This window comes from Agrobacterium fabrum str. C58 (assembly GCF_000092025.1).
GTDB classification, from domain to species: domain Bacteria; phylum Pseudomonadota; class Alphaproteobacteria; order Rhizobiales; family Rhizobiaceae; genus Agrobacterium; species Agrobacterium fabrum.
This window is the reverse complement of the sequence record NC_003062.2, coordinates 1,074,648-1,305,333: the sequence shown is the minus strand read 5'-3', so window position 1 is coordinate 1,305,333 and position 230,686 is coordinate 1,074,648. Positions and strand designations below refer to the sequence as shown.

At 59.0% G+C, this 230,686-nt stretch carries 213 protein-coding genes, 6 tRNA genes, 2 other RNA genes, 2 pseudogenes and 1 other annotated feature (1 of these 224 running past the window's edge); of the genes and pseudogenes, 92 read left to right on the top strand and 131 right to left on the bottom strand.

Annotated elements, in window-relative coordinates; translation table 11 throughout:
- The 4 genes from ATU_RS06465 to ATU_RS06450 form a co-directional block, all read right to left on the bottom strand.
- Positions 1–326, bottom strand: partial view of a type II toxin-antitoxin system RelE/ParE family toxin gene (locus ATU_RS06465; RefSeq protein ID WP_006312649.1) — the 5' portion only. 49 nt of this gene lie to the left of the window's left edge; only the first 326 of its 375 coding nucleotides appear in the window; the start codon lies at positions 324–326; its stop codon lies beyond the left edge, outside the window.
- Positions 323–619, bottom strand: coding sequence for a type II toxin-antitoxin system ParD family antitoxin (locus ATU_RS06460; RefSeq protein ID WP_010971536.1), 297 nt, complete (start codon positions 617–619; stop codon positions 323–325). The genes ATU_RS06465 and ATU_RS06460 overlap by 4 nt, the downstream gene beginning before the upstream one ends.
- Positions 620–682: 63 nt before the next feature.
- The gene (locus ATU_RS06455; protein ID WP_010971535.1) at positions 683–1,294 is read right to left on the bottom strand and encodes a GNAT family N-acetyltransferase; all 612 of its coding nucleotides are present in this window, start codon (positions 1,292–1,294) and stop codon (positions 683–685) included.
- Positions 1,295–1,434: 140 nt separating this feature from the next.
- Positions 1,435–3,087: an acyl-CoA dehydrogenase family protein gene (locus ATU_RS06450; protein ID WP_006312653.1), complete on the bottom strand. Its 1,653-nt coding sequence runs from the start codon at positions 3,085–3,087 to the stop codon at positions 1,435–1,437.
- Between the two features lie 357 nt (positions 3,088–3,444).
- Between ATU_RS06450 and ATU_RS06445 the strand changes: the two genes are divergently transcribed.
- From ATU_RS06445 to dprA, 5 genes are all read left to right on the top strand, one after another.
- On the top strand, positions 3,445–3,876 hold the full coding sequence (locus ATU_RS06445; protein WP_006312655.1) for a hypothetical protein: 432 nt from the start codon (positions 3,445–3,447) through the stop codon (positions 3,874–3,876).
- Positions 3,877–4,106: 230 nt separating this feature from the next.
- The gene (locus tag ATU_RS06440) at positions 4,107–5,048 is read left to right on the top strand and encodes an aspartate carbamoyltransferase catalytic subunit (protein ID WP_010971534.1); all 942 of its coding nucleotides are present in this window, start codon (positions 4,107–4,109) and stop codon (positions 5,046–5,048) included.
- Positions 5,045–6,337 (top strand): dihydroorotase, encoded by a 1,293-nt coding sequence (locus ATU_RS06435; RefSeq protein WP_010971533.1) that lies wholly within the window; start codon positions 5,045–5,047, stop codon positions 6,335–6,337. Before ATU_RS06440 ends, ATU_RS06435 begins: the two co-directional genes overlap by 4 nt.
- Before the next feature lie 48 nt (positions 6,338–6,385).
- Complete coding sequence (gene plsY / locus ATU_RS06430; protein ID WP_035256563.1) at positions 6,386–7,003, top strand: glycerol-3-phosphate 1-O-acyltransferase PlsY; 618 nt, start codon at positions 6,386–6,388, stop codon at positions 7,001–7,003.
- Positions 7,004–7,024: 21 nt separating this feature from the next.
- Positions 7,025–8,167: a DNA-processing protein DprA gene (gene dprA / locus ATU_RS06425; RefSeq protein WP_010971531.1), complete on the top strand. Its 1,143-nt coding sequence runs from the start codon at positions 7,025–7,027 to the stop codon at positions 8,165–8,167.
- Here dprA and ATU_RS06420 read toward each other — a convergent pair.
- Entirely contained in the window at positions 8,120–8,353 is a 234-nt protein-coding gene (locus ATU_RS06420; protein ID WP_006312669.1) for a hypothetical protein, read from the bottom strand. The genes dprA and ATU_RS06420 overlap by 48 nt on opposite strands.
- A 259-nt stretch (positions 8,354–8,612) precedes the next feature.
- Here ATU_RS06420 and topA point away from each other — a divergent pair, with 259 nt between their 5' ends.
- From topA to rpmG, 6 genes are all read left to right on the top strand, one after another.
- The gene (topA, locus tag ATU_RS06415) at positions 8,613–11,291 is read left to right on the top strand and encodes a type I DNA topoisomerase (RefSeq protein ID WP_006312670.1); all 2,679 of its coding nucleotides are present in this window, start codon (positions 8,613–8,615) and stop codon (positions 11,289–11,291) included.
- Positions 11,288–13,642, top strand: coding sequence for a ribonuclease R (gene rnr / locus ATU_RS06410; RefSeq protein WP_010971530.1), 2,355 nt, complete (start codon positions 11,288–11,290; stop codon positions 13,640–13,642). The genes topA and rnr overlap by 4 nt, the downstream gene beginning before the upstream one ends.
- Before the next feature lie 42 nt (positions 13,643–13,684).
- On the top strand, positions 13,685–14,128 hold the full coding sequence (locus ATU_RS06405) for a DUF983 domain-containing protein (RefSeq protein ID WP_006312672.1): 444 nt from the start codon (positions 13,685–13,687) through the stop codon (positions 14,126–14,128).
- A gap of 62 nt (positions 14,129–14,190) precedes the next feature.
- Positions 14,191–14,817, top strand: coding sequence for an NUDIX hydrolase (locus tag ATU_RS06400; RefSeq protein WP_035256788.1), 627 nt, complete (start codon positions 14,191–14,193; stop codon positions 14,815–14,817).
- A gap of 17 nt (positions 14,818–14,834) precedes the next feature.
- Complete coding sequence (locus ATU_RS06395; protein ID WP_162180307.1) at positions 14,835–16,001, top strand: MFS transporter; 1,167 nt, start codon at positions 14,835–14,837, stop codon at positions 15,999–16,001.
- An 89-nt stretch (positions 16,002–16,090) separates the two neighbouring features.
- Positions 16,091–16,258 (top strand): 50S ribosomal protein L33, encoded by a 168-nt coding sequence (gene rpmG / locus ATU_RS06390; RefSeq protein ID WP_003496403.1) that lies wholly within the window; start codon positions 16,091–16,093, stop codon positions 16,256–16,258.
- A 908-nt stretch (positions 16,259–17,166) separates the two neighbouring features.
- Here the strand turns inward: rpmG and ATU_RS06385 are convergent.
- Together ATU_RS06385 and ATU_RS06380 are read right to left on the bottom strand one after the other, a co-directional pair.
- Positions 17,167–18,537: a PleD family two-component system response regulator gene (locus tag ATU_RS06385; protein ID WP_010971526.1), complete on the bottom strand. Its 1,371-nt coding sequence runs from the start codon at positions 18,535–18,537 to the stop codon at positions 17,167–17,169.
- A gap of 18 nt (positions 18,538–18,555) precedes the next feature.
- Positions 18,556–18,927 carry a response regulator gene (locus tag ATU_RS06380; RefSeq protein ID WP_003496409.1) on the bottom strand — a complete coding sequence of 124 codons (372 nt, stop codon included), beginning with the start codon at positions 18,925–18,927 and terminating at the stop codon, positions 18,556–18,558.
- A gap of 131 nt (positions 18,928–19,058) precedes the next feature.
- Here ATU_RS06380 and ATU_RS06375 point away from each other — a divergent pair, with 131 nt between their 5' ends.
- The 3 genes from ATU_RS06375 (at position 19,059) to ATU_RS06365 (ending at position 22,115) form a co-directional block, all read left to right on the top strand.
- Positions 19,059–19,367: a DUF3572 domain-containing protein gene (locus ATU_RS06375; protein ID WP_010972655.1), complete on the top strand. Its 309-nt coding sequence runs from the start codon at positions 19,059–19,061 to the stop codon at positions 19,365–19,367.
- Between the two features lie 69 nt (positions 19,368–19,436).
- Positions 19,437–20,720: a DNA polymerase IV gene (locus ATU_RS06370; protein WP_035256554.1), complete on the top strand. Its 1,284-nt coding sequence runs from the start codon at positions 19,437–19,439 to the stop codon at positions 20,718–20,720.
- A gap of 156 nt (positions 20,721–20,876) precedes the next feature.
- Entirely contained in the window at positions 20,877–22,115 is a 1,239-nt protein-coding gene (locus ATU_RS06365; RefSeq protein ID WP_010971524.1) for a L,D-transpeptidase family protein, read from the top strand.
- Positions 22,116–22,126: 11 nt separating this feature from the next.
- On the opposite strand, the gene dnaE is transcribed toward ATU_RS06365, so the two are convergent.
- The 25 genes from dnaE to ATU_RS06240 form a co-directional block, all read right to left on the bottom strand.
- Positions 22,127–25,630, bottom strand: a complete 3,504-nt coding sequence (gene dnaE, locus ATU_RS06360; protein WP_006312686.1) for a DNA polymerase III subunit alpha — start codon at positions 25,628–25,630, stop codon at positions 22,127–22,129.
- A 509-nt stretch (positions 25,631–26,139) separates the two neighbouring features.
- Positions 26,140–26,823: an ABC transporter ATP-binding protein gene (locus ATU_RS06355; protein ID WP_006312688.1), complete on the bottom strand. Its 684-nt coding sequence runs from the start codon at positions 26,821–26,823 to the stop codon at positions 26,140–26,142.
- Between the two features lie 15 nt (positions 26,824–26,838).
- Positions 26,839–28,146: a lipoprotein-releasing ABC transporter permease subunit gene (locus ATU_RS06350; RefSeq protein WP_010971521.1), complete on the bottom strand. Its 1,308-nt coding sequence runs from the start codon at positions 28,144–28,146 to the stop codon at positions 26,839–26,841.
- Positions 28,147–28,273: 127 nt separating this feature from the next.
- Positions 28,274–29,596 (bottom strand): proline--tRNA ligase, encoded by a 1,323-nt coding sequence (proS, locus tag ATU_RS06345; RefSeq protein ID WP_010971520.1) that lies wholly within the window; start codon positions 29,594–29,596, stop codon positions 28,274–28,276.
- Between the two features lie 665 nt (positions 29,597–30,261).
- Positions 30,262–30,531 carry a DUF1467 family protein gene (locus ATU_RS06340; protein ID WP_010971518.1) on the bottom strand — a complete coding sequence of 90 codons (270 nt, stop codon included), beginning with the start codon at positions 30,529–30,531 and terminating at the stop codon, positions 30,262–30,264.
- Positions 30,532–30,707: 176 nt separating this feature from the next.
- On the bottom strand, positions 30,708–32,375 hold the full coding sequence (locus ATU_RS06335; protein WP_010971517.1) for a ribonuclease J: 1,668 nt from the start codon (positions 32,373–32,375) through the stop codon (positions 30,708–30,710).
- Between the two features lie 203 nt (positions 32,376–32,578).
- Complete coding sequence (locus ATU_RS06330) at positions 32,579–33,319, bottom strand: biotin--[acetyl-CoA-carboxylase] ligase (protein WP_006312700.1); 741 nt, start codon at positions 33,317–33,319, stop codon at positions 32,579–32,581.
- Positions 33,320–33,345: 26 nt separating this feature from the next.
- Positions 33,346–34,788, bottom strand: coding sequence for an NADH-quinone oxidoreductase subunit NuoN (gene nuoN / locus ATU_RS06325; protein WP_010971515.1), 1,443 nt, complete (start codon positions 34,786–34,788; stop codon positions 33,346–33,348).
- Positions 34,789–34,806: 18 nt separating this feature from the next.
- Positions 34,807–36,318: an NADH-quinone oxidoreductase subunit M gene (locus ATU_RS06320; protein ID WP_010971514.1), complete on the bottom strand. Its 1,512-nt coding sequence runs from the start codon at positions 36,316–36,318 to the stop codon at positions 34,807–34,809.
- Positions 36,318–38,315 (bottom strand): NADH-quinone oxidoreductase subunit L, encoded by a 1,998-nt coding sequence (gene nuoL / locus ATU_RS06315; RefSeq protein ID WP_010971513.1) that lies wholly within the window; start codon positions 38,313–38,315, stop codon positions 36,318–36,320. Before nuoL ends, ATU_RS06320 begins: the two co-directional genes overlap by 1 nt.
- A 7-nt stretch (positions 38,316–38,322) precedes the next feature.
- Positions 38,323–38,631, bottom strand: a complete 309-nt coding sequence (gene nuoK, locus ATU_RS06310) for an NADH-quinone oxidoreductase subunit NuoK (RefSeq protein WP_003502389.1) — start codon at positions 38,629–38,631, stop codon at positions 38,323–38,325.
- Between the two features lie 29 nt (positions 38,632–38,660).
- On the bottom strand, positions 38,661–39,275 hold the full coding sequence (locus ATU_RS06305) for an NADH-quinone oxidoreductase subunit J (protein ID WP_006312704.1): 615 nt from the start codon (positions 39,273–39,275) through the stop codon (positions 38,661–38,663).
- 137 nt (positions 39,276–39,412) lie between these two features.
- On the bottom strand, positions 39,413–39,904 hold the full coding sequence (nuoI, locus tag ATU_RS06300; protein WP_006312705.1) for an NADH-quinone oxidoreductase subunit NuoI: 492 nt from the start codon (positions 39,902–39,904) through the stop codon (positions 39,413–39,415).
- A gap of 36 nt (positions 39,905–39,940) precedes the next feature.
- Positions 39,941–40,987: an NADH-quinone oxidoreductase subunit NuoH gene (nuoH, locus tag ATU_RS06295; protein ID WP_010971512.1), complete on the bottom strand. Its 1,047-nt coding sequence runs from the start codon at positions 40,985–40,987 to the stop codon at positions 39,941–39,943.
- Between the two features lie 13 nt (positions 40,988–41,000).
- Complete coding sequence (nuoG, locus tag ATU_RS06290; RefSeq protein WP_010971511.1) at positions 41,001–43,082, bottom strand: NADH-quinone oxidoreductase subunit NuoG; 2,082 nt, start codon at positions 43,080–43,082, stop codon at positions 41,001–41,003.
- Positions 43,083–43,231: 149 nt separating this feature from the next.
- Positions 43,232–44,536, bottom strand: coding sequence for an NADH-quinone oxidoreductase subunit NuoF (gene nuoF / locus ATU_RS06285; protein WP_006312708.1), 1,305 nt, complete (start codon positions 44,534–44,536; stop codon positions 43,232–43,234).
- Positions 44,537–44,546: 10 nt separating this feature from the next.
- Positions 44,547–45,656 carry an NADH-quinone oxidoreductase subunit E gene (locus ATU_RS06280; RefSeq protein WP_010971510.1) on the bottom strand — a complete coding sequence of 370 codons (1,110 nt, stop codon included), beginning with the start codon at positions 45,654–45,656 and terminating at the stop codon, positions 44,547–44,549.
- Positions 45,657–45,672: 16 nt separating this feature from the next.
- The gene (locus ATU_RS06275) at positions 45,673–45,933 is read right to left on the bottom strand and encodes a hypothetical protein (RefSeq protein WP_006312710.1); all 261 of its coding nucleotides are present in this window, start codon (positions 45,931–45,933) and stop codon (positions 45,673–45,675) included.
- On the bottom strand, positions 45,933–47,123 hold the full coding sequence (locus ATU_RS06270) for an NADH-quinone oxidoreductase subunit D (RefSeq protein WP_006312711.1): 1,191 nt from the start codon (positions 47,121–47,123) through the stop codon (positions 45,933–45,935). The genes ATU_RS06275 and ATU_RS06270 overlap by 1 nt, the downstream gene beginning before the upstream one ends.
- 1 nt (position 47,124) lies before the next feature.
- Positions 47,125–47,553: a GFA family protein gene (locus tag ATU_RS06265; RefSeq protein ID WP_010971509.1), complete on the bottom strand. Its 429-nt coding sequence runs from the start codon at positions 47,551–47,553 to the stop codon at positions 47,125–47,127.
- Positions 47,550–48,152: an NADH-quinone oxidoreductase subunit C gene (locus ATU_RS06260; RefSeq protein ID WP_006312713.1), complete on the bottom strand. Its 603-nt coding sequence runs from the start codon at positions 48,150–48,152 to the stop codon at positions 47,550–47,552. Before ATU_RS06260 ends, ATU_RS06265 begins: the two co-directional genes overlap by 4 nt.
- Before the next feature lie 21 nt (positions 48,153–48,173).
- Complete coding sequence (locus tag ATU_RS06255; RefSeq protein WP_003512655.1) at positions 48,174–48,758, bottom strand: NuoB/complex I 20 kDa subunit family protein; 585 nt, start codon at positions 48,756–48,758, stop codon at positions 48,174–48,176.
- Positions 48,749–49,114 (bottom strand): NADH-quinone oxidoreductase subunit A, encoded by a 366-nt coding sequence (locus ATU_RS06250; RefSeq protein ID WP_006312714.1) that lies wholly within the window; start codon positions 49,112–49,114, stop codon positions 48,749–48,751. The genes ATU_RS06255 and ATU_RS06250 overlap by 10 nt, the downstream gene beginning before the upstream one ends.
- 435 nt (positions 49,115–49,549) lie before the next feature.
- Positions 49,550–49,626: transfer RNA gene (locus tag ATU_RS06245), tRNA-Asp, on the bottom strand.
- A 41-nt stretch (positions 49,627–49,667) separates the two neighbouring features.
- Positions 49,668–49,744, bottom strand: a tRNA-Asp gene (locus ATU_RS06240).
- A 445-nt stretch (positions 49,745–50,189) separates the two neighbouring features.
- Here ATU_RS06240 and ATU_RS06235 point away from each other — a divergent pair.
- Together ATU_RS06235 and ATU_RS26895 are read left to right on the top strand one after the other, a co-directional pair.
- Positions 50,190–50,265 (top strand) — tRNA-Val (locus ATU_RS06235).
- Between the two features lie 332 nt (positions 50,266–50,597).
- Positions 50,598–50,723, top strand: a complete 126-nt coding sequence (locus ATU_RS26895; protein WP_266020333.1) for a hypothetical protein — start codon at positions 50,598–50,600, stop codon at positions 50,721–50,723.
- Between the two features lie 205 nt (positions 50,724–50,928).
- Here ATU_RS26895 and ATU_RS06230 read toward each other — a convergent pair whose 3' ends face one another.
- From ATU_RS06230 to clpP, 5 genes are all read right to left on the bottom strand, one after another.
- Positions 50,929–53,127: an esterase-like activity of phytase family protein gene (locus tag ATU_RS06230; RefSeq protein ID WP_010971506.1), complete on the bottom strand. Its 2,199-nt coding sequence runs from the start codon at positions 53,125–53,127 to the stop codon at positions 50,929–50,931.
- A 343-nt stretch (positions 53,128–53,470) separates the two neighbouring features.
- Positions 53,471–53,746, bottom strand: a complete 276-nt coding sequence (gene hupB / locus ATU_RS06225; protein WP_006312721.1) for a DNA-binding protein HupB — start codon at positions 53,744–53,746, stop codon at positions 53,471–53,473.
- A 289-nt stretch (positions 53,747–54,035) separates the two neighbouring features.
- Positions 54,036–56,453, bottom strand: a complete 2,418-nt coding sequence (gene lon, locus ATU_RS06220) for an endopeptidase La (RefSeq protein ID WP_006312722.1) — start codon at positions 56,451–56,453, stop codon at positions 54,036–54,038.
- Positions 56,454–56,866: 413 nt separating this feature from the next.
- Complete coding sequence (gene clpX / locus ATU_RS06215) at positions 56,867–58,144, bottom strand: ATP-dependent Clp protease ATP-binding subunit ClpX (RefSeq protein ID WP_006312723.1); 1,278 nt, start codon at positions 58,142–58,144, stop codon at positions 56,867–56,869.
- A 291-nt stretch (positions 58,145–58,435) separates the two neighbouring features.
- Positions 58,436–59,068 (bottom strand): ATP-dependent Clp endopeptidase proteolytic subunit ClpP, encoded by a 633-nt coding sequence (gene clpP, locus ATU_RS06210; protein WP_010971504.1) that lies wholly within the window; start codon positions 59,066–59,068, stop codon positions 58,436–58,438.
- Between the two features lie 451 nt (positions 59,069–59,519).
- On the opposite strand from clpP, the gene ATU_RS06205 reads away from it, so the two are divergent.
- Together ATU_RS06205 and ATU_RS06200 are read left to right on the top strand one after the other, a co-directional pair.
- Positions 59,520–60,767, top strand: a complete 1,248-nt coding sequence (locus ATU_RS06205; protein WP_010971503.1) for a GGDEF domain-containing protein — start codon at positions 59,520–59,522, stop codon at positions 60,765–60,767.
- A gap of 89 nt (positions 60,768–60,856) precedes the next feature.
- The gene (locus ATU_RS06200) at positions 60,857–62,104 is read left to right on the top strand and encodes a cytochrome P450 (RefSeq protein WP_010971502.1); all 1,248 of its coding nucleotides are present in this window, start codon (positions 60,857–60,859) and stop codon (positions 62,102–62,104) included.
- A 23-nt stretch (positions 62,105–62,127) separates the two neighbouring features.
- Here ATU_RS06200 and ATU_RS06195 read toward each other — a convergent pair whose 3' ends face one another.
- The gene (locus ATU_RS06195) at positions 62,128–62,898 is read right to left on the bottom strand and encodes an SDR family NAD(P)-dependent oxidoreductase (protein WP_006312730.1); all 771 of its coding nucleotides are present in this window, start codon (positions 62,896–62,898) and stop codon (positions 62,128–62,130) included.
- 90 nt (positions 62,899–62,988) lie between these two features.
- Between ATU_RS06195 and ATU_RS06190 the strand changes: the two genes are divergently transcribed.
- Positions 62,989–63,303: an ArsR/SmtB family transcription factor gene (locus ATU_RS06190; protein ID WP_006312731.1), complete on the top strand. Its 315-nt coding sequence runs from the start codon at positions 62,989–62,991 to the stop codon at positions 63,301–63,303.
- Between the two features lie 23 nt (positions 63,304–63,326).
- Here the strand turns inward: ATU_RS06190 and ATU_RS06185 are convergent, their stop codons facing one another.
- The 4 genes from ATU_RS06185 to ATU_RS06170 form a co-directional block, all read right to left on the bottom strand.
- Positions 63,327–63,668 (bottom strand): cupin domain-containing protein, encoded by a 342-nt coding sequence (locus tag ATU_RS06185; RefSeq protein ID WP_010971500.1) that lies wholly within the window; start codon positions 63,666–63,668, stop codon positions 63,327–63,329.
- A 174-nt stretch (positions 63,669–63,842) separates the two neighbouring features.
- Complete coding sequence (locus ATU_RS06180; protein WP_010971499.1) at positions 63,843–64,358, bottom strand: hypothetical protein; 516 nt, start codon at positions 64,356–64,358, stop codon at positions 63,843–63,845.
- A gap of 223 nt (positions 64,359–64,581) precedes the next feature.
- Positions 64,582–65,865 (bottom strand): O-acetylhomoserine aminocarboxypropyltransferase, encoded by a 1,284-nt coding sequence (locus ATU_RS06175; protein WP_006312734.1) that lies wholly within the window; start codon positions 65,863–65,865, stop codon positions 64,582–64,584.
- Positions 65,866–65,938: 73 nt separating this feature from the next.
- Entirely contained in the window at positions 65,939–66,373 is a 435-nt protein-coding gene (locus ATU_RS06170; protein WP_006312735.1) for a CoA-binding protein, read from the bottom strand.
- A 903-nt stretch (positions 66,374–67,276) separates the two neighbouring features.
- Between ATU_RS06170 and ATU_RS06165 the strand changes: the two genes are divergently transcribed.
- The 6 genes from ATU_RS06165 to ATU_RS06140 all read left to right on the top strand — a co-directional run bounded on the left by ATU_RS06165 (position 67,277) and on the right by ATU_RS06140 (position 72,230).
- Entirely contained in the window at positions 67,277–68,113 is an 837-nt protein-coding gene (locus ATU_RS06165; protein ID WP_010971497.1) for an EamA family transporter, read from the top strand.
- Positions 68,114–68,365: 252 nt separating this feature from the next.
- Positions 68,366–68,830 (top strand): 50S ribosomal protein L13, encoded by a 465-nt coding sequence (gene rplM / locus ATU_RS06160; RefSeq protein ID WP_006312738.1) that lies wholly within the window; start codon positions 68,366–68,368, stop codon positions 68,828–68,830.
- Between the two features lie 2 nt (positions 68,831–68,832).
- Positions 68,833–69,300: a 30S ribosomal protein S9 gene (rpsI, locus tag ATU_RS06155; RefSeq protein ID WP_006312739.1), complete on the top strand. Its 468-nt coding sequence runs from the start codon at positions 68,833–68,835 to the stop codon at positions 69,298–69,300.
- A 131-nt stretch (positions 69,301–69,431) separates the two neighbouring features.
- Entirely contained in the window at positions 69,432–70,385 is a 954-nt protein-coding gene (gene speB, locus ATU_RS06150; protein ID WP_010971496.1) for an agmatinase, read from the top strand.
- A 70-nt stretch (positions 70,386–70,455) separates the two neighbouring features.
- Positions 70,456–71,388, top strand: coding sequence for an N-acetyl-gamma-glutamyl-phosphate reductase (gene argC / locus ATU_RS06145; RefSeq protein ID WP_010971495.1), 933 nt, complete (start codon positions 70,456–70,458; stop codon positions 71,386–71,388).
- Complete coding sequence (locus tag ATU_RS06140) at positions 71,385–72,230, top strand: aminoglycoside phosphotransferase family protein (protein WP_010971494.1); 846 nt, start codon at positions 71,385–71,387, stop codon at positions 72,228–72,230. The genes argC and ATU_RS06140 overlap by 4 nt, the downstream gene beginning before the upstream one ends.
- 6 nt (positions 72,231–72,236) lie before the next feature.
- Here the strand turns inward: ATU_RS06140 and ATU_RS06135 are convergent, their stop codons facing one another.
- Positions 72,237–73,340, bottom strand: a complete 1,104-nt coding sequence (locus ATU_RS06135) for a COX15/CtaA family protein (RefSeq protein ID WP_162854810.1) — start codon at positions 73,338–73,340, stop codon at positions 72,237–72,239.
- A gap of 142 nt (positions 73,341–73,482) precedes the next feature.
- Between ATU_RS06135 and ATU_RS06130 the strand changes: the two genes are divergently transcribed.
- Both ATU_RS06130 and uppA read left to right on the top strand, forming a co-directional pair.
- Positions 73,483–73,695: a DUF2842 domain-containing protein gene (locus tag ATU_RS06130; protein ID WP_006312746.1), complete on the top strand. Its 213-nt coding sequence runs from the start codon at positions 73,483–73,485 to the stop codon at positions 73,693–73,695.
- A gap of 97 nt (positions 73,696–73,792) precedes the next feature.
- Positions 73,793–75,022 carry a polysaccharide biosynthesis GNAT family N-acetyltransferase UppA gene (gene uppA / locus ATU_RS06125; protein WP_010971493.1) on the top strand — a complete coding sequence of 410 codons (1,230 nt, stop codon included), beginning with the start codon at positions 73,793–73,795 and terminating at the stop codon, positions 75,020–75,022.
- 18 nt (positions 75,023–75,040) lie between these two features.
- On the opposite strand, the gene uppB is transcribed toward uppA, so the two are convergent.
- Positions 75,041–77,302: a polysaccharide biosynthesis protein UppB gene (uppB, locus tag ATU_RS06120; protein ID WP_006312748.1), complete on the bottom strand. Its 2,262-nt coding sequence runs from the start codon at positions 77,300–77,302 to the stop codon at positions 75,041–75,043.
- A gap of 210 nt (positions 77,303–77,512) precedes the next feature.
- Between uppB and uppC the strand changes: the two genes are divergently transcribed.
- From uppC to ATU_RS06095, 6 genes are all read left to right on the top strand, one after another.
- Positions 77,513–78,085, top strand: a complete 573-nt coding sequence (uppC, locus tag ATU_RS06115; RefSeq protein WP_010971492.1) for a polysaccharide export protein UppC — start codon at positions 77,513–77,515, stop codon at positions 78,083–78,085.
- A gap of 16 nt (positions 78,086–78,101) precedes the next feature.
- Positions 78,102–79,244, top strand: coding sequence for a polysaccharide biosynthesis type 4 glycosyltransferase UppD (uppD, locus tag ATU_RS06110; RefSeq protein WP_035256785.1), 1,143 nt, complete (start codon positions 78,102–78,104; stop codon positions 79,242–79,244).
- A 223-nt stretch (positions 79,245–79,467) separates the two neighbouring features.
- Complete coding sequence (uppE, locus tag ATU_RS06105) at positions 79,468–81,021, top strand: polysaccharide biosynthesis glycosyltransferase UppE (RefSeq protein ID WP_010971490.1); 1,554 nt, start codon at positions 79,468–79,470, stop codon at positions 81,019–81,021.
- Entirely contained in the window at positions 81,018–82,259 is a 1,242-nt protein-coding gene (gene uppF / locus ATU_RS06100) for a polysaccharide biosynthesis O-antigen ligase family protein UppF (protein ID WP_010971489.1), read from the top strand. The genes uppE and uppF overlap by 4 nt, the downstream gene beginning before the upstream one ends.
- Before the next feature lie 77 nt (positions 82,260–82,336).
- Positions 82,337–82,486 (top strand): hypothetical protein, encoded by a 150-nt coding sequence (locus tag ATU_RS26530; RefSeq protein ID WP_003496532.1) that lies wholly within the window; start codon positions 82,337–82,339, stop codon positions 82,484–82,486.
- Positions 82,487–82,621: 135 nt separating this feature from the next.
- Complete coding sequence (locus ATU_RS06095; protein WP_010971488.1) at positions 82,622–83,299, top strand: hypothetical protein; 678 nt, start codon at positions 82,622–82,624, stop codon at positions 83,297–83,299.
- Between the two features lie 73 nt (positions 83,300–83,372).
- Here the strand turns inward: ATU_RS06095 and ATU_RS06090 are convergent, their stop codons facing one another.
- Positions 83,373–83,909 (bottom strand): DUF1269 domain-containing protein, encoded by a 537-nt coding sequence (locus ATU_RS06090; RefSeq protein WP_006312755.1) that lies wholly within the window; start codon positions 83,907–83,909, stop codon positions 83,373–83,375.
- 229 nt (positions 83,910–84,138) lie between these two features.
- Here ATU_RS06090 and ATU_RS06085 point away from each other — a divergent pair.
- The 3 genes from ATU_RS06085 to ATU_RS06075 all read left to right on the top strand — a co-directional run bounded on the left by ATU_RS06085 (position 84,139) and on the right by ATU_RS06075 (position 85,034).
- Positions 84,139–84,215, top strand: a tRNA-Pro gene (locus ATU_RS06085).
- Positions 84,216–84,352: 137 nt separating this feature from the next.
- Positions 84,353–84,613 (top strand): hypothetical protein, encoded by a 261-nt coding sequence (locus ATU_RS06080; RefSeq protein ID WP_035256542.1) that lies wholly within the window; start codon positions 84,353–84,355, stop codon positions 84,611–84,613.
- Between the two features lie 217 nt (positions 84,614–84,830).
- Complete coding sequence (locus ATU_RS06075; RefSeq protein ID WP_035256538.1) at positions 84,831–85,034, top strand: hypothetical protein; 204 nt, start codon at positions 84,831–84,833, stop codon at positions 85,032–85,034.
- Positions 85,035–85,249: 215 nt separating this feature from the next.
- On the opposite strand, the gene ATU_RS06070 is transcribed toward ATU_RS06075, so the two are convergent.
- Together ATU_RS06070 and ATU_RS06065 are read right to left on the bottom strand one after the other, a co-directional pair.
- The gene (locus ATU_RS06070; RefSeq protein WP_035256536.1) at positions 85,250–85,804 is read right to left on the bottom strand and encodes a dual specificity protein phosphatase family protein; all 555 of its coding nucleotides are present in this window, start codon (positions 85,802–85,804) and stop codon (positions 85,250–85,252) included.
- Between the two features lie 138 nt (positions 85,805–85,942).
- Positions 85,943–86,530: a YqaA family protein gene (locus tag ATU_RS06065; protein ID WP_006312762.1), complete on the bottom strand. Its 588-nt coding sequence runs from the start codon at positions 86,528–86,530 to the stop codon at positions 85,943–85,945.
- Between the two features lie 508 nt (positions 86,531–87,038).
- On the opposite strand from ATU_RS06065, the gene ATU_RS06060 reads away from it, so the two are divergent.
- Complete coding sequence (locus tag ATU_RS06060) at positions 87,039–87,683, top strand: exopolysaccharide biosynthesis protein (RefSeq protein ID WP_010971485.1); 645 nt, start codon at positions 87,039–87,041, stop codon at positions 87,681–87,683.
- Between the two features lie 5 nt (positions 87,684–87,688).
- On the opposite strand, the gene ATU_RS06055 is transcribed toward ATU_RS06060, so the two are convergent.
- On the bottom strand, positions 87,689–87,961 hold the full coding sequence (locus tag ATU_RS06055) for a hypothetical protein (RefSeq protein ID WP_010971484.1): 273 nt from the start codon (positions 87,959–87,961) through the stop codon (positions 87,689–87,691).
- Positions 87,962–88,137: 176 nt separating this feature from the next.
- Here ATU_RS06055 and ATU_RS06050 point away from each other — a divergent pair.
- Positions 88,138–88,212: transfer RNA gene (locus ATU_RS06050), tRNA-Asn, on the top strand.
- A gap of 966 nt (positions 88,213–89,178) precedes the next feature.
- On the opposite strand, the gene ATU_RS06045 is transcribed toward ATU_RS06050, so the two are convergent.
- Positions 89,179–89,583, bottom strand: coding sequence for a DUF2934 domain-containing protein (locus ATU_RS06045; RefSeq protein WP_006312766.1), 405 nt, complete (start codon positions 89,581–89,583; stop codon positions 89,179–89,181).
- A 168-nt stretch (positions 89,584–89,751) separates the two neighbouring features.
- Here ATU_RS06045 and ATU_RS06040 point away from each other — a divergent pair, with 168 nt between their 5' ends.
- The gene (locus tag ATU_RS06040; RefSeq protein WP_035256533.1) at positions 89,752–89,991 is read left to right on the top strand and encodes a hypothetical protein; all 240 of its coding nucleotides are present in this window, start codon (positions 89,752–89,754) and stop codon (positions 89,989–89,991) included.
- A gap of 56 nt (positions 89,992–90,047) precedes the next feature.
- On the opposite strand, the gene ATU_RS06035 is transcribed toward ATU_RS06040, so the two are convergent.
- From ATU_RS06035 to ATU_RS06025, 3 genes are all read right to left on the bottom strand, one after another.
- Positions 90,048–90,491 (bottom strand): TIGR02594 family protein, encoded by a 444-nt coding sequence (locus ATU_RS06035; RefSeq protein ID WP_010971481.1) that lies wholly within the window; start codon positions 90,489–90,491, stop codon positions 90,048–90,050.
- Positions 90,492–90,604: 113 nt separating this feature from the next.
- A complete protein-coding gene (locus tag ATU_RS06030; protein ID WP_010971480.1) occupies positions 90,605–91,162 on the bottom strand; it encodes a methylated-DNA--[protein]-cysteine S-methyltransferase in 558 nt (185 codons plus the stop codon).
- A 149-nt stretch (positions 91,163–91,311) separates the two neighbouring features.
- Positions 91,312–91,593, bottom strand: coding sequence for a DUF982 domain-containing protein (locus ATU_RS06025; protein WP_035256530.1), 282 nt, complete (start codon positions 91,591–91,593; stop codon positions 91,312–91,314).
- 188 nt (positions 91,594–91,781) lie between these two features.
- On the opposite strand from ATU_RS06025, the gene ATU_RS06020 reads away from it, so the two are divergent.
- The 4 genes from ATU_RS06020 to sseA all read left to right on the top strand — a co-directional run bounded on the left by ATU_RS06020 (position 91,782) and on the right by sseA (position 96,569).
- Positions 91,782–93,221 carry a cryptochrome/photolyase family protein gene (locus tag ATU_RS06020; protein WP_010971478.1) on the top strand — a complete coding sequence of 480 codons (1,440 nt, stop codon included), beginning with the start codon at positions 91,782–91,784 and terminating at the stop codon, positions 93,219–93,221.
- 122 nt (positions 93,222–93,343) lie between these two features.
- Positions 93,344–94,381, top strand: a complete 1,038-nt coding sequence (locus tag ATU_RS06015) for a cysteine synthase A (RefSeq protein WP_006312773.1) — start codon at positions 93,344–93,346, stop codon at positions 94,379–94,381.
- A 12-nt stretch (positions 94,382–94,393) separates the two neighbouring features.
- Complete coding sequence (locus tag ATU_RS06010; protein ID WP_010971477.1) at positions 94,394–95,131, top strand: alanyl-tRNA editing protein; 738 nt, start codon at positions 94,394–94,396, stop codon at positions 95,129–95,131.
- A gap of 16 nt (positions 95,132–95,147) precedes the next feature.
- A complete protein-coding gene (gene sseA, locus ATU_RS06005; protein WP_010971476.1) occupies positions 95,148–96,569 on the top strand; it encodes a 3-mercaptopyruvate sulfurtransferase in 1,422 nt (473 codons plus the stop codon).
- Between the two features lie 219 nt (positions 96,570–96,788).
- On the opposite strand, the gene ATU_RS06000 is transcribed toward sseA, so the two are convergent.
- Together ATU_RS06000 and ATU_RS05995 are read right to left on the bottom strand one after the other, a co-directional pair.
- Complete coding sequence (locus tag ATU_RS06000; RefSeq protein ID WP_010971475.1) at positions 96,789–97,433, bottom strand: dihydrofolate reductase family protein; 645 nt, start codon at positions 97,431–97,433, stop codon at positions 96,789–96,791.
- A gap of 51 nt (positions 97,434–97,484) precedes the next feature.
- Positions 97,485–98,369 carry a DUF4344 domain-containing metallopeptidase gene (locus tag ATU_RS05995; protein ID WP_035256526.1) on the bottom strand — a complete coding sequence of 295 codons (885 nt, stop codon included), beginning with the start codon at positions 98,367–98,369 and terminating at the stop codon, positions 97,485–97,487.
- Positions 98,370–98,532: 163 nt separating this feature from the next.
- Between ATU_RS05995 and ATU_RS05990 the strand changes: the two genes are divergently transcribed.
- The 3 genes from ATU_RS05990 to ATU_RS05980 all read left to right on the top strand — a co-directional run bounded on the left by ATU_RS05990 (position 98,533) and on the right by ATU_RS05980 (position 101,607).
- Complete coding sequence (locus tag ATU_RS05990) at positions 98,533–99,000, top strand: DUF1203 domain-containing protein (protein ID WP_010971473.1); 468 nt, start codon at positions 98,533–98,535, stop codon at positions 98,998–99,000.
- Between the two features lie 99 nt (positions 99,001–99,099).
- Positions 99,100–99,435 carry a PilZ domain-containing protein gene (locus tag ATU_RS05985; RefSeq protein WP_010972652.1) on the top strand — a complete coding sequence of 112 codons (336 nt, stop codon included), beginning with the start codon at positions 99,100–99,102 and terminating at the stop codon, positions 99,433–99,435.
- A gap of 183 nt (positions 99,436–99,618) precedes the next feature.
- Entirely contained in the window at positions 99,619–101,607 is a 1,989-nt protein-coding gene (locus ATU_RS05980; RefSeq protein WP_010971472.1) for a bifunctional 2',3'-cyclic-nucleotide 2'-phosphodiesterase/3'-nucleotidase, read from the top strand.
- A gap of 195 nt (positions 101,608–101,802) precedes the next feature.
- On the opposite strand, the gene ATU_RS05975 is transcribed toward ATU_RS05980, so the two are convergent.
- Positions 101,803–102,771 (bottom strand): LysR family transcriptional regulator, encoded by a 969-nt coding sequence (locus tag ATU_RS05975; RefSeq protein WP_006312781.1) that lies wholly within the window; start codon positions 102,769–102,771, stop codon positions 101,803–101,805.
- Between the two features lie 150 nt (positions 102,772–102,921).
- Here ATU_RS05975 and ATU_RS05970 point away from each other — a divergent pair, with 150 nt between their 5' ends.
- Positions 102,922–103,539: an FMN-dependent NADH-azoreductase gene (locus tag ATU_RS05970; protein ID WP_006312782.1), complete on the top strand. Its 618-nt coding sequence runs from the start codon at positions 102,922–102,924 to the stop codon at positions 103,537–103,539.
- A 39-nt stretch (positions 103,540–103,578) separates the two neighbouring features.
- On the opposite strand, the gene ATU_RS05965 is transcribed toward ATU_RS05970, so the two are convergent.
- The 3 genes from ATU_RS05965 to ilvA all read right to left on the bottom strand — a co-directional run bounded on the left by ATU_RS05965 (position 103,579) and on the right by ilvA (position 106,722).
- On the bottom strand, positions 103,579–104,844 hold the full coding sequence (locus ATU_RS05965; protein WP_010971471.1) for a GGDEF domain-containing protein: 1,266 nt from the start codon (positions 104,842–104,844) through the stop codon (positions 103,579–103,581).
- Positions 104,845–105,061: 217 nt separating this feature from the next.
- Complete coding sequence (locus tag ATU_RS05960; RefSeq protein ID WP_006312784.1) at positions 105,062–105,373, bottom strand: HlyU family transcriptional regulator; 312 nt, start codon at positions 105,371–105,373, stop codon at positions 105,062–105,064.
- 74 nt (positions 105,374–105,447) lie between these two features.
- Positions 105,448–106,722, bottom strand: coding sequence for a threonine ammonia-lyase (gene ilvA, locus ATU_RS05955; protein ID WP_010971470.1), 1,275 nt, complete (start codon positions 106,720–106,722; stop codon positions 105,448–105,450).
- Positions 106,723–106,802: 80 nt separating this feature from the next.
- Between ilvA and ATU_RS05950 the strand changes: the two genes are divergently transcribed.
- Together ATU_RS05950 and ATU_RS05945 are read left to right on the top strand one after the other, a co-directional pair.
- On the top strand, positions 106,803–108,260 hold the full coding sequence (locus ATU_RS05950) for a TrkH family potassium uptake protein (protein ID WP_006312789.1): 1,458 nt from the start codon (positions 106,803–106,805) through the stop codon (positions 108,258–108,260).
- Between the two features lie 106 nt (positions 108,261–108,366).
- On the top strand, positions 108,367–108,621 hold the full coding sequence (locus tag ATU_RS05945) for a heavy-metal-associated domain-containing protein (protein ID WP_010971468.1): 255 nt from the start codon (positions 108,367–108,369) through the stop codon (positions 108,619–108,621).
- Between the two features lie 333 nt (positions 108,622–108,954).
- Here ATU_RS05945 and ATU_RS05940 read toward each other — a convergent pair whose 3' ends face one another.
- From ATU_RS05940 to ATU_RS05900, 9 genes are all read right to left on the bottom strand, one after another.
- Positions 108,955–110,448, bottom strand: coding sequence for an ABC transporter substrate-binding protein (locus ATU_RS05940; protein WP_010971467.1), 1,494 nt, complete (start codon positions 110,446–110,448; stop codon positions 108,955–108,957).
- 232 nt (positions 110,449–110,680) lie between these two features.
- Complete coding sequence (locus ATU_RS05935; protein ID WP_035256780.1) at positions 110,681–111,691, bottom strand: ABC transporter ATP-binding protein; 1,011 nt, start codon at positions 111,689–111,691, stop codon at positions 110,681–110,683.
- 11 nt (positions 111,692–111,702) lie between these two features.
- The gene (locus ATU_RS05930) at positions 111,703–112,770 is read right to left on the bottom strand and encodes an ABC transporter ATP-binding protein (protein WP_010971465.1); all 1,068 of its coding nucleotides are present in this window, start codon (positions 112,768–112,770) and stop codon (positions 111,703–111,705) included.
- Between the two features lie 137 nt (positions 112,771–112,907).
- Positions 112,908–113,813 carry an ABC transporter permease gene (locus ATU_RS05925; RefSeq protein ID WP_006312798.1) on the bottom strand — a complete coding sequence of 302 codons (906 nt, stop codon included), beginning with the start codon at positions 113,811–113,813 and terminating at the stop codon, positions 112,908–112,910.
- A complete protein-coding gene (locus tag ATU_RS05920; protein ID WP_006312799.1) occupies positions 113,803–114,747 on the bottom strand; it encodes an ABC transporter permease in 945 nt (314 codons plus the stop codon). Before ATU_RS05920 ends, ATU_RS05925 begins: the two co-directional genes overlap by 11 nt.
- A 74-nt stretch (positions 114,748–114,821) precedes the next feature.
- Entirely contained in the window at positions 114,822–115,310 is a 489-nt protein-coding gene (gene cueR / locus ATU_RS05915) for a Cu(I)-responsive transcriptional regulator (RefSeq protein ID WP_010971464.1), read from the bottom strand.
- An 11-nt stretch (positions 115,311–115,321) separates the two neighbouring features.
- A complete protein-coding gene (locus ATU_RS05910) occupies positions 115,322–116,329 on the bottom strand; it encodes a 2Fe-2S iron-sulfur cluster-binding protein (protein WP_010971463.1) in 1,008 nt (335 codons plus the stop codon).
- Positions 116,330–116,344: 15 nt separating this feature from the next.
- Positions 116,345–118,849: a heavy metal translocating P-type ATPase gene (locus ATU_RS05905; RefSeq protein ID WP_035256774.1), complete on the bottom strand. Its 2,505-nt coding sequence runs from the start codon at positions 118,847–118,849 to the stop codon at positions 116,345–116,347.
- A 433-nt stretch (positions 118,850–119,282) separates the two neighbouring features.
- Positions 119,283–120,449, bottom strand: a complete 1,167-nt coding sequence (locus tag ATU_RS05900; RefSeq protein ID WP_010971461.1) for a tyrosine-type recombinase/integrase — start codon at positions 120,447–120,449, stop codon at positions 119,283–119,285.
- 54 nt (positions 120,450–120,503) lie between these two features.
- Between ATU_RS05900 and ATU_RS05895 the strand changes: the two genes are divergently transcribed.
- Positions 120,504–120,587, top strand: a tRNA-Leu gene (locus tag ATU_RS05895).
- Positions 120,588–120,592: 5 nt separating this feature from the next.
- On the opposite strand, the gene ATU_RS05890 is transcribed toward ATU_RS05895, so the two are convergent.
- The 19 genes from ATU_RS05890 to ATU_RS05805 all read right to left on the bottom strand — a co-directional run bounded on the left by ATU_RS05890 (position 120,593) and on the right by ATU_RS05805 (position 135,051).
- Positions 120,593–121,060, bottom strand: a complete 468-nt coding sequence (locus tag ATU_RS05890) for a MarR family winged helix-turn-helix transcriptional regulator (protein WP_010971460.1) — start codon at positions 121,058–121,060, stop codon at positions 120,593–120,595.
- 145 nt (positions 121,061–121,205) lie between these two features.
- Positions 121,206–121,337 carry a hypothetical protein gene (locus tag ATU_RS26890; protein ID WP_266020336.1) on the bottom strand — a complete coding sequence of 44 codons (132 nt, stop codon included), beginning with the start codon at positions 121,335–121,337 and terminating at the stop codon, positions 121,206–121,208.
- A 268-nt stretch (positions 121,338–121,605) separates the two neighbouring features.
- Positions 121,606–121,923: a hypothetical protein gene (locus ATU_RS05885; RefSeq protein WP_010971459.1), complete on the bottom strand. Its 318-nt coding sequence runs from the start codon at positions 121,921–121,923 to the stop codon at positions 121,606–121,608.
- Positions 121,924–121,935: 12 nt separating this feature from the next.
- An RNA gene (locus ATU_RS05880) (hammerhead ribozyme type II) lies at positions 121,936–122,011 on the bottom strand.
- A 22-nt stretch (positions 122,012–122,033) separates the two neighbouring features.
- Positions 122,034–122,624: an antirestriction protein ArdA gene (locus ATU_RS05875; protein WP_010971458.1), complete on the bottom strand. Its 591-nt coding sequence runs from the start codon at positions 122,622–122,624 to the stop codon at positions 122,034–122,036.
- 250 nt (positions 122,625–122,874) lie between these two features.
- An RNA gene (locus tag ATU_RS05870) (hammerhead ribozyme type II) lies at positions 122,875–122,941 on the bottom strand.
- A gap of 21 nt (positions 122,942–122,962) precedes the next feature.
- Positions 122,963–123,244: a hypothetical protein gene (locus ATU_RS05865; RefSeq protein ID WP_035256517.1), complete on the bottom strand. Its 282-nt coding sequence runs from the start codon at positions 123,242–123,244 to the stop codon at positions 122,963–122,965.
- Positions 123,229–123,492 (bottom strand): hypothetical protein, encoded by a 264-nt coding sequence (locus tag ATU_RS05860; RefSeq protein ID WP_010971457.1) that lies wholly within the window; start codon positions 123,490–123,492, stop codon positions 123,229–123,231. The genes ATU_RS05865 and ATU_RS05860 overlap by 16 nt, the downstream gene beginning before the upstream one ends.
- An 8-nt stretch (positions 123,493–123,500) precedes the next feature.
- A complete protein-coding gene (locus ATU_RS05855) occupies positions 123,501–123,944 on the bottom strand; it encodes a hypothetical protein (RefSeq protein WP_035256515.1) in 444 nt (147 codons plus the stop codon).
- Positions 123,944–125,320: a phage tail fiber domain-containing protein gene (locus ATU_RS05850; RefSeq protein WP_010971455.1), complete on the bottom strand. Its 1,377-nt coding sequence runs from the start codon at positions 125,318–125,320 to the stop codon at positions 123,944–123,946. Before ATU_RS05850 ends, ATU_RS05855 begins: the two co-directional genes overlap by 1 nt.
- A 909-nt stretch (positions 125,321–126,229) precedes the next feature.
- Positions 126,230–126,379 carry a hypothetical protein gene (locus ATU_RS05845; protein WP_162180300.1) on the bottom strand — a complete coding sequence of 50 codons (150 nt, stop codon included), beginning with the start codon at positions 126,377–126,379 and terminating at the stop codon, positions 126,230–126,232.
- Positions 126,380–126,459: 80 nt separating this feature from the next.
- On the bottom strand, positions 126,460–129,051 hold the full coding sequence (locus tag ATU_RS05840) for a DNA-directed RNA polymerase (protein WP_010971451.1): 2,592 nt from the start codon (positions 129,049–129,051) through the stop codon (positions 126,460–126,462).
- Positions 129,052–129,599: 548 nt separating this feature from the next.
- Positions 129,600–130,328: a thermonuclease family protein gene (locus ATU_RS05835; protein WP_010971450.1), complete on the bottom strand. Its 729-nt coding sequence runs from the start codon at positions 130,326–130,328 to the stop codon at positions 129,600–129,602.
- 85 nt (positions 130,329–130,413) lie between these two features.
- Complete coding sequence (locus ATU_RS05830; protein ID WP_010971449.1) at positions 130,414–130,947, bottom strand: MerR family transcriptional regulator; 534 nt, start codon at positions 130,945–130,947, stop codon at positions 130,414–130,416.
- 274 nt (positions 130,948–131,221) lie between these two features.
- Positions 131,222–131,560, bottom strand: a complete 339-nt coding sequence (locus tag ATU_RS05825; RefSeq protein ID WP_006312805.1) for an integration host factor subunit alpha — start codon at positions 131,558–131,560, stop codon at positions 131,222–131,224.
- A 241-nt stretch (positions 131,561–131,801) separates the two neighbouring features.
- Positions 131,802–132,773 (bottom strand): beta-ketoacyl-ACP synthase III, encoded by a 972-nt coding sequence (locus ATU_RS05820; RefSeq protein ID WP_010971448.1) that lies wholly within the window; start codon positions 132,771–132,773, stop codon positions 131,802–131,804.
- 4 nt (positions 132,774–132,777) lie between these two features.
- Positions 132,778–133,839 carry a phosphate acyltransferase PlsX gene (gene plsX / locus ATU_RS05815; protein WP_006312806.1) on the bottom strand — a complete coding sequence of 354 codons (1,062 nt, stop codon included), beginning with the start codon at positions 133,837–133,839 and terminating at the stop codon, positions 132,778–132,780.
- Positions 133,840–133,939: 100 nt separating this feature from the next.
- Positions 133,940–134,503: a YceD family protein gene (locus ATU_RS05810; RefSeq protein WP_010971447.1), complete on the bottom strand. Its 564-nt coding sequence runs from the start codon at positions 134,501–134,503 to the stop codon at positions 133,940–133,942.
- Positions 134,504–134,514: 11 nt separating this feature from the next.
- Positions 134,515–135,051 carry a ubiquinol-cytochrome C chaperone family protein gene (locus ATU_RS05805; protein WP_006312818.1) on the bottom strand — a complete coding sequence of 179 codons (537 nt, stop codon included), beginning with the start codon at positions 135,049–135,051 and terminating at the stop codon, positions 134,515–134,517.
- Positions 135,052–135,323: 272 nt separating this feature from the next.
- Between ATU_RS05805 and ATU_RS05800 the strand changes: the two genes are divergently transcribed.
- Positions 135,324–135,857: an outer membrane protein assembly factor BamE gene (locus ATU_RS05800; RefSeq protein WP_006312820.1), complete on the top strand. Its 534-nt coding sequence runs from the start codon at positions 135,324–135,326 to the stop codon at positions 135,855–135,857.
- Between the two features lie 74 nt (positions 135,858–135,931).
- Here the strand turns inward: ATU_RS05800 and ATU_RS05795 are convergent, their stop codons facing one another.
- The 12 genes from ATU_RS05795 to ATU_RS05740 all read right to left on the bottom strand — a co-directional run bounded on the left by ATU_RS05795 (position 135,932) and on the right by ATU_RS05740 (position 148,466).
- Positions 135,932–138,070, bottom strand: a complete 2,139-nt coding sequence (locus ATU_RS05795; protein WP_010971446.1) for a sodium-translocating pyrophosphatase — start codon at positions 138,068–138,070, stop codon at positions 135,932–135,934.
- 219 nt (positions 138,071–138,289) lie between these two features.
- A complete protein-coding gene (locus ATU_RS05790) occupies positions 138,290–139,513 on the bottom strand; it encodes an MFS transporter (protein WP_010971445.1) in 1,224 nt (407 codons plus the stop codon).
- A gap of 21 nt (positions 139,514–139,534) precedes the next feature.
- The gene (gene nusB / locus ATU_RS05785; protein ID WP_010971444.1) at positions 139,535–140,032 is read right to left on the bottom strand and encodes a transcription antitermination factor NusB; all 498 of its coding nucleotides are present in this window, start codon (positions 140,030–140,032) and stop codon (positions 139,535–139,537) included.
- 4 nt (positions 140,033–140,036) lie between these two features.
- Complete coding sequence (locus ATU_RS05780; RefSeq protein ID WP_006312824.1) at positions 140,037–140,483, bottom strand: 6,7-dimethyl-8-ribityllumazine synthase; 447 nt, start codon at positions 140,481–140,483, stop codon at positions 140,037–140,039.
- A gap of 176 nt (positions 140,484–140,659) precedes the next feature.
- On the bottom strand, positions 140,660–141,292 hold the full coding sequence (locus ATU_RS05775; RefSeq protein WP_010971443.1) for a LysE family translocator: 633 nt from the start codon (positions 141,290–141,292) through the stop codon (positions 140,660–140,662).
- 293 nt (positions 141,293–141,585) lie between these two features.
- Entirely contained in the window at positions 141,586–142,197 is a 612-nt protein-coding gene (locus ATU_RS05770) for a riboflavin synthase (protein ID WP_006312826.1), read from the bottom strand.
- Entirely contained in the window at positions 142,197–143,441 is a 1,245-nt protein-coding gene (gene ribD / locus ATU_RS05765; protein ID WP_010972651.1) for a bifunctional diaminohydroxyphosphoribosylaminopyrimidine deaminase/5-amino-6-(5-phosphoribosylamino)uracil reductase RibD, read from the bottom strand. The genes ATU_RS05770 and ribD overlap by 1 nt, the downstream gene beginning before the upstream one ends.
- 2 nt (positions 143,442–143,443) lie before the next feature.
- Entirely contained in the window at positions 143,444–143,923 is a 480-nt protein-coding gene (gene nrdR / locus ATU_RS05760; RefSeq protein WP_003512508.1) for a transcriptional regulator NrdR, read from the bottom strand.
- Between the two features lie 12 nt (positions 143,924–143,935).
- A complete protein-coding gene (gene glyA, locus ATU_RS05755; RefSeq protein WP_006312829.1) occupies positions 143,936–145,225 on the bottom strand; it encodes a serine hydroxymethyltransferase in 1,290 nt (429 codons plus the stop codon).
- 354 nt (positions 145,226–145,579) lie between these two features.
- Entirely contained in the window at positions 145,580–146,911 is a 1,332-nt protein-coding gene (locus tag ATU_RS05750; RefSeq protein ID WP_006312830.1) for a L,D-transpeptidase family protein, read from the bottom strand.
- A 373-nt stretch (positions 146,912–147,284) separates the two neighbouring features.
- On the bottom strand, positions 147,285–147,794 hold the full coding sequence (gene ldtR / locus ATU_RS05745) for a transcriptional regulator LdtR (RefSeq protein WP_169539083.1): 510 nt from the start codon (positions 147,792–147,794) through the stop codon (positions 147,285–147,287).
- A gap of 234 nt (positions 147,795–148,028) precedes the next feature.
- Positions 148,029–148,466, bottom strand: a complete 438-nt coding sequence (locus tag ATU_RS05740) for a DUF6163 family protein (RefSeq protein WP_006312832.1) — start codon at positions 148,464–148,466, stop codon at positions 148,029–148,031.
- Positions 148,467–148,639: 173 nt separating this feature from the next.
- On the opposite strand from ATU_RS05740, the gene hemB reads away from it, so the two are divergent.
- The 3 genes from hemB to ATU_RS05725 all read left to right on the top strand — a co-directional run bounded on the left by hemB (position 148,640) and on the right by ATU_RS05725 (position 151,145).
- Positions 148,640–149,653 (top strand): porphobilinogen synthase, encoded by a 1,014-nt coding sequence (hemB, locus tag ATU_RS05735; RefSeq protein WP_010971441.1) that lies wholly within the window; start codon positions 148,640–148,642, stop codon positions 149,651–149,653.
- A 97-nt stretch (positions 149,654–149,750) separates the two neighbouring features.
- Positions 149,751–150,209 carry an RDD family protein gene (locus tag ATU_RS05730; RefSeq protein WP_010971440.1) on the top strand — a complete coding sequence of 153 codons (459 nt, stop codon included), beginning with the start codon at positions 149,751–149,753 and terminating at the stop codon, positions 150,207–150,209.
- A 177-nt stretch (positions 150,210–150,386) separates the two neighbouring features.
- Positions 150,387–151,145 carry an arginyltransferase gene (locus ATU_RS05725; RefSeq protein ID WP_010971439.1) on the top strand — a complete coding sequence of 253 codons (759 nt, stop codon included), beginning with the start codon at positions 150,387–150,389 and terminating at the stop codon, positions 151,143–151,145.
- A 96-nt stretch (positions 151,146–151,241) separates the two neighbouring features.
- Here the strand turns inward: ATU_RS05725 and parC are convergent, their stop codons facing one another.
- Positions 151,242–153,494: a DNA topoisomerase IV subunit A gene (gene parC, locus ATU_RS05720; RefSeq protein WP_010971438.1), complete on the bottom strand. Its 2,253-nt coding sequence runs from the start codon at positions 153,492–153,494 to the stop codon at positions 151,242–151,244.
- A 229-nt stretch (positions 153,495–153,723) separates the two neighbouring features.
- On the opposite strand from parC, the gene ATU_RS05715 reads away from it, so the two are divergent.
- A complete protein-coding gene (locus tag ATU_RS05715; RefSeq protein ID WP_010971437.1) occupies positions 153,724–154,914 on the top strand; it encodes a hypothetical protein in 1,191 nt (396 codons plus the stop codon).
- Positions 154,915–154,954: 40 nt separating this feature from the next.
- Here ATU_RS05715 and ATU_RS05710 read toward each other — a convergent pair whose 3' ends face one another.
- From ATU_RS05710 to aspS, 4 genes are all read right to left on the bottom strand, one after another.
- The gene (locus tag ATU_RS05710; RefSeq protein WP_010971436.1) at positions 154,955–156,436 is read right to left on the bottom strand and encodes a SulP family inorganic anion transporter; all 1,482 of its coding nucleotides are present in this window, start codon (positions 156,434–156,436) and stop codon (positions 154,955–154,957) included.
- A 74-nt stretch (positions 156,437–156,510) separates the two neighbouring features.
- Positions 156,511–156,566, bottom strand: a sequence feature (sul1 is cis-regulatory element that is thought to sense ions involved in sulfur or methionine metabolism; They are found in Alphaproteobacteria).
- A 78-nt stretch (positions 156,567–156,644) separates the two neighbouring features.
- Positions 156,645–158,087: a cell envelope integrity protein CreD gene (gene creD / locus ATU_RS05705; protein WP_035256506.1), complete on the bottom strand. Its 1,443-nt coding sequence runs from the start codon at positions 158,085–158,087 to the stop codon at positions 156,645–156,647.
- A gap of 255 nt (positions 158,088–158,342) precedes the next feature.
- Positions 158,343–158,819 (bottom strand): FUSC family protein, encoded by a 477-nt coding sequence (locus ATU_RS05700; RefSeq protein ID WP_010971434.1) that lies wholly within the window; start codon positions 158,817–158,819, stop codon positions 158,343–158,345.
- Between the two features lie 2 nt (positions 158,820–158,821).
- On the bottom strand, positions 158,822–160,609 hold the full coding sequence (aspS, locus tag ATU_RS05695) for an aspartate--tRNA ligase (RefSeq protein WP_010971433.1): 1,788 nt from the start codon (positions 160,607–160,609) through the stop codon (positions 158,822–158,824).
- A 180-nt stretch (positions 160,610–160,789) separates the two neighbouring features.
- On the opposite strand from aspS, the gene ATU_RS05690 reads away from it, so the two are divergent.
- From ATU_RS05690 to ATU_RS05655, 8 genes and pseudogenes are all read left to right on the top strand, one after another.
- Entirely contained in the window at positions 160,790–162,079 is a 1,290-nt protein-coding gene (locus tag ATU_RS05690) for an MFS transporter (RefSeq protein WP_010971432.1), read from the top strand.
- A gap of 82 nt (positions 162,080–162,161) precedes the next feature.
- On the top strand, positions 162,162–163,328 hold the full coding sequence (gene rnd / locus ATU_RS05685) for a ribonuclease D (protein ID WP_010971431.1): 1,167 nt from the start codon (positions 162,162–162,164) through the stop codon (positions 163,326–163,328).
- Between the two features lie 81 nt (positions 163,329–163,409).
- A pseudogene (locus tag ATU_RS05680) lies at positions 163,410–164,014 on the top strand (hypothetical protein).
- Positions 164,015–164,194: 180 nt separating this feature from the next.
- Complete coding sequence (locus ATU_RS05675; protein ID WP_006312850.1) at positions 164,195–165,223, top strand: adenylate/guanylate cyclase domain-containing protein; 1,029 nt, start codon at positions 164,195–164,197, stop codon at positions 165,221–165,223.
- 144 nt (positions 165,224–165,367) lie between these two features.
- Positions 165,368–166,726 carry an esterase-like activity of phytase family protein gene (locus tag ATU_RS05670; protein WP_010971429.1) on the top strand — a complete coding sequence of 453 codons (1,359 nt, stop codon included), beginning with the start codon at positions 165,368–165,370 and terminating at the stop codon, positions 166,724–166,726.
- A gap of 237 nt (positions 166,727–166,963) precedes the next feature.
- Complete coding sequence (locus tag ATU_RS05665; protein ID WP_010971428.1) at positions 166,964–167,311, top strand: YunG family protein; 348 nt, start codon at positions 166,964–166,966, stop codon at positions 167,309–167,311.
- A 169-nt stretch (positions 167,312–167,480) separates the two neighbouring features.
- Positions 167,481–167,828, top strand: a complete 348-nt coding sequence (locus ATU_RS05660) for a hypothetical protein (RefSeq protein WP_010972620.1) — start codon at positions 167,481–167,483, stop codon at positions 167,826–167,828.
- A gap of 149 nt (positions 167,829–167,977) precedes the next feature.
- Positions 167,978–168,610 (top strand): DapH/DapD/GlmU-related protein, encoded by a 633-nt coding sequence (locus ATU_RS05655; RefSeq protein ID WP_010971427.1) that lies wholly within the window; start codon positions 167,978–167,980, stop codon positions 168,608–168,610.
- Positions 168,611–168,641: 31 nt separating this feature from the next.
- Here ATU_RS05655 and ppx read toward each other — a convergent pair whose 3' ends face one another.
- From ppx to ATU_RS05635, 4 genes are read right to left on the bottom strand one after another with little or no spacing between them, the layout of a single operon-like run.
- Complete coding sequence (gene ppx, locus ATU_RS05650) at positions 168,642–170,165, bottom strand: exopolyphosphatase (protein WP_010971426.1); 1,524 nt, start codon at positions 170,163–170,165, stop codon at positions 168,642–168,644.
- Positions 170,162–172,465 carry an RNA degradosome polyphosphate kinase gene (locus ATU_RS05645; RefSeq protein ID WP_371814441.1) on the bottom strand — a complete coding sequence of 768 codons (2,304 nt, stop codon included), beginning with the start codon at positions 172,463–172,465 and terminating at the stop codon, positions 170,162–170,164. The genes ppx and ATU_RS05645 overlap by 4 nt, the downstream gene beginning before the upstream one ends.
- Positions 172,462–173,190, bottom strand: coding sequence for a DnaA regulatory inactivator HdaA (gene hdaA / locus ATU_RS05640; protein ID WP_006312857.1), 729 nt, complete (start codon positions 173,188–173,190; stop codon positions 172,462–172,464). The genes ATU_RS05645 and hdaA overlap by 4 nt, the downstream gene beginning before the upstream one ends.
- A 2-nt stretch (positions 173,191–173,192) precedes the next feature.
- Positions 173,193–174,350: an AI-2E family transporter gene (locus tag ATU_RS05635; RefSeq protein WP_006312858.1), complete on the bottom strand. Its 1,158-nt coding sequence runs from the start codon at positions 174,348–174,350 to the stop codon at positions 173,193–173,195.
- A 283-nt stretch (positions 174,351–174,633) separates the two neighbouring features.
- Between ATU_RS05635 and purM the strand changes: the two genes are divergently transcribed.
- The 3 genes and pseudogenes from purM (at position 174,634) to ATU_RS05620 (ending at position 177,448) form a co-directional block, all read left to right on the top strand.
- Positions 174,634–175,707: a phosphoribosylformylglycinamidine cyclo-ligase gene (gene purM, locus ATU_RS05630; protein WP_006312859.1), complete on the top strand. Its 1,074-nt coding sequence runs from the start codon at positions 174,634–174,636 to the stop codon at positions 175,705–175,707.
- Positions 175,704–176,378 carry a phosphoribosylglycinamide formyltransferase gene (gene purN / locus ATU_RS05625; protein ID WP_035256500.1) on the top strand — a complete coding sequence of 225 codons (675 nt, stop codon included), beginning with the start codon at positions 175,704–175,706 and terminating at the stop codon, positions 176,376–176,378. The genes purM and purN overlap by 4 nt, the downstream gene beginning before the upstream one ends.
- Before the next feature lie 134 nt (positions 176,379–176,512).
- A pseudogene (locus ATU_RS05620) lies at positions 176,513–177,448 on the top strand (omptin family outer membrane protease).
- A 156-nt stretch (positions 177,449–177,604) separates the two neighbouring features.
- Here the strand turns inward: ATU_RS05620 and ATU_RS05615 are convergent.
- Together ATU_RS05615 and ATU_RS05610 are read right to left on the bottom strand one after the other, a co-directional pair.
- Positions 177,605–178,234, bottom strand: a complete 630-nt coding sequence (locus ATU_RS05615; RefSeq protein WP_010971421.1) for an NUDIX domain-containing protein — start codon at positions 178,232–178,234, stop codon at positions 177,605–177,607.
- Positions 178,235–178,292: 58 nt separating this feature from the next.
- On the bottom strand, positions 178,293–180,515 hold the full coding sequence (locus tag ATU_RS05610) for a molybdopterin-containing oxidoreductase family protein (RefSeq protein ID WP_035256496.1): 2,223 nt from the start codon (positions 180,513–180,515) through the stop codon (positions 178,293–178,295).
- 41 nt (positions 180,516–180,556) lie between these two features.
- Between ATU_RS05610 and ATU_RS05605 the strand changes: the two genes are divergently transcribed.
- Positions 180,557–181,420: a 23S rRNA (adenine(2030)-N(6))-methyltransferase RlmJ gene (locus tag ATU_RS05605; RefSeq protein ID WP_010971419.1), complete on the top strand. Its 864-nt coding sequence runs from the start codon at positions 180,557–180,559 to the stop codon at positions 181,418–181,420.
- Positions 181,421–181,424: 4 nt separating this feature from the next.
- On the opposite strand, the gene ATU_RS05600 is transcribed toward ATU_RS05605, so the two are convergent.
- Positions 181,425–182,372: a lysylphosphatidylglycerol synthase domain-containing protein gene (locus ATU_RS05600; RefSeq protein WP_010971418.1), complete on the bottom strand. Its 948-nt coding sequence runs from the start codon at positions 182,370–182,372 to the stop codon at positions 181,425–181,427.
- Between the two features lie 198 nt (positions 182,373–182,570).
- On the opposite strand from ATU_RS05600, the gene ATU_RS05595 reads away from it, so the two are divergent.
- Together ATU_RS05595 and ATU_RS05590 are read left to right on the top strand one after the other, a co-directional pair.
- On the top strand, positions 182,571–183,329 hold the full coding sequence (locus ATU_RS05595) for a ribonuclease T2 family protein (RefSeq protein WP_010971417.1): 759 nt from the start codon (positions 182,571–182,573) through the stop codon (positions 183,327–183,329).
- 31 nt (positions 183,330–183,360) lie between these two features.
- A complete protein-coding gene (locus ATU_RS05590) occupies positions 183,361–183,957 on the top strand; it encodes a glutathione S-transferase (RefSeq protein WP_010971416.1) in 597 nt (198 codons plus the stop codon).
- 117 nt (positions 183,958–184,074) lie between these two features.
- Here ATU_RS05590 and ATU_RS05585 read toward each other — a convergent pair whose 3' ends face one another.
- Positions 184,075–184,731, bottom strand: a complete 657-nt coding sequence (locus ATU_RS05585) for an outer membrane protein (RefSeq protein WP_006312871.1) — start codon at positions 184,729–184,731, stop codon at positions 184,075–184,077.
- A gap of 349 nt (positions 184,732–185,080) precedes the next feature.
- Between ATU_RS05585 and ATU_RS05580 the strand changes: the two genes are divergently transcribed.
- The 5 genes from ATU_RS05580 (at position 185,081) to ATU_RS05560 (ending at position 189,327) form a co-directional block, all read left to right on the top strand.
- Positions 185,081–185,869 (top strand): SDR family oxidoreductase, encoded by a 789-nt coding sequence (locus tag ATU_RS05580; protein ID WP_006312872.1) that lies wholly within the window; start codon positions 185,081–185,083, stop codon positions 185,867–185,869.
- Complete coding sequence (gene uvrC / locus ATU_RS05575; protein WP_035256491.1) at positions 185,866–187,911, top strand: excinuclease ABC subunit UvrC; 2,046 nt, start codon at positions 185,866–185,868, stop codon at positions 187,909–187,911. Before ATU_RS05580 ends, uvrC begins: the two co-directional genes overlap by 4 nt.
- A gap of 102 nt (positions 187,912–188,013) precedes the next feature.
- Positions 188,014–188,601 carry a CDP-diacylglycerol--glycerol-3-phosphate 3-phosphatidyltransferase gene (gene pgsA, locus ATU_RS05570; protein ID WP_006312874.1) on the top strand — a complete coding sequence of 196 codons (588 nt, stop codon included), beginning with the start codon at positions 188,014–188,016 and terminating at the stop codon, positions 188,599–188,601.
- Entirely contained in the window at positions 188,601–188,855 is a 255-nt protein-coding gene (gene moaD / locus ATU_RS05565; RefSeq protein WP_010971414.1) for a molybdopterin converting factor subunit 1, read from the top strand. Before pgsA ends, moaD begins: the two co-directional genes overlap by 1 nt.
- 4 nt (positions 188,856–188,859) lie before the next feature.
- The gene (locus ATU_RS05560) at positions 188,860–189,327 is read left to right on the top strand and encodes a molybdenum cofactor biosynthesis protein MoaE (protein ID WP_010971413.1); all 468 of its coding nucleotides are present in this window, start codon (positions 188,860–188,862) and stop codon (positions 189,325–189,327) included.
- A gap of 52 nt (positions 189,328–189,379) precedes the next feature.
- Here ATU_RS05560 and ATU_RS05555 read toward each other — a convergent pair whose 3' ends face one another.
- Complete coding sequence (locus ATU_RS05555) at positions 189,380–190,276, bottom strand: branched-chain amino acid ABC transporter permease (protein WP_010971412.1); 897 nt, start codon at positions 190,274–190,276, stop codon at positions 189,380–189,382.
- Between the two features lie 60 nt (positions 190,277–190,336).
- Here ATU_RS05555 and ATU_RS05550 point away from each other — a divergent pair, with 60 nt between their 5' ends.
- Together ATU_RS05550 and ATU_RS05545 are read left to right on the top strand one after the other, a co-directional pair.
- Positions 190,337–190,888, top strand: a complete 552-nt coding sequence (locus ATU_RS05550; RefSeq protein WP_010971411.1) for a CGNR zinc finger domain-containing protein — start codon at positions 190,337–190,339, stop codon at positions 190,886–190,888.
- Positions 190,885–191,397, top strand: coding sequence for a hypothetical protein (locus ATU_RS05545; protein WP_010971410.1), 513 nt, complete (start codon positions 190,885–190,887; stop codon positions 191,395–191,397). The genes ATU_RS05550 and ATU_RS05545 overlap by 4 nt, the downstream gene beginning before the upstream one ends.
- 122 nt (positions 191,398–191,519) lie before the next feature.
- Here the strand turns inward: ATU_RS05545 and ndk are convergent, their stop codons facing one another.
- Positions 191,520–191,942, bottom strand: a complete 423-nt coding sequence (ndk, locus tag ATU_RS05540; RefSeq protein ID WP_003502118.1) for a nucleoside-diphosphate kinase — start codon at positions 191,940–191,942, stop codon at positions 191,520–191,522.
- 99 nt (positions 191,943–192,041) lie between these two features.
- Positions 192,042–192,737 (bottom strand): glutathione S-transferase family protein, encoded by a 696-nt coding sequence (locus ATU_RS05535; RefSeq protein ID WP_010971409.1) that lies wholly within the window; start codon positions 192,735–192,737, stop codon positions 192,042–192,044.
- A 255-nt stretch (positions 192,738–192,992) separates the two neighbouring features.
- On the opposite strand from ATU_RS05535, the gene ATU_RS05530 reads away from it, so the two are divergent.
- A complete protein-coding gene (locus ATU_RS05530; protein WP_006314610.1) occupies positions 192,993–194,039 on the top strand; it encodes a GGDEF domain-containing protein in 1,047 nt (348 codons plus the stop codon).
- Between the two features lie 69 nt (positions 194,040–194,108).
- A complete protein-coding gene (locus ATU_RS05525; RefSeq protein ID WP_010971407.1) occupies positions 194,109–195,992 on the top strand; it encodes an ABC-F family ATP-binding cassette domain-containing protein in 1,884 nt (627 codons plus the stop codon).
- A 58-nt stretch (positions 195,993–196,050) separates the two neighbouring features.
- On the opposite strand, the gene ATU_RS05520 is transcribed toward ATU_RS05525, so the two are convergent.
- The 4 genes from ATU_RS05520 to ATU_RS05505 all read right to left on the bottom strand — a co-directional run bounded on the left by ATU_RS05520 (position 196,051) and on the right by ATU_RS05505 (position 200,911).
- On the bottom strand, positions 196,051–196,533 hold the full coding sequence (locus ATU_RS05520) for a GlcG/HbpS family heme-binding protein (RefSeq protein WP_010971406.1): 483 nt from the start codon (positions 196,531–196,533) through the stop codon (positions 196,051–196,053).
- Between the two features lie 89 nt (positions 196,534–196,622).
- Complete coding sequence (locus tag ATU_RS05515; protein ID WP_010971405.1) at positions 196,623–197,231, bottom strand: response regulator transcription factor; 609 nt, start codon at positions 197,229–197,231, stop codon at positions 196,623–196,625.
- Positions 197,228–198,889, bottom strand: coding sequence for a sensor histidine kinase (locus ATU_RS05510; RefSeq protein ID WP_010971404.1), 1,662 nt, complete (start codon positions 198,887–198,889; stop codon positions 197,228–197,230). The genes ATU_RS05515 and ATU_RS05510 overlap by 4 nt, the downstream gene beginning before the upstream one ends.
- Before the next feature lie 84 nt (positions 198,890–198,973).
- Positions 198,974–200,911, bottom strand: a complete 1,938-nt coding sequence (locus ATU_RS05505) for an EAL domain-containing protein (protein ID WP_010971403.1) — start codon at positions 200,909–200,911, stop codon at positions 198,974–198,976.
- A 460-nt stretch (positions 200,912–201,371) separates the two neighbouring features.
- Here ATU_RS05505 and ATU_RS05500 point away from each other — a divergent pair, with 460 nt between their 5' ends.
- On the top strand, positions 201,372–202,298 hold the full coding sequence (locus ATU_RS05500) for a Gfo/Idh/MocA family protein (protein ID WP_010971402.1): 927 nt from the start codon (positions 201,372–201,374) through the stop codon (positions 202,296–202,298).
- Between the two features lie 30 nt (positions 202,299–202,328).
- Here ATU_RS05500 and ATU_RS05495 read toward each other — a convergent pair whose 3' ends face one another.
- The 3 genes from ATU_RS05495 to ATU_RS05485 form a co-directional block, all read right to left on the bottom strand.
- Positions 202,329–203,357, bottom strand: coding sequence for a GGDEF domain-containing protein (locus ATU_RS05495; RefSeq protein ID WP_010971401.1), 1,029 nt, complete (start codon positions 203,355–203,357; stop codon positions 202,329–202,331).
- A gap of 154 nt (positions 203,358–203,511) precedes the next feature.
- A complete protein-coding gene (locus ATU_RS05490; protein ID WP_010971400.1) occupies positions 203,512–203,961 on the bottom strand; it encodes a DNA polymerase III subunit chi in 450 nt (149 codons plus the stop codon).
- Positions 203,962–203,986: 25 nt separating this feature from the next.
- A complete protein-coding gene (locus ATU_RS05485) occupies positions 203,987–205,480 on the bottom strand; it encodes a leucyl aminopeptidase (RefSeq protein WP_010971399.1) in 1,494 nt (497 codons plus the stop codon).
- 297 nt (positions 205,481–205,777) lie between these two features.
- Between ATU_RS05485 and ATU_RS05480 the strand changes: the two genes are divergently transcribed.
- The 7 genes from ATU_RS05480 (at position 205,778) to ATU_RS05450 (ending at position 214,230) form a co-directional block, all read left to right on the top strand.
- On the top strand, positions 205,778–206,947 hold the full coding sequence (locus tag ATU_RS05480; RefSeq protein ID WP_010971398.1) for an LptF/LptG family permease: 1,170 nt from the start codon (positions 205,778–205,780) through the stop codon (positions 206,945–206,947).
- On the top strand, positions 206,944–208,032 hold the full coding sequence (gene lptG / locus ATU_RS05475) for an LPS export ABC transporter permease LptG (protein WP_006314590.1): 1,089 nt from the start codon (positions 206,944–206,946) through the stop codon (positions 208,030–208,032). The genes ATU_RS05480 and lptG overlap by 4 nt, the downstream gene beginning before the upstream one ends.
- Entirely contained in the window at positions 208,032–210,413 is a 2,382-nt protein-coding gene (locus tag ATU_RS05470; RefSeq protein ID WP_010971397.1) for an LPS-assembly protein LptD, read from the top strand. Before lptG ends, ATU_RS05470 begins: the two co-directional genes overlap by 1 nt.
- A 295-nt stretch (positions 210,414–210,708) precedes the next feature.
- Positions 210,709–211,656: a SurA N-terminal domain-containing protein gene (locus ATU_RS05465; RefSeq protein ID WP_006314587.1), complete on the top strand. Its 948-nt coding sequence runs from the start codon at positions 210,709–210,711 to the stop codon at positions 211,654–211,656.
- A gap of 26 nt (positions 211,657–211,682) precedes the next feature.
- The gene (gene pdxA, locus ATU_RS05460; RefSeq protein WP_006314586.1) at positions 211,683–212,705 is read left to right on the top strand and encodes a 4-hydroxythreonine-4-phosphate dehydrogenase PdxA; all 1,023 of its coding nucleotides are present in this window, start codon (positions 211,683–211,685) and stop codon (positions 212,703–212,705) included.
- Complete coding sequence (gene rsmA / locus ATU_RS05455) at positions 212,705–213,535, top strand: 16S rRNA (adenine(1518)-N(6)/adenine(1519)-N(6))-dimethyltransferase RsmA (protein WP_006314585.1); 831 nt, start codon at positions 212,705–212,707, stop codon at positions 213,533–213,535. Before pdxA ends, rsmA begins: the two co-directional genes overlap by 1 nt.
- A gap of 71 nt (positions 213,536–213,606) precedes the next feature.
- Complete coding sequence (locus ATU_RS05450; RefSeq protein ID WP_006314584.1) at positions 213,607–214,230, top strand: alpha/beta hydrolase; 624 nt, start codon at positions 213,607–213,609, stop codon at positions 214,228–214,230.
- A gap of 1 nt (position 214,231) precedes the next feature.
- Here ATU_RS05450 and gmk read toward each other — a convergent pair whose 3' ends face one another.
- The 7 genes from gmk to fabD all read right to left on the bottom strand — a co-directional run bounded on the left by gmk (position 214,232) and on the right by fabD (position 221,300).
- On the bottom strand, positions 214,232–214,894 hold the full coding sequence (gene gmk / locus ATU_RS05445; RefSeq protein ID WP_010971396.1) for a guanylate kinase: 663 nt from the start codon (positions 214,892–214,894) through the stop codon (positions 214,232–214,234).
- Between the two features lie 5 nt (positions 214,895–214,899).
- Positions 214,900–215,787: a YicC/YloC family endoribonuclease gene (locus ATU_RS05440; RefSeq protein ID WP_010971395.1), complete on the bottom strand. Its 888-nt coding sequence runs from the start codon at positions 215,785–215,787 to the stop codon at positions 214,900–214,902.
- Positions 215,788–215,853: 66 nt separating this feature from the next.
- Entirely contained in the window at positions 215,854–217,074 is a 1,221-nt protein-coding gene (gene mltG, locus ATU_RS05435; protein ID WP_010971394.1) for an endolytic transglycosylase MltG, read from the bottom strand.
- 363 nt (positions 217,075–217,437) lie between these two features.
- Positions 217,438–218,700 carry a beta-ketoacyl-ACP synthase II gene (gene fabF / locus ATU_RS05430; protein ID WP_006314579.1) on the bottom strand — a complete coding sequence of 421 codons (1,263 nt, stop codon included), beginning with the start codon at positions 218,698–218,700 and terminating at the stop codon, positions 217,438–217,440.
- 251 nt (positions 218,701–218,951) lie between these two features.
- Positions 218,952–219,188 (bottom strand): acyl carrier protein, encoded by a 237-nt coding sequence (locus tag ATU_RS05425; protein WP_003502080.1) that lies wholly within the window; start codon positions 219,186–219,188, stop codon positions 218,952–218,954.
- Between the two features lie 351 nt (positions 219,189–219,539).
- Positions 219,540–220,277, bottom strand: coding sequence for a 3-oxoacyl-[acyl-carrier-protein] reductase (fabG, locus tag ATU_RS05420; protein ID WP_006314577.1), 738 nt, complete (start codon positions 220,275–220,277; stop codon positions 219,540–219,542).
- A 78-nt stretch (positions 220,278–220,355) separates the two neighbouring features.
- The gene (fabD, locus tag ATU_RS05415; protein WP_035256483.1) at positions 220,356–221,300 is read right to left on the bottom strand and encodes an ACP S-malonyltransferase; all 945 of its coding nucleotides are present in this window, start codon (positions 221,298–221,300) and stop codon (positions 220,356–220,358) included.
- Between the two features lie 220 nt (positions 221,301–221,520).
- Here fabD and ATU_RS05410 point away from each other — a divergent pair, with 220 nt between their 5' ends.
- The 5 genes from ATU_RS05410 to rplI all read left to right on the top strand — a co-directional run bounded on the left by ATU_RS05410 (position 221,521) and on the right by rplI (position 225,290).
- Positions 221,521–222,564: an aldo/keto reductase gene (locus ATU_RS05410; protein WP_010971391.1), complete on the top strand. Its 1,044-nt coding sequence runs from the start codon at positions 221,521–221,523 to the stop codon at positions 222,562–222,564.
- A gap of 291 nt (positions 222,565–222,855) precedes the next feature.
- On the top strand, positions 222,856–223,317 hold the full coding sequence (rpsF, locus tag ATU_RS05405; protein ID WP_006314574.1) for a 30S ribosomal protein S6: 462 nt from the start codon (positions 222,856–222,858) through the stop codon (positions 223,315–223,317).
- A 13-nt stretch (positions 223,318–223,330) separates the two neighbouring features.
- The gene (gene rpsR / locus ATU_RS05400; protein ID WP_003496832.1) at positions 223,331–223,579 is read left to right on the top strand and encodes a 30S ribosomal protein S18; all 249 of its coding nucleotides are present in this window, start codon (positions 223,331–223,333) and stop codon (positions 223,577–223,579) included.
- 146 nt (positions 223,580–223,725) lie between these two features.
- Positions 223,726–224,700 (top strand): DUF2232 domain-containing protein, encoded by a 975-nt coding sequence (locus tag ATU_RS05395; RefSeq protein WP_010971389.1) that lies wholly within the window; start codon positions 223,726–223,728, stop codon positions 224,698–224,700.
- Between the two features lie 14 nt (positions 224,701–224,714).
- A complete protein-coding gene (gene rplI, locus ATU_RS05390) occupies positions 224,715–225,290 on the top strand; it encodes a 50S ribosomal protein L9 (RefSeq protein ID WP_006314572.1) in 576 nt (191 codons plus the stop codon).
- 270 nt (positions 225,291–225,560) lie between these two features.
- Here rplI and ATU_RS05385 read toward each other — a convergent pair whose 3' ends face one another.
- The 3 genes from ATU_RS05385 to ATU_RS05375 are packed head-to-tail and all read right to left on the bottom strand — an operon-like array spanning position 225,561 to position 228,851.
- Positions 225,561–226,628, bottom strand: a complete 1,068-nt coding sequence (locus ATU_RS05385) for an HlyD family secretion protein (RefSeq protein WP_010971388.1) — start codon at positions 226,626–226,628, stop codon at positions 225,561–225,563.
- Between the two features lie 19 nt (positions 226,629–226,647).
- Positions 226,648–228,399: an MFS transporter gene (locus tag ATU_RS05380; protein WP_035256480.1), complete on the bottom strand. Its 1,752-nt coding sequence runs from the start codon at positions 228,397–228,399 to the stop codon at positions 226,648–226,650.
- On the bottom strand, positions 228,396–228,851 hold the full coding sequence (locus tag ATU_RS05375; protein WP_006314569.1) for a MarR family winged helix-turn-helix transcriptional regulator: 456 nt from the start codon (positions 228,849–228,851) through the stop codon (positions 228,396–228,398). The genes ATU_RS05380 and ATU_RS05375 overlap by 4 nt, the downstream gene beginning before the upstream one ends.
- Positions 228,852–229,163: 312 nt before the next feature.
- On the opposite strand from ATU_RS05375, the gene ATU_RS05370 reads away from it, so the two are divergent.
- Positions 229,164–230,660, top strand: a complete 1,497-nt coding sequence (locus ATU_RS05370; RefSeq protein WP_010971386.1) for a replicative DNA helicase — start codon at positions 229,164–229,166, stop codon at positions 230,658–230,660.
- Positions 230,661–230,686 lie beyond the last annotated feature (26 nt).

Sequence of the window (230,686 nt, the reverse complement as noted above, 5' to 3'; positions counted from 1 at the left end):
ATCGAATCGTGAAGAACGCGGCCGACACCCACCAAACCGGGTCGTAGTGCACGATAGAGTAACAGATGCCTCGGATTTTTAACGAGGCCCGTTTCGCTTTTTGCCCGCTCGCGACTATAACGCAGGTGGTAGCTACGCACGTCTTCACCAAGTTCAGCGCGAATATTCGTGCCGGCGCGTAGCGGATCAACAGCAACATCACGCAACGCAGTTGCAAGCAACTTTTCGTAGCGTTTTCTCGCTGCAGCTCCAAACGTCGCGTGTGTCCATCCAAGAATTTCAATGATGTCCGATTGTGCGGCATCGGACAGACGATACGTCGTCATTTGTCATCGGACTTGGTCAGGCGCACTTCAGCCTCGCGCCCGAAAGCGGAAATGAAATCGTCAAGGGCATCATCCGAAACATCGATATAACGTCCCTGGTCAAGGTCGCAGAAGCCCTGTTGCGCCGCGACCTTCAGGGTTTCCAGTCTGGTTGCCTCAAGACGCTCTCGCCTCTCAATTAACCGTAAGCCTTCACGCAGCACTTCACTGGCGTTTTGATAGCGGCCGGATTTGACGAGATCGTCTATGATCTCTTCGTGATGCTGTGTCAGGACGACGTTACGCGTTGGCATCGGGGCCTCCACCAGACTTCATTTACGCCTAGCAATAGCACCGATTGGCATAATCTGCCAATATCACTCCAAAGCCATGCCAAACCAGACGCTGCCAGGCGTTTCGTGGCTGTCGAGGTGTTTGAAGCCGCGGGTTTCCCAAAAGCGCATGCCGGCATGGTTGCGTTCGCTGGCGCCGAGGTGGATGCCGTAGACGTTGTTCTGTCTCGCCATGTCGAGCCATCGGGACAGAAGCCGGGTGCCGCCGCCCTTGCCCTGCGTGCGCGGCAGGAGGTTCATGTGGATATGGGCCGGAAAGGGATCGGTAAGCCAGGAGGGCGTGTTGCGCGGATGATGGATGAAATGGGCGCGGCGCTGGTCGGCGTCCCATGTCTGCGGGTCGCCGCCGGGATCGGGATAAAGGGCGCGCAGATGCGGCCACCACTCCTGCTCCAGCCGTTGCTCGTGCAAAACTGTATCGAGCGCGCCGGCGATGTAACCGCAGACACCCTCCTCATCCTCGGCCACGAAAACGGCATCGGGCCAGAGACGCAGATAGGGCACGGAATAGATATGCCCCACCATACGGCCATCATTGTAGAGCGGGGTGGCATCCTGCCCGGCATCGCCGGTGGCAAGGCTTATGGCGTAAAGCGCGTCTTCATCTTCTGGGCGAGCGGAGCGGAAGGTCAGCATTTGCAGGCGCCCTCCGTCTTCTTGCGTGGACACGCGCCAGCTGTCTGAAAGACAGGAATACTCCCCACGCCAATGCATTTTCTCAAATCCGATACCCCTCCCACAGGGACTGCAAAAAATAGCCCTCCACCCTTTATCCGTCAGGATGCGGGCGGATACAATAAATCGATTATATAATTCGGATCGAAGCGGGAATCGAGCATGCCATAAGTGTGCCTCCAGCCACCTGCGAGACGGGTTTCGAGGAAGGCATCGGCGATCTTGCCGGCACCGAGCCGGCAAAGCTCGGCGGCAGCGGCCGCAAGCGCGAACTGCTCCACCAGCAGGCGAGCCGCCCCTTCATCGCGTTCTGCAAGGGCGATCGCGGCGCGCAACACATCGGTGGTCTTCTTGCCGGCAGGTCCGAGATCGCGCTCCAGCGTCTGGAAGACGAGATCGAACAGGTCCTTGCCGCGCTGAAGAACCCGCAGCACATCCAGCGCCATGACGTTGCCGGAGCCTTCCCAGATGGCGTTAACCGGCGCTTCGCGGTAGTGACGGGCAATCGGCCGCTCTTCCACATAACCGTTGCCGCCAAGGCATTCCATGGCCTCATAGATAAGCGCTGGCGCGATCTTGCAGCACCAGTATTTGACGATGGGCGTCATGACCCGCGCATACGCGGCTTCTGCCGGATTGTTGCGGGCGGCGTCGAAGGCCGTTGCCAGCCGGAAAGAGAGCGCCGTGGCAGCCGCCACATCCAGCGCCATGTCGGCGAGAACGCGAGTCATGATCGGCTGGCTGACCAGCATTTTTCCGAACACTGAGCGGCCGCGGGCAAAATGCACGGCTTCGGCAAGCGAGGCGCGCATCATGCCAGCAGACGCCAGCGCACAATCGAGCCGCGTCAACGTCACCATGTCGAGGATGGTGCGGATACCGCTGCCGGGATCGCCGAGCAGATAACCGAAGGCATCGGTGAACTCGACTTCGGCCGACGCATTGGAGCGGTTGCCGAGTTTGTCTTTCAGACGCTGGAAATGCAGGCCGTTCTTCGAACCGTCTTCAAGATAACGCGGCACCAGGAAGCAGCCCATGCCGTCGCCCATCTGGGCGAGCATCACGAAACCGTCGCTCATTGGCGCAGAAAGGAACCACTTGTGGCCGGAGAGGCGATAGATACCCTCGCCCACGCGCTCGGCCGTGGTGCGGTTGGCACGTACATCCGTGCCGCCCTGCTTTTCCGTCATGCCCATGCCAACGGTGACGGCGGTTTTTTGCAGGGCCGGTTTCTGCGCGCTGTCATATTTGCGCGACAGGATCTTCGGCATCCACTCCTTCTGCACCCGCGGCGAGGTCATGATGGCGGCAACCGAGGCGCTCGTCATGGTCAGCGGGCAGAGATGCCCTGCCTCCAGCTGCGAGGTGAGGTAGAATTTCGTGGCGCGGGCCTTATGCTCACTCCCGCGCGTATCGGGGGAATTCTCCCAGACGCTGGAATGCAGGCCTGATGACATGGAACGGCGCATCAGCGCATGCCAGGCGGGATGGAATTCCACCTGGTCGAGACGTTCGCCGCGCGGGCCGTGGGTATGCAGCTGCGGCACGCCCTGATTGGCCATCCGCGCCAGTTCCTGCGCCTCATGCGAGGTAACGTAACGGCCGAGCTGGTCGTACTCGTCCCTCAGATTGCGCGACAGGCCGGAGGTGAGATCGACGATCAACGGATCGGAACGATAGGCGTTGATACCGGACCAGAGGCTAGGCTGGTTCAGTTCGGCGAGCGTTTCTTCTGTCCGGGAATTCTGGGTCATCCGCTGCTTCTAGCTGTTTTATACTGGCATTGCATAGTGGGGTGATATTGCATAATTCCGCCCACAGGAAGCGATTGAGACGATTAAGCCGCCGCTTTCAGTATTTTTCGGGAGAGGCCGATTTAAGTCCGCGGCGGCGAGAATGCCAGACACGTTTCCGGCAAGATGCAGCGACAAAACCCGATACACTTCCGCAAGCGGCCCCTTATATCCATACCTATCGTGGCCTGCGACAGCCAGTCTGACCGGTTGTTTGCGTGCCATCGCGCGCATTCCGCTTAATCCACCACCTGATGTGGAACCTGCCACAGGCTTTTTTGGTTCGCCACATGCTGAAAGCCTGCACAGGAGGAAACCATGGAGGCGAGTGCGAAGAAGCTCTTCGAGCGATATGAACGATTTTTCAACACATCTCTCAAAGGTGACATGAATGCGGAGGAGATCGGATCCCTTTATGCATCCGACTTCATCACCGCTTCCCCAGCCGGTGTCATGACCGGAAAAAACGATGACAACCTCAAGGAGGCCATGACGAAGGCTTATGAGCGTTATCGGGTCATAGGAACGGAGGGAATACGTATCCGCGATATCCGCATTTCCGCCATCGATGACCATCATTGTATTGCGCATGTGTCCTGGACAGCGAACTTTACCCGAAAAGGCCAATCGAATGTCGCAATCGATTTCGACGTTCATTATTTCGTTCAGACACTGGATGGCGAACCGAAGGTTTTCGGCTGGGTATCGGGTGACGAGCAGGCGCTCCTGAAGGAACACGGTATTGCCTGACGGTCCAGAACGATGGACACCATCTTTGCCGGATTGAGGAAACAGCACCGTGTTTTCATTTCAGCGGTTGCAGGCGCTTGCCCCGCGACCCTGCAATCTCTATAGAGCGCAGGACCGAATTCCGCGGCACTCCTGAGGCGTGTTCACAGCGAATGGAGCGCACGGATCAGCATTCGGGCGTTCCGGGCATTTTCACGGGAAAATGCGGCGCCCGTCAGGAGGCAAACCGCATGGTCTTCTTCCCCCATCGCCATCTCCTCGGCATCAAGGGGCTTTCCCATCAGGATATCACCCTGCTTCTCGATAAAGCCGACGAGGCGGTGAAAATCAGCCGTCAGCGCGAGAAAAAGACCTCGACGCTGCGAGGCCTGACGCAGATCAACCTGTTCTTTGAAGCCTCGACGCGCACGCAATCCTCCTTCGAGCTGGCCGGAAAGCGCCTCGGCGCAGACGTGATGAATATGTCGGTCGGCAATTCCTCGGTGAAGAAGGGCGAAACGCTGATCGATACCGCGATGACGCTGAACGCCATGCGCCCGGATGTGCTGGTGGTTCGCCATTCGTCGGCAGGTGCCGCAGCGCTGCTGGCACAAAAGGTCGCCTGCTCCGTGGTCAATGCCGGGGACGGCCAGCATGAGCACCCGACACAGGCGCTGCTGGATGCGCTGACCATCCGCCGCGCCAAGGGCGAGCTTTCGGGTATCACGGTGGCGATCTGCGGTGACGTGCTGCATTCGCGCGTCGCCCGCTCCAATATCATTCTGCTCAACCAGATGGGTGCGCGCGTGCGGGTCGTCGCCCCCGCCACGCTTCTTCCCTCCGGTATCCGCGACATGAGCGTGGAAGTCTTCAACGACATGAAGGAAGGGCTGAAGAATGCCGATGTGGTGATGATGCTGCGCCTGCAGCGTGAGCGCATGTCCGGCTCCTTCGTGCCTTCGGTGCGCGAATATTTCCACTATTACGGTCTCGACGCCGAAAAGCTGAAAGCGGCGAAGGAAGATGCGCTGGTCATGCATCCCGGTCCGATGAACCGTGGCGTGGAAATCGCCTCCGAAGTGGCGGACGGTCCGCAGAGCGTCATCGAAAGCCAGGTGGAAATGGGGGTTGCCGTGCGCATGGCCGTCATGGAAACCCTGCTTGTCTCGCAAAACCAGGGTGAGCGCGTATGAGTGCCGTTACCGTTCTCAAGAACCTCCGAATCGTCGACCCCTCCCGCAATCTGGATGAGACCGGCAGTATCGTCATCGGAGCCGATGGCACCATTCTCGCCGCCGGCAAGGATGCGCACAATCAAGGCGCGCCTGATGGTGCGACGGTGCGCGACTGCACGGGTATCGTGGCCGTTCCCGGTCTGGTGGATGCCCGCGTCTTTGTCGGCGAACCCGGCGGCGAACACCGCGAGACCATCGAATCCGCCTCGCGCGCGGCAGCGGCCGGCGGTGTCACCAGCATCATCGTGATGCCGGACACCGATCCTGTAATCGATGACATCGCGCTGGTCGAATATGTGAAGAAGACGGCCCGCGACAAGGCAATCGTCAATGTCCACCCGGCAGCGGCCCTGACCAAGGGCCTCCGCGGCGAGGAAATGACCGAGTTCGGCATGTTGAAGGAAGCCGGTGCGGTGGCCTTCACCAATGGCCGCAAGGCGCTTTCCGACACGCTGGTGCTGCGCCGCGCCATGACCTATGCCCGCGAACTGGGGGCTGTGATCGCGCTGGAGACCCGCGATAAATATATCGGCGGTGGTGATATGAACGAGGGGCTTTTTGCAAGCTGGCTCGGGCTGTCAGGTGTTCCGAAGGAAGCCGAGATCATTCCGCTGGAGCGTGACCTGCGCATTGCCGGCCTGACGCAGGCGATCTACCACGCCGCCAAGATTTCCGTACCGGAATCGGCAGAGGCGATCCGTATCGCCCGGCAGCGGGGTGTGAAAGCCACTTGTGGCATTTCCATTAATCATCTGACGCTCAACGAAAACGATATCGGCGAATACCGTACCTTCTTTAAGCTCTCGCCGCCGCTGCGCGCCGAAGACGACCGCAAGGCGATGGTGGAGGCGCTGAAGGACGGCACGATCGATATCATAGTTTCTTCGCATGACCCGCAGGATGTCGATACCAAGCGCCTGCCGTTTTCGGATGCGGCGAGCGGCGCGGTGGGGCTGGAAACCATGCTGGCGGCGGCGCTGCGCCTCTACCACAGTGGCGAAGTTCCGCTGATGCGGCTGATCGATGCGCTTTCCACCCGCCCGGCGAAGATATTCGGTCTCGACGCTGGAACGCTTAAAGCCGGTGCGAAGGCCGATATCACGCTGATCGATCTCGATGAGCCATGGCTCGTGGCACGCGACCAACTGGTGTCGAAATCCAAGAATACGCCGTTCGAGGATGCCCGCTTCAGCGGCCGTGCTGTGGCCACTTATGTGGCTGGCAAAGCCGTTCATTCCTTGGCATAAGATCACGGCAAGAGATCACGCGGACGGCGCGACAGAGGGGACATTTCAATGAGTGCTTTGACTGACTGGCAGACGGCGCCTGCCCTTCTCGCGCTGGCAGCGCTGATCGGCTATCTGCTTGGCTCCATCCCCTTCGGCCTCATCCTCACCCGCATGGCGGGGCTGGGCGACGTGCGCAAGATCGGTTCGGGCAATATCGGCGCCACCAATGTGCTGCGCACCGGCAACAAGAAACTCGCCGCCGCGACCCTGCTCCTCGACGCACTCAAGGGCACGGCGGCGGTTCTGGTCGCCAATGCGCTCTGGGGTTACGAGGCCTCGCTGGTCGCGGGTTTCTTTGCCTTTCTCGGCCACCTGTTTCCGGTGTGGCTCGGCTTCAAGGGCGGCAAGGGCGTCGCCGTCTATATCGGCGTCCTGCTTGGCGCGGCACCGCTGATGATGCTGGCCTTCGCGCTGATCTGGCTCGCAACCGCGTTCATCACCCGCTACTCCTCGCTGTCGGCGCTGCTGGCCATGCTGATCATTCCCGTCGCGCTCTGGGTGCTCGGACCTGAAAAGACGGCGATGCTGGTGACGCTGCTCAGCGTGATTTCCTGGTGGAAACATCGCGAAAATATCAGGCGTCTTATGGCCGGCACCGAAAGCAGGATCGGTCAAAAGGGCTGAACCCCATCTTGAGGATATGCCATGCCGCATGAGGAAACGACACGGCAGGGCATAGAGCTTTCCGCGCGGCAGCGGGTCGCATGGCTGAGGCTCATTCGCAGCGACAATATCGGCCCCGTTACCTTCCGCGAACTCATCAATCATTTCGGCAGCGCCGAAAAGGCGCTGGATGCCCTGCCCGAGCTTTCAAAGCACGGCGGCTCTTCGCGCCGCTTGCGGATCGCCACGCCGTCGGAGGCGGAAGGTGAAATCGAAACGGCCGAAAAATTCGGTGCGCGTTTCATCGGTATCGGCGAACCGGATTATCCGCCTGCCCTGCGGCAGATGGATGGCGCGCCGCCGCTGATCGCCATGAAGGGATCGGCGGATGCGGCGACAAGAGCCTGCGTCGGCATCGTCGGTTCGCGCAACGCGTCCATCAACGGCGCGAAATTCGCCGCCATGCTGGCACGCGACTGTGGGCGTGCCGGTTATTCAATCGCATCAGGACTGGCGCGCGGCATCGATGCGGCCGCGCACCGGGCAAGCCTTGCAACCGGCACGGTGGCGATGCTGGCCGGCGGTCTCGACCGCCCCTACCCGCAGGAAAATTTCGGGCTTTTGCAGGACATATACGATCAGGGCGGCGCGACGATCAGCGAAATGCCCTTTGGCTGGGAACCGCGCGCCCGCGATTTCCCGCGCCGCAACCGGTTGATCGCGGGCGTTTCGCTCGGCGTCGTCATCGTGGAGGCGGCAGAGCGTTCGGGTTCGCTGATTACGGCGCGGCTTGCCGGCGAAGCGGGTCGTCTGGTTTTTGCCGTGCCCGGCTCCCCGCTCGATGCACGCTGCGAAGGTACCAACCGGCTGATCAAGGAAGGCGCCATGCTGACCACGGGCGCTGCCGATATTCTCGAAGCACTGCGACCACTGATGGAGCCGCAATTGCCCTATGACTGCAAGATCGAGGAACCGCGCTCCGACGAAGAAATGTCACCGCCCGGAGATGATGAGCGCAGCGTCATCGCTTCCGCACTCGGCCCCTCGCCCGTCGAGATTGACGACATCATCCGCCATACGGGCTTTTCCGCGGCCGCGGTTCATCTGGTACTGCTGGAGCTCGATATAGCCGGGCGTCTAAACCGGCATGCCGGGGGGCGTGTTTCGCTGTTCGTCGCGGATTGACAGTTTGCGTCGCCCGCTCTGGATATCGCCGACTTCGACATAGGCCATCTCGATCAGGTAACATAGCATGTCGGCGCCCTCGCGGCTGGCGACCTGGCGCAGCTCCGCCAGCATCTGGCGAATGTAAGCCAAGCTCTCTTTGGTCCCTTCATTATCGGCATTATTGTTTGTTGCGTTCGGGACCATATATTTATCCTGGAAAGTCAGCCTGAAACGGGAAGCATTAAGTCTGTTCAAATGATGTTGCCCATCATAACCAATTTACCAAAGATTGCAATACAACGATAGATTATCCATAGGTTGCAATCGCCTGGATGCGATAAATTCGGGCTTGCCTCTTGACCCGCGGGCATTACCTGTCCATGTCGAATTATAAAGAAGGCCAATTGCGGCACCGCGCCGCGACCGGGGCCACGTTAACGGACCAGTTCCAGAGAAGAACAATATGAATGTCGTTGTCGTAGAATCTCCTGCCAAAGCCAAGACGATCAACAAGTATCTTGGTTCAGGCTATAAGGTTCTTGCATCCTTTGGTCACGTCAGAGACCTTCCCGCCAAGGACGGATCGGTGCTGCCCGACCAGGATTTCGAAATGTCCTGGGAAGTCGACAGCGCATCTGCCAAACGCATGAAGGATATTGCCGATGCGGTAAAATCCTCTGATGGCCTTTTTCTCGCAACCGACCCTGATCGCGAAGGTGAGGCCATTTCCTGGCACGTTCTCGATCTTTTGAAGAAGAAGCGCGTTCTCGGCGACAAGCCGGTGAAGCGCGTGGTCTTCAACGCCATCACCAAGAAGGCGGTTCTGGACGCCATGGCGAACCCGCGCGACATCGACGTGCCGCTGGTCGACGCCTATCTCGCCCGCCGTGCACTCGATTATCTCGTCGGTTTCAACCTCTCTCCCGTTCTGTGGCGCAAGCTGCCGGGCGCGCGTTCCGCCGGCCGTGTGCAGTCGGTTGCGCTGCGTCTTGTCTGCGACCGTGAATCCGAGATCGAGCGTTTCGTCTCCGAAGAATATTGGAACATCAGCGCGCTTTTGAAGACACCGCGCGGTGACGAGTTCGAGGCGAAGCTGGTTTCGGCCGACGGCAAGCGGCTGCAAAGCCGCGGGATCAAGACCGGCGAAGATGCAAACCGGCTGAAGGCGCTGCTGGAAGGCGCGACCTATGTTGTCGACACGGTCGAGGCGAAGCCCGTCAAGCGTAATCCCGGCCCGCCCTTCACCACCTCGACGCTTCAGCAGGCTGCGTCTTCGCGCATGGGCTTTGGTGCCTCGCGGACGATGCAGGTGGCGCAGAAGCTTTATGAAGGCATCGATATCGGCGGAGAAACCGTCGGCCTTATCACCTATATGCGTACCGACGGCGTACAGATAGCACCGGAGGCGATCGATGCCGCCCGCCTCGCCATCGGCGAGCAGTTCGGTGAGCGTTACGTGCCGGAAAAGGCGCGTTTCTACTCCACCAAGGCCAAGAACGCCCAGGAAGCGCACGAAGCGATCCGCCCGACTGATTTCACGCGCACACCGGACCAGGTGAAGCGTTATCTCGATGCCGACCAGCTGCGCCTTTACGACCTGATCTGGAAGCGCGGTATTGCCAGCCAGATGGCGTCCGCAGAGATCGAGCGAACAACGGTCGAAATCCTCGCGGACAAGAACGGTGAAAAGGCCGGCCTGCGCGCCGTCGGTTCCGTCATCCGGTTCGACGGCTTCATTGCCGCCTATACCGACCAGAAGGAAGATGGCGAGCAGAGCGACGATGGTGACGATGAAGGCCGTCTGCCGCAGATCAATGCGCGCGAAAATCTCGCCAAGCAGAAGATCAATGCCAGCCAGCATTTCACCGAACCGCCGCCGCGTTATTCGGAAGCCTCGCTGATCAAGAAGATGGAAGAGCTCGGCATCGGCCGCCCTTCCACCTATGCCGCGACGCTGAAGACGCTGAGCGACCGCGAATATATCGTCATAGACAAGCGCAAGCTTATCCCGCATTCACGCGGACGACTGGTGACGGCTTTCCTGGAGAGCTTTTTCACCAAATATGTCGAATACGATTTCACCGCAGCACTCGAAGAAAAGCTCGACCGCATTTCCGCCGGCGAGCTGGACTGGAAGCAGGTGCTGCGCGATTTCTGGAAGGATTTCTTCGCGCAGATCGAAGATACCAAGGAACTGCGCGTCACCAACGTGCTCGACGCGTTGAACGAGGTTCTGGCACCGCTGGTCTTCCCCAAGCGCGAGGATGGATCGGATCCGCGCATCTGTCAGGTTTGCGGCACCGGCAATCTTTCGCTGAAGCTCGGCAAATACGGCGCTTTCGTCGGTTGCTCCAACTATCCGGAATGCAATTACACCCGCCAGCTCACCTCCGATGGTGCGGAAGCGGATGCTGCGGCCTCTAACGAGCCGAAAGCACTCGGTGCCGATCCGATGACCGGCGAGGAGCTCACGCTTCGCTCCGGCCGTTTCGGACCCTATATCCAGCGCGGCGACGGCAAGGAAGCCAAGCGTTCATCGCTGCCCAAGGGTTGGAAGCCTGAGGATATCGACCACGAAAAGGCGCTGGCGCTCATCAACCTGCCGCGCGATATCGGCAAGCATCCGGAAACTGGCAAAATGATCTCTGCCGGTCTCGGCCGTTACGGACCCTTCCTTCTGCATGACGGTTCCTATGCGAACCTCGAAAGCATCGAAGACGTGTTCTCGATCGGCCTCAACCGCGCCGTGACCGTCATTGCCGAAAAGCAAGCCAAGGGACCGGGCCGCAGCGGCACGCCGGCGGCGCTGAAAGAACTGGGCGACCATCCCGATGGCGGTGCCATCACCGTCCGCGACGGGCGTTATGGCGCTTACGTCAACTGGGGCAAGGTCAATGCCACCATTCCGAAGGGGCAGGACCCGGCCTCAGTGACTCTGGACGAGTCGCTGGTGCTGATCGCCGAGCGCATCGCCAAGACCGGCACCGGCGGCAAGCCCGCCAAGGCCAAGAAGACCACCGCTAAGAAGGCCGATGGTGAGGCAGCGGCAAAGCCGAAAGCCACCAAGGCCAAGGCGGCAACCAAGAGCAAGGCGGCCGCCAAGCCGAAGGCAGCGGCCAAAACCAAGAAGGCAGCAGAGTGAGCAAGGCGCCACGTCAGAGACAGGGTTCCGCCAGTGACGGTTTCGGACGCACCGGGCGCGGCAAGCGGGTGAGCGAAGGTGAAGGCATCATCCATGGCGAGGTGCCTTCCCGCGAAGTGCTGCTGAAATTCATCGCGGACCATCCGCAGCAGGCCTCCAAGCGCGAAATCGCCAAGGCTTTCGGGCTGAAGGGCGAAAACCGCATCGTTCTGAAAGCCCTGCTGAAGGAACTCGAAGTCGATGGCATGGTGCACAAGAGCCGAAAGTCGCTGACGCGGCCGGGCGGCCTGCCGCCCGTGACGGTTCTCGACATCACCACCCGTGACAAGGACGGCGAGTTGATCGGCCGCCCGGCGGAATGGCCGGAGGATATGGGCGCGGCACCGGCCGTGCTGATCCGCCAGTCTTCGCAGGATCGCGGCAAGAAGGCTCCCGCCGCCGGTCTCGGTGACCGCATTCTGGCTAAGATTTTCCCTTCCAAGGACACCGTTGGCCCGGCCTATACGGCCCGTGTCGTGAAACTGATCGACCGTCGCCAGAACGCGCTGCTCGGCGTGTTCAAGCAGACGGAAGGCGGCGGCGGACGGCTGATGCCGATCGACCGGCGCGGCGAAGAAATGGTCATCGATCCCGATGGCGTCGGCGATGCCAAGGACGGCGATCTGATCGAGGTGGAAACCTCGCGCAATAGCGGCCGTTACGGCCTGACGCGGGCAAAGGTTCTGTCCGTCGTCGGTTCGGTCGCCTCGGAAAAGGCGATCTCGATGATCGCCATTTATGCGCATGGCATTCCGCATATCTTCCCGCCAAATGTCTTGGCGGAAGCGGATGCGGCCAAGGCCGCGACCATGTCGCACCGCGAGGACTGGCGCGACCTGCCGCTCATCACCATCGATCCGGCCGACGCCAAGGACCATGACGATGCGGTCTATGCCGAACTGGACCCCTCGCCCGACAATCCTGACGGTGTCATCGTCACCGTCGCCATTGCCGATGTCTCCTGGTATGTGCGGCCGGGCGCGCCACTCGACCGCGAGGCGCTGAAGCGTGGCAACTCGGTCTATTTCCCCGACCGTGTCGTGCCGATGCTGCCGGAACGCATCTCCAATGATCTCTGCTCGCTGAAGGAAGGCGTCGACCGTCCTGCCCTTGCCGTGCGGATGACGTTCTCGAAGGAAGGCCGCAAGGCGAGCCACACTTTCCATCGCATCATGATGAAAAGTGCCGCCAAGCTCTCCTACCAGCAGGCGCAGGCGGCGATCGACGGCAACCCTGACGACAAGACCGGCACGCTGCTGGAGCCGATCCTCAAGCCGCTGTGGCATGCCTATGAAGTGATGAAACGCGGCCGCGACCGCCGCCAGCCGCTGGAACTCGACATGCCGGAGCGCAAGATCCAGCTGCGGCCCGATGGCACGGTGGACAAGGTCGTCATTCCCGAACGCCTCGATGCGCATAAGCTGATCGAGGAAATGATGATCCAGGCGAATGTTGCCGCCGCCGAAACGCTGGAAACGAAAAAGCAGCGGCTGGTCTACCGCGTGCACGACGCCCCGACGCTCTCCAAGCAGGAGGTGCTGCGCGAATTCCTTGGCACCATCGGCATTTCCATGGCCAAGGGTGTGGCAATGCGCGCCAATTCCTTCAACGGCATTCTGGCACGCGCGCTCGACACGCCGCACCAGATCATGGTCAACGAGATGGTGCTGCGCAGCCAGAGTCAGGCGATTTACAGCCCGGAAAATATCGGCCATTTCGGCCTCAACCTGATGAAATACGCGCATTTCACCTCGCCGATCCGCCGTTATGCCGATCTGATCGTGCATCGCGCACTGGTGGGCTCGCTGGGGCTAGGCGAAGGCGGCATCACGCCGCAGGAAGAGGCCACGCTGGACGATATCGCCGCGGAAATCTCGACCTTCGAGCGCCGCGCCATGGCGGCCGAGCGCGATACCGTCAATCGGCTGATTGCGCATCATCTGTCGGAACGTGTGGGCGAGGAATTCGAGGGCCGCGTCGGCGGTGTCACCAAGGCGGGACTATTTGTCGCGCTGCCGCAGTTTGGCGCTGATGGATTTGTTCCTATATCTACACTCGGAACCGATTATTTCTTCTATGATGAAGCCCATCAGGCTCTGACGGGGGAAAAGACCGGTCTCGGTTATCAGCTTGGCGACACGGTTCAGGTACGGCTTGCGGAAGCGGTGCCTCTTGCAGGCGCATTGCGTTTTGAAATGCTGAGCCCGGGGCGTAAGATGCCGGTCGGCTCGCGGTCGTTCCACAAGGCGGGCCGGCGGACATCGCGTCCTGGCGCGAAGCCCGGGACGCGGCCGCCGAGAGGACGACGCTAACAAGACCGCGAAGCGGTTCAAGAACGGGAGAAGGACTTAAGGATGAGTGCACATCAGGGCTCGGAAACGGTCACCTTCGGAGACAGCAGCGCGGAGAGGCCGCTTGGCCGCTCGATCATGCGGGGCATGGCTAACCGCTGCCCGGCCTGCGGCAGCGGCCGCCTGTTCCGGGCATTCCTGAAGCCGGTGGATGCCTGCGCGGCCTGCGGTGAAGAAATGCATCATCACCGTTCGGACGACCTGCCGCCTTATATCTCCATCGTCATCATCGGCCATATCGCCGTTGGCGGCTTCATGATGACGGATATGATCCTGAACATTCCCATGTGGGCGCATTTTGCCATCTGGGTGCCGATCACCATTCTGGCTGCACTTTTGACGTTGCAGCCCATCAAGGGCGGCGTCATCGGCCTGCAATGGGCGCTGCGGATGCACGGCTTCGACCGAAAACAACCAAAAGTGCAGATAGACGGCTCTTCTCACTGACCGTGGGCCGGACTTTGCATGAACCTCAGCGCGCCCGGGATGCCGAGACGGTGAACGCGCCCCTGCGGCCGCGCGATGCCGCCTCACTCATCCTGTTCGACCGTTCCGGCCCGCAGCTCAGGGTGCTGATGGGTCAGCGCAGCAACGCCCATGTCTTCATGCCGGGCGCTTACGTGTTTCCGGGCGGCAAACGCGATCCGCGCGACCATGCGCTGCCCTTTTCCGGCGATCTGCATCCCGCCGTCCTCCGCAGCCTCACCGCTTCCGCGGCGCGCCGTCTCAGCGCCGCCGGTGCAAGAGCTCTGGCGCTTGCGGCTGCGCGTGAGCTTTTCGAGGAAACGGGCGTGGATCTCGGATTGGGCGCCGGAGGTCCGGATCTTTCCCGTTTCAGATATGTTGCACGCGCCATCACGCCGCCCGGCAATGTGCGGCGCTACGACACGCGGTTCTTCTGCTGTTATAGCGACGAGTTGGGGCTCGATGTCCGGCTAACCCGTGATTCCGATGAACTCTCCAACGTGCAATGGCTTGACATGACAGACCTTTCCGGTCTGAACATGCCCAAAATCACACGCACGGTTCTCGAAGATGTCACAAAACTCATGATAGGTGATCCCTCACTGCCCTTTGAAAGCCCCGCGCGGCTCTACGTCACGCGCCACGGCCGGTTCATTCGAGAGTTTGTATAAAGGCCGTCATGTCACAAATGAAATGCGAAGAAGCGGATGCCATCCACTGGCCCTCACTGATCGCCGCAATTTCCGCCATCAGTGCAGTCGGTGTCGCCATCGGCCTTGGGCTGCCGCTGCTATCGATCATTCTTGAAAAGCGCGGCATCTCCTCGACCATGATCGGGGTGAATTCGGCGATGGCCGGCGTTGCGGCCATGATGGCGGCTCCGGTCACCACCAAGATCGCCCATGATTTCGGCGTGGCGCGAACCATGCTGCTGGCCGTGGTCATTTCGGCGCTGAGTGCGCTCTGCTTCTATTTCGCTGATGCCTTCTGGATGTGGTTTCCGCTGCGAATCGTTTTCCACGGCGCCACCACCACACTGTTCATACTGTCCGAATACTGGATCAACACGACCGCGCCGCCGAAAAAACGCGGCATGGTGCTCGGCATCTATGCCACCGGCCTTGCGGTCGGTTTCGCCGTTGGTCCGTTGCTGTTCTCCGTCGTCGGCAGCGAAGGCATCCTGCCCTTTATCGTCGGCGCCGCGATCATCCTTCTGGCCGCCATCCCCATCTTCATGGCGCGCGGCGAAAGCCCGGAACTGGACGAGCACCCCAATCACCATTTCATCCGTTACGTCTGGCTGGTGCCGATGGCATCGGCTGCAGCTTTCGTGTTCGGTTCGGTGCAGGCAGGTGGCCTGTCGCTCTTTCCCATCTACGCCACCCGTGAAGGTTTCAACGAATCGCAGGCAGCCCTTCTGCTGACGGTGATGGGGATCGGCAACATGGTCTTCCAGATACCGATCGGCCTGCTTTCCGACCGGCTGAAGGATCGGCGCACCCTGCTCGCCCTGATGGCCTTTGCGGGCGTTTGCGGGACACTGGCATTGCCGCTCCTGGTGGATAGCTGGATATTGGTGGCGGCGCTGCTGCTCTTCTGGGGTGGCCTCGTCTCCGGCATGTACACGGTCGGCCTGACCCATCTCGGTTCACGACTCAAGGGGGCCGATCTGGTCTCCGCCAATGCCGCCTTTATCTTCTGTTACGCCATGGGTACGATCGCCGGACCGCAGGCCGTCGGCATTTCCATGGATGTTGCGGGCACTGACGGTTTCGCCTGGGCGCTTGCCGTATTTTTCGGGCTTTACGTGGTGCTTTATGGGTTCCGTTTTGTTTTCCGGGCAAAACAGGCTTGACTTTTTGGGCGCGATACGTAGTTTCGCGCCAGATTTAGCCGAGGTGAGAAGCGCCTGCGGCTTCTCATTTGTTTAAAGGCAGGACGACCATGGCGAAAGCTACAACAATCAAGATCAAGCTGCTGTCGACAGCCGACACCGGTACCTTCTACGTCACCACCAAGAACAGCCGTACGTTCACGGACAAGATGACGAAGACGAAGTACGACCCGGTCGTACGCAAGCACGTCGAATTCAAGGAAACCAAGATCAAGTAATGTCTTGATCGGTTCTCCGGCAAATAGCGCGCCCAATGGGCGCGTTTTTTGTTTGTGCTGCAGGAAAGAAGCCACTCCGACGTTCTTCGCTTCCACAGGCTTCCCAATCGTGGAAATAAAGGCAGAGCCTCCCCACACGCCCGCGGAATTGCTGCCGCCATTGGCAAAGCACGCGTGAAGGCACTGACGGGCAAGAGCCTGCCGCCCGCTCAATAAACAAATCGCCAAAATATCCGCAGGCATTCACGAAGGCTGCTGCAAGCACCCCCGTGCCTATATCCGCCCCTGCCCCTTTACCGACGTCGCACGGCCATGCCAGAAATCGGCACAAGAACCGGCGCCTCGCAATACGAACGCCACCAACAGGCTTTTTCGGGAAGAAGGCGGTCGGCCAACGATGTGATTACGGCACGAGGAACCGATTCGGACATCGTCAGCCGACCGACCCCACGATTCAGGAGATGCGGCGGACCTGAGCATCATGGGGCATTCAAACTACGCAATACCAGCCCCTGACGAGCGAAATCGAAACGGCAAAAGCCGCCATCATTCCATCATCGCAAGACCGACAAACCGCCGGAAGAACTGTTACTCTCGATTGTGAGTGTGCGCAGAAGTAAAATAAAAATCAACAAATTCTTAAGCCAGAGATACATTCCCTGAGAAACATGGTTAAATATACCAAGCTGGCACACTATAGTTCTCTACGAGATTGAATTCAACGTATTTTTCAACTTGAACTCTATTAATGCCACCCGATTTCATCCCTTCATTGTAAAGAGATAAAATACATCTGGGGTCAATGGCTTGCGGTCTCGCGACGTCGGCTTCGATTTGCGAATAGCTATTTCGCCGGGATATGCCGGAGAGGCTGCGCAAACAGTCGTGGTTAATTGCCCGCGGCCGGCTCAGGCCGCGGCGGCCACGACGCGGTTGCGTCCGGCATGTTTCGCCTCGTAAAGCGCCTTGTCGGCCTGCTTCAATATTTCGTCCGGCGCGCCGAAGGCGCCACTGCTGGTGGCGATGCCGAGGGAGGCGGTGATGCTCAGTTCCCGATCGATGGAACGAACATAAAAGGGCTTGTCTTCCACGATTGCCCGCAGGCGCTCGGCGACGCTTGCCGCAAGCTCGATGGGCGTATCCGGCATGACGACGACGAATTCCTCTCCGCCATAACGGCAGGCGAGATCCGCGCCGCGCACCGTGCTGCGGATGCGTGCTGCAAATTCCCGTAGCACCTCATCGCCGACATCGTGGCCATAGGTGTCATTGACCAGCTTGAAGCGGTCTATATCGGTCATGCAGATGGAGATCGGGCGACCACGCACGGCAGCCCGGTCGAAAAGTATCTTCAGGTGACTATCGAGATAACGACGATTGTTGAGGCCCGTCAGCCCGTCTACAATCGCAAGCTCCATCGTATGCTGCAGATTGAGCCGCAGATGTTCATTATAGCGCTTGCGCCTGATCTGCGTCAGCGAACGGGCGACGAGTTCATTCGGATCGATCGGGCGGAGAATATAATCGTTCACCCCAAGATCGAGCGCACGCGCCACCATCTCATCCGCCCCCTGCTCCGCCACCAGAAGCAACGGCAGAAAACGGGTGCGCTCCAGCGAGCGAAACTGCGAACACAGTCTCAGCGGATCGTAGTCCTCGAAATTGGAATTGACGATGACGAGCTCGAAGGGGCTGCTCGCCGCCTTGAGCAGAGCCGCCTGCGGCTCCGTGACGGCATCGACCTCCGCGACCGGCTTCAGCGCCCGGATGATGCGTTCCTGCGAGCTGGCGCGACCATCCGCAACCAGCACGCGGCCCGGCGTCTGCATCAGGCCGTCGCTCCGCAGCATCTCCTCGATGCCGATCTGCCGCGCAGTTTCCGCACGCAGCCGCAACTCGTCACTCACGGCCTTCAGACGAACCAGGCTTTTGACACGGGCGATCAGCTGAAGATCGTTGACCGGTTTCGTGAGAAAATCGTCGGCGCCGGCCTTCAGGCCGCGTACACGGTCCGACGGCTGATCGAGCGCGGTGACCATGACAACCGGAATATGGGCGGTGTTTGGATTGGCCTTCAGCCTTTCACAGACTTCGAAACCATCCATGCCCGGCATCATGATATCGAGCAGAATGATGTCGACCTGCTCTTCATCGCAGATCGCCAGCGCCTTGAAACCATCCTCTGCGGTGACGACGTCGAAATATTCCGCCACAAGCCGAGCCTCGAGAAGCTTCACGTTTGCGGGTATGTCGTCAACAACCAGAACTCTCGCCGTCATAACAGTTCCCCAACCGCCTTACGCATCGCCAAGATAGGTCTTGATGATTTCGATGAATTTCGGAACGGAAATCGGTTTGGACACATAGGCCTCACATCCGCCCTGGCGAATGCGCTCCTCGTCACCCTTCATGGCAAAGGCCGTGACCGCGATGACCGGGATGACGTGTAACTCGTCATCTTCCTTCAGCCACTTCGTCACTTCCAGCCCAGAAACCTCCGGCAGCTGGATATCCATGAGGATGAGGTCCGGGCGGTGCTTGCGGGCGAGATCGAGCGCCTCCATGCCGTTACGCGTCTGTATGGTGGTATAACCAGACGCCTCGATCAGGTCGCGAAAGAGCTTCATGTTCAGCTCGTTGTCTTCGACTATCATGACCTGCTTGGGCATGGTGGGCAGTCCCCGTTTCGCTTTGAAACCTTCATCCAGACATATAAGTTGCCAGAGAACCGATTCCATCGTCCATTCGTTGCGCAAGGCTAGAGGGATTTGGTTTCAAAATAGGTAACTTCGGGGAAGAAATGCTGCGCGAGACAAAAAACAAAGGCAATGCCGGCCAGGATCCGCAAGAAACAGCGGCCGCCATACTTGGCTGGCTGGCAAACGAACCGGACATGCTGTCGCGTTTTCTGGCCTTGAGCGGGTTACAGGCCAATATGCTGCGCCAGGCCGTCAATGATCCCGGCTTTCTGGCGGGGCTGACGGATTTCCTGATGAGCCACGAGCCGGACCTGATGGCGTTCTGCGCCGCCACCGATACACCCCCCGAAACGGTGGCCGCCGCCTGGCACCATTTTTCCGGGCCGGGACTGGATTCAGGTGTGTATTGACGGGACGCCCCTTGAGCGGCCACCACAGCCGGAGTATGGTTGGCTACGTTCTGGTTTTGTTTTCGACCCATGTCCACGTCGCACCGCTATGATCCCGGTTTTTGCCGCGACTGCCTGGCTGGCCAGCCAGAAGGGTTGAGGCGTTGCCGCGCCTGTGGCAGCCCGCGTCTTCTCTATCATTCCGAACTCTACGATCTGAGCATCGCCCATATCGATTGCGATGCCTTTTATGCCTCTGTCGAAAAGCGCGACAATCCGGAACTGGCCGATAAACCTGTGATCGTTGGCGGCGGCAAGCGCGGGGTGGTTTCCACCGCCTGTTATATCGCCCGCATCCACGGCGTGCGCTCCGCCATGCCCATGTTCAAGGCACTGGAAGCCTGCCCGGATGCGGTCGTCATCAAGCCGGATATGGAAAAATACAGTCGTGTCGGCCGTGAAATCCGGACCATGATGCAGGAATTGACGCCGCTAGTGCAGCCGCTTTCCATCGACGAGGCGTTTCTCGATCTTTCAGGTACCGAGAAGCTGCATCACGATCCGCCGGCGCGGGTGCTGGCGAAGTTCACCGGACGCGTTGAAAAAGAGGTGGGGGTGAGTGTTTCGGCAGGGCTTTCCTATTGCAAGTTTCTCGCCAAGGTCGCGTCGGACCTGCAAAAGCCACGCGGCTTTTCTGTTGTCGGCGAAGCGGAGGCGCTGTCCTTTCTGGCAGCGCGCCCGGTCACGACGATCTGGGGCGTGGGAAAGGCCTTTGCAGCGACGCTGGAGGCGGATGGCATCCGCATGATCGCGCAATTGCAGGAGATGGAGGAGAGCGAGCTGATGCGCCGTTACGGCGTGATGGGGCAGCGGCTGTTCCGGCTCGCACGCGGCATTGACGAGCGGCATGTGCATAATAACGATCCGGTCAAAAGCGTATCGTCCGAAACCACCTTCTTCCACGATATTTCCCGCCATGAGGACCTCGTTCCAATCCTGCGGTCACTCTCCGAAAAAGTTGCCTGGCGGTTAAAGAAAAGCGGTATTGCCGGCCAGACCGTGGTGCTGAAGATGAAAACGGCGGACTTCAAGAGCCGCACCCGCAACCGCAGGCTTGATGACCCCACTCAGCTTGCCGACCGCATATTCCGCACCGGCCTTGCCCTGCTGGAAAAAGAAACCGACGGCACGAAATTCCGCCTCATCGGCATCGGCGTCAGCGATCTGCGCGATGCCGGTCTTGCCGATCCGCCCGATCTCGTTGACAGACAGGCCACGCGGCGGGCCGCGGCGGAGGCGGCAATGGACAAGCTGCGCGATAAGTTCGGCAAGGGCAGCGTCGAGACTGGCTACACCTTCCGCACCCGCAAATAGAGAACTGAAGGCGACCATGCGGACCTTCCCACCAACGTGCGCAATGTATTTTAGATTTTACACAAATTAGTGATGTTGCCGTCGCCGCTTCCTTAAACTTCATTAAACTTCGCGTGGTTGAGTGAGGGAAGTTTTGTGCATGTGGTGTATTGCGTCATGTCCCTTCGCCTCCGTCTTCTGACCGGCATGCTGTCGGCCAGCATTCTTGCCTTTCCGGCACTTGCCGCCGACAGCCGGTCGCTGCAGATACTGGTGTCCAAAAGCGACCAGTCGCTCTCGCTTTATGAGAATGGTGAGATCATCGCTACCTCGAAAGTCTCCACCGGCAAGGCCGGGCACGAGACGCCGAGTGGCATCTTCTCCATTCTGGAAAAGCGGAAATACCACGAGTCGAATATCTATTCGGCCGCGCCCATGCCGTTCATGCAAAGGCTGACATGGTCCGGCATCGCGCTACACGAGGGCAAGGTGCCGAATTATCCAGCCTCGCATGGCTGCGTGCGCCTGCCCTCGAAATTCGCGAAGTCACTTTTCGGAGACACGCGGGCCGGTGTGCATGTCATCATCACCGATCGCCCGGTTTCCCTGCGTTTCGTAGAGCATCCAGCGCTGTTTGCGCCGCGCGACGATGCCGATGACGGCAAGCTGCTTCTGTCGGATGTGGAGTTGCGCCCGGCGACCTTCGATGCAGCATTGGGTGCGGTCGAGGTTGCCGTCAATGAAAAAACGCAGGCCATCAAACCGGCGGCAAAGACCAAAGCCTCCTCGCCGCTGCGCATTCTCATTACGCGTCGTGGCGAGCGGGAAAAGGTAATGGATATCCAGGCCGCGCTGACACGCCTTGGCTTCGATGCCGGTTCTGCCGATGGTTATGCCGGCGAGATGACGGTGAACGCCATCAACGGGTTCAAGCGCTGGAAAGGGCTGAAAACCACCGGGCCGCTTCTGACCGACGCCTTTGTGACGGCGCTCTACGCCTCTGCCGATGAGGATCATCCGCCGAATGGCCAGATCATGGTGCGGCAGGACTTCAAGCCGCTGTTCGAAGCGGCCATCGATATCAAGGATCCGGAAGTGGCGCTCGGAACCCATTTCCTCGAAGCCGTTTCCGTAGACCGCGCTGCCGGAACCGCCGAATGGAACGGCGTGACGCTCGAAAATCATCTGCCGGCCGCTGCCCGCAAGCGGCTTGGCATTACCGTTACCGAAGCGCCCGGCGGCTTCGACCAGTTGAGCGGCGTGCTCAGCCGTCTCGAAATCCCAGCGGAGATACGCCACCGGATCGAGCAGGAGCTTTCAAGCGGAAGCTCGATCACCGTTTCCGATATCAGTCACCAGATGGAGACAGGGACCGGGACCGACTTCATCACGGTCACGAAAGAGGGCCCGGTGTGAGGGCTTACGCCTTACACCAGTTCCACATCAACGACGCCGGGTGCGGACCGCAATGCGGCGGCGATTTCAGGTGAAATGCGGTATTTCTCCGTCAGTTCCACCTCGATCTCGCGGCTGCCTTCATCCTTGATGACGATGAAATAAACCGATCCGTCGCCCTTTGTGTTGAGATGACGGGCCACCGTCTTCAGCGGGCCGGAATCGCGTACATAAACCCGAAGCGCCTTCTGCATCTGCACGGATTTTTCTTCCAGCGACTGAGCCGTCTGGATACGCAGACCGATGCCTTCCGGGCGTTCTTCCGCCTGGACGTTGATGACCAGCGATTTGCCGACCTCGAGCAGATCACGGAACTGGGCAAGCCCTTCGGAAAACAGCACCGCCTCATACTGGCCCGATGCATCGGAAAAAGTAACGATGCCCATCTTGTTGCCGGTACGGGTCTTACGCTCCTGCTTGCCCGTGACGGTACCGGCCAGACGCCCGACGGTGGACGCGCCCTGCTTAACCGCTGCGGAAAAATCGGCGAAATTCTGCACCCGTAATTTCTCCAGCAGTGGCCGGTAAGTATCCAGCGGATGGGCCGTAAGGTAAAAACCGAGCACCTGATATTCGCGTATCAGCTTTTCCGATGGCAGCCAGGATTGGAACGCCGGCAAAATGAGCTTTTCCGGGCCTGTCCCGCCGCCGGAGCCGAACATGTCCGACTGACCGATGGTGCGGTTGTTCTGGGCCATCTGGGCATAACCGATGATGCGGTCCAGTCCACCGATCAGCTCGGCGCGGTCACGGCCGAAACAATCGAAAGCGCCGGCATTGATCAGGCTTTCCAGCACACGCCGGTTGATCTGCTTGGGATCGATGCGCAGGCAGAAATCCTCAAGGCTCGTAAATGGCTTTTCGCCACGCACCTGGACGATGTGTTCCACCGCCCCCTCACCCACGCCCTTGATGGCGGCCAGCGAATAATAGATGCGGTTTTCGCCCGTCTCAAACTGGCGGAAGGAGGTCTGTACCGAGGGTGCGACGACCTCGATGCCGAGACGACCGGCATCCTGACGGAAATCGTTCAGCTTTTCCGTGTTGGCCATATCGAGTGTCATGGAGGCCGCGAGGAACTCCACCGGATAATGCGCCTTCATATAGGCGGTCTGGTAGGACACGATGGCGTAGGCTGCAGCATGGCTCTTGTTGAAGCCGTAATTGGCGAATTTCGCCAGAAGGTCGAAGATGGTGTTGGCCTGCGGTTTCGACACACCGTTTTTAATGGCGCCATCGACGAAACGCTCGCGCTGCTGGTCCATCTCCTCCTTGATCTTCTTGCCCATGGCGCGGCGCAGAAGATCGGCTTCGCCGAGCGAATATCCTGACAGGACCTGGGCGATCTGCATCACCTGTTCCTGATAGACGATAACGCCCTGTGTTTCCTTGAGGAGATGGTCGATGGTCGGATGGATCGATTCCAGCTCCTCCTCGCCATGTTTGCGGGCATTATAGACCGGGATGTTTTCCATCGGGCCGGGGCGGTAAAGCGCCACCAGCGCGATGATGTCCTCGATACAGTCCGGACGCATGCCGATCAGCGCCTTGCGCATGCCCGCACTTTCCACCTGGAAGACGCCGATGGTTTCACCACGCGACAACATCTCGTAGGTCTTGGCGTCCTCGAGCGGAATGGCCGCGAGATCGACCTTGATGCCGCGCTTGGCAACAAAATCGACGGCCACTTTCAGCACCGTCAGCGTCTTCAGGCCGAGAAAGTCGAATTTGACGAGGCCAGCGCTTTCCACCCATTTCATGTTGAACTGGGTAACCGGCATATCGGATCGCGGATCGCGATACATCGGCACCAGCTTGGAGAGCGGGCGGTCGCCGATGACGATACCGGCGGCATGGGTGGAGGCGTGGCGGTAAAGTCCTTCGATCTTCTGGGCGATATCCAGCAGGCGGGCGACGACCGGCTCCTTGTCCGCCTCCTCCTGCAGGCGCGGCTCCTCCTCGATCGCCTTGGACAGCGGCGTCGGGTTGGCCGGGTTGTTGGGCACCAGCTTGCAGATCTTGTCCACCTGGCCATAGGGCATTTCCAGCACACGGCCGACGTCGCGCAGGGCCGCGCGCGCCTGCAACGAACCGAAGGTGATGATCTGCGCCACCTGCTCGCGCCCATATTTGCGCTGCACGTAGCGGATCACCTCTTCGCGGCGATCCTGGCAAAAGTCGATATCGAAGTCGGGCATCGAAACGCGTTCGGGATTGAGAAAGCGTTCGAACAGCAGCGAGAAGCGCAGCGGATCGACATCGGTAATGGTCAGCGCATAGGCGACGAGAGAGCCGGCACCCGAACCACGGCCCGGGCCGACCGGAATATCCTGCTGCTTGGCCCACTTGATGAAGTCGGCAACGATCAGGAAGTAACCGGGAAACTTCATGCGCGAGATCACGCCGAGTTCGAAATCCAGTCTCTCGCGATAATCCTGTTCCGTATAACCGGGCGCCATGCCAAGCGCGGAAAGCCGCTGATCCAGCCCCTCGACAGCCTGTCGGCGCAGTTCCTCGGTTTCGGCCCGTTCCGCCGCTTCCGGATCGTCGCTGGCGCCGGTGAAACGCGGCAGGATCGGCCCGCGTTTTTTCAGCACATACGAGCAACGGAGCGCGATCTCGACGGTGTTCTCCAGTGCCTCGGGAAGATCGGCAAACAGCGCCGTCATCTCGTCACGGCTCTTGAGGTAATGATCGGGTGTCAGGCGGAACCGGCTGTCATCGGAAACGATGGCGTTATGTGCCACCGCCATCAGTGCATCATGTGCCTCATAGTCCGCCTTGGACGGGAAAAACGCCTCGTTGGTGGCAACGAGGGGGATATCGTGTTCATAAGCGAGACCAATCAAGCGCCGCTCATGGGAGCGGTCGTAACCGGACTGGCGCTGCAATTCGATATAAAGCCTGTCACCGAAAAGTGACTTCAGCGTCAGCAGCCGCTCTTTCGCCTGCGCGGCGTGGCCTTCCTTCAGCGCCATATCGACGGGGCCGCCGGAAGCGCCTGTCAGCGCAATGAGACCGGCATTGGAGGCTTCCTCAAGCCATGCACGGGTAATGTGCACGGAATGGCTGCCCCCCTCACCGTCCAGATAGGCACGGCTGACGAGATCCACCAGCCGCTCATATCCTTCCGCATTGGCGGCAAGGAGAACGATGGCGGGAAGTTTCTGCAGATGGCTGTTGTGGTTGCGGCGATCCTCCGCCGCATCCTGCATGTCGATGGACAATTGGCAGCCGATAATCGGCTGCAGACCTTCGTCCCGCGCCTTTTCGGAAAATTCCAGCGCAACGAAGAGGTTGTTGGTATCGGTAATGGCAATGGCCGGCTGGCCGTCCCCAACGGCCTTGGACATGATCTTCTTGAGGGGCAACGCCCCCTCAAGCAGGGAATAAGCGGAATGAACCCGAAGATGGACGAAACCGGGGGTCTTCAGCGTTTCACCAGAGGTCTCTCCACGCACAACCGTATCGCCCATATCGTCTTCCTGTCATTCTGAATCGAGGGGGCGATTTTCCGATTTCCGGCGCTCAATGTCCACCAGTTTGCGGCGTCCATACAGTCTTCTGCGCCGGTGTCTTCTTCACAGGGCGGTGAGGATCACCGAGAAGCTGGCAACAAAGACAGCGATGGAGGCGAAAGCGGCAACGTCACGGATGAAATCAGTCATTGGTCTCTCCTTACTCGTTATGTTCCAACTTTGTTCTCATTTTGTTCGATTGTCAACAGGGTTCTGCTGATATTGCTATTGCTAATGTTCGAGAATCGCCTTCGGTTCCGTCCGGGCAAATGGCAAGCCGCTGACTCCAAAGAGAAAAAACCCGGAGGTGAAAACACCTCCGGGTCCGAGAAAGATTCAAAATATGGAGAGCGGGTGTGCTCAAGGCGCACCCAAGGGGGCGGTTTCTCGCGACATGCAGTTCCGGGTCCGTCTCATAAAAGGAAGACACCCGATGCGCGGGGATAGGCCTCGCTCGGCAAAGCGCTTTAAAAATCGACGATCTTGCCGTCGGCGAGCGTCACGCGGCGATCCATGCGGTTGGCAAGATCGTGATTGTGGGTCGCGATCAGCGCCGCGAGGCCGGATTGACGCACCAGCGCCTCCAGCGCATCGAAAACATAATGCGCGGTTTCCGGATCGAGATTGCCAGTCGGCTCGTCGGCCAGCAGCAGCAGCGGCGCATTGGCAACGGCGCGGGCAATGGCGACACGCTGCTGCTCACCGCCCGAAAGTTCGGCCGGACGGTGCTCACCACGATGGCCCACCCGCATATAATCGAGCAGCGCGCTTGCCCGCTTGCGTGCCTCCGCCTGCGTGAGGCCGGCGATGAGCTGCGGCATCATCACATTTTCCACCGCGGTGAATTCCGGCAGGAGGTGATGGAACTGATAAACGAAACCGATATCGCTACGGCGGATCGCGGTGCGCGCTTCATCCGGCAGGCCGTTGCAGGGCGCACCGTTGATGAGCACCTCACCCGCATCAGGATGCTCCAGAAGCCCCGCCAGATGCAGCAGCGTCGATTTGCCGGTGCCCGATGGGGCGACCAGCGCCACCATCTCACCGCTCTTCAATTCAAAATCGGCCTTGCGCAAAATTGAAAGCGATGTCTCGCCCTGACCATAGGTTCTCTCGACACCGGTAAGCCGCAGCACTGTTTTTTTTGCCATATTGCGAAGCGGTCCTTATTCGTAACGCAGGGCCTGCACCGGATCGAGCTTGGAAGCCCGCCAGGCCGGAAAGATCGTTGCCAGGAAAGAAAGCGTCAGCGCCATGATGACGACGGTGATGGTCTCGCTCAAATCCATTTCGGCGGGAAGCTGGCTCAGGAAATAGAGCTGCGGATCAAACAGCACCGTGCCCGATACCCAGGAGAAGAACTGTCGGATGGATTCCACGTTGAGGCAGACAAGGACGCCGAGTGCGACGCCGGCAAAGGTGCCGACGGTGCCGATGGCGGCCCCGGTCATGAAGAAGATGCGCATCACCGCGCCCGAGCTTGCGCCCATGGTGCGAAGGATGGCGATATCGCTGCCCTTGTCCTTCACCAGCATGATGAGGCCGGAGATGATGTTGAGCGCCGCCACCAGAACGATGAGGGTGAGGATCATGAACATCACGTTCCGTTCCACCTGCAGAGCGGAGAAGAAGGTCTGGTTCCGCTGTCGCCAGTCGGTGATATAGATCTGCCGTTCGGCGGCCTGCTCCACCAGCGGTCGGATGCCGTCGACATCATCAGGCCGGCTGACGTAAAGCTCGATGGATTGCACAATGCCGTTGGCATTGAAATAAAGCTGCGCCTCGGACAGCGGCATATAGATCATCGATGCGTCATATTCCGACATGCCGATCTCGAAGACGCCTGATATCTTGTAGGATTTAACACGTGGATTGATGCCCATGGGCGTCACGTCGCCTTCCGGCGAAATGAGGGTGATATCGTCGCCCGCCGTCACGCCCAGTTGGGAGGCGAGCCGTGAACCGACGAGAACGCCGTCACCTGCCATGAAGCCGACGAGATCGCCGGTCTTGATGTTGGTGGCGACTTCCTTGATCTTGTCGATGTCCTCCTGGCGCACACCACGCACCAGCGCGCCGGAGCCTGCACCGCCACGGCCGGAGGCAAGCGTCTGGCCCTCCACCAGCGGCAAGGCCATGGTGACACCCGGCACGGCTGAAAACTTCTTCGCCAGTTCATCGTAATTGTTAAACGGTTGATCGATCGGCTGCACGATCATGTGACCGTTAATGCCGAGAATGCGGGAAATCAGTTCGGTGCGGAAACCGTTCATGACAGCCATGACGATGATCAGCGTCGCCACACCCAGCATGATGCCGACGAAAGAAAAACCGGCGATGACGGAAATGAAGGCTTCCTTGCGCCGCGACCGCAGATAACGCCAGGCCACCATGCGTTCAAAAGCGGAAAAAGGCCGGGCGGTCCTTTCCCGGGCGGAAGGAGCCGCACCCTTGTCAGCATCGGCTTTTGCCATGTCGTCTCCCTGATCTCAATTTGCAGGATCGGTCTTTTCCAAAGATCGGTCCCAATCGTAGCAGCGCCTGCGCCATAAAACCGGAGCGGTCTTCGCATGAAGGCCGCTCCCATCTTTCCCTTTGCGCTTAGCCAAGCGCCTTGTTCATTGCCGCCTCGATTGTGACGGTTTCACGTTCGCCGGTCTTGCGGTCCTTCACTTCGACTTCGCCGTTCGCAACAGAACGCGGGCCGACGATGATCTGCACCGGCACACCGATCAGATCGGCTGTGGCGAATTTCTGGCCTGCACGGTCGTCGGTATCGTCGTAGAGAACATCCTTGCCGGCGTTGGAGAGCTGATAATACAGCTTTTCACAAGCCGCATCGCAGGCCGCATCGCCAGCCTTCATGTTGATGATCACGACATCGAAAGGAGCGACCGAGGCCGGCCAGATGATTCCATTCTCGTCATGCGATGCTTCAATGATGGCGGGAACAAGGCGTGTCGGTCCAATGCCATAGGAACCCATGTGGACAGGGTGTTCCTTGCCATCCTTGCCCTGCACTTTCGCGCCCATCGGCTCGGAATATTTGGTGCCGAAATAGAAGATGTGGCCAACCTCGATGCCGCGCGCGGAAAGGCGCTCGCCTTCGGGAATGGCATCGTAGGCAGCATCGTCGTGCATTTCAGACGTCGCGGCGTAATCGGCCGTCCACTCGTCGAACACGCCCTGCAGCGCCGCGACATCGTCGAAATCGGTGCTTTCGGCCGGGATGGCGCGGTCAAGGAAGCTCTTGTGGCAGAAGACTTCGGATTCGCCGGTATCGGCCAGAATGATGAATTCATGGCTGTGGTTGCCGCCGATCGGACCGGTATCGGCGCGCATCGGAATAGCGCGCAGGCCAAGGCGCTCGAAGGTGCGCAGATAGGCCACGAACATCTTGTTATAGGAATGGATCGCGTCTTCCTTGGTCAGGTCGAAGGAATAAGCATCCTTCATCAGGAACTCACGCGAGCGCATGGTGCCGAAACGCGGACGCACCTCGTCGCGGAACTTTAGCTGGATATGATAGAGGTTCAGCGGCAGGTTCTTGTAGGACTTCACATAGGAACGGAAGATGTCAGTGATCATCTCCTCATTGGTGGGGCCGTAGAGCATCTGGCGGTCCTGGCGGTCCTTGATACGCAGCATTTCCTTGCCGTAATCGTCGTAACGACCGCTTTCCTGCCAGAGTTCGGCCGTTTGCAGCGTCGGCATCAGAAGCTCGATGGCGCCGGCACGGTTCTGCTCCTCGCGGATGATCTTGTTGACCTTATCAAGCACGCGCTTGCCGAGCGGCAACCAGGAATAGATGCCAGCCGATTGCTGCCGGATCATGCCGGCGCGCAGCATGAGGCGGTGAGAAACAATCTCGGCTTCCTTGGGGTTTTCCTTCAGGATGGGCAGGAAATAACGGCTAAGACGCATGACGGCTTCCATTGATACGGACGACAGCGCCATAAGCGCGGGAATCGCCCCGAATAGAGGGATATTGGCGCCGGATATAGCCGTTTCCCGCCAAGAAGAAAACCCGGCATGAAAAGAGTGATAAAGGCGATTTCAAGGTATTTTCGCGATAGCTAATTCGCGTCAAAACGCTTTGGCCGGAATAATATTCTTGATTGGGTGCGACATAATGCACCACAGAGAATTTTTTGCCGACTGTAACAAATATGCAAAAAATGAGATGACAAGCATGGGGGTTTGGGCTAGCTTTAGCTTACAAAAGAGGCAGGAAGTTTAAATTCTTGTCATTTTCGCGGTCAGTCTTGGGAGGATCAGATCTTAGGCGCGCTCGTCGCTGCCCCGGCAACGGTTACAGATCACGCGAAACCTGAAAAACAAGGCTGAAATGCCTTGTTTTTTTTTGCTTTTGCACGCCCCCCCCCGCTCCCGGCCATCATTCCAGTAAGAATACGGCGATGAATCACGCAAGCGGCCACGTTGCTGCTGTGTGCACGATAGATATGACATCCATATGACATGGCCTCAGCCAGGTTTGCCGGAAATTGCCACATGCATGGGCAGAGACTTCGGATTGCCGTCAGGCTGAGTGCACGGATGCAGGCGCGGCCGACATCGTCAGCGCCTTTTCAATCGAAAACCGGGATAATTCTCGGCAGGTCATCAAGGCTGAAGCCGAACCACCAGGTTGCGCCGTACCAAAGCCCACAGATCAGCGCCGAGATCAGGGTCGTCCACAGAACGATCCGCCCGCCTTTGAATGTGGTTGGCGCGCTGGCGACCGTGCCCAGTGCCACATCGCCTTCCTCGTCCTGGGTGCGCAGGCCGATCGGAAGCACGATGAAAAGCACCGTCCACCAGACGATGAAATAAACGGCGAAGACCGAAAGAAGCGGCATGTGATCCTCCTGCACAATGCGTCCTTGTAACGCATTCATCGGCGAACCGGAATCAATTCTCGGCAAGAAGCGCAAAAAGCCACAAAGAAACAAAGAGGGCCGCGCTTTTCGGCACGGCCCCCTAATTCAACGAAGCGGCGACGGAGGATTCGTAAGCCCCACCCTCACCTCCCGGATCAGACCTTCGTTACGAAAACCGTGACGATCGGCTTCTTGCCCCAGCTCTGGTTGGCAGCGGCGCGCACGGCGCGGCGCACCGATTCGCGCAGCAGTGCCAGGTCCTTGCGGCGGGCGCGCGGAATGCTCTCGACGGCGCCGAGTACGGCGTCATAAAGCGTGTCCTCCATCGCCTCGTCCTCGTCATCAAATTCCGGCAGGCCGAACGGCACGACATCGGGATCGCCGAGGAAGTCGTAACGGCTGTCCAGCACGACGTTGACAGCGACATGGCCGGCGAAGGACAGTTTGCGGCGATTGCTGATGCCCATCTCGTCCATATCGCCGACGAGATTACCGTCCTTGAAGACGCGTCCATGCGGCACATCGTTGATGACTTCCGCCGGGCCGGGTGCCAGGCGCAGAACATTGCCGTTGCGCACCTTCGGCACCTGCGAGATGCCGGCCTGCTCGGCCAGTTCCTTCTGCGCCACCAGATGCGCCGCCTCGCCGTGGACAGGCACCAGGATCTGCGGCTTCGTCCACTCATACATCCGCAAAAGCTCGTTGCGGCGCGGATGGCCCGAGACATGCACCAGAGCTTCATTGTCGGTCACGATGTGAACGCCCTGTTCGATCAGGCCGTTCTTGATCTCGATGATCGCCTTTTCGTTGCCGGGAATGGCGCGTGAGGAAAAGACGACGGTATCTCCCGAAGCGAGCGCCACATTGCGCATCTCGTCGCGGGAAAGCTTGGCGAGCGCTGCGCGCGGTTCGCCCTGCGAACCGGTCAGGATCACCACCACACGGTCGCGCGGAATATAACCATATTCGTCTTCGGCGAGGAACGGCTTGATGCCTTCCATGATGCCAAGATCCTGCGAGACATTCACGACACGCTTCAGCGAAGAGCCGAGCAGCAATACCTCGCGGCCGGCCGCCTCCGCCGCTTGCGCAATCGAGCGGATGCGCCCGACATTGGAGGAGAAAGTGGTGACGGCCACGCGGCCTTCGGCACTTTCGATGATCTGGCGCAGGCCTTCGGAAACCTCATGCTCGGAGGGCGACACGCCGTCGCGCAGCGCGTTGGTGCTGTCGCACATCAGCGCCAGCACGCCCTCTTCACCGATCGCGCGGAAACGGGCTTCATCCGTCAACGGCCCAAGCGACGGGGCCTCGTCGATCTTCCAGTCGCCGGTGTGGATGACATTGCCAAGCGGCGTGCGAATGATCAGCGACATCGGCTCCGGAATGGAGTGGTTGACGCCAACAGCCTCGATTTCGAACGGCCCGACATTGATGCGGTCGCCGGCCTTGAAAATCGTCACCGGGATTTCGGCACGGGTACCCTCATAGGCGCGCTTGGCTTCCAGCATGCCGGCGGTGAAAGGCGAGGCATAGACCGGCACATTGAGACCCGGCCAGAGATCGTTCATTGCACCATAATGGTCCTCATGGGCGTGGGTGATGATGATGCCCTTGAGGTTCTTTTTCTGCTCGGCGATGTAGCTGATGTCAGGCAGCACAAGATCGACGCCCGGCAGGTCCGGGCCGGCGAAAGTCACGCCGCAATCCACCATGATCCATTGGCGCTTGCTCTCCGGCCCATAACCGTAAAGCGCCAGATTCATGCCGATTTCACCAACGCCGCCAAGCGGCACAAAGACCAGTTCGTCCTGTTTAGCCATTGTTTTTCTTGTCCATTCACGAAAGCGCTCAGGCGACGACAATTTGCCGCGCCCGCCACCTTTATCCAGCATCGGACCTGTTGAACCATCTGATCGACCGGGCCGATGCGGAACCGGTTTGTCACCCTGCATTTCATGAGCTGCAGGAAGCTCCAACCTGTGGGATCCGGTTCGGCGCGGGTTCCTGGGCCGCACCGTTCACCTCATCCGAAAAACACGTCGCCGGCGGCAATGGAACGCCTTGCGCCCTCGTCCTCATCCAGCAGCAGATAACCATTATCATCAATGCCGACAAAACGCCCACCGATCGAACGGTCCGGGAAATTGACGGTGATATGTTCGCCAATACCGCAGGCCGCCGCCCTCCAGCCAGTCATGATGCCGGAAACGCCCCTGCCCTCATCCCAGTTCCGCAGAACCTCCGCCGTCTCGCGAAAGAGATGGGCGAACAACTCATCGGGCGAACAGGACGCACCGTGCTCGGAGAGCATGGTGACGGGATAAAGCGGATTGTCCGGCTTATGGGCGATATTGATGCCGATGCCGATGACGATGGCGCGTCGCCCGTCGGGCAGAAGCTCTGCCTCCATCAGGATACCGCAGGTCTTGCGGCGACCGATCAGCACGTCGTTCGGCCATTTGATTTCGAGCGGCTCACCAGCTGTCGGCAACACGGCGCGAATGGCGCGATAGACGGCAAGCGCAAAAGCAAGCGGCAGGGAGCCGATACGCTCAACAGGCGCGGGATCGATCAGAAGAAGCGAGGCATAGAGATTGCCGGGTTCAGATACCCACGGCCGGCCGCGACGGCCGCGCCCCCCGGTCTGGCGGATGGCGGTAACCCAGAGGTTGCCGCCATCACCCGCCCGTGCCCGGGCGAAACATTCCAGATTGGTCGATGGCGTCTCCGCCATCGCCTCGTGCCGGAAGTCATCAATGGACATCCGGCCCGTATGCTTGTGTGTGCTGCTCAAAAGAAGGTCTTCGCCGCAACAGTCACCGCGTTGCCAAGTGCACCGCCAAAGACGACGAAGGCGACAACGAACAGGGCCGAAAGCGCATAAACGACTTTCAGTTCACCGGCCGGACGTTCGAACTTGTCCTTGGCCTCATCGAACCACATGACCTTGACGACGCGGATATAATAATAGGCGCCGACAACCGAGCCGATCACACCGATGATGGCGAGCGGATAAAGCTTCGCTTCGATGGCGGCAAGGAAGACGTAATATTTGCCGAAGAAGCCGGCGAGCGGCGGAATACCGGCAAGCGAGAACATCAGGATCGTCAACACAACCGCCATGAAGGGATTGGTGGAGGAAAGCCCGGCAAGATCCTCAACATTTTCGACATTGCCGATTTCCTTGCGGCGCATGGAGAGAATGCAGGCGAAGGTGCCAAGCGTCATGACCATGTAGATGGTCATGTAAAGAATGACGCCCGAAATACCGGCTTCGGTGCCGGCCGCAAGACCGACCAGCGCATAACCCATGTGACCGATGGAGGAATAGGCCATCAGGCGCTTGATGTTCTTCTGGCCGATTGCTGCGAAGGAGCCGAGCAGCATCGAAGCGATGGAGATGAAGACGACGATCTGCTGCCAGTCGGCAAAGACCGGCTGGAAAGCCTCGACGACGATACGCACGAGGATCGCCATGGCGCCGATCTTCGGTGCAGCCGACAGGAAGGCGGTGACTGGGGTCGGCGCACCTTCATAAACATCAGGCGTCCACATGTGGAACGGCACGGCGGAAATCTTGAACGCAAGACCGGCGAGAACGAAGACCAGACCAAAGACGAGGCCGAGCGAGCGCGTTTCCGACGCCAGAACCTGCGCGATTTCGGTGAAGCCGGTATTGCCGGTGAAGCCGTAAACCAGCGACATGCCGTAAAGCAGCATGCCGGAGGAGAGCGCGCCGAGAACGAAGTATTTCAGGCCAGCTTCCGTGGAGCGCAGGCTCTCGCGGTTGATGGCGCAGACGACGTAGAGGGCCAGCGACTGCAGTTCTAGCGCCATGTAGAGCGAGATCATGTTGTTGGCCGAGATCATCAGCAAGATGCCGAGAGTGGCCAGAACCAGCAGCACCGGATATTCGAAACGACCGATCGGCTCGAAACGGCCCTGGCCGACGGCGAGGATCATGGCGGTGATGGAGCCGATCAGCGCCAGCACCTTCATGAAATTGCCGAATGCATCGGCGATGTAAACACCGCCGAAGGCCACGCCCGATGCGGGGGCAAAGATGATCCAGAGACCGACGACGAGCAGGAGGGCAACGGCAAGGCCGGTCACCGTCGTTGTCGACTTGTCGCCCGAGAAGACGCCAATCATGAGCAGCGCCAGCGCGCCGACCGCAAGGATCAGCTCGGGCGTCGCGATGTGCAGACTGGCAAAAAGGATTTCAGCGGTCATGTCCAACGGGTCCTGTCGTCAATTCATAGTGAGCGCAACATTTTGCGCCGCCTGCAATGCAGCCGTATAGTTGTTTACCAGAAGATCGACCGATGCGGCTGTCGCATCGAACACCGGAGCCGGATAGACGCCGAAGAAGATCGTCAGTGCAACCAGCGGATAAAGGATGACCTTTTCGCGGGTCGACAGATCGAGCATCGATTTCAGGCTTTCCTTCTCGAGCGCGCCGAAGATCACGCGGCGGTAAAGCCACAGCGCATAAGCGGCCGAGAGGATGACGCCGGTTGCCGCAAACAGGGCGACCAACGTGTTGGCGCGGAAGACGCCGATCAACGTCAGGAATTCACCGACGAAGCCTGAGGTGCCGGGCAGACCGACATTGGCCATGGTGAAAATCATGAAGGCGACGGCATATTTCGGCATGTTGTTGACGAGACCGCCATAGGCGGAAATCTCGCGGGTGTGCAGCCGGTCATAGACAACGCCGACGCAAAGGAACAGCGCGCCCGACACGATGCCGTGCGACAGCATCTGGAAGATTGCGCCCTGCACGCCCTGCACATTGGCGGCGAAGATGCCCATGGTCACGTAACCCATGTGGGCGACCGACGAATAGGCGATCAGCTTCTTGATGTCGTCCTGCATCATCGCCACCAGCGAGGTGTAGATGATGGCGAGAACCGACAGGGTGAAGACGAAGGGTGCGAAATAATCCGACGCCAGCGGGAACATCGACAGCGAGAAACGGATGAAACCGTAACCGCCGAGCTTCAGCATGACGCCGGCAAGAATGACGGAGCCTGCGGTTGGCGCCTGAACGTGCGCATCCGGCAGCCAGGTGTGCACCGGCCACATCGGCATCTTGACCGAGAAGGCGGCGAAACAGGCAAGCCAGAGCCAGGTCTGCATGCCGGCCGGGAAGCCGTATTTCAGCAGTTCGGTCATGTCGGTCGTGCCGGACTGCCAGTACATCGCCATGATGGCGAGCATGGTCAGGACCGAGCCGAGCAGCGTGTAGAGGAAGAACTTGTAGGATGCGTAGACGCGATCCTTGCCGCCCCAGACGCCGATGATGATGAACATCGGGATCAGCGTCGCTTCGAAGAAGACGTAGAAAAGAACCGTATCCAGCGCCACGAAGACGCCGACCATGACGACTTCCAGAAGCAGGAAGGCAATCATGTATTCCTTGACGCGCTTTTCAATCGAATTCCAGCTTGCCAGCACGCAGAACGGCATGAGGAAAGTGGTGAGGATGACGAACAGCATGGAGATGCCGTCGACGCCGAGATGATAGGCGGCGATCTTGCCAAACCAGGCGTGTTTTTCGACCATCTGGAAGCCGGGGTTCGAGTTGTCGAAACCGATCCAGACGAACAGCGACACGATGAAAGTGAAGACGGTCGTCAGCAGCGAGACGTTGAGAATGTTGCGGCGACCATAGGGGCCGTTCTCATTTGTCAGAAGCAGGAGCACCACGCCGACGAGCGGCAGAAAGGTGACCGTTGAAAGAATAGGCCAATCGGTCATCAGAGGGCACTCCCGAGCATCATCCAGGTGACAAGCGCCGCGATGCCGATCAGCATCGCAAAGGCATAATGATAAAGGTAACCGGATTGCAGGCGGACCATGCGGTTGGTCACGTCAACCACACGCGCTGCAATGCCGTTCGGTCCATAATGGTCGATGACGGCCACGTCACCCTTCTTCCACAGGAAGCGGCCAAGCGCCTTTGCGGAACGCACGAAGAGGAAGTCATAGAGTTCGTCGAAGTACCACTTGTTCAAGAGGAACTGGTAGAGGCCACGATGGGTCGCCGCCAGACGCTTCGGGGTCTCCGGCGACTTGATGTACATGTACCATGCGGTCACGAAACCAAGCGCCATCGCAAAGAACGGGCTCCATTTCACCCACAGCGGAACGTGGTGGAACTCCTCGAGGATCTCGTTTTCCGGAAGCATGAACAGCGCGCCCTTCCAGAATTCGACATATTCTTCACCGAAGAAATGACCTTCGAAAAGGACGCCGGCAAAGATCGCGCCAACCGTGAGGATGAAAAGCGGGATCAGCATGACCATCGGCGATTCATGCACGTGGTGCATCACGTCAGCCGAAGCGCGCGGCTTGCCGAAGAAGGTCATGAAGGCCAGGCGCCAGGAATAGAAGCTGGTGAACAGCGCGGCGATGACCAGCAGCGTGAAGGCGAAACCGGAGAGAACCGAATGGGACGCATAAGCGGATTCGATGATGACGTCCTTCGAGAAGAAGCCGGCAAAACCGATCATCGTGCCCGGAATACCGACGCCGGTGAGCGCCAGCGTGCCAACGGTCATGGTCCAGAAGGTGATGGGGATATGCTTGCGCAGGCCTCCCATGTACCGCATGTCCTGCTCGCCATCGACGGCATGGATGACCGAGCCGGCGCACAGGAACAACAGGGCCTTGAAGAAGGCGTGCGTGAAGAGGTGGAACACGGCAGCACCATAAGCGCCGACGCCAAGCGCCACGAACATGTAACCGAGCTGCGAGCAGGTCGAATAGGCAATCACGCGTTTGATGTCGTTCTGCACCAGACCCACAGTCGCCGCGAAGAAGGCGGTGATCGCACCGATCAGCGTCACGACGGTGAGCGCATCCGGCGACAGTTCGAACAAAGGCGACATGCGGGCGACAAGGAAGACGCCGGCGGTGACCATGGTTGCGGCATGAATGAGGGCCGAAACCGGGGTCGGGCCTTCCATCGCGTCCGGCAGCCAGGTGTGCAGCAGGAACTGCGCCGACTTACCCATGGCGCCCATGAAGAGCAGCAGGCAGACGCCCGTTATCGCATTGGCCTTGTCCAGCTGCATGCCGAACAGGTTGATGACGGTTCCGGTGGAAGCGGCACCTTCGGCCGGCAGATAGGTGCTGGCGGCAGCGAAGACAGTTTCGAGGTTGATCGAGCCGAACAGCACGAAGACGCCCGAGATGCCGAGGATGAAGCCGAAGTCACCGACGCGGTTGACGATGAACGCCTTCATGGCGGCGGCCGATGCGGAAGGCTTCTTGAACCAGAAGCCGATCAGCAGATAGGACGCCAGCCCCACGCCTTCCCAGCCGAAGAACATCTGCAGCAGGTTGTCGGAGGTGACCAGCATCAGCATGGCGAAAGTGAAGAGCGACAGATAGGCAAAGAAGCGCGGACGATGCGGATCGTGGTGCATGTATCCGATCGAATAAAGGTGCACCAGCGTCGAGACCGTGTTGACGACGACGAACATGACGGCCGTCAGTGTATCGATGCGGAACGCCCATTCGACGTCGATGCCGCCGGACTGGATCCAGCGCAAAACAGTGACCTTGATCACCTCGCCCGGCTCGCCATGGGCGAGTGCCACGTTAAAGAAAACGATCCACGACAGGATGGCGACCACGATCATCAGACCGGTGGTGACATATTCCGAGGCCTTGGCGCCGATAGAGCGGCCGAACAGGCCGGCGATCAGGAAGCCGATCAGTGGAAGAAAGACGATAGCCTTGTAGATCATAGCCTTATCAGCCCTTCATCATATTGACGTCTTCGACGGCGATCGATCCGCGGTTGCGGTAGAAGACAACGAGTATTGCAAGACCGATGGCCGCTTCGGCGGCTGCAACGGTCAGAATGAACAAAGCGAAGACCTGGCCGACGATATCGTTCAGGAAGGCCGAGAACGCCACCATGTTGATGTTGACCGCCAGCAGGATAAGCTCGATCGACATCAGGATGACGATGACGTTCTTCCGGTTGAGGAAGATGCCGAAGACGCCGATCGTAAAGAGGATGGCGCTGACCGTCAGGTAGTGGGAAAGACCGATTACCATATTGTGTTTCCTTGAATCCGTTCGCGCCTTCAGATGCCCTGGCCCGGCTTGACCTTGACCGTTGTTACGGCGGTCTTCGGGTCGCGGCCAACCTGCGTGGAGATATCCTGCCGCTTGATATCGGTGCGATGACGCAGCGTCAGCACGATGGCGCCGATCATGGCCACCAGCAGCACGAGACCGGCAAGCTGGAAGAAGTAGACGTAATTGGTATAGAGCACATCGCCGAGCGCTGCCGTATTGGTCCGCTCGGCGGCCGGCGGGATCGGCATGGTGATCGATTTAGCCGCAATCGGGTTCAGCATGCTGCCGCCAACCACGACGATCAGCTCAGCCGCCAGAATGACGCCGATCAGCGCGCCGATCGGGGCATATTGCAACACGCCGGAACGAAGCTCGGCAAAGTCCACATCCAGCATCATGACGACGAAGAGGAAAAGCACCGCGACAGCGCCGACATAGACCACAAGCAGGATCATGGCGAGGAACTCGGCTCCCGTCAGCAGGAACAGCGCGGCTGCGTTGAAGAAGGTCAAAATCAGGAAGAGCACCGAATGAACAGGGTTCTTCGATGCAATGACCATGAACGCAGACGCCACGGCGACGAAAGCGAATATATAAAAGAATACAGCGTGCAGACCCATCTTGGTGCCTTCTTGTCCTCATCGGGCGAAGATGGCTCGAAGGCCCCTCACCCGTTTCGTCCCCGCCGGCGGAAACCGCGCAGGCATTTTACTTTTTCATCGCTTTCCGGGGTCTCCCCCGGAAAGACGGTTGCGCCTCAGCGATAAGGTGCATCCAGTGCGAGGTTGCGTGCGATTTCACGCTCCCAGCGGTCGCCATTGTCGAGAAGCCTCTGCTTGTCGAAATAAAGCTCCTCGCGGGTTTCCGTCGCGAATTCGAAGTTCGGACCCTCGACGATTGCATCCACCGGGCAGGCTTCCTGGCAGAAACCGCAATAGATGCACTTCACCATGTCGATGTCGTAACGCACCGTGCGGCGGGTGCCGTCATTGCGGCGCGGGCCGGCTTCGATGGTGATCGCCTGAGCAGGACAGATCGCTTCACACAGCTTGCAGGCGATGCAGCGTTCTTCACCGTTCGGATAACGGCGCAACGCATGTTCGCCGCGGAAGCGCGGAGACACCGGACCCTTTTCAAACGGATAATTGATCGTCGCCTTCTGCTTGAAGAAATGGCGCATGGTCAGGAAGATCGCGCCTACGAATTCCTTCAGGAACAGCGAGTTGACGGCTTGGGAGAGGCTTGCCATCTCAGTCTCCAGATTTCTGCGCGGGGAATACAGACATCAACCGGCCCACCCCGTCAGCTTCAATACGAATGCAACAATAACGACCATGGCGAGCGACAGCGGCAGGAAGACCTTCCAGCCAAGGCGCATGAGCTGGTCATAACGGTAACGCGGAACGAAAGCCTTGGTGAGCGCGATCATGAAGAAGACCATGCAGCCCTTCAACGCGAACCAGACAATGCCCGGAACCCAGTTCAGGAACCACACATCCACGATCGGCAGCCAGCCGCCGAGGAACAGGATCGTCGTCAGGCAGCAGATCAGGACGATCGCAGCATATTCGCCGAGCATGAACATCATGTAAGGCGTCGAGCCATATTCGACCATGTGACCGGCGACCAGTTCCGATTCCGCTTCCGGAAGATCGAAGGGCGGACGGTTGGTTTCGGCAAGGCCGGAAATGAAGAACACGATGAACATCGGGAACAGCGACAGCCAGTGCCAGTCGAGGAACGAGGCCGGCAGACCCATCATGGTGCCGAGCCCGGTGCGCTGGGCAAGAACGATGTCCGTCAGGTTCAGCGAGCCGACGCAGAGCAGAACGGTAACGATGACGAGACCGATCGACACTTCGTAGGACACCATCTGCGCGGCCGAACGCAGCGCGCCAAGGAACGGATACTTCGAGTTCGAAGCCCAGCCGCCCATGATGATGCCGTACACTTCAAGCGAGGAAATCGCGAAGATGTAGAGAATGCCGACATTGATATTGGCGACGACCCAGCCATCCGCAAACGGAATAACGGCATAGGTAGCGAGCGCCAGCGTCACGGCAACCAGCGGCGCCAGAAGGAAGACCGCCTTGTTGGCGCCGGCCGGAATGACGGGCTCCTTCAGGATGAACTTCAAGAGGTCGGCGAAGGACTGGAAGAGACCGAAGGGACCAACGACGTTCGGACCACGGCGCAGCTGCACGGCTGCCCAGACCTTACGGTCGGCAAGCAGCAGGAAGGCGATGGCCACCAGAAGGCAAACGAGAAGCAGCAGGGACTGGCCGACCATGATCAGCGCGGGCCAGACGTAGCTCCAGAAAAACTGTTCCATAAATCCCCTACCCTTACTCTGCCGCAGCCTGGAAATTGTTGCGGGCCAATGCGGAGCACTCGGCCATCACAGCTGAGGCGCGCGCAATCGGGTTCGTCAAATAAAAGTCTTTTACCGGCGAGGCAAACGCCGACTTCGTGAGCGAGCCGGTTTTACCAGCCAGCGCCTCGATATCCGTGGCCTTGCCGGCAACGATCTCGTCGGTTTCCGCCAGATGCGGATGCGCGACATAAAGCTGGCCGCGCAGGGCAGACAGCGAATCGAACGGCAGCTTTTTGCCGAGCACGTCGGACAGCGCGCGCAGGATCGCCCAGTCTTCACGGGCTTCGCCCGGCGCGAAACCGGCGCGGTTGCCCACCTGAACACGGCCTTCGGTGTTGACCCAGATACCGGATTTTTCGGTATAGGCCGCACCCGGAAGGATGACGTCGGCGTTCATCGCGCCCTGATCGCCGTGGCTGCCGATATAGACGGTGAACTTGGCGCCCTTGTTGGACAGGTCAATTTCATCGGCGCCGAGTAGGAACAGGACGTCCATGGACGTCACCATCTCGGCGGCAGCAACAGCGCCCTCGCCCGGCACGAAGCCGATATCGAGACCGCCGACGCGGGCAGCCGCAGTGTGCAACACCGAGAAGCCATTCCACTCTTCGGTGACAGCGCCAACCGAAACGGCAAGTTTTGCAGCAGCCGCGAGAACGGCAGCACCATCGGCACGTGCCAGAGCGCCCTGACCGATGATGATCAGTGGGTTCTTGGCGGATTTCAGCTTGTCGATGAAGCTGTGCGAGCCATTGGCGAGATCGGAAAGCGTTTCCGCGCCCGAGCCGAGATATTCGTAATTGTAGCGCAGCTCACCGGCCTCACCGATCACACCGATCGGGAAACCGCCGCGACGCCAGCGCTTGCGGATGCGGGCGTTGAGCACGGCCGCTTCGAAGCGCGGGTTGGAACCAACGATCAGCAGAGCGTCGGCGTGTTCGATGCCTTCAATAGTGGAATTGAAGATATAGCTGGCACGACCCAAAGACGGATCAAGCGCTGCGCCATCCTGACGGCAATCGACATTGGCCGAGCCGAGCGAAGCGAGCAGCGACTTCAGCGCGAACATCTCTTCGACGGAGGACAGATCGCCGGCGATTGCGCCAATTTTCGAACCCGACGTTGCGGCTACAGCCTGCTTGATGGCGCCAAAGGCTTCGCCCCAAGTGGCGGGCTGCAGCCGGCCATCCTTGCGGACGTAAGGCCGGTCGAGGCGCTGCGTCTTCAGGCCGTCCCAGATGAAGCGGCTCTTGTCGGAAATCCACTCTTCGTTGATCGCCTCGTTGACACGCGGCATGACGCGCATGACTTCGCGGCCACGGGTATCGACGCGGATGGCCGAACCGAGCGCGTCCATCACGTCGATGGTTTCGGTCTTGTTCAGTTCCCACGGACGGGCGGTGAAAGCGAATGGCTTGGAAGTGAGCGCACCAACCGGGCAAAGGTCGACGACGTTGCCCTGAAGCTCAGACGTCATGGCCTGTTCGAGATAGGTGGTGATTTCGGCATCTTCGCCGCGGCCGATGAGGCCGAGTTCGGCAATGCCGGCCACTTCCGTGGTGAAACGGACGCAGCGCGTGCAGTGAATGCAGCGGTTCATGACCGTCTTGACGAGCGGGCCGATATATTTGTCTTCAACCGCGCGCTTGTTTTCCGCGTAACGCGAACCGGCGATACCGAAGGCCATGGCCTGGTCCTGCAGGTCGCATTCGCCGCCCTGGTCGCAGATCGGGCAATCGAGCGGGTGGTTGATGAGCAGGAACTCCATCACACCTTCGCGGGCCTTTTTGACCATCGGTGTGTTGGTGAAAACCTCAGGCAATTCGCCATTCGGGCCGCCGCGAACATCGCGCACGCCCATGGCGCAGGAGGCGGCCGGCTTCGGTGGTCCGCCCTTCACCTCGATGAGACACATGCGGCAGTTACCCGCGACCGACAAGCGCTCATGAAAACAAAAGCGCGGAACTTCGGCACCAGCCTCCTCGCACGCCTGCAACAGCGTGAAATGATCCGGAACCTCGATCTCTTTACCGTCAACCTTGAGCTTTGCCATGGTTCTACTTACGTCCTGTTGCCTGTTCGTCCCATGTCTCACACGGTCCGCAACAAATCCTTAATCACGCCAGGCATCCAGAGTTTCGCCAGGCGCTTCATGGTGTTGCGGGGCCGGAAACTCCCGGCTCCGCTCGAAGCCTTCAATGCTTATTCAGCGGCTTCCAGAACAGCGCCATCATCCATGGCCCTGTAGGTATATTGGTCGATGCGCTTTTCGATTTCCGGACGGAAATTGCGGATCAGCGCCTGTACCGGCCATGCGGCGGCGTCGCCGAGCGCACAGATGGTGTGGCCCTCGATCTGCTTGGTCACCTCGAACAGCATGTCGATTTCACGCTTCTGGGCGTTACCCTTGACCATGCGTTCCAGCACGCGCCACATCCAGCCGGTGCCTTCACGGCACGGCGTGCACTGGCCACAGCTTTCGTGCTTGAAGAAGGCCGCGATGCGCGCAATCGCCTTGATGACGTCAGTGGACTTGTCCATGACGATCATGCCGCCGGTGCCGAAGGAAGACTTCACTTCGCGCATGCCGTCAAAGTCCATGATGGCGTCCTTCATGTCCTCACCGCGAACGATGGGGCAGGAAGCGCCGCCCGGGATGACGCCGAGCAGATTGTCCCAGCCGCCGCGAATGCCACCGCAATGGTGCTCGATCAGCTCGCGGAAGGACAGGCCCAGCGCATCTTCGAAGGTGCATGGACGCTCGACATGACCGGACACCATGAACAGCTTGGTGCCGACATTGTTCGGACGGCCGATGGACGAGAACCAGGATGCACCGCGGCGCAGGATGGTTGGCGCAACGGCGATCGATTCGACGTTGTTGACGGTCGTCGGGCAGCCATAGAGACCCATATTGGCCGGGAACGGCGGTTTCAGACGTGGCTGGCCCTTCTTGCCCTCGAGGCTTTCGAGCAGCGCCGTCTCTTCGCCGCAGATATAGGCACCCGCGCCATGATGGACGTAGATGTCGTAGTCCCAGCCGTTCTTGTTGTTCTTGCCGAGCAGGCCGGCATCGTAACATTCGTCGATAGCTGCCTGCAGCGCTTCACGTTCGCGCATATATTCGCCGCGCACATAAATGTAAGCGGTGTGCGCGCCCATGGCGAAACCGGCGATCACGCAGCCTTCGATCAGCGTATGCGGATCGTTGCGCAGGATTTCGCGGTCCTTGCAGGTGCCGGGTTCGGATTCGTCGGCGTTGACGACGAGGTAATGCGGACGGCCGTCATTTTCCTTCGGCATGAAGGACCATTTGAGACCCGTCGGGAAGCCAGCGCCGCCGCGACCGCGAAGGCCGGAAGCCTTCATCTCGTTGATGATCCAGTCACGGCCCTTTTCGATGATCTGCTTGGTGCCGTCCCAGTGGCCGCGCGCCATCACGCCCTTCAGGGACTTGTCCTTGAGGCCGTAGAGATTGGTAAAGATGCGATCCTGATCTTTTAACATGCTTCACCCTTTACCGCGGCTTCTTGCCGAAGACCCTGATATACTCGGCTTCACCACCCTTGGCGAGCGCCTCGGCCTGTTTGACCCAGTCATCACGGCCGATACGGCCTTTGAAATTCAGATATCCATCCACCCAGTCGCATTCAGCCTGTTTCCAGGCGGCGATCTGCGCATAGGTGAAGATGCCGAGCCCGTTCAGCGTGCCTTCGATCTTCGGGCCAACGCCGGAAATAAGCTTCAGGTCATCTGGGGTCGCCGGCTTGTCGATGCCAGCGGGACGATCAGCGGACTCGAGCGACGGCTTCGATGCAACCGCTTCCTTTCCGGCCGATTCTTTTTCTCCGGCCTTTGCGTTTTCCGCAGCAGCCTTCGGTTCCGTGACCGGCGTTTTCAGCTTCGGATCGGTTTCCGGTGCGTCGGTCTTCGGCTTGGCGGCATTAGACGGGGGAACGGGTGCCGCCTCAGCCGGCGGTTCAGCCGGCTTGTCGAGATTGGAACGATCGGGCTTGATCTCTTCCGTCAGCGTCGTCAGGCCGCCGACCGGGACCGACTCGTGACGGTCGATCTGCGGTCCGGTCTTGACCGTGTCGCCCTTGCCGGCCTCGAATGTGTCGATGATCTCTTCCAGACGCTCGGGCGTCAGGTCCTCATAGGCATCCTTGAAGATGATGACCATCGGCGCGTTGACGCAGGCGCCCTGACATTCCACCTCTTCCCAGGACAGCGTGCCGCTGTCATTGGTATGCAGCGGATCGTGGTGGATCTTCTTGCGGCAGACATCCATCAGCGCTTCGGAACCGCGCAGCATGCAGGGCGTGGTGCCGCAAACCTGAACGTGGGCACGCGTGCCAACCGGCTTCAGCTGGAACTGGGTATAGAAGGTCGCCACCTCAAGAACACGGATATAGGCCATATCCAGCATGTCTGCGACTTTTTCGATGGCGGCGCGGGTAACCCAGCCGTCCTGCTCCTGCGCGCGCATGAGCAGCGGGATAACCGCCGATTGCTGGCGTCCCGCGGGGTATTTCTGGATCGTCTTTTCCGCCCATGCGGTATTATCCGCATTGAAGGCAAATGCCACGGGCTGGAACTGATCTTCGGCTAGTCGACGAACGGACATACTTCCTCACGCCTTTTCAGTTTAACGTCTCACAACGCGATCTCGCCACCGTGACGAATTCGCAGGCGTAAGCCGCCTTGTCTTTTTGCATGAACACGATGAACTTGCTGCCATTGGGAACCGAGGCCTTGATCTCGTATCCCGAAGACAGAAGCTGCTTGATGGTCGAAGAGCCGCCGCCCGACAGCGATACACCGCCCTCGTCCGTCGCCGTCTGGGCGAGAACGGGGGTGGACATCGCAGCGAGAAAAGCCGGTATGGCCAGCGGCAGACGCATCAGCGGTCGACCTCCCCGAACACGATGTCGAGAGAGCCGAGCACGGCTGTAACGTCGGCAAGCTGATGGCCCTTGCACAGGAAATCCATCGCCTGCAGGTGTGCATAACCCGGCGCGCGGATCTTGCAGCGGTAGGGCTTGTTGGAACCGTCGGCAACCACGTAAACGCCGAACTCGCCCTTCGGCGCCTCGACGGCGGCGTAAACTTCGCCGGCCGGAACGTGGTAACCTTCGGTGTAGAGCTTGAAGTGATGGATCAGAGCTTCCATCGAACGCTTCATTTCGCCACGCTTGGGCGGAACAACCTTGCCGTCAAGCGAAGAGACCGGGCCGATGCGGTGTTTGCCGGACAGACGATCGACGCACTGCTTCATGATCTTTACCGATTCGCGCATTTCCTGCATGCGGATCAGGTAACGGTCATAGCAGTCGCCGTTCTTGCCAACGGGAATGTCGAATTCCAGATCGGAATAACATTCATAGGGCTGCGAACGGCGCAGATCCCAGGCAGCGCCCGAACCGCGCACCATCACGCCCGTGAAGCCCCAGGCAAACGCATCTTCCAGCGACACGACGCCGATATCGACGTTACGCTGCTTGTAGATACGGTTGTCGGTCAGAAGACCTTCGATGTTGTCGAGAACGGTGAGGAACGGATCGCACCACTTGCCGATATCGTCCACCAGTTCCGGCGGCAGATCCTGGTGCACGCCGCCCGGACGGACATAAGCCGAGTGCATGCGGGCGCCGCAGGCGCGCTCATAGAACACCATCAGCTTTTCGCGCTCTTCGAAGCCCCAGACGGGCGGCGTCATCGCGCCGACGTCCATGGCCTGCGTCGTCACGTTCATGATGTGCGACAGGATGCGGCCGATTTCCGAATAGAGAACGCGGATCAGCTGGCCGCGCATCGGGATTTCAAGGCCAAGCAGCTTTTCGACGGCAAGCGCGAAAGCGTGTTCCTGGTTCATCGGCGCGACGTAATCGAGGCGGTCGAAGTAAGGAACGGCCTGGAGATAGGTCTTGGTCTCGATCAGCTTTTCGGTGCCGCGATGCAGAAGACCGATATGCGGATCGACACGCTCGACGATTTCGCCGTCCAGTTCCAGAACCAGACGCAGCACGCCGTGCGCGGAAGGGTGTTCCGGACCGAAGTTGATCGTGAAATTGCGGACGTTATGCTCAGTCATTCTAGTGCTCCGCCGAGGTGATCATGGCGATGAATTCGGGGCCGGTCATGTTTTGCGTGGTCTGCGCGAACGAATAGCTCGAAGGCTTTTCATCCGTGAAAATCTGCTGCACGAAGGTGAAGCTGGACGGCTTGTCGAACGCCTGCAGCGAAACGGCAAAATGTTTGCCATCCTTGGAGCGCCACACCAGCGTGCTGCCGCAGTTCTTGCAGAAGCAACGCTCGCCCCACTTCGACGAAGAATAGACGCCGAGTCTTTGCTCGTTTTCAAAGGCGATATCAGTGCATTCGACAGCCATGAACGCACCACCGGACCAGCGGCGGCACATGGAGCAATGGCAGACGCCGAATTCGCGGGCACCGAGCGTGGCTGTGAAGCCAACGGCGCCGCAAAGACATTGTCCATGCTCTGTCGCGGGGGCTTCGCTCATTGCTTGGCCTTTTCGTCACCCGGGAGAACATATTCCGTTCCTTCCCACGGGGAAAGGAAATCGAAATTGCGGAATTCCTGCTTCAATTCGACCGGTTCATAAAGAACCCGCTTCAGCACGTCATCGTAACGCACTTCCACAAAGCCGGTAACCGGAAAATCCTTGCGCAGCGGGTGGCCTTCGAAACCGTAATCCGTGAGGATGCGGCGCAGGTCCTTGTGGCCCTCGAAAGGAATGCCATACATATCCCAGGCTTCGCGCTCGAACCATTCCGCGCCCATGTAAACAGGTGTCGAAGAAGGCACGCCTTCGTCTTCCGCGACCTGCAGCTTGATGCGCACGCGCAGGTTCTGGCGTGGCGACAGCAGATGGTAGACGACATCGAAACGCTTCTCGCGCTGCGGCCAGTCTACGCCGCAAATATCGATGATGTTGACGAAGCCGCACTGCACGTCGTCGCGCAGGAAGGTCAAAAGCGCGATCACGTTTTCAGGCGTGGTATTCAGCGTCAGCTCGCCATAGGCGATATCGGCCGATACCACGAGAGAACCACGCGCTTCCTTGACGTAAGCAGCAAGATCATTGAGAGCTTCGCTCATTCCGAAATCCGTCCTTTGCCCTTAGCGCTCGATCGTACCGGTACGACGAATTTTCTTTTGCAGCAGAAGCACGCCGTAAAGCAGCGCCTCCGCCGTGGGGGGACAGCCCGGAACGTAGATATCCACCGGCACAACGCGGTCACAGCCACGCACCACGGCGTAGGAATAATGGTAATAACCGCCGCCATTGGCGCAGGAGCCCATGGAGATGACGTAACGCGGCTCAGGCATCTGGTCATAGACCTTGCGCAGAGCGGGCGCCATCTTGTTGGTCAGCGTGCCGGCAACGATCATGACGTCCGACTGGCGCGGTGAGGCGCGCGGGGCGACACCGAAGCGCTCCATATCATAACGCGGTCCGGAAGCCTGCATCAGGCCTTCAACGGCGCAGCAGGCGAGACCGAACTGCATCCACATCAGCGAGCCGGTGCGCGCCCAGGTGATCAGCTCGTCGGTCGAGGTGACGAGAAAGCCCTTGTCGGCCAGCTCGTCATTGATTTCCGTGAAGTAGGCGTCGTTGCTGCCAACCGGCTTGCCGGTTGCGGGATCGATGATCCCCTTCGGCTGCGGCGCAACGAGCGTGCTGTTGTTCTGGCTCATGCCCATTCCAGCGCTCCCTTCTTCCACTCATAGATAAAGCCGATGGTGAGGACCGCGAGGAACACCATCATCGACCAGAAACCGAACCAACCCATCTCGCCGAAAGACACCGCCCAGGGAAACAGGAAGGCGACTTCCAGATCGAAGATGATGAAGAGGATCGATACAAGATAAAAACGGATATCGAACTTCATGCGGGCGTCGTCAAAGGCATTGAAACCGCACTCGAAAGCGGAGAGCTTTTCGGGGTCCGGTGCCTTATAGGCGACAGCGAAAGGCGCAATGAGAAGCGCCAGGCCGATGACGAGAGCGATACCGATGAAAATTGCGATCGGAATGTAGGAACTGAGGAGTTCAGTCATGGTCTCTTCCTTGCCCGGCCGGGTGCCGGACCTGCCTTTGTGACCGGAGTCTCAAAGAGCGGACAAATATGTTGCAACGCCAAAGTGGTTAGCGCAGCCGCGCCCTCTCTGCAAGAGTTTAGGCACCATTTCAAGACACCTGCCGCATTGATTGGCAACAATATTGCCGGAATTGACGCAAATTTGGGCCACAATTCCGGCCTAAGCCCCTCAAATACAATAATAATCGATTGAAGGACGCAACCGCAAAAAAGTCACACGAATTTTAAGTCGGAATGGTGGTGAAGTGACGGTTTCTGGGAATCGAAACTTGACTGTAAAATGCAGGAAAAAACGCGCATATTAAGGCTGGAATCAGCCACCAGAAACACCGACACCAAAGTGGGCGCTCGAGGCGTCTGCTTCGTTTTTTGGAGACATTTCATGAGAGAGAAATGGCGCGAGTGACGGGGCTCGAACCCGCGACCTCCGGCGTGACAGGCCGGCACTCTAACCGACTGAGCTACACCCGCGCTCCACAGACATTCGTCTGCGTATTTTCCGAGGAACAGGATGGCGCGAGTGACGGGGCTCGAACCCGCGACCTCCGGCGTGACAGGCCGGCACTCTAACCAACTGAGCTACACCCGCTTATCCTGACGACAGGAGCTTGTCCCGCCGTACGAACCAGCCTCGGCTGTTCGTTGAGCGGCTAACTACGGCGTTCGTGCGGGGGTGTCAAGCAGGTTTCACGACAAAAGAATAAGCTTCTTCATTTTGATCGGGAAAAACCGGAAGACCTTTAAACACGATTGCTGCAAAGCCCCTGTTTTCCGGGCTTTACACAACGAAAACAAAAAACTTGTCCACAGCCGCAGGCCTCCAGCGCAGGTTTTCTATAAAGCCGTAAGGGCGTCGCCGAGGCCGGGTTTTGCCAAAAAGCCCGCAGTTCCCGGCTTTTTGCCCCTCGCCTTTCGCGACGGGAAAAGTTGCCCGGAAAAAAAACAAAAAAACTTCACAAAAGCTCTTGCGGTTTTTTTCCGATCCGCATACATCACGGCCACCGACGCGGCGGACATGATCCGCAAGACGCGAAGGGCGATTAGCTCAGTTGGTAGAGCGCCTCGTTTACACCGAGGATGTCGGGAGTTCGAGTCTCTCATCGCCCACCATTTTCTTAAAACCTCCTGATATACGTTCTCCAAGACGATTGCTTTGCGCATCGCTAAGCACTTCATCTTTAATTTCCCGTACGGGAATCAGACAGCCCTCCCCGATTTTGCGCTAGAGGACGGGTTTCGTACTCCGGAACGGCGGCAATCGTTTTTTCCCACCCTCATCTATTCCAAATCGGGACTCCTGTTCCGGTTTCCGACAACTGGGCCGAATCTGTGTTCCACTCCGTAACATACCGAAAAATAAGCAGATTCAGACTTTTTAAAGAGATTTCGGGCATTATTTGCGTACCGTTTCATGATGAACGGCTGAACTGATGGATGAAACCATGTCGATCGACGCGTTTGTAACTCTCGCGCTTATTGCGCTGCCTGTTTATATTTTTTTCCGCTGGGTTCAGCAGGACTCGGAAAAAGAAGATACTCCCAAAAGCCGCAGTTCCCCGGGACGTTGATCCATCAGGATCGGTCCGCGGCATTTTCCCGGCGAGTCTCCGGACGAAATCCTCAAAGATCCTATACCTAACGAGCAATGCCGATGTTGCGGCTTGCCTCGTCACGCATCGTGCAAGATTGGCGATACCGCCCATGGGTCTCTTGGCGATACAAAAAAGCCGGGCTATGCCCGGCTTTTCTCATTTGTAACGCCACTCGGCACGATCAGTTGATGGCTTTCAGATTGACGGTGAAGAACAGCGTCTCGCCAGAAGAATCGTCCACACCGTCATTGTCGGTCACGGCATACGCTGTTCCCGCCTTGTCGAAGGTGAAGCCTTCAAGCTTGTCGACGACGTAACCGTTGGTCTGCGCCTTGAGATCGGGCAGGAAATCATGCGCTTCCTGCTTGGCCACCAGCGGCAGCTCGCCACCGATCTTGCCCGGCTTCAGGTCGGCGATCGCGACGCGGTAGAGCTTCTTGATCTTGGCCTTGTCGCCGATCTGGTTGTCGCGTTCGACGATATAGACATTATCGCCCTGCGCGGTGATTTCAGAAAGGCCGACCCAGCCGGCCTCGGTCTTGTCGAGCGGGTAACGCACGGCGCCCCACTCCTTGGACTTCGGGTTATAGGAGACGAGCTTGACGAAGCCCTTCTCATCCGTGCCCCATTCGCGCTGCACGGCCATCCACAGCGTGGCGTCATCGCCCTTGCCGACCATGGTCACGCCTTCGAAACCGAAGCGGGTATCACCGGCAAGCAGTTCCTTAGGCAGCGCGATCTCAGCCTTGATTTCACCCTTGGCGTTGACGTTGTAGAGCGCGTGCGGGACGAGCTTGGCGCTGTCGCCCTCAGAGGCCAGCCAGAAGCCGCCCTTGCCATCGAGGGTAATGCCTTCGATATCGAGTTTCTGGGCCGCGATGCCGTCACGCTTCACACGCAGAACGCTGGTGATGGCGGCGGGCTTCTTCGTGGCGTCGATGGTATAGATCGACGGCTGGTTGCCATAGACCGAGTCGGACACGGCGTAGAGAATGCCTGGCTTTTCGGCATCGCTAACCAGACCCGAAAGAGCACCCCAGCCGATCGGCGCACCATCGACGGTGGCGGAGACGAGCTGCGGATAGGCCGCTTGGCCTTCCGCACGTTCATAGAGCATGACGTGCGAACGAGCACCGCCACCCTCGGCCAGATCGGCCTCGTTAGCCGTGACGAGAAGGTTGCGCGAGGGAATGGCAACAGCACCTTCCGGCGAAATTCCCGAAGGCAGAAGCTGCGTCAGCTGCGGTTCTGCGCCGGTATCCTTGTAAACGGCAACGACCGAGGCGCGCTCGGCAAGAACGAAGAAGTACTTCTGGCCATCGAAGGTTGCCGCCTCCAGACCTTCCGGCTCGATGCCCTTGGCCTTGGAGCGCTTTTCCGGATAGTGGCCGATGGCCGCAACCGCATGCTCGAGCGAAGCACCGGCTTCATAAAGAAGCTTACCGGTCTTGTCGAAAATGGTGAAGCCACGCGATCCGCCCTGCCAGTCGCCCTCATTGGCGATGACGATACGGTCATTGTCCAGCCACTTCACGGCATCCGGCTCGCGCTTGCGGCCTTCCTGCTTGTCGGTGAACTTCAGCTGGCCATCGGTCTTGGTGTCGATGCCTTCCAGATTGACGGTGCCGGCGGAGAAATGCGTCTTCACCGTGCCGGTCTTGCCGTCGATAATGACGATATGGTTGTTCTCCTGCATCGTGAGCGCGATCTCGCCATTGGCGTTGATCGAGACGAATTCCGGCTCTGGATCCTCAGGGGAAATTTCAGAAAGACCGGTGACGTCGATCTTCTTCAGCGTCGCGCAATCGGCCGCGCCGTCTTTCAGGCCAACCGTTACCAGATAACCGGCCGGCATCTGCGGCAGTGCGCCTTCATTCACTTCTTCATCGCGCTCGTTTTCGATCGCGATGGCGACAAAGGTCTTGTCTGGAGAAACGGCAACGGAATCGGGCTGGCCGCCGAGATCACAGCTCGCTTCGATCTTCTTGGTGGCGATATCGACCGTTACCAGCTTACCCGAGGGCTTGGCACGGTTTTCCGACGTGTTGACGCCGGCCAGAACCTTCGCACCGGCAACGGCAACCGAGGTCGGCTCGCCCTGCAGCAGCAATGCGCCGCCGGCCTTCGGGGCTTTTGCGTCGGTGATGTCGATGAAACCGATGCCGCCAAGCGGGCTGTCCGAATAGATCAGCGTCTTGCCATCTTCACTGGCGGTGACGATTTCAGCCGAGGTGACGGACTTGGCGTCCTGGTCCGCGGGCAGGTTCTTCGCTACCGGGAAAGACGCGATGCGGTTGAAAACCGGTTCGGCAGCGGCCGGAAAGGCAGCGGATGTGAGCAATGCCGCGGTCAAAGCCACATGAGAAAATCGGAACGCCATTTTAATCCCCCTTGGATCCAGAAACACCCCATGGCTTCTGCGTCAAAGACGTGACAGTGGCATGACATTTTATGGCGGAGAATCAAAAAGCCCGGCCATGGAGGCCGGGCTTTCGTGTTTATGCGCACATTCCGCTTTTCGAAACGCCGTGTGTCCGAATGGAAGCTACACAGGCGCCTCGAGACTTTCAATCCACACCATAAGGGGTGAAACCGGGCCGCCCGAAAGAGCTTTCGAAGGCCACCTCACACCTGATAATGGCATGAGCGCGTCAAAACATGTTTCCTCGTGAGCCTGAAAAAGCCGCATGCCCGCCGCCGGACATCGCAACTTTCCGGAAACCTTACGAGTTGACGGCGTCCTTCAGGCCCTTGCCTGCGGAGAACTTCGGCACGTTGCGAGCCGGGATATCGACTTCAGCACCCGTGGAAGGGTTACGGCCCTTGGAGGCTTCACGACGGCTTACGGAGAAGCTGCCGAAGCCGGCGAGACGGATGTCGCCACCGTTCTTCAGTTCGCCCTGTACGGTTTCGAATACGGCATCAACAGCGGAAGCAGCATCTGCCTTCGTGAGACCAGCCTTTTCGGCAACAGCAGAGACGAGCTCGTTCTTGTTCATGTTTCCACCCCTTTCAATGGTTTGAAACGACTAAAATTAAGCCGGCGCAGAATACATTTGCATCCGCGCACAGCAACTCAAAAGCGCTGGAATCGCCTGAAAAACAAGGGGTCTGAGATTTTTTTCACAAAAAAGGCCGACATTTCTGCCGGCCTTCCACATATTCGTGCCAATTTGGCATCAGTTGCGCGGAGCTGAGCGCCGCGCACGCGCTCTGACACCTAACGCATTGATTCTATGCACTGCCCATCGCGAAAGGCGATTCTCGCCCCCGCGACGATGCGCACCATCAATGCGCGATCGTCTGGTTGCCGTCGTCGACACCTTCGACCGTTGCTATAACAGGCGTCTCAATGCTGCCATCCCACTCGATGGGTTCCGGCTGGCGAATGAGAGCGTGCTTGATAACCTCGCCCATGCGCGAAACCGGGATGATTTCCATCTCGTTCTTCACATTGTCCGGAATCTCCGCCAGATCCTTGGCGTTTTCTTCCGGAATCAGCACCTTCTTGATGCCGCCGCGCAGGGCCGCAAGCAGCTTTTCCTTCAGGCCGCCGATCGGCAGCACGCGACCACGCAGTGTGATCTCGCCTGTCATCGCCACATCCTTCGAGACCGGAATACCGGTCATGATGGAGACGATGGCGGTTGCCATGGCAACACCGGCGGACGGTCCGTCCTTCGGGGTTGCGCCTTCGGGAACGTGAACGTGGATGTCGCTCTTGTCGAAGCGCGGCGGCTCGATGCCGAAGTCCACGGCGCGCGAACGGACATAGGATGCCGCCGCGGAAATGGATTCCTTCATCACTTCCTTGAGGTTGCCGGTGACCGTCATGCGGCCCTTGCCCGGCATCATCACGCCTTCGATGGTGAGCAGCTCACCGCCGACTTCCGTCCACGCCAGACCGGTGACGACACCAACCTGATCCTCGCGTTCGGCCTCGCCGTGGCGGAACCGCGGAATGCCCAGATAATCCTCGATGTTTGCAGCGGTGACCGCAACCGACGTGGATTTACCCTTGATGATCTCGGTCACCGCCTTGCGGGCAAGCTTCATCAGTTCGCGTTCAAAATTACGAACACCGGCTTCACGGGTGTACTGCTGGCTGATGGCCATCAGGGCATCGTCGCTGACCGAGAACTCTTCCGGACGCAGGGCATGTTCCTTGATCGCCTTTGGCAACAGATGACGCTTGGCGATTTCGCGCTTTTCGTCTTCGGTGTAGCCGGCGATGCGGATCACTTCCATACGGTCCATCAGGGGACCCGGAATGTTCAGCGTGTTGGCCGTGGTCACGAACATCACGTCGGACAGGTCGTACTCCACTTCAAGGTAGTGGTCCATGAAGGTGGAGTTCTGTTCCGGATCGAGAACCTCCAGAAGCGCAGATGACGGGTCGCCACGGAAATCCATGCCCATCTTGTCGATTTCATCGAGCAGGAAGAGCGGGTTCGCCTTCTTGGCCTTCTTCATCGACTGGACAATCTTGCCCGGCATGGAGCCGATATAGGTGCGACGGTGACCACGGATTTCCGCTTCGTCACGCACGCCACCGAGCGCCATACGCACATATTCGCGGCCGGTCGCCTTGGCGATCGACTTGGCGAGCGAGGTCTTGCCGACGCCGGGAGGACCAACGAGGCACAGGATAGGTCCGCGAATCTTGGTCGCGCGCGCCTGGACCGCCAGATACTCGACGATTCGTTCCTTGACCTTGTCCAGACCGAAGTGATCCTGATCGAGGATCGTCTCGGCGGCATTGAGATCGGTCTTGATCTTCGACTTCTTGCCCCAGGGCAGGCCAAGCAACCAGTCCAGATAGTTGCGCACGACGGTCGCTTCGGCAGACATCGGGCTCATCTGGCGCAGCTTCTTCATTTCCGCGTCGGCCTTTTCCTTAGCCTCCTTGGAAAGCTTGGTCTTGGCGATGCGCTCTTCCAGTTCGGCCATCTCGTCACGGCCGTCTTCGCCGTCGCCGAGTTCCTTCTGGATCGCCTTCATCTGCTCGTTCAGATAATATTCGCGCTGGGTCTTCTCCATCTGGCGCTTGACGCGCGAGCGGATGCGCTTTTCGACCTGAAGCACGGAAATTTCGCCTTCCATGAAGCCGAGCGCCTTTTCAAGCCGCTGCTTCACGCTGACGGTTTCAAGCATTTCCTGCTTTTCGGTGATCTTGATCGACAGGTGCGAAGCAACCGTATCGGCCAGCTTCGAATAATCGTCGATCTGGCCGGCAGCGCCGACAACCTCGGGCGAAATCTTCTTGTTGAGCTTCACATAGCTCTCGAATTCCGAAACGACCGAACGCGACAGCGCCTCGATCTCGACCGGATCTTCAGCGGGTTCCTGCAGCGGTGTAGCGGAGGCTTCGTAGAAATCCTCGCGGCCGGTATAGCTGTCGATCTGGGCGCGGCCCTTGCCTTCCACCAGCACCTTCACGGTGCCATCAGGAAGCTTCAGAAGCTGCAGCACATTGGCGACCGTGCCAACCTTGTGGATGGCCTCGGGAGCCGGATCGTCATCGCTGGCGTTGATCTGGGTGACAAGCATGATCTGCTTGTCCGAGCCCATGACTTCCTCGAGCGCACGAATGGATTTTTCCCGCCCGACGAACAGGGGAACGATCATATGCGGGAAAACGACAATGTCGCGCAGGGGAAGTACCGGATAGGTACCGCCAGATGCCGCAGACGTGATGTTCGTCATATCATTTCCTTTCCTGGTCCCTTTCGGGACACTTTGCCGGACATCTTGGGGGCATCCGGCACATTCATTTCTCGAGACTGAAAGTGGAGTTTCGAAACACCGATTTCAAGTCGCCGGAAGAGACGGTCCCGCGCACCGGCAGAACCGTGAAATTCAACAAAACCCAGCGCCGGCTATACTCCCGACATTTCCGGTTATCCTTGAAGGCCAGGAACCGGGTCGCCGACGGTAATTCACATTTCCGTCATATCGCGCTGCAAATCAGTTGTAAGACTTTATCAGCAAAGCGCAATCCGCTCCAAACGCAAAATCGGATAACGCCAAGTTAGGCGCAAGTTTCGCAACCGGACATAATAAAAAAGGCCCGCACGGATGCGGGCCTTCGAAATTCGTCAACGCGGCGGATCAGCCGATCAGGCCGAAACGTTGGCCTTTTCTTCCTGGCGGTCCGCATAGATGTAGAGCGGACGAGCGACGCCGCTGACGACATCGTTGGAGATCACCACTTCGCGTACGCCTTCCAGCGTCGGCAGTTCGAACATGGTATCCAGAAGGATCTTTTCCATGATCGAGCGCAGACCGCGGGCACCCGTCTTGCGGGTGATCGCCCGGCGGGCAATCTCGCGCAGCGCGTCCTCGTGGAATGTCAGCTCCACATCTTCCATCTCGAACAGGCGCTGATACTGCTTGACCAGCGCATTCTTCGGCTCAGACAGAATCTGGATCAGCGCATCTTCATCAAGGTCTTCCAGCGTCGCGAGAACGGGCAGACGGCCGATGAATTCCGGAATAAGACCGAACTTCACCAGATCTTCCGGCTCCAGTTCACGCAGCACCTCGCCCACACGACGATCGTCTTCCGCCTTGACGGTCGCACCGAAGCCGATCGAGGTCTTTTCACCACGGGCCGAGATGATCTTGTCGAGGCCGGCAAAAGCGCCGCCGCAGATGAACAGGATGTTGGTCGTATCCACCTGCAGGAATTCCTGCTGCGGATGCTTACGGCCACCCTGCGGCGGAACGGAAGCGACCGTGCCTTCCATGATCTTCAGAAGCGCCTGCTGAACGCCCTCGCCCGACACGTCGCGCGTGATGGACGGGTTGTCCGACTTGCGGGAAATCTTGTCGACTTCGTCGATATAGACGATACCGCGCTGGGCGCGTTCGACATTGTAATCCGCAGCCTGCAGCAGCTTCAGGATGATGTTTTCCACGTCCTCGCCGACATAACCGGCTTCGGTCAGCGTCGTTGCGTCCGCCATGGTGAAGGGAACGTCGATGATGCGGGCGAGCGTCTGGGCAAGATAAGTCTTGCCGCAACCCGTCGGACCGACGAGCATGATGTTCGACTTCGCAAGCTCGACATCGCCGTTCTTGGAGGCGTGCGCGAGGCGCTTGTAATGGTTGTGAACGGCCACCGACAGGATTTTCTTCGCCTGCTTCTGACCGATGACATATTCGTCGAGGATCTTGATGATGTCCTGCGGGGTGGGAACACCCTCGCGCGACTTCACCATCGACGTCTTGTTCTCCTCGCGGATGATGTCCATGCACAATTCGACGCATTCATCGCAGATGAATACCGTCGGTCCGGCAATGAGTTTCCGGACTTCGTGCTGGCTCTTGCCGCAGAATGAACAATAGAGTGTATTCTTAGAGTCGCCGCCGTTGCTGCCGCTGACTTTGCTCATATCACTTTCCTTCCAGCACGCCGCAGGTCCGCCAAACGGATCGCGGTCAACTTACCGCCCGCCGATACGGCTCGCCTTGGGGTGCATCGCCGTATCCGCCTCGTTTCCCGGGGTACTAACCGGTATCAGATACATGAGCTGACCACCGGCTGCAACGAATTCCCCATCAAACAAGGCTACGTCATAAAAACTCAACATAGCCTTTATATATACTAATATCGCTTTCTGTTGCGGTTGAAAGCCCCGAAATTACTTTTGCGGAGTCAAACAAACGTCAGAGAGCGGCGCGCCTCAATTCGCGACGGCGCCTTCCATTTCCTGGCGCGAGGTCAGGATCTTGTCGATCACGCCCCAGTCCTTCGCCTCGTCTGCATCCATGAAATGGTCGCGATCAAGGGTTTTTTCAACCTCTTCGAGCGTGCGGCCGGTGTGCTTCACGTAGACTTCATTGAGGCGACGCTTCATCTTGATGATGTCACGAGCGTGACGTTCGATATCCGAAGCCTGCCCCTGGAAACCGCCGGAAGGCTGGTGCACCATGATGCGGGCGTTCGGGGTGGCGAAACGCATGCCCTTTTCACCGGCGGCCAGAAGCAGCGAACCCATCGATGCGGCCTGACCGACGCACAGCGTCGAAACCGCGGGGCGGATGAACTGCATCGTATCATAGATCGCCATGCCGGCGGTCACGACGCCACCCGGCGAATTGATGTAAAGCGCGATTTCCTTCTTCGGGTTTTCAGCCTCGAGGAAAAGCAGCTGCGCGCAGACGAGCGAGGCCATCTGGTCTTCCACCGGTCCGGTGAGGAAAATGATGCGTTCCTTGAGAAGACGGGAAAATATGTCGTAGGAGCGTTCGCCGCGATTGGTCTGCTCAACGACCATCGGCACCAGAGCCATGGCGGTATCAACTGGATTTTTCATGTCCGTCCTTTGTCAACTCTGCCCTTCGCGGATAACCGCTCCGGAATCACTTCTAACCTTCATTCTCCCTACATAGAGTGTCCCTGCCCCGCACTTCAAGACACGAAGCCGCATATCCTTAACGGCTCAACAGCGTTTGCAGGCCGTCGGGCCCGGCCTGGCAAGGGTTTTGAACCGGACGGGGCCTGCCGAGGCCCTTTCACCTGCCGCCACCATTTTTTTACTATGCCGGGCAACGACGGCAAAAATTGCCTGCCATGCACAGATATAACTTCTCACCGGCAAGAACTCGTTAGGTATTTGCTGCTGATATTGCCCGGCGAATTTCCGGTTCCCGTCAGGGAATGGGCCCTTCCGGGTGAAATGGCAGCTCAACAATTCCAGCGGGCATAACGCACCTCGTGCGAAAGGTCCCGCTTTTACCGCATGATGGCGCAGATAGGATTTTGCAATGCTGGATGCAAAGACGAGCACGCTACTGTGGGCGGCGGAGACGTTCACCCTTGCCGTGCTTTTGGGAACGCTGTGGCTGCACCGCCCTTCGCGCCGGCATAATCTCTATTTCGCCGCCGGTTTCCTCGCCACAGGCTTCGGTACCGTCATGGTGGCGCTTCGCGGGGATATTTCGAGTTTTCTGTCCATTCAGGTCGGCAATACGCTTGCACTTTCCGCCTTCGGTTTCTGGCTCGCGGGCCTGCTATCTCTGGAGCAGCGCAAACTCGGCGGCTGGATCGCCATTCCGGCGCTATTGTGGATCGCCGGAATGTTCGTGCCATCAGTGCCTGAAGACATGGTCGCTCGCATCCTCCTTTATCATGCCAGCGCGGCCACGGGATATTTCATGCTCGCCGGCGTGCTTCTGGGCAGCAGGGCACGTGCTTCACGCAGCCGAAAGGTGCTGGCCACGATCCTGATCCTGCAGGCCTTTGCCGGAGCGATCGTCGCCTCCATCGTCATCCCGGCCAATGCCGCGGTTCCCAACGCCATCCCCATGACATCGGCGCTCTCCATTTCCGGCATGCTCGGCTTTACGGCCATCATCATGATCAGCGCCAAGATCATCATGGAAGACACGGAGATCCGCCTCCACCGGCTCGCCATGACCGATCACCTGACCGGTGTCCTCAACCGGCGCGGTCTGCTGGAGGAATTCGAACACATCAAGAAGCGCTCGCACGGCTCCGACCGCTACGTGGCGCTGGTTCTCTTCGACATCGATCATTTCAAGAAGATCAATGACAGATACGGACATCAGTCTGGCGATGCCGTGCTTGTGCATTTCTGCAATATCGCACAACGCGTGATCGGCGAGCGCGGCCTTTTCGTCCGGATGGGCGGCGAGGAATTTGCGCTGGTGGCCGAAGTCGAGAGCCCGTCCAGCACCGTGACACTCGCGGAGGCCATCCGTAGCAATCTGCGCCTCTCGAAGATCACCGCACGCAACGAAGCCATCAAGGTGACGACCAGCGTCGGCATATCCGAAGCAATGATCAAGGATGCCGACCTGAGCGTGATGATGACCGAGGCCGACCGCGCACTTTATGCCGCCAAGAAAGCGGGGCGCAACCGGACCGTCATCCATGTGAATTCGGCCAATGTCGTCGTGCCCGCCCCGGACCGGGACGAAAACCCGATGGACAACAATGCCGACCGGCAGGTCGCGGCACTGAACCGTATATCCGCCATCGCCAGCCGGTGAGGATGTCACCGTACAGCGACAGATGACGGCGAATGCACTGGCCGTTACCCGCCCTTCCCAAAGCGCCACACGCGGACTAAACCATCAGCATGACAGCGACATTTCCCTTTCTCAAAATCGACCCCGCCACCCGCCGCGTTTCCCTTAACGCCCGCGATCCGGCCTTCTACAACGATCCGAACCCGGTTTACGCCGCCCTGCACGCACAATGTCCCACCTTTTACTGGGAAGAGCAGCGGCAATGGTTTTTCACCTGCTATGACCATGTCAGCACCCTGCTGCGCGATCGCCGGTTCGGGCGGCAGATATTGCATGTCGCAAGTCGTGAAGAGATCGGCTTGCCGGAGCCGCTTGAGCATGTGAAGCATTTCGACCTGGCCGAGCAGCATTCGCTCCTGGAGCTGGAGCCGCCGGAGCACACGCGGCTGCGCACGCTGATCAACCGCGCGTTCGTTTCGCGGCATGTCGATAAGATGAAGCCGGAAATCGAGGAACTCGCCAACCGCCTGATCGAGGCCTTTGAAGCGAATGGCGAGACGGAGCTGCTCTCCTCCTATGCCGACATCATTCCGGTGACGATGATCGCCCGCATGATCGGCATTCCCGAAGAGATGGGGCCACAGCTTTTGAAGTGGTCGCATGCCTATGTCGGCATGTACATGTTCAAGCGCACGCCTGAAGACGAGCTTCTGGCCGACAAGGCCGCGCAGGAATTTTCAGACTATGTGCGCAGAGTCATCGCCGAGCGGCGGGCGGAGCCCAAGGACGATCTGCTGAGCCACATGATCCATACGGAGCACAAGGGCCAGTACCTCACCGACGACGAGCTGGTCTCCACTACCATCGTGTTATTGAATGCCGGTCATGAGGCGACGGTGCACCAGATCGGTAATTCCGTGCGCATCATTCTGGAAAGCGGCCTCGACCCCAAGACCCTGTTCCATGACGAGACCGCCACGGAACGCACGGTCGAGGAAACGCTTCGCATCTGCGCGCCGGTCCACATCTTCCAGCGCTGGGTTCTCGAACCGGTCGAGATCGACGGCGTGCAGTTCAAGCGTGGCGATAAAGTCAGTCTCATCCTGGCCGCTGCCAACCTCGATCCGGCGAAATTTTCCGATCCTCTGGCCTTCCAGCCGGATCGGAACGAGGGCGCCAACGTCTCCTTCGGCGCCGGCATCCATTTCTGCATCGGCGCGCCGCTTGCAAGACTGGAGCTTAATCTCGCCCTGCCCCTGCTTTTCAAACGTCTGCCGGGCCTGAAGATTGCCGAGCCGCCCAAGGTGAAGGACGTCTATCATTTCCATGGTCTGGAGCGGCTCGATCTGGCGTGGTAGATCGGGGTAACGAAGCTTCGCCTTTAGATCTGCGCCAGCCCACCATCGACGGAAAGTTCCACACCGGTAATATAGCTGGCCTTGGAAGACGCCAGAAACAGCACCGCCTCGGCAATTTCGTCGGGGTCGGCCATCCGGCCGATCGGTGCCGCATCCTTCAGATAGGCCTTGAAACCGGCGATCTTTTCATCGTCCATCTTCAGTCCATTTTCCATGATCGGCGTGCGGGTAACACCCGGGCTGACCGTATTGACGCGGATGCCACGCCCCTTCAGGTCATTGGCAAAGCTGCGGGCGAATGACCGAACCGCCGCTTTCGAGGCATTGTAAGCACTCAGCCTTTCCATGCCCTTGTTGCCGACGATCGACCCCGTCAATACGATCGAACCGCCGTCGCGCAGCACGGGCAACAAAGTCTGCACCGTGTAGAATACGCCCTTCACGTTGATATCGAAGATCCGGTCGTAAAGTGCCTCGTGGGTCTCGCCAAGATCGTTATTCTCCGCGATGCCGGCGTTGGCGACCAGTACATCCACTTTCCGCCCGTCTGCTTCTAAGCGGCTCTTGAGCTGCTCCAGGTCGGAGAGCTTCGCAACGTCGGAAACGAAGCCGATTGCCCCCTTCCCAAGTTTGGCGACGGCGGCATCGAGATTGGCCGAATTGCGGCCCGTCACATAGACCGTAGACGCCCCACCTTCCAGAAACAATTTGGCGACTGAAAAGCCGATGCCGGTCGATCCGCCCGTGACGACGACCACTTGCCCGCTGAATATTCCAGACATTAAAAACTCCATAAAATATCTAAATTTCCGAATAACCGTAATTCGGTATTTCGGTTTTATTAAAATATTGAAGCGTGTCAATCCATATGCTAGAGCCGAGCCATGGTTCAGTTTTTTCATCCCGCTCGCGAGGACATATCGCTCACGGCCGTGCTGGCTGCCCTCGGCGAGCCGGCACGAATGGGCATCATCCGCAAATTATGGGGGTCCGAGTCCGGGCAAAATTGCGGCGCGGCAGCGCCCTGTCAGGATATGCCGCGCTCAACCCTCTCCAGCCATATGCGAATTCTGCGTGAGGCCGGATTGATCCGCACCCACAAACAGGGCGTCGAAAATATCAGCGTCGTCCGTCTCGAGGATATGGAAGCCCGCTTTCCCGGGCTCCTTCCATCAATTCTCAAATTCGATGGGCAATAGCAGCTTCAAACAGTCATCCCGCCTCAAAGCCGGATGACGTAATCCTTCCGCGTGGTTTCCAAAACTTCCCAGGTGCCTGTGAAGCCCGGGCGCAGGACCAAGCGGTCACCCGGCCTCAGATCGCGCGGTGCGCCGCCGTCTTCGGTCAGGATGGAATGGCCTTCGAGAATGTTGAAATACTCCCATTCATCATAGACCACCCGCCATTTTCCAGGCGTGGACTGCCAGATGCCGGCATAGATACCACCGGAAGCCTCTTCGAGATTCCATGTCGTGAATCTGGGATCACCGGAAATCAGTCTTTCCGGCGCGGGTGCGCCATGCTCCACTGCGGTGACATCATCAAAAGACAGAAAATTCGTCATGGTATCCCGGTCCGTCAGATGTGGTTGGTCCCATAGCTTTGCGCGATTGTGAGCGCTTCGTCAAACGGCTTCAACCCTATATACAACTTAAAATTGCTTTTCAACTTGACAACGATGAATGCTTACCTGGCATCCCTTGCCCCGGCGGGCTATCGCAGCCGGGAAAAGTCCGGCTCACTCCATCTTGGTCCAGCCAAACACCAGCCACTTGTATTTCGACTTCTTGTCGGGTTCGGCGGTGTAGGTCATCTGCATATCGCCGTCCTTCGCATAGATATCGAGCCTCGGCGCGGTATCCAGCTTGAGCCATAAGGAACTCTTATTAAACGACCATGTCCCGCACCAGACGCATGCGGCGGACGGTGGATCACCGGCTTGATGGAAATTGTAACGTCCGTCCGCCGTGATCTCCAGATAGTCGAAGGCGGAGTAAAAAGTCGTTACCGTTTCCTGAAACTGCGTGGCGTCCGCTTCCTGCTGGGCCGTTGGCGCCGTCTTCATATCCCGCGGCGGGCGGCTGGTCGCACCGGTGAGCTTCCATTTCCCGACAAAATCCTGCTGGGTCGGGAGATATTCCGCCTCGGCCTGCGCCTTCGGGACCGGGGCAATGCCCGGCACGTCGGCCATAGCAGCAATTCCGAACGCAAGGAAAAAGCTGACAATTCGAAGCAGTCTGGTTCGGTTTTCCATATTGCACGTCTTTCGTGATGGGAATGCGAGAGCGTCTGTCTTAGGCGGATTCGGCGCTTGAAGCGACTATGCGCAACCTCAATTTCCCGCCAATTTCGCAATCATAATGAACAGGAAGAGCACGGTCGCAGCTGCCGAAAACACCTTGTTTTCAAGGGGCTTTCCGGCGGCTGCGTGGTTACAAGTCGGCCGTCACGCGGGTAGACGTGCGTGACGAAACTCCTCACACCTTGGCAAATGACTGTTCGAGATCGGCGATGATGTCCTTGACGTCTTCGATGCCGATCGACAGGCGCACCACGTCTGGCCCGGCGCCGGCTGCCGTCTGCTGTTCCGGTGTCAGCTGGGCGTGGGTGGTGGAGGCCGGATGGATGACGAGCGAGCGCGTATCGCCGATATTGGCCAGATGGGAGAAAAGCTGCAGCCCCTCCACCAGCGCCTTGCCGGCGGCATAACCGCCCTTGACGCCGAAGGTAAAGACGGAGCCCGCCCCCTTCGGCGAATAATGCTGCTGGATGGCGTGGTTGTCGCTGTCCTCCAGGCCCGCATAATGCACCCAGCCGACCTTTGGATGTGCCTTCAGCCATTTCGCGACGGCGAGTGCATTGTCGGAATGGCGCTGAACGCGCAGCGGCAGCGTCTCGATGCCGGTCAGGATAAGGAAGGCGTTGAAGGGCGAGATTGCCGGGCCGAGATCACGCAATCCCAGAACGCGGCAGGCGATGGCAAAGGCGAAATTGCCGAAGGTCTGGTGCAACAGGACGCCGGAATATTCCGGCCGCGGCTGCGACAGCGCCGGAAATCTGTCTGTCGCCGACCAGTCGAAGGTGCCGCCATCGACAATGATGCCACCCATGGAATTGCCGTGTCCGCCAAGGAATTTCGTCAGCGAATGCAGCACGATGTCAGCGCCGTGTTCCAGCGGCCGCAGCAGATAGGGGCTCGCCATGGTATTGTCGACGATAAGCGGCAGGCCGTGACGATGGGCGACATCGGCAATCGCGGCAATATCGACGAAGGTGCCGCCGGGATTGGCGAGGCTTTCGATGAAGATGGCGCGCGTGCGCTCATTGATCTGCGCCTCGAAGCTCGCCGGGTCTGCCGCGTCCGCCCAGCGCACCTGCCAGTCGAAACCCTTGAAGGCGTGGCCGAACTGGTTGATCGAGCCGCCATAAAGCTGGCGGGCCGCGACGAAATTATCACCGGATTGCATGAGCGTATGGAAAACCAGCAATTGTGCTGCGTGACCGGAAGCGACAGCGAGCGCCGCCGTGCCGCCTTCGAGCGCCGCCACGCGCTCCTCCAGAACTGCCTGGGTGGGGTTCATGATGCGGGTGTAGATATTGCCGAACTCTTTCAATCCGAACAAAGCGGCGGCGTGATCGGCATCGCGGAAAGCATAGGCCGTCGTCTGATAAATCGGCGTCGCGCGCGCGCCGGTGGTCGGATCAGGCTGCGCACCGGCGTGAACGGCCAACGTCGAAAATCCGGGATTGTTGCTCGACATTATGTTTCCTCCATTGGAATTTTGGAGGGATCATAATGCCTTGGCGTCAAATGATAAGTGCAATCCGTACCAACTATCGCGCAATATTGAGACGCGGATACTCAATTGCCGGGCAACGGTCCATCACCACGTCCATGCCATAGGCTTCCGCCTTGGCGGCGGCATTGTCGTCACGAACCGAAAGCTGGCCCCAGATCACCGATGGTCGGTCGGGCAGCAATATCGCCTCTTCGACAATGGCCGACAAATATTCCGGCGCGCGGAAAACATCGATCATGTCGATCGCCTCAGGGATATCGGCAAGCCTGGCATAGACCTTCTGCCCTAATATCTCCTTGCCCGCCTGGCCGGGATTGACCGGAAACACGCGATACCCCTTGGACAGCAGAAAGCGCATCACGCCGTGGCTCGGCCTGTCGGGATTGGGTGAAGCACCGAGCAGGGCGATGGTTTTGACGTCAGTCAGAATTTTTCTGAGATAGTCGGGCTCGTAAGTATCATGCTGCATGTCAACTTATCCCTTCTGGAACGTCACCTGGTTTGAAGAATGCCAGCGCAAGTTCGCCATCCGAAAGCCCCGCCAGGATAGCGTCTCCTGCATGATTTCGCGAACACATCCCTGACGCCGGCGATTGCGCCCACCCTTCCCATCTAGGAAGCCTCTCCGTTCTCTTGAACCCCTGCCCGGCCAAAAATCGCTGCCACGGAAAGTTCATCGTCCTGCAGCGGTCGCTTTTTGTCCACGCAAAATGATTTCACCAAACACGGGAATTCGGATTTTATTGACTATTTCTGTCCAGTTTTTAAAAGTGGTGGAGACAGGCCTGGATATCGGCGCAAACAACATTGACGTGCAATTCATGCGCCGTTCGTCTCCTGTTTGTTTTCATTCCGTTCGCAGTTGAATTAGACATATCTAATTTTCAAGAAGTTATGTCGTAAACCAATCAATATACCGATCTGCAACGTTATAGTTAGTCATTATATGAATCTGTGAAATTTATTTTCAAAGATGTCATCTGCGAATTGATACACCTTCGCTCAAATACTCATAGAGGATCAGCGGGAACATTTAGTGAAACAGTTCATGCTTCCGGCCCAAAATGCACCCCTTGACGGAACGACGAGCCGTGCATCCAGCACTGGTGCCCGCGCCCGACAGATGAAATCCTGAGCAGAACCCTGCATCGAGCCCGCGCAAAATCATTCCGCCTTCCGACGACATGAACAAAGCGCAAATTTTACGCGTGTAGCAATATCTGCAGCAGACGCATCCCACTCGCATGGTTCGCGCGGTCGAAAATCGTGTGCATGGGCAATCGGAAAAGGCTTGTTGCCCGCGGGAAATCGATTCCGGTTTGCAAACCAATGGTATAGGTTGCCCAAATTAGCCGGCGAGCGAGTCTCTATCGTGACATTTGACATTCTTCTTCTGGTGCTCCTGGGCGCGGTGCTGCATGCCGGATGGAATGCGCTGGTCAAATCCGGATCCGACAAATCGCTGGACGCCTCGCTGATTGCGGCAGGGGCTGCGGCCTGCTCCTTGCCCTTTCTGCCTTTCCTGCCCTTTCCCGCGCCGGTGGCCATTCCTTTTCTGATTGCCTCGGCGGTTCTGCAATTCGCCTATTTCCGCCTTGTCGCCGCCGCCTATACGATCGGCGATATCGGCCTCGTTTATCCCGTCATGCGCGGTGTGGCGCCTTTGATCGTTGCCGCAACGAGCAGCCTGTTCCTCAGCGAGGTGTTAAGCCCGCTCGCACTCGCCGGCATCGCCGTCATTTCCGGCGGCATCCTGACGCTGGCTTTCGAAGCGCGGCGCGGCGGCGGAAAGGCGATCCTGGTCGCTCTTCTCAATGCCTTCGTGATCGCCTCCTACACCTTCGTCGATGGTGTCGGCGCCCGGCTTTCCGGCAATGCGATCTCCTATACGCTGTGGATGTCGCTTCTGCCGCCGGTGCTGCTGTTCGGTTTTGCCTTTTACCAGCGTGGCGTCGGCCCGGTCGCGCGGCATGTGCAACGCAACTGGTGGCGCGGCCTGATTGGCGGCGGCGGCTCCATTCTGTCCTACGGTCTGGCGCTCTATGCCATGACCAAGGCTCCCGTCGCCGTCGTCGCTGCACTTAGGGAAACCTCCATTCTCTTTGCGCTGGTGATCTCCGTCGTCATCCTGAAGGAACGCGCCAGCATTTGGCGTTATCTCGCCGGCGGTATCATTGCAGCGGGTGTTCTGGTGATGCGGCTCGGCTAAAAAGGGTCAACTTAATGGGGTAAAATAATACCCCATATCTAACATACTGTTTTTATTTATTTATTTTTACGGTCAGTAAAATCAGTCATATTGACGCTTTCACGCACACACCGTATAAGCGCGCCAGATCGGATTCCAGCCGGAATAGGGTCATTTACGGTTGCCTCTAACGGCAACCAAATCAAGCAACAAGAAACGCCCGTATACTCTTTAATCAAGAGTGTGACGGGTCCACGTTAGAAAGTGAAATCCATGTCTACTTTCGTTCAGAAGCCCGCTGAGGTGGAGAAGAAGTGGATCATCATCGACGCCGAAGGCCTCGTTGTTGGTCGCCTCGCCACCATCGTTGCAACCCGCCTGCGCGGCAAGCACAAGGCTACCTTTACCCCCCACGTTGATGATGGCGACAACGTCATCGTTATCAATGCGGAAAAGGTTGCCTTCACCGGCAAGAAGTATTCCGACAAGAAGTACTACTGGCACACCGGTCACCCGGGTGGCATCAAGGAGCGCACCGCTCGCCAGATCATCGAAGGCCGCTTCCCGGAGCGCGTCGTTGAAAAGGCTATCGAGCGCATGATCCCGCGCGGCCCGCTCGGCCGTCGCCAGATGAAGAACCTGCGCGTTTACGCCGGCTCTAACCACCCGCACGAAGCACAGCAGCCCACCGTTCTCGACGTGGCCGCGCTTAACAAGAAGAACGTAAGGAGCGCCTGATAATGGCCGATCTTTCCTCTCTGAAAGACCTCGCCCCGGCATCGGAAGCTTCGGCTCCCGTGCACGTCCGCAAGGTTGATACCCTCGGCCGCTCCTACGCGACCGGCAAGCGCAAGAACGCCGTAGCCCGCGTATGGGTGAAGGCCGGTTCTGGCAAGATCATCATCAACGGCCGCGATTTCACCACGTATTTCGCACGTCCGGTTCTGCAGATGATCCTCCAGCAGCCGCTGGTCGCAGCTGCCCGCGCCGGTCAGTTCGACATTATTGCAACGGTTGCAGGCGGCGGTCTTTCCGGCCAGGCCGGTGCCGTTCGTCACGGTGTTTCCAAGGCTCTCACCTACTTCGAACCGGGCCTGCGCCCCGTTCTGAAGAAGGGTGGCTTCCTGACCCGCGACAGCCGCGTTGTCGAGCGTAAGAAGTACGGTAAGGCCAAGGCCCGCCGTTCGTTCCAGTTCTCCAAGCGTTAATCGCTTATCGGAACAGTTCGATCAGAACTTCAAAAGGCGGGGCTTCGGCTCCGCCTTTTTTCATGACCCTTCTCCCTTGTTTTTTCGGCGAGAAGGCAGCACCTTCAGCGCAAAACGCGATGGGGTGACATATGCCGGCCAAAACAATCGACCATGCCTTTACCGCGACAACGCTGACTTCGGCCGCAACCGACCCAACCCATGCGGGCGTCCTCTCCTTCATGCGACGCAAGTATACAAAGAACCTCAAGGGCGTTTCGACGGCGATCTGGGGTATTCCGTTTGACGCGGCAACCTCCAACCGGCCGGGTGCGCGCTTCGGGCCGCAGGCGATCCGCCGCGCGTCCGCGATCTTCGACAATGATCCGCAATATCCCTTCGCGCGCGATCTTTTCGCCCATATGCCGACCATCGATTATGGCGACTGCCTGCTCGACTACGGCAACCATTGGAAAACGCCTGACACGATCGAAAAGGAAGCGCGCAGGATCATCTCCAAGACGGATTATCTGCTGACGCTCGGCGGTGATCACTTCATCACCTGGCCATTGCTGAAAGCGCATGTGGCCAAGCACGGGCGTCTGGCGCTAGTGCAGTTCGACGCGCATCAGGATACATGGTTCGATGATGGCAAGCGCATCGACCACGGCTCCTTCGTGGCGCGCGCCGTGCGCGACGGACTGATAGATCCTGACCGTTCGATCCAGATCGGTATTCGCACCCATGCGCCCGACGATTTCGGCATCCGTATTCTCCACGGTTACGAGGTGGAGGATATGCGGGCGAGCGATATTGCCTCGCTGATCGTCAAGCACACGGGCGGCATGCCTGCTTACCTGACCTTCGATATCGATTGCCTCGATCCCGCTTTCGCACCGGGAACCGGCACACCCGTCGCCGGCGGACCGACCAGCGCCAAGATTCTCTCGGTTCTGCGCGGGCTCGGCCAGCTTGATATTCGCGGCTCTGACGTGGTGGAGGTGGCACCCGCTTACGATCATGCGGATATTACCGCCATTGCCGGGGCCACCGTTGCAATGTATATGCTTGGCCTGCGTGCCGAACGGCTGGCGAAGGCTGGCTGACGAATAAAACGGCACTTGCCGAACTGATTCCGAATACCCTCGCAACCCTTTGAAAAGGCAGGACAAGGACATGACAGCGAAGATCTTCATCGATGGCGAACACGGCACCACGGGTCTGCAGATCCGCACGCGCCTTGCCGGTCGCCGCGATATCGAGCTGCTGTCCATTCCAGAGACCGAGCGCCGCAACGCGGCGATGCGCGAGGATTTGCTCAACAACGCCGACATTTCGATCCTCTGCCTGCCGGATGATGCCTCGAAGGAGGCTGTCTCCATGGTGGCCGGCAACAATAATGTCCGCATTATCGACACCTCCACCGCCTATCGCGTCCATCAGGACTGGGCTTACGGTTTTGCCGAAATGGACCGGGACCAGGGCGAGAAGGTTCGCTCGGCCCGTTTCGTCGCCAATCCCGGCTGCTACCCGACCGGCGCAATCGGCCTCATCCGTCCGCTGCGCGCTAGCGGCATCCTGCCCGACGGTTATCCGGTCAGTGTCAATGCGGTCTCCGGTTACACCGGCGGTGGCAAGCAGATGATCGCGCAGATGGAGGACCAAAGCCGCGACGATGCGATCAGCGCCAATAATTTCCTGTATGGCCTGACGCTGAAGCACAAGCACGTGCCGGAAATGACCATTCACGGTCAGCTCGACCGCGCACCGCTGTTTGCGCCCTCCGTCGGGCGTTTCCCGCAGGGCATGATCGTGCAGGTTCCGCTGTTTGCAGCGGACCTTGCGGAAGGCACCACGATCGAAACCATCCATGCGGCGCTGACCGCCCATTATGCGGGCCAGGACATCGTCAGCGTCGTGCCGCTTGCCGAAAGCAAGGGGATTTCCCGCATCGACGCTGAGGAGCTGGCGGGCAAGGACACGATGAAGCTCTTCGTTTTCGGTACGCCGGGCGGTGAGCATATCAATCTCGTGGCGCTGCTCGACAATCTCGGCAAGGGTGCCTCCGGCGCTGCGGTACAGAACATGGAGTTGATGCTCTCGGCATGATCAGCAATACGCCGTCTTTTCCGGCCTCGTGGAATATCGAGGCCGCAAAACGCATCGCCGATACACCGGCCGGCATCGTTTACGAACTGACGCGCAAGGACGGCTCCCTTGCCATTGCCAAGGTTCTGAAAAAGAAGGTGCTGAAAGACAGCCTTCGCGGCGCGGATTTCATCGCATGGCGCGCGGGTATCGGTTGCGTCGAACTGCTCGACCAGTCCGACAATATTCTGTTGATGGAACATGCCGGCACTGAGACCCTTCGCGACGTGCTGTTCCGCGATGGCAACGACGATGCCACCACGGAAATCGCCGCCGAGGTTCTGCTTCGATATCACCAGCCATCAGAGCAGTCGCCGCCGTCCAGCCTGCTGACGCTGCCGCTCTATTTCGAAAGCCTGTTCCGCAAGGCCGAACAGGATCGTTCCGACGGCGTCGACAGCCCCTTTGTCGAGGCAGCAAGGCTTGCGCAGACGCTGATTGACCAACAGCGGGATATCAAGCCGCTGCATGGCGACCTGCACCATGAGAATATCATGCACAGCGATCGCGGCTGGATCATCATCGATCCGGCCGGCCTGATCGGCGATGCGGCGCTTGATGTCGCCAACATGTTCTCCAATCCGCTCGACCGTTTCGACCTCACCCGCAGCGAAGCCCGCATCGCCTCCATGGCAGCGATCTTTTCAAGGGCGCTGCAACGGGACGAACGGCTATTGCTGCAATATGCCTTCGCCTATGGCTGCCTTTCGGCCACGTGGCACGAAGAGGACGGCAATGCGGAAGAACGCGACAACGAACTCGCCGTCGCGGCAACCATCAAGGCAGTCCTGAAACATTTTTGAGCGGGGTCAGTCCCTGACTTCGACAGCAACGGGCGCCGGATATTCACCGATGAAACCGCGCCAATGGGCGACCGAAAAGCCGAGCAGGATCAGTGCCATGCCCTGATGGGCGAGCGCCACATGGATATCGACATGCATCAGCAGCGTGGTGATGCCTAGCCCCGCCTGAACGGAGATGAGCACAAAGAACAGGACCGCGCGGCGGGCATGTGGCGTGCCGGGCAAGGCGCGGGCCATCGACACCATATGCCACAGCGTGGCGGCAAACAGCGTGTAGGCACCCAGGCGATGGACGAATTGCACCGTCTTCGGGTTTTCGAACAGGTTTATCCACCAGGGCTGTTGCAGGAAGAGATCACCCGGCACCAGCGAACCATCCATCAGCGGCCAGGTATTATAGGAAAGGCCGGCATTCAGCCCCGCCACCAGTGCGCCGAGATAGATCTGGAACAGACAGAGCACCGTCAGCAGCGCGGCAAAGCCCCTGCCAGTCCGCTCATCCGCCGCATCAGGCGAATGATGCGACAGGCCTCGCAATATCCACATGCAGCCCGCGAAGATGAGGCAGGCGATCGTCAAATGGGTGGCGAGGCGATATTGCGAAACATCCGTGCGGTTGACGAGGCCTGATGACACCATCCACCAGCCGACGAAGCCCTGAAAACCGCCAAGCGCCAGAAGGCCGACGAGCGGCAGGCGCAGGCGCTTTTCGACCCGGCCGGTGAGCCAGAAGAAGGCAAGCGGCAGGGCGAAGACGAGGCCAATGGTGCGGGCGAGCAGGCGATGGGCCCATTCCCACCAGAAAATCGTCTTGAACTCATCAAGCGACATGCCCTTGTTGATTTCCTGATATTGGGGAATGCGCTTGTAGAGCTGGAATTCCTCTTCCCACTCAGCCACGGAAAGTGGCGGAATGGCGCCGTGGATCGGCTTCCATTCCGTGATCGACAGGCCGGATTCGGTGAGCCGCGTGGCGCCGCCGACGAGGACCAGACAGAACAGCGTGAAAAGCACGACGCGCAGCCAGATGCGCAGCAGGCGGCGGTCCTTTTCCTGTTTCTGCAGGGCGGCCTCCACCACCATGTCCACAGAACCATTTGCCATCGTCATGCCGTTCGAACGCATCTTTCAGGTCTCCCTCATACAGTCATGTTGATTAGCCTCAACCGGCACTACAAAACAAGGCCTCAGGGTTTGCGGCATGGGGTCGCGGCGCTATAGTCGCGCCACATGTTCAATAACGGAAGATTTCATGCACCCTCGCCTCAGATCACTCATCGGCACCGTCGTCATTATCTGCCTCGTCGTCATTTATGCCGTCGCGGCGACGGCCATTGCATCGGCGACGCTGGCGCAATCGCCGTGGTGGGTGCATCTCGCCTATTTCGTGCTGAGCGGGGTCCTGTGGATCCTGCCGGCGATGCTGATCATCAAATGGATGGCCGGTTCAAAAAAACAGGGCTAAGCGCAGTCGGCTACAGGACACCCTGAGGTCGCAATTTTATAAACAGATTGTTTGCCGCTCAACGATATAGTCCGACCGAAACAACCGGAGAGAGTGGATGGTGGCTGAGGGGCCGGTCACAATCAGCGAGGATAAAGCGCCGACCGCCGTGCACAACGAGCGGCGCGGTGCCGATCGTCTGGTGATCGACCTCGTCGATGACGCCACGACCATTCGCTCCGACTGGGAACAGCTGGAAAACGACCCGCTCAATTCGCTGCATCAGAGATTCGGCTGGTGCTCCATCTGGGCGCAAACGCAGGAGAGCGCCCTTCTGACCCTGCGCGGCCGGCAGGAAGGCAGGACCATCTTCCTGCTGCCGCTCGAAATCGTGCAGGAGGGCGGCATCCGCAAGGCGCGTTTTCCCGGTGGCCGTTTCAACAACATCAATACCGGGCTTTTCGAACCGGCCTTTGCCGCGCGCGCCGGCCAGGAAATCGCCGCCGCGATTGCCCGCGAGGCGCGCAAGCTGCTTGATGGCCGGGCCGATATTCTCGCGCTGCAGAACATCCCCCTGATCTGGCGCGGCAGGACCAGTCCACTCTCCTATCTGGCTTCCGTCGAGAACCAGAACCCGGCCTTCCAGCTTCCGCTGCTCGACAGTTTCGAGGCCACGCTTCGGCAGGTCAATGCCAAGAGACGCCGGAAGAAATTTCGCATCCAGAGCCGTAGGGCCGGGGAAATGGGTGGCTACAGCCATGTGATCGCTCGATCCCCGAAGGAAAAATGCGAATTATTGCAGACATTCTTCCGACAAAAGGCCAACCGTTTTGCCTCGCAGGGCATTCCCGATGTGTTTCGTGACCAATCGGTGAAAGACTTCTTCTACGATCTCGCCAATTTTCCGGAAACCGGGACGAACACACTGCTGGAGCTGCATGCCATTCGCCTGCATGGCGTCCATGAAGGCATCATCGCTGCCGTGGCCGGTCTGTCGCGCAAGCAGGATCACATCATCTGCCAGTTCGGTTCGATCGATGAGTCTTTTTCAGAACTCAGCCCCGGCGAATTGCTGTTCTGGCTGATGATCGAAAGGGCATGCCGCGAAAAGGCGACGATTTTCGATTTCGGTGTGGGTGACCAGCTGTACAAACGCAGCTGGTGCCCGCTTTCCACCGCGCAGCACGATATATTCCTGCCGGTGACGTTGAAGGGCCGGGCAGCGGCTTGCGCCTATGCCGCCATCGCCCGGACGAAGAGCCTGATCAAATCCAATCCGGCGCTTTATGCATTGATCCAGCGTTTTCGCGCCGGACGGCCAAGAGCGGAAGCCTCGGCCGCCGACTGAGCGGGGTTTCGCGGCCAGTCAGGCGGCGCTCAGATGATCCGGCTTGCGCATACCCGTCATCGGTAACGCCTGCTTATAGCCCTGTGCTACCAGGTCATCGAGCGTCTTTTCCAGCATCTCACCATCCCGGCCGGGAACGGAAACGATGATTTCCGCCGGCAGATTGCGCAGCATTTTCTCAAGACTCGCAATCTGTACCGCGCCGCATTCGACGAGAACCGTATCGTAGGCGTCCGACAACGCGCTGAGGATCATCGTCAGGCGGTCTATGGCGCGCATGGCCTCACGCGGCTGGGCATTGCCGCGCGGTACGATATGGGCGTCGGACAGGCGGTCTCCGTGAATGGTTTCACCAAAGGCGGCCGCACCGGCCAGAAGGTCCATGACACCGGGAAGCCCGGCTTCGGGTGCCATCAGCCGCGTCGGACAACCGGACGCCGTCATATCGACGAGAACGACCGATCGGCCCATTTCGGACAAGGCGCGCGCCAGCATCACGGTTGAGGTTGAACCGCTATCACCGGCCGGGGACACGACGGCGGCGACCGGTTTGGCAAGCCGCGTGGTCAGGAAACCCGCAACGGCATCGATCGAAAAATCGTCTGACGTGTCGACGTCCTCTTCTGCCGCCACCTCTTGAGCTGTAACCACCTCTTCTTTTGGCAAGGCCGGTATCGCAGCCATGGCCGCGACGGGCATCTGCCGCTCCTCCTCGGCGACCTTATGGTGCGCCGCGACCGGAATGGCCTGGGGAGCTGGCTGGATTGCCTCGTGACGCGCAGTAACGGGCTGTTCCGGCACATCCGTGGCCCCATCCGTCTCGACCCGCGCGCGTGTCGGTGGCGGATCGGAGAGCGGCGGAACCTGGCTCCGGCCCACTGGCTTCAGAGCCCGGCCGGTGAAGAGTTCCACCAGCATGACGACAATACAGGAGAGCAGAAAGGCTGCGAGCGTCACGACGATGGTGATGGCGCCGGTTTTCGGGAAATAGGGTTCGCGCGGCTCAACCGCCGCCGAAATGACACGCGCATCGGCCGGCGTGGAATCCACCGAACCTGCCCGCGACGTCGCTTCGCGATAACGGGCGAGATAGGTTTCGAGGAGCTGCCGCTGGGCCGAGGCCTCGCGCTCGAGATCGTTGAGGCCCACCTGCTGTTCGCCGGCGCGCACGCTTTCCGATTTCAGCACGTTCAGTTGCTGAACGAGTTGCCGCTCGCGCAGGCGCGATAGGTTTGCCTCGTTTTCAAGGCTTGCGAGTACCTTGCGGGTCTCTTCCTGAATCTGCCGCTCTATGCCGGCAAGCTGGTTGCGCAGCGCCCTGATGCGCGGATGGCCTTCCAGCAACGAGGAGGTGAGATCGGAAATCTGGCTGCGGATCGACGTTTCGTTTTCCTTCAGCCTCTGGATCGTCGGGGAGGCAACGACATCGGGGAAGGTATCGAGCGCGCGGCCGCTTGCCAGCGCATTACGCACGCCTTCGGCCCGGGCTTCCGCATTGGCGCGCTCGCCACGGATACGGCCGAGTTCGGTAGAGATATCGCTGAGCTGGCGGGTGGCGAGCGTTTCGCCCTGCCCAGCCGAGAGAAGGTCGGACGAGGCGCGATAATCCGCGACTTTTCTGTCCGCATCGCGCACCTTCTCGCGCAGACTGGCGATTTCCGGCTCCAGCCAGCGTGCCGCTTCTGTGCTGGTGCCCAGCTTCGCGCCGCTCTGCAACGCAATATAGGCCTTCATCATCTCATTGGGGATGGCGGCGGCGAGCTTCGGATCCTTCGAGGAGAATTCGACCGTGATGACGCGCGAGCTTTCGACCTGATAGACCTGCAGCTTCTCCCGGAAAGCCGTCAAGACACGCTCCTCGGGCAGCACCTGCAGCGGATCCTTTTTGAGACCGACCCCGACCAGTAGCTGCGAGACGAAGGAAGGATGGGCTTCGGGATCGAACTCATCAAGCTCATAAAGCTTCATGTCTTTCGCGACCTGCTTGATGAGGTCGACCGATTGCAGGATCTGCACCTGGCTGGAAACGGTCAATTCATCGAGCACGGGTTCGGCGGGCGCATTTGACTGCTGCGACGCGCCGAAAGAGGCCGCACGGGATTCGATGAGCACGCGCGCCTCGCCCTTATAGGCAGGCGACATCATGCTGGCAGCCACAAAGGCGGCGCCTCCGGAGAGAAGGGTGATCGCCGCGATCCGCCCCCTGCGTCGCCATATCGCCGCAACAAGTTGCGCAAGGTCGATATCCACATCCCTGTCGTCAATACGATCGCCGTTCATGCAAGCTCCGTAACCGAGACAAACCTCGGGCGCTCAAATATAGATGGCCAATTTTCGCGAAGTTTAAGTCTTGCCGGTAACACAACCGTTAATCTCGGAGAATCCGACGAAATAAAGCCGATATTACCATCGCTCGCGCCTGATGTTTACCGGCCATTAACCCTAACAGAACGATAAGAATGGTCAAAGATCGACTCGGAGCCAGATGAGATGCCGCTCGCCGGATCACGACATGTCACCGCACTGACGCTAGCCGTTTTAACGGCCCTTTCCGGTTGCGCGGCATATCAACCCGCACCGCGCTCATTTAATGAGGCTGCGCTGCAACCCTATCACGTCGATAGCGGCGACAGGCTGCGCATCAACGTTTTCGAACAGGTCGGGCTGACCAATACCTATACCGTCGATCAGGCGGGTTACGTCGCCTTCCCGCTTGTCGGTCAGGTTCCCGCCCGCGGCAAGACGCTGCCGCAGCTCGAAGCCGCGATCGCCGCCAAGCTCCGGCAGGGGTATCTGCGCGATCCCGACGTGACCATCGAAATCGACCGTTACCGTCCTGTCTTCATCATGGGTGAAGTCGGTCGTCCCGGCCAATATTCCTATGTGCCGGGCATGACCGTGCAAAACGCCATCGCCATTGCCGGCGGTTTTTCCCCGCGCGCCAACCAGGCGGATGTCGACATTACCCGCAAGATCAATGCCGAGGTGATGACCGGCCGCATCGGGATCAGCGCGCCAATTCTGGCGGGCGATACCGTCTATGTACGCGAACGCTTCTTCTGAAAACGGAGCGGTGAACGTGTCGGATGACGGCCCTCCCCTGCGCATCATTCATTGTTTCCGCTCACCCGTGGGCGGCGTTTTCCGCCATGTGCGCGATCTGATCGAGGAACATGTCAGGCAAGGCCACAAGGTCGGCATCGTCTGCGACAGCTCCACCGGCGGTGCGCATGAGGAACGGCTTTTCGCACAGATCACCCCGATGCTGGAGCTTGGCCTCACCCGCCTGCCCATCCGCCGGTCGATCAGCCCCGGCGACCTCCTGGCGCTGTGGAAATCCTACAAGCACATCAAAAGTTTGCGGCCGGACATTCTGCACGGGCACAGCGCCAAGGGTGGCGCTCTTGCCCGGCTGATCGGCTCACTCCTGCGGGCGAACAGGTATCGCGTAGCCCGCCTCTATTCACCGCATGGCGGCAGCCTGCATTATGCCCGAAACAGCCTGAAGGGGCAGCTCTTCCTGCGACTGGAGCGATTTCAGGAGCATTTCACCGATGCGCTCTGTTTCGTCTGCAATTTCGAGCAGGAGACTTACGAAACCAAGGTCGGCAAGCCGCGCACCCGCACCGCGATGATCTATAACGGCGTTCAGGAGAGCGAATTCGAAACCGTCCCTCCCCGCGACGGTGCTGCCCGTTTCCTCTATATCGGCATGCTGCGTGACCTTAAGGGGCCGGATGTCTTCATCAGGGCCTTCGCAAAAATGGAGCGCAGCATCGGCCAGCCCATGTCCGGCGTCATCGTCGGCGACGGACCAGACAGGGACAAATATGCGGCGATGATCGCCACGGCCGGGCTTTCCCGGCGGATTTCCATGCATGCGGCGATGCCCGCCAGACAGGCCTTCGAACTCGCCACCACGGTGGTGGTGCCTTCGCGCGCGGAAGCTATGCCCTATATCGTTCTGGAAGCGCTTGCGGCGGGAAAAACCGTCATCGCCTCGCATGTTGGCGGTATTCCCGAAGTTCTTGGAGAAGACAGCGAGGCGCTTGTTCCGGCCGGTGACGCCGATGCGCTGGCGCGGACCATGGTCAAGGATGCGGCGGATGCCGACTGGGCGCAGCGGGTCATGCCGCATCCCGACAGCTTTAAGGCGAAATTTTCAACCCCTGTTATGGCCGATGAGATGATGAAACTCTATCGTGACCTACTGACGACCTAAAGTCATTTTAAAAACACGATTTTTAATTGTATATTCCAGCCGTCCTGTAGAAATCCATCATAAACGTTTCTTAGCATGTTTCGGCTAGTTTCCAGCTCGTAGAGCGCCCTTTCGACCATCCAGACGTGACTGGGAGGCTCTACCACTTAGAAGTTGCGTATCGTCCGGTCGAAAATCGAATGCGAGTTTCGGGCCGATGCGCTAGAGGGTGCGGACCAAAGCAATGACCAAGACTGACAAGGACAGACTGCAATTCGATCTGGCGTCATTGCGCAAGAAACTCTCCGACTACGAAGCCGGGGGTGCTGCGGCATCCGAAACCATCGTTCTCAATCCGCTTGCACGGCAAATTGCCAACCAGCTTCGCGCCGGTAACCATTCACCTAACATGGTGATCGGGCAATTGCGGCTTCTCGAATTCACGATGCTCGTGATCATAGCTGCCGTCGTCAACGGTATTGCAGCCGATCGCGGCCTTGAAACCTTCCTGAAGGTTTTCAGCGGCGGCGTGCTGGGTGCGGCACTCTGCGTCTTCCTGCTGCAGGCGGGTGATTGCTATCAGCTTCCCACGTTGCGCACGCCGCTAAAAATGTTTGCCCGCATTCAGGGCGCCGTCTGCCTTTCCTTCGTGGGAATTGCCTGTTTCCTTCTCGTCTTCTTCCCGGAAACGCTGCAGTCCTGGCAGGCCTTCGCCATCTGGTATGCAACGGGCGCGATCGCGATTTTCGCCGGTCGGTTGATCCTTGGCTTTGCCATCCGCCACTGGGGCCGCAACGGCGTGATGGAACGCCGCGCCGTCATCGTCGGCGGCGGCGATGCCGCGAGAGACCTTATCCGTTCGCTGGAGCAGCAGTCCGACAACGACATCCGCATCTGCGGTATTTTCGACGACCGGAAAAGCGAGCGGTCTCCCGAAGTTGTCGCCGGTTATCCCAAGCTCGGCACCTTTGCGGAACTGGTGGAATTCGCCCGCCTGACGAAGCTCGACATGCTGATCATCGCCCTGCCGCTCAGCGCCGAGGCGCGCATTCTCCAGCTTCTGCGCAAGCTGTGGGTTTTGCCGGTCGATATCCGCATTGCCGCCCATGCCAATAAATTGCGCTTCCGCCCGCGCGCCTATTCGCATGTCGGCAAGGTGCCTATGCTCGATGTGTTCGACAAGCCGATCCGCGACTGGGATTCGGTGGCGAAACGGCTATTCGACATCACCTTCAGCCTCATGGGGATCGCCCTTTTCTGGCCGGTGATGCTCGCTGCGGGAATTGCCGTGAAAGCGACCTCCAAAGGTCCGGTCCTCTTCAAGCAGAAGCGCCACGGCTTCAACAATGAGACCATCAACGTCTGGAAGTTCCGTTCCATGTATACGGAGCTCAGCGATCCCACGGCGAAAAAAGCCGTCACGAAGAACGATCCGCGCGTCACACCGGTTGGCCGCTTCCTGCGCAAATCCTCGATGGACGAACTGCCGCAGCTTTTCAACGTTCTCTACGGCGACCTCTCTTTGGTCGGCCCGCGCCCGCACGCCGTTCACGCGCAGACGGGCGATCTGAAATATACCGAGGTGGTGGAACATTATTTCGCCCGCCACAAGGTCAAGCCCGGGGTGACCGGCTGGGCGCAGATCAATGGCTGGCGCGGCGAGATCGACCACGGCGACAAGATCAAGTTCCGAACCGAATATGATCTCTATTACATCGAGAACTGGTCGCTGTTTCTCGATCTGAAGATCCTGTTCCTCACGCCGATCCGGCTGCTGAAATCGGAAAATGCCTATTGACCCATACCGGTTACCAGCACACGGCGGATTTTGACGCACCCTTAGCCACCATGCGGCTCATCGGCGCGTTCTTCATCGCATTTGGGGTGTTTCTCTCCGGTTTCGTCATTTCCGAACCGGCGCCTTACGAATTGATGATGGTGGGACAGGTGGCCTTGTGGTTCCTGCTCGGCCTTCGCCTTTCGCGCACCATCGTCCTGCTTTTATGCCTGCTGCTTGCCTTCAACGTCGGCGGTTATCTTTCGCTCACCACGATGGCCGATCTGGATGAGGGACCGCTCTATCTCGCCGTGTCGACCTTTCTGGCGCTGACCTCGGTGTTTTATGCGGCGATCGTGGAGGACAAATACCAGCGGCTACTGTTGATTTTCCGGGCCTGGCTGACGGCGGCGCTCATCACCGCGCTGCTTGGCATCATCGGTTATTTCCATGCCATTCCGGGCTTTGAGGTCTTCACCCTTTACGATCGTGCCAAAGGTGCCTTTCAGGACCCCAACGTCTTTGGTCCCTTTCTGGTGACACCGTCGCTTTACCTCATCTATGGGCTTCTCACCGGCAAGGCGATGCATGCGCCCTGGCGCATCCTTGGGCTGCTCATTCTCGCGCTTGGCATATTCCTGTCGTTTTCACGCGCGGCCTGGGGCCTTTTTCTGTTCGCCACCATTCTCCTCGTCTTCGTCATGCTCCTGAAGGAGCGGACGGCGGCATTTCGCCTGAAAATCCTCGTGCTGTTCCTCGTCGCGGCTGGCCTTATGGTCGCGGCTGTCATCATCGCGCTGCAGTTCAAGCAGGTGGCGGATCTGTTCTCCAGCCGTGCCTCGGCGGTGCAATCTTATGATGGTGGGCATCTCGGGCGTTTTGCCCGCCACTATCTCGGCTTCCTGCTTGCCATGGAACATCCGCTCGGCATCGGCCCGATGGTGTTCGACGATATCTTTCCCGCCGCCGAACATAATATCTGGCTGAAAAGCCTGACTACCCATGGCTGGTTTGGTTTCGTCATCTATCTCACCCTCATCTGCTGGACGATCGCCGCCGGTTTCCGACATCTGCTGCGGCCACGCCCCTGGCAGTCGTTCCTGATCATTTCCTGGGTGACCTTCGTCGGGCATGTGATGATCGGCGCCGTCATCGATACCGACCACTGGCGGCATTTCTTCCTGCTGCTCGGCATATTGTGGGGATGCATGGCGCTGGAAAAACGTGAAAGCCTGCGCCGCCGCCCGCGCGCCGCATAAAGTCCTTCCCTTACGGAACCTTACACCATTTCATGCGTTTAGCCCCCGATTCTGATCGTCAAACGGGGAGACATCTTATGACGCAGACCAATAATCTCTATCTCATCATCGGCGCACTCCTTGTGGTCCTCGTTGGCCTTGGAGCCTATGTCTGGCATGAGGAAAGCAAGCCGAAGGGGATCGAGATGAATATCGGCCCGAACGGCGTTTCCGTTCAGGAGAATTAAGCCGCAAGCGTCGCGCAAAGTCCGGCCTTTAAGACCGGGTGCATCCCAAGCCGAAATATGGCCTGGATGCACCCGGTCTTCTTATGAGAGGAGACGAAAGGCGGGATAAATTTCCGCCGAGCCGGTTCGGTACGAATGATGCGTATCGCCCGATCATGGACACAGCTCGTTATGGTCTCCTCCATCGACCTTTCCACCCGCCTCACCGCCACCAGACTGGCCCTCAAGGCCATCAAGGAGCAGGAAGACAGTTCCGTCGCCCAATCGTCTTCGACGCGGACGGCCCTTCTCGGCTCCTATGGGCTCGACAGCTCTTCTTCCACCAATACCAGGCTGACACAGCTTCTAGCGCAATATGACCAGGCTTCCGGCGACGACACACAGACCGAGGTCACGGATATGCAGCCTTCTTCCGGCGACATCACCAAGGCCGATTTCATGAAAGGGCTGAAGGGGATGCTGGAGGAGCTGAGCAAGGATCCGGACAAGGCATCGCAGGCCAACGCCATGCTGGAGGCCTTGAAGGCCGGCACGCTGACGGTCTCCGATCCCGCCGACGGTTTACAGATCAAAGCCTGGGATGTGGCATCCGATACAGAAACCACCTCCAAACCTTCGATTGAGATCACCACGACTGGATGGAGCGACTTTCTGAAGGAACATCTGAAACGCGATGGTTCGACCTATGCCAAGGGCGCCAGCGGCGCCTATGTCGACACCATCTCCGGTGACAATGCGTTTTTCGGCAGCGTCGGTAGCCGTTATTATTATCTCACCTGGCCACAGGCGAAAAATGGCAGCCTGACTATCTAGTCCATGGCTCCGGCACACCGAACGACACGCTGCGGCATGGAGGACCATGCCGCAGTGTTGTTGCTTTTCTCCTTCAGACCGCTGGCGCGGCAGCCGGTTCGCCTCCGCCGGACAGCGCCTTTTGCAGCTGCGCTTCCTGTTCCGGCGACAGGGAGGTCTTGATGACGCGCCCGCGCAGGCCTTCAAGTTCGGCCAGCACCTTTTCCGGCTGCACCTTGCGGATCAGCACAAAGAGCGCCGAGGAGCCATTCGGAATGGTTTCACCCAGCGACTTGATGAAATCGTCATCAATGCCGAAATCCGTGAGCGACCCCGCCAATGCGCCCGTGCCGGCGCCAATCGCCCCGCCAATGGCGAAACCAGCCAGCGGATTGAGGAATAGCAGGCCGACGAGACCGCCCCACAGACCGCCGGACAGGAAACCGGAGCTTGCGCCGATTGCCGTCAGATTGACGCTCTGTTTCAGATGCACCTTGCCGTTTTCATCCCGGACGACGACGACGGCATCCTCCAGATCGACCAGATATTCCTTTTTCAGACCTGCAAGCTTCAGAAGGACCCGATCGGCCTCTTCCGTTCCGTCAAAACCAACAACGACGAGTTCGGACATGGTTGTCTCCCTGAGTTTCAATTCCGTTGCGATTGAACGCCAAACAAGGTGGCTTGTTCCGGCCATGATGGGAAGAGGATATGTCATGCGTTTGACGGTTGTTCATCTGGGGGAGGCATTGCCCCTTTCCGGCCCTCCCCTGCCGTCCACACCCTTTGATCCTTTTTTTATGAAAAGACCATTTTCCGCTTGCGCCCTAACAGGCTTATATATAAACGGCTTTCAGGTTCGGAGCGTAGCGCAGCCCGGTAGCGCACTTGACTGGGGGTCAAGGGGTCGTGGGTTCGAATCCCGCCGCTCCGACCATTAAATCAGATAGATAGCCAGTTCCCCCAGAGCTGGCTATATTTGTTTCAGCTATCTGTAGACGGCGCTATGCGCGAATTGAAAAGACCCGTTTCGGGTGTGCATTTGTCCAAGCCTTGATAATCAGGTGTGCTGAGATGGCAAAAGAACCAAAAATAGAACACTCGGAATTCTCGGGCGAGTTTGAGGATGACGGTATCACCGTTCTCGTTGATATTTACCGGCCCGCCGGCACCCAGCAGGACTGGGCGCTCGAGGTCATCAGCGAGCACGACGACGTCACCACCTGGGACGAGCCTTTCGCGACCGACAAGGACGCCTGGGAAGAATTCCTGGCCACCTGTGAGAAAGATGGGATTCGCAGCTTTCTGGATGGCGAGGATCCATCGGTGCATTGACGGGAATCGGTGACACCAAACCTTAGAGTTTGGGCTCAAGTCCCCCGCCGGCCATTAGCTCCATCGTCCTTTCTTTTGCTCAGGGGTTCTCCGGTTAAATCCCCGAAACTATGAGCTCAATTTTAACCTGGCCGACCGTGGAAGGACGGCGCGCATTGCCTTGTTGACTCTCTGCTAAAATTAGAACATTTAGTGAACAAAAGAGAGGTCACCCAATATGCCCGACGCTGAAAAAATCATCCCCATCAGGCCTGACGACATCGCGGGATACGTTATCCAGTGTCACGACGGCGATGCGAAGGCGGCCATCGAGGCCCTTCTCGGCGAAATCGAGCGTTTGCAGGAACAGCTTTCCCTTGCCGTCGCCATCATGGGAAAAGGATATACACGCGGATGGAAGCCCGGCACGGGGCGAGATTAAAATTACCATCTTCGCAGGCGGCCCCTGGCAGGCGCCCTGACGCAGGCAAGCCTGCATGATGGAGCCGTTACGCATTCAGGCAAAAGCCCCCCCCCCGCCCTGTCGACGTTAGGCCACAGGACGAAGGGGCAATTTCAGGGCAACATAGCCGCTAGTTGGATATAGGGATAAAGAAGGGCGACGGCATCCGCTACGACGCAGGTCTGAAGCCGTGCTCAATATTCGTTGGATGCGATAGCGAAGTCGTCGGTGATCGGCATTTTTTCCGCATTTTCCCAGGTGCGGTCCATGGCATAAGCTGCGGAAAGATAGGGAATGCTGACATGTCCATAACGAATGGAAAGTTGGCTCTCCGCTTCCTCTTCACCGAGACGTGCGATGCGGCTAAGATAGAGCGCCGTCGCAAGGCCGGTTCTGTCCGCGCCCGACTTGCAATGGATGAGAATGGGTTTCGGCGCATCGCGCATGATGGCAACCAGCTGATTGACCTGATTCATGTCCAGCTCCCGGCTGGCCGACATGCCGAAATCGATGTGGTTCAGGCCGAGCTTCTTCGACGTTTCCACCTCGTCGCGATACCAGCTCTCCGCTTCGTTGGAACCGCGCAGATTGATCACGGTCTTTATTCCGTGATCCTCGGTATAACGAACCAGCTCTTCACTGCTGGGCTGGTTGGAGCGATAAAACTGTCCCGCGACAACCTCGTGAAAATTACCGAGGAGCTGGATCGCATAGAGGTAACCGCCTGCCGCAAGCACAATAAAACCCATGCCCCAAAGCGAGCACTTCCAGAATCTTCGCATAATAAAACGGTTCCCTCATTGGACGAGAGAACGGATACATGTAGATTCTGACAGTAAGCTGAAAGATATGCGACAGTATTGTAAGAGTGAAAAAATTGCGTTTGATCAACGCACGAAAACGTAAACCGCATAAATCGCGATGAGTGCGGCAGCCGCCGCGGCCGTTATGGCACCGAGACGTTTTTCAATGAAGTGGCGCACCGATTCCCCGTATCGCTGCAGCAATCCGGCGAGGATGAAAAAGCGCGCGCCGCGTGCGACGATGGCCGAAAGAATGAACAGACCAAGGCTGATATTGGCCGCACCGGAGAGGATCGTCACGACCTTGATGGGCGGAAGATGCGCGAGCCCCGAGGTCACCAGCAGCAGAACGATGGTTTCGTAGTTCACCGAGTTCTTCAGTTGCTCGAAGCTGTCGAGCTTGCCGTAAAATTCAAGAATGGGCCGGGCGATGCTTTCAAAGGCATAATGGCCGAGAAACCAGCCGGCAATGCCGCCGAGAACCGAAGCGACGGTTGCCACCAACGCGTAAAACATCGCCTTTTTCGGCTTGGCCAGCACCATGGGCAGGAAAAGCACATCCGCAGGCACGACGAAAACCGAGCTTTCCACGAAAGCGACGATCGCCAGCCACCACACGGCGGTTTTGCGCGCGGCGAGCGCCATCGTCCATGCATAGATGTTTTTCAGCATTTCGTGTCCCCGGAAAGAATGTTGCGAAGGGAGGCAGGCATATCGGTGGTGCTTCACGCGGCTTGTCGATCGCAAACCGAAGGCCAACGCGCCCGGCTTGCGGATGAGGATTAGACACAACGCAACAGAATGGCAAATGTTGGAAGATTTATTTTTGCATCGCAAAAAATCATAAAGCCAAGCATTTCCAGCTCCCAGCAAAGCCGGTTGCTGCAATGCGAAATTTCAGCCTGCGGTAGATTAACTCGCCCTTTTGCTGTAGAATGAGAGGTGGAGGAATGAGGAGGAAGTTATCATGGAATATGTAAGCTTCGTTACATCAATCAATCCGGTCATACTTGTCATACTGCTGGTGGTTCTTCTCGCAGGCGCCTACAGCAGCTGGGTTTCGCACTGATCTTACCGGGATCACTCGACCAAATGTGAAGGCTGCGTTTCTATCGGTGATAGGCATCGGGCCGGATGAATGTTATCAACCCCGGAGGTAAAACAACTCCCGGGAAGTCGCATGACGAACGAATTCGCATTCACTGACACGTCTGAAAAGCTCAGCACGACGCTTGAAAAGCTGATAGCAAAACTGCAGGGCCAGACGATCACGTTGCGCGAGTTGATGGAAGCGATCGGCGAACAGGGCCTTTTGCTTATCTGCGCGATCGCGTCGCTGCCATTTCTCATTCCGGTTTCCATTCCGGGCGTCAGCACGGTCTTTGGTGCGGCAATCATCCTTGTCAGCCTGGCAATCACGCTGAACCGCCTGCCATGGCTGCCGGCAAAAATTCTCGACCGCCAGATGGAAACAGCAAAGCTTGTTCCGGCGTTGCAGAAAGGCGTCGCAATCGTCTCCAAGCTCGATGGTTATATCCGCCCGCGCATTCCAGCCCTGACGACGGGCGTCGTCACAAACCGGATAAACGGGCTCGCGCTGATGACGGCGGGCGTGCTGTTGATGATGCCGCTTGGCTTTATTCCCTTTTCCAACACATTGCCGGGTGTCGCGATCCTGCTTTTGTCCGCCGGGATGATCCAGAGGGATGGCGTCACCGTGCTCGGCGGTTATCTGTTTCTTGGACTGACGGCGATTTATTTTACCGCGCTGGCCTATGCCGCCTTCTGGGCCGGACAGGGCATCAGCAGCTCTATCGGCAGCTAAGCCCTTCAGCGGTCCCTGTTGCGGGTCTCGCGGTTCTGCCGCGATGCCCACCACACCGTCAGCCGCCGCCGCCTGCGGCGCACCGCCGGCAGATCATGGGAGAGCACGACGAGACCGAGCGGAATCATCCAGAAACCGAGAATCGGCAAAAACCCAAGTGTTCCGCCAACCACCAGAGCGGAACCGGTGGCGATCCTGCCGACGCGCGAGCGCGGCATGGCAAGGCTCCATTTTCCGACGTTGAGGCGACCCGTCCTGTGGTCCATACCGAATTTCATTCCCTGCTGCCCTTTTTGATCTGGCCTGTGGATAATTTTTTCAGTGCCGATAAGCCCGGAAAATCGGGGCTCCGGCGATATAAAACAAGAGGAATGCGTTTTTTTTGAAAAAACCGCTTGGCAAATCGGAAAAGCATTTGTATTACCCCGCTCACACCGCGCCAAGCGGCGTACGTTCCCTGGTAGCTCAGCGGTAGAGCATTCGACTGTTAATCGACAGGTCGCCGGTTCGAATCCGGCCCGGGGAGCCACTTTTCTACGAATGAGAAAAGTAACATACCGCTCATTATCCCATCGCAATAATCCACTGACCTAGCACATACTCGCGAGACGGTGTCTTTCACCAATCCTGTTGCTGCTATTTCAGATACTTTTTGGCTACATTTCCGTTTACACGTGGGAAACGGACGAAGTCGGAAGATGTTTCAAAATAGGTGCTGAAAGATTCATTGCGCGGTATCTGGCAGGACCGGCGGTAGATTTCTGGTGACCTTTTCCAGCATCATTGCCTTCATATGCTCCGCAACAACCGCGGGCCGGTTTGGCATAGACCAGCCGCCCTCCTCGCCTAACATAGGGTCGAGAACGGAGGAAAGCGTTCCCGAGCCATGTTGTCCTCCTGATTGTGGTTATGGCGCTGTGTTGCGCTAATCGCGGAAGTAAATTTGTTCAGCCGCGGTTCAGCACGACAGTCCCACTCTCAGGGCAATGGAACTGAGCAGATCAGGGCGCGTTAAAGTCGCTCATTGGGAGACGAGATCATGAAGCTTCTAACCGCAGCAATCTGCCTTGTATCAGTTGGCATCCTGAGCGGATGCGTTGACGACAGTGGATACCGGACGGGCGGGTATTACTCGTCTGGCATCTCTTATCGTTCCTATGATCGAGACAGATATTATCGCGACTATGACCGCCGAGACTGGCGACACCAGAGAGAATGGCGCGATCGCCGAGATTACCGCGGTGATTATCGTTACCGTCCCCGCGGGCCCTCTGACACTCAGATGTACGGCGTGATTGTCCGTTAACGACCGCAACATTAGTTTGGCCGGCCCAAGTGACCGGCCAAACGATACATGCGCTTCGCGGCAGGAACTGCGTGACTGTCGGCCAAGACGCCGGCTGCGCATATCTCGGTGAACACGCCGCACAGCCGCAATTTGTCCGATCCTACCCGGGGATCTTTGTCTCTGCCCAGTCAAACGCCGGTCAGACGATCAGCTTTTCTTGACCGCCCGTTTCGTCGCCTTCGCGGCGTTGGTCAGCGCTGGCGGATCACTGGCAGGAAAGCTCTCCTCAAGGCTCTCGGTCAGATCGTCTTCCTTGTTGTTTTTCCCAGACTTCTGTTCCTTCTCAAGCGATTTCACCGCCGGAGATTTGGCTTTTGCTGCGGGCGCCTTTTTCGCTGGCGTCTTCTTTGCGGGCGCCTTCTCCGTCGAAGTCTTCGCGGCAGCGGATTTCTTCACGCCATTCCCGCTTTTTGACTTTGCTGCTTCCGCTTCTGCGGAAAGCTGCCGTTCCGCCTCTATCCAGTGTCTTTCATGATGCCCGTCGGGTCTTCCTTCCCTCTCCCATATTGCGCGCGCTTTTTCACGGATTGCGGCTTCGCGGTCATGGCTCATAACGGACCTCCTCTTCCTGTTGCACCGGTTTCGATTGTGCCACTGAAAAAACAGAAAAAGCCAGAGTTTGTTCCGCACAGGCCCCCAACGAATGCGCATTTCCGCGTGAAGGGAACCGTCATCGACCTGGGATCGTTTGTCCTGCAGAAACCCGCAGGAGATAATTTCATGACCACCCCGAAAAAGCCTGAAACCGAACCGCTCGACATTCGCGATGAGGACGTGGCACGCTTCGAGACAGACAGTGAACTGAACGGCAAGGACGGCGAGATTTATCCGGATGAATCGATGAACCTGCGCGCCCGCCGGCAGGCGGCAAGACAGCACGAGGATGCCTTCATCGTCGCCACGGACCTTGAAGACGACGACCAGCGCGAGGCGGCACCTGGCGTCAGGGAGCAGCCATAAGCGTCTTGAAATGTATAAGGCGGGTCAGAGCCCGCCTTTATCAGACTGTCTCGTCGTCAGCGACGGACGGAAACGATGGCCTTGCGGTTGAAATTGGAGACCTGCACTCGGCCGGACTGGTTGCCGCCGAGGATCTGGGCCGTCTTGCCGCTCATGCTCTTCAGAATGCCGGCATGATAACCACGGCCGTTGCGAATGACGACGACATCGCCGGGTTTGGCCTGATTGACTGGAACGGCGTAACCGAAAGATGTCCAGGATTTCGCAAATCCAAAGGATTTGGGGGACTGCCGGCCTGCCTTGCTAGCGACGGCATGAAGGAAAAGGCCACACCAGGGGGTGCTGCGCGGATTTGCGCCAAGAATGTTCTTGAGGCTCTTGTTGTTCTTGGACTCATGCAGTCCGGTGTATTTTTCTGCCTGGTTCAGCATGCCTGCCGAGGCTGATGCAACGACTGTAAAAGACAAAGCAACGGATAGAATTAACGCGGATACTCTCAAACGTCTCGCCCTTGTGTTAGAGGGCGCTCGTGTATTGTGACAATTTAGCGACAATTTGACGAGAAATGGGCAAAAATCAGACGCCTATTCATGCGCACTGATCTGTCATTGCTTTAAAACAGGCTGCCCTGCGCTTCGTCGGCGCGGCTGCGGCCGGCATTTTCAAGATCGAGCATGCGCAATTTGGTGGTGGTTCCGCCAGGTGCGGAGAAGCCGCCCAGCCTGCCGCCGGCGGCCAGAACACGGTGGCAGGGAATGATGAGCGGCACCGGATTTTTCGCCATGGCCTGACCGACATCGCGGGCTTTTTCCATGCTGAGGCCGAGGTCTTTCACGATGCCGCCATAGGTCGTCGTGCGGCCCCAGCCGATCTGCCGCGCAACCGCGTAGACATCGAGGAAGAAGCGCTCCTGCCCGGCCAGATCGAGCTCCACGGTGGTGAAATCGATCGCCTCGCCGCCGAAATAACGGGTGATCATCGCGATCACTTCGCGCGTGCGTGTTTCCGGCACCGCAATCGTGGATGACGGCAGACGTCGCAGGAGAAGCTTTTCGGTTTCGCCGGCGTCAGGACTAGGCAATTGCAGACGGGCGATGCCACGCCTTCCCCATGCGAGGCCGCAATGGCCGAGCGCTGTAGGAAAAACAATATAGCCGTAATGGTTGGTCATCGCATTCATTATCCGTTTTCGGGCGCACACGATGCCATATCCTGCGTCCGAAACAACCCGTTTCCTGATCTCCCCAAAAGCCTATCTCAAAAAAATAAGGCCACCCGATTTTGCCGGGTGGCCTTCCAGTGCATCGGTCGTGAATACGCTCAGGATGCGATCGTATTCGGTGCCTCCGCCTTGTCCTCCATCAGGCAATGCGCCTGCCGGCTGGCGGCGACAAAGGCGGTGCGGGCGATTTCACCCGCCACGTCGCCCATCAGCGAGGCGCGGCACAGGCGCAACGCCTGCTCATGCGCCCTGTCGCCGCGCGCAGGCCATTCGTGCTGGAGAAAATCGAAGGCTTCGTAAACGCCGTTGAAAATCCGGGGAGCACCGTTTTGAAGGGATATGGTAACGGGCTTTTCCCACTTAACATCATTCAGCAACATTGATTGCACTTCCATGCTTCATTAACCCGCGACAAACGCCGGCTCCTCCAGTTGGTTCCCTCCGCCTGTGGTTTCAAGAGCGAAAAAATAACCCTCGAAAAACCATGTGCCCCATCTTCTCATTGTAGCCGATTTGCGGAACAAAGCGGTTCAACACTCGTTCAAGCGGAAGTGAACCGGGACCTCTCATGTCGCTAAAAACCGCCCCCGTCATCGTCTGGTTCCGCAAGGATCTGCGTCTTTCTGACAATCTTGCTTTGCTCGCCGCAGTGGAGCATGGCGGGCCAGTTATTCCGGTCTATATCAGGGAAAAATCCGCCGGTCCCTTAGGGGGTGCGCAGGAATGGTGGCTCCACCATTCGCTTGCCGCTCTCTCCTCCTCGCTTGAAAAAGCCGGCGGCCGCCTCGTGCTCGCAAGCGGCGATGCAGAGAGGATACTGCGTGACCTGATATCCGAAACCGGGGCAGACACCGTGGTCTGGAACCGCCGTTATGATCCGACCGGCATGGCCACCGACAAGGCGCTCAAACAGAAGCTCCGGGACGACGGGCTGACGGTTCGAAGCTTCTCCGGCCAGCTGCTGCATGAGCCATCGCGGCTGCAGACGAAATCGGGCGGGCCTTACCGCGTCTATACGCCCTTCTGGCGGGCGCTGGAGGGGAGCGACGAGCCCCATGCGCCGGCGGATCCGCCAAAGAGCCTGACAGCACCGAAAGTATGGCCGAAGTCCGAGAAACTCTCCAACTGGAAGCTGCTACCCACCAAGCCGGACTGGGCAAAGGATTTCAGCGATATCTGGACCCCCGGCGAAACCGGTGCGTTGGACAAACTCGATGATTTCATCGATGGCGCCCTGAAAGGTTATGAAGAAGGCCGGGATTTTCCGGCAAAACCCGCGACGTCGCTGCTTTCACCGCATCTTGCCGCGGGTGAGATATCGCCGGCGGCCGTCTGGCACGCCACGAAAGGGCTTTCGCGACATATCGCCTCCAATGATATCAGCCGTTTCCGCAAGGAAATCGTCTGGCGGGAATTCTGCTACCATTTGCTGTTCCATTTCCCGGAGCTGGGCGAAAAGAACTGGAACGACAGTTTCGACGCCTTTTCCTGGCGGGACGATGAAAAATCCTTCAAGGCCTGGACGCGCGGCATGACGGGTTACCCGATCGTCGATGCCGGCATGCGGCAATTGTGGCAACATGGCACCATGCATAACCGGGTGCGCATGATCGTGGCGTCCTTCCTCATCAAACATCTGCTGATCGACTGGCGGAAGGGCGAGAAGTGGTTTCGCGATACGCTCGTCGATGCGGACCCGGCGTCCAATGCCGCCAACTGGCAATGGGTGGCAGGTTCAGGGGCGGACGCCTCGCCGTTCTTCCGCATCTTCAACCCCATATTGCAGGGAGAGAAATTCGACGGCGATGGGGATTATGTGCGCAGGTTCGTGCCCGAGCTTGAAAAGCTCGAGCGGAAATACATCCACAAGCCGTTCGAAGCGCCCAAAGATGCGCTGAAAAAGGCGGGCGTCGAACTCGGCAAGACCTATCCGCTACCGATCGTTGACCATGGAAAAGCGCGGGAAAGAGCGCTTGCCGCCTATGCCGCAGTGAAGAAGACCACATAAAACTGGGTATCGGCAAAATTTTGCGTGGCTAAGCCCGAGCCGGGAAGATAATTTCTTGCCTTGAGGCGGTTGTAACAGGACATAACGGCACCTAATTTCCGCTCAGACAAGAAGGCTCGATCATGACCATTCATTCCTCTGCGCTCAGTGCAATCGGCAACACGCCGCTCATCCGTCTGAAGGCTGCCTCTGAAGCGACGGGGTGTGAAATCCTCGGCAAGGCGGAATTCCTCAATCCCGGCCAGTCGGTGAAGGATCGTGCAGCGCTCTACATCATCCGCGACGCCGAACGGCGCGGCCAATTGCGCCCGGGCGGCACCATCGTGGAAGGCACGGCCGGAAATACCGGCATCGGCCTGTCGCTGGTCGCCAATGCGCTCGGCTACAAGACGGTGATCGTCATTCCCGAGACGCAGAGCCAGGAGAAGAAGGACGCGCTGAAGCTTCTCGGCGCCAAGCTGGTCGAAGTACCGGCCGCGCCTTATTCCAATCCGAACAATTACGTAAAGGTCTCCGGCCGGCTTGCAAAACAGCTCGCCGCCACGGATGAAAACGGCGCGATCTGGGCCAACCAGTTCGACAATATCGCCAACCGTCAGGCGCATATCGAGACGACCGCGCCTGAGATCTGGGACCAGACGGACGGCAAGGTCGATGGCTTCATATGCTCGGTCGGTTCCGGCGGAACACTGGCCGGCGTCGCCGACGGCCTGCGCGATTTCAATCCCGACATCAAGATCGGTCTTGCCGACCCTGAAGGTGCCGCCCTTTATGAATTTTACAAACACGGCGTCCTGAAGTCCGAAGGCTCCTCCATTACCGAAGGCATCGGACAGGGGCGCATCACCGCCAATCTGGAAGGGTTCGCACCGGATTTCTCCTATCGTATTTCGGACGCGGAAGCGCTGCCGGTGCTGTTCGATCTGGTCACGAAAGAAGGCCTGTGCCTCGGCGGTTCTTCCGGCATCAACATTGCCGGCGCAATCCGCCTTGCCCGTGAGCTCGGTCCGGGGCATACAATCGTGACGATACTGTGCGACTACGGTAATCGTTATCAGTCGAAGCTCTTCAATCCGGATTTCCTGCGCTCCAAGGGGCTTCCCGTGCCGCAGTGGCTGGCGACCAAGAGCGAGATTCCGGTTCCCTACGAAACCGTTTGAGGACATGCCGAAATGCCTGTGAATGCCCTGTTCCGTGACGATTTTTATCTTTCTACCGCAGAAGCGATCGTCACGGCGGTGCATGAGGATGGCGGCATCGAACTGGACCAGACCTGCTTTTACGCCACATCCGGCGGCCAGCCCGGCGATAGCGGCTTTCTCGAAAGGGCTGACGGATCTCGCATCGAGCTCGGCGTCACGAAAAATGGTGCCGACAAGAGCGTGATCGTCCATGTGCCACTCGAAGGCCAGCCTTCCCCCGAGATCGGCGAGAAGCTGACCCTGCATGTGGACTGGCCGCGTCGCTACAAGCTGATGCGCATGCACACTGCCTGCCATTTACTCTCTGTTGTCTGCCAGTGGCCGATCACCGGTGCGGCGGTCGGCGAGGACGAATCGCGTGTCGATTTCGACATGTCGGAGACCATCGAAAAGGATGAAGTGACGGCAAAGCTGATGGAGCTGGTGAAAGCCAACCATCCCGTCTTCCTGCAATGGATCAGCGACGAGGAGTTGCAGGCCAATCCGGGCATCGTCAAATCCAAGAATGTGCGCCCGCCAATGGGCCTCGGCCGGGTCAGCCTCGTCTGCATCGGCGAGAATTCCAGCATCGACAGCCAGCCCTGCGGCGGAACCCATGTTTCCGAAACGCAGGAAGTGGGCGATATTCACATTGCCAAGATAGAAAAGAAGGGCAAGGAGAACAGGCGGTTCCGCATTCGTTTCGGCGCGCCTGAAGCTGCTGCCTGAAATCAGGAGAGACATCGTGAGCACGGATAAGAGCCGTTTCGTCGTTTCGGCGGACTGGGTGGAAAAACAACTCGGCACGGCCGGGTTTCGTGTCGTTGATGCGTCCTGGTATCTTCCGGCGCACAAGCGCAACGGCGCGGAGGAATATGCCGCCGGCCACCTGCCGGGTGCCGTGTTCTTCGACCAGGACAAGATCGCCGATCACACGACCGGCCTGCCGCATTCCCTGCCCTCGCCGGAATTCTTCGCGCAAGAGGCCGGCGAACTTGGTCTTAGCGAGAATGATACGATCGTGGTCTATGACGGCCCCGGTTTCTTCTCCGCGCCGCGTGTGTGGTGGATGCTGCGGGTGATGGGCGTGCGCAAGGCCTATGTGCTGGATGGCGGCCTCGACGGCTGGAAGCGCGAAGGCCGGCCGCTTGAAACCGGCACACCGGAGATCGAACCCGCCACCTTCACACCCGATTTCAACGACAAGCGCGTGACCTCGCTATCGACCATGCGCGGCATCGTCGATAGCGGTGAAAAGCAGATTGCCGATGCCCGGGGTGCCGGACGTTTCACCGGCGACGAGGCCGAGCCGCGTGCCGGCATGCGCTCCGGCCACATGCCCGGCGCGCGCAGCCTGCCGGCGATGGCCTTTTCCGACAACGGTCACTTCAAGGATCTGACCGCCATACGCAAGATGGTCACCGATGCCGGCATCGATCTTTCCAAGCCAGTGGTGACAAGCTGTGGCTCGGGCGTCACCGCCGCCGTCGTTACGCTGGCACTGGAATCGCTCGGTCATCACGATAACTCGCTCTATGACGGCTCGTGGTCGGAATGGGGTGGGCTCGAAGATACGCCCGTCGTCACCGGCGCTGCCGATCCCCTGCCCGTCATTTCCCATGGCCCGCTGAAGGCGCATGTGACACAGCTGGAAATGACCGCACCGCCAAAGGTCAGCCTGCCGATCCCGGTCAACCTCCAGACGGCGCTGATGCGGGTCAATAATATCCCCCTGCACTTCTACCGCTATCTCTACTGGCGGGTGGGGAAACGCTGGCATTGGCAGAAGCGCATGCGCATGAGCGATGCCGAGCTTTCCGCCATCCTGCGCGATCCGAAAAACAGCGTCACGGTTCTCTATATGAACGGCGCGCCCGCCGGTTTCTTCGAACTGAACAAGGCGAGCGACGAAGTGACCGAGCTTTCCTATTTCGGGCTGCTCGAAGAGGCGATCGGCGCGGGCGTCGGCAAATGGTTCCTTCTGCAGGCGCTTTACGCCGCCTGGCAGGACAACCCGCAGCGGGTGACGGTGACCACGAATACGCTCGACCATCCGCGCGCATTGCAGCTTTACCAGATGATGGGCTTCTCGCCCGTCGGCACCTATGAGGCCTGGGTGGAACCGCTTGCCGATACGGAGCTTCTGGAAATTTCGCTGCGTAACTGAGGGTGTGGCTCTCCCAGCCTGCCGCATATACCGCTCTCAATTAGGGTGCGCCCGACCCCACTCCCTCATTCCTGTGCTCGTCACAGTAATCCAGTCAGCCCAAGTCCTTGGGCTGAAAAGACTCTCTCGTCGCGCAGACGCGCGTCCGCTGGATTCCTGTGACAAGCACAGGAATGAGGGTGGAGGGAAACCTCAGCACGTAAAGCCTATGAGCAGCAATCAAACCTTCTCGATAATCAGATGCGTTGCGCCCTCGCCCGCCACCGTTCCCGTGCAGCGATAACCAAGTGCTGGCAAATCCAGCCCTTCGAAAAGCTGCTCTCCCTTGCCGAGAAACACCGGTGCAAGCGCCAGATGCAACTCATCGATCATGCCCGCCGCCATATATTGCCGGATGGTCGAGACGCCGCCGCCGATGCGGACATCCTTGCCATTCGCAGCTGTTAGCGCCCGATCGAGCGCTGCCTCGATGCCATCGGTGACGAAATGGAATTCGGTGCCGCCCTTCATGGTGAAGGAAGGGCGCGCATGGTGGGTCAGGACGAAGACCGGGACATGATAAGGCGGCTCCTCGCCCCACCAGCCCTTCCAGCTTTCATCCGGCCATGCACCACGCACGGGACCGAACATGTTACGGCCTAGGACCCAGGCGCCGATATTCTCGAAGCTCTTTTCGGAAAAATTCTCGTCCGTCCCGGTCGAGCCACCCTCCTTGCCGAACATGCGGTGGAAGGTGCGTGTCTTGAAGGCCCATTGATGCAGCTCTTCGCCCTTAACGCCCAAGGGGTTCTGCAGGCTCTGGTCCGGTCCTGCGCCATATCCGTCAAGCGAAATGGCGAAATTGCGAACGACGACCTTCGGCATGGCATTCTCCTCCATCAGGGAGGCCAGCTCACCAGCGTTCGGCAACCAGCCTCAGATTTCGCGTTCCAGATTGACGGCCGTGGGGATCTGCCCGCCGGCCGCGCCCTTGTCTTCCGTGACGCTGTTCAGGAGATGATCGGCGATCAGCTCCGCCTGGAATTTACCAAGCTCGTAGCAATAGGTGATTTCGCGCTTTTCGGCCGACCAGTAGACATCGGGACGGCCGCAGGACTTGGCCGTCAGCTTGACGTCGCCCTTCAGGCCATAACCACTGAAACTTCGGCTGATGAGATCGAGAACCTTCGATTCCTTGACCATGATGGCATAAGGCTCGAGTTCCGGATCGCGCGGCGGCACGTAGCTGACGGAAAATTTCGAGGGTGTCTGGCTGCGGTGAGGCGCGAGGAAATTCTCCCAGGCCGAGGCTACACCCGGATAGGAAGCAACACATTTGTCGAATTCGGTATTGGGAAGCCCCATCATCGCGGCCAGATCGCCATAACCGTCCTTGTCGCGGCCCACCATCAGGCAGGCCATGTTGCGATCCCGGCTCCTGTCCGGCACCAGCGCGGAAAAAACGGGGGCCTCATGCTCGGGCAAGGTCTCCGCCTCGCGCGCCAGATACCAGCTGTCGGTGGCATTGACGAGTGCGGTATCGAGCCATTCCTCGTTCGCCTGGAGAATCAGCGTGCCGGCCAGCTGATCGGCCGGCGACTGGACGCTTGCGGTCTCCGCCGTCCCGAAATCCGAAATCAGCATGCGCGCACCCTCATGATAGAGCGAGAAGATCGCGTTGCCGATGACGAAATTGACCGACTGCTGCAGTTGATCGTCTGAGAGGCCATCAAGACCGGAGGCAACCTGCGCGCCCGCCTCGATCGGAAGCGTCAATGAAACGAAAGCCAGCGGAACGGCGGCCAGAAAACGACGCAACATAAAATCAGACCTTCCGGAAACGAGGAGCGCCACTGATTCCCGAAGCTAACGAGTCACGCAATGGGCTGGTTGCATCACTTGTCAAGAATCGGGTGGATAGTGCTCCATTTCGGGATCATAGCTGCAAACAAGCAACGCCGATCCCAATCCAAGAGGCCCCGCCATGACCGATCTCGTCTTCACTGCAATGCCGGCTAAGGAAGCTGAGGCCTTCCGGGCGGGTGCTCCCGACGCCTATGGCCTCATGCCGGAAAAGGCCGTTTCGCCGGGCGGCATGCCCTGCCGCCACTGCCTGTCGCAGATCGGTGAAGGCGAAGCGATGCTGATCCTCGCCTACCGGCCCTTTCCCTCGCTTCAACCCTATGCGGAAACCGGGCCGGTCTTTCTGCATGTGCAAGCATGTAAGCGTTATCCGCAGACGGCGGCCGTTCCGCCGATGCTGGACAGCCCGAATTATATCGTGCGCGGATATGGAGCCGACGACCGCATCGTCTACGGCACCGGCGCGGTGACTGCGACGGGTGAGATCGTGTCGCGGGCGCGGCATCTTCTTGAGCGTGCGGATGTCGCTTATGTACATGTGCGCTCCGCCCGCAACAATTGCTATCAGTGCCGTATCGATACAGCATAATCGGCAATTACCTGCAATTTTAACTGAAGAACTAAATGGCTCTCAAGCTTTCCGCAGCATGATGCATGGTATCGGAAACAAATTGATTTGAGCAGCAACATGACAAACAACCTCAATATGGCGACCCGCAGTGCAGCCCGCAGCAAGACGAGGATCTTCGCGACGGTGTTTTATTTCAGCCAGTCCACCCGCGGCCGTGTGGTTGATCTTTCCGCCACCGGCATGGCTCTCGAACTGGACGGACCTTTCGCCGCCGCCAAGGGCAGCCGGGTCAAGGTGCAGAGCGACGATCTGGGCTTCATCGAGGGTGTGGTGCAGTGGCAGCACCAGAACCGCCTCGGCCTGCAGCTGAAGCTTTCCACCAACACGCTGGCGCAACTCACCTCCTATTTCCGCTTCTTCCACGAAGAAGTGAAACCGACCCTCGCCCGCTGATCGCTTGGTGCCGAAACCAGAATGCGCCGACATGTCCGTCGCGCTTCCCTGACAAAAAATTTATCAAACGGTTGAAAACAGGCCCGACTGTCACGGGCTTGTCATTTTGGTGATGGACTCCTCGGCGATTGCTTCTACCCTGTCGTTTTCCTGACAGAGCAAGCTTCATCCGAAGGAGTTCCCATGTCGTCGCTTCTCGCTCTCCACCCCATCACCCGCCGTTCGCTTCTCGGCGGCATTGCGGCCTCTTCGGCACTGGTGTTGCTGCATCCCTTTGCCGCACGCGCAGCGGCCAATCAGGCGCATCTGCGCATCATGGAAACGACTGACATCCATGTTCACGTCTTTCCCTATGATTATTACGCCGACAAGCCGAACGACACGATGGGACTTTCGCGCACCGCCTCGATCATCGACAAGATCCGCGCCGAGGCCGGAAACTCGATGCTGGTGGATAATGGCGACTTTCTGCAGGGCAACCCGCTCGGCGACTATATCGCCTATGAGCGCGGCATGAAGGCCGGCGACAAGCATCCGGTCATCAACGCCATGAACGTGCTGGGCTATGATTGCGGCACGCTTGGCAACCACGAATTCAATTACGGTCTCGACTATATGTCGAACACGCTGGCGGGCGCCGGTTTCCCCTATGTCTGCGCCAACCTCACCAAGGGCCAGCTCGCTTCCGATCCAAAAAACGACGAGCTGTTCTTCAAGCCCTATGTCATTCTGGAAAAGCAGATCCGCGATGGCGGCGGCGTGACGAGCCCGGTCAAGGTCGGCATCATTGGCTTCGTGCCGCCGCAGATCATGATGTGGGATTCCAAGAACCTCGAGGGCAAGGCCCAGACGCGCGACATCGTCGAGGCGGCGAAAGCCTGGGTGCCTGTCATGAAGGAAGAAGGCGCCGATATCATCATCGCCCTTTCCCATTCCGGCATCGACGGCAAGGGCCAGACGGAGCGCATGGAAAACGCCTCGCTTTATCTGGCCGCCGTTGAAGGCATCGATGCCATCTTCACCGGCCACCAGCATCTTGTCTTTCCCGGTCCGAAGACCTGGGACGGCATCGAGGGTGCCGATGCGGTCAAGGGCACGCTGATGGGCAAGCCGGCGGTCATGGCCGGTTTCTGGGGCTCGCATATGGGCCTCATCGACCTCTTGCTCGAAAAGGATGGCAAGAGTTGGAAGATCGTCGACTTCACCTCTGAGGCCCGGCCGATCTATCACCGCGATGACAGTCGCAAGGTCGTCGCCGATTTCACTGACAAGCCGGAGGTTCTCGCCGCCGCCAAGACTGACCACGAGGCAGCGCTTGCCTATGTGCGCCGTCCCGTCGGCAAGACGTCCGCGCCGCTCTACTCCTATTTCGCGCTGGTGGCTGATGATCCGTCCGTGCAGATCGTCTCCAACGCCCAGACCTGGTACATCAAGGACATGCTGAAGGAAGGGCAATATAAGGATCTGCCGGTGCTCTCCGCAGCAGCGCCCTTCAAGTCTGGCGGTCGCGGCGGCGCGGATTATTATACCGATGTCCCCGCCGGTGACATCGCCATCAAGAACGTCGCCGACCTCTATCTCTATCCCAACACGGTGCAGGCGGTGCTGATCAACGGCGCGCAGGTGAAGAACTGGCTGGAAATGTCGGCCGGCATGTTCAACACGGTAGAGGCCGGTGCCAAGGACGCGCCGTTGCTCAACGCCGACTTCCCGTCCTATAATTTCGATGTGATCGACGGCGTCACCTATCAGATCGACATTTCCAAACCGGCGAAATTCGACAAGGACGGCAAGGCGGTCAATCCCGACAGCAACCGCATCGTGAACCTCCAGTTCAACGGCAAGCCGATCGATCCCGAGCAGAAATTCGTGGTGGCCACCAATAATTACCGCGCGAGCGGCGGCGGTAAATTCCCCGACATCGCCGGTGACAAGGTGATCTTCGTAGCGCCCGATACCAACCGCGACGTGATCGTGCGCTATATCATCGATCAGGGCACCATCAATCCGTCCGCGGATGCCAACTGGTCCTTTGCACCGGTGGCCAATACCACGGCAATCTTCGAGACCGGCCCCAAAGGCCGCCACTATGCGGCGGAAATCAAGGGCGCGAAAATCGAGGATGCTGGTGACGGTGCGGAAGGTTTCGCGAAGTTCCGTCTGGTTCTCTAGGGAACACGACTCTCCCGGTGATACATCGGCGGGAGAGCACTTCTTCAGAACCGATGCGCCAGACCGACTATCGCCGTGCGGTGATCGCGCCGAGGCAAGGGCCCTACGCCGCCGCTTGTTCCATCTCCCTGCCGGGGAGGAGAAGCAAGCGGCACCTTCTTGATCCAAATATAACGGTAGTGGCTGCAGCCAATGTCACTCCGCGGCGACAGCCATTGTCCTCTGCTTGCTCGCCTCCAGCATCCCGTTGAAATCCTTGTGGTTCGGGCAAGCCGACAGGCGCTCTTGGAAGGCTTGCGCGAGCCACTGGCCGGCGGGTCCAGCCGGTGAATCGACGCGCCGCAGCGTGAAGAGCGGATATTCGCCCTGCTCATAGGCTTCTAGTTCAAGCGCCTTCAGGCTGCCATTGGTGAGATCATTCCGCACGATCGAGGCAGGCAGACCGCCCCAGCCGAGGCCACCCTTGATGAGCTGGTATTTGGTGGCGATGTCGCTGACGCGCCATGTCTTGTAGGACAGCACGTTGAAATCCCGTCCCTTGGTCAGGCCGGAGGCATCCGTCACCACGAGTTGAACCTCCTCGCGCACGTCAGCGAGAACCAGCGGCCGCTCGATCTGCGCCAGCGGGTGATCGGCCGCAACCACCGGCAACATGAAGGAATGGCCAACCTTTTCCATGACGAGGTCATCGTCCTGGCGCAACACCGCCCCGCCGATGCCGATGCCGGCCTTTCGGGAAAGCACCATATCCATGACCATGCCCAGCTCGCCGACATTGAGGCTGAGCGTGACGGTGGGGAACTGTTCGCGAAAATCCCGCAACACGGCGACGACTGCCTCAGCCGGCACCATGGTGCTGATGGCGACGGAAAGCTCCGCTTCAAGGCCCTGCTTCAGCCCCTTGGCACGGGCGCGCATTTCCTGCAAACCGGCAACGATGCGCCTTGCATCCTCCAGCATGGCGCGGCCCTCATCGGTCAGCTTGGGCTGGCGCACGCCATTGCGTTCGAACAGAACCACCTCAAGCTGTGCCTCAAGATTGGCGATGGTGTAGCTGACAACCGACTGAGCGCGATTGAGCGCTCGTGCGGCGGCAGAAAAACTTCCGGTCTCGGCAACCGTCAAAAACACCTGCAATTGATCGAGCGTCGGGTTCGCGTCCATGTGCCATCCATTTCATCGATAGATTGCTTCCACATTATCACGGTTTTCTTGATGGCAGTAATTTTTCATATAGAGCGCAAAGGCAGGGCATCGTGCTCTCCCGCCCTCCCAAGGCGCCCGTCAATTCATCGCATAAGCAAGGAAAAGACCATGTCCAACATTCTGCTCATCACCTCCAGCCCGCGCGGCGACGAGTCCGTTTCGAACAAGTTCGCCGGTGAACTGGCTGGCAAGCTGAAGGCCAAGTCGGCTTCCAACACCCTTGTCCACCGCGATCTCGCCGCTGATCCGATTCCGCATCTCGACACCGTCAAGACCGCCGCGATCCGCAAGCCCGCCGACCAGCGCACGGCCGAAGAATCGGTTGCTGCCGATTACTCCGACAAGCTCGTCACCGAGCTTCTGGCCGCCGACACTGTCGTCATCGGCACCGGCCTCATCAACTTCAACATCTATTCCGGCCTGAAGTCATGGATCGACAACGTCGCCCGCGCCGGCCAGACCTTCAAATACACCGAAACCGGCCCGGTTGGCCTCGCCACCGGCAAGAAGGTCTATATCGTGCTGGCCGCCGCCGGCGTTTATTCCGAAGGCCCGGCCGTTTCGATGAACCACGCCGTTCCCTACCTCAAGACCGTTCTTGGCTTCATGGGCATGACTGACGTGGAAGTTATCTATGTCGAAGGCCTGGCGTTCGGCCCGGAAGCCGTCGAAAAGGCCGTTGCTGCTGCCGAAGCCAAGGTCGAAGAACTAGCGCAGGCCGCCTGATTCCCGTTGAATGAAGGCTGATGCGGGCTATCGCCGGCATCAGCCGACCCACATGCCATGACGGCCGTGGACCTGGTCCCGGCCGTTATTTTTTGCCGCGTAGAGCCACGCATCGGCCTCCGATAAAAGCGCGCGGAAAAGCTGCCCATCCTCGAAGGCGGTAGCGACGCCGATACTGACAGTCAGCGGCGAACCGTCCGGCCGTTGCAGCTCCGCGAGGACCGCCACCCGGAGACTGGCCGAAAATGCAAGCGCTGTTTCATGCGTCATCGCCGGCAGGAGCGCGACGAATTCCTCGCCGCCGAAACGGTAAAGATGTCCCAGCGGCTGCACGGCGCGTTTCAGTACGGCGGCGAATTCCCGCAAGATCTCATCGCCCTGCAGGTGCCCGAACGTGTCATTGACGGTCTTGAAATGGTCGATATCGACGATCAGCACGCTGACCGGCCGCCGCTTCTCCAGGCACTCCACGACGAGGGAGGGCGCATCAAGTTCCATGCGGGCGCGGTCCGATACGCCGGTCAGCATATCGCGTCCCGAGCGGGACAAAAGCTCCTCATAGCGTTCCCGGAAGGTCAAGTCGTTGAAGACATCGGCAACGCTGCGCCGTGTCAGAAAGCGGCCCTTGGCCGCTGTCAGCCAGAGATAGGTGGCAAAGAGCAGCGAATAGATGCCGACCGCCGCCATCTTCGCCTTCCAGCCATCGTAAAAGACATCAACAGGTGCGTTGAACAACAACCGCAACGCCCCATAAAAACCCGCCTGATCGAAGCTCAGGATAACGACGCCGCAGATCGCGAAGCGCAGCACGATATGGCGCTGCAGATAACGCCCGAGCTTCTCGTAAAACAGGATGATGGCGATGGCGTCGATGTAGAGAAGGCTGGTTCCCCAGACCATCAGGATGCCCATCTCATCGAGAAAGCCGGTACTGACCGACTGGCCGGGAACGATCGCCACCGTTTGGTGAAAACGGATGATCTGCGCCATGATGACGGTCAATATATTGCCGAGAAACAGGCCGTATATCGGCTGTCGCACCACGGCGGCATCCTCGCGCATATAGAGCATGAGGATCATCATCAGCTTGCCGGCAAAAAGGATCGAGGAGCCGGGCGATGCCACGCCAAAGGGCAGCTGCACGTAAAAAACGGCGGCCAGATAGGTTTCAAGGAAATGCATGACGCCCAGCGCGGTGAGAAAAACACCGATGCCGAGAATATGCCGGTAATGAAGGAATGCCGTCATTACCGAAAAATAGACGATGGCCTCCGTCAGAAAGAGGGCCAGATTTGCCCATTGCATCGGCACACGCCCTATCGATCCATATCGCGCTGGTTGATTGACGCGACTCCACGCCCTCTAGAGCAATTGCTGTGAACGCGGTTCACCGGAATTGCTCTAACTCTTTGTTCTGCGCATTTCCGGACGCAAAACCGAGTACACTTTTGCTGGAAATGCTCTAGAAACGATAGGCCGAAGCAAACAACGGAATCTTAATGTCCGGAGCAAGAAAACGTCATCATTTTCCTGGGAAAAGTGATGCGCCGTTCTGATCGATGATGAGTTTCGCCTTGCGGATCGTGAACTCCACCGCATCGTCCAGGCTGGTGAAGACATCGGCGCGCACGAATTCATGCACCAGCACTTCGTCACCGGCCTTTTTTTCGATACGGCCCGCCAGGCGGAACTGGCCGCCTTCCTTGATCGGGGTCGCATAGATCAGATAGTCGCCATGCGCATGCGGCTCGGCCTGCGCCACCTTCTGCGGCGCGTCGGAAGACGGCTGGCCGGAGCCGAAGGCCGAGAGGATTTTGGAAAAAAACGATGCCATGGCTTTCACTCCCTCAATCAATATCACGTTTGAAGGGCGGAGGTGATCCGCCCTTCCCTGTCGTTCGTTCCCGATCAGATGATCAGGTTCGACAAGATGTCGTTTTCGGTAATATCCTCATAGCCGAGACCGGCTGCCTCGAAGCGCTCCAGCAACCCGGCGAAGTTTTCCTGCGCATTGGTCTCGATGCCGATCAGGATCGAGCCGAAATTGCGGGCGGATTTCTTCAGATATTCGAAACGGGCGATATCGTCGTCCGGACCGAGCAGATTGAGGAAATCGCGCAGCGCGCCGGGGCGCTGCGGCAGGCGCAGGATGAAGTACTTCTTCACGCCGGTGTAACGCATGGCGCGTTCCTTGACGTCCGGCAGGCGCTCGAAATCGAAATTACCGCCGGAGACCACGGCGATGACCGTCTTGCCTTCCAGCCTCTCGCGGCCGAGCCTTTCCAGCGCGGCGATGGACAGGGCGCCCGCAGGCTCCAGCACCACGCCTTCTAGGTTCAGCATCTCGATGATCGTCACGCAGATCGCATTTTCCGGGATGAGCATCACCTGCTCGGCCGGAAAATCCTTCAGCGCCTTGAAGTTCAGGTCGCCGATGCGGGCAACGGCGGCACCATCGACAAAATTGTCGACCTTGTTCAGCGTCACCGGTTCGCCACGTTCCAGGCTCTTTTTCAGGCTGGGCGCGCCTTCCGGCTCGCAGAACACGAAGTTCTCCTTCTTCACCGTGCCGGCCAGAAACCCGGTCAGGCCGGCCGAAAGACCGCCACCACCGACAGGCATCACGACGATGTCAGGTTTGGTGCCTTCGGGCAGCTGGTCCATGATCTCGGCGGCGACCGTCGCCTGGCCTTCGATAATATCCTCATGGTCAAAGGGCGGAACCATGTAGCCGTCATGGTCCTGCACATGCTGACGCGCAGCGGCGTAACACTGGTCGAAGATATCGCCCACCAGACGGATCTTGATGAACTCTCCGCCAAAGATGCGGGTTTTTTCGATCTTCTGCTGCGGTGTCGTCACCGGCATGAAAACGACGCCGTGAACGCCGAAATGGCGGCAGGCGAAAGCAAAGCCCTGGGCGTGGTTGCCGGCGGACGCGCAGACGAAAACCTTGTCCTTGCCAGCCTTGGCCACCGCCTTGCGGAGAAAATTGAATGCGCCTCTAATCTTGTAGGAACGAACCGGGGACAGATCCTCACGCTTCAGCCAAATCGATGCGCCATAGCGACGGCTGAGATGTTCATTCAACTGCAGCGGCGTTTCCGGGAATATCTCCCGCACTTCCCGCCGCGCTGCTTCCACAAGCTGCTTGTCCACGATAGTCAATCCATTGAAATTCATAATGGCACCCGCTATGCCATAGGAAGGCGTCGGAGACAAAGACTCATTTCAGCGCGGCCACGAACTCTGGGTTTCATTTCTTGAACAGCAACCTCCTGCGCTCCGTCATCTATGTGGCGTCCATCTTCGGGCTCTACCTTGCAACGGCCATGTTCCTGCCGGCGCTGACCGATCTTTATTACGGCAATGACGACTGGATGGTGTTTGCGCTTTCGGGTTTCATGTGCGGCGGCTTCTCGCTGGCCTGCGCGCTCGCCACCCGCGGCCCTATCACCTCCTTCAACAAACGTTTCGGCTTCCTGCTCGTCAACCTGCTGTGGCTGGTGTTTTCCATCGTCGGCGCGGTGCCGCTTTACCTGTCCGAACTTGGTCTGACGCCCGGTCAAGCGCTCTTTGAATCCGTTTCCGCCATCACCACGACAGGATCGACCGCCATATCCGGGCTAGACCACGCGCCGCAGGGCATTCTCCTCTGGCGGTCGCTGCTCTGCTGGCTCGGCGGCATCGGTATCGTCGCACTCGGTCTCTTCATCCTGCCGTTGCTGCGCGTGGGCGGCATGACCTTCTTTCGCATGGAGTCTTCCGATACCGGCAACGACCGGCCCTTCGCGCGGCTGGCAAGCTTTACACGGGCTTTCGTGGCGATCTACATCATCATGACGCTCGCCTGCACCATGGCCTATGACTTTGCCGGCATGTCACATTTCGATGCGCTGAACCATGCCATGTCGACGGTCGCGACCGGTGGGTTTTCCACCCACGACGCCTCCTTTGCCTATTTCAACAATACCGCCCTGCTGTGGATTGCCACCATCTTCCTGATCTTCGGCAGCCTGCCCTTCTCAGTCATGATCCTGCTTGCGGTGCGCCGCCGGCTGGAGACGCTGCGTGACCCGCAGATCGCCGTCTTCCTTGGTTATCTCTGCGCGATCTCGATTGCGGTCGGCGTTTATCATCATTTCAGGAACGGCGTGCCGCTGGACGATGCGCTCAGCCATTCCTTCTTCAACATGACCTCGATCCTCTCGACCGGCGGTTTTGCGAGCGATGACTATACGCTCTGGGGGCCCTTCGTCGTTGTCGTCGCCTTTTTCGCGACGTTCATGGGCGGCTGTTCCGGCTCGACGGCGGGCGGCATCAAGGCCTATCGTTTTCTCATCATGTTCAACGTGGTGCGGGCCGGCCTCAAAAAACTGATCTATCCGAACGCCGTCTATTCCGTGCGTTATGGCCAGCAGGTGGTCGATCCGGACACGATCCGTACGATCTTCCTTTTTGTCAGTTGTTTTATCGCCCTGTGGATCGCCGGTAGCCTTGCCATGAGCCTGATGGGTTATGATTTCCTCACCGCCACCTCGGCCGTTGCGACCTCGCTTGCCAATGTCGGCCCGGGTATCGGCCCCATCATCGGCCCGGCCGGCAATTTCTCCACCATCAGCGAACCGGCGCTCTATCTCCTGTCCGTCCTGATGCTGCTCGGGCGCCTGGAAATCCTGACGGTGCTCGTGCTGCTGATGCCGATTTTCTGGCGCAGCTGATCCGGCGAAACAGATGTTGCGCAGGGGCGAATAAAGCGCTTGACCTTCCCACGTTGGAATAGTTCAGGCTCCACCTGTTATAATTCCAAACCATGGAGAACCGCCTATGTGCACCGCTCATCAGCATCATGCCGAAACCACCACCGCACCTGATAATGCAGGCCTTTCTTTCCACGTTGAAGACATGACCTGCGGTCACTGCGCCGGCGTGATCAAGGGCGCGATCGAAAAGACCGTTCCCGGTGCTGCTGTGCATGCAGACCCTGCAAGCCGCACGGTCGTGGTCGGCGGCGTCTCCGACGCGGCACACATTGCTGAAATCATCACCGCCGCTGGTTATACGCCGGAAGCGCGCGCCTGATCCGAAGAGATACCGGCGGCGGCTTTTCCATGCGGCCGTCGGTTTGCCCTATGCCCGAGTGCACGCTCCATTTGCGTGACGCCGTTGGATGCCTTCAACGATCGCTCCATCCTTCCCGGCAGATATCTTCTCCTCTTCATCGGACAAGACGGCAGAACGTTGCGCCAATCCAAAACGGTGCCGCCGCGCAATATCGGTCGTGACAAAACCCCGCGCTTGCTGCCGGGCTTATGCGCGTGCAAGAGCGGGGAACATTGATCGGGTTTTCAAAGTCCGGACTACGTCTTTGTGGAACCCGGCTCCTGGGAGCCGGGTCTTTTTCATAACGTCGATCTACTTGATCGACAGTTCCTTCGTCAGCACGAAATAGTTGATCGGGTGCGGTCGGAAATTTTCGAGTTTCTCGGAATAGGCATCGAACACGGTCTCGTGGACGAGGAAGACCGAGACGGCATCGTCATAGATCTTCTTCGCTATCTGACCGTAGATCGCGTAACGCTTCGCTGGTTCGACTTCGGCATAGGCGGCCTTGATCAACTTGTCCGTTTCTTCATTGCAATAATGCGAGATGTTGTACGTTCCGGTGCAGGAATAGTCGGCGTTGAGATATCCAGCCGGCTCGATGACGTCCGTGGCGTAACCACGGGAGAGCAACACCATGTCGAAGTTGCCGGCGAGAAGGTCGGGCTCGATCGCGCTATATTCTGCGACGCGGACATCGACCTTGATACCGATCTCCTCCAACTGCGCCTGAATAATCGCGGCCACATCTTTCAATTCGGTCTTCATCGTGTAAGCAAGAATGGTGACTTTCAGGCTGCCCGGCGCGATGCCGGCTTCCTTGAGGAGAGACTTTGCCTTTGCCACGTCATAGGTCGATGTGGGTTCTTCCGCCGCCCAGGGCTGCCCAGGCGCAAACGGCATGCTCGCGCTTTTGACCTTCTCTTCGTAAATGCTGCTGGCGATGCCGGCGGCGTCGATTGCCGCACGCACGGCCTCACGAACCTTTTTATCTTTGAACGGTGGCCTGGAATTGTTCAGCAGCAACTCTGTAATGCGCGGCACTGAAATAGCGGCGACCTTGACACCCTTTGTGGATTCGATGGTTTTGATCGACCAGGGGGGCACCAGACGAGAAATCTGCACTTCGCCCGTCCTTATCTGGGTGGCGCGAGTGTCGGCGTCGGGAACGAAATTGACGCGACCACCGTCCAGTTTCGGCATGCCACCCCAGTATCCGTGGTTGGCCTTCATGACCATATATTGGTTGGGATCGACCTCCGTGATCTCGAACGGTCCGGTGCAGGTACCGATCGGATTGATCTTGCCGTCTTTATAGGCCGATGGCGCAAGGATGGCGGTGGCGGGGCTTGCCAACTGCGCGGGCAACAGCACCGATGGTTCGATCGTCGTCACCTTCACAACATCATCGCCAACGGCTTCCACCCCAGCGATCTGTTTCGGCGAAAAGGCGCGGGCAGGAACGGATGCCTTCAGAAGAAGGGTGAGGGCATTAACGGCCGCAGCGGCATTAAAGTCTTCGCCGTTCTGGAATTTAACGCCCTTGCGCAGCTTGAACTCCCACACCTTCGGTTCCGTTTGCTTCCAGGATTCCGCAAGTGATGCCTCCAGCCTCATGTCGAAGCCAATTCGGACCAGGCCTTCGTAACACCCCACGCGCATGCCGAGAGTAGAGTCATCTGACGCCATCTGCCACGCAGCTTTCACGGCGTAGTTATCGTCATAAGTAACGGTGCCGGCATTTGCGGCATTAGCCCCAAAAGCGCCGGCAATGGCGCAGGTGGTTAAAAGTGCGTGCTTTATCATTGGATAATTCCCCTTATTTTTGATGATGACGCTCACAATTCAATTACTATAAAGTATATTATTCCTTCTATTATAAACGGCGAAAATATCTATTGGCGGATACGATAAAATATCCGTCTTAATTACATCCATACTATGTTTTTGTATTCGGAATTTTATTCCGATATTATTTTACGTACGCACTATTCAACTGTTTTTCATATCGTTTGAAAAACATTCAGTACGCTGTTTCTCAGCCCAATTCCCGCCAGCGGTGGCACCGCGCGAAATGCTCCCCGGAAACGCCTTCCAGAACCGGCTCCACCTCACCGCAGATCGCGGTCGCATATTTGCAGCGGGTGTGAAACTTGCAGCCACCCGGAGGATTGAGCGGGCTCGGCAGATCGCCGTCGAGAAGCATTTCGGGCGCATATAGTCCGGTCTCGTCAAGCATCGACGAGGCGATGAGAGCTTTGGTATAGGGGTGCTTGGGCGCCCGGAAAAGCTCTTCGCGATCAGCGATTTCAACGATGCGTCCGAGGTACATCACCGCGATGCGATCACAGAGATAACGCACGACGCGCAAGTCATGGGAAATCATCAGAACCGTCAGGCCGTGACGGCGCTTCATGTCCATCAGGAGGTTCAGAATCTGCGTCCGCATCGAGGCGTCGAGTGCCGATGTCGGTTCGTCACAGACAAGGAAACTCGGATTGAGAAGAAGCGCGCGGCCGATGACGACGCGCTGCAACTGGCCGCCGGAACACTGGTTCGGATACCGATCATAGAAGGAACCGTCCAGACCGACTTCCTCCAGCATGCGGAAGACACGCGCCGTGCGCTCCGCGCGGGTGCCGATACCGTGCTGAGCAAGCGGCGCCTCCATGCTCTGGCCAATGCGCATACGCGGATCGAGCGCGGAATAGGGATCCTGAAACACCAGTTGCACGACCCGGCGCACGCGCCGCAACGCTTCGCCCTGCATATGCAATATGTCGTGATCCCCGATGCTGACCTCACCCCGCGTCGCGTGCGTCAGGCGCGTGATCAATCCGGCAACGGTGCTTTTGCCGCATCCGGATTCGCCGACGAGGCCCAGCACCTCCCCCTCGCCGATCGTCAGGGAAACATCGTCCACGGATTTCACCACGCGGTGACCGAGGCCCGATATGGGATAATATTTGCAGAGGTTCTTCGCGACCACATAGGGTCGGCTGCCGTTCTCCGCCGATGGTGGCATCTGTGTCATGGCTTTGGAAAACATCATCGCCTCCTTCAACAAACCGCATGGCTGGAATGGTCGTGATCGGCATGATCGTCGCCGACTGCCCAGCACCGCGCCTTGCGCCCTTCAGGCAAGGCGTTCAAAGCCGGTTCGGTCGCCATGCAGCGGCCTCCCATGCCTGCCGACTTGGCAAGCGCGCAGCGCGGATGAAACCGGCAGCCGCAGGACATGTCATGGGCCTGTGCGCTTGAGCCGGGGATCGTCAACAACTGTCCCTCGCTGTCCGTGGTCAGCAGGGAGCAACTGATGAGCGCCTTGGTATAGGGGTGCTGCGGCGCCTTCAGGATCGCCTGCGTTGGCCCCTCCTCGACGATGCGGCCGGCATACATGACCGCGATCCGGTCCGCGAAAGCGGCGACGACCGAGAGATCGTGGGTGATGAGTAGCGTTGCCAGCCGGCGCTTGCGACGTTCATCGTCCAGCAGGCGCAGGATTTGTGCCTGCACGGTGACATCGAGCGCCGTCGTCGGCTCATCGGCGATCAACAGCTGCGGATTGCCCGACAATGCTGCGGCAATCATCACGCGTTGCGCCATGCCGCCGGAAAGCTCATGCGCGAAACATTGCGCCCGCGCCGAGGGGTCGGGAATGCCGACATCGGACAGGAGATCGACGACCCGGTTCAGCGCCGCGCTTCGGCTCATCTTGCGATGGATCCAGAGCGGCTCGGCCACTTGCGTCCTCACCCGGCTGGTCGGGTCCAGCATGGCCTGCGGCTGCTGGAACAGCATGCTGATATCGGCGCCGCGCAGCGCATCGAGTTCGGAGGATGAAAGAGCGAGAATGTCGCGTCCGGCAAAGGAAATACGGCCGGAATCGATTTCCACGCCCTGCGGCAGAAGCCGCATCAGCGACAGAGCCGTCATGCTCTTTCCCGATCCGGATTCGCCGACAAGAGCGACGACTTCACCGGCATTGACGGAAAGCGTCAGGCCCGAAATAACAAACTTGCGGCCATTTGGCGTCGGCACCGAAACGTGCAGATCCTCGATTTCCAGAAGCGGTGCGCGCTCGGGAGACAGGGCAGTGTTGGCAAGCGTTTGCCCTTCGATATTCATAAGAGTTCCCCTTATTTTTATTGAATCGGAGGCATTTGCGTATTCATGCGGCTTCAGACGATATTACTCTCCTTCCGGCCCTGCGGCCTCATCTATGTTTGACATTAGTCAAATCTGTCCTTGCCTGTTTGCAGGCATCAATGATTGTTCGTTTTCTTCGTTTCCAGGTTGAGGCCATGGCCGATCCACGTCACGCTGAGTGCCGACAGGAAGATCGCGAGACCCGGTGCGATGACGAGAATTGGCATGCGCTCGGCATAGGCCTGTGCATCTGACAGCATCAGCGCCCAGTCGGCGGCCGGCGGCTGCACGCCGAGCCCCAGGAATGACAAACCGCCTACTGTGATCAGCTTGTGGCCAAATCGCAGGAACGCCACGGCCGCGATCGGCCAGATCGTATTGGGAATGATATGCCGGAAGATGATGAAGCGCCGCGTGCAGCCTAGCACCTCCGCGGCGCGGATATATTCGCGGGAATTGATCGCGAGCGTCAGTCCCCGCGCCAACCGCGCAAAAGGCGTCCAGCCGACGATCGTTAGCGACGCGATCAACGTTCCGTATCCGGGACCAAAGATGGCGACCAGGAAAATCGCAATCACCACATCGGGTATGGCGATAAGCAGATCGACCACGCGCATCAGCACTTCATCGAGGATACCGCGGCTGCGGCCGCTGATGATGCCGATGAAGGTTCCAATACCGACCGACAGAATGACAGTGATAGCGGCGATCGTGACTGTGAAACGGCCGCCGATCAAGAGCCGGCTCAGGACATCGCGACCGAGATGATCTGTTCCAAGCCAATAGGTGGCGCTCGGCGCATTCAGCCTGAGGCGAAGGTTCTGCTGTGCCGGATTATAGGGCGAAATCCAGGGCGCGATCACCAGGAGCAGGACGATGGCGAGAAAAATTGCCGATCCCGCATAGAAGGTCCAGTGCCGCCGGCGGATGAAATCCGTGAACCGGGAGAGTGTCGACGGGCGTGTGGGCAAGGTCATGGGCATGGCGGCGGCAGGCGCGCTCGGGAAAAGACTAGTGGTCATGTTGACCTCGCATGGCTGGATTGATCAGAACATAGAAGCTGTCGGCCAGGGTATTGACCAGGATGGACAGGGCCACGATGCAGATGAAACCGCCCTGCAGCATCGGGATGTCGCGATTGATCACGGCGTCGTAGAGGAGCCGGCCCATGCCGGGAATGGCGAAGATCACTTCCACCACCACCGATCCGCCAAGCAAGCCCGCAAGCCACAGCGCAAAGAAGGTGACCACCGGCAGCGAGCCGTTGCGGATGCCGTGGCGCATGACCGTGCCATGCATGCCAAGGCCGCGGCTGCGTGCCGCCGTGATATAGGGCGCGCGCAAGACCTCGGCCATGGCGGCACGGGTGACCTGGGTGAAATAGGCGAGCGGCCGCAGTGTCAGGGTCAGCGCAGGCAGCACCAGCGAACGCCAGCTGTCCCATCCGGCCGAGGGCAACCAGCCGAGATAAAGCGCAAAGACCAGCGCCGACATGGGCGCAAACCAGTATTCCGGTGTCGCGACGAAGGTCTGGATCATCAGTGTCGCGAAATTGTCGAGCCGTCCACCCGGGCGCATGGCCGCAAGCGTGCCGAGCGGCAGCGCCACGGCGACCGCGACGGCCAATGCCGTCAGCGCCAGGGTCACTGATACGCCGAGAGAGCGCAAAAGCTCGTTGGCGACAGGCTGACTGCTGGTGAAAGAAAAACCGAGATCACCGCGCAGTGCATTCCACAGCCATGTGAAATATTGCACGTAAAGCGGCCGGTCGAGCCCAAGACTGACCCTCAACGCCTCCACCGCGTGCGGATCGAGCGCGGTATCGTGCATGCGCGAGAAGAGGATGGTGCGTGCCGGATCCCCGCCCGTCATATAGGGCAACAGAAACGCGATGATGGAGACAATGGCCAGCATCAGGCACAGAATAAAGAAGCGCTGTATTATCTGTATCCACATGGCCTGCTCTCCTTCATCAAGATTGGCAGTTTACACTGCATTCGGTGCCCGCTCCCCAAAAGGGAACCGGCGGCTTATTTCGCCTGGCGCTGTAAATCCATCGCCGGGCCTGATGTCCCCTTCAGCATGCCGGTGCGTTTGGGCACGACGGCAACCGCCGAAAATTCGAGGTCTTCCGCATGGGCGAGGTCATGAATGATCGGGCACTCCGGCTCACCATTGTCAGGGCAATAGGTCGCGAGGTTCCGGAGCGTATCGGCCATTTCCCGCAGCGTATCCATCTTCGCTTCCAGGTCGATGACATGTTCCATGACGATGCGTTTGACATCGCAGGAGGCGCCGCCCGGATCGCGCCAGAGGGTCATGAGTTGCCTGATCTTTTCGATGGAAAAACCGAGATCGCGTCCGCGCCGGATAAAGCGCAGCGTTTCCAGATCATTGGCCGTATAGACCCTGTAGCCGGAATCCGTGCGATTTGCCGATTTGATCAGGCCGATCATCTCGTAATGCCTAATCATCTTTGCAGAAACACCGGAGGCGGTGGCGGCTGTGCCAATGTTCATCGATCCTGCTCCTATCTTTCCGGGGTGAAAAATACATCCGCATGAATGTCGGCCGTCCGCATGCCGCGCGCCAGCAGCTGCGGCACCGTTGCCTCGATCATGGCCGGCGGGCCGGCAATATAGGCTTTCCAGCCATCGAGATCGTCGAAATCATCCGCCACCGCGGCGCCGACATAACCGCGACGGATATTGGCATGGTCCTCATTCGAGAGAACCGGAACGAAGCTCAGATTGCCGTGCCGGGTGGTGAGGTCCTGAAAACGGTCGAGCATATAAAGGTCGCGCTCGGCGCGGGCGCCGAAATAGACGTGAACCGGGCGTTCACGGCCGGTTGCGAGCGCCGCTTCGACCACGGCCTTTACGGGGGCAAGCCCCGAGCCGCCGGCAATACCGAGGATCGGTCCGCAATGTTTTTCCCGCAGGAAGGAGGAGCCAAAAGGCCCCACGATCGTGACGGGATCACCCGCCCTGGCGAGCGAGAAGATGCGGCCGCTCGTCATACCGCCGGGAACATGCCGGATGTGAAATTCAATCAGCTCCTCGTCCACCCTGCTCGCGATCGAATAATCGCGCGGCGAAGAGTCCGGATAAAGCAGGCGCACATATTGCCCGGGTTTGAAGGTGAACTGCGCGCGATCCTCGAGCCTGATGCGGATGAGCTTGATATCATGGGTCGCATCCACCGCTTCCTCAACCACACCCTCGAAACGGCCGGTCGGGATATCGGCAAATTCATCCTCGCCGTCGAGCCAGCCGATCGTCACGTCGCTCGCGGGCACGGCGCGGCAGGCAAGAGTGAGGCCTTCTGCCTTTTCCTCTTCGGTCAATGAGAACGGTGTATGCTTGAGAAGATCGATCTCACCGGAGATGAGGTGCGATTTGCAGGCGCCGCAGCGACCCATGCGACAGCCACGCGGATAGGCAATGCCGGCGGCGAGCGCGGCCTGAAGCACGGTCTCACCCTCAGCCGCCATGATGCTGCGGCCGATCTGTGGCAGATAGATTGTGTTGCCAGGCATCACCACATCCGCCTCCTATTCCGCCGCTGCGAGCTGCAGGTCGGACGATCTGTCCACCAGCGGTGCACGGAAGCTTTTAAGACGCAGCGCATTCGTCAATACGAAGACGCTGGAAAGCGCCATGGCTCCGGCAGCAAGGACTGGCGACAGCAGAACGCCGTTGACAGGATACAATATGCCGGCCGCCACGGGAACAAGCGCGGCATTGTAAGCGAAGGCCCAGAAGAGATTCTGGCGGATATTGCGGATCGTCGCCTTGGAGAGAGCAATCGCGTTGGCAACACCGCGCAGATCGCCGGACATCAGCACCACGTCGGCACTTTCAATCGCGACATCCGTGCCCGTGCCGATGGCAAGCCCGACATCGGCTGCGGCAAGCGCCGGCGCATCATTGATGCCGTCCCCGACAAAGGCGACCCGTCGCCCGCCGGCGGCTAGCCTCTTGACCGCCTCAACCTTGCCGTCGGGCAACACTTCGGCCACCACCTCGTCAATGCCGAGGCGACGGGCAATGGCTTCCGCCGTGCGGCGATTGTCACCCGTGATCATCGTGACCTTGAGGCCCAGCGCATGCAGCGCCGCAATCGCCTCGGGTGTCGTCTGCTTGATGGGATCGGCAACGGCGATGATCGCGGCCAGCCGGCCATCGACGGCGGCATAAAGCGGCGACTGCCCTTCCCTGCCCATCCGCTCGGCATCCGTGGCAAAGGCCCCGACATCATAACCGAGTTTCACCATGAACCGGTCAGCACCCGCCTCTACCCTGCGACCATCGACCGTCGCCGCGACACCGAAGCCGGGGGTCGCCTCGAAAGCTTCAGCTTCGGCAAGCGTCAGGCCACCATGTTTTGCAGCCTCGACGATCGCCTCGGCAATCGGATGTTCAGACCGGTTCTCAAGCGAGGCGACGAGCCGCAGCACCTCATCCGCATCGAAACCCTGGGTCGTATTAAAATGCACCAGTTTCGGCTTGCCGAGTGTCAGCGTGCCGGTCTTGTCGACCGCGATGACATCGGCGTCACGCAGCGTCTGGAGCGCATCGCCGCGCCGGAACAGCACGCCCATTTCGGCGGCGCGACCGGTGCCGACCATGATCGACGTCGGCGTGGCAAGGCCCATGGCGCAGGGACAGGCGATGATGAGAACCGCAACCGCGTTGACGAGCGCGAAGGTCAAGGCCGGATCGGGTCCAAAGACGAACCAGACGGCGAAGGTGACAAGTGCCGCCAGCATCACGGCTGGCACGAACCAGTTGGTCACCTTGTCCACCAGCGCCTGAATGGGCAGCTTGTCGGCCTGCGCTTCTTCTACCATGCGGATGATCTGCGCGATCAGCGTATCGCTGCCGACCTTGGTGGCGCGGAAGGTGAAGGAGCCATTGCGGTTAACCGTGCCACCGACGACCTCGGAACCCTCGGTCTTGGTAACCGGAACCGGCTCACCCGTGATCATCGATTCATCGACATAAGAAGATCCGTTGAGAACCAGACCGTCGACCGGCACTTTCTCGCCGGGGCGAACGACGATCACATCGCCCGTTCGCACGTCCTGAAGAGGCACATCGATGGTTTCGCCGTCGCGCAGCACGCGGGCCGACTTGGCCTGAAGACCGACGAGCCGCTTTATCGCCTCGCTGGTGCGGCCTTTGGCGCGCGCTTCAAGGAAACGGCCGAGCAGGATCAGCGTGACGATGACCGCCGCGGCCTCATAATAGACATTGGCCGTGCCGCGCGGCAGGATTTCGGGCAGGAAGGTCGCGACCACCGAAAATCCCCAGGCGGCGGCAGTGCCCAGCACCACAAGCGAATTCATGTCCGGCGCGAGCCTCATAAGGGCGGGTATGCCCTTCTTGAAGAAGCGCAGGCCGGGCCCGAATAGGACCAGCGTGGTCAGTACGAATTGCAGATACCAGCTTTTCCGCATGCCGACCGTTTCCATGACGAAATCATGGATGGCAGGCACCAGGTGCGAACCCATTTCCAGCACGAAGACCGGCAATGTCAGGACAACGGCGACGGCAAGGCTGATTTTCAGACTGCGCATGTCCGCTGCGCGCCTGTCCTGTTCCGCATCGCCGGCTTTGTCGGCGACGATCTCTTTCGCCTGATAGCCCGCCCGCTTGATCGCCTCCGCCAGAGTGGCGGCGGAAGCGGCATTGCCCGCCACACGAATGGCGGCGCGCTCGGTCGCAAGATTGACGCTTGCATCGGAAACGCCGGAAACAGCCTTCAGCGCCTTTTCGACACGTCCGACGCAGGAGGCGCAGGTCATGCCTTCAATATCGAGTTCGACGGTTTTTTCTTCGACGCCATAACCCGCATGCCGTACAGCGGCAATCACGGCGGGCACATCAGGTGGTCCGGAAAAGGAGATATCGGCACGCTCCGTCGCAAGATTGACCGAGGCCTTCAAAACGCCCGGCACCCTGGCGATCGCCTTCTCCACACGACCCACACAGGAGGCGCAGGTCATGCCGTCGATCGCAATCTGATGACTGGCCCGGATCTCCATTTGTGACATGCGCATGACCCCTCTTTTCTTGTGTTAAAAAAAAGATAGGGCTTCCCATCGTGGCAAGGTCAAGAGGTTCTTTTGGGTGATTTTCGAAGAAATGTGCCGCTTGATTGAGCAGGCTTATTTTTTGGGCGCTGCATTGGGAGTGAAGGCAACTGAAGCCGAATAGCAATCACGCCCTGGCGATCTGTCCTCGCCGCATCTGCGTTGAACGGGCGCACTCTGTTGTGGATGAAGGTGGTGCGGACGGCGGGACTTGAACCCGCAAGACCAATGGTCGGCAGATTTTAAGTCCCCTTGGGTGACGATACTGTCTGATCAAGCCGTTGATAACGCTCCGGTTTTAGCTACGCCCGAAGCCTATACTTGTCGTGAGAGGTAGGGCGTGGCCACGACATCAGCCACAAGACGCACACGAAGATTATTTCCAGTGTGCGGCTTAAGACGCTGAAATCACAGTCTTAAAGATCGCCTTGAGCTGATCTTGTGGCAACTGCGAGAGTAGCTGGGCGAGCGCTTGGGTGTCCGTCTCAATCTCGTCTACGATGACCGTTGTGGCACGGTTACCGGCGAGAGTTTCCTTCTTTTCCATGCGACCAATGACATCATCCAGCTCATCACCGAAGAGGTGCACATAGCGCTGGGTGACCAGCAGTGTTGCATGGCCTGCGAGCTTCTGGATGGCAGCAGCGTTCTCACCGTTAGAAGCAAGTCTTGAGCAGAACTCATGACGAAGGATATGCGGCACGAATTGCTTGTCGCTTTCCAGATTGAGCGCCTCCGAGAGACGACCCCAGTAATGCGCGACCGAGTTTTTGGAGAGGCTCGGAAACACCGCCTTGCCCTCGGTGTATTCGCGGCGACGATCAAAGACCGCCTGGGCACGAGCTGTCAGAGGCACGGTGCGGCTCTTGCCGGACTTGGTACGCTGCCCGGTTGCGCCCACACCCCAAACGGTCACACGGCCATTCTGGATGTCCTCGAAATGGAGAGATAAGACTTCGCTTTGGCGCATGCCGGTGTCCAGAGATAGGACGGTGTAATCGGCCATGTCTTGGTGCCCGATGCGATCAAAGAACGCGAGCGTCTTCTTCTCCTCGTCCGGTGTGAAGCGACGAACCCGGTGTTCGCTCTCCTTGTACTTGTTGCACTTCGGCTTTCGCTCGATGATGCCCAAGTCCTCGGCTTCTGAGAGGCATTTGGAAAGAGCCGCGACCTTCCGGTTCACTGTCCCCGGAGCGTTGCCAGCCGCCAGCAGCTTTGAACGAGCGCGGTCAACGTCAGCTTTCCCCAGTTTTGCGACTGGGAGATTTGCGCCGATCTCAGCAACGATAAGGTTCGCGTTGATGAGCTGCTTTGCACCCGAGGGCATTGGTGCCCAGTGGGTCTCATAAACGTGCTGGACCAGCTCCCCGAGCGTGTACGGGAGGTCTCCCCTACGCTTCGCGGCCTTCTCACCCATGTCGATCGGTTCGCCCCTGATGAGCTTCGCCTTACTGTCGAGTTCCCAAAGTTCTGCTTCGCTTTCTGTTGCGAAGCTGCGGCGGTGCCGAGCGCCTTTATGAGTTACGGTTCCTTCCCAAGAGGAACCACGTTTCTTCGCCATTTAGCTCTCCTTCAAGTTGACATGGGAATGCATCCGGCATACCGAGAAGCAGCCGCCCGCATGGTGAAATTGGTAAACACATCGCACTTAAAATGCGCCGCCTCTGGCTTGCCGGTTCAAGTCCGGCTGCGGGCACCAGCTACTTACTGAGGCCGCTTTGCGCGTCCACGGGTCGAGCTGGTTTCTTCCTTGGCCATTGCCTCTTCGTGCATACGCTCGATCTCAAGGCGAGCATCCGTTTCCTTATCGACCGAATATTCTGCATCGACGTTGCGGAGCAATTTCGTGATGAATGCCTTGCCGTGAGTTGTGAGGAATATCAGACGACGCCGGGGTTCCCGAGGGTCGATGACAGCTTCCACAAGGTCCAGCCCCGGCTTCCCGAGGCGATGGAATTTTGACATGGCAGAGACGTTGCGCGAGACCGAGGATTGAGACAGTCCGGTTCTCTTGCAGATATCGGCCATGGTGAGGCCCGGATAGAGAACGACCTGAAACAGAACGTCCGCTTGCTGCATCGGCATATCAGGGCTTAGGGTTCGGAGCATATTGATGACGCGAGACACTGTGAAAGCTGCATCGCGCTTGGTCGTTTCAGTAGTGGTCGTCACGGGGCCTCTCCTGTCATGTCGCCGGTGAAAATCTACCCGCTCATGGATAGACCGCCGAGAGGCCGTGTTGTCCAGCCCTTTTTTCCCGTGCTACCGACTTTTTTATAGAACCAACTCCAGATCGGGCATTAGGCCAGCCCGATCATCAATTATGCGCCGGAGCGTGAAAGCCGACCAGTTGGCCGGTCATGCAGTCGATGAAATAGACCAGCGTGAACCGCTTGCGGCGACGAACGCGCCACTTGCGGAAACGCCCCGATGCCGTGATGTCGTTCATGCGCCACCTCGGGCAAGCCGGTAGGCTGCATGAGCATCACCAAGGGGCGACATGGGGCATGTTGAGCGCCACCAAGCGAGAAATGGTGTTTGGGTCAATGTTGATCTCCGGGAATGGCAACCATCATCAGGCGGGGCATGCCAAGCCCCACGACCGACCCTAGGGAGCCGGTTTCGGTATCAGTTGGATTGTTTGGAGAACCAGACGGCGCACCCGAGGGTCAGCGCGCTCCAGCCCATGAAAAGCAGGAAGAGGCTGGCGTCGAATGTCATGCTGCGTCTGCCCCATACCGGGCCAACATGATCTCTTCCCGCCAATCGTCCTCGGCGCTGCAATAGGTCAAGTCTTGGTCCCAAAACGCGACATCCAGAATGTCACCGTCCGGCTGGATTTCGGGGAGTTGGACACCCCTTGCGGCGTACCATGCGCGGCGCTCGGCCAGATCGACCTTGATGATGTCCGTGTAGCCGGGACCGCCTTCCGCGTTGATCTCGTCCCAGTCTGGCGACTGTTCGACCACGAGGCCCGAGAGCGCGTCCACCTTGAACGTCCCATAGGTGCCGCGAAACTCAATAGTGGGTGACATTGGATTTCCTTTCGTGCGCTGCTCATCAGGCCCTAGGCGCGACCCTAGGACGACCGGAGGCCAGCCGAAGCGACACCCGGTTTCGCATTACTTTCCACATGTGGATTGATCTAGACACAGAAAACCGCCACGCCCTCGTCAAGCTCAACAGCGCTTGCAGAATGCCTGAGGTCGCGGGCGTATGCCTCGTAGTCGAAATACTGCGAAAGCGGGTGATCGGCCTTGATATCGTGGGCGCTCAGCATCTCGTCCGCCAGTTCCTCGGCGTAAGCGCGGAAGCTCTCGTGGACGCCAACGAAGTTGTTTCCCAGCTCTTCCTTAGCGTACTCAACCGAGCCGAAATGCGAGACGATAGCGGCCATGTCTTCGCCGGTCATGTCGTGCTCTTCGCAAAGCTCGACAAACGCGGCGATTTTATCAAGGCCGGGATATTCACCGAGAGAGGACGGAAGACCATCATAATCATGAATGGCCCATTCTTCGGCGCTGGGAACTTCACGAGAACCGCCATCGCAGACCGTGCAAAGCTCCAAGCGGCCTTCACAGTTGGGGCATTTCACCATGACGTTGGGAAACCGGCTTGCGCGCAGCATGGCGGAAACCTCTTCCTGCATCTCGTCAGTGTCAGAACTCGCATCGATCCACCGACCATGCAGAACGCCATTGTTATAACTCGCCAGACAAGCGGCATAGAAACGCATCTCTCACTCCTTCGCTATCGCCCTTGCGGGCATGTGAGGGTTTGAATAAGATGCAGGAGCTTCACAGCCTTTCGACTGTGAAGTCCCTTCGCTATAGGGTTATGAATAGGGCCAAGGTGATCGAGACCTTGGCCTTTTTCGTTCTCCAGCGAAGAGTGATTGCCCATGTGATCATGGCTAATCCCTCCTGCATTGTGGGGCTGTATCGTCGCCCCTTCCGGCTAGATCAGCGGGGCCACCCGCCTTACCTATTCCGCTAGCTCATCAGGCCCTAGGCGCGACCCTAGGACGACCGAGGACGCCCCCCGGTTTCGCTTAGTTATGCGATGGTGGTTAGATCAGGACATAGGAGTGGCGAATAGTGACCCCATGGCCCTCCCCTTCAAGTCCACCATGTCCAGCCGTAAGGCCAGCTTCGGGAAATGTTTATCTCCCCACCAGCCAGACCGTTGAACCGCTGGCCAGTATCTCGCCGGAATGTGTTGAGTGACTGCCTCAAAGTCTGGAACGTCCATCAGCCCCCTACAGGCACTCGCGGGAACCCGGTCGAGAAGCTCCTGGGCCAGGGCCTCGTGAAGGTTCTTCATGATTTCGCTGAGATTGGTCATCGCAGTATCCATGCTTTGATTTCCTCCGAGAACGTGCCGATAGCTGCGGCCAACAGAACCCAGCCCCACCGGATGGAGGACAGGATGCCGACTTGTCGTTCTCTTTGGTTTTCGAGTTGCGTGATGCGCGTGTCGTGATCGTCAATGAGTGTGTCGTGATCATCAATGCGCTTGTTGATGCCGCCCTGCTGGGAGAGCAAAGTGTCTACCTTGCCCTCCAGCCGTCCGAACATCAGATAGAAGTTCTGAGTGTCGTCCATTGGTCCTGCTATTTGATCTGAGAGGCCCATAGCCAAAGGTCATTGAACTGCTCCATCGGAATACCCTGCATCACCCGGAAGGTTTCCACTGCGGGGCTAAGTCGCTCGTAGCCGTTCAACGGTGGCTCGGTGAGTTCAATGCGGAGGATTTCAGCTTGCTCTTCATCCTCGATATCATTGAGGGAAGACAGCACGGCGTCTTTTCTCACGCCGATGCTGAGAGCAGCAAGCCATAACTGCCTACCAGAAATGTTCGGGAGGCCCATGTCTACCGAAGGTTCATCACCGGGGCTTTCCATGGGGGGTGCATCAACTAAGTGGAACCCGCCTTTGATGGTCACAGCTTTACCAGCCGTGAAACCAGCAATAGCGTTCTGATACTGCTCCCAAGTAATTTCGACGGCACCGACTTGGGGGTCGGTCGCAACACCGCCTTCGAATGCGTATGGCATTATTTAATCCTCATTACGTAATCGACACCAAAGTTGCGCGGGCGAGTTTCTTCATCACCTGCGTATTGGATCGAGATGCCCGTGGTTGCCCCCCACGTATTACCGAAAGAAAAGACGGCGGGAGGCTGATCGACTGAGGTTGACCGGCCCGTAGAGGCCGTGCCGTTCTGAACACCACCGTGGGCGTGTCCTGGGTCGTTGACGCCGTGGTTGTGTGACTGCACTGCGAAGTATTGATGAGCGCCGCCGTTGCCCGGACGCAAGAATGCGCGGGACGTGTTGATCAATTGAACCTGCCTGCCATTGAATGGAGAACCGGCCAAGTTGATGATGGCGGCAGCGCTGATTGCGGGCCAACTTCCCGTAACTGCCTCCGAAGTGAGTACGCCGTTGTTGTATCCGCCCGAGCCTGTCTGCCCCGCAGTAAGGATGATGTAGCGATAGCGCGGGTTGTTGGTCGGCGGATACGCGGTCCCGGCAATGCCCATGCTTGCGGGGATAGGGACACCTAGCGGCTGTGTCGCCCACGGGTCATCAACAATTGCCGCGAGAGCGTCCAGCTGAGCCTTGGTCGCAGCATCAGCCTTCGCGGGATATCTCGCATCAGCTTGAGACTTTGTGTAGTAGCTCGACGGGTCGAACAAGGCAGCATCTTCCGCCGACTTCTTGGCGGCAGCAGCGGACGCAGCGGAAGCTTCCCGGTCCAAGCCAGTCTGCACCCTATCGGCAGCCGTAGCGGCACGATCAAGCTGCGTCTGGTTCTTGTTTGCGAGGGCATTGGCTTCCGACTGAGCGGCAGCGGTGGCCGAACCAGCAGCGGCATTCTTGGATGCCAGGGCGGCGGCGGCACGACTGTCTGAAAAGGCCGCAGAAGCTTCCGACTGTGCAGCCGAGGTCGCAGCATCGAGAGCCTTTTGCGTTGCGAGGACCAGTTGGGAGGACATAGCAGTCTCAGCCCAAAGCTTTGTCACGGCGTCTTGGGCACTGACAGGGTTTGCAAGGCTTGTAATGCGGCGGTTGAGCGCCGAGAACTGTCCGTCCTCAGTGACAGCCATGGATGCCGCGCCTTGATCGAACGCTTCCTGAGCAAGAAAGAACGACTGGAGGGTCGAGGTGTTGAGGTCCGACTGGACCAGAGTGGAGCCATCGGTGAACGTAACGAGACGGTCCACCCTTGGCGTCACCCTTCGTACCTCCACAACGGAACCCGAGGGAGGAGCCGTGGTCGTCTGGAGGCGGTAGGTATCGATCCACGAGAACGGCACAAGGACGCCATCGACCCGCACCGTAACGTGCGCTTTCGAGAGATATTCGCAAGGAACATCGAAGAGGCGGTTGCTGCCATCACCCGAGGAGTGGGCATATGAGAGAGGCATTGCATTCTCCAAAAACGAAGAAAGCCCCCGCCACTGTTATGTGACGAGGGCCGAAAGGTTTGATCGGGTGCAGTTATTTCTTCGGTGACCACTCCGGGAGCGGACTGATCATCGTTGAGAGGAGCTGCGAAATTCCATTGAGGTTCTGGAACGGAAGGATGCGGGCAAGGTTTCTGGCATCTGCCTGCGAGAACCGCTTGCCGTGCGCTTGCTGACCGAAGACGCTGAGAGCCTTGATACCGCTGGATGCCAAATCGGCCGATGGGTTTCCGAAGATTGCATCCGACCCCAGCTCGGTAGCCGCAGCCGTAGCAATGGGCGTGACCGTCCGAGTACCGGCCAAGGTTGGGCAACTGCTCGGAATATGTTCCGGGCATCTTGATTGGCAGGTAGATCCAGAACATCATCTCGGAAGTGTCGAGCTTCATTTCGCCCAAGTCTTTCGGGGCTGCGCCGTATATTGCGGGCGTTAGGTTCGTCATTCGCATTTCCTATTTGTCAGGTGCGCTTGACCAGACGAAAGCCAGCCCGAACCTGGGCGACTGTCTGGTTCAACATGCGCTGTGCGTTTTGGATGTTGAGTGCTGCTTGGTGACCGGGCTTACTCGCCAGCTCTTCCCGATGGAGGGATAAGGTGCGGCACCATGAGGAGACTGTGTTCAGCGTGATCTCAGGAGGCGTCACTTTTGAACGCCCCCGCGATCTTCTGGAGGAGTGAACGCTTGGGTGGTCGCTTCTGGAAATACTCGCCGTGTGGTCCGCATTTCCCGACTATCTCCCTGGCATCCCGGCAGTCGGGATACGTGGCACCGAGAACGGGGTCTGCCTTCTCGACCTGATGGTGAGTGCATACGAACCCGTACTCGGCTTTAGCGAACCGGCAGTCCACACAAGGATTGTAGACGCGGCTCATGCTCGATGAGCCTTGGCCAGCGCGGCAACATCGTAGCCCTGCTCACGGAGTTCCGTGGCCATTGCGAAGCTGACATTACGGCCAGACTTCCAGAGCACGATTGCCTTGCCGAGGGTGGACTGCATTTCATTGACGTTGGTGGTCATGGGGAAAATCCTTGTCGATTTGTGAGGATTGCTATGGTGAGGGGCAATCACCGTCGCAAATGTTTCCACTAGTGGATTGATCAGGCGAAAAAGAAAGCGCTCTCAAGGACTTGAGACAAATCCAGGGAGCCTTTTTCAGGGAGCGGAGGAAGCTGGGTTCCTTCGGGGAGCATGGCCGTAATCTCTCGGCCAAACTCAGCAAGGACATCGTGGTCACCGTACATTTTGACGAACTCTTCCCGGAGGAATTGAGCCATCGCCCAGGCGTTACCCGCGTGGGTTCCGTAGCTGTCATGGATGAGCGAGAACGAACGGATACCTTCGTCGTGGCATCGGGAAACGGTGAGCTGCATATGCGCCGCGTCCATTGAGTGGACCCAGTTGGGCGAGATGCCGCTTCCTTGCTTGCGCTTGTCGATCTTCTTAGATGCAACGTCGATGGAGAGCTGGAGGCGCACCTTCTGGAACGTCAGCTCAAGCCGCTTCTGTTCGCTCGTGGTGTATTCCTGCATGACCTTGAGGCCAGCCGGGGTATTCCAGATGACGGGCAAGCTTTCCTTCGCCGCGATCTTGGCCACCTTCTGGAGCCAGTCCATGGCACCAGCAGCCGCGACCACGACTTCACCCACGCAATCCCAAATGAGGAGACCGAGGAAGGAAGCCGCAGCGAAGCCGGTGCCCTCGAAGGGGAACGCCTCGCCCGCTGCCTGTTTCCAGGGGGTGACCGTATCGGTGAACACCTGTTCCCGGAAGCCGAACTCAGATGCACCATAGGCGAGCGTCATGACTGGGCGCTTGGTCACCTTGCGGGTGATGCCATAGGCCAGCCACTTCCGAGCCATCGAGCCATCGCTTTCAACAACGATGGTCTTGTTCTCCTTCGTCTCCTTGTCCTTTACTTCCTTGGTGGTCGTGTCTTCCGGGCATGCCGCAGCGATATCACGGAGCTTCGCGATGAGGACCGAAGCGACCGTGGCATAGATATCGTTGGGCTTGTCGCTGGGGACGAGGTTGACTGCTGCCCCGCCGATCTCGTCTAGGAGCATGGCCGAGAAGTTTTGGAGGCCGTTGCATGTGCCGTCCATCTGTACCGGCAGGTGCGAATGAAAGGCGAAGCCCTCGGCAACGTAGCCCTGCCACTCGAAGCAGAACGCAAGCGCCTGCCATGGTTTCTCTGCGGTCAACCAGAAGCGGTTGTCGTAGGGGTTCTCAGCGGACGCGAGGATTTCCCTCTGGTTCGCCATGACCCACTCGACACGCTCATTCATCGAGCATTTGTCCACGCCCCAAAGACCAGCGCCGTGAATGGCCAGCCAGTCAGCTCCCTCCTCGTTCGTGATCGGGACCGAGTTTGCGAACTGGAGGAGACCATGGGACGCATCGTCGCCCTGGGGATTAAGGAAGAGCGGGACAGCGTAGACGCGACCACGGAAGTCCATCTGATGCGGGAAGTAGAACTCCTCCTCATCCTTGAACCGAGTGGCAACGCCCAGCATGCGGGAGAAAGCCAGACGCTTGGAGACGGCACGGGCGTTCGCCTCGTAGATGGTGGTCCGCTCGGACTTCCAACGCGAGAACTCTTCGAGCTGCTCCGGCGACATGTCTTCCCTTTTCATTTCCGGGGCGAGCCACATGGGTTTCTCCGGGAGCGGCATATCATCAGCCTGGGGTATGCATGCGAGGGTGGATTGATTATCCCAAAGCGAAGCCATCACCTCATAGACGCGGTGATTGATTGACCAAGCCGTGTTCTGCATCGCGTTGATCGAGTGGTAGACCTTCGGCATATCCACGCTCTCAAGGTCCATCAGATACTGACGGTTGCCGGTCTTGATGAGCCTGAGGTTGCGAACCCTGCCCGACCAGTAGCCGCCTCGGAATGGAGAGGTCCACGGACGCGGTGGAACTAGGGTCGGAAGATAAACCGGAGATAACGGTGCAAGGCGGGAGTTCTCCGTGGCCAGCCAATCCAACGTTTCCTTGGTAGCGACCACGTAAATGTTGGTGTTGTGAGCGCCTTCCGATTGACGGACGATCTCAAAGAGGCCGGTCTGTTCCACGGCGATCTCGATCAGCTTCAAGCCGACCTTGGCTTTCACGTCTTGGCTCCAGTCCTGCCACTCGGCACCCTTATGCTTGGCATGCTTGGTCATGGCGCGCTTCTGGTGGACTGCGTTGTGTGTCTGCTCGCTGATCTTCTTCCTTGCGTATTCATAGGCGTCCTTGTCGTGACCCTTGAACGCATTGAAAAACAGCTCATCCTCGACCATCGCAGCGAGCCGGATGGACAGCGGCGTGAGCTTCATGCGCATGGAGACGTAATCGAAGAGGTTCCGCAGCGTGAGATGGGCAACCACGTCGAGGTCCGCATCTTTGAGATACGCCACGGCGGTATGCTTCTTCCCTGCCTTGCCTGAGCTTGCCTCGGCTAGAAATGCCTCAAGACCAGCGATCACTTGAGCGTGTGCATGGATGATCATGCGGCGCGAGGAGAGATTGGACGCCTCGGCGTTCTTCTCCCGGTTCTTTTCCAAGCCCTTCTCGAAGCGGGCGATGCCTGCCGAACGCATCTCTTCTTCAAGAGCGATCTGCTTTTCCCAAGCTTCATGCTCGGTCGGGAGGCATCCATGGGCGGCGAGAAAAAGTTCGTTAGTGGTGTCGAGTTCGATCAAGGGAAGAGCCTTCCAAAAGAAAAGGCCCGCCCTCGGAACACCTAAGTAAGTGAACCGGGGACTGGGCCTATGGTGAGGGGTTTTGTGAGATGCCTATGGTGAGGGGTAATCGGCGCACGGCTGATCATCCCTCTCGTTACGAAGGGGATGCCGTTGCCGTCTTTTCCTTAAGTGTGGGGTAATTGCCTGCGGTGCTGGCTCAGTAGGACGTCAAATTCCCGCATTTACGCCACAAGTCCTGCCACAGGCAGAGGAACCAACTATGCAAAAACACTATGTTATGCAGTAGTGGATAGATATAAGTCGTAAAAAAGGCGCAGAACTGCTAGGTTCCACGCCTCGTTATTCTGAAACTATCCACGGATGACTAGACTAAAGGTGATCTTTTAAGTCTGCTGCGTCTACCGATTTCGCCACGTCCGCATTACCGCGCCTTACGACCAAGGCACTGCAAAAGCCGTCATCCCCAGGGCGCCCGGCCAGACGGCCGATCCCAAACGCGACGGAGCCTCATCTACACAGGCAGGGCGGTTTCGGTCAACGGGGCCTCAGCCACACCAGGACTGATTTTTTACCGAGGCCGGATGCGCGAGCCCCTCCCGCACGAGCTGATCGGCAAAAGAAACACCCGAACGTGAAAGCCGTTTGCGTTCCAGGGCTTGTCCCCCAGCTTCGCCGGAGGACGCCACATCGAAGGTGCCGGCATTCAACATGTCGCGAAGCCTGACCTTTGCAATGAAACCACGCTGGCGCTCTTCCATGCAGCGCGCCCGGTCGATCTGCGGGACATCGATGCCGGCGAGCTGCATCTTCACGCCCTTCATCCAGAAAGTATTGCCATCGGCCACACAATTATTGAGGCCAGAGCGGCCGCAGAAGGCAAAGGCACCGCTTTTTTCGCCGAGCGAGATTTTTTCGACCGAGGGACGCGTTTCCGGCAGGATGCCGGCAACCTGGCTCGGCGGTGCGATGGATGGCATGGCGATCGGACGCGGCGGCACCGGGCCGTTGCCGGGCAGAACCGGCGATGCGGGACGAATGGATGCCACTTTCTCAGTGGTGACGGTGTCACGCCTGGCGGTTGTCGCGACTTTCGGGGAATTTGTGGCTGACGACGTCGCCTTCGCAGCATGCCGTTGCGGCAGAAGGCTGTCACGATATTCGTAAGCCTGAATGCCGCCGGCAACGACGCCCAGCATCAGCACCCAGGGCCAAACGCTGCCGCCGCTCGATTTCTTCGCCGTGCGGCGTCGTGCTGTCGATTTTCGGTTGCTCACGATCGGACTCCTTTCAACGGAGCCGCATTATCGGCCAAAGGAGTTTCCGAAAGGTTGGCATTTCAAAACAGCTGTGGATAAACCTTCAGCGGACCTGATCGAGCAGACGCTTGCATTCGAGCAGGTCGAACAGCGCTTCCTGCAACAGCGCCTGGTCGTCCTTGCCGATGCTAGACTTGCCGACCGATATTTCGGCATCGCTGTTGCCGCCACCGAAGCCGAAAAAACGGCCGCTCGGCCTGGCCTTCGGACGGCCAACGACCTCGTCCCCGTCCGGATCGACGACGCGCGGTTCGGCGACTTCCTTTTCACCGCTCGCCGCCATGATGGCTTCCATGGTTGCCAGATCGCCGGAAGCGATTGCCGCCACGAAACGGTTGCCATTGGTTTTCAGAAGCTTCTGCACACCCTTGATGGTGTAGCCATGGTCATAAAGAAGGTGACGGATGCCCTTCAGAAGGTCGATATCGTCAGGACGGTAATAACGGCGGCCCCCACCCCGTTTCATCGGCTTGATCTGCGGAAAGCGCGTTTCCCAGAAACGCAGCACATGCTGCGGCAGGTTCAGCTCATCCGCCACTTCACTGATCGTCCGAAACGCGTCGGGGCTTTTGTCCAAATTTCCACTCCCATCCGAACTGAGGCGCCATGCATCCGGTCGGACACTGAACGAGAACGCTTTACACTCACCGGTCAAATACCACGCGCAAGTCCATCAGACCCTCGCGCCGGCGCCATTGCGGCGAGATACAAATCACTAAAATTGATTATGATGTGAGTCGACCGGATTTCAACGGCTTGCACGTTGAAATTCAAGTATGTTCACAGGAAGAATGGATAAAAAGGCTTGCGATACGGCAAAAAGCGCGTGTCGCGGCGGCTTCAAGTCCGGCTTATACCCCGGCCTTCTGGCCCTTCTGCTTGGCCTTGCGGGCCGTATGGGCCTTGAGAATGCGCTGTTTCAGCACATTCGAAGCCTTGAAGGTCATGACACGGCGCGGCGAAATCGGAACTTCCTCACCCGTCTTCGGGTTACGGCCGATACGCTCGTTCTTTTCCCGGATCTGGAAAGTGGCGAAGGACGAAAGCTTGACCACCTCACCGCGGGTGATCGCGTTACAAATCTCGTCGATGATCGTTTCGACCAGTTCGGCGGATTCGGTGCGGGACAGCCCGACTTTACGAAACACAGATTCTGCAAGATCTGCGCGTGTCACTGTCTTCCCGGCCATTTTTCCCCACAAACCGTGTCTGAATTTTTCTCTAGGAGCCGCCGAGATTATTTCCCTTGTGGCGACCGGTCAAGGGATTGTTCCAGATTCATTTTAGGCTTTCGGCAATCAGTGCAAGGGCTTAGAGCAGCCGGTACCGTTTTGCCACAGGCTGGTGCCGCTTGGGGCCATCTGAGCGGGGCGTGAGCGCGAAAAACATAACCGATTTCGCGCCTGCCCCATCAGAGACGGGAACACGCCGTTACCAGCGCAGCAGCACTGCACCCCAGGTGAAACCTCCGCCCATGGCCTCCAGCATCACCAGATCGCCCTTCTTGATACGGCCGTCACTGGCCGCGACTGCAAGCGCCAGCGGAATGGATGCGGCCGAGGTATTGCCGTGTTTGTCGACGGTGATGACGACCTTTTCCGGATCGATATTGAGCTTCTTCGCCGATCCGTCGATAATGCGCTTGTTGGCCTGATGCGGAACGAGCCAGTCGAGATCGTCCGCCGTCGTGCCCGTCGCCTCGAAGGCCTGCTCGATGACGTCGGTGATCATGCCGACAGCATGCTTGAACACTTCCCGGCCTTCCATGCGCAGATGGCCGACCGTGCCAGTTGTGGAAGGTCCGCCATCGACGTAGAGCTTGTCCTTGTGCGAACCGTCGGAGCGCAGCTGCGAGGTGAGGATGCCGCGATCGCTGGAAGTGCCCTCGCCTTCGCCGGCCTCGATAACGAGTGCGCCAGCGCCATCACCGAACAGAACGCAGGTGGTGCGGTCCTTCCAGTCGAGAATGCGCGAGAATGTTTCGGCGCCTATCACCAGCACGCGCTTGGCCATTCCGCCGCGAATATAGAGATCGGCGGTCGCCACGGCGTAAACGAAACCGGAGCAGACGGCCTGCATGTCGAAGGCGAAACCGTGGGTCATGCCAAGACGGTTCTGTATGTTCACCGCTGTTGCCGGAAAGGTATTGTCCGGGGTCGAGGTGGCCAGAATGATGAGGTCGATATCGGCGGGCGTCAGACCGGCATTGTCGAGCGCCGCACGCGCCGCCGCCTCGCCGAGAGACGCGGTGGTTTCACCTTCGCCGGCGATATAGCGTTGCCTGATGCCGGTGCGCTGCACGATCCATTCATCGGAGGTCTCTACGACCCCTTCGATTTCACTGTTGGTCATGACACGCTTCGGCAGCGCTGCCCCGAAACCACGGACTATAGAGCGGATCATTCCCTTATTCCTCGTCAGCCACGAGAGCTTCGGGCGCCGGGGGCGGAAGCCGTCTTGCGTGGTAAATTTTCAGATCATTTTCAATTTTTGCCGTCAGGCCGTTATGAACCATGTCGTAGCCGACATCGACGGCGGAGGCAAAACCGATGGCATCCGTGCCGCCGTGACTCTTGATGACGATGCCGTTCAGGCCGAGAAATACGCCGCCATTGACCTTGCGCGGGTCCATCTTTTCCCTCAACACATCAAAGGCGCTTTTTGCGAGAATATAACCGATCTTGGCGAAGAAGCTGCGGGAGATCGCCTCACGCAGAAGCGTGGTGATCTGGCGCGCCGTGCCTTCGGCGGCTTTCAGCGCGATGTTGCCGGTGAACCCTTCCGTCACCACGACATCCACTGTGCCCTTGCCGATATCGTCGCCTTCGACGAAACCGCGATAATCGATGGTGCCGAGGTCGGCCTCGCGGATCAGGCGTCCGGCCTCACGCACCTCTTCCTGACCCTTGACCTCCTCGACGCCGACATTGAGCAGGCCGACGGTCGGACGGTCGATATCGAAAAGTGCGCGCGCCATGGCGCCGCCCATCAGGGCGAAATCGAGAAGCTGCTGGGAATCGGCGCCGATGGTGGCGCCAACATCCAGCACGATGCTTTCGCCCTTCAGCGTCGGCCAGATGCCGGCAATCGCCGGGCGTTCCACCCGCGCCATGGTGCGCAAACAGAATTTCGCCATGGCCATCAACGCGCCGGTATTGCCGGCGGAAACCGCAACATCCGCCTCGCCGAGCTTCACCGCCTCGATGGCGCGCCACATGCTGGAGACATAGCGGCCACGGCGAAGCGCCTGGCTCGGCTTTTCGTCCATGCTGACCGAGACTTCACAATCGTGAAAGACCGACTTTTCCCGAAGGGCGGGATATTGTGCCAGAATGGGGTCGCATTTGCTCTTCTGCCCGTAGAGCAGAAAAGTTACATCGTTGTGCCGTTCAAGCGCCTTGGCGGCACCGGGTATGGCAACATCTGGGCCGAAATCGCCACCCATGACGTCAATTGCAATTCTGATCACTCGTCCCTTATCCTTCTTGCCGCCAATCAAGCGGATTTCGCGCGAAAATACCTTTTCCGGCTCTTGTTACAATAAAATTATTTCAGCCCGGCTGGGCCATTCAGTCTTTTTTCCAATCTTTCAACACGGCAAAGGGCGATGGCGGCTTGTCATCGTCGGTCTGTTTTTCAGCCTTTCCGGCAAATTCCACGTCCGGCTTGCGCGGATAAGGGTCGATGGCAAGGGCCGCAAATTCGGCAACCACGGCACCGACATCGATGCTGTCGCCGGTGAACTGATCGGGAATATCAGGGCCATCAGGGTCGAGTACGATCTCGCCTTCTTCATTCGTCACCATCCGCGCCAGCTTCGATCCTTCCGGCACGAAAATATGCTCGACCGTCTCGTCGATCTTGCTGGACACCGGTTCCAGCGTGACGACGCAGGATTGAGTGACCGCCGCATGCACCTCGCCCTTGATCTTGATGCCATCCCTCTTCCAGCGGGTGACCTGCAGCTCCGCCTTCAGATATTCGACGGAGACCACATCCCAGAATTTCGCCAGCGCCTTCAGTTCCTCGGCACTGGCTTCGAGACCAATCCTGACCGGATTGGCGGAAATATGGCCTACCTTGACGGGATAGGAAAAAGGCAGGTCGTCATTTGCGGCGTGTCGCGCGTTCATCGTGAACCTCATCATATAGGCAGGGGCAGCGTCAGGCTTCCGGTTGCTATCGTCTCTTCGGACTGGGCGGCAAGGGCATCGGATGTTTCCATCATCCAGCCCGCCAGCCCCTCCATCTCGGGAGCCTCGTCGTCTACCTGCGGATATATATTGCGCCGGAGCGCTGCGGCAAGAGCGGCGCAGTCGGATGCATCCAGTGCCGCCGCATAGGATTCGAGCCGCCCATAGAACATGCCGGCGAATTTCTTCATGCGTTTCGGCACGCCCTGATCACCTATCCCCAATTCACGGATGGAGTGATCGATATCCTGGAAAAAGGCATCGACGATCTCCTGGGCGATCTCCTGCCCGCTGACACCTGATGATTTGGTGCGGCGGAAATAGAGAATCATGATGACCGAGAGCATCTCGAAACGGCCCATGACGGTATCGGGAACACCTAGATCGAGATAAAAGGCGGGCGTGCGCGCAGCCGCCGTCAAGGTCGCATATTGCCGGTCGACTATGGCGCGGTTGTTGTTTTTCTTCTTGAACAGCCCGAATATCATCGTTTTTTTTTCCGAAGGGGACGGGTGAATGCGCTTACCGCCCATCGCACTTGTTGCATGATCGTCAAAGCTGGTTTACCGAAGCATCCACGAATTGCAATGCTGTCACGGTCACGTTCGTCTTTTGGCTGAAACAGTCGAAGAGAACCGGAGGAGTTCCAAAAGGCCGGGAAAGCATTGAATTTGGGGGGTGATCGGGATTTTCCGTCCCCGGATTGACACAATCATGTGCACAGACACTGTGCACCACGCAATGCCGGAAGGTGCCATTCATGATCGCAGTCGGGGAAAAGCAGTTGAGCAAGCAGAAATCCGCAAGTCACGGCAAAATTCTGAGCAAAACCGCCATCGCAATCGTGCTCGCATCCGGCCTGCTTTCCGCCTGCACCAGCACGACAGATGTGTTCCACAATGGTTACGTCATGGACGATCAGTCGCTGCAGCTGATCCCGGAAGGCTCGAGCCGTGAGCAGGTTCTCCTGACCATGGGCACGCCCTCCACCACCGCGACTTTCGGTAACGAGGTGTTCTATTACATCTCGCAGAAGCGCGTGCGCCGCGCGGCCTTCCTGAAGCCGTCGCTGGTCGAGCAGAACATTCTCGCGATCTATTTCAACAAGGACGGCGTCATCGAGCGCAAGGCCAATTATACGCTGCAGGACGGCAAGGTCTTCGACTCGATTTCGCGTACCACGCCGACCGGCGGCAAGGATCTCACCTTCCTGCAGCAGCTGCTCTCCGGTGGCACCTCGGGCGCCAATATCGCCAAGAGCATTCTCGGCCAGGGCGGCAACAACGCCCCCTGACCGCAGCAGGAACGGAAAGTTCGAAGGCCCGGGGATCGCTCCCCGGGCCTTTTCATTTGTCGGAACCGTAGCCTTCAGTGGGCAAGAACTGCCAGCAGCAGCAGCGCCACGATATTGGTGATCTTGATGGCCGGGTTGACGGCTGGACCCGCGGTATCCTTGTAGGGATCGCCGACCGTGTCGCCCGTTACCGATGCCTTGTGCGCCTCGGAACCTTTGACGTGGCGTACCCCGTCCTTGTCGATGAAGCCATCTTCGAAGCTCTTCTTGGCGTTGTCCCAGGCGCCACCACCCGACGTCATGGAAATTGCCACGAACAGCCCGTTGATGATGACACCCAGCAAGGATGCACCCAGCGCGGCAAAGGCGGACGCCTTTGAGCCCGAGATCAGCAGCACGCCGAAATAAACCACGAGCGGCGCGAGAACCGGCAGAAGCGACGGGATGACCATTTCCCTGATTGCCGCCTTGGTCAGCAGGTCCACGGCCCTGCCGTAGTCAGGCTTTTCCGTGCCGGCCATGATGCCGGGCTTTTCGCGGAACTGGCGGCGGACTTCCTCAACGATGGCGCTTGCCGCCTTACCCACCGCCGTCATGGCGATGCCGCCGAAGAGGTAGGGGATGAGACCGCCGAACAGCAGACCGGCAACCACGTAAGGATTGGCGAGGCTGAAGGAGATTTCTCCGATATCCTTGAAGTAAGGATAGGTATCGCCATTGGCGGCGAAATAGGACAGGTCGTTGGCATAGGCCGCAAACAGCACCAATGCGCCGAGACCGGCCGAACCGATGGCGTAACCCTTGGTCACCGCCTTGGTGGTGTTGCCAACGGCATCCAGCGCGTCGGTCGCCTTGCGCACATCAGGATCGAGACCCGCCATTTCGGCGATGCCGCCGGCATTGTCCGTGACCGGGCCGAAGGCGTCGAGCGCGACGATCATGCCCGCCAGCCCGAGCATGGCGGTAACGGCGATGCCGGTGCCGAACAGGCCGCCGAGCTGGTAGGTGCCGATGATACCGCCGACGATGACGATGGCCGGCAGCGCGGTCGATTCCAGCGAGACCGCAAGGCCCTGAATGACGTTGGTGCCGTGGCCGGTAACCGATGCTTGGGCGATGGAATTGACCGGCCGCTTGTTGGTGCCGGTATAATATTCGGTGATGACGACGATCAGCGCCGTCACGACGAGGCCAACCAATCCGCAGAAGAAGAGGTTGGTGCCGGTGATCTCCATGCCGGCCACCGTGCCGATCGTTCCCCAGCCGACCGTGGCATAGGTTGCCACGGCAAGGCCGGCGACTGAGAACACGCCAGTGGCGATGAGCCCCTTGTAGAGCGCGCCCATGATGGAATTGTTGGTGCCGAGCTTCACGAAGAAGGTACCGGCAATCGAGGTCAGGATGCAGGCGCCGCAGATCGCCAGCGGATAGACCATGGCGCTTTCCAGAATCGGCGTTCCCGCAAAGAAGATCGCGGCGAGAACCATGGTCGCGACCACGGAGACGGCATAGGTTTCGAACAGGTCAGCCGCCATGCCGGCGCAGTCACCGACGTTATCGCCGACATTGTCGGCAATGGTTGCGGGGTTGCGCGGATCATCCTCGGGAATGCCCGCCTCCACCTTGCCGACGAGATCGCCGCCGACATCCGCACCCTTGGTGAAGATACCGCCGCCGAGACGGGCGAAGATGGAGATCAGCGAAGCGCCGAAACCGAGCGACACCAACGCGTCGATAACGGCGCGTGATCCGGGCGGATGGCCAAGGACGGACGTCAGAACAAAATAATAGATTGAAACGCCAAGCAGCGCGAGGCCGGCAACCAGCATGCCGGTAATGGCGCCCGACTTGAAGGCGATATCGAGACCGGCACCAAGGCTGTGAGATGCTGCCTGCGCGGTGCGCAGATTGGCACGCACGGAAACATGCATGCCGACGAAACCGGCGACGCCGGACAATACCGCACCGATAACGAAACCGATGGCCGCGATGGCCGACAGCAGATACCAGGCGAGAACGGCGACGATCAGTCCGACGATGGCGATGGTGAGATATTGACGGGTGAGATAAGCCTGTGCGCCTTCACGGATATAACCTGCTATTTCACGCATACGCTCGTTGCCCTGATCGGCATCGAGAACACTCTTGGTGGTCCATACCGCGTAAACCACGGACAGGACACCGCATAAAATTACTATGGGTATTACGGTCATGCGCACTTACCTCCCAAAAGGCCGGGTCTCACTCCCTCCCCGGCGTGGCGAACCATGTGCAAGGACCAGGCGATGAAACGCACGCCGGGTCCTGTCTTGGCCAATTCTTCCCCTCCCAAGGAAAAACGACCTGCGCGGCAAGATTGCGTTGGCGAAAGGTGCGGCGTCAAGCCCACAAATTTGCCTGAAACATGAAAGGGGTAGAGAACGAGCGCGACCTTACGCGACGTTCCTGCGCTGCCTCAGCAGAAGCGACAGGACGAGCAGCAGGCAAAGGCCCGCAACCGGCCAGATGACAAGGTTCATCACCGACCAGCCCCATGCCGTAAACACCTTGCCGGACGAGAAGGACGACAACGCCACCGTGCCGAACAGCACGATATCGTGGAAACCCTGCACCTTGTCCGCCTCATGCGGGCGGTAGCTTGACGTGATGATGGCGGTCGCGCCGATGAAACCGAAATTCCAGCCGAGACCGAGAAGGATGAGCGCTGCCCAGAAATTCCACAATTCTATGCCCATATGGGCGACGATGGCGCAGGCCATCAGCACGATGAGGCCAGCTGCCACAATTTTTTCCGCGCCGAATCGGGAAATCAACATGCCGGTGAAGAAGCTCGGGGCGAACATGGCCAGAACGTGCCACTGGATGCCGAGCGTCGCGAGTTCGGTCGGGAAACCGCAGCCGACCACCATAGCAAGCGGTGCACCGGTCATCATGAAGGTCATCAAGGCGTAAGAGCCGATACCGCAGATCATGCCGGTAACGAAACGCTGGGTGCGGACGATTTCCGAAAGCGGCCTCACCTCCTCAGCATGGGTGGACGCGGTCTTCGGGTCGGGCAATTTCAGAAATGACAAAATGGCGATCGAGACGAGACCGAGCGGCACCAGTGCGATGAACGCACCGGCAAAAGTAACCGGTGCAAGCAGATCCTTGCCGAAGATGGCAAGCTGCGGCCCGACAATGGCGGAGATGATGCCACCTGCCAGAATCCACGAGATCGCCTTCGCCTTGTAAAAGGACGGCGATGCATCGGCCGCCGCAAAGCGGATTTTCTGCGTGAAGCCGCCGGAAATGCCGATCAACAGTAGACCGACGGCAAACAGCCAGAAATCGGAGCGGAAGAGCGCGACAGCGGCGATGCCGCCGCCGATGGAGCACATCAGCGCGCCGACCATAAAGCCGGCCTTGCGGCCAAGGAAACGGGATGCGGCCGCAACGCAGATCGCACCAAGCGCCACGCCGATATTGAAGCCGGTAAGCGGCGCAGTTGCCAGTGACTTGTCGGCGCCGAGCAGTTGATAACCCGCGAGCGCGCCGACCGAAAAGCTCAAGGGCGCGGCCGATCCCATGATCGCCTGCGCCATGGTGAGGAGAAAGACGTTGCGCTTCGCCTCGTCCAGTTGAACCTCTAGTCCTGGGACGGAAACCACGCTCATCTCTTCCTCACCTGTTTTACTTCAGCGTTTTGCCTCGCCGCGCACCTGCTTGGCAATGCGGTCAAGCACCGCATTCACCAGCTTGGGCTCGTCATGTTCGAAGAAAGCGCGAGCGATTTCGACATATTCGGTGACGATGACGGCAACCGGCACGTCCTTGCGCTCGAGAATCTCGAAGGTGCCGGCACGCAGGATGGCGCGCACGGTGGCATCGAGACGCGAGAGCGGCCAGTCTTCCAGGAGGGCGGAGCGTACCAGCGGGTCGATCTTCGTCTGATCGCGCACGACGCCAGAGACGATCGAACGGAACCACGAAGGATCAGCCTTCAGATAGGTATCGCCATCGACTTCCTGGCCAAGACGGTGCGCCTCATATTCGGCGACGACTTCCATCACGCCGGTTCCACCGACATCCATCTGGTACAGCGCCTGCACGGCCGCTAGACGGGCCGCACCGCGCTGGTTGGCGGGCTTTACCGAAGGCTGGCGCGGTTCGCCGCCGTTTTCAACATCCGACATGCGTTCAGCCACCCAGTTTCTTTTTCAGCTCGATCATGGTGAGCGCCGCGCGGGCGGCAAAACCGCCCTTGTCCTTGTCGGAGCGGCGCACGCGCGCCCAGGCCTGCTCGTCATTTTCGACGGTGAGGATGCCGTTGCCGATCGGCAGCGATTCGCTGACGGCGAGATCCATCAGGGCGCGGGAGGATTCGTTGGAGACGATATCGAAGTGATAGGTTTCGCCGCGAATGACCATGCCGAGCGCAACGAAACCGTCATATTCGGTGCCGTCATTGTCTGCACCATCGAGCGCCATGGCGATAGCGGCGGGGATTTCCAGCGCGCCGGGAACGGTGATGACGTCATAGGTGGCGCCGGCTTCCTCAAGCGCGAACTTCGCGCCTTCGAGAAGGGCATCCGCCATATCGTCGTAAAAACGTGCTTCCACGATAAGAAGATGGGGTTTGGACATGTGAGGGTTCCTGGGGGATTTTCCCGAAAAGCTTTACGCCGGATCATACCGGCATTTGCGGCGGTCAAACCACGGCTGGCCGTTCTTGGCAAGTATTTTCGTGCATTGCCCGCGCAGCATGACCCGTTTGCACCAGCTGCTGCAAGGCTTAATGTCTGTGCGGCAAGGCTGAAAAATCAGCTTTTCTGGAAAGCCAGATGGACACCAAGCCCCATCAGTACCGTTCCGGCGACACGTCGGGCGAGAGCCTGCACGGCGCTGGACCGTTTCAGACGCCGGACCATGGCGCCCGCCAGAAGCACGCCGACGAGATCGGCGGAGGAGAAGATGAAATTGACGGCAATGCCGAGGATCAGGAACTGTAGCCAGACGGGAAAGGCCGCCGCCGGGTCGACGAATTGCGGCAGGAAGGCCAGAAAGAACAGCGCGGTCTTCGGGTTGAGCACATCAACGATGATGCTGTCGATGAAGGCGCGGCGGGCCGATTTCGGCTCGATGGTCAGATTGACCGCCTCGCCTTCCAGTTTGCTGCGCAGCATCGAAAACCCAAGCCAGATGAGATAAAGCGCGCCGCAGAGCTTCACTGCAAGGTAAAGCCAGGGCACCGCCTGAAACAATACCGAGAGGCCCGCAGCCGCCGCGAAAATGTGAAAATAGCAGCCGACATGGATGCCGAGCACCGCCATCAGCCCGGCAAACCGGCCACGCGCCATAGTCTGCGCCGCCGCATAAAGCATGGCTGGGCCGGGAATGTAGGCAAACAGGGCGGTGGTGATGAAAAAGGCTGTCAGCAGTTCAAAAGACGGCATGATGTATTTCCCCTACCCCGTTCGCTGGCAGTCGATTTCAAACGATAGAACGACGTCTTTACAATCTTTCCGGTTCGACAGGAAGCGGAGCAATTGCACGTGTGCCAGCGTCGATGCCGATCATTCTCCTCCGTCATACCGGCCTCGAGCCGGTATCCAGTCGATGAGCGTCTGCGCGGCGAAAAGACTCTTTTCAGCCCAAGGACTTGGGCTGGCTGGATTCCGGCTCAGGGCCGGAATGAAGGGTGGATGAGGCGTCAGCGAGCATTATAACCCGCCGTGTCCCTGTCGGTTTACGCAGACGGAAATTCCGCAAGCCTTGCGGCATAACGGGCCATCGTATCGACCTCGAAATTAACGAAATCACCCGGCTGACGTTCGCCCCAGGTGGTGACGGCAAGCGTGTGACGGATCAGCAGCACGTCGAAATCGGTGCCTTCAACAGCATTGACGGTGAGCGACGTACCGTCGAGCGCCACGGAGCCCTTGGGAGCAACGAATTTCGCCAGATGCTCCGGCGCGCGCAGGCGGATGCGCACCGCTTCGCCTTCCGGCTCAACCGACAGGATTTCCGCCCTGCCATCAACATGGCCAGAGACGATGTGGCCGCCGAGTTCGTCGCCGATCTTGAGCGCCCGCTCCAGATTGACATGCGTGCCTTGTCTCCAGCCTGCAATCGTGGTGAGGCGCAGCGCCTCTTCCCATGCCTCGACCTCGTACCAGCGTTCATTGCTGCCATCATCAGGCAGCTTCGTCACCGTCAGGCACACGCCGCCATGGGAAATGGATGCGCCCATATCGATGGTCTTCGGATCGTAATTGGTCGCCACGCGCAGGCGAACACCCTCCGGCAGCGCTTCCAGCTCGGATACGGTTCCGACATCGGTGACAATTCCGGTAAACATCAAATCGGCCTTTCATAATCGAAGCAGCGATCCGGCCCATAGGCTGTTTCGCTGACAAGAGCATAGTCGCCCGTGATATCGGCACGGCGAAGCGGCGTTTCAATGCCGCCTTCGCCGATCACGACAGGGCTTTCGAACAGCATGATACGGTCCACCAGCCCGGCTTCAAGGAATGATTTTGCGGCAAAAGCGCCGCCTTCGACCAGAAGTTCCGAAATGCCGCTTTCGGCGAGAATGTGGAGGAGGTTTTCGAGGGTTGATGCTTCGAGGATCTGGACGCCTGCGTCGGTCAGGAGTTGACGTCGGAGGTTGGGGTTACCCCCCTCTGCCCTGCCGGGCATCTCCCCCTCAAGGGGGGGGATCGATGGGGCACTGTCTTGCCCAACATCAACGGCTGGAGAATGAGAAACGGGTTCAAAATTTGAGCGAGCGGACAGCGCCTCGCCGATCTCCCCCCTTGAGGGGGAGATGCCCGGCAGGGCAGAGGGGGGTAACGCCGCAACGATCACCGGCACCTCGCGCGCGCTCCGCACAAGCTTCGACATCAGCGGCAACTCAAACTGCCGATCCAGCACGATCCGCACCGGCGAGCGGCGCTCCATGCCGGCAATGCGCACCGTCAGTTCCGGATCATCCGCAATCGCGGTACGAATACCGACAAGAATGCCATCGCAGCGCGCCCGCAGTTCATGCACCACACGGCGCGACTCCGCCCCGGTAATCGCCACCTGCCCCTCGCCTTCCCGGCCAATCATGCCATCAGCGGAAACAGCAAGCTTCAGAATCACATGCGGGCGTTTTTTCATCTGACGTGTGAGGTAACCTGCAAGCGCCCGCTTACCCTCATCACGCAGCAGGCCTGTTTCCACAACAATACCGGCATCGCGTAAAATCGTATAACCACGGCCGGAAACACGCTCATCCGGATCGTCCACCGCCACCACGACCCGCGCCACGCCGTATTCGACCAGCGCGTTGGCGCAGGGCGGGGTTTTGCCCCAGTGGGAACAGGGTTCGAGCGTTACATAGGCAGTCGCGCCACGCGCCGCCTCGCCGGCGATTTCCAGCGCCTGGCGTTCGGCGTGCGGCCGGCCGCCGATGGCGGTCACCGCTTCGGCAATGATTTGTCCGTCTTTTACGAGAACACAGCCAACCGAGGGATTGGTCAGCGTCTGGCCCTGGTGGCGAAGCGAAACCTCGATTGCACGGGCCATGAATTTTTCGTCATCGGCGCGGCTCGTCACGGCTATGCTCCGGCGTCTGTATCTCGGGCGATCTTGGCGTTGATTTCGGCAATCACGTTTTCGAAATCCTCGGCATGGCTGAAATCGCGATAGACCGAAGCGTAGCGCACAAAGGCCACGTCATCGAGACTCTTCAGCGCCTCCAGAACCTGAAGGCCGATTTCTTCCGAGGGAATTTCCGTCTCGCCGGAACTTTCCAGACGGCGGGCAATGCCGGAAACGGCCCGCTCGATCCGGTCGCGATCAACCGGGCGCTTGCGCAGCGCGATTTCGAAGGAGCGAACCAGCTTTTCCCGGTCAAACGGCAGCTTGCGGCCGCTTTTCTTGATGACCATCAGCTCGCGCAGTTGCACGCGCTCATAGGTCGTGAAGCGGCCGCCGCAATCCGGGCAGATGCGCCGCCGACGGATGGAGGTGTTGTCCTCCGCCGGACGCGAGTCCTTGACCTGTGTGTCTTCGGAACCGCAAAATGGGCAGCGCATCTTTTTCTTTCCTTACATGTACGGATACATCGGGAAACGGTCGGTCAAACCGACGACCTTTTCGCGCACGGCAGCCTCGACGGAGGCATTACCTTCATCCGAATTGGCAACCTTCAGGCCGTCGAGAACCTCGACGATCAGCTTGCCGATTTCGCGGAATTCCGCTTCCTTGAAACCGCGCGTCGTGCCGGCCGGCGTGCCGAGACGGACACCCGACGTGACGAAGGGTTTTTCCGGGTCGAAAGGAATGCCGTTCTTGTTGCAGGTGATGTAAGCGCGGCCAAGGGCTGCTTCCGCGCGCTTGCCGGTGGCGTTCTTCTTGCGAAGATCGACCAGCATCAGGTGGTTGTCGGTGCCGCCGGAGACGACATCGAGACCGCCTTCGATCAGGGTTTCGGCCAGCGCCTTGGCGTTCTTCACGACCTGCGCGGCATAGTCCTTGAATTCCGGCTGCAGCGCTTCGCCGAAGGCAACGGCCTTGGCGGCGATGACATGCATCAGCGGGCCACCCTGCAGGCCGGGGAATACGGCCGAGTTGAACTTCTTGGCCAGATCCTCGTCATTGGTGAGGATCATGCCGCCACGCGGGCCGCGCAGAGACTTGTGCGTCGTGGTGGTGGCAACATGGCAATGCGGGAACGGCGACGGGTGCTGGCCACCGGCAACGAGACCGGCGATGTGGGCCATGTCGACCATCAGATAGGCGCCGACTTCATCGGCGATCTCGCGGAAGCGCTTCCAGTCCCAGACGCGCGAATAGGCGGTGCCGCCGGCAAGGATCAGCTTCGGCCGGGTTTCCTTGGCCTTGCGCTCCACTTCGTCCATGTCGAGCAGGTTGTCGCCTTCACGCACGCCGTAGGACACGACGTTGAACCATTTACCGGACATGTTGACCGGCGAACCATGCGTCAGGTGGCCCCCCGAGTTCAGATCGAGACCCATGAAGGTATCGCCCGGCTGCAAAAGCGCGAGGAACACGGCCTGATTCATCTGCGAACCGGAGTTCGGCTGAACGTTGGCGAAGTTGACGCCGAACAGCTTCTTGGCGCGCTCGATGGCAAGCTCTTCAGCGATATCGACGAACTGGCAGCCGCCGTAATAACGCTTGCCCGGATAACCTTCCGCATATTTGTTGGTCATGATCGAACCCTGCGCTTCAAGCACAGCGCGGGAAACGATGTTTTCCGAGGCGATCAGTTCGATCTCGTGGCGCTGGCGACCCAGTTCCTTCTCGATCGCGCCGAAAATATCCGGATCGACTTCGGCAAGCGGACGGGAGAAGAAAGCATCTGTGTTCGACATGGTGAAGGCTCCTGAAACAGTAATGCGATGGCGTCTTAGCGCCCTGCCCGAACAAGAGCAATACGGCCAGCGAGATTTGCCCGTCAAACTGCGACGTTGCGGCGAAAAGTGACAGATGTTTTTATGAAAAACAGGATACGACGGAAAATAAAGGCGGCGCTTCGATGATGCGCGGCCAAGCCACACACTCGCGTCATCCTCGGGCTTGTCCCAAGGATCTGCAACGCTTCTATTTTACGATAGGTGATTAGATCCTCGGGACAAGCCCGAGGATGACGGCGGAGGGACTGGCCGGCTTTCCAGCGATCACCTGTCCCCTCGCCCACAATTCCACGCTGACGGCAAAAAGCCCGATCAGTTGCGCGGCAAGAGATCGTCGTCCACCGCACCTGCCGGCTGCTCCATGCCCGCGGTGGTGTTGAGCGCCAGTTCGGCGTTGCCGTCCTTGCCGTAGATATCGTCGCGGAACTGAACTACGCCGTCCTTCGCCGACCATGCGGTGATGTAGACGAAATAGACAGGCACTTCCTGCGCGAGCTTGATCGGCGTGTTGACGCGCGATGCGATGACGCGTTCCATTTCCTGGCGCGACCAGCCGGGCGTGTCACGCAGCAGCCAGGACGTCAGGTCGCGCACGTTCTGCACACGCACGCAGCCGGAGGACTCGAAGCGCATCAGCTTGTTGAACAGGCCCTGCTGCGGCGTGTCGTGCATATATTCGTTGTTCGGATTGTGGAAGTTGATCTTCGTCGAGGACATGGCGTTGATCTTGCCGGGGTCCTGACGGAACATCAGGTTCGGAGCCTTGGGCGCAAACCAGTCGACCGTGGTCGGCGAGACTTCCTGTCCCTTGCCGTCGATGAGGCGGATGTTATTCCGCTCCAGATAGGTCGGGTCCTTCTGCATCAGCGGCACGATGTCCTTTTCGACGATCGAACGCGGCGCGGTCCAGTAAGGATTGAGGATGACCTCGTAAACCTTGGAGTTGATGACGTGGGTCGGGCGGCTGGCGCGGCCGACAACGGCGGTATTGCGCAGCACGACGCGTTCATTTTCAACGGCTTCGATGGCAGCCGCCGGGATATTCACCATCATGTGACGCTGGCCGAGATCGCCGGACATGGACTGGATGCGCACGAGGTTGGTCTGCAACTGCGCCAGGCGAATCTGCGCGGAAACATTGAGCGCCTTGGTGGTGTATTCGCCGCTGACGCCGTCAGCCGGAAGGCCGTGACGCGCCTGGAAACGCTTCAGAGCGCCATCGACATAGGAATCGAAGGCGCTGGAAATGCCGGCTTCACGCGGCAGGTCGCCCGATACCATCAGTCGCTGACGCAGCGCCTGCACGGAAGGGTCGGAAACGCCGATCTGGAGACGCTGCTGGGAAGTGGGTACATCCGGCCAGCCGCCATTCTGCACGATCTGCTGATATTGCATGATCGCCTGCTGCATGTAGACAGGCGCTTCCCGTCCGAGTACCGGGTTGTTGGAAACGACACCCACCGCCGAACGCGAGGTATTGGCGTCGAACTGGTCATCCCAGTTGCCGCGGCGCGAAGAGCCCATGAGATCGTTGAGCGCGTTCTGCGCCAAGGCCGGCGCGGCAAGCGCGGCAACACCAACGGAAACGGCCGAACGCAGAAGCGCACGGCGCGATACGGAATCGGAAACGGATTTCTTTGTCATTCTACCTACCAGCCACTCTCTTCGGCATTCTGAACAATGCCTAAATCAATATGATTAACAAACACGTACAACGTGTCTGCCGGCCGGTAATACCCGATACGCATCATCAGGGCGTTGATGTCTGGCAGTACAGTCGACAACTTGCCGCAACAACAGGAGAAACAGCCGGCTCCTTAGACTTGCGCGTCCCATATCAATATGGCCGATTCGTGTCACTGCCCTCTTCTCACGAAGCTGTGTTCCCCTGAAAAACAGGGCTAATGCGTTATGGACAGTCGGGCTTGACAGGCAAAAAAGCGTGGCGGCAGGGCGAGGAATCCAAAAGCCGGGAGCAAAGGATGCCCCCGGCTTAAACAGTGAAACCGTCGCGGAATTACAGGCGGTAAGCGATCGAGTCGTTCCAGAAACGGTCGAGGCGCTGCAGCAGCTTGTTCATTTCGGAAAACTCGCCGGTGCCGATGCCGCCGACCTTTTCGATCGAGCCGACGTGGCGTTCATAGAGGCGGGCAACCGTTTCGGCGATGGCCTGGCCTTCTTCGGTCAGGCTGATGCGGACCGAGCGGCGGTCGACACGCGAACGCTGGTGGTTGATGAGACCGAGGTCGACCAGCTTCTTGACGTTATAGGAGACGTTCGAGCCGAGGTAATAACCGCGGGAACGAAGTTCGCCGGCCGTCAGTTCGGAGTTACCGATGTTGAACAGCAGGAGTGCCTGAACGGCGTTGACGTCATCGCGACCCTGACGGTCGAACTCGTCCTTGATGACGTCGAGGAGGCGGCGGTGGAGGCGTTCCACCAGGTGCAGCGACTCCATGTAGAGCGAACGGATGGTATCTTCGTGTGCGTCGGCAACAACGGCCTGCGGCTTAACTTTGCTATTGATCATGACTGCCTCACTGTTTTGTTTGGCGGTGTGTTTGTTTGTCTCCCGCCTTGAGTGAGAACCTAATCAATGCGCATAAAATTCTACTTAAAAGCTACGATTAACAAATGGTTGCCTACATTTTCCCGAAGGCGCCGAACTTGTGGCGAAGCGGGAATGCTCAGAGCCAGTACATTATAAATCAATGACTTAAGCGGAAAAACCGGCCTGAAAACAGGCCGAATTGCTTTATTCTTATGGTAAATCAATTCTTGCGCGCTCTTCATTTTGGCGGTGATCCAGCCAGAAAGCGACCAGGAATAGTATATAAATGGTTGCCACGAGACCGTGCATGACGGGCACCAACGTGTTGGCACCGAAGATATGCGGCCATACCTTATACATGGCGATCTGCGTGCCGGCGCCCATCACCCACATGACCGCCCCCCAGGAGGCACCGAGCCACAGGCCGAGGGCCGCCACCGGGAAAATAACCGCCAGCGCGCTGCCCGCTACTCGCCAGGGCAGGTTCAGCATATCGAAGCGTCCATGACCGCCAAGCGAATAACCGGTCAGCATCGCCCAATATTGCAGGCCGAACCAGAAACAGGAAACCGCAACCAGTCTCATGAAGACCAGAAACAGGATTTCCGTCAGCGGGCGTTTCGGCAGAGGTTGAGAATCAGGTTCCATGGCCGGAAGATAAGGTCTCGACGGGCGGGCGACCAGTCCATATTGAATCCCGCCGCCTGCCTTGTCAAAACACCATCGTCCGTCAGGCAGCCGATGAGGGAAGATTGTCGCATTCGCATGGGCCAATGTTCATGGTATGCAGCTTTCCAAATTTTATCGAAGGACATTCTGACATGCAGGACAAAACGCATCTGGTCGACGAGATCACCGGCCATCGCCGCATGCGGCGCAATCGCAAGGCGGATTGGACGCGCCGTCTGGTTCAGGAAAATCGCCTGACCGTTGATGACCTCATCTGGCCGGTTTTCATCGTGCCTGGCAGCAATATTGTCGAGCCCATTCCGGCTATGCCCGGTGTCAACCGCATGAGCGTCGACCGGCTGGTGGAAGCGGCGAAGGAAGCCGCCGATCTCGGCATTCCCGCAATCGCCACCTTTCCCAATATCGAGATGGAGCTGCGCGACGAGACCGGCTCGAATGCGCTCGAAGCCAACAATCTCATCAATCAGGCGACGATCGCCGTTAAAAAAGCCGTTCCAAATATCGGCATGATCACCGATGTCGCGCTCGATCCCTTCACCAGCCATGGGCATGACGGCATTCTGCGGGGCGACGAGATCGTCAATGACGAAACCGTCGAGCAGGTCGTCACGGCCGCCATCCTGCAGGCGGAAGCCGGTTCGGACATTATCTCCCCCTCGGAGATGATGGATGGCCGTATCGGCGCCATCCGTCGCGGTCTCGATGCCGCCGGGCACCAGAATGTCGGCATCATGGCCTATGCGACGAAATTCTCCTCCGGCTATTATGGTCCCTATCGCGAGGCGATCTCCACCGCCGGCCTGCTGAAGGGCGACAAAAACAGCTATTACATCAGCCCCGCCAACGGCATGGAAGCGATCCGCGATGCGGCGCTTGACGTCGAGGAAGGCGCCGACATGCTGATGGTCAAGCCCGGCCTGCCCTATCTCGACATCTGCTGGCGGCTGAAGGAGAATTTCGGCCTGCCCACCTTCGCCTATCAGGTGTCCGGCGAATATACCCAGATCAAGGCCGCGGCCATGAATGGCTGGATCGACGGCGAGCGCGTGATGATGGAAACGCTTCTCTGTTTCAAGCGTGCGGGTTGCGACGGTATTCTCACCTATTTCGCCATCGAGGCAGCACGCAAACTGGCAAAGCACTGAGGCCGGCGCTTATTGTATTCGGTCGTTTTCTTCCCATATTGTCTGCTGACACGGCGAATATGCCGCGCTGTCAGACCCTCTCAGGAGAAAACGACCGATGAGCCTCGAACAGAACCCCACCTATGCCGCACCGGATGACTGGCGCGCCTATAGCGGCGTCCTGAGCCGGCGCATCTTTGCGTTCCTGATCGATTACGCGATCGTTCTCCTGCTGTGCATCCCGGCCGCCGTGATTGTCTTCTTTCTCGGCGTGATTACCCTCGGCCTTGGCTGGTTCCTCTTCCCGGCGCTGTTCGTCATCGTCGCGGTGCTTTATTTCGGCGTTTCGCTGGGCGGTCCCTCACAGGCCACACCCGGCATGCGGGCGATGGGGATTGCCATGGCGCGCATGGACGGACGGCGAATCGATTTCCTGTTGGCGACCGTGCACATCGTGCTTTTCTGGGTCATCAACTCGGTTTTGACGCCTTTGATTCTTCTCGCAGGCCTGTTTACCGAGCGCTCGCGCCTCGTTCACGACTTCCTGCTCGGCACCGTCATCGTCAGAACGCGCTGATATCGGGGAAAGCCACGCAAACGTGGCTTTCTACCCGTCCAATAGCTCATCCCGCAGTTGACGTTTTCCGTCATTTTGCCATTCTGTGACATTATACATGTCGCTTGAAGCGCCGCCGCCGGCCCCGTGAAATCGCGGCGCGCTTTCATAACTGACGCAGGAGGCGATCACGGTTCGATGAACACGCAGGCGACGCCCTCTCCTCAATTCTATCTTACGGCGCCAGCCACCTGCCCCTATCTGCCGAACCAGATGGAGCGGAAGGTCTTTACCCATCTCGTTGGCCCGCGCGCCCCGGAAATGAACGACCTTCTGACCCAGGGCGGTTTCAGGCGCTCACAGAACATCGCCTATCGCCCGGCCTGCGAAACCTGCCGCGCCTGCGTTTCCGTTCGCATCCTGACCGAACAGTTCCAGCCGACGAAATCGATGCGGCGCGTTCTTGCCGCCAACAGCGATGTCGTCGCCACGGTTCATGCTGCCGAACCCTCCACCGAACAATTCGCCCTCTTCCGCCGCTACCTCGACCACCGCCACCAGTCCGGCGGCATGTCCGACATGTCGGCGCTGGACTATGCGATCATGGTGGAAGACACGCATGTGAACACCCGCATCATCGAATATCGCGTGCGCGAACCCGGCTCCGGCATCGATTCCAGCAAGCGTGGCGAGCTTCTGGCCGTGGCGCTGAGCGACGTGATGAGCGACGGCCTGTCGATGGTCTATTCCTTCTTCAATCCTGAGCTCGAAAAACGGTCGCTCGGCACCTTCATGATCATCGATCACATCACCCGCACCCGCGCCCTCGGCCTGCCGCACGTCTATCTCGGCTACTGGGTCGATGGTTCGGAAAAGATGGGTTACAAGACCCGCTACCATCCGCAGGAGCATCTGACGCCGCGCGGGTGGGAGATTTACTCTCCCAAAGAAGAATAAGCGTCGCGTAGCCCTGAAACAAAATACTCAGTTGGAATAGCGAGACAGGCGCTATGAAAGACGTCCCGAATGATCTCCCGGGACGCAGCTCAAATTTCACCCGCCAAACTTCCCGCTGCGCGGAAAGCCCTTCGGCACGGTGCGGCCCACCGTTGCGCGGTCAGCCAGCCATTCACGCAACTCTTCGCCGACCTTGGTGAAAGCGCGGCCGGCCGTATCGGACCAGCTGAGGCCATCCGCCAGCGCAAAGCACTTCACGTCCACCACGCCGCCATCCTTGTAGCGTTGCAGGCGCACGCCCTTGCCGCGTGACATTTCCGGCACCTGCGACAACGGGAAGGCAAGCAGCTTGCGGTTCTCGCCAACGACGGCGACATGGTCGCCCGTCACCGGCACCGCGAGCTTTGCTTCATCGGGCATCGAGACGTTCATGATCTGCTTGCCCTTGCGGGTATTCGCGATCATTTCGCTTTCGGCGACGATGAAGCCGTTGCCGCCAGTCGAGACCAGCAGCAGCTTGCGCGACGGATCGTGTACGAAGGCTGTCAGGATATCCTGATCGTTCTCCATATCGACCATGATGCGGATCGGCTCGCCATGGCCACGCCCGCCCGGCAGCTTGTCGGCGCCGAGCGTATAGGCCTTGCCGCCTGTCGTCAGCAGCAACAGCTTGTCGGTGGTCTGCGCCGGGAAGGCGAGCTTCGGTCCGTCGCCTTCCTTGAAGGTCAGGGCCGACGTGTCGGACATGTGCCCCTTCAGCGCCCTGATCCAGCCCTTCTGCGAGATGACGATGGTGACCGGTTCCTTTTCGATCATCGCCTGCTGGATGGCCTCGATGTCAGCATCCGGCGCATCCGCGAACTGCGTGCGGCGGCGGCCGATTTCGGTTGCCTTGGCGTATTTCTTTTTGACCTCGCCGATTTCCCAGGCGACTGTCTGCCACTGCTTGTCATCGGAGGCGAGCAGCCCTTCGATCTCTGACTTTTCCTTGCTGAGGTCGTCGTGTTCCTTGCGGATCTCGAATTCCTCGAGCTTGCGCAGATTGCGCAACCGCATGTTGAGGATGGCTTCGGCCTGATTGTCGGTGAGCGACCACCTGGCCATCATCACCTGTTTCGGCTCGTCCTCCTCGCGGATGATGCGGATCACCTCGTCGAGATTGAGGTAGGCAATAAGTAAGCCGCCCAGAATTTCGAGCCTGCGGTCGATAGCTGCCAGACGGTGGCGGGAGCGGCGGACCAGCACGTCCTTGCGGTGCGCCAGCCACTCGCTCAGTACCTCGTTCAGCGCCATGACCTTCGGCACCTTGCCAAGCGACAGCACATTCATGTTGAGCGGCAGGCGGCTTTCGAGATCGGACAGGCGGAACAGCGATTCCATCAGCAGCGTCGCGTCGACGGTGCGGTTTTTCGGCACCAGAACGATACGCACGTCTTCGGCGGATTCGTCTCTGACGTCTTCGAGCAAAGGCAGCTTGCGGGCGATCAGCAGCTCGGCGATCTTTTCGATCAGCCGCGATTTCTGCACCTGGAAGGGAATTTCGGTGATGACGATCTGGTAGCCGCCACGGCCGAGATCTTCCGTTTCCCATTTGGCGCGCACGCGGAAACCGCCGCGGCCCGTTTTATAGGCATCGAGAATATTCTCGCGGCTTTCGATGATCACGCCACCGGTTGGCAGGTCGGGGCCAGGAATGAACTCCACCAGCTTTTCCACCGTCGCATCGGGGTGCTTGATGAGATGCAGCGCGGCGTCGCAAAGTTCGTGGGCATTGTGCGGCGGGATCGATGTCGCCATGCCCACGGCAATACCAGAGGCACCGTTTGCCAGGAGGTTCGGGAAAGCGCCCGGCAGGACCACCGGTTCTTCGTCTTCCTCATTATAGGTGGCGCGGAAATCCACCGCGTCCTCGCCGATGCCTTCCAGCAGCAGTGCCGCCACATCGGTCATGCGCGCTTCGGTGTAACGATAGGCGGCGGCGCCGTCGCCATCGATGTTGCCGAAGTTGCCCTGCCCGTCGACAATCGGATAACGCTGCGAGAAATCCTGCGCGAGACGCACCAGCGCATCATAGACCGACTGGTCGCCATGCGGGTGGAACTTACCGATCACATCGCCGACGATACGCGCGCATTTCTTGAAGGCCGAGTTGGGACGAATACCCATTTCACTCATGGCGTGAATGATGCGGCGGTGCACCGGCTTCAGGCCGTCGCGCACATCCGGCAGCGCACGATGCATGATCGTGGACAAGGCATAAGCGAGGTAGCGCTCTTCAAGCGCCGCCTTCAAATCGACCGGATGAATGTTATCGTCTCCGCCGGACGGAGGTACAAGATCTTTTCCCATGGTGCTTGACTAGCGGAAATGCCGATAACCGGCAAGAAACCAAGGGGTCTGCGCTGTGGATGAAAACACATGCCAAGCAAGGTTTTTTGTTAACCGCGTTGTAAATGCCGCAATGCCGCCGTCATGGGAATCGATCTAAATTCTGTAGACCTTTGAATAATCGTGAATATAAGTATCACCATTAGCATTCTGACACGGTGCACATCCGTACGTTGAGGGAAGAAACATCATGAGACTGAAATCCACCCGGCAGGTTCTTTTCGCGAGTGCCGCGCTTCTTACGCTTTCGGCGCCGGCTTTTGCGCTGGATGGCGGTGATGTGCTGAAGAAGATCAATGCAGCTTATGCCGCACAGGGCGGCGAGATCGCCGCCGGCTCCGTCGCCGTCAACGGCGACACGGTGACGCTGAACGGCGTGACCTTCAACGCGGCCGCCGATCCGGCCAAAAAGATCCCGGTTGGCAATATCACGCTTGAAGGCGTCGAGGAAAACAACGGCGGTTACAAGATCAAGAACGCCCGCTTCGACAACATCGACTACAAGCAGGAAAAGGTAGAAATCAAGGCGAGCGACATTTACATGTCCGGTCTCGTCATCCCGGCCGATGCGACCACGGGCAACGTCGATGCACTGATGTTCTATGATGAAGCCCATAGCGGCCCGATCTCCGTTTCCGTCGACGGCAAGCAGGCTTTCTCGCTTGAGGAAACCAGCGCGACGATGTCCGTCAGCGACGATAAGAACTCGATCGGTTTCGAACTCGACGCATCCGGCTTCAAGGCCGATCTCAGCGAAGTCACCGACCCGGCGACCAAGGATGCCATTGAAAAGCTGAAGCTGCAGGCGCTTTCCGGCGACATGACCATGAGCGGCAGCTGGGAAGTCGCTTCCGGCACTGTTGATGTCGAGGAATACGCCATCGACCTCGATGACGTCGGTCGCCTCAACATGTCGTTCGGTTTCTCCGGCTACACGCTCGCCTTCATCAAGTCGATGCAGGAGACGGTGAAGGCACAGGCGGCAAACCCGAACAAGGAACAGGCGGACCAGGCGGCAAGCCTTGCCATGCTCGGCCTGATGCAGCAGCTGTCCTTCGTCAACGCTGAAATCAGCTTCGAAGACGCCAGCATCACCAAGCGCGCCATCGACTATGCGGCAAGCCAGCAGGGCATGACGGGCGACCAGCTTGCCCAGACCATCAAGGGCATGGCGCCGATCATGATGGCCTCGCTCAACGTTCCGGAATTGCAGAACATGGTGTCGACGGCCATCAACGCCTATATCGACAACCCGAAGAACTTCTCGATCACGGCCGAGCCGGAAAAGCCGGTTCCGTTCCCGATGATCATGGGCGCTGCGATGGGTGCGCCGAACACCCTGCCGAAAATGCTCGGCGTGACGGTGACGGCAAACGAATAGGACGACAAAGCCCCGGTTTAAGACCGGGGCTTTTTTCTACTCAGTGCAACGGCGCTGCCGCCGCGTCCGGCTTGTCGTGCAGGGCGAAACGGTCGATCATATGGGCGCTCGCCTCATTGACGCCGATGACCTCGACCCTTTTGCCGGTCTTGCGGAACTTCAGGACCACCTTGTCCAGCGCGCCAACCGCCGAAATATCCCACAGATGCGCCTGCGTAACGTCGATCGTCACCGCCTCCACCTCTTCTGCAAAATCGAAGGCGGCGATAAAGCTTTCCGTCGACGCGAAGAAAATCTGGCCGTCGACGCGATAGATCCGCTCCCGGCCATCGGCTGAAAGCTCCGGCCGGACGTGGAAAAGCTTTGAAACCTTGCCCGCAAAAAACACACCGGAGAGAAGGACGCCGGCCAGCACGCCCTTTGCAAGGTCATGCGTTGCGAGCACCGTGCCGACTGTTACCAGCATGACAATGCTCGATGATGGCGGGTTTCGGGTGAGATCGAGGATGGAGCGCCACGAGAAGGTGCCGATGGAGACCATGATCATGACAGCCACCAGCGCTGCCATGGGAATGATGCGCACGAGATCGTCCAGCACCAGAATGAGGAACAGCAGGAAAGCGCCCGCCACGAAGGTGGACAAGCGGCCCCTGCCACCGGAGCGAACATTGATGACGGACTGGCCGATCATGGCGCAGCCACCCATGCCGCCGATGAGAGCCGACGCGATGTTGCTGGTCCCCTGCCCGATACATTCCTGGCTCTTGTTGCTGCCCGTATCCGTCATGTCGTCGACGATCTGTGCCGTCAGCAGCGATTCCAGCAGGCCGACAGCAGCCAGTGCAATCGAATAGGGAAAGATGATCTGCAACGTCTCGAAGGTCAGCGGCACCTGCGGCAGGGCAAAGATCGGCAGCGTCGAGGGCAACTCGCCGAGATCGCCGACCGTGCGGATGTCCATGCCAGAGAAAACCGCCACGCAGGTCAGGGCGACGATGGCGACCAGCGGTGACGGGATGATCTTCGTCACCAGCGGAAAGAGATAGATGATCGCAAGACCGGCCGCGATCATGACATAGGTTTCAACCGGCACGCCGATCAGTTCGGGCAATTGCGCCATGAAGATGAGGATCGCCAATGCATTGACGAAACCGGTCATCACCGAGCGCGACACAAAGCGCATCACCCGGCCGAGTTTCGCAAAACCTGCCGCGATCTGTAACACACCCATGAGGATGGTGGCGGCAAAGAGATATTGCAGGCCATGTTCCTTGACGAGCGTGACCATCAGCACGGCTGTCGCTGCGGTTGCCGCCGAAATCATGCCGGGCCGCCCTCCGGTGAAGGCGGAAACGCAGGCGATGGCGAAGGAGGCAAACAGCCCCACTTTCGGATCGACACCGGCAATGACGGAAAAGCCGATGGCTTCGGGAATGAGGGCGAGTGCCACGACGATGCCGGAAAGCACATCGCCGCGAATATTGGAAAACCACTCACGTCTGTAAGTCTGAAATCTGTTCATCTGATTTTTTCGCAAAGAATGACGCACCGGCCGGAGCCGTGTCCGGTAGATTAAAAAGGAATGTCGGTGCTTTGCGTTGTCTGGCGGATCGGCGGCCAGAAGAGCCACCCGGGATTTCACCGGGTCCGTGGTGAGTAATCCACCTATAAACAGCAAAAAAGCGGGCCGCAAGTTAAGCAGCCCGCTTTTCAGACCATGCGGTCTCGCGTCAGGTGCGGCTGGAGAACTCGCTGTTCGCGGCGGTGCCGGCTCCAGACCAATCGACTTTGCGCGTCGCAAACATGGTTGCAGCGATGGCGATAAACGATATGACCGCGCCCGCCAGCAGCGCATATTCGTCTTCGTTCAGAACCAGATACATCACACCGTAGGCCACCGCCAGAACACTGAAAAGTGCAAGACCGTTTCTGCGACTACGGGTGGCACTGCCAAGATAAAAGGCAATCAGGGCCGCCGTGGAAAAGGAGGCAGCGGCATAGGCAACGGTGAAACCCGTATGTTCGGCTAATGCGAGCAGCAGCACATAGAAGACGATGAGCGCCAGACCCGTCAGCACATATTGTATCCAGTGCACAACGCTGCCGCCCTTGAGTTCCACAATGAAGACGGCGAGGAAGACAAGCGAGATGAAGCCGATGGAATATTTCAGTGTCCGGGCGATGACCTGGTAGAACTTCACCGGTTCCACGAGATTGATCGTCATCAGGCTGTTGGAGAGCGGCAGTCGCGGACCCTCCACCACGCGATCTATTCCCCTTGCGAGATAGGGAATCGTCCAGCTGGCGTTGAAATCCGCAGCCGTGACCGTTTTGACCTCCGGCAGGAACAAACCTTCAAAACCGGGATGCGGCCAGTCGGCTTTTGCCGTGAAGCTCGTTGTCTGGCCGGCCGGCGCAACTGCGAAACTGCCAGAACCATTCAGCGAAAATGCGATATCGAAATCAAAGCCACTCTCGATGAGGTTCCTGTCGATCTGCCTGTGCACGCCCGCATCTGATCTTATGGAGTTATTTTCGAGGGCGCGGCTTGCGATAACGGACATATCGCGCATGCCGGGATCGAAGGGCAAAACTGCGCCGCCGTTTATGCGAACCCCGGCGCTCGATCTTATGCCGGTAATATCCCCTATGCTGAGGACGAGGATGGCATTGTCGAGACGCGGTGTGCCGGCAAAACGGGCGAGATCTTGCAGGACGCCCTGTCCGAAGCGGCCCTTGAGCACGAGAGCACCGTTATAGACAGGCAAGCTGTAGATCGAGAGCTTCTTTTCCTCGGTCTTGAGGTCGGCCGTTACCTGCAGCGTTTCCGGCATGACCAGCGCCCACTCTGTCGTGCGGTCCACAATGGTTCGGCCATCGACCTCGCGGCGACGTTCGACATCGAAGGGTACGGCGAGATAAGGGCCGTTCACAACCTGATCGCCGCCCCACCCGTTCGCGATCCGGGCGGAAACCTCCCTCGCCCGCGAGGCGCGCTCTTCCGTCAGCCCCCAGACGAGCAAGAGCGGAACCAGCAGAACCAACGAAATGAAACCTATCATCAGAAACTTCGCGCCGGGTGAACGCAGGCTGGCGGCAAAATTGCCGCGCGGCATGGCTGAAGCAAGCGGCCCGACCGCCGGCGCCGGGTCTTTGTCCGTCTCATGTACCATTCGGAAATCCTCTTAAATATGATCGCGCCAGAACCGGAAAAAGATTGGCTGGCGCCGTCCCAAATTAAAATCGAGTTGCTTTGCGTGCCCAAGCGGACACAGCGCCTATACTGGAATGGGATTTCGGCTGATTATTCGCGGAATTCTGCAAATCTCGCGGTAAAATTGTGGCGATGCCGGGATGAGCGTAGAGGCTATACTCGACACTCCCGATGGTAGCGAGATTTGGGGTCAAATCGATGAGCGTACGCAGAGCTAGAGTTTCAGACGCTCGCGGAAAAAAACCAGCGCAACGACGACGCCGACTGCCACACCGACGATGACGTCGACAAACCGGACAAAACCGGCGATTTGCGGCCCCATCAGCAGGACGAGCATGGCCGAAGCGCCAGCCTGTATCGGGACGACGGCAGGCAGGCCGAACAGGGTGGCAAGGATCATGGCAATGAAGGTCGCCGAGGCCAAGCGGATTTCGGCGAAGTCATGCGGAACGAGAAGCGCGACCTCCCCGACAAGAATGCCGACGGTGACGCCGACCATCAGCCCAAGCCCCTGACGGACATGGCTTGGAATACCGGGAGACAGACAGATCAGCGCGCTGATCGCGGCAAAGACGGGTTGCGGATGGCCGAGCCACCGATGCGCGACCCAGAACGCAAAAGCGGCCGCAAGCGCGGCCGCCAATGCACGGGTGAAGGCTGCGCGAACACGGTCGAGCAGCGTCTTCAACATGATCAGTCCTTCTTGGACGGAACGACGCGCAGCGCCAGTTCGCGAAGCTGTGTTGGCGTTGCCGGCGACGGCGCATTCATCAGAAGGTCCTGCGCCTGCTGGTTCATCGGGAACAGCGTGATTTCGCGCAGGTTCTTCGCACCGACCAGCAGCATGACGACACGGTCGATACCGAAGGCGCAACCGCCATGCGGAGGCGCGCCATACTGGAAGGCACGATAGAGACCGCCGAAGCGCTCTTCCACATCGCTCTGCGAGAGGCCAACCTTTTCGAAAGCCTTGACCATCAGCTCGGGCGACTGGTTACGGATCGAGCCGGAAGCGATTTCAAAACCGTTGCAGACCGCGTCATACTGGAACGCCTTGATGGAGAGCGGGTCCTGCCCTTCCAGCGCTTCCATTCCACCCTGCGGCATGGAGAAGGGGTTGTGGGCGAAATCGATCTTCTTTTCTTCTTCGTTGTATTCGAAGAACGGGAAATCGACGATCCAGCACATTTCGAAGCGGTCGCGGTCGATCAGGTTCAACTCGTCGGCAGCGCGGGTGCGCGCCTCGCCGGCGAACTTGTAGAACTTGGCGGGATCACCAGCAACGAAGAAGCAGGCATCGCCCGCCTCGAGACCGAGCTGCTGGCGCAGCGCCTCGGTGCGTTCTTCGCCGATGTTCTTGGCAAGCGGACCCGAACCGGCAACCTTGCCTTCTTCTTCCTTCCAGAAGATGTAGCCGAGGCCGGGTTGGCCCTGAGACTGCGCCCAGGCGTTCATGCGGTCGCAGAAAGCGCGCGAACCGCCGGTCTTGGCGGGGATCGCCCAGACCTGAACCTTGGGGTTGGAAGCGATCATGTTGGCGAAGACCTTGAAGCCCGAACCGTCGAAATGCTCAGTCACGGCTTCCATGACGATCGGGTTACGCAGGTCCGGCTTGTCGGAACCGTATTTACGGATCGATTCGTCATAGGGGATGCGCGGCCACTGTTTCGTCACCGGCTTGCCTTCGGCAAACTGTTCGAACACGGCCGTCATCATCGGCTCCATCGTGGTCCAGACATCTTCCTGGGTCACGAAGCTCATTTCGACGTCGAGCTGGTAGAATTCGCCCGGCAGACGGTCGGCACGCGGGTCTTCATCGCGGAAGCAGGGGGCGATCTGGAAGTAGCGGTCGAAACCGGCAACCATCAGAAGCTGCTTGTACTGCTGCGGCGCCTGCGGCAGCGCGAAGAACTGACCTTCGTGGATGCGCGAGGGCACGAGGAAGTCGCGCGCGCCTTCCGGCGAGGATGCAGTGAGGATCGGCGTCGTATATTCGGCAAAGCCCAGATCGCCCATGCCCTTGCGCATGGAGGAGATGATCTGCGTGCGCTTGACGATGTTCCTGTGCAGGGTTTCGCGGCGAAGGTCGAGGAAGCGATACTTCAGGCGGACGTCTTCGGGATATTCAGGCTCGCCGAACACCGGCAGTGGCAGTTCCTTGGCAACACCAAGAACTTCGATCTCCTGCGCGTAAAGCTCGATCTCGCCGGTCGCCATGCCTTTGTTGATGGTGTCTTCCGAACGCGCCTTGACTAGACCGTCGATGCGGATGACCCATTCGCCGCGCACGGTTTCTGCAACCTTGAAGGCCGGGCTATCAGGATCGGCCACCACCTGGGTGATGCCGTAATGGTCGCGAAGGTCGATGAAGAGAACGCCGCCATGATCTCGCACGCGATGAACCCAACCGGAAAGGCGAACGGTTTCGCCGACGTCGGACTTGCGGAGAGCGGCACAGGTGTGGCTGCGATAACGATGCATTTTTATATCCTGGAACGTGTCGTGGGCCAGAGAGGCGGCACTGTCGAAATTTGCCGGAAAAGCGCATGACCAGCCTGATTTGTCAAGGCAAAGCGCAAGATTGTCGCCTTCCGCCTGTCCTTTCGCCCGCCTTGGCTTTAGATAGGGCTAATCCAGCCCGCCAAACCGAGTCGGCCCGCAATGAGCCAGATCAGACCTCTTATCCCGCTTCTCGTCACCGCCGGCATTCTGATCGGCGGCAACGGTCTTCAGGGAACCTATATCGCGCTGCGCGGCCTCTCCGAGGGCTTTTCGGCCAGCACCATCGGCCTCATCAGCGCCGCCTATAGCATCGGATTCGCACTCGGCTGCATTTCGGTGACGCAGCTCATGCGCCGGATCGGCCATATCAGAACCTTCGCCACGATGGCGGCGGTCGCATCGGCCGCCTCAATTGCCATGCCGCTCGTCCTCCATCCCCTGTTCTGGATGTTGATGCGCTTCGTCATCGGCATTGCCGTCGCCTGTCTTTTTGCAGCGATCGAAAGCTGGATCAATGCGCAGGTGACGAATTCCAACCGTGCGCGCACGCTGTCGATCTATCGTTTCGTCGATCTCGGTTCCGTGACGCTCGCCCAATATATAATTCCCATCGCCGGCATTGATGGACCCGTGGTGTTTTCGCTGATCGCCATGGCACTGACGCTGTCGTTGGTGCCAATCTCGATTGCCGACAAATCCAACCCCACGCCGCCGAAGCAGATTCCCTTCAATCTGTTCGCGGTCTGGCGCATCTCGCCGCTTGCCGTCGTCGGTTGCGTGGCCGTCGGTCTCAGCATGGCGGCGTTTCGCAATATGGGGCCGATCTATGCCGAACAGATCGGAATGTCCGTCACCGCCATCGCCACCTTCATGAGTGCCGGCATCATCGGCGGCGTGGTGCTGCAATATCCGCTCGGCGTCTACTCCGATCGCTATGACCGGCGCATCATCATTCTCGCCACCACCGCCGGCTCTGTCATCGTCGGCCTGTTCCTCGCCTTCTTCGCCGGCACCGACGAGTGGAGCAACATCATCGGCGTCTTCGTTTTTGGCGCCTTTGCCCTGCCGCTCTATTCGCTGAGTTCCGCGCATGGCAACGATCACGCCAGGGAAGGCGAACATGCGATGATGTCGGCCGGGCTGCTGTTTTTCTGGTCGGTGGGCGCGACGGTCGGACCGCTGCTCGCCTCGCTGCTGATCGATCAGTTCGGCCCGAAGGCACTGTTCAGCTATACGGCCGCGATCCAGATCGTTTTCATCGCCTACACGCTGTACCGGCTGCAGGTGCGCGAAGGTGTTCCCGTCGAGGAGAGGAACTGGCGGTTCCGTTCGCTATTGCGCACATCCGCCTATTTCCAGAAGCTCGCCGCCCCCACCCCGCCCCAAAAGGCCGACCACCCCAAAAAAGATGAACCGGAGCCCGATCCGCCCGAGAAAAACGATCCTTGAGGCCGGAAAAGCGGGCTTTGTATTGACATGCGCCCGGCAAAGGGAAAGTAAGACGGATAATTTTCACGAGTGGCCATTTGCAATGATTGAAACGACTGCCGCCCTCGCCGAAGCCTGCACGGAACTGGCGAAATCGGAATTCATTACCATCGACACCGAATTTTTGCGGGAAACAACCTTCTGGCCGGAACTGTGCCTCGTACAGATGGCGAGCCCGACGCTCGAAGTACTGGTTGATCCGCTGGCCAAGGGTATCGATCTTACGCCGATGTTCGAACTAATGGCCAATCCAAACGTCGTGAAGGTTTTCCACGCCGCACGGCAGGACATCGAAATCATCTATCATCTCGGCGGGCTCATTCCCCATCCGATCTTCGACACGCAGGTCGCCGCCATGGTGTGCGGTTTCGGCGATTCGATCTCCTACGACCAGCTGGTCCAGAAGATCAAGAATGTGCAGATCGACAAATCCTCGCGTTTCACCGACTGGAGCCGCCGTCCGCTCACCGAAAAGCAGCTGGATTACGCGCTGGCCGACGTAACACATCTGCGCGATGTCTATCTCTCGCTCAAAGCGCAGCTGGAGCGCGAAGGCCGCTCCCTGTGGCTGACCGAAGAGATGAACATTCTGGAATCGCGCGACACCTATGACATGCATCCCGACGATGCGTGGCTGCGGCTGAAATCGCGCCTGCGCAAGCCGACGGAACTCGCCATCCTCAAATTCGTCGCCGCCTGGCGCGAACGTGAAGCGCGGTCGCGCAACGTGCCACGCTCCCGCGTGTTGAAGGACGATGGGATCTTCGAAATCGCCCAGCAGCAGCCGAAGGACGCCGAGGCGCTGTCGCGGCTTCGCACCATTCCCAAGGGCTGGGAACGGTCCGCCTCCGGCACCGCCATCATCGAAACGGTGAATGCGGCGCTGGCGCTGCCGAAAGAAGAGATGCCGAAGGCACCGCGCCACAGCCACGCACCGGAAGGTTCCGGTGCTGCCGTGGAACTTTTGAAGGTTCTCCTGAAGCTGACGGCAGACAAGCACGGCGTCGCGGCCAAGGTCATCGCCAACAGCGACGATCTGGACAAGATCGCGTCCGAAGGCGAAAACGCGACCGTTGCGGCGTTGACCGGCTGGCGGCGCGAGCTGTTCGGCGATGTGGCGCTGAAACTCATCAATGGCGAAGTGGCCTTGCGTTTCGCCGGCAAGAAGGTCGAGGCCGTGGAAGTTGAGGCGGCAGCGAGCGAGTCGTAACCGCCCGCCTTTCTCACCCCAATTTTGCCCGCATCGCGTCCCATTTCTCTACCGATGGTCATGCGATTTGAGGGTCTTGCCATGAAAACTGCCCGCACTCTGCTGCTCGCCGTGCTTCTCGCGGCGGCAGGCATTCTCCCCTCTCTTCCAGCCCGGGCCGCAGAGGACAAGGTCGATCTGCAGGGTGAATGGACGACCGACTGCCTGAAGATCGGCAAGAACGACCGCAACGGCATCATCACGCGCATCACCATTCGCGATAGCCGCATACATGCGGTGTCGCAGATTTATGCCAGCAACGGCTGCCAGCGGCCGACGGTGCAGGTGCGTTACGAGGGCACGCTGGATGGCGGCCTGAAAGATCAGAACAGCCTGCTCTTTGCCCACACCGTCACCTCGATCACCATGACCCCGAATGATGGCGATGTCGTCGAACACTATAATCGCGATCCGAAAGGCATGGGCTGTGGCCTGAACGACTGGAAAGAAATATTGCCCTCGACGTCGATGGCCGAACCTGCGCCGCCATCACCTTTGCCCGCAAAGGGGAAACCCTGTTCGACCGCGCCTGGATCGATGGCAACAAGCTTCGTTTTGCCGCCTTTCCGGTGAAATGGTCGAACCACACGCCCGACGACCGGCCACAATCCCCGCTTGAAACCGTCTATTACAGAACATCCTATTAGAAGTAGTGCCTCATCGGCAGGCGTTTGCGGCAACCGCGCAACAGCCTTACCAATCCTTCATGCAACCTTACCGATTGCTCACTTTTTGCGGCGCTTTTTCCACACTAATGTCGCATATCATCTGAACAGAAGCTTTGCCCGAAGGGAGCGCCGGCTTCCCTTTTCGAGATCAGAGCTGACATGAGAAAATTGCTGCCCATTCTGGATTACGTGGTGCTCTTCGTTGCCGTGGCCGGCGCCGGGGTGGCCTACGCCTTTCTGGAATATGGCGGCGGCGCGTTGATCGGCGCGACCTATGCGCTTTTCGCCTGCGCACCGATTCTCGCCTTTGAGCGCGGTTACATCTTGCCCGGCCTGTCGCGGCAGGTGAGCGCCTTGCCGACACCGGCCTATATCGCCGTCGGCCTCATCATCTATGCCATTCTCGTCTTCTGCGGCTTCGGGCTCGGTGGCACGATCCTGTGGCTCAGCGGGATATTTCCCGGCACCTGGAAACGGGCGGTGCATGCCGAAGTGCAGACGCTGATCTTCACGCTTATCGTCTGCGGCATCATCGTCTTCATCATGCGCGTGCGCGAGCTTCTCGGTCGCGATATCTTCATCGACCTCATTCTTGGGCGCTATCGCCGCCCGGTCAGCGAAGACCGCGTCTTCATCTTCATCGATCTCGTCGGCTCCACCTCCTTCGCCGAAACCCATGGCGATCTGAAGGCCCAGGAATTCCTCGGCGAAATCTTTGCCAGCTATGCCGCACCAGTGAGAAGACATGGCGGCGTCATCGACGATTACATTGGCGATGCCGCCATCATCACCTGGCCCTATCACATGGCGATCCGGCGGGCGGCCTGCGTGCGCTGCGTGTTCGACATCCAGGCGACCATGGAGGAAAAACGCGACATGTGGCTCTCCCGCTTCGGCGAAGTGCCACGCCTGCGTTTCGCCATCCATGGCGGGCCGGTCATCACGGCAGAAATCGGTGTCGATCACCACAAGATCACCTATTTCGGAGATACGGTGAACACGACATCCCGGCTCGAATCGCTGAGCAAGATGCTCGGCCATCCGGTGCTGATTTCCGCCGATCTCGCCCACCAGCTGGTGCTTCCGAAGGGCGTACGCAGCGAATATCTCGGCGAACATGCGGTGAAAGGCCGTGGCCAGACGCTCGGCGTCTGCACGCTCAGCCAATATCAGGCCCCTGCCGCATAAGGCTTATCGGCACCCGGAGGCTATTTGCCGGCGACGGCCCTCACAAAATTTCATCAAAGCTTCAAACGGCAATCACCTGCCTGTCATGCGGCGACCCTATCGCGTCAATCCTGTCTTCAACAGGTATTGAGAGGGGTCTCCATCATGAAGCACATTCTTTTTGCGTCCTGCGCCATCCTTGCGTTCGCCTCCATCTCGCACGCGGCCGAACAGGAATTCCCTGCAAAGCTGGTCTCCCACGCCATCCTGCCGGCGAACACCATCATCCCGGCGCCCACTGACGCGCCTGAACACCTCAAGACCTCCGCCAAGTTCACCACCGCCGACCGCAAGCGCGCGGAAGGTCTCGGCACCGTGCCGGGCAAGGACGGCGTGCGACTGACCGGTCTTTCCATGCCGTTTAACGGCCAGCCGATGCAGGGTTTCTCCGGCATCAAGGCGATGCCCGACGGCAGCTTCTGGAGCCTTTCCGACAATGGCTTCGGCTCCAAGCTCAATTCCAGCGACGCCATGCTGATGCTTCACCATCTGAAGTTCGACTGGGACGCCGGCAAGGTCAATGCGCTGGAGACCGTGTTTCTCTCCGACCCTGACATGAAGGCACCCTTCCCCATCGTTCTCGAAGGCTCCAGCAAGCGTTACCTGACCGGTGCGGATTTCGACGTCGAATCCATTCAGCCGGTCGCCGATGGTTTCTGGGTGGGCGAGGAATTCGGCCCCTATATCCTGAAATTCACCCGCGACGGCAAGCTGACCGATGTCATCTCCACCAAGGCCGGCGACATCGAGGTGAAGTCTCCCGATCATCCCACGCTCGCCCTGCCCGGCAACCCGACGCAGAAAATGCCGGCCTTCAACCTGAAACGATCTGGCGGCTATGAGGGCATGGCGCTCTCCAAGGACGGCTCGAAGCTTTACGGCCTTCTGGAAGGCCCGCTTTACATGGCCGATGGCCAGGTGGAGAAGACCGAAGACGGCGCGACCGCGCTGCGCATCATCGAACTCGACACCGCCAAGAAAGAATGGACCGGCCGCACCTGGCTCTATCCGCTGGCGCAGGGCGGCGAAGCCATCGGCGACTTCAACATGCTTGATGACAGCACCGCACTGGTCATCGAACGCGACAACGGCGCCGGCACCGCCGACAAGGCCTGCGCCGACCCGAAGAAGCCGGAAGCAAACTGCTTTGCCTTGCCCGCCAAGGTGAAGCGCATCTACAAGATCGAATTTAATGACGCCAAAGTCGGCAAGGCCGCCCGCAAGATCGGCTATATCGATCTTCTGAAAATCTCCGATCCCGACAACAAGAAGCGTCAGGGCGGCGGCAATGGTTATTACGACATGCCTTTCGTCACCATCGAGAATGTCGACCGTGTCGATGCCACGCATATCATCGTTGGCAACGACAACAACCTGCCCTTCTCGGCCGGCCGCGCGCTGGACAAGGCTGACGACAACGAATTCGTCCTGCTTGAGGTCAAGGATCTGCTGGACGCGAAGTAAGACCAAGGCTGCTGCCAATCGCTTTGGTAGCCGCGAATGATCCCCACGGAGCGCCCCGCAGACCAATATGTGCATGGCGCTCCGTTCCGATTCTCCAGAGCCAGGGCAATTCCGGTGAACACCCGTTCAACTCCATTGCTCTCACTCTTTGTTTTATGCGTTTCCGGACACAAGACTGAGCACAGTTTTGCCGGAAATGCTTTAACCGAAACATGCTTGCGGAAAAGAAGACATTTCATGCAGGACCATGCAGAGAGACTTTATTACGCCCTAAAGAAAAGCTGGTCGGGTGAGACCAGCAACCTTTGGTCGCGTGAAAACCCCTCCAAGGGGCAAGGCAGCGTTACCGCGCTGGTGGTCCAGGACATCTTCGGCGGCGAGCTTGCCAAAACCGCTGTCAGCGGTGCCGAGCATTTCTACAATATCGTCGAGGGCACCCGTTGGGATTTTACCTTCGCGCAATTCGATATTCCGGTCGGTTATCAGGACCGGCTCGCCAGCCGCACGGAAGCCATGGCAACGATAACGCCGCTGCAATATGCCTATCTCAGCGCCTGCATCCGCAAGGCGTTGGGGCACAGCTGAGCCTTTTGCACAGCAGTGCCGACCGTGCGCGTTTGTCAGGCGATTTCAGGCATGGCGGTCAAGCATCCCGCCTCATCCACAACCGCGATTTCCATCTTTCCGCAAAGCGGTCACAATCAATGCGATAATCCTCGTCGGCGCAATGGATGCTCCAACAGGAGAGACGTTGATGAGTGAGAGTTGCCCGGTCCTGACACCGGCGGAACGGCAAATTCAGGATATACTGGAACGCAAGGAAGCGGCGATGATGGCCACCATTCACGCAGCGCTTGAGCGTGCCAGCGAAGAGGTCACTGACGCATTCCAGGCCGTTGCTTCAGATATGCAGCCGCCGCCTCACGACTATTTTGCCGCTGTCGCACATCAGCAGCTCTTTCTGCTGCTATGTGGGGCCGATCCGAAAACCTTCGAGGGCGGAGACCCCGAAATCGCTGGTCACATCATTCGGAACGCTCAGAACATAACCGAGCATTACTGGAAGAAAAACGATTCGGCGGCCGATATCGCCGACAAGTGATATTCATCGATGAAGAGAAAATGTTGCACGAGGCAACCCGCCTGATCCGCACTTGAAAAAAATTCCTGTTACTGCCGGAATGCTTCGCCATCCCACGTCACAGGCTCTTCATCATCCCCGGTTAAGCAGGCGCAAAACCGGAGACTGGAATGGACTCGACCGCACAGATCAAGCGCCCGAAACTCGCAGAGACCGTCATTCATGCGACGGCGAGCATAAGAGATTCGAACATTGGCAGATGCTGCGAGGTCCTGGCTGACACCTCGCTGCACAATGTTGAACTTGGGAATTACTCCTATCTCGGGCCGCGCTGCATGGTGGGTGATGCGATAATCGGAAAGTTCTGCGCCATTGCTGCGGAGGTCAGGATAGGCGCTCCGAACCACCCGATGGACCGGCCATCCACGCATCGTTTCAGCTACTGCCCGGAATATTACGCTGCCGATGCGGTGCGCGACGACGCCTTCTTCGCCCAGCGAAAGCAGGATCGCGCCATCATCGGTCACGATGTCTGGATCGGCCACGGGGTCATCGTCTTGCCGGGTGTAACGGTTGGAGACGGCGCGGTTCTTGCCGCCGGTGCCGTTGTCACCAAAGATGTGCCGCCCTACACCATCGTCGGCGGCGTTCCCGCAAAAATCATTCGCGAGCGCTTTTCACGATCCATCGCGGAGAAGCTTGCCGCCATCGCCTGGTGGGACTGGCCATTCGAGACGATCATGGCGCGGCTCGCCGACTTCCAGTCAGGAGATATCGAAGCCTTTTGCGAGCGCTGGTCGTAGCCAGCGCCGCAAAACAGGGCATTGCCGTTCGTTACTCAAACACAAAGGCCAGCCGCTTGCCCGTCAGCTTCGCCAACTGTTGCAAACGGCCATCCAGCCGCTCGCCGGCGAAATCGCAATAATCATGCGGCACCACGAATTCCAGATCTATATCGGGGTTGTCGGATTTGCGGAATTTCAGGTGGTCAACGACACCAGGCATCGAGGCTGAGAAGAGGTAAACGACGCGCAGCAGGCCGCCCAGCAGCTTGCCGAGTTCCTGCAGACGTTCGCCCGCCATGGCGGCGAGCGGTTCCGTCGTGCCGTTATCGTTCAGGCCCTCAAAGCGATAATAATTGGCAAGCGCAATATAGGCGCGGCCGGGATGGGTGATCGCAACGAAAGACGAATGGGCGATGATGTTGAGCGCCTGCAACCCGCGATAATCGGGATGCGCCCGCCAGCTGATATCGGCCAGCAGGCAGGCCGCCTGCCTGTAGCGGCTTTCTTCTTCCGTCTCGTCGATACCGAAGACAGGAAAGGTGCGACCGCTCCAATCCGCCAGTTCGCGCGCATGTTCGGGCGAACGGGCGCGCAAAATGGCAAGCTCATCCGCCGCGACCAGCAGCGGATCGGATTCGCGCTCGGCTTCCGTCAGCAGCGAATAAAGATACCCTTCACGCACGCCCTGCGCGGAGAAGGCAATCTTGGCCGGCTTCATCGCTCTCAGAACTTCCCGCATGGCGATGGCGCCAAATGGCAGGAGCGAACGGCGGTTCTTGGAGACCGCCTGCCAGGCCGGATCCTTGCTATCCCGGGAGACGATGACCTCCTCGAGAAAATTCAGCATTTCTTCCAGCGGCAATTCATACCCCTGCATCATATGCAGTGGATAGCCTGAAATCTCCATATGCAGCTTGGCGATGTTTCGCCATGTACCACCGACCGCATAAAAGGTGCGCCCCTCGCCCGCCGCCAGAAGCTTCGCGAAGGATTTGACGTGTTTTCTGGCGATCGTGGCCGCCTTTTCCAGCGAACCGTCCGATTGTTCCGATAGCCGAAGGCCACCGAGCGGCAGGGTGATGCCCTCGCCGCAGCTCTTGTCCTTGATGTCGATGAGTTCGAGTGAACCGCCGCCAAGGTCGCCGGCGATGCCATCGGGTTGATAAAAACCGCTGATCACGCCATAGGCCGAATAAAGCGCTTCCTTCTCGCCTGAGAGCACCTCGATCTCGCAGCCGAGAATGGCTTCGGCCTCGCGGATGAAATCCGGGCCGTTTTCCGCCTCGCGCGCCGCCGCCGTGGCAAGCACATAAAGCTTCTGCGCCTGCGCCTGTTCGGAAAGCACATGGAAGCGCCTGAGTGCCATCAGCGCCCGGGTGACGCCTTCCTCATGCATGCGGCCCGTCAGCGCCAGTCCCTTGCCAAGGCCGCACAGGACCTTTTCGTTGAACAGCACCGCGGGCGCGCGGGAAAGACCTTCATATACGACAAGACGAACGGAGTTCGAACCAATATCTATGACGGAAACGGGGGCAAGGCCGGTCAGCCGCCCCTGTGCTTCTGATCGAGTCATTCAGCCTGTTTCTTGCGGGACGAAATCAACCCGGCAATCAATTTGGGCGCACTGGATTTCAAGGCTTCACCACGTCCGGAAAGGCTGGGATTGGTCATGAAATAGTGCTGCGCGTTGAACGGTTCTTCGCCTTTACGCACCTCGATGCGCCTCGACGTTCCGTCCGCAAGTATCTCGTAGCTCTGCTGGTTGTCAATGAGATTGCCCAGCATAATCTGTGAAAGAACCTGCTCATGCACGGTGGGATTGGTGAGCGGCACCAGCGTTTCGACGCGCCGATCAAGGTTACGCGGCATCATGTCGGCAGAGCCGATATAGACCAGAGCCTTGTCGGATGGCAGGCCGAAACCATTGCCGAAGCAGAAGATGCGGCTGTGTTCCAGGAAGCGGCCGACGATGGATTTGACGCGGATGTTATCCGACAGTCCCGCCACCTGCGGGCGCAGGCAGCAGATACCGCGGATTACCAGATCGATCTCAACGCCCGCCGCACTGGCACGGTAAAGCGTATCGATGATTTCAGGGTCGACCAGCGAATTCATCTTCATCCAGATCGCCGCCGGCGCACCGCGCTTGGCGTGCTCGATCTCTTCGTTGATGTGCTTCACGATGCGGGCGCGCAGCGTGTAAGGCGAAATGGCGAGCTTCATGCCCTCTTCCGGTTCGCCGTAACCCGTGATGAAGTTGAAGATATTCGCCATGTCATGGGCGATCTTCGGGTTGCAGGTGAAGAAGGACAGGTCGGTATAAATCTTCGCCGTGATCGGGTGATAGTTACCGGTGCCGAGGTGGCAATAGGTTCTGAGTTTGCCGTCTTCGCGGCGCACCACCATCGACATCTTGGCATGGGTCTTGAGTTCGATGAAGCCGAACACGACCTGCACACCGGCGCGCTCCAGATCGCGCGCCCAGCGGATGTTCGCCTCTTCGTCGAAACGCGCCTTCAACTCGACCAGCGCGGTCACGGATTTGCCGGCTTCCGCCGCGTCAATCAGCGCACGAACGATCGGGCTGTCATTGGAGGTGCGGTAAAGCGTCTGCTTAATGGCAAGCACTTCGGGATCGCGCGCAGCCTGCAACAGGAACTGCACAACCACGTCGAAGCTTTCATAGGGGTGGTGAACCACCATGTCCTTTTCGCGGATGGCAGCGAGGCAATCGCCGGCATGTTCGCGCACGCGCTCCGGGAAACGGGCGTTGTAAGGCTCGAATTTCAGGTCGTCGCGCGGCGCACGCACGATTTCCGAAATGGTGTTGAGCGCGAGCAAACCGGGCAGAACAGCAACGCGATTATCAGGCACGCCAAGCTCATGCACCACGAACTGGCGCAGCGACGGCGGCATTTCGCTATCGGTCTCGATGCGGATGACCGAACCGCGGCGGCGGCGCTTCAGCGCGCTTTCGAAAAAGCGAACCAGATCTTCCGCCTCTTCCTCCACCTCGATATCGCTGTCTCTGATGATGCGGAACGTGCCGAATCCTCGAACGGTATAGCCCGGATAAAGCCGGTGAATGAACAGGCCGACCACATCTTCCAGCGTGATGTAACGGATGGCGTTTTTTTCATCCGGCAAACGAACGAAGCGATCGAGCGCCGTGGGCAGACGCAACAGCGCCGTCATCGGCTCGCGGCCGTTGACGCTGTCGAGCTGCAGGCCCATGGAGAAGCCTAGGTTCGGAATGAAGGGAAACGGGTGCGCAGGGTCGATGGACAGCGGCGTCAGCACCGGGAAAATACGTTCCTCGAATTCGGTGCCAAGCCAGGTACGGTCCGCTTCGGAAAGTGCGGCAGGCCGCACGATGAAGATTTCTTCCTTGGCGAGATATTGCTGCAGGACGGCAAGCGAGGCCTGTTGCTCCATCTGCAGATTGTCGATTTCCTTTAGAATATCTTCCAACTGCTCGGCCGGTGTCTTGCCGTCGGGCGTCCTGACGGTGATCTTCTGGCGCACCTGGCCTTCGAGACCGGCGACGCGGACCATGAAGAATTCATCAAGATTGGCGGCCGAGATGGACAGGAAGCGCAGCCGTTCCAGAAGCGGGTGATCCGTGTTCAGCGTTTCCTCGAGAACACGGCGGTTGAACTGCAGCCAGGAGAATTCGCGGTTGATGAAACGCGCCGGGCTGTCCCAGAGGTTCTCGACCTCAGCCACCGGCTGCACCTTGTTGAAGTCTTCCTGCGCGATAGCGTCCATGCCCTGTTCCGTCCCCTGACCGATTGCCGTCCCGTGATCCTGCTGCATCGCGTGATCGTCCTTCTTGCCCGTATAACAGTTTGACGACGGAACTGTGACAGTCAATCGATGTCCGAACCGTCGCCCGCCGCCGCCTTGTCCATCGCGTTGAGGACTTCCGCCACCAGCGGGCGGGTGATCCTCGTGGCGCGCGAAAGCGCCAGATGGTCGATCTGCTCCACGATTGTCTGCGCCGTGTCGAGCGAACGCTCCATCCTGTTGACGATGTAGCCTATGAGTTTGTCATCCATATAAAGCTGCCGGTCGGCAAAGAGTTTTACCAGCACCTGCGCCAGCAGCCCCTCGTCCGGCTCACCGGTTTCCACCACGGTGACGGCTTTCAGGCGCGAACGCAGGTCCGGCAGCGTCACCGGCCATGCGGCGGGCCATTGCCGGCTGGTCATCAAAAGCGTCGTGCCGTGCTGGCGCACGCTGTTGATGACATGGAAAAGTTCCGTATCGTCAAAACCCCGCCGGTCGGCATCCTCGAAAAGAACCGGTCCCGTTTCAGCCGCACGCGCGGCATCCGCGCCCGCCTCCGGGTGAATGTCGCGGGCATCGCTGATGTTTTTCCAGATATTGGCGAGATGGGATTTTCCCGAACCCGGTGGCCCGGCCAGCACCACGACGGGCGACGGCCAGTTCGGCCATTCATCGACGAGGCTGACGGCAGCCGCAAGCGAGGCGGAAACGAGGAGATCCTCCCTGCCGGAAGCGGACTGGTGCGAAAATGCGAGCGGCAGCTGCTCGGCCTTCGACCGGGCGTTGTCGGTTTTGATTTGGTCAGTCATCGTCAGCTCTGAGAGTCAATCTTACCAGCGGACGCTTCCCGTTCTTCCAGGGCAGGGTTGGCGTCCCAGGGAAGATTGGCGGCGTGCCCATGGTAAAGATCGCTTTCAAGATACCGCGACAATGCAAAGCGGACAAGCACGCCGACCGCAGCGGCAGCGGGAACCGCGACCAGAAGGCCGACGAAACCGAAAAGCGCACCGAAAGCGAAGAGCGCGAACATCAGCCAGACCGGATGCAGGCCGACGCTTTTGCCGACAAGCTTCGGTTGCAGGATGTTGCCTTCGATGAACTGGCCGGAAAAGAACACGACGAGCGTCAGGAAGACATAGATATAGTCCGGCCAGAACTGCACGATGGCGACGCCGACCGCGAGGATGAGGCCGACCATGGAGCCGATATAGGGAATGAAGCTGATGAGGCCGGAGAAAAGGCCGATCAGCAGACCGAAATTCAGGCCCACCAACGACAGGCCGACGGCATAATAAACCCCGAGAATGAGGCAGAGCGACCCCTGCCCGCGCACGAAGCCGGCAATCGTCTTGTCCATGTCGCGAGCAATCTGGCGGACGGTATGCACGTAGTCACGCGGGATCCAGCTGTCGACCTTGTCGATCATCCGGTCCCAGTCGAGCAGCAGATAAAAGGCGACGACGGGCGTGACGACCAGAAGCGACAGGACATCGACCAGCGATTTGCCGGAATTCCATATCTGCGTCAAAAGCGTGCCGATGAAACCAGCGCCCTCGGTCAGGAGCTTTGAAAAATTCTCCTTTACCGAGTTGATCTGGCCGCTCACCCAATCCGGCAGAAGATTGGTATCTGCACCGGCGATCAGCTGCTGCAACGAAGAGATATATTGCGGGATGCGTGTGATGAATTCCGATGCCTGGGCGACGATCAGCGGAATGATGATGATGAGCGACAGCGCAAAGATCAGCACGAAGGAAACGAGGATGACGACGGTCGCCATCAACCGGCTCAAACCCCGCCGCTCCAGCCAGTCGGCCACCGGATCGAGAAAATAGGCAAGCGCCATGCCCGCCACGAAAGGCAGCAGAATGGAGCTGAAAACCATCAGGAAGAGGACAAAGACGGCAAGCACGCCAATCCAGAAAAACACCTGTCGGCGCAGACTCGTGCCGCTCACATGGGGTTGCATTCGTTCATCCTTCTGTCGCCGATGCCGTCATCGCCCATCATGGAGATAGGATGCGCATATGCATATGGTCAAGACTGCAGCATCAAAGCCATGGACGACTTGTCGATTGAAAGACGCCACGGGGCCGCTGCGGCCTGCCCCGCCACAGGCTCAGCCATGGCGACGCCCGGTCACCGCCGATGCCAAAGCCGTTAAAAACCGGAGCTTTTGCCACGCAAACCCTTGCATCAGGCCCCGTCCCGTGCGAATGGCGACGCCAAAGGAACCAGCGGAGACGAGAGCCATGAGCCAGTCGGGCAAGAACGGTCTTACCTATAGCGATGCGGGTGTGGATATCGACGCCGGCAACCTGATGGTCGAGAAGATCAAACCGGCGGTGCGCTCCACGCGGCGTCCCGGCGCGGATGGCGAAATCGGCGGCTTCGGCGGCCTGTTCGATCTGAAGGCCGCAGGTTTCACCGATCCGGTTCTGGTCGCCGCCAATGACGGCGTCGGCACCAAGCTGAAGATCGCCATCGACGCTGACTATCACGACACCGTCGGCATCGACCTCGTCGCCATGTGCGTCAACGATCTCGTCGTCCAGGGCGCAGAGCCGCTATTCTTCCTCGATTATTTCGCCACCGGTAAGCTCGATCCCGATCAGGGTGCTGCCATCGTTTCCGGCATCGCCGCCGGTTGCCGCGAATCCGGCTGTGCGCTGATCGGCGGCGAAACCGCTGAAATGCCCGGCATGTATTCCGATGGCGACTACGACCTCGCCGGCTTTGCCGTGGGCGCGGCCGAACGCGGCCAGCTTCTGCCGGCCGGCGATATTGCCGAAGGCGACGTCATTCTCGGCCTCTCCTCCTCCGGCGTGCACTCCAACGGCTTTTCGCTGGTGCGCAAGATCGTATCGCTCTCCGGTCTGGAATGGAGCGCTCCCGCACCCTTTGCCGATGGTAAGAAGCTCGGCGAAGCGCTGCTGACCCCGACCCGCATCTATGTGAAGCCGCTTCTGAAGGCGATCCGCGAGACCGGCGCGCTGAAGGCGCTGGCACATATTACCGGCGGCGGTTTTCCGGAGAATATTCCGCGCGTTCTGCCCAAGCATCTCGCCGCCGAGATCGATCTTGCAGCCATCAAGGTTCCGGCCGTCTTCTCCTGGCTCGCCAAGACCGGCGGCGTCGAAGCCCATGAAATGCTACGCACCTTCAATTGCGGCGTCGGCATGATCGTCGTCGTTTCGGCTGAAAATGCCACCAAGGTCACCGAGGCGCTCACGGCGGAAGGCGAGACCGTCTTCCCGCTCGGCCGCATGGTCGCCCGCGAAGACGGCGCGCACGGCACGATCTACAAGGGCACTCTCGGCCTATGATGAGCGCCGCCTTGTCGTCCGGTCGCAAGCGTGTCGTCGTTTTCATCTCCGGCGGCGGCTCCAACATGGTGTCGCTGGCCAAGGCTTGTCAGGCCGCGGATTTTCCGGCCGAAATCGCCTGCGTGATCTCGGATAAGGCGTCCGCGGGCGGGCTGGAAAAAGCCCGTGACCTCGGCATTCCGACGCTGGTGTTCGAACGCAAAACCTATGCAAGCAAGGCCGAACATGAAGGCGCCATTCTGGCCGCACTTGGCGAGATCGCGCCTGATATCATCTGCCTTGCCGGGTACATGCGGCTGATATCGGGGGATTTCATCGCCCCCTATGAAGGCCGGATCATCAATATCCACCCTTCCCTGCTGCCGCTCTTTCCCGGTCTTCACACCCATCAGCGCGCCATCGACAGCGGCATGAAGATTTCCGGCTGCACCGTGCATTTCGTCACCGAAGGCATGGATGAAGGCCCAACCATCGCTCAAGGGGCGGTGCCGGTACTTTCCGGCGACACGGCCGAGACGCTTGCGGCACGCATCCTCACCGTCGAGCACCAGCTTTACCCGCTTACGTTGAAGCGGCTTGCCGAAGGCAAGGTTCGGATGGAAGACGGCAAAGCCGTCTCCACGGACAATGAAAGTAAATCAGAGTATTCCAGCCTGATTTCCGCTTTCTAATAGAGTTACTTCTAAAGTACAAAAATAAATCAGAAGTGGTGTTTTTCGGGAAAATAAACCGATCATTTACCATAATCACTCTTAATGCCCGCAACGGCCCCTATTTCAGGCCCTCCGGTCATTCAGGAGCGATCATGCGATTTTCGAGATTTTCCCTGCCGCTTTCTGCGGCTCTGCTGATGGGCACCTGCCTGCCACTCGCCGCTGAACAAAGCGGCATTACAGCCTCACTGGATGCCGGCGTTCTTAACATTAAGGCAACGGAAAAATTCTATAGCGGCAGTCATAAAAACAGTCAGCTCGACTGGAAAACGACAAATGCGATGGCTCTGCGCGGATCGCTTGGATTTGAGCTTTCACCCGATTGGCGCATCAAAACGGAAGGTCGTATCGGCTTTGCAGGTGATGGCTTCATGACCGACTACGATTGGCTCAGCCCGTTTTACAGAGATACATCGAAGAATGGATGGAGCCACCGTTCAGAGCACGGCGACACGCGGCTGGACCACTACCTGACTGGAAGTATAGAATTAAACCGCACCCTGCTGGAGGACCCGCTGCAACACCTCAGCGCCGGCGTCGGCTTTCGTTACACCGACGTGTAATGGTCCTCATATGGCGGAAACTACATCTACAGCTCCCGAGGTTTCCGCGATAATGTCGGTGAGTTCGGAAACAGCGAAAAAGCGATTACTTACAGACAGCAAATTCCGGTGTTTTACGGCAACCTGAGCGGTGGACGCAAATTCGGCAACTGGTCGCTGAATGCGGGTCTTGAAGGCGGCGCAATGGTCTATGCGAAAGCCACGGACGATCATTGGATGCGCTCGCTACGTTTTGCCGATAAGTTCGACATAGGCGGGATGTTCGGAGCGAAAGCGGGCATAGCCTATGACCTGACTGACAATGCCTCCCTCTATCTCGACGGCGCTTACGAATATACCAGTTTTTCTCGCGGCGATAAAACCGCTACGCCATTCGGAAGCTCAACCGGCCTCGTCTACAATAATGCGGGGGGAGGCGATATGCAGTCTCTTTTCGTAGGCGCTGGTGTCAAAGGCCGGTTTTGATAACAAGGTTTAAGGGCGGGGACGAGTTGGTGGTTAAGCGCGAAGATGAGGTCGTAGCGTGTCTGGTCAAAGTCAGCACCCCTCAGACCCGCCCAAAGCTCATTGCCGCTATACGGGCCGAGCGCTCAGGGCGCTCAAACGTAACCGCGGATGAAATTACGCTCTGGAAAGAAGACGGTCGCGATTCAACATCGCCCATTGCAGCAGGATGATCGTCTTGGAATCTGTGATTTCACCTGAGGCGATCATCGCGAAGGCCTCGTCGAGGCCATAGGTCAGAACCTCCAGATCCTCGCCTTCGTCCTCCAGCCCGCCGCCGTTGCCGGCCTGCACGTCGAGGTCGATGCGCGCGACGAAGAGGCTGACCTTCTCCGTCAGTGTGCCGGGGCTCGCATACATGTCGAAGAGATACTCGACCTTTTCGACCGCGTAACCGGATTCCTCCATCGCCTCGCGGCGAATGGCATCGGCAGCATCGTCGTCATCGAGAAGCCCCGCCGGCACCTCGATCATGAAGCTCTGATCACCGTTCACGAAAGCGGCGGGGCGGAACTGGCGAACCATCACCACGCTGTCGCGTTTCACGTCATAAAGAAGAATGGCGGCGGCGCTGCCATGGTCATGCACTTCCCGCACGATGCGCATCGTCCTGCCATCCGGCATGCGCTGGTCGAAAATGAGCTTCTGCATATGCACGAAGCCCTTCCACACCGTTTCTTTTTCCACGAGCCGGATTCTGCCGGAATCGATGTCGGCCGGAACGTTTTTCGCCTGCGTTTGTGTCACCGGATATGTCCTTGCCTGTCGTGGGGTTGCTTCAGATTGTCTGTATGGCGGCGCAATATCAAGCCTCGCCGGCCTCGTCGCCGCGGCGGAGCCATACTTTGTTGTCGTGAAACGCGGCGCCACCATAAGGCGCAACGGCATCGGCACCGGTCAGAACATTGATGCCCTCGCCGTCCAGATGTGCCTTGTTCGGCCACAGACCCTCGGCAATCAGCACACCGGGCCGTGCGCCCTCCACGATCTTTGCATGGAGACGCACTTCGCCGCGTGTATTGCCGATACGGACGATATCACCATCCGCAATATCGTTGCGGGCAGCATCCTCGGGACAGACCATCAATTCCGGACGGCCTTCCTTCTGCACGGAGGTTTTGGTTTCGGCGAAGGTGGAGTTCAGGAAGTTGCGTGCCGGTGACGTCGCCAGCCGGAAGGGATGGTCCGCATCCGCAACCTCGATGACATCGACCTGATCCGGGAATTTCGGAAACTCCGAAACCGGCCCCATGACGCCGATGTTCTTCGGCGGCTTGTTCGGAGACGGTCCGGTTGCCCAGTCGGGGCTGAAGCGGAACTTTCCGTCGCCATAACCAAAACCCTCGAGATAATGCGCCATCTCGAAAGGCGGCTGCGCATCGATCCATTTCTCTTCCGCCAGGCTTTCGAAATCGCCCCAGCCGCTGACTTTGAGCATACGGTCGACATGCTCGCGGGCAGAGAGGCCGAAGCCGGGCATATGGTCGACACCGAGGCGCTTTGCCAGTTCCTCGATGACGAAGAGGTTGGTGCGCACCGTTTCCGGCGGCTCCACCAGTTTGGGGCCGAGCAGAATGTGGTTTTGGCCGCCGGCGCGATAGATATCGTCATGTTCGAGGAACATGGTAGCGGGCATAACGATATCGGCCACCTCGGCCGTCTCCGTCATGAACTGCTCGTGCACCGCAACGAAGAGATCGTCGCGCAGGAAGCCCTGTTTCACCAGCCGCTGTTCAGGCGCGACATTGACGGGATTGGTGTTCTGGATGAGCAGCGCCGTCACCGGGCCGCCATGGCGCAACGCTTCCGCGTCCCCCGTCAGCACGCGGCCGATCTGCGACTGGTCGAGCTGGCGCACGTCGGGGTCGGCATAGGCTGTGCCCATCAGCTCCGCCTTGTTGAGCCGGAAGATATCGCCATTATTGTGGAATGCGCCGCCGCCCTCATATTGCCAGGAGCCGAGAACCGTGGCGATGGAAAGCGCCGCATGCATCGCGACCGCGCCATTGCGCTGGCGGGCAAAACCGTAACCCAGCCGGAAGAAGGTCTTTTTCGTCGTGCCGACGAGCCGCGCGAAAGCCTCGATCTCTTCCACGGAAAGACCGGTGATCTCGGATGCCCATTGCGGCGTCTTTGACTTCAGATGCGCTTCGAGCCCCGCCGGATCGTCGGCGAAGCGGGCCATGTAATTGCGATCGGCATAACCGTCGCGGAAGGCGATGTGCATGACGGCGCAGGCCAGTGCCGCATCCGTGCCAGGGCGAACAACGATGCGCATATCCGCCTGTTTCATGGTCGGATTGTCGTAGATATCGACAACGACGATCTTTGCGCCACGCTCCTTGCGGGCTTTCACCGCATGGGTCATGACGTTGACCTGGGTGGCCACCGCATTGGTACCCCAGATGACGACGACATCGGCCTTGCCGATCTCGCGCGGATCGGGGCCGCGCAGCGCGCCGGTGCCCATCACATAGCCCGTCCAGGCCATGTTGGTGCAGATGGAACCGAAGAAGCCGGAGTATTTTTTGGCGTGGCGCAGACGTTCAATGGAGTCCCGCTGCACCTGCCCCATCGTGCCGGCGTAAAAATAGGGCCAGATGGCCTCGGCACCGTGCCGGGCTTCCGCCTTGACGAAAGCGTCTGCCACCTCGTCCAGCGCCGCTTCCCAGGAAATCTCCTGCCAGTCGCCCGCCCCTTTTGCGCCCTTGCGACGCTTCGGCGTCAGCAGGCGGCCGGGATGGTAGATGCGCTCGGAATAACGCGCCACCTTGGCGCAGATGACGCCGGCGGTATATGTATTGGCATTGGCGCCGCGCACACGGCCGATGCGGCCATCGGCATTGATATCGACCTCCAGCGCGCAGGCGCTCGGACAGTCATGCGGGCAGACCGTATGGCCAATACGGACTTCGGCCTTGGAGGCGGCTTTTTCAGCGGAAATCGGGGTCGCAACGTTCATGTCTTTTGTATATTGCATCAACGATGCGGCAAAAAGGCCGAAGTGACGTCCATCAAGAATATTCATCCTGACCATTCATCCCGATAAACGCCAAGCGAGACACATCCATGAACTACCGCCACATCTATCACGCCGGCAATTTCGCGGATGTCCTCAAACATGCCGTTCTCGCCCGCCTCGTGCGTTATCTCCAGAACAAGGACAAGGCGTTTCGGGTGCTGGACACCCATGCCGGCATCGGGCTTTACGACCTCTCCTCCGAAGAGGCACAGAAAACCGGCGAATGGCAGACCGGCATCGGCAAGCTGATGGAAGCCGACCTGCCTGCCCCCATCGCCGAATTGCTGGAGCCCTACCTTGCCGCCGTCAGGGAGCTTAACCCGGAAGGCGGCATGCAATTCTATCCCGGCTCGCCGAAACTCGCGCGCATGCTGTTCCGTCCGCAGGACCGGCTTTCGGCCATGGAACTGCATCCGGACGACGCACGTGCCCTGTCGCGTTTGTTCGAGGGGGATTATCAGGTTCGCGTCACCGAACTGGATGGCTGGCTATCGCTCGGCGCACATCTGCCGCCAAAGGAAAAGCGCGGCCTCATCCTCGTCGATCCGCCTTTCGAGCTTGAGAACGAATATCAGCGGCTGGCCGATGGTCTGAACAAGGCTTACCGGCGTTTCTCCACCGGCACCTATTGCCTGTGGTATCCGTTGAAAAAAGGCGCTCCGATCAGGGATTTCCATGAGCGGCTGCAATCCTTCGATATTCCGAAGATGCTGTGTGCGGAACTATCCGTCAAAAGCGACCGGCTCGAGGGCTTGAGCGGTTCGGGCCTCATCGTCGTCAACCCGCCCTATACGCTGAAGGACGAACTGCACACGCTGCTGCCCTTCCTGAAAACGGTGATGGCGCAGGACCGGTACGCATCGCACCGCGCCTTCTGGCTGCGCGGCGAGGAGAAGCCGGAAGAGGATTGAGGTTCTACCGCAACCCTTCCCGTTTCTGCGCCTGCGCAAGCTGTGATCGTTCAAAGAACAGGATCACGAACAGCGCCATGATGAAGGGTATGATGAGGTAGAACAGGCGAAACACCAGAAGTGCAGCAATGACATCAGCGGGGTTCATATCCGGCAGGCCGGTGACGAAGACCAGTTCCAGCACGCCGAGCCCGCCCGGCGCATGCGAGATGAGCGCGGCCGAAAAAGACACCAGGAAAATGCCGAGAATGACCATGTAGCCGGGGTTTCCGGCCTCCGGCAGGGCAAAATAGATGATGCCAGCCGCGCCGATCAGCTCGATCGGGCCGATGACGAGCTGTTGCGCCACCAGCTTCGGCGCGGGGTAAGGCAGCATGAAGGAGCCGATTTTCAACGGCTTCAGCCTGAGCAGGCTGCCGAGGACATAAAGGCTGACGAAGAGAAGCAGCACGATCCCCGTCGTCGTCGAGGCTTCGACAGGCAGGATGCCGGTGAACCGTTCGGTGATGTCAGGCTCGTATAACAGCACCAGACCGATCAGCATGATGGTGCCAATGAGGAAGGTGAAGGAGCAGAGGCCGACGAGAATGCCGACTTCCGCGACGCTCAGCCCCTTTGACGTATAGGCCCGGTATCGCACCACGGCGCCCGAGAATACGGATGCCCCGACATTGTGGGACAGCGCATAGGTGGTGAAAGAAGTGAGCGTGATGAAGAACCAGTTCACCTTGCGGCCAAGGTGTTGCAGCGCGATGCGGTCATAACCGGCAAGCGCGGCATAGGCCAGCAGGGTTGCAAGGCCGGAACACAGCCAGTCCCGCACACGAATGGCTTTCAGGCTGTCCCAGAAATCATCAAGCGACAGGCCACGCAATTCGTGGAAGAGCAACCAGGCGGAAAAACCAATCGTCGCGAAACCAACGACGGGCCAGATGTATTTTTTGAATTTCATGCGGTCATGCCGCCTATTTCCCCCAACATCGCCCCAGCCCTGTTTCCGTCTTTCGCGGAAGATTCGCCAGACTCTATTCGTTATGCGGCGAAGCTTTCAACCTTTTTGCCCGTTTGCCTCGTTCACAAATTTATGTAAGACCGGATCGTCGCCCGACGGCGATATGGGGTGGTCCAGTTTCCGGGGAACATGCACGGAATGAAACGGTATGCAGGTTTCATCGCCTTGGGTCTTCTGTCGCTTGCAGCGCTGTGGTTTGCGCAGGAAAAACCCGTTTCGAAGGGGCCGGAAAACGACCGGCAGACGCCCGCTCAGCAGCAATCCGCTGCACGCCCCCAACAGAATACAGCCCGGCAGAATGCGGACAATGCCCAACCTCCTCGTGGTACCGGCTTCGATTTCTACGTGCTCTCACTCTCCTGGTCGCCAGCCTTCTGTGCCAGCTCCGAAGGTTCCGGCAACCGCCAGCAATGCGGCAGCGACAGGCGTTACGGTTTCGTGGTGCACGGGCTGTGGCCGCAGAATGAAAACGGCTATCCCGAATTCTGCCAAAGCAGCGAGCCTGAGCGGGTTCCCGATGCGATCGGCCGCAGCATGTTCGACATCATGCCATCGATGGGCCTGATTGGCCACCAGTGGCGTAAACACGGCGCCTGCTCCGGCCTGTCGCAGAAAGATTATTTTGCGGCAACACGGGCGGCGTTCGACGCCATCAGGTTGCCGGGGAAAATTTCCTCCGGCGCGCAGACCAATACGCTCTCCGCCGATGCCATCGAAACCGCCTTCACCGACGCCAATCCGGGCCTGTCGAAACGCGCCGTCTCGATCAGCTGCGACGGCAGGCGCCTTGAGGAAGTGCGCATCTGCCTCAACAAGGACATGGCATTTCGCGATTGCCCCGAACTGGACCGCAAGGGCTGCCGCGCCAGCGCGACCGAGATCATCCCCATACGCTGATTACCCCATATCAACCCCATAGGACCCGACCATGGAACTGCTTTATTCGCCCGCCTCCCCCTACTCCGCCAAGGTGCGCATGGCCGCCCGCCATCTCGACATTGATGTCACCTCCGTGCGCGTCGACACCAATGCCGAGCCGGCCACGCTGATGGACAACAATCCGCTCGGCAAAATCCCGGTCCTGCTGCTGGACGAAGGCGGCTCTGTCTATGACAGCGTGACGATCATGCATTATCTCGACCGTCTTTCGGGCGGCAAGCTTTACCCCAAGAAGAACGGCAAGCGCACTGAAGCGGAAATTCTGGAAGCTCTGTGCGACGGCATCATGGATTGCCTGCTCGCCATCGTCTACGAGCGGCGTTTCCGCCCGGAAGACAAGATTCATCAGCCGTGGATCGACAAGCAGTGGAGCAAGGTGGTCCGCGGGCTCGATCACCTCAACGCCAACCTGCCGAAAACCGGCAAGAAGCTGCATGGCGGCCATTTCGCCCTTGCAGCGATGATCGGCTATCTCGACCTGCGTTTTGCCGGTGAGTGGGCCGAGGGACGTGATGCGCTGGCAGCCTGGCCAGAAACCTTCGGCAAGCGTTTCGACGCCTATGCGGAAATGAAAGCCGCCGCCTAGACCCGCCGAACAAAACGCCCGGTTCTTTCCACCGGGCGTTAAGGCGATGGCAAATCACAGAAACAAAAAAAAGCCGGGGCGTAAACCCCGGCTTTTCCTTGACCGATCCGAGAAGGATCAGAACTTGACGCCGATACCGGCCTTGACCGAGTGGTCGTCAAAACCACGCGAGAAGGCATCGTTGCCGAGCGTGTAGTCCTTCTTCTGGTAATCGCTGTAGCGATATTCCAGACGAGCGGTGATGTTGTCGGTCACCATGGCTTCAACACCGGCACCAACCGTGTAACCGAGAGCCGTGGCGCTGTCCTTGTTGACGCCGTCACGAACCTTGTTGTCGGAGACAGCAAGACCGGCCGTACCATAAAGCAGGAACGGGTTCATGTCGTAACCGACGCGGCCACGCAGCGAGCCGTTGACGCCCTGCTTGCCTTCGACGGCGCGACCGGCAACCGTACCGGCGGAGCCCTTCTCGTCGCCCATGTTCACGTCTGCTTCAGCACCGTAAACGATCTGGCCGCTCTGCATGTTGTAACCACCATAGACGCCGCCACCGAAGCCCTTGGCGTCACGACCGTCATTGCTGGAGCTGAAACGGCCCCAGTCATAGTTGACCGTACCACCGAGGTAGGCGCCGGACCAATCCTTGACCGCGGCGGGCTGGTCGTAGGCTACCGGTGCCTGCGGCACCTCATTTACGGCGTCGGCGGCGTAAGCAGCCGAAAAACCGGCGGCTGCCATGGTCGAAGCCATAAGGGTTGCTACGAAAATACGCATGTTATTCTCCTTTCAGGACCGCTCTGCACTCAAAACATTGTTTTCAGACGCGGTAAAAATCGTCGGGTTAATTTGCCCCTCTGGAAACTGAACTTGATGGGAGAATGCGGAGATCAAAGAGCCAAAATGTGAATTGTTTGGGGCAGAGACGTGACTAGAATTAGACGTTGCCTAATTGCCACAAGGGTTATATTAACCCTAACAGAAGCCTAACCAGCAATAGATCGCCTTTAAACTTAGTTATATTCAAATTAAACCGAAATTGCATTGTGAATAAAAAATCGCCCAATTCTTTTGGGGCTGAGTGACAGCTTGCGATTTGCATTTATATCCAGCAAATAGGGCGTGTATGAGCAAATGCAGGTCCGCCGTGAAAGAACATATACCGAAGACAGTCTTGATAACGGGCGCCGCCCGCCGGCTCGGGCGGGCAATCGCCTCCGATCTCGCAGCCCACGGCTTTGCGATTGCCGTCCATGCCAATGAATCCATGGCGCAGGCGGAGGAATTCGCTAACGAAATAAGGCAAAAGGGTGGCAGAGCCACGGCCGTTCAGGCAGATCTGACACAATCTGCGCCCACCATGGCGCTTGTCGAAAAGGCCGCCGCCGCGCTTGGCCCGATCGGCGTCGTCGTCAATAATGCATCGGTTTTTCTCGCCGATACCGCCGAAACGCCCGATCCGGCCGTTTTCGATGCCCATTTCGCGGTGCATGTGCGGGCCCCTTCCCTCATCGCCGCCGCCTTTGTCGAGCAACTGCCCGCGGAGAAATCCGGCCTGATCGTCAATATCATCGACCAGCGTGTGCTTGCGCTCACGCCGCGTTTTTATTCCTACACGCTTTCGAAATCGACGCTGTGGACCGCCACACGGACTATGGCGCAGAGCTTTGCGCCGCGCGTGCGGGTCAATGCCATCGGCCCTGGTCCCACCTTCAAAAGCGAAAGACAGGCGCCCCAGGACTTTCAGGCGCAGATCGACGGCCTTATATTAAAGCGTGGTCCCGCGCCGGATGAGTTCGGCCGGACGATTCGCTTTCTTTACGATACGCCGTCGATCACCGGACAAATGATCGCGCTCGATGGCGGCCAGCATCTTGGCTGGGAAACCCCTGACGTGGCGGAGATACCGGAATGAACGGAAAGAAGCTGCCTGATGGCGGTATTCTGTTCGATGAAACCGACGACGAAGACGACGATGCCAACCTTGCCGCAACCGACACGGCCGAGGCATCGCGCAGCGTTGCCGGCATGGACTGGAATGCGGGCTGGAAGAACGAATCCGGCCTGAAGGGCATGGATCTCATCGGCGAATTCGTCAAACACCTGCCGAATTCGCCGGGTGTCTACCGCATGTTCAACGAAGCGGGCGACGTTCTTTACGTCGGCAAGGCGCGTTCGCTGAAGAAGCGCGTCGGCAATTACGCACAGGGTCGCGTGCATTCCAACCGCATCGCCCAGATGGTGCGTTTCACCACCCACATGGAATTCGTCACCACCCGTACGGAGACTGAGGCGCTTCTCTTGGAAGCGAATCTGATCAAACGCTTACGGCCGCGCTTTAACGTGCTTTTGCGTGACGACAAGTCGTTTCCCTATATTCTGATTACCGCGGATAATCGCGCACCGGCGATCTTCAAGCATCGCGGTGCCCGGGCGCGGAAAGGCGATTATTTCGGGCCTTTTGCATCGGCCGGCGCCGTTGGCCGCACGATCAATTCGCTGCAACGCGCCTTCCTGATCCGCACCTGCACCGACAGCGTGTTCGAGACCCGCACGCGTCCCTGTCTTCTCTACCAGATCAAGCGCTGTTCCGGGCCCTGCACCCATGAGGTGAGCGACGAGGGTTATGCGGAACTCGTCAAGGAAGCCAAGGATTTCCTCTCCGGCAAGAGCCAGGCCGTCAAGACCGCGATCGCGCGGCAGATGAACGAGGCATCAGAGGATCTCGATTTCGAGCGCGCTGCCATCTATCGCGACCGGCTGGCGGCGCTCTCGCACGTCCAGAGCCATCAGGGCATCAATCCCGCCGGTATTGAGGAAGCGGATGTCTTTGCCATTCACCATGAAGGCGGTATTTCCTGTATTCAGGTATTCTTTTTCCGCACCGGCCAGAACTGGGGCAACCGCGCCTATTTCCCGAAGGCCGATCCATCCTTGCCCGGCTCGGAAATCCTCAACGCCTTCCTAGCACAGTTCTACGACGACAAGCCGGTGCCGAAACAGATCCTGCTTTCCGAAACGGTTGAGGAACAGGAGCTGCTGGCCGCAGCACTTGGCGAGAAGGCGGGCCATAAGGTGACGATCAGCGTGCCGCAGCGTGGCGAGAAGAAGGACATTACCGACCATGTTCTTGCCAATGCCCGCGAGGCGCATGGCCGCAAGCTGGCGGAAACCTCGTCTCAGGCGCGACTGCTGAAAGGCTTTGCGGAGACCTTCAACCTGCCCTATGTGCCGCGCCGCATCGAGATTTACGATAACTCGCACATCATGGGCACCAATGCCGTGGGCGGCATGGTGGTGGCGGGGCCGGAAGGTTTTGTGAAAAACCAGTATCGCAAGTTCAATATCAAATCGACCGACATCACCCCCGGCGACGACTTCGGCATGATGCGCGAGGTGATGACCCGTCGCTTCTCGCGCCTGTTGAAGGAAGAGGGCAAACCTGATCGCGCGCAGACGCCGACACCGGAAGAAGCCGCCGACCTGCCCTTTCCCGCCTGGCCGGATGTAATCCTGATCGACGGCGGCCAGGGGCAGATGACCGCGGTGCGGGCTATCCTCGACGAACTCGGCATTCGCGACTGCGTGACGGCCATCGGCGTGGCGAAGGGTGTGGACCGCGAGGCGGGGCGCGAGCGCTTCTTTGCGGACGGGCGCAGCGATTTTTCCCTGCCGCCGCGCGATCCCGTGCTTTATTTCATTCAGCGCATGCGCGACGAGGCCCACCGCTTCGCCATCGGCTCGCACCGGGCGCGACGCAAGAAGGAAATGGTGCGCAATCCGCTGGATGAAATCTCGGGAATCGGGCCGGGGCGCAAGCGCTCCCTATTGCAACATTTCGGCACGGCCAAGGCGGTTTCCCGCGCCGGCCTCAACGATCTGATGACTGTTACCGGCATTTCCGAGACGGTGGCGCGGCAAATTTACAATCACTTCCACGAGAGCGGCAGCGATTGACGCAGAACGGTAAGACCGATCTGCTAAAAAACCATAATAACGTGTTGACCCTATGCGTCAGGGACGGCATCAAAGCAGCTTATCCAGACTGACAGGTTTTCCATGGCTTCGCGCGCATACAACATTCCCAACCTCCTCACCTATGCCCGCATCCTTGCGGTTCCTGTCATCGTTTTGTGTTTCTTTATCGAAGGAAAGCTGGAAAGCTCGGACTTCGCGCGCTGGACGGCACTCTGGCTGTTCATCGTCGCTTCGCTGACCGATTTTCTCGACGGTTATCTCGCCCGCATCTGGAACCAGACGTCGAATATCGGCCGCATGCTGGACCCGATAGCCGACAAGCTGCTGGTCGCCTCCGTGCTGCTGTTGATGGCGGCGGATGGCACCATTGCCGGCTGGTCGCTCTGGGCTGCGATTACCATTCTCTGCCGTGAAATTCTGGTTTCCGGCCTGCGCGAATATCTAGCTGCGCTGAAGGTCAGCGTTCCCGTCACCCAGATCGCCAAATGGAAGACAACCATCCAGATGGTTGCCATCGCCTTTCTTCTCGCAGGTCCTGCGGGCGACAAGGTGCTGCCCTATACGACCGAGATGGGGATTACGCTTCTGTGGCTCGCCGCGGCGCTGACCATGTATACCGGTTATGATTACTTCAAGGCGGGTCTCAAGCACATTGTGGACGAAGAATGATGACGCGGATCGTTTATTTCGCCTGGGTTCGCGAGAAGATCGGCACGGATGAGGAAGAGCTGGATATCCCTTCCTCCGTCACCACCGCCGGCGAGCTGATCGCCTATCTTGCGACACGCGGTGAAAATTACGAAGCGGCCTTCGAGTTTCCCAATGTCATCAGGGTTGCCGTCAATCAGGAACATGTCGAGCATGACGAGAGCATTGTCGGCGCACGCGAGATCGGCATCTTCCCGCCCATGACGGGAGGATGAGCGGATGCAGAAAGTCGCTCAGCCGACGGTTCGCGTGCAGGCAGAAGACTTCGACGCCGCCGACGAAACACGCCTGTTGACCCAGGGCGACAGAAGCATCGGCGCCGTCGTGGCCTTCACCGGGCTCTGCCGGGACGATGGCGGCACATTGACCGCACTGGAACTCGAACATTATCCCGGCATGGCGGAAGCGGAAATCACCCGCATCGCCAAACTGGCGATGGAGCGTTTCGGCCTGCTTGGCCTCACCGCCATCCACCGCCATGGCAAGATCGCCACCGGCGAAAACATCGTCCTCGTCATTGCCGCCTCATCTCATCGACAGGCCGCCTTCGATGGCGCCAGTTTCGTGATGGACTATCTCAAGACATCAGCCCCGTTCTGGAAAAAGGAACATGGCAGGGATGGCACGACGGGCGACTGGGTGGCAGCGAAGGCTACCGACGATACGGCCAGGGACAAGTGGCGATAGCGCTTTTGTCTTATCGCATTTCCGGGCGGAAAACCGGGGCCCATTTTTCCCCCTAAGCTGCTTCAACCCGGCTGCGCATGACGATGAGCCAGCCAACCAGCAAGGCAAGAACCGCCGCATCCCGCCAGGCGACGGGGCCGTAACCGACCCAGAATGTTTCCGCAAAACCGATGGCTGCCGCCCCCAGGCCGCAGATGAGCGGGCTGGCATATCCGCCCGCCGCCGAGATCAGCACGACTTTCAGGCCAAAAACGAGACCGGCGCCAAAATCCATGGTGCCGTAATAAAACGTGGCGAGCACGCCGGCGATGGCTGCCACGAGACCCGCCGCGCAATAGGACAGCAGAAATATCCTGCTCGCGTTCACCCCCAGGAGCGAGGCGGCAAAGGCATCGTCCGACACGGCCTTCCAGCGCCTGCCGAAAGCGGAACGGCCGAGATAAAGCGAACCTGTGAGAATGAGAAGGCAGAAGACGGCTGTATTCAACATCTGAATCGGTGTCAGGGTGACGGCAAAGCCGCCCTCGATCCAGAAACGTACTGGCTGCGACAAAAGCGGCGGCAGCCATAATTGCCTTGTATCGGCGGCGAGCCTTGCGCTTTCCGTGAGCGCAATCAGCACGCCGATGGAGGCCACGGTCACCGCGTTGGGAGAGGCCTTTGCCAGCGGCCGCATGACCGCCCTACCGATGAGACCCGCGGCCCAAAGCCCGCCGAACAGGCCGGCCCCTGCCCCCAGCGCCAATGTTGCCGGCAGAACCAGCCACAGCCGGTTCCAGCCGAAGTCAGCAAAAAGCAGGCAAGTCTGCCCGGCGAAGGCAAAGATGGCGCCATAGGTCACATCGGCGCGTTTCGTGACCGAGAAGGCGATGGCGTAGCCGAAGGCCAGAACCGCATAGAGGGCTGCGACCGGCACGGCATTCAGCAATTGTTGCAGGAAATAAGCCAAGCCCGTCCTCCTGCCGGAATTATAACTGTTAAAATGCTTTTTACCAGTTATAATATGTATATGACATTTCGCTGGACAGAACATCGTTTCGCAGGGGGAGCACTGGCGCTTGATGTCGCCAATAGCGTGATCCTGCGCTCGGACGCGGCAAGAACGCTCGACCGCTTTTCCGTGCCGGAACAGATCGTCACCTTCGCCGAAGCAGCGACACGACTTGGTATGGAGCGTGACAGGTTCCCCGCCCTCGTCGCGCCGGAAGCGGACAAGCGGCCCATTTTCCTCGAACTTCGCGAGGCGATCGACGATCACTTCCGTTCGGCTGTTTCCCGCGGGGCTGATGATGATGGCAAGCTGGCCCGGCTCCTCTCTGTCGGCGGCACGGCACTGCGGGCATTTCCAACCTCCGAAAGTCTCGCCAACGCCACCGTCCATTCCGCCTTGTCGCTGCTTGCCGGCGAGACGCGGGAACGGCTGCGGATCTGCGGCAATTGCGGCTGGCTGTTCATCGACCGCAGCAAGAACAGAAGCCGCATCTGGTGTGACATGGCGGTGTGCGGCAACCGGCAAAAAGCCAGCCGGCATTATCACCGCAGGAAGGAGGCGCAGCCATGAGAATTGCCCTGCCCCTGCTGCTGGCGATTGCGGCGATGCTTTCGCTTTCCGGTTGCCAGCGCGATGAACCCCGCGAAGTGGCAAAGCTTTCCGGACGCATGTTCGTCTTCAATTACCGCGTCGCCGTCGCCACCTATCTGGTGACGCTTCAGCGTACTGCCCCCATCCGCGATGGCAGCAGCGTGGAAGCGGCATTCGAAAACCCGCGCGGAGGGCCTGACCTCGTCGCCCGGGAAAGGATTTTTCCGAAGGACGAAAAGATCACCGTTCAAAGCCCGCCGGTCGAATGCGTGAAACAGGACCGGCCCTACAGGGTCAGCGTCCAGATCAAAGGGCCGGATGGCGATACTCTGCAGACGATAGAGACCACCATCCGCTCCGATACCGACCAGTCGGCTCTCCCCGCCAAGCCGCTGGTCGTCGGCCCGCTCTATACGCCCAATCCGGAGGTGTTTAAACCTGACGGTTCGACGGATATGCGACCGGTTCAGGGGTGCCCGGCGTCGTAGAGAGCGGTGTGACCTTCCCGCCTGTCAAAAAAAACGGAGCCTTTCGCCCCCGTTTCCTTGAGTCTTTTCAGCAGCTTCACCCAATCGCCTGAGAAGGCGATTCAAGCCGTTGAGATATTGAATCAGCCGACGATTTCGGTTTCGGCGAACCAGTAGGCGATTTCCTGTGCAGCGGTTTCCGGAGCGTCGGAACCGTGAACGGAGTTTTCGCCGATGGAGAGCGCGAAGGACTTGCGGATGGTGCCTTCAGCGGCCTGGGCCGGGTTGGTAGCGCCCATGATTTCGCGGTTCTTGAGGATGGCATTTTCGCCTTCCAGAACCTGAACGATGGTCGGGCCGGAAGTCATGCCTTCAACCAGTTCACCGAAGAAGGGACGCTCTTTGTGAACGGCGTAGAAGCCTTCTGCTTCACGCTTGCTCATCCAGACGCGCTTGGAGGCGACGATGCGCAGACCGTTGTCTTCAAATACCTTGGTGATCGCGCCCGTGAGATTACGCTTGGTTGCGTCCGGCTTGATCATCGAAAATGTGCGTTCAATCGCCATGTGTCTGTTCCTTTTTCAGAGAAAGTGGGCGGTCTTTACCCGCCCAAAGGCCCGAAAACAAGGGGGATCAACGAGATTGCGACGATGACGGCAGACATTTCACGCCGCTGTCACACTGCGGCCCCTTGCGTCGTAGAGATCTAGGCAGCCTTCGAACCAGTCTCGTACCGGATCGTTATCCGCAAACAAATCCGCCCCTGAGGTGATGCGCGCCCATTGCAGCGCGCCGAAGACGATATAGTCAGCAAACAGCGGCGACGCGCCGCCAATGAAAGGCTGGAAGCTCAACATGCGGCGGATCGGCGCCAACAATGCGGGGAAGGCAGCGATTTCCGCCTCACGGTTGGCCACGACATCCTCCAGCGGCCGGCCCAGCGCCTTTGTCCTGCTGTCGCGGAAATAAACGCGGTCCGGCTCGTTGAGCATATTGTGGATATCGAGCACGGCAATACGGGTGATGACCGGGTGGAGCACCGTCTGCGACCAGCTTTCGACGAAGCGGGCCATCGACCTGCCACCGTCCCCGTCAAATAGCGACGGCCGCTCCGGGTAAGCCTCATCAAGATAAAGCGCGATTTCGAAACTGTCGCTCACCAGTTGGTCACCATCGCGCAGGATCGGCACGGTCTTCGAAAACCCGTCCTCCACCGTCGGAATGACCGTGAAGGGCAAGGGGCGCTCCTCGAAATCCAGCCCCTTATGGGCCAGCGAAAGCACGGTTTTCCAGCAATGGGGAGAAAACGGTCTGGAAATATCGCTTCCGCACAACGAGTAGAGCGTTCTGGAATTCGTCATAAGCTACCCTCTTCTGCAATATTGATGAAACGATATAAGAACGGCCGGGCCATGAAATCAAATCAGGATTTGTCATGTGATCGATCAGGAAACGCGTGCGGTCCGCGCGTCTGTCCGGCGTGAAAATTTTCGCTTCGCAGCGCCAAAACTTTTCGCGGATTCAGTCAATTTTAAACCGTTGCTTGTAAGAATAAACCCATTCAACAATCGGTTATCGCCGGTCTATTCATAATAATCTCGGTATTGGGGCTGTCAGTGACGACATCGGCGGGCGATAAGAAACGTGATCAGGCAAGAAGTTCTCTTGTCGTTACCAAAATCACCCAATTCATCGCCAAGATGAACATTGCGCCATTGCCGCGCAATTACGAACTGATCTATGAAATATTATCAGGACACAACCCGGCCATGGGCCGCGACATTCTCGCGCTCGGCAATGCGCCGCAGCAGCACGAGATCGATATTATTGGCCAGCGGCACAATCTGCCCGGCTTTTCCCGGATCGAAGCCGAACAGATGGCGAGCGCGACCTTCGATACGCTGACGCAGATTTCCGCGCGGCTGGAGGCAAGCCTTAAACGCACCGAGACCTTCATGGACGCCCTCCAGCAGGATGAGGACAGCGAGCCGCCGGCAACGGAGCGTTTCCTGGAGCTTCTGGGCGACATTCACGAGGAGCAGACGAGCCTTCGGCATTTCATTGCCATGGGGCTGGTGAAAATCCGTGAAGCCGAAAGAAACCGGGTGGAACTTCAGGCCGCCTCCCTGCGCGACAGCTTGACGGCGCTTCCCAACCGGGCCGCCTTTCTGGAAAAGCTCGGCGCCCTTTTTGCAAAGGATCGGGCCGCGTCCGCCACCTCGCTGGTATTGCTCGACATCGATCATTTCCGGGAAATCAACGGCAAATATGGTTCTTCCGCCGGCAATAAGGCACTGCGACGGCTCGCCGCGCTGTTTCGCAAGACCATCAAGAAGGACGATTTCGTCGCTCGCATCGGTGGCGATGAATTCGCCTTTCTGTTTGCCGGGGTACCGCAGAATACGGCCGAGGCGATCGCCGAGCGGCTGCGGCAAAGCGTAGAGGCCCTGCACTTCGCGACCAGTGGTGGCGATGGCGAGCATCTGACGGTTTCGATCGGTGTCGCGGCGGTGGATGGCACCGCCACAGCCGCCGAATTTTTCGGCCATGCCGAACTCGCTTTGCTCTCGGCCCGCAGCGGCACGCGCAACTGCGTTATCGGCTACTCGCGGGAGGTGGCGCAGCACAGCCGCAACAGCTATCTGGCACAGCTCGGCTCCTGAAGCGGCAATCTCTCGCGGTGTGGCGCAGAGGCTCTTGCCTTGGCCAGACAGTTCGGCCAAAACGGCGCCATGATTACGATTACCGATCTTTCCGCCCGCATCGCCGGGCGTCTGCTTCTTGACCATGCCAGCGTGGCGCTTCCCGCCGGTGTGAAGGCGGGTCTCGTCGGCCGCAACGGCGCCGGAAAATCCACCCTGTTCCGGATCATCACCGGCGATCTTGCGGCGGAAGGCGGTTCGGTGACGATCCCGAAACTCGCCCGCATCGGCCAGGTGGCACAGGAAGCGCCGGGCACGGAGGAATCACTGATTTCCATCGTGCTTGCCGCCGACAAGGAGCGCAGCGCGCTTTTGGCCGAAGCGGAAACCGCAACCGATCCTCACCGGATCGCTGAAATCCAGATGCGGCTTGTCGATATCGATGCCCATTCGGCGGAAGCGCGCGCCTCCAGCATTCTCGCCGGTCTCGGCTTCGATCACGAGGCGCAGCTTCGGCCCGCCTCCTCCTTCTCCGGCGGCTGGCGCATGCGCGTGGCGCTCGCCTCGGTGCTGTTTGCCGAACCGGACCTGTTGCTGCTCGACGAGCCGACCAACTATCTCGACCTCGAAGGCACGCTCTGGCTGGAAGACTATATCCGGCGTTATCCGCATACCGTCATCATCATCAGCCATGACCGCGATCTTCTCAACAATGCCGTCAATTCCATCGTGCATCTGGACCAGAAGAAGCTGACCTTCTATCGCGGTGGTTACGACCAGTTCGAGCGGCAGAAGGCCGAGGCTGACGAATTGCAGATGAAGGCCAAGGTCAAGAACGATGCTGCACGCAAACATCTGCAAAGCTTCATCGACCGTTTCCGCGCCAAGGCCACCAAGGCACGCCAGGCCCAGAGCCGCATCAAGGCGCTGGAGCGCATGGGCACCGTTGCCGCCGTGATCGAGGATCACGTCCAGCCGATCACGTTTCCCGAGCCGGAAAAGCAGCCCGCCTCCCCCATCGTCGCCATCAATGGCGGTGCCGTCGGTTACGAGCCGGGCAAATCCATCCTGAAACAGCTTAATCTCAGGATCGACAATGACGACCGCATCGCGCTGCTCGGCTCGAACGGCAACGGCAAATCGACCTTCGCGAAATTCATCTCCGGCCGGCTTGCCCCGCAGGCGGGCGATCTTCGTGTGGCCTCGGGGCTCAAGATCGGTTTCTTCGCACAGCATCAGCTCGACGACCTCGTGCCGGATGAAACGCCCGTCGAACATGTGCGCAAGCTGATGCCGCTCGCTCCTGAAGCGCAGGTTCGTGCTCGCGTGGCGCAGATGGGCCTTGCAACGGAAAAAATGTCGACGGCGGCGAAGGACTTGTCCGGTGGTGAAAAGGCCCGGCTGCTGATGGGGCTTGCCGCCTTCCATGCGCCGAACCTGCTGATCCTCGACGAACCGACCAACCATCTCGACATCGACAGCCGCCGGGCGCTGATCGAGGCGCTGAACGATTATAGCGGCGCGGTCATCCTCATCTCGCACGACCGCCACCTGATCGAAGCGACGGTGGACCGGCTGTGGCTGGTAGCCGACGGCACGGTCAAGACCTTCGAAGGCGACATGGAGGAATATCGCGATCTCGTTATTTCGTCCGGCAGGAAGAAGGACGACAAGACCGAGGCCGCTGCCGACCAGACCTCGAAAGCCGACCAGCGCAAGGCCAATGCAGAAAAGCGCGCCCAGCTGGCGCCGCTCAAGAAAAAGATCAACGAAATCGAGTCCCTGACGGCAAAGCTTGAGAAACTGATTCAGGCGCTCGACAAGGAGTTGGCGGACCCTGCTTTGTACGAAAAAGCACCCGCCAAGGCCGCGCTGAAGGTGAAGGAGCGCGGCGAGGCCGCGAGCAAGCTTTCGGACGCCGAGGAGCAATGGCTGATGCTTTCGAGCGAATACGAGGATGCCATGGCGCAGTGATGCGCGATAGTGCCGAGCGTCCGGCGGCCTCAAGCCGCCGGAGCGTATCTGACGGTGCTTATTTCGCGCCGATGGCGTTGAGACCTTCGCGGGCGCATTCGGCATCAATCGCACCCGACGGTGCGCCGCCGACACCGATGCCGCCGACCAGCGCATCGCCGATCTTGATCGGCAGGCCGCCTGCCTGAATGACCAGGCGCTCATCCATGTTGCGAAGGCCATCATTGGCGGGCTTGGAGGCGATGAATTCCGCGATTTCGCCGATGTCACGTCCAAGCGATGCGGCTGCGAAAGCCTTGCCGGTTGCGCTGGGGACGGTGTGCGGGCCGGAACCATCCGCCTTCAGCACGGTCTTGGTGGCACCATCACGGGTGACGATGGCAACGGTGACGGCATTGCCCTTGGCGGAGCAAGCCTGAAGCGCTGCCTTGGTCGCTTTTTCCGCCATGTCGAGCGGCAGATAGGGCGCGGTCGGCAGCGTTTGCGCCAAGGCGGCTGAAGGAGCGATCAGAGCGGAGACGATGAGAAGGGTGCGGATCATGAAAAGGTCCTCTTGTTTGATGAGGACCCCAGATTAGGCGGACGACGCGAACCTGCGAATCCGTAAGATTTGCCGGCTGCTCGGTAGTTTTACTGATCCGCGCCGGCTTCCAGCCACAACCGCGTCATTTCTGCCTGCGAGGTGGTGCCGAGCTTGAGGCCGATAGCGGCGCGATGGCTGTCCACCGTGCGCGGCGACAGGCCAAGCCCATCGGCGATCTGGCGCGAGGTGAAACCGAGTGCGATACGTTCGAGGATTTCACGCTCACGTGCGGTCAGCAGCGCTAAAAGCGCCCTCGTCTCGGCATGCAGCGCTTTTGCGTCGAGCGTGCTGGCCAATATCCGGTGCGCCTTCTGGATCGCATCGATAAGATCCTGCTCATCTACGGGCTTGGAGAGAAAATCCACTGCGCCATTGTGAAAGGCACGGCGGCAGGCTTCGATATTGCCATGGCCGGAAATGACGATGACCGGCCAGTCGACACCCTCCTCCGCCAGCTTTTCCTGCAGCTTCAATCCGGTGATGGCAGGCATGCGGATATCGAAAATGAGGCAGCCCGGCTCGAGAGCGGGCAATTGACCGAGAAAAACCACCGGATCGGCAAAGCCCTTCGCCTTGATGCCTACGGTGGACAGGAGCAATATCAGCGCCTTGCGCACGGCGTCATCGTCATCAACGAGATAGACGGGCAGCGTCATGGGTTCCGCGCCTCCGCCGCGACAGGAAAGATGACGCGGAAAAGCGCGCCATTCTCACTGTCGACGTAGAGAATTTCACCGCCGGCGCGCTCCACCAGTCTTTGGCTGAGGGCAAGCCCCAGACCCATGCCGTCCTTTTTCGTGGTTACGAAAGGCGTAAACAGGCGGTCGCGCAAATCCGGTGCGACGCCGGGGCCATTATCGGCCACCTCGAACACGGCGAAATCACCTTTTCGGCTCAATCTGGCGGTGATGGCTTTCCTGCCTTCGACGTCCGTGGGCGCATCAAGAGCATTACGCAGCAGATTGAACATCACCTGCTCCATTTCCACAGGATCGGCCCGCACCGAAAGCGGCGTCTCCGGCATGGCGATATCGATGCTGGCCGCGTGCCGTGCCGCCTCACCGGCAAGCAGCGCATCGACATTGCGCAAGGCGGCGCGCAGATCATGCGCGGCGGCCGGTTGACGGTGCGGCAGCGACCAATTGCGAAACCGGACGAGCATGTTGGCCGCACTTCGCGCCTGATCGATCATGTCATCCAGAGCGCCGGAAAGGGCCACCGTATCCTGGCGGGCAAGCAACCGTCGCCCGGCCTGCGCCTGCGCCAATATCGCCGTCAAAGGCTGGGTCAGCTCATGCGCCAGACCGCTCGCCATCTCACCCAGCGCATTGACCCGCGAGGCATGGGTAAGCCTTGCTTCCATGCCGCTCAGTTCGGCCCGTCTTTCGGCGGCACGCATGCGCGTCCGCTGTTTCGCCATCATGATGCCCAGCAGGAAAACCATGGTAGCGCCGACCATTCCCGCCAACAGGGCGCGGCCCGGCAGAAGATCCCGCCAGGTGATCGAAAGAGCGGCTTCGAGAAGCAGCGGCTGGGTGGCGCTGCTCAACTGCCGGACATATTGCGGCTTTTCCGGCAATGTCGGTGGACCATACAATATCGTGCCATCCGGCATTTTCAGACGGATCACCGCCTGTTTCGTCGACCAGAAAGGATCATCGGATGCCAGAAGTCGCGCCGCGTCGATTGCGAGCACCAGAACCTTCGACGCCGTCTCGCTGTTGGGACTGCGCTTGACGATCATGTAATGCCCGGGCCGGAGAGCGCTTGCCACCAGAACCGGGTGGCCGGAAAACACCAATGCCGCCTTGCGGATGACTATCGCCAGCTCGTTTTCCAATGGCCGGGTGCCAACCACGGGGCCTCCCTCATTGAGGGACACCAGCTGAAGCTCATCAATGCGCGGATAAAACTGCAGAATGGGAGCGGCAACGTCGAGCAGCAAACCGTAATCCGCGCCCTGCTCGGCCTGCGCCACCGCCGAAAGCGCGGTGACATGGGCGTCATGCTGGTCGGCCCGGCGGGACACCTCGGCCTGCAATGCGTCGCTCTGCCGCTCCAGCTCGCCGAGCAAGCTGACATATTGGTAAGCCGCCAGTGCAGAAATGACGGCCGCCATCAGCAGCGCCCAGACCAGAATCACCCCTGGCAAGGACCATATTGCCTGCGGGCGCGGATCGTCCGGCAAGGGCTGAGCCGGTTTTCCGGGCATGTCACTCCATGCATCGTCGTTTTCAGGCATCGTCATTTTCAGGCATTGGCTCACTCGCGTGACCGGAAAAAGCGGTCGCACCATCGGTTCGTCAAGGAACATTCCTCAGCACAGACCGGGGAAACATTCAATCCGGCTACGACGGAATTCATGCCCTCGCCATTGGCCGGTGAGGTTCCCGACGCGCTAGGCGTATGCCCGGCGGGGCAGCAACCGATCAAGCGGCACGGCGGGCGAATAAAGATAACCCTGACCGAAACGAATGCCCATTTGCATGAGAATCCGGCACTGTTCTTCGGTTTCTATGCCTTCCGTTACAAGCTTGGCGCCGTAGCGCTCGGCGCTTTCGAAGGCGAGCACGACGGCGTCCCTGAACCGTGCCTGATCGAGCCGGGATGTCATCCATTGATCGATCTTGACCTCCTCGAAGGGAAATCTTGCCAGCAGGGTGAGCGCGGCATAACCGGTGCCGAAATCATCCAGCGCCAGCCGGACACCTGCGGCAATCAACGTATCGAAATTCTGCTGCACGGAATCTGTGGTCGGCATCCTGCTCATCTCCGTCACCTCGATCGACAGGCGATGCGCAGGCACCGTCATCTCCTGCAGCAACGCCACCACCCGGTCTGCAAAACACGCGGTCGCAAAAGACGAGGCGGAAATATTCACCGCCAGATGAAAATCCGGATCGAGGCCAGGCAGTTCGGCGAGGTCGCGGACCACCGCTTCGATGGTTGACCACTCGAATTCCACGAGCAGCCGGTGGCGTTCGGCAATTTCCAGCACATAATAGGGCGAAAGCGCCTGCCCATGCGTATCGATCGCCCGCAAGAGCGCTTCGGCGCCGATCATGCGGCGATTGTGAATTTCAAACTTCGGCTGGTAAAATATCGGCGGCTTTCCATTTTTGATCCAGCGGACCAGCATCTGGCGCACGCCCTCGTCCCGCGCCGCTTTCTCGGCGAAAGAAAAGGGAAAAATCTGCACGGGATTTTCACTCCGCCTCAGCGCCAGGCTGAGATGTCTGAGAAAGGAGGCCACGTTCTGGTGCGAGACCATTTCCAGATTAGCCGCCCCGATTTTAAGATGCGGAACCGGTCCTGCCTCAGCAGACCGGAAAAAGGCGATCAATCCCTCGTGGAGATGCAAGACGAGGCCGGCGCTTTCCGACTTCTCCAGCGAAACTCCCTCGATGACAACCGCAAGTGTCGCGTCGCCGAACATGAAGCTGCGCGGGTCATTAAATTTCGACAACAGCCCATTCTCACCATCGCAGATTTCCCGCGCCAGTTTTGGCCAGAAGAGATCGGCCCAATCATCGCCCTGATAGGCCGCGACATCAGCGATATTGACGATTTCGATCAGGAGGAGAGCGTGCGGCACGGCCGGCGCCTGACGAGTCGTCATTTCGATATGGTCTTTGAGGGCGCGCCGGTTGGGCAGACCGGTCAGAGAATCCGTCCGCGCCGCAACCTCGCGTTTTTTCACCGCTTCACGCGCCCGCGCTTCGCTACGCAGGAGCAGGAAGAGACAGGCGATCATCGGCAGGCCGACGGTCGCGCCGACAATACGCCGTCCAACATTGCTCAAAAACACGTCCTGACCGACCATGCCAAGACCATAGGTCAGGCAAATCGCGAACAGCGCGGCGAAAATCCTGATCGCAAAAACCCCGGCGATCTCCCGCATGCCAAGTTCGGTCAGACGGCGCCGGCGCATCCAGCCATATATGGCGATGCCGAAAGCGGAAATAACGCTCATATCCAGAAAAGCCGCGCCAAAGAGGGCCGGACCACCGAACAGGAAGCGCCCGGCGGAAATCAGCGCCAGACTTATCAACCCGCCCTGCCAGGACCCGACTACCCCCGCCAGAAACAACAGATCCGAACGAATATAAGGCTTGGAGGGCAGTTGAATGAACTCGGACACCAGCAGCGTCAGCAGAAAGCCGGTCGCTCCAAAAACAACTCCATAGTAAATTTTATACCGGACGTCATCGAAAGCTATGTGTCGTTGCAGAAGCATCAGCATGGACACCATGCCAACCACGGCTGCGGCCTGAAGCAGCAGAAATGGCAGTTCGGCGGCCGATGCGGCCGCTTGAGCGACGATCAATTCCATCATCTGCGATTCACCGTAAAATATCGGCGCCGGCACCGGAACTTCAGCATCTGGCAATCAAAAATCCCACTGCTACGCAGGGAAAGTATAAGATTACCACCATTCGCCCCGTTGGCCCATGCCACTCGAACAGCGAGCCGGAAATAAAACCCTCACGCGCCCCACCCGCCTAAAGAAACCAATATAAAAACAAACTTATAAAACAATAATTCAAAAATTCGTCTTTAAACTTATCATTTAAGATTGCACTAGGGCAACGACAAAAATAAACGTTAACAACAATACTTGTGAAATTTAAAATCATCTGAATTTTCGAATATACATTCAAATATTCTGCCATGGCATTGCGATATGAAAAATGACGCCTCGTGCGGAGACGATCGCCTTGCCCCTTCGGTTGTTTCTGCTAAAAACCTGTAAAGTCACACTTTATCCCATGAAGCACTCAAACGGATCCCTCTCCATGTCAGCCACCAAGCTTGCCATTGTCGGCGTCGGCAAAATCGTTCGCGACCAGCATCTCCCCGCCATCGCAGGCAATCCGGATTTCGAATTGATCTGCACCGCCAGCCGCCACGGCACCGTGGACGGTGTTTCTTCCTATGGCACCATCGAGGCCATGTTGGAGGCGGAGCCGGCAATCAATGCGGTTTCGCTGTGCATGCCGCCGCAATATCGTTACGAGGCAGCTTACGCGGCGCTGAATGCCGGCAAGCATGTTTTCCTTGAAAAGCCACCGGGTGCTACGCTTTCGGAGGTGCAGGATCTCGCTCGTCTGGCGGATTCGAAGGGTCTTTCGCTGTTTGCCAGCTGGCATTCCCGTTATGCGCCGGCGGTGGAGGCGGCGAAGGCGTTTCTGGCCTCGACGACAATCGACAGCGTGCATGTCATCTGGAAAGAGGATGTCCGCCACTGGCACCCGAACCAAGCCTGGATCTGGCAGGCGGGCGGTCTCGGCGTGTTCGATCCCGGGATCAATGCGCTGTCGATCATCACCCATATCCTGCCGCGCGCACTGTTCCTGACCAAGGCGACGCTGGAATTCCCGGAAAACCGAGACGCCCCGATTGCCGCCGACCTGCATTTTTCCGACGTTGAAAAAACGCCCGTCCATGCCGAATTCGACTGGCGCCAGACCGGCAAGCAGAGCTGGGATATCGTTGCTGAAACGGCAGCGGGACGGATGGTGCTTTCGGAAGGCGGCGCAAAGCTCTCGATCAACGGCGAGGAAAAACTGTCCCAGCCGGAACGGGAATATCCGGCCCTTTACGAACGCTTCGCCGAAATCATCAAGGCGGGCCGCTCCGACGTCGATCTCGCGCCGCTGACCCATGTGGCCGATGCCTTCCTGCTCGGCCGCCATAAATTCGTGGATTCGTTCTACGACTGAGAAGCCTCAACGCTTCCAGACATACAAGCCTCAGAGGGCGCGGCTGACAAAGCGGTCGCGCCCTGATTTTTTGGCCTGATAGAGGGCTTCGTCGACGCTGCGCAGCAGTGTCGGGCGATCGGCACCGGCCTGCGGCGCAATTGCGCCGCCGATGCTGAGACGTGCAAGCACGTCTTCGCCCTCCACATGAAACGGCTGCCGAAACGCTTCAAGCAGCCTTTCCGCCAGACTGCCAATGACGGACGCCGACATCGGACGCGGAACGAATATCGCGAATTCGTCACCACCCATGCGGACGACCGTATCTTCAGCTCTGACAACGTCGCGAATGCGTGCGGCCGCCTCGACAAGCACCTTGTCTCCTGCAGCATGACCCAGCGTATCGTTGATGGCCTTGAAACCGTCGAGATCGAGATAAAGAACACCAAAGGTTTCCCTCTCGCAAAGCGCTGCGCCAAGTTCTAGGTCAACGATGGCATCCAGAGCCTTGCGGTTATAGAAACCCGTGAGAGGATCGGTCATGGCCGCGTCGCGCAATTCACGAGCGGCAAGGCTCATGGTGAAATTGGCCTTTTGCAGTCTCAGAAGCGCTCCGGCAAGTGTTGCGAAATATCTCAGATTGTCGATCTCGGCCGGTGAATATTCACGCACGTTGGGGTCGAGCAGGCAGAAGGTGCCGACAACGAGACCGGGCTCAAGTTCGATCGGCGCGCCCGCATAAGAGCGCAACTCAGGGCTACCTTTCACATAGGGAAGCCAGCCGAATTCCGGGTGGACGCTCAGATCAGACACCGTCAAAACATTCTGTGTCACGACCACGCGGTCGCAGATGGCGATATCCCGGGAGCACTCCTGAAATTGCAGGCCCGCTTGCTCGGCGATATGCAGCCAGTCCTCGTCCAGAATGTGAACCGCCGCGCGCGCCACGTCGAATACGCCCTGTGCCAGCTGGGAGATTGCCCTCAATTCGTCAGTTTCGGCATTCTTGAAGGCGACAACCGACCGCACGGCCACAAGACGCTCCACCTCCCGATCCGGTCTAGAAATCGCCTGTCCCATGCCAGATCCTTCTATTTTACCGCGCCGCAAACGCTTTTGCCCTGCGCCGCCGATTACTTAAGCACTTCATAAAGCAAAAGGTTGCAAGCGACGCCACATGCGATTTCTTACCAGTCCATTCCAGTGGGCTGGTCTGAATATGGCCGGGCGGCAGTCAGGCCTTTTTTTGCCAGCGACCTTCGGGAGATTGCTGCCAATAGGTCAGCGAATGCCCCTCTGCCTTCAGCGTTTTCCAGTGGTTACGCGCCATTTCCAGCTGGTAGGCGTCGTATCCGTCGAACATGAAGACGACGCGCTCATAGGTCTCCACCGCTAGCGGCTCGGCGCCGTCGACCAGAAAGCGTACGTTCGCCGCATTGCCGTTCTCGCTCGACGCCGTCAGAAGAATCGGCTGGTTCTGCGGCGCTGACGACGCATCGGTGGCGTGCGGCAGGAAACTATCGTCACGAAAGGTCCACAGATGCGTGTCGAGGAAATCACGACGCTCATCGTCGACAGTCTGGATCGCGACCTTCCAGCCGCGTTCCAGCGATTTCTCGAGCAAAGGCGGCAGCGCATCCTCCAGCTTCGATTCCGTCAGATGGTAGAACAGAATTTCAGTCATTCGCAGACGCGCCGCTCCGCTCGCTTCAATCTTCGTAATGGGCACGAACGAGTTCGTTCAGCAGACGCACACCGTAGCCCGATCCCCAGGACTGGTTGATCTCGGTCAGCGGCGAGCCCATGGCAGTACCGGCGATATCAAGATGCGCCCACGGCGTTTCGCCAACGAAACGCTTGAGGAACTGCGCGGCGGTGACGGAACCCGCCAGTCGGCCGGAGCTGTTCTTCATATCGGCGAATTTGGAATCGATGATCTTGTCGTAGTCCTTGCCGAGCGGCATGCGCCACAGCTTCTCGGCCGTCGCCTCTCCCGCCTCCGCAAGCCGTGTAGCCAGTTCGTCGTCGTTGGAGAAAAGACCGGCCTGGAGATTGCCGAGCGCAACGGTAATCGCGCCGGTCAGTGTGGCGAGGTTGATCATGAATTTCGGGTTGAAGCGATCCTTGGTGTACCAGAGCGCATCGGCCAGAACCAGCCGGCCCTCGGCATCGGTATTGATGATCTCGATGGTCTGGCCGGACATGGAGGTGACGATATCGCCGGGACGCTGGGCATTGCCATCAGGCATGTTTTCCACAAGGCCGATGACGCCGATCACGTTTGCCTTGGCCTTGCGGGCTGCGAGCACATGCATCAGGCCGGTCACCGCCGCAGCCCCGCCCATGTCGCCCTTCATGTCTTCCATGCCGAGGCCGGGCTTCAGCGAAATACCGCCGGTGTCGAAAACGACGCCCTTGCCGACGAAGGCAATGGGTTCATCTTTCTTGGAACCACCGTTCCACTGCATGACTGCCAGCCGCGGCGGGCGAGCCGAACCCTGCGCAACACCGAGAAGTGCATTCATGCCGAGCTTCTTCAGCTCCTTTTCGCCGAGGATTTCGACATCGACGCCGAGCTTGCGCAGCTCCTCCGCCTTTTCGGCGAATTCGACCGGGCCAAGCACATTCGGCGGCAGGTTGACGAGGTCACGCGCCAGAATCACGCCGCCCGCAATGGCTTCCGACACGGCAGAGGCCTTTTCCGCGTCCTTATGGGCGGCGGTTACGATGGTGACATCGACTTTCTTCGGTGTCTTTTCATCGTCGGATTTCTTCTTGGTCTTATAGGCATCGAAACTATAGGCGCGCAGCAGGAGGCCAAGCGCGAAATCCGCAGCCGCTTCGGCGCTCACCTCAACGCCCGGGGCATCTAGGTAGATAACGACCTTGTCCGCTTTCTTGAAATGGGCAGCCGCGGTGCCGCCGGCGCGCAGCCAGTCATGGGCGACCAGCTTCGACGGCTTGCCGAGCCCGATGACGAGCAGACGGTCGGCGGACGAACCCTGCGGCGCGATGACGTCGAGCGTCGCCATCGACTTTGCGGAAAAGCCGGAAATCTTCGATGCCCTCTCGATCACACCACCCGGATCAGCCTCGGAAGCACCGGCAACGGCCTGCGCCTCGCCCGAGGCCTGCAGCACGATGGCCAGGGCATTTTCCAGCGAGGCGGAATTGGCGAAAGAAATATCGAATTTAGCGGACATGTTTTCCTGCTCTTCTTGGACGACTTGCACGATGCGCGTGATCATGGCCTTTTCGGCCCGGGGCGCAACCCGCATTCTTTAAAGGCCTACAGTCGTTAAAGGAAAGGCATTTTTGTGGAAGACGACATCACGTCATGAAACCGACAGCTTGTTCCACAAAAAGACACAGGGCGTGGAAAAATCATCGCGCAAAACATATTTGTGAGCATGCCGGAATAGCCAATTGCCAACGATGCGATTAGATAGGCGGAAATTCGGCGAGCGATCGCACGTAAAAACAATATCGAACAGGGCCGTATGAAGCTTCTCGAGAACTATATCCTGCGGCGGACAACGCAGATGTTTCTGGTCGCGCTGCTGCCGGTGCTGGCCATCATCTGGACCATCCAGGTTCTCCAGAGAATCAATCTCGTGACCGATACGGGCCAGTCGATGGGTTCCTTCATGGCGCTCGCGACGATGATCTTGCCGACGCTTATCCCCGTCGTGCTGCCGTTTGCGCTTGTCATCGGCATCACCCAGATCTTCACGACGATGAACAATGATTCCGAGCTTGCCATCATCGATGCGGCCGGAGCGCCGCGTTCAGTGATGTATCGCCCGGTTCTCATTCTGGCCGCCGTTCTGAGCCTGTTTTCCTTCACCATCACCAATTTCATCGAGCCGCCAGCGCGCAACTCCGCCCGGCAGATGGTGGCCGCCGCTTATGCCGACTTGCTGTCTTCGGTCATCGAGGAAAAGACCTTCCGCACCATTCAGGACGGCCTTTACGTGCAGATCGCCCAGCGGCAGGGCCGTATCCTCAAGGGCCTGTTCGTGGCCGACCGCCGCGATCCGAATTTCGACCTCATCTATTATGCCAAGGAAGGCATGATCGATGAAAGCGGCACGTCGCTGACCATGCGGGACGGCGAAGTGCAGCAGAAGACGCCCGACGGCAAGGTCTCGATCGTCAAGTTCCTGTCTTACGCCTTCGACCTTTCGACCATGTCGGAAAAGCAGGATTCGGAGCCGTCGCTTTCGCCCGGTGACGCTAGCCTCGGCTTCCTTCTCTCACCGGACGAGAACAATGCGAGCTACAAGCGCTCGCCGGAGACCTTCCGCAGCGAGTTGCACAAGCGCCTGTCGGACTGGATGTTCGCCTTCTCCTTCGCGCTGATTTCGCTCGCCATCGCAGCCGATTCCCGGTCGCACCGCGAAGCACGCCTGCATCCGATGGTCGCCGCGCTGGTGACTGCCTTCATGCTGCGCTGGCTCGGTTTTTACGTCACCAATCAGGTCAAGCAGAGTGCTGCCTTCATTCCGCTGGTCTATGCCGTGCCGGGGCTCAGCGGTGCTGCTGCCGCCTTCGTGCTGATGACCGGCCGCAAGCCGAAAATGCCGAAGGTGATCGTGGATGCGGCGGGTCGCCTGCGCCGTCTCTTCTCCAGCCGGATGGTGAAAAACCCGGGGAGCGGTAACACATGATTTTCAACACGCTCGCCCGGTATTTCCTGAAGCGATATCTGATGACGACCATCTGGTTCGTGCTCGGCGTATCGTCGATCATCTATCTCGCCGATTTCAGCGAGACGGCACGGCGTATGTCCGGCCTGCCCGGTTATTCCGTGCCGGCTGCGCTTGGCCTGACCGCGCTTCGCCTGCCGCTGATCCTGCAGCAGACCGTTCCTTTCATCGCGCTTTTCGTCGGCATGACGACGCTGATCTCGCTCAACCGGCGTTACGAACTGGTGGTGACGCGTGCCGCGGGCATTTCCGCCTGGCAATTCATCCTCCCCTTCGTGCTCGGCGCGGTTTTCATCGGCATCCTGTCCGTTATGGTCCTCAACCCCATCGCCGCGTGGGGCCAGAACAAGTCGCTGGCCATGGAAGCCGGCCTGCGCAACGACGCAGGTGGCGGCCGCCAGCAGGAGATCATTCCGTGGATGCGCCAGTCGAGCGGCGGCAAGGATACGATCATCGGCGCCAAGAGCTTCGAAGACAACGGAACGATGCTTCTCGACGTGGTTCTCATCGACGTCGACAAGGACGGAAACATCGTCTCGCGGAAGGATGCGAAGTCGGCTAAATTGGAAGATGGTTACTGGCTTCTTAACGGCGTTTCAGAAACGCGCGCCGGACATGTGCCAGTTCGGCAAGAAAGCATGCAGATCAGTACCAATCTGAGACGGGAGTTCGTCCAGGAGCGTATGACGCAGACGGAAACCGTTGCTTTCTTTGACCTTTCTCACAAGATCGAAGTTGCAAAGTCCTTTGGACTATCTTCAAAGGCGCTTGAGACGCAGTATCATTTCCTGCTATCGACGCCCCTTCTTCTGGTCGCGATGACCTTGATCGCCGCGACCGTTTCATTAAAGTTCAGCCGCTTCGCCCAGTCGCGCTCCGTGATTCTGGGTGGAATCGTTTCCGGCTTCGTGCTTTATGTAGTAACCGTGCTCGTAAGGGCATTCGGGAGTGGTGGTGTTGTCCCTCCCACCGTTGCGGTCTGGGTTCCAGTTATCGTGGCGTTGGCTTTGGGGGCAACCATTCTGCTTCATCAGGAGGACGGCTAGTGGCGGTATATGACCGCGGGAATATCAGGCGGCTTTGGACGGCCCTTCTGACAGGTGCCGCTGTGTGCGCGTATTTGGCATCCAGCCCGGTCGCTTTCGGCCAGGATGGACTGCTTGCGTCGGCAAGCCAAGACGATTCGAAACTCCTGCTTACAGCAAATGAACTGACCTATAACCGCGATTCCCAGCGCGTCATCGCGAAGGGTGTGGTTCGCATGAATTATTCGGGCTACCGCATGGTGGCCCAGCAAGTGGAATACAACCAGCAGACCGGTCGCGTGATTGCCCATGGCAACATCGAACTGATCGAGCCGGGCGGCAACAAGATCTATGCCGACGAAATGGACGTCACCGACGATTTCGGCCAGGGCTTCGTGAATGCCCTGCGCGTTGAGACCACGGATAATACCCGTATCGCGGGTGAAAGCGCTGAGCGTCTCAACAGCGACACGATGGTCCTCAATAACGGCGTTTACACCGCCTGCCTGCCCTGCGCCGAACGCCCCGAAAAGGCGCCGCTGTGGCAGGTCAAGGCTGAGCGCGTCATTCAGGACGGCAAGACCCATACGGTGCGGCTGGAAAAGGCCCGCCTGCAACTCTTCGGCCATTCGATCGCTTATATCCCGTTCCTCACGGTTCCGGATAATACGGTCAAGCGGAAGTCCGGTTTCCTGTTCCCGCAGATGAGTATGACCAACAAGCTCGGCTTCGGTATCGGTGTTCCCTATTTCCAGGTTCTGTCCGATACGTCCGACCTCACGGTCACGCCGACCTACTACACAAAACAGGGTCTGCTCCTTCAGGCCGAATTGCGCCAGCGTTTCGAGACCGGCATGCACACGCTGACGATTGCCGGCATCAGCCAGCAGTCTTCGGATACCTTCATCTCCGGAACGAGTGACGCGTTGAACGATCAGCGCGGCATGGTGGCGACCAAGGGTGATTTCAGGATCAACCCACGCTGGGCTTTCGGCTGGGACGCCATGGTGCAGTCCGACAACAATTTCTCGCGTACCTATAGCCTGAAGGGCTACAAGAACGACGTCCAGACCAATCAGATTTATCTGACGGGCACTGGCGAGCGTAACAGCTTCGATGCCCGCGGTTATTACTTCAATGTGCAGGACACGGATAATTCGGAGCTGAAGGAACGCAAGCAGGCGATCGTTCATCCTGTTGTAGACTATCGTTACTTCCTGCCGGATCCGATCTATGGCGGCGAACTTTCGCTGACGACGAACTTCACGAGCATCAGCCGCTCGACGCAGGATTCCTACGCGATGGGCGGTTTCCCGCGCTTCAACGGTCTGGAAGGGTCGTATACGCGCTGGACCACCGAAGCGGAATGGAAGCGCACCATCACGATGGATAGCGGCCTGCAGATCACGCCGATCCTTGCGGCGCGCGGCGACGCGCTGTGGACCGACATGACCGCGGCTAGCTTCACCTCCGGCGGTACGTCCTATGCCTATGAAGGCATGATCAATGACGACGCAGCGTTGCGCGGCATGGTTACCGGCGGCCTCGAACTGCGTTACCCATGGCTATTCACGGCGCTGAACAGCAATCACGTCATCGAGCCGATCGCGCAAATCTTCGTGCGGCCGAACGAACAATATGCCGGTCGTTTCCCGAACGAGGATGCGCAGGCCTTCGTGTTCGACGCCACCAACCTGTTCGAGCGTGACAAGTTCTCCGGCTTCGACCGGATCGAAGGCGGCACGCGTGCGAATATTGGCTTCCGTTATAACGGCACGTTCGACAATGGTTACGGCATCCGCGCCATTGCCGGTCAGTCCTTCCATCTGGCGGGCGAAAATTCCTTCGCCTCCTACGACCTGCTGAATGTCGGCGCCAATTCCGGCCTCGAATCCGATCGTTCGGATTATGTCGCCATGGCCGCCTTCGATGCACCGATCGGTCTTTCGCTGTCCTCGAGCCTGCGTCTCGACAAGGACAATTTCGAAATCAACCGGTCTGAAACGGGCATCAGCTATTCGGATCGCCGCATCAACGGCAAGCTCAGCTATACGCAGGTCAAGGCACAGCCGGAATACGGATATAACGAAAACCGCGATATCATCCAGGCTTCCGGTTCGCTGCGCATGGACGACAACTGGTCGCTGTTCGGCTCGATCAATTACGATCTGAACGGAAAATTTGCCGCAGAGCGTCGTATCGGCATTGCCTATCAGGACGAATGCACGATCTTGACGGTCAGCTATTCCGACGAGGGCAATATCAATTCCAGCCGTCAGGCCGCCAATGACTGGTCGATCAATGCGCGCCTCGCCTTCCGCACGCTCGGCGACGTCAGCGTCGGTTCGGCCAATGAGGACTGGAACGACATGGACATCGGCTGGAAACCAAACAACTACTGAGTTTAAAGGCAGGTCACGCAGCATCGTGGCCTGCCTTTTTGCCATTTGCTCAGTAAAGCCACGGTTTTGCCGCAACAACACGCCAGTGTCGGCCGGACATGAAACCTATAGGGTTTTCTTTCAACAAACCGACACATTGCCGTCTTGCGGATCGCGATGATATATACGTGGCAAATTCGCGGTGCGGATGCGCAGGTGCAGGTCTGAAAAGCCGGGGAGTTGAATACTCCCCGCTTCGGGCGGAACAGATTGGCGGAACAGGGCAAGGACCCTGGCCGACGAAAGGGAGAAGCATATGATGAATTTCGGAAAGTCGGCTTTGCGTGGCGCTGCTTTTGCCTTTGCGATTTTCGCCGTTCCCATGGCCGTTGTGCCTTATGCCGGCCAGGCCTTCGCCGACAGTACCGTCAAGATCGTCGTCAACAAGACGCCCATCACCAACGATGATATTGCAAGACGTGTTGCCTTCCTGAAGCTGCAGCGCCAGTCGGGCAATCTCAACGAAAAAGCTCGCGAACAGCTGGTCGACGAGGCTCTGAAGCGCGAAGAGATTGCGCGCGTGAAGATGTCGGTCAGTACGCAGGACGTCGATGCAGCCTTCGCGCGATTTGCCGGCAATAATAAAATGAAGCCCGAGCAACTGACAAAAGTTCTTGCACAGGCGGGTGTTGGCGCCGAGCACTTCAAAGCCTTCATCGCCGTTCAGATGAGCTGGCCGCGCCTCGTCAACGCCCGTTATGGCGCCCGCGGCAAGATGTCGAACCAGGATCTCGTCACCCGCCTGAAGGAACGCGGCGAAAAGCCCGTAACCACGGAATATTTTCTGCAGCAGGTCATCTTCGTCATCCCGGAAGCAAAGCGCAACGCCATCACCGGCAAGCGCAAGGCCGAGGCAGAAGCCTCGCGCAAGCGTTATCCTGGCTGCGACCAGGCCATGAGCTTTGCCGCGACCATGCGTGACGTGGCGATCAAGGATCTCGGACGCATTCTCGCGCCGGAACTGCCGGAAGACTGGAAGGCGCTGGTGGAGAAAACCAAGGAAGGCGGCACCACCGGCACGCGTGTGACCGAGAAGGGCGTCGAATATCTGGCCATCTGCAAGCAACGTCAGGTTTCCGACGACTATGCCGCGGAAATGGTGTTCAAGTCTGAAGACCTGATGAAGGCCAAGGACGGCGAAAACCCGAACGAGAAGAAATATATCGAGGAACTGCGCAAGAAGGCGCAGATCGTCAACACCTGATATTGATACGAGAGCCGGGTCTTTCCGTGACACATGCATCCCTGCCGCTTGCCCTGACCCAGGGAGATCCAGCCGGTATCGGCCCCGATATCGCCATCAACGCCTGGGCAAAGCGCAGGGAGAACGGCGTGCCGCCATTTATCTTCATCGGCGATCCCGATGTGGTGGCGAGCCGTGCGGCGCTGATCGGCGTGCCGGTCAATATCGAGACCTGCGATCCGGAAAGCGCCGTTAGCCTGTTCGAGCGCGCTTTCCCCATCCTTCCTCTTCCTGTCGGGTTTGACGTGCAGGCGGGTCAGCCGCATGTCGGCGCTGCCCACGCGACGATCAAGGCCATCGAGATGGCCGTTTCCCTGACGGTTGAAGGCAGGGCTGCGGCTGTCGTCACCAATCCGATTGCGAAATCCGTGCTTTACGAAGCCGGATTCGGTTTTCCCGGCCATACGGAATTCCTGGCCGATCTCGCGCTGCGTCAGACGGGCAAGCCGGTAACACCGGTGATGATGATCGCCGGCCCCAAGGTTCGGGTCGTGCCTGTCACTATCCATATCCCTATCAAGGATGTGCCAACCGCGCTGACTGAAGAGCTGATTGTAACAACCTGCCGCATTATCGATACGGACCTTCGGGAAAAATTCGGGATCGCGGCGCCACGCCTCGCCGTCGCCGGTCTCAACCCGCATGCGGGTGAAGATGGCGCGCTCGGCACCGAGGATCGTGATGTGGTTCATCCCGCGACCATACGGTTGCGGAAGGACGGCATCGACGCCTTCGGCCCCCTGCCCGCCGACACCATGTTCCACGATGCCGCCCGCAAGCGTTATGACGTGGCGGTGTGCATGTATCACGATCAGGCACTCATTCCGGCCAAGGCGCTCGGCTTTGACGATTCGGTCAATGTCACGCTCGGCCTGCCCTTCATCCGCACGTCACCCGACCATGGCACTGCCTTCGGCATTGCCGGCCAGGGCATTGCCAGTGAGACGAGCCTTGTCGCGGCGCTGAAGATGGCAGCGGAGATTTATGCCCGCAGCCGGGTTGGCGCGTAATGGCCGCCATCGATGGACTGCCGCCGCTGCGCGATGTCATCCAGCGCCACGGGCTCGATGCGAAGAAATCGCTTGGTCAGAATTTCCTGTTCGACCTCAACCTGACCCAGAAGATCGCCCGCACCGCCGGACCGCTCGATGGGGTGACGGTGATCGAGGTCGGTCCCGGCCCCGGCGGCCTCACCCGTGCCATTCTGTCGCTTGGCGCGAAAAAGGTCATAGCCGTCGAGCGCGACAGCCGCTGTCTGCCCGTTCTCGCGGAAATCGAAGCGCATTATCCCGGACGACTCGAGGTCATCGAGGGCGACGCGCTGAAGACGGATTTCGAGGCGCTGGTTCCCGCTGGCGAGCCTGTGCGCATCATTGCCAATCTGCCCTATAATGTCGGCACGCAATTGCTGGTCAACTGGCTACTGCCGAGGGAGTGGCCGCCCTTCTGGCTCTCCATGACGCTGATGTTCCAGAAGGAAGTGGGCCAGCGCATCGTGGCCGAAGAAGGCGACAATCACTACGGCCGCCTCGGCGTTCTCGCCGGCTGGCGCACCGTTTCCGAAATGGCCTTCGACGTTCCGCCCCAGGCCTTCAGCCCACCGCCGAAGGTGACCTCGACGGTCGTGCATCTGCTGCCCAAGGACAAGCCGTTGCCCTGCGACGTCGCCAAACTTGAAAGGGTTACGGAGGCGGCCTTCGGCCAGCGCCGCAAAATGCTGCGCCAGAGCGTCAAGAGCCTTGGTGGAGAAACCCTGCTGGAAAAGGCGGGCATCGATCCCACGCGGCGGGCGGAAACGCTCTCGGTGGAAGAATTCGTGACGCTGGCGAACTGCCTGTAAATTCTGCACTTGCTCGCTGTTCCGAACGGCGCCAAGGGCTCGTGGATACCTGCGAATAGAGGAACAAGTGCGTGGAGAGTGCCGGTTTTCACTATAAGCTCGATATTCCCGCCGGAACGCCCGATTGCGCTATCGTCCTGCTGCATGGATCGGGACGAACGGAAGATGACCTCATTTCTTTTGGCCGTGCCGTCTTTCCCACGGGTGCACTCTATGCGCCGAGAGGCGCTGTTGCCTGGGAGAATGGTTTCGCATTTTTTCGCAGAAAACCCGACAGAGAACTCGATATTGACGATCTGAAACATCAGGCAACCAGACTGTGCCACTTCGTCGCCTTTGTGTTTCAGCAAACGGGGCGAAGACCGATTCTCGTCGGATATTCGAACGGCGCGATCATCGCGGCTGAAACGATATGTCAGGCGCATCACCTGTCCAAAGGCGCCATCCTGCTTCGCCCGTTATCTCCGAGGAAGGATCAATCTCTTCCGAACCTTGCGGGGTATCCCGTACTCCTGCTTGCGGGCGCCAGCGACGATCGGCGTCACCCCTCCGATGCTCCGCATTTGTCCGAGCAACTGACGTCAGCCGGCGCTGATGCCGTGCTGGAGACGATCAATACGGGCCATGGCTGGGCGGAAGACGCGGCAGACGAAAGATTGTCACGTCAATGGCTGGCACGCTTGCCTATCGCGTAAATCAGAGCTTCGGCTCTTCCTCGAGCAATGACCGCACGAAGTCGAACATGCCGTGGCGGCGGTCGCGGCGGACGCGTTCGGCCTTGACGATCGCCTCTATGCCCTCGAAGGCGGCCTGCAGGTCGTCGTTGAGGATGACATAGTCATAGTCGCGCCAATGTTCGATCTCTGCACGGGAGTTGAGGAGGCGGGTCTTGATGACCTCTTCGCTATCTTCGGCGCGACGGTGCAGGCGTGACTGCAACTCGGTCATGGTCGGCGGCAGTATGAAGATCGAGACGACGTCGGCCTTCATCTTGTCCTGAAGCTGCTCGGCGCCCTGCCAGTCGATATCGAACAGCATGTCGCGGCCGGCGGCCATCGCCGCTTCGACCGGTTCGCGCGGCGTGCCGTAGAAATTGCCATGAACTTCTGCCCATTCCAGCAGTTCGTCACCATCGCGCATGCGCTCGAAATCACGCTTGGAGATGAAGTGGTAGTGGATGCCTTCGATCTCGCTCTGGCGGCGCGGACGTGTCGTCACACTGACGGACAGGCTGATATTCTTGTCTTTTTCGAGCAGGTTACGCGCGATCGTGGATTTGCCTGCGCCCGATGGCGAAGAAATCACCAGCATCAGCCCTCTACGGGCAATCGTGACGGGAGAATTATTCACCGGGACCATGGGGTCTACTCCAGATTTTGGACCTGTTCGCGAAACTGGTCGATCACCACTTTCAACTCTATGCCCGCTGCGGTTACCGCACTGGCATTCGATTTGGAACAGATTGTATTCGACTCGCGGTTAAATTCCTGTGCAAGAAAATCGAGCTTGCGGCCAACAGGTCCGCCATTCTCCAACAGTTCGCGTGAAGCCTGGACATGGGCGTGCAACCGGTCGATCTCTTCACGCAGATCCGCCTTAGTGGCGATCAGCGCCGCCTCGGCATGCAGGCGGTCACGGTCGAGCCCGTGCATGCCGTCACCGATGAGGGCGATCTGCTGGGCGAGCCGTGCCGCGATCTGCTCGGGCTGGCGGGATGGATCATTCTCGATGATGTCCACGAGCTGCTCGATACGGTTGATATGGCCGGAGAGGATAGCAAACAGCGATGCCCCTTCCCGCTCGCGCATGTCCTTCAGCTTTTCCACGGCAGCGGCGAAACCGGCAAGCACCTCACCATTGCGCGCTGCCTGCGCTTCAGCGTCGTCTTCCGCCTCTCGAAAATCGACCAGACCGCGCAAAGTGAGCAAGGTATCGAAGCTCAGCGGCTTGTCATCGACGACATCACCAAGCTCCTTCTTGAGTGCCAGAACGGCGGCCAGCGCATCGCGGTTGATCACGGCCTCAAGCCGGTTTTCCGCAATCGCCAGCGTCAGGCCCGCCTGAATATTGCCGCGGGAAAGATGCTCGCTCGCAATTTCGCGCAGGCCGGTTTCGAGTGCTTCAAGACCGGTCGGCAGACGCAGGCGCACATCGAGCCCCTTGCCGTTCACAGAACGCAATTCCCAGGCCCAGCGGTAACGGCCGGAGGTTCCTTCGCTGCGCGCAAAGCCGGTCATCGATTGCAATGTCATATCTGGAAGCCCCCTGTCATGCAGCGCAAAACGGGCCTTGTGGATGACAAGGCCCGGTCGAGATTATCAGTTGTTGGCAGGTTTTTCCGCCTCGGCGCCGCCGGGTTGACCATCCACGACCACATCGGGATTGCCGCCGGAAGCAGCCTTTTCGGCTTCGATCTTGCGCCAGCGGCGGACATTGGCGTTGTGCTCTTCAAGCGTCTTGGCAAAGACGTGGCCGCCGGTGCCGTCGGCCACGAAATAAAGGTCATCCGTGCGCCATGGATTGGCGACTGCCTCAAGTGCTGCCCGTCCCGGATTGGCGATGGGCGATGGCGGCAGGCCCTTGATGACATAGGTATTGAACGGCGTCTGCTTCTGCAGGTCCGACTGGTAGATCGGCCGGTCGGACGGCTTTCCGTCGCCACCGAACAGACCGTAGATGATCGTCGGATCGGATTGCAGGCGCATGCCCTTCTTCAGGCGGTTATAGAAGACGGAGGCGACATGGGCGCGTTCGTCATCCTTACCGGTTTCCTTCTCGACGATCGAGGCGAGCGTGACGAATTCCTCGATGGTCTTGATCGGCAGGTCGGGATCGCGCCGCTCCCAGACCATGTCGATCAGCTTGTCCTGCGCCGCACTCATCTGGCTGATGATTTCTTCGCGCTTGGTGCCGCGGGTGAAACGATAGGTATCCGGGCGCAGGCTGCCTTCGGGTGGCAGCGTCGCGGGCAGTTCGCCATCCAGCACCTCGTCCGCGGCAAGGCGCGCGAACATCTGCTTTACGGTCAGGCCTTCCGGCAGCGATACGGAATAAAGGATCGATTTGCCGGATTCGAGCAGCAGCATGATGTCCTTCATCGATGCGCCGGCCTTGATCTCATATTCGCCGGTTTTCAGCGTCTGATCCTTCTGCAGATAGCTGCCGGTCATGAGGCGGAAAACGCGGGCGTTGGAGATGATGTCGTTGCGTTCGAGATTATTGGCGATCTCGATGAGGCCAGCACCGTTGCGGACGGTGAAATGGGTGTTCGTTTCGAGCGGACCGGGCTCCTGAAACGCATTGATCATGTAATAGAAGGCGGCAATGGCCAGCACGCAGACGGCAACGGCAAGCGTCATCAGAAAATTCAGGAAGATCACCAGCTGGCCATGGGCCTTGCGGGAACGCTTCGGCGGCGCCGGCACTTTTTCCGGCCGCAGCGCCTCGGTCGGGGACTTTGGGATGATCGGGCCGCGATTGCCTTCGCCCGCGCCGTTTTGTCCTGATGGTCCCTGGCTGTTCTGATTCGTATCGCTCACCGTCGGTCCTTTTCAGTTCGGCGTTGTCAGCGCTTTTTGCGCAGGTAATGCGGCAAAAACAGGTTCGGAATGCCGTCCCGCACCACATGGAGATATCGTGAAGCCCTGATATTGCGCTTCACGACCATCGTTTCGGACAAAGCCGCTGGAGAAAGCCGCTCGCGGCCGGATGTATCCCGAACCGGCAAACGCCTTCCATAAACGACTACAATATCGGCGCGAAAAGCGGAATGGCTTTCGCAAGCCGCAATCTGTTCTTCAAAGGAAAGAACATGCTTTGTCAGCGCCCGCAGGGAGCGCCGCAGAAACCACGAACGGCTTGCGGCGCGGGACACCTTCAGCGACGGCGTGTCGCCGCCGCGATTATGCTTCGTAACGACGCAGCACGAGCGATGCGTTGGTGCCGCCGAAACCGAAGGAATTCGAAAGCGCCACATTGACCTGCCGCTTGCGGGCCTTGTGCGGCACGAGGTCTATCTTCGTCTCGACATCGGGATTGTCGAGGTTGAGCGTCGGCGGAACGATATTGTCGCGGATCGCAAGCGTCGCGAAAATCGCCTCGATTGCGCCGGCAGCGCCGAGAAGATGGCCGGTGGCCGACTTGGTGGAAGACATGGAAATCTTCGGAGCAGATTCGCCGACCAGACGTTCGACCGCGCCAAGCTCGATCGTGTCGGCCATGGTGGAGGTGCCGTGGGCGTTGATATAGTCGATATCGTCAGGCGTGAGGCCAGCGCGCTTCAGCGCCATGGACATGCAGCGATACGCACCGTCGCCATCCTCGGACGGCGCCGTGATGTGGAAGGCATCGCCGGACAGGCCATAACCGACGACTTCGGCGTAAATCTTCGCGCCGCGCGCCTTGGCGTGTTCGAGTTCTTCGAGAACAACGATGCCGGCACCCTCGCCCATGACGAAACCGTCGCGGTCGCGATCATAGGGGCGCGAGGCCTTTTGCGGATCGTCATTGTGCTGGGTGGAGAGCGCCTTGCAGGCGGCAAATCCGGCGAGCGAAATGCGGCAGACCGGCGATTCGGCACCACCGGCGACCATGACCTCGGCATCGCCAAGCGCGATCAGTCGGGCGGCGTCGCCGATAGCGTGTGCGCCGGTCGAGCAGGCCGTTACCACGGAATGATTCGGTCCACGCAGCTTGTGGCGAATGGAAACCTGACCGGATACGAGGTTGATCAGACGGCCGGGAATGAAGAATGGAGAAATGCGGCGTGGGCCCTTGTCGCGCAGCGTGTAACCCGCCTCGACAATGCCTTCCAGACCGCCAATGCCGGAGCCGATCAGAACGCCGGTAGCGATCTGGTCGTCGTCCGTTTCCGGATGCCAGTTTGCGTCGGCAAGCGCCATGTCGGCGGCAGCCATGCCGTAGAGAATGAAAGGATCGACCTTGCGTTGTTCCTTGGGCTCCATCCAGTCATCGGCATTGAAGGTGCCGTTGGAGCCGTCGCCGACGGGAATGCGGCAGGCGATCTTTGCGGGCAGGTCTTCGACCTCGAATTCAGTCACGAGACGGGCACCATTCTGGCCGGCCAACAGCCGCTCCCAGGTCACTTCCGTTCCGCATCCAAGAGGAGATACCATGCCGGTACCGGTGATAACGACACGCCTCATCGCCAATGCTCCGCCCTTATCCAAATCATCGGTCTTTCTGCAACACCGGGCACCATGGGATAGCACGCACAGCAGGCTGCAGTATGTCTAATCTTTGTATGAAGGTTACAGGCAGCGCCGTCGCGGCCCGTGACCCATTGCGACATCGGGAACGCACACCCTTCGGGGCACGTACCGGCTGCCTATAAAACATTGGCCCGGACAAGCCGGGCCAAGACGGGAAGATATGTCACCTTCCCGATGAAGGTCGATCAGGCCTGGGCCTTCTCGATGAACTTGACGGCGTCGCCGACAGTCAGGATCGAGTCAGCTGCGTCGTCGGGAATTTCAACGCCGAATTCTTCTTCGAAAGCCATGACCAGTTCAACGGTGTCGAGCGAATCAGCGCCCAGATCGTCAATGAAGCTGGCGCCTTCGACAACCTTGTCGGCGTCAACGCCAAGATGATCAATTACAATTTTCTTTACGCGTTCTGCGATATCGCTCATGTCGGTTTCCTCGACCTTTATTTTGAAAGGGAATGCCTTTCGGCACCCTGCCCTGTTAGAAGCCCTCATGCGCCGTTCAAATCCGGCACCGCTGGCAAACCCGTTCAACCCGGTCCAAGCTAGACATCGTCACGCAAAATCGCAACGGCTTCCTGTCTCTCCGGGACGACTGTTCACAGTCTTGGCCCGCTTAACATGGTTTCAATCGGTCGAAAAGCCTGAAAACGCGCTAAGCACAGCGTATGACAGGCAATTTCGCCGAAAACCGGCAAGTCGGGCCTTGCGGCGCAAGCTACCCAAGAAGGTGCTTAAACAGCGCCGCAATCCTTTTCACGACGGCGGGGAGCGCCGTCAGATCATCGCCATGCCGCCGTTGACGTGCAGGGTCTGGCCGGTCATGTAGGCTGCCTCATTGGAAGCCAGATAAAGAACGGCCGACGCAACCTCGGCGCCGGTGCCCATGCGCTTCATGGGAATGGCGCCCATAATGGCGTCTTTCTGCTTGTCGTTCAGCTTGCCGGTCATCGCGCTTTCGATGAAGCCCGGTGCCACGCAGTTGACCGTGACGTTGCGGGTGGCGATTTCCTGCGCCAACGACTTCGAAAAACCGATCATGCCGGCCTTGGAGGCGCAATAATTGGCCTGGCCGGGGTTGCCGGTGACGCCGACGATGGAGGTGATGTTGATGATACGGCCGAAACGGCGGCGCATCATCGGATGCGTCAGTTCACGTGTCAGGCGGAACATCGCCGTCAGGTTCACCTCGATGACGTTGTCCCAGTCCTCGTCGCTCATGCGCACGAAGAGGCCGTCCTTGGTGATGCCGGCATTGTTGACGAGAATGTCGACGCCTTCCAGCTCGGCTTCGGCCTTTTCGCCGAGAGCCTTGACCTCGGCGCGGTCGGCAAGGTTAGCCGGGAAAATCTTGACGCGGTCGCCAAGTTCCGCCGCCAGAGCCTCGAGCTTTTCAACGCGCGTGCCGTGCAGGCCGACGGTTGCGCCCTGCTTGTGCAGAAGGCGGGCGATTTCCTCACCAATGCCGCCGGTCGCGCCGGTTACGAGGGCTTTGCGGCCTGTTAAATCTAACATGTCCTATTCCTTCTTTAGAGCTTCGGACCAAATGGTTGGCGCTGTCGCGCCCGATGGATATTATGGGGCTCTTCCGCCTTAGCCGATAAGCGTGGCTAGCAGCTGGTCGATATCGGCCGCACCGTTGACGGCAACGCCGTTCACCGTCTTGTCGATACGGCGGGCAAGGCCTGTCAGCACCTTGCCGGAGCCGATTTCGTAAAGCTGGGTCACGTTATTGGCGGCAAACCATTCCACCGTCTCGCGCCAGCGCACCTGGCCCGTCACCTGCTCGACCAGCAAAGCGGCAATCTCATTGGCGTCGGAAACGGGAGCGGCGCGCACATTGGCGACAACAGGCACGACCGGATTGTGCTTTTCAACTTTCGCCAGCGCCTCGCGCATCGCTTCCGCCGCCGGCGCCATCAGCGCGGAGTGGAAGGGGGCGGAAACCGGCAGCATGATGGCGCGCTTGGCGCCCTTTTCGGAAGCGATCGCTGCGGCCTTTTCAACGGCAGTCTTGCTACCAGAAATGACCAGCTGGCCGCCGCCATTGTCGTTGGCGATCTGGCAGACGCCGAGAATGCCGGCTTCCTCGCAAATGGCGGAAACGGCATCGTGCTCGAGCCCGATGATTGCAGCCATGGCACCCTCGCCGACCGGCACGGCGGCCTGCATGGCATTGCCGCGGATGCGCAGAAGACGGGCGGTATCGGCAATCGAGAAGGTGCCGGCGGCACAGAGCGCCGAATATTCACCGAGCGAATGGCCGGCCACATAAGACACCGTATCGGACAGCTTCAGGCCACGCGCTTCCAGAACGCGCATCACCGCCATCGAAACGGCCATGAGCGCCGGCTGAGCGTTGGCCGTCAGCGTCAGCGTTTCTTCCGGTCCGTTCCACATGATGTCGGAAAGCTTCTGGTCGAGCGCGTCGTCGACTTCCTGAAACACGGCGCGCGCTTCCGGGTAGGTGTCCGCCAGCTCCTTGCCCATGCCGACGGCCTGGCTTCCCTGACCGGGAAATGTGAATGCAATACCCATGGGATGTCGTCCTTCTTGTCTGGCCTTGCCTTTATTCTTTCGGACTTCCATTCACATTCCCGTCGGCGAAGTCAAGCTTGAAGCCCTATAACGGGCCATTGCCCGGGGTTTTACAAACCCGTTTTCCCCTTTCTTTTAGTCATATTTTTTCTTGCACTGCGGCAATTCCCGATTAGTTTCACACCACCTTCCAAAACTGGCCAAGCACCGGGATACCTCCATGAAACAGAAACTATTGGGTCGCACGGGCATCTCCGTGTCTGAAATCTGCCTCGGCACCATGACGTGGGGCACGCAGAACACTGAAGCCGAAGCGCATGCGCAGATGGATTACGCCATCGAAAACGGCGTCAATTTCTTCGATACGGCCGAGCTTTATCCCACCACCCCCGTTTCCGCCGAAACGCAGGGACGAACGGAAGACTATATCGGTGCGTGGTTCGAAAAGACCGGCAAGCGTGACCAGGTCGTGCTCGCCACCAAGGTCGCCGGCTCGGGCCGTGACTATATTCGCGGCGGTCGCGACATCGATGCCGCCTCGATCCGCGAGGCGGTGGATACCAGCCTCACGAGGCTGAAGACCGATTACATCGACCTCTACCAGATTCACTGGCCTAACCGCGGCACCTACCATTTCCGCGGCGCCTGGGGTTTCGATGCTTCCGGGCAGGACACCAAGCGCACGCTTGCCGAAATCACCGAAAAGCTCGAGACGCTCGGCGAACTGGTGAAGGCGGGCAAGATTCGCGCCATCGGCCTTTCCAACGAAAGCGCCTGGGGCACACAGAAATATATCGATATCGCCGAGGCCAACGGCCTGCCGCGCGTCGCCACCATCCAGAACGAATATAACCTGCTCTATCGCAGCTTCGACCTCGACATGGCGGAAGTCGCCCATCACGAGGATGTCGGCCTGCTCGCCTATTCGCCGCTCGCGGCGGGGCTGCTGACAGGCAAATACCAGAACGGCGCCCGCCCGGCGGGCTCGCGCGGCACCATCAACAAGGATCTCGGCGGCCGCCTGCAGCCGCATCAGGAAGCGCCGGTCAAGGCGTATCTGGACCTTGCCGCCGCACACGGGGTAGACCCGGCCCAGCTCGCCATCGCCTTCTGCCTCACCCGCCCGTTCATGGCCTCTGCCATCATCGGCGCGACCACCATGGAACAGTTGAAGGTGGATATTGCGGCGGTGGATGTGGCCCTGTCGGAAGACCTGCTGAAGGGTATTGCGGCGATCCACCGGCAATATCCGATGCCGATCTGACACGATTACAGCGCGCTTTTTCGCCCTTTGCCCTTGCATTCCGGGCAAATTTGCGTATAAGCGCGCTGTTCACAACACCCGGTCCAATTGGCTGGTGGCTGAACGGAGGGCTGGTTCCGGTAACGGAACAGCAGGAACCATAAGGTTTTTCCGGCCTCCCGTGTCTCCGCTCTCGACCGTCTCGAACAACGCTTTTCTTGCTTTAAGGCTTTATCGCCTAACCAGGAGCAGTCGTTGAGGCTTAGCGCCGTTGCCGGGTGAAGGACGAAACGCAAGAAAGGCAAAGCTTAAATGGCTCTTTACGAACACATCTTCCTTGCCCGGCAGGATATTTCTGCCCAGCAGGTCGACGCACTTGTCGAGCAGTACAAGGGCGTTATCGAATCGTTCGGCGGTAAAGTCGGACGCGTCGAGAACTGGGGTCTGAAGTCCCTCACCTACCGCATCAAAAAGAACCGCAAGGCTCACTACGCTCTCATGGACATCGACGCTCCGGCGGCTGCAGTTCATGAAGTCGAGCGCCAGATGCGCATCAACGAAGACGTTCTTCGCTACATGACTATCGCCGTCGAAGCCCACGAAGAAGGCCCGTCCGCGATGATGCAGAAGCGCGACCGTGACGACCGTCCGCGCCGTGACGGCGACCGTCCGGACCGTGGCCCGCGTGAAGATCGTGGTCCGCGTCCGCCGCGCGAAGGTGGCTTCGGCGACCGCGAAGACCGTCCGCGCCGTCCGCGCGAAGACCGTGCATAAGGAGAATTGACCAATGGCTGATACATCCTCTTCCCAGGCACGCCGCCCGTTCCACCGCCGTCGCAAGACGTGCCCGTTCTCCGGCGCAAACGCTCCGAAGATCGACTACAAGGACGTTCGTCTCCTGCAGCGCTATATTTCCGAGCGCGGCAAGATCGTTCCTTCCCGCATCACGGCCGTTTCCCAGAAGAAGCAGCGCGAACTCGCCCAGGCGATCAAGCGCGCCCGTTTCCTCGGCCTGCTGCCTTACGTCGTAGCGTAATGAATTGAAGCGAGGCTGCGTTTCGACGCGGCCTCGCTTTTGCAAATCCTTCCGCGTTGGGCGCGGATCGATACCATAAAACCCATGTTGGGGATGAGGCTCTCAGGAGCGATCCTCTAACTGCTTAGTTTCAGCAGGACAGCGACGTGCAAAAGTTGAACCAGACAGTGCTGATCTCCGGCGTTCTCGCCGGCATATGCGCCGCGTTTTTAACGCTTGGCGCAACGGCACAGTCGTCGCTTTCTTTCCTGCTTTATGCCGGTTCGGCCATGCCCATCTTCATCGCCGGCATGGGCTGGGGCAACCGCGCCGCCATTATCGCTATCATCACCACCGCCATCATCGGCGCGCTCGTCATGTCGCCGCTTTTTGCGCTGACCATTGCGATCTTCACGCTGATCCCGGCGGGCTGGCTTTCGCATCTCGCCAATCTGGCGCGCCCGGCCTCCGAACTCGGCGGCCCGGATGATCTGCTCGCCTGGTATCCGCTGTCCGGCATCGTGCTGCATCTGTGCATTCTGGTCTCCGTCGCCGTCGTCATTCTCGGCTGGATGATCGGTTACGGTCCCGATCTCGTTGCCCGCATGGTCGATATCATGATGACCTCGGTACAGAACCGCGAACCCCTGTTCGAACCCAATGCCGAAGCACTTACCCAGACGAAGTCGCTGCTGGTGCTGATGCTGCCGATCGTCCAGGGCGGTCTTTGGGTCATCCTGCTGTTTGCGGCCTATTATGTCGCGACCCGGCTGGTCGGCTCCTTCGGCAAGGGCCTTCGCCCGCGCGAAGACATTGCTTCTGCGCTGCGCATGCACCGCAACGCGATCTTCATCTTTCTTGGCGGCATCGTCGCCATGTTCTTCGGGGGCGTCGCCGCCATGATTGGTGCCGTCATCTGCGGCACCTTCGGCGCGGGCTTCCTGATGGCGGGTTATGCCTCGCTGCATAAAAAGGCGCGCGGCAAGGACTGGCGGCTGCCGGTTCTCATCCTCGCTTATCTCTCGGCGGTCTTTGTCTTTCCGCTGTTCATCATTCTCGTGCTCGGCCTGAGCGACGTGCGCAGCACGATCTCTCTGACGCCGGCACGGAAAAACGACACAACGAACGAAACCAAACCATAGAAAGGATCAAGAAGATGGACGTTATTCTTCTCGAACGCATCAACAAGCTCGGTCAGATGGGCGAAACCGTCAAGGTTCGCGACGGTTATGCCCGTAACTTCCTGCTGCCGCAGGGCAAGGCGCTGCGCGCCAACGCCGCCAACAAGACCCGTTTCGAAACCGAGCGCGCAACGCTTGAAGCCCGTAACCTCGAGCGTAAGTCGGAAGCCCAGACGGTTGCCGAAGCGCTTGCAGGCAAGTCCTTCATCGTCGTCCGTTCGGCTGGCGAAACCGGCCAGCTCTACGGTTCTGTTGCTGCCCGCGACGTCGTCGAAATCCTCGGCGCCGAAGGCTTCAACATCGGCCGCAACCAGGTTGAACTGAACACGCCGATCAAGACCATCGGCCTGCACAACGTTACCCTGCACCTGCACGCCGAAGTCGAGCTTCAGGTCGAGCTGAACGTTGCCCGTTCCGCCGAAGAAGCCGAACGTCAGTCCAAGGGCGAAAGCCTCACCTCCGCTGACGCCATCTACGGCGTTGACGAAGATGCCCTGCGTCCGGAAGACTTCTTTGATCCGGAAGCTGACGGCAACGAAGACGACGAATAAGATCTGGCCCTTGTGGTCATAGGAAAACCCCGGATGGCGACATCCGGGGTTTTTGTTTGCAAGCTTCGAGTTTGCGGAGAGGTTTACCCCCCTCTGCCCTGCCCGGGCATCTCCCCCTCAAGGGGGGAGATTGGCAGGAGGCGCTACCACCACTTCATTCGCTAACGTTGAGATGGGCGAGCCCTATCCACGAGTCGATCTCCCCCCTTGAGGGGGAGATGTCCGGCAGGACAGAGGGGGGTATAAACCACACCCTCCAACCTTTACCAACTACTTCGCCGCCGTCTCCGCCCCATCAGGCGCCTTGCTCTTGTCCAGATGCACCACCACCGACATACCAGGCGAAAGCTCCGCCGCGAGCGGCTGATCCGCATCGATCACGATCCGCACGCCGAGACGCTGGGCGATCTTCACGAAATTGCCGGTCGCATTGTCGGGCTTGATGACGGCGAATTCCGAGCCGGTGGCGGGCGAAAAGCGCTCCACATGGCCGGTCAGCTTGCGGCGATGCAGCGCATCGACCGAAATCGTCACCGGCTGGCCCACCTGCATACCGGCGAGCTGGGTCTCCTTGAAATTGGCGATAACCCAGACATCATGCGGAACGACGGCCATCAGTTGCGTGCCAGCGGTGACATATTGGCCGGTGCGCACGCCGACTTCGCCGAGCCTGCCATCCACCGGCGCGCGAATCTCGGTATTGGCAAGATCGATGCGGGCGAGTTCAACGGCGGCCTCGGCATTGGCGACGGCCGCCTGTAACGAGCTGCGGTTGACGATGATGGTCTGCAAATCCTGACGGGAAACCTCGAGCGCCGCTTTCGCCTGGGACAGTGATGCGCGCGCCTTTTCAAGCGCCGCATGGGCTTCTTCCTGAAGGCTGGAAGTTCCGACGCCGCTCTTGATCAGATTATCCTGCCGGTCGGAGGCGAGCTGCGCCTGCTTCAGTGAGGCTTCGGCACTGTCGACAGCCGCCTCGCTGGAGCGGATATTGGCATTGGCGGCATTTTCCTGCTGGCGGGAATTGTCGAGTGCTGCCTTGTGGGTATCGAGCGTGGCTTCCGCCTGCGCCTGTTTCTGGTGGTAGATGCGGTCATCGATCTTGGCCAGCAGCGTCCCCTGCTTGACTTCCTGATAGTCCTTCACCGGGACATTGACGACATAACCGCTGACCTGCGGGCTCATGGTCGTCACATAACCGCGCACGAAGGCGTTGTCGGTCATTTCGACGGTGGACAGGAAAGGCGGCAGCCGCCAGGCGTAAAGCACCAGCGCAACGCCGGCGATGCCGCCGAGCAGCACGAGGATGGAAACGGGGGTAAAAAACTTCTTCAGCATTTTGTCACTCTTGGAATTTTCATGACTGTAGCGCCGGCGCAGTATCGGTCTTTTCCCGCGACAGGAAAGGTCGGACACGCATCCAGACAAGGTGGATTAAAAGCACTGCCAGCGCCAGCGCGGAAACGACGGAGATGAGCAGAAACGTATCGTTATAGGCCAGCACATAGGCTTCCCGGCTGACCTGCTGGGCAAGCAATGTCAGGCCCTCGGCCTTCAGCAGCGCCGGATCGGTAATGACGTGGCTGTAAGCCCCGGAAAGCTGGGACACGCGCTGGGCAACCAGCGGATTGGTAAGGAGAATATTCTCCACCAGAATATTGGAGTGAAACTTTTCACGCAGGGTCACAAAGCTGCCGAGCAGACCAGTCATCAGCATCGAGCCGGTGATCTGGGTGAACAGAAAGATGGCGATGAAATTCACCAGATAGGGCGCTCCCCGACCAAGAGCCGCCGCAAAGCCCTTGGCCATGACCGGCGGCAGGAACATGGCTGCCCCGAAAGCGATCATCATCTGGCTGAAATACATCTGTTCCGGCCGAGTCATGTTGGTGGACTGGCTGTCCAAAAATGAACCGGCAGCGATCAGCGTGAGTGCAATGACATGGGCCGTATCGACATATTTGCTCAACATCAGCCAGGCGCAGGCCGCGCCGCCCAGTACGGTCGCCAGCAGCACAAGGGCGTAGAGCGTTGTCGTCTGGTCGTTCAAGAGGCCGAGTTGCTGATAAAAGCTGACAGCGGTTGAGGACTGCTCGGAAGAAACCGCGCGGTAGATAAGCAACACAGCCATCACATGCAGGTTGGTTTTGGAAAAAATCCAGCGCAGGTCAAGCAGCGGGTTCTTGCGCGGCAGTTCGATGAAGGCCATCAGTGTCAGAAGCGCAATGGATGTCGCCAGCAGCGCCCCAAGCCACCACGTTTCAAACCACCAGTAAAACCTGCCGAGCGTGAGCATGACCGCGAGGCAACCGAGACCACCCGCAAACAGCACGTAGCTCAAGATATCCATGCGCTCGATGACTTTCGCGCGCGGCGGCGGCGTGACTTTCAGAACATAGATCACGGCGAGCGAGATCAACGCAAAACCCACTTCCATGGAATACAGCGCGTTCCAGCCGTCGATTTCCAGCAGGGAGGGTGACACGATGCGGGCGAGTGGCGCCGACAGCAAGGTGCCTGTCAGCGCGATGCTGAAGCCGAGCGAGAATTTCCGCGCCGGCGGAAAGGCCTCGAGAATATAGAGAAAGCCGAGCGAGGAGATCGGCGCCGCCGCCATGCCGCTGACGAAGCGGATGACGATCGCCGAATGCAGGTCCGTCACGAAAAGATTGAGGCAGGAGGCAACGACGAAAGCGATGATCGAGAGTTCAGCAAAGGGCCGCAGGCCATATTGTGCCCGTACCTTAAAAAGCGCGATGGAAAAGGTGGCATAAGGCGCCATGTAGGCGGCGGAAAGCCAGGCGACCTCGGCCACCGTCGCGGAGAACTCACCCTGCAACTGGTAGATATTGGCCATGACGAGGTTCATGCCCAGACCTTGCGTGATGAAAAACGACAGGCCGGCAAAGATGAAACAGAGCCGGAGCCATAACGGCCGCTCCACCGGCTGTGGCGCGGCGGGAATGGCGGCTTCCACCATCGTCTCGGCCGTGCTGGCAGTATCTGGCGGTACAGTCGCGTCCTTTTCCGGAAGCTCGGAGGATTTGGCGGTCACCTCGGTATTTTGGGAAGTGGCATCGCCTGTGGTCTGCGGCAATGTGCTGCTCACGATTGTGCCCTCCCGGCTGCGAGGTTTTGCAGATTGGCCGAAAGGCGGCGCATCACGTCGAGCGCCATGGCCAGATCTTCAGACGAAATATCGGCGGTGATTTCCGAACGCAGCGACTTTGCCACCGCCTGCACCGTGCCCGAAGTCTTCTCACCTTCTTCAGTCATATGGATGCGCTTGGCGCGGCGGTCGTTCTCATCGGAGCGGCGTTCGATAAGGTTCTGTTTCTCCATGCCGTCAAGCACCCGCACCAGCGTCGGGGTTTCGATTTCCATTTCCTCGGCAAGTTCCGTCTGCGTCAGCGGACCGCGCCGTGAGAGCGCAAAAAGCGCCCGCGCACGGGCAAGCGTCAGGCCGCTTTCCCCTACCCGCGCATCGAAAAACGCGCGCAGTTTGCGGGTGAAAGCGGAGACTTCATCCAGAAGCTGCTCCTTGTCGGTCTCGCGGGACATGTCAGTAAGCCTTATAATTAGCACACTACTTATTTTCTGCCTATTTATTCTTAAGCCTGACGATTTTCAAGTTTCTTTCATGCCGGGTCTGCCATGCGGTAAACTCATGGCAGCGAATCACGTTGCCGGAAAATTCCCGGCACCTTGTCCCCACCCCCCTGTGGATTGCTGGGGACAACTGAAGATGTGATCCAGCTTTGCGGACCGGACACCAGCCTGCCGTATAGTGTTGCAACAATATCATTGACTGCCATGCCCCAGGAAGCCAAACCCGAGGTTTAAGGACAAAGGCAAAGGGAGATCGCGCAAACCATGAACGACGCTGTGAGAAAGATCACCCCCGCGCAACCGGCGGAACCGCATTACCGCGAGGCGCCGAACAATATCGAGGCCGAACAGGCGCTGCTTGGCGCCATCCTCGTCAACAACGACGCCTATTACCGCGTCTCGGACTTCTTGAAGCCCGTGCATCTCTACGAGCCGCTGCATCGCAAGATTTTCGAGGTGGCGGGCGATATCATCCGCATGGGCAAGACCGCCAATCCGGTGACGATCAAGACCTTCCTGCCGGCAGATGACAAGATCGGCGACCTGACGGTGGCGCAATATCTCGCGCGCCTTGCGGCCGAAGCCGTATCGATCATCAACGCGGAAGATTACGGTCGGGCGATCTATGATCTGGCGCTGCGCCGCGCGCTGATCCAGATCGGCGAAGATGTCGTCAACATCGCCTATGACGCGCCGCTCGACATGCCGCCGCAGGCGCAGATTGAAGATACCGAGCGCCGCCTGTTCGAACTGGCGGAAACCGGCCGCTACGACGGCGGTTTCCAGTCGTTCAACGATGCTGTGGCGCTGGCAATCGACATGGCGGGCGCCGCTTTTGAGCGCGATGGCAACCTCTCCGGCATTTCCACCGGCATTCATTCGCTCGACGGCCGCATGGGCGGCCTGCAGCGTTCCGACCTTATCGTGCTGGCTGGTCGTCCGGGTATGGGCAAGACCTCGCTTGCGACCAACATCGCCTATAATATTGCCGCCTCCTATGAGCAGGAAGTGCAGCCGGACGGTTCTTTCAAGGCGAAGAATGGCGGCGTCGTCGGTTTCTATTCGCTCGAAATGTCGTCCGAACAGCTGGCCACCCGTATCATTTCCGAGCAGACGGAAGTCTCCTCCTCGAAAATCCGCCGTGGCGACATCACCGAGGCCGATTTCGAAAAGCTCATCGCCTGCTCCCAGATGATGCAGAAGGTGCCGCTTTATATCGACCAGACCGGTGGTATCTCCATCGCCCAGCTTTCCGCCCGTGCCCGCCGCCTGAAGCGCCAGCGCGGCCTCGATGTTCTGGTCGTGGACTATATTCAGCTGATGACCGGCGCCGGCAAGAGCGGCGAAAACCGCGTGCAGGAAATCACCCAGATCACCACCGGCCTCAAGGCACTGGGCAAGGAACTCAACGTCCCGATCATCGCGCTGTCACAGCTCTCCCGTGCGGTGGAAAACCGTGAAGACAAGCGCCCGCAGCTTTCAGACCTGCGTGAATCGGGCTCGATCGAGCAGGACGCCGACGTGGTTCTCTTCGTGTTCCGAGAGGAATATTACGTCAAGAACATGGAACCGCGCGATATTTCCGATCCCAAATATGCCGAGTGGGAAGCGCTGTTCGACAAGGTGAAAGGCACGGCCGACGTCATCATAGCCAAGCAGCGTCACGGACCGACCGGTACCGTGAAACTCGCCTTCCAGTCCGAATTCACACGCTTCGCCGATCTGGCCGATCCGAGCTTCACCCAGTACGAAGAGCACTGATCCAAAACACAGCGAGGGTGACATAT

Bases quoted from the DNA above. Each gene is read 5' to 3' on its own strand.
- ATU_RS05985 (WP_010972652.1), top strand. From the start codon at position 99,100: ATGACAAACAACCTCAATATGGCGACCCGCAGTGCAGCCCGCAGCAAG.
- hemB (WP_010971441.1), top strand. From the start codon at position 148,640: ATGCAGGACAAAACGCATCTGGTCGACGAGATCACCGGCCATCGCCGC.
- uvrC (WP_035256491.1), top strand. From the start codon at position 185,866: ATGAACGGAAAGAAGCTGCCTGATGGCGGTATTCTGTTCGATGAAACC.
- ATU_RS05595 (WP_010971417.1), top strand. From the start codon at position 182,571: ATGAAACGGTATGCAGGTTTCATCGCCTTGGGTCTTCTGTCGCTTGCA.
- rsmA (WP_006314585.1), top strand. From the start codon at position 212,705: ATGGCCGCCATCGATGGACTGCCGCCGCTGCGCGATGTCATCCAGCGC.
- ATU_RS05410 (WP_010971391.1), top strand. From the start codon at position 221,521: ATGAAACAGAAACTATTGGGTCGCACGGGCATCTCCGTGTCTGAAATC.
- ATU_RS05990 (WP_010971473.1), top strand. From the start codon at position 98,533: ATGACCGATCTCGTCTTCACTGCAATGCCGGCTAAGGAAGCTGAGGCC.
- ATU_RS05370 (WP_010971386.1), top strand. From the start codon at position 229,164: ATGAACGACGCTGTGAGAAAGATCACCCCCGCGCAACCGGCGGAACCG.
- ATU_RS06090 (WP_006312755.1), bottom strand. From the start codon at position 83,909: ATGTCCGAACTCGTCGTTGTTGGTTTTGACGGAACGGAAGAGGCCGAT.
- ATU_RS05480 (WP_010971398.1), top strand. From the start codon at position 205,778: ATGAAGCTTCTCGAGAACTATATCCTGCGGCGGACAACGCAGATGTTT.
- ATU_RS05510 (WP_010971404.1), bottom strand. From the start codon at position 198,889: ATGTTCCTTGACGAACCGATGGTGCGACCGCTTTTTCCGGTCACGCGA.
- ATU_RS06015 (WP_006312773.1), top strand. From the start codon at position 93,344: ATGACCATTCATTCCTCTGCGCTCAGTGCAATCGGCAACACGCCGCTC.
- topA (WP_006312670.1), top strand. From the start codon at position 8,613: ATGAATGTCGTTGTCGTAGAATCTCCTGCCAAAGCCAAGACGATCAAC.
- ATU_RS06190 (WP_006312731.1), top strand. From the start codon at position 62,989: ATGGTTCAGTTTTTTCATCCCGCTCGCGAGGACATATCGCTCACGGCC.
- ATU_RS05725 (WP_010971439.1), top strand. From the start codon at position 150,387: ATGAACACGCAGGCGACGCCCTCTCCTCAATTCTATCTTACGGCGCCA.
- ATU_RS06070 (WP_035256536.1), bottom strand. From the start codon at position 85,804: ATGGGTTTTATTGTGCTTGCGGCAGGCGGTTACCTCTATGCGATCCAG.
- plsY (WP_035256563.1), top strand. From the start codon at position 6,386: ATGAGTGCTTTGACTGACTGGCAGACGGCGCCTGCCCTTCTCGCGCTG.
- ATU_RS06230 (WP_010971506.1), bottom strand. From the start codon at position 53,127: ATGGCGTTCCGATTTTCTCATGTGGCTTTGACCGCGGCATTGCTCACA.
- ATU_RS06365 (WP_010971524.1), top strand. From the start codon at position 20,877: ATGTCCCTTCGCCTCCGTCTTCTGACCGGCATGCTGTCGGCCAGCATT.
- ATU_RS06270 (WP_006312711.1), bottom strand. From the start codon at position 47,123: ATGACTGAGCATAACGTCCGCAATTTCACGATCAACTTCGGTCCGGAA.
- parC (WP_010971438.1), bottom strand. From the start codon at position 153,494: ATGGGAAAAGATCTTGTACCTCCGTCCGGCGGAGACGATAACATTCAT.
- rnd (WP_010971431.1), top strand. From the start codon at position 162,162: ATGATTGAAACGACTGCCGCCCTCGCCGAAGCCTGCACGGAACTGGCG.
- ATU_RS05860 (WP_010971457.1), bottom strand. From the start codon at position 123,492: ATGGACGACACTCAGAACTTCTATCTGATGTTCGGACGGCTGGAGGGC.
- ATU_RS05905 (WP_035256774.1), bottom strand. From the start codon at position 118,849: ATGTCACAAATGGAGATCCGGGCCAGTCATCAGATTGCGATCGACGGC.
- lon (WP_006312722.1), bottom strand. From the start codon at position 56,453: ATGACGAACATCACGTCTGCGGCATCTGGCGGTACCTATCCGGTACTT.
- ATU_RS05600 (WP_010971418.1), bottom strand. From the start codon at position 182,372: ATGAAATTCAAAAAATACATCTGGCCCGTCGTTGGTTTCGCGACGATT.
- ATU_RS05820 (WP_010971448.1), bottom strand. From the start codon at position 132,773: ATGATCCGCTCTATAGTCCGTGGTTTCGGGGCAGCGCTGCCGAAGCGT.
- nrdR (WP_003512508.1), bottom strand. From the start codon at position 143,923: ATGCGCTGCCCATTTTGCGGTTCCGAAGACACACAGGTCAAGGACTCG.
- ATU_RS05425 (WP_003502080.1), bottom strand. From the start codon at position 219,188: ATGAGCGATATCGCAGAACGCGTAAAGAAAATTGTAATTGATCATCTT.
- ATU_RS05995 (WP_035256526.1), bottom strand. From the start codon at position 98,369: ATGTTGCGTCGTTTTCTGGCCGCCGTTCCGCTGGCTTTCGTTTCATTG.
- ATU_RS06265 (WP_010971509.1), bottom strand. From the start codon at position 47,553: ATGAGCGAAGCCCCCGCGACAGAGCATGGACAATGTCTTTGCGGCGCC.
- ATU_RS06075 (WP_035256538.1), top strand. From the start codon at position 84,831: ATGCCCGACGCTGAAAAAATCATCCCCATCAGGCCTGACGACATCGCG.
- ATU_RS26530 (WP_003496532.1), top strand. From the start codon at position 82,337: ATGACGCAGACCAATAATCTCTATCTCATCATCGGCGCACTCCTTGTG.
- ATU_RS05605 (WP_010971419.1), top strand. From the start codon at position 180,557: ATGAACTACCGCCACATCTATCACGCCGGCAATTTCGCGGATGTCCTC.
- ATU_RS06420 (WP_006312669.1), bottom strand. From the start codon at position 8,353: ATGGTCCCGAACGCAACAAACAATAATGCCGATAATGAAGGGACCAAA.
- ATU_RS05500 (WP_010971402.1), top strand. From the start codon at position 201,372: ATGTCAGCCACCAAGCTTGCCATTGTCGGCGTCGGCAAAATCGTTCGC.
- glyA (WP_006312829.1), bottom strand. From the start codon at position 145,225: ATGTCGAACACAGATGCTTTCTTCTCCCGTCCGCTTGCCGAAGTCGAT.
- nuoG (WP_010971511.1), bottom strand. From the start codon at position 43,082: ATGGCAAAGCTCAAGGTTGACGGTAAAGAGATCGAGGTTCCGGATCAT.
- purM (WP_006312859.1), top strand. From the start codon at position 174,634: ATGAGCCAGTCGGGCAAGAACGGTCTTACCTATAGCGATGCGGGTGTG.
- ATU_RS05730 (WP_010971440.1), top strand. From the start codon at position 149,751: ATGAGCCTCGAACAGAACCCCACCTATGCCGCACCGGATGACTGGCGC.
- uppE (WP_010971490.1), top strand. From the start codon at position 79,468: ATGACCAAGACTGACAAGGACAGACTGCAATTCGATCTGGCGTCATTG.
- ATU_RS05940 (WP_010971467.1), bottom strand. From the start codon at position 110,448: ATGATAAAGCACGCACTTTTAACCACCTGCGCCATTGCCGGCGCTTTT.
- ATU_RS06385 (WP_010971526.1), bottom strand. From the start codon at position 18,537: ATGACGGCGAGAGTTCTGGTTGTTGACGACATACCCGCAAACGTGAAG.
- ATU_RS05770 (WP_006312826.1), bottom strand. From the start codon at position 142,197: ATGTTTACCGGAATTGTCACCGATGTCGGAACCGTATCCGAGCTGGAA.
- ATU_RS05490 (WP_010971400.1), bottom strand. From the start codon at position 203,961: ATGACTGAAATTCTGTTCTACCATCTGACGGAATCGAAGCTGGAGGAT.
- ATU_RS05945 (WP_010971468.1), top strand. From the start codon at position 108,367: ATGTGCACCGCTCATCAGCATCATGCCGAAACCACCACCGCACCTGAT.
- nuoN (WP_010971515.1), bottom strand. From the start codon at position 34,788: ATGACCGCTGAAATCCTTTTTGCCAGTCTGCACATCGCGACGCCCGAG.
- ATU_RS05970 (WP_006312782.1), top strand. From the start codon at position 102,922: ATGTCCAACATTCTGCTCATCACCTCCAGCCCGCGCGGCGACGAGTCC.
- cueR (WP_010971464.1), bottom strand. From the start codon at position 115,310: ATGAACATTGGCACAGCCGCCACCGCCTCCGGTGTTTCTGCAAAGATG.
- ATU_RS06250 (WP_006312714.1), bottom strand. From the start codon at position 49,114: ATGACTGAACTCCTCAGTTCCTACATTCCGATCGCAATTTTCATCGGT.
- ATU_RS05715 (WP_010971437.1), top strand. From the start codon at position 153,724: ATGAGACTGAAATCCACCCGGCAGGTTCTTTTCGCGAGTGCCGCGCTT.
- ATU_RS06080 (WP_035256542.1), top strand. From the start codon at position 84,353: ATGGCAAAAGAACCAAAAATAGAACACTCGGAATTCTCGGGCGAGTTT.
- ATU_RS05385 (WP_010971388.1), bottom strand. From the start codon at position 226,628: ATGCTGAAGAAGTTTTTTACCCCCGTTTCCATCCTCGTGCTGCTCGGC.
- ATU_RS05855 (WP_035256515.1), bottom strand. From the start codon at position 123,944: ATGCCATACGCATTCGAAGGCGGTGTTGCGACCGACCCCCAAGTCGGT.
- ATU_RS06065 (WP_006312762.1), bottom strand. From the start codon at position 86,530: ATGCTGAAAAACATCTATGCATGGACGATGGCGCTCGCCGCGCGCAAA.
- nuoH (WP_010971512.1), bottom strand. From the start codon at position 40,987: ATGGAACAGTTTTTCTGGAGCTACGTCTGGCCCGCGCTGATCATGGTC.
- ATU_RS06395 (WP_162180307.1), top strand. From the start codon at position 14,835: ATGAAATGCGAAGAAGCGGATGCCATCCACTGGCCCTCACTGATCGCC.
- ATU_RS05700 (WP_010971434.1), bottom strand. From the start codon at position 158,819: ATGTTGAAGACGCTGCTCGACCGTGTTCGCGCAGCCTTCACCCGTGCA.
- ATU_RS05885 (WP_010971459.1), bottom strand. From the start codon at position 121,923: ATGTCACCCACTATTGAGTTTCGCGGCACCTATGGGACGTTCAAGGTG.
- ATU_RS06020 (WP_010971478.1), top strand. From the start codon at position 91,782: ATGTCGCTAAAAACCGCCCCCGTCATCGTCTGGTTCCGCAAGGATCTG.
- ATU_RS06255 (WP_003512655.1), bottom strand. From the start codon at position 48,758: ATGGGCATGAGCCAGAACAACAGCACGCTCGTTGCGCCGCAGCCGAAG.
- ndk (WP_003502118.1), bottom strand. From the start codon at position 191,942: ATGGCGATTGAACGCACATTTTCGATGATCAAGCCGGACGCAACCAAG.
- pgsA (WP_006312874.1), top strand. From the start codon at position 188,014: ATGGCTTCGCGCGCATACAACATTCCCAACCTCCTCACCTATGCCCGC.
- ATU_RS05780 (WP_006312824.1), bottom strand. From the start codon at position 140,483: ATGTCCAAACCCCATCTTCTTATCGTGGAAGCACGTTTTTACGACGAT.
- ATU_RS05545 (WP_010971410.1), top strand. From the start codon at position 190,885: ATGAGAATTGCCCTGCCCCTGCTGCTGGCGATTGCGGCGATGCTTTCG.
- ATU_RS05535 (WP_010971409.1), bottom strand. From the start codon at position 192,737: ATGACGAATTCCAGAACGCTCTACTCGTTGTGCGGAAGCGATATTTCC.
- ATU_RS05960 (WP_006312784.1), bottom strand. From the start codon at position 105,373: ATGGCATCGTTTTTTTCCAAAATCCTCTCGGCCTTCGGCTCCGGCCAG.
- ATU_RS05800 (WP_006312820.1), top strand. From the start codon at position 135,324: ATGATCGCAGTCGGGGAAAAGCAGTTGAGCAAGCAGAAATCCGCAAGT.
- fabD (WP_035256483.1), bottom strand. From the start codon at position 221,300: ATGGGTATTGCATTCACATTTCCCGGTCAGGGAAGCCAGGCCGTCGGC.
- ATU_RS06260 (WP_006312713.1), bottom strand. From the start codon at position 48,152: ATGAGCGAAGCTCTCAATGATCTTGCTGCTTACGTCAAGGAAGCGCGT.
- uppA (WP_010971493.1), top strand. From the start codon at position 73,793: ATGGTGGCTGAGGGGCCGGTCACAATCAGCGAGGATAAAGCGCCGACC.
- ATU_RS05920 (WP_006312799.1), bottom strand. From the start codon at position 114,747: ATGTGGATACAGATAATACAGCGCTTCTTTATTCTGTGCCTGATGCTG.
- ATU_RS06175 (WP_006312734.1), bottom strand. From the start codon at position 65,865: ATGTCGAGCAACAATCCCGGATTTTCGACGTTGGCCGTTCACGCCGGT.
- rpsF (WP_006314574.1), top strand. From the start codon at position 222,856: ATGGCTCTTTACGAACACATCTTCCTTGCCCGGCAGGATATTTCTGCC.
- ATU_RS05935 (WP_035256780.1), bottom strand. From the start codon at position 111,691: ATGTTTTCCAAAGCCATGACACAGATGCCACCATCGGCGGAGAACGGC.
- ATU_RS06045 (WP_006312766.1), bottom strand. From the start codon at position 89,583: ATGAGCCATGACCGCGAAGCCGCAATCCGTGAAAAAGCGCGCGCAATA.
- rpsI (WP_006312739.1), top strand. From the start codon at position 68,833: ATGGCCGATCTTTCCTCTCTGAAAGACCTCGCCCCGGCATCGGAAGCT.
- ATU_RS06440 (WP_010971534.1), top strand. From the start codon at position 4,107: ATGGTCTTCTTCCCCCATCGCCATCTCCTCGGCATCAAGGGGCTTTCC.
- ATU_RS05590 (WP_010971416.1), top strand. From the start codon at position 183,361: ATGGAACTGCTTTATTCGCCCGCCTCCCCCTACTCCGCCAAGGTGCGC.
- ATU_RS05675 (WP_006312850.1), top strand. From the start codon at position 164,195: ATGAGAAAATTGCTGCCCATTCTGGATTACGTGGTGCTCTTCGTTGCC.
- clpX (WP_006312723.1), bottom strand. From the start codon at position 58,144: ATGAGCAAAGTCAGCGGCAGCAACGGCGGCGACTCTAAGAATACACTC.
- ATU_RS05585 (WP_006312871.1), bottom strand. From the start codon at position 184,731: ATGCGTATTTTCGTAGCAACCCTTATGGCTTCGACCATGGCAGCCGCC.
- ATU_RS05635 (WP_006312858.1), bottom strand. From the start codon at position 174,350: ATGCAACCCCATGTGAGCGGCACGAGTCTGCGCCGACAGGTGTTTTTC.
- ATU_RS05975 (WP_006312781.1), bottom strand. From the start codon at position 102,771: ATGGACGCGAACCCGACGCTCGATCAATTGCAGGTGTTTTTGACGGTT.
- ATU_RS05670 (WP_010971429.1), top strand. From the start codon at position 165,368: ATGAAGCACATTCTTTTTGCGTCCTGCGCCATCCTTGCGTTCGCCTCC.
- aspS (WP_010971433.1), bottom strand. From the start codon at position 160,609: ATGCATCGTTATCGCAGCCACACCTGTGCCGCTCTCCGCAAGTCCGAC.
- ATU_RS06305 (WP_006312704.1), bottom strand. From the start codon at position 39,275: ATGGGTCTGCACGCTGTATTCTTTTATATATTCGCTTTCGTCGCCGTG.
- rpmG (WP_003496403.1), top strand. From the start codon at position 16,091: ATGGCGAAAGCTACAACAATCAAGATCAAGCTGCTGTCGACAGCCGAC.
- ATU_RS05495 (WP_010971401.1), bottom strand. From the start codon at position 203,357: ATGGGACAGGCGATTTCTAGACCGGATCGGGAGGTGGAGCGTCTTGTG.
- ATU_RS05505 (WP_010971403.1), bottom strand. From the start codon at position 200,911: ATGATGGAATTGATCGTCGCTCAAGCGGCCGCATCGGCCGCCGAACTG.
- ATU_RS05655 (WP_010971427.1), top strand. From the start codon at position 167,978: ATGGACTCGACCGCACAGATCAAGCGCCCGAAACTCGCAGAGACCGTC.
- ATU_RS06280 (WP_010971510.1), bottom strand. From the start codon at position 45,656: ATGTCCGTTCGTCGACTAGCCGAAGATCAGTTCCAGCCCGTGGCATTT.
- rplI (WP_006314572.1), top strand. From the start codon at position 224,715: ATGGACGTTATTCTTCTCGAACGCATCAACAAGCTCGGTCAGATGGGC.
- argC (WP_010971495.1), top strand. From the start codon at position 70,456: ATGACAGCGAAGATCTTCATCGATGGCGAACACGGCACCACGGGTCTG.
- ATU_RS05560 (WP_010971413.1), top strand. From the start codon at position 188,860: ATGCAGAAAGTCGCTCAGCCGACGGTTCGCGTGCAGGCAGAAGACTTC.
- ATU_RS06180 (WP_010971499.1), bottom strand. From the start codon at position 64,358: ATGGAAAACCGAACCAGACTGCTTCGAATTGTCAGCTTTTTCCTTGCG.
- ilvA (WP_010971470.1), bottom strand. From the start codon at position 106,722: ATGAATTTCAATGGATTGACTATCGTGGACAAGCAGCTTGTGGAAGCA.
- ATU_RS05930 (WP_010971465.1), bottom strand. From the start codon at position 112,770: ATGAATATCGAAGGGCAAACGCTTGCCAACACTGCCCTGTCTCCCGAG.
- moaD (WP_010971414.1), top strand. From the start codon at position 188,601: ATGACGCGGATCGTTTATTTCGCCTGGGTTCGCGAGAAGATCGGCACG.
- ATU_RS05875 (WP_010971458.1), bottom strand. From the start codon at position 122,624: ATGCGTTTCTATGCCGCTTGTCTGGCGAGTTATAACAATGGCGTTCTG.
- ATU_RS06435 (WP_010971533.1), top strand. From the start codon at position 5,045: ATGAGTGCCGTTACCGTTCTCAAGAACCTCCGAATCGTCGACCCCTCC.
- ATU_RS06140 (WP_010971494.1), top strand. From the start codon at position 71,385: ATGATCAGCAATACGCCGTCTTTTCCGGCCTCGTGGAATATCGAGGCC.
- ATU_RS05610 (WP_035256496.1), bottom strand. From the start codon at position 180,515: ATGAATATTCTTGATGGACGTCACTTCGGCCTTTTTGCCGCATCGTTG.
- ATU_RS06195 (WP_006312730.1), bottom strand. From the start codon at position 62,898: ATGGAGTTTTTAATGTCTGGAATATTCAGCGGGCAAGTGGTCGTCGTC.
- ATU_RS05465 (WP_006314587.1), top strand. From the start codon at position 210,709: ATGATGAATTTCGGAAAGTCGGCTTTGCGTGGCGCTGCTTTTGCCTTT.
- ATU_RS05485 (WP_010971399.1), bottom strand. From the start codon at position 205,480: ATGTCCGCTAAATTCGATATTTCTTTCGCCAATTCCGCCTCGCTGGAA.
- ATU_RS05825 (WP_006312805.1), bottom strand. From the start codon at position 131,560: ATGGCCGGGAAGACAGTGACACGCGCAGATCTTGCAGAATCTGTGTTT.
- ATU_RS05925 (WP_006312798.1), bottom strand. From the start codon at position 113,813: ATGACCACTAGTCTTTTCCCGAGCGCGCCTGCCGCCGCCATGCCCATG.
- ATU_RS06445 (WP_006312655.1), top strand. From the start codon at position 3,445: ATGGAGGCGAGTGCGAAGAAGCTCTTCGAGCGATATGAACGATTTTTC.
- ATU_RS05710 (WP_010971436.1), bottom strand. From the start codon at position 156,436: ATGAACAGATTTCAGACTTACAGACGTGAGTGGTTTTCCAATATTCGC.
- ATU_RS06130 (WP_006312746.1), top strand. From the start codon at position 73,483: ATGCACCCTCGCCTCAGATCACTCATCGGCACCGTCGTCATTATCTGC.
- ATU_RS05910 (WP_010971463.1), bottom strand. From the start codon at position 116,329: ATGCCTGGCAACACAATCTATCTGCCACAGATCGGCCGCAGCATCATG.
- ATU_RS05795 (WP_010971446.1), bottom strand. From the start codon at position 138,070: ATGACCGTAATACCCATAGTAATTTTATGCGGTGTCCTGTCCGTGGTT.
- lptG (WP_006314590.1), top strand. From the start codon at position 206,944: ATGATTTTCAACACGCTCGCCCGGTATTTCCTGAAGCGATATCTGATG.
- ATU_RS05900 (WP_010971461.1), bottom strand. From the start codon at position 120,449: ATGGCGAAGAAACGTGGTTCCTCTTGGGAAGGAACCGTAACTCATAAA.
- ATU_RS06170 (WP_006312735.1), bottom strand. From the start codon at position 66,373: ATGCAGCATGATACTTACGAGCCCGACTATCTCAGAAAAATTCTGACT.
- ATU_RS05375 (WP_006314569.1), bottom strand. From the start codon at position 228,851: ATGTCCCGCGAGACCGACAAGGAGCAGCTTCTGGATGAAGTCTCCGCT.
- dprA (WP_010971531.1), top strand. From the start codon at position 7,025: ATGCCGCATGAGGAAACGACACGGCAGGGCATAGAGCTTTCCGCGCGG.
- ATU_RS06060 (WP_010971485.1), top strand. From the start codon at position 87,039: ATGACGAACGAATTCGCATTCACTGACACGTCTGAAAAGCTCAGCACG.
- fabG (WP_006314577.1), bottom strand. From the start codon at position 220,277: ATGTTAGATTTAACAGGCCGCAAAGCCCTCGTAACCGGCGCGACCGGC.
- creD (WP_035256506.1), bottom strand. From the start codon at position 158,087: ATGGTACATGAGACGGACAAAGACCCGGCGCCGGCGGTCGGGCCGCTT.
- ATU_RS06055 (WP_010971484.1), bottom strand. From the start codon at position 87,961: ATGAAATTCGGTATGGACCACAGGACGGGTCGCCTCAACGTCGGAAAA.
- ATU_RS05845 (WP_162180300.1), bottom strand. From the start codon at position 126,379: ATGACCACCAACGTCAATGAAATGCAGTCCACCCTCGGCAAGGCAATC.
- ATU_RS05660 (WP_010972620.1), top strand. From the start codon at position 167,481: ATGAGTGAGAGTTGCCCGGTCCTGACACCGGCGGAACGGCAAATTCAG.
- ATU_RS06455 (WP_010971535.1), bottom strand. From the start codon at position 1,294: ATGCTGACCTTCCGCTCCGCTCGCCCAGAAGATGAAGACGCGCTTTAC.
- ATU_RS06350 (WP_010971521.1), bottom strand. From the start codon at position 28,146: ATGGCAAAAGCCGATGCTGACAAGGGTGCGGCTCCTTCCGCCCGGGAA.
- fabF (WP_006314579.1), bottom strand. From the start codon at position 218,700: ATGAGGCGTGTCGTTATCACCGGTACCGGCATGGTATCTCCTCTTGGA.
- ATU_RS05690 (WP_010971432.1), top strand. From the start codon at position 160,790: ATGAGCCAGATCAGACCTCTTATCCCGCTTCTCGTCACCGCCGGCATT.
- ATU_RS05440 (WP_010971395.1), bottom strand. From the start codon at position 215,787: ATGACATTGCAATCGATGACCGGCTTTGCGCGCAGCGAAGGAACCTCC.
- ATU_RS06000 (WP_010971475.1), bottom strand. From the start codon at position 97,433: ATGCCGAAGGTCGTCGTTCGCAATTTCGCCATTTCGCTTGACGGATAT.
- clpP (WP_010971504.1), bottom strand. From the start codon at position 59,068: ATGAAAAATCCAGTTGATACCGCCATGGCTCTGGTGCCGATGGTCGTT.
- ATU_RS06275 (WP_006312710.1), bottom strand. From the start codon at position 45,933: ATGCGTCTGCCGCTGGCCATACCGGCTTTTCTCGCTGCGATGTCCACC.
- ATU_RS05775 (WP_010971443.1), bottom strand. From the start codon at position 141,292: ATGCCGTCTTTTGAACTGCTGACAGCCTTTTTCATCACCACCGCCCTG.
- ATU_RS06135 (WP_162854810.1), bottom strand. From the start codon at position 73,340: ATGACGATGGCAAATGGTTCTGTGGACATGGTGGTGGAGGCCGCCCTG.
- ATU_RS05865 (WP_035256517.1), bottom strand. From the start codon at position 123,244: ATGGATACTGCGATGACCAATCTCAGCGAAATCATGAAGAACCTTCAC.
- ATU_RS06405 (WP_006312672.1), top strand. From the start codon at position 13,685: ATGAGTGCACATCAGGGCTCGGAAACGGTCACCTTCGGAGACAGCAGC.
- ATU_RS05850 (WP_010971455.1), bottom strand. From the start codon at position 125,320: ATGCCTCTCTCATATGCCCACTCCTCGGGTGATGGCAGCAACCGCCTC.
- nuoK (WP_003502389.1), bottom strand. From the start codon at position 38,631: ATGGTAATCGGTCTTTCCCACTACCTGACGGTCAGCGCCATCCTCTTT.
- ATU_RS06355 (WP_006312688.1), bottom strand. From the start codon at position 26,823: ATGGCAAAAAAAACAGTGCTGCGGCTTACCGGTGTCGAGAGAACCTAT.
- ATU_RS05790 (WP_010971445.1), bottom strand. From the start codon at position 139,513: ATGAGCGTGGTTTCCGTCCCAGGACTAGAGGTTCAACTGGACGAGGCG.
- ATU_RS05805 (WP_006312818.1), bottom strand. From the start codon at position 135,051: ATGATATTCGGGCTGTTCAAGAAGAAAAACAACAACCGCGCCATAGTC.
- ATU_RS06380 (WP_003496409.1), bottom strand. From the start codon at position 18,927: ATGCCCAAGCAGGTCATGATAGTCGAAGACAACGAGCTGAACATGAAG.
- nusB (WP_010971444.1), bottom strand. From the start codon at position 140,032: ATGTCGGATGTTGAAAACGGCGGCGAACCGCGCCAGCCTTCGGTAAAG.
- ppx (WP_010971426.1), bottom strand. From the start codon at position 170,165: ATGACTCGATCAGAAGCACAGGGGCGGCTGACCGGCCTTGCCCCCGTT.
- ATU_RS06460 (WP_010971536.1), bottom strand. From the start codon at position 619: ATGCCAACGCGTAACGTCGTCCTGACACAGCATCACGAAGAGATCATA.
- ATU_RS06450 (WP_006312653.1), bottom strand. From the start codon at position 3,087: ATGACCCAGAATTCCCGGACAGAAGAAACGCTCGCCGAACTGAACCAG.
- ATU_RS06030 (WP_010971480.1), bottom strand. From the start codon at position 91,162: ATGACCAACCATTACGGCTATATTGTTTTTCCTACAGCGCTCGGCCAT.
- ATU_RS06185 (WP_010971500.1), bottom strand. From the start codon at position 63,668: ATGACGAATTTTCTGTCTTTTGATGATGTCACCGCAGTGGAGCATGGC.
- ATU_RS06320 (WP_010971514.1), bottom strand. From the start codon at position 36,318: ATGACCGATTGGCCTATTCTTTCAACGGTCACCTTTCTGCCGCTCGTC.
- ATU_RS05580 (WP_006312872.1), top strand. From the start codon at position 185,081: ATGAGCAAATGCAGGTCCGCCGTGAAAGAACATATACCGAAGACAGTC.
- ATU_RS06205 (WP_010971503.1), top strand. From the start codon at position 59,520: ATGCTGGATGCAAAGACGAGCACGCTACTGTGGGCGGCGGAGACGTTC.
- ATU_RS05810 (WP_010971447.1), bottom strand. From the start codon at position 134,503: ATGAACGCGCGACACGCCGCAAATGACGACCTGCCTTTTTCCTATCCC.
- dnaE (WP_006312686.1), bottom strand. From the start codon at position 25,630: ATGGGCGATACGGTTGTGCGTGGAGAGACCTCTGGTGAAACGCTGAAG.
- uppB (WP_006312748.1), bottom strand. From the start codon at position 77,302: ATGAACGGCGATCGTATTGACGACAGGGATGTGGATATCGACCTTGCG.
- speB (WP_010971496.1), top strand. From the start codon at position 69,432: ATGCCGGCCAAAACAATCGACCATGCCTTTACCGCGACAACGCTGACT.
- ATU_RS05550 (WP_010971411.1), top strand. From the start codon at position 190,337: ATGACATTTCGCTGGACAGAACATCGTTTCGCAGGGGGAGCACTGGCG.
- ATU_RS26895 (WP_266020333.1), top strand. From the start codon at position 50,598: ATGTCGATCGACGCGTTTGTAACTCTCGCGCTTATTGCGCTGCCTGTT.
- nuoI (WP_006312705.1), bottom strand. From the start codon at position 39,904: ATGGCAAGCCTCTCCCAAGCCGTCAACTCGCTGTTCCTGAAGGAATTC.
- ATU_RS06040 (WP_035256533.1), top strand. From the start codon at position 89,752: ATGACCACCCCGAAAAAGCCTGAAACCGAACCGCTCGACATTCGCGAT.
- ATU_RS06370 (WP_035256554.1), top strand. From the start codon at position 19,437: ATGTCCACGTCGCACCGCTATGATCCCGGTTTTTGCCGCGACTGCCTG.
- proS (WP_010971520.1), bottom strand. From the start codon at position 29,596: ATGCGTCTTAGCCGTTATTTCCTGCCCATCCTGAAGGAAAACCCCAAG.
- ATU_RS05525 (WP_010971407.1), top strand. From the start codon at position 194,109: ATGATTACGATTACCGATCTTTCCGCCCGCATCGCCGGGCGTCTGCTT.
- hdaA (WP_006312857.1), bottom strand. From the start codon at position 173,190: ATGACTGACCAAATCAAAACCGACAACGCCCGGTCGAAGGCCGAGCAG.
- ATU_RS06025 (WP_035256530.1), bottom strand. From the start codon at position 91,593: ATGTTGCTGAATGATGTTAAGTGGGAAAAGCCCGTTACCATATCCCTT.
- ATU_RS05520 (WP_010971406.1), bottom strand. From the start codon at position 196,533: ATGATCCGCACCCTTCTCATCGTCTCCGCTCTGATCGCTCCTTCAGCC.
- ATU_RS06200 (WP_010971502.1), top strand. From the start codon at position 60,857: ATGACAGCGACATTTCCCTTTCTCAAAATCGACCCCGCCACCCGCCGC.
- ATU_RS05740 (WP_006312832.1), bottom strand. From the start codon at position 148,466: ATGGAACCTGATTCTCAACCTCTGCCGAAACGCCCGCTGACGGAAATC.
- gmk (WP_010971396.1), bottom strand. From the start codon at position 214,894: ATGGTCCCGGTGAATAATTCTCCCGTCACGATTGCCCGTAGAGGGCTG.
- ATU_RS05665 (WP_010971428.1), top strand. From the start codon at position 166,964: ATGCAGGACCATGCAGAGAGACTTTATTACGCCCTAAAGAAAAGCTGG.
- rplM (WP_006312738.1), top strand. From the start codon at position 68,366: ATGTCTACTTTCGTTCAGAAGCCCGCTGAGGTGGAGAAGAAGTGGATC.
- uppC (WP_010971492.1), top strand. From the start codon at position 77,513: ATGCCGCTCGCCGGATCACGACATGTCACCGCACTGACGCTAGCCGTT.
- ATU_RS06375 (WP_010972655.1), top strand. From the start codon at position 19,059: ATGCTGCGCGAGACAAAAAACAAAGGCAATGCCGGCCAGGATCCGCAA.
- hupB (WP_006312721.1), bottom strand. From the start codon at position 53,746: ATGAACAAGAACGAGCTCGTCTCTGCTGTTGCCGAAAAGGCTGGTCTC.
- ATU_RS06010 (WP_010971477.1), top strand. From the start codon at position 94,394: ATGCCTGTGAATGCCCTGTTCCGTGACGATTTTTATCTTTCTACCGCA.
- ATU_RS05980 (WP_010971472.1), top strand. From the start codon at position 99,619: ATGTCGTCGCTTCTCGCTCTCCACCCCATCACCCGCCGTTCGCTTCTC.
- ATU_RS26890 (WP_266020336.1), bottom strand. From the start codon at position 121,337: ATGAACGACATCACGGCATCGGGGCGTTTCCGCAAGTGGCGCGTTCGT.
- rpsR (WP_003496832.1), top strand. From the start codon at position 223,331: ATGGCTGATACATCCTCTTCCCAGGCACGCCGCCCGTTCCACCGCCGT.
- ATU_RS06335 (WP_010971517.1), bottom strand. From the start codon at position 32,375: ATGGCTAAACAGGACGAACTGGTCTTTGTGCCGCTTGGCGGCGTTGGT.
- ATU_RS05750 (WP_006312830.1), bottom strand. From the start codon at position 146,911: ATGACAAAGAAATCCGTTTCCGATTCCGTATCGCGCCGTGCGCTTCTG.
- nuoF (WP_006312708.1), bottom strand. From the start codon at position 44,536: ATGTTAAAAGATCAGGATCGCATCTTTACCAATCTCTACGGCCTCAAG.
- purN (WP_035256500.1), top strand. From the start codon at position 175,704: ATGATGAGCGCCGCCTTGTCGTCCGGTCGCAAGCGTGTCGTCGTTTTC.
- ATU_RS06340 (WP_010971518.1), bottom strand. From the start codon at position 30,531: ATGCCGCTTCTTTCGGTCTTCGCCGTTTATTTCATCGTCTGGTGGACG.
- nuoL (WP_010971513.1), bottom strand. From the start codon at position 38,315: ATGATCTACAAGGCTATCGTCTTTCTTCCACTGATCGGCTTCCTGATC.
- ATU_RS05965 (WP_010971471.1), bottom strand. From the start codon at position 104,844: ATGCAATGGGCAAATCTGGCCCTCTTTCTGACGGAGGCCATCGTCTAT.
- ATU_RS06330 (WP_006312700.1), bottom strand. From the start codon at position 33,319: ATGTCCATTGATGACTTCCGGCACGAGGCGATGGCGGAGACGCCATCG.
- ATU_RS06095 (WP_010971488.1), top strand. From the start codon at position 82,622: ATGATGCGTATCGCCCGATCATGGACACAGCTCGTTATGGTCTCCTCC.
- ATU_RS05515 (WP_010971405.1), bottom strand. From the start codon at position 197,231: ATGACGCTGCCCGTCTATCTCGTTGATGACGATGACGCCGTGCGCAAG.